The organism is Saccharibacillus qingshengii, from assembly GCF_013185195.1.
Lineage (GTDB): Bacteria > Bacillota > Bacilli > Paenibacillales > Paenibacillaceae > Saccharibacillus > Saccharibacillus qingshengii.
The window spans coordinates 115,344-285,757 of the sequence record NZ_JAAZWC010000001.1 but is presented as its reverse complement, the minus strand read 5'-3'; the positions used below and the strand labels follow the sequence as shown (position 1 = coordinate 285,757).

The window sequence follows — 170,414 nt, the reverse complement described above, 5'->3', positions numbered from 1 at the left end:
CAGACGGGCGAAACCGAACCTCTAAAGAGACAAGCGTTAAACGCTTGTCTCGTATAAACAGTAGGCTTTCGTTCGTCTGAATCGCACAAGGGTTAGGTGCGAATCAGACGGGCGAAACCGAACCTCTAAAGAGACAAGCGTTAAACGCTTGTCTCGTATAAACAGTAGGCTTTCGTTCGTCTGCTGCTTTTCGAAATAATTTTGGAATACGCTTTCTTTATAGGTTTTTCCGGGTAAAAAGAAAGTGGGCTGCAACTTGAGCGCCGAGACGAGGAGGATGCAAAAGTGGAAAAACGAACCTATGGCAGTACCGGCATGGAGGTCAGCGTGCTCGGTTTCGGAGCGTCCGAAATCGGCAGCGGCGTTTCGCAGCAGGATGTGGACAAGCTGCTTGGGAGCGCGATCGATGCCGGATTGAATATTATCGATACGGCCGAATGCTACGGAGACAGCGAAGAACTGATCGGCAGATCGATCGCTCACCGCCGCGACGATTTCTACCTGTTCACCAAATGCGGCCATGCCGCCGGTATAGATGGACCGGACTGGGATCCCGTTACGCTTGCCGCGACGATCGACCGGAGTCTCAAGCGTCTGCAGGTGGACCATGTGGACATGATTCATCTGCACAGCTGCTCGGAAGAAGTGCTGCGCCAAGGAGCAGTGATCGAAGTGCTGCAGCAGGCGAAAAAAGCAGGCAAGACCCGTTGTATCGGCTACAGCGGCGATACCACGGATGCGCTGTATGCGATCCGGACAGATGCGTTCGACAGTCTGGAAACGTCGCTGAACGTAGCGGATCAGGAAGCGATCGAACTGACGCTGCCGGAAGCGGTCAAACGCAATATGGGCGTTACCATTAAACGTCCGATTGCCAATGCCGCCTGGCTGTTTGATACGGTGGAACCGTCGGATTATGCTTATGTGTATTGGAAACGTCTGCGCGAGTTGAATTACGGTTTCCAATCCGAAGAAGACTCCGTCGCAACCGCACTGCGCTTCACCCTGTCGACGCCGGGCGTGCATACCGCGATCGTAGGCACGACGAAGCCGGACCGCTGGCATCAGAATGCCAAGCTGATCGAAGCCGGTCCGCTGGAAGCCGAACGGTACGAAGAAATTGTCCGCCGCTGGCGGGAAATCGCACCCGCAGATTGGACCGGCCGGACCTGACACTGCATACAAAAGCCCCCTGATTCCGCTCAAGCGGACAGGGGGCTTTTTTTTGAGCCAAGAGCAAGAGAAGCTTCAAGTTCAAGCCTTCTTGTTCGCAGCGTCACAGATACATCTGGGATCTCATCTTAAACCAGTCGAACACGTGATTCGCCAGTACTTTCAGTACCGCATAACCCGGAACGGCTACCAGAATGCCAACGACCCCGAAGAGATTGCCGGCGGTCAAAATGACGAAAATGATCGTGATGGGATGAATCTTGAGCGACTTGCCCATGATTTGCGGCGAAATGAATTTGCCTTCCACCAGCTGTACGACTGTCCAGACGATCACCATTTTGAGCAGCATGATAGGTGAAGTGACCGCTGCCACGATAAGAGCCGGCGTAATCGCGATCGCGGGACCGAGATACGGAACGATAGCGGTACACGCGGCAACGATTGCCAGAACGAGCGAATATTCAAGTCCGATAATCCGGTAGCCGATATAGAGCAGCACACCGATACACATGCTGACGATGATCTGACCGCGAATATACGAGCTGATCTGGTGATTCGTTTCTTTGAGAACCGTCAATGTGCCCGGACGGAGTTTGGTCGGGATAAAGCTCAAGATATAATCCGGCAGCTTATGTCCGTCTTTCAGCAGATAGAAGAGGATAAAAGGCAGCGTGACGATAGCCAGCACCAGTTCTTTGACAACGCCGAGAAGCCCTCCTATACCCGACCAGGTGTGGTTAAGGATCGTGGTGGCCCGTTCGGAAAAGGTGCTGACGATCTCCTGCGTATTCAAACTGGTGGCCGTCTGGAACTGGGTCACCAGATCGCTGCCGATCCATTTCTCGAACTCGGTCTGGATCGTTTGGCTGTAGGCCGGGAAATTCTCGAAAAAGCCCAACAGCTGCTCGCGGATCACCGGTACGATCAAGATAATGATGGTAGTCAGGGCACCGATGATGAGCACATACAAACAGAGGATGGTATAGACCCGTTTAACCTTTTTCTTTTCCATAAAATCGACGATCGGGTTGAGCAGGTAATACACGACACCCGTCAGAATAATCGGCAGAACGATCGTCTTGACCAGTACCCACAGCGGATTGAAAATGAACGATATTTTGGAAAAGACGAGCACGTTTACGCCGACCAACAGCGCAATAAACAAAAACAGCACAAATTTGTTGTTCAGGAACAATCTTCGAAACCTTCCTGACCAGACTCTCGGTTGGTTCATTCGGCACTTCTCCATTCTTGGCTTAATCTTTCCGCACACTCTTTCTTAGTAAGCATACAAAACGCACAAAACGGACGCAAGTCAGCGGCGATCCGACACGGGCGTTTCTTCCGGCTGATCTCCTTCGGCTCCGGAAAATCCGTGCATCTGCAGCAGCAGAGCCAGCTGTCCGACCATTTTGGCCGCCGGGTACGGCATGGAACGGACGATCCACCATTCGAACAGTCCGGAGATGGCTGTCGTCACGAATTGAACGGCGATTTCGCGGTGGATCCGCGCGTCATGAACGCGGAGGTCGAATTGTTGTTCCACGCCCTGCTGCAGCAGCGCAGATAACCGCAGGCGAAAAGCCGGCAGGCTGTCGCCCTGGATCAGCACCGAATAAACCTCGAACCGGCTCTCCAGATACTCGAACGTGCGCAGCATCGAGGTTTCGGGCGATTCGTCCGGATAGATCGGTCGGCAGCTTTCGTTCAACTGTTGAAGATAGGTGTCGATACACTGGTTCAGCAGATCGAATTTGTCTTCGAAATGCAGATACACGGTTCCGCGATTGACGTCTGCGCGCTCGGCAATTTCCTGAATCGTGATCCGTTCGAATTTTTTTTCTTTGAGCAGTTCAATCAGCGCTTCGAATAATCCTTCTCTCGTTTTGCGAACGCGTCTGTCCATCGTTTTTTGGCTCCTTTACTGAACAAAGATAGGGGGCGTGTCGCGAAAACGACAAAAAGGCACATATCAACGATTGCCGCTTGCCCGGATCTCGCTTACGTTAAGAATAATCAACAGTTGTTAAGGAATCAACATCTGTTGATAAATAAACCGTAAAGCGAAAAGGAGAACAGCAATGCGAATATTGATCTACGGGGCAGGCGTATTGGGAAGTGCAGCGGCCCATCTGCTGATGCAGGGCAAACACGAGGTGACGATGCTGGCAAGAGGGATAAGGGCGCAGCAGCTGGAACAAAGCGGATTGGTCATTCGGCATCATGTTCAAAAAAGAACAACAACGGATCGGCCGCGGATCATTCGCAAGCTTGAAGCGGACGATCAGTATGATCTGATTTTTACGGTAATGAAATATTCGGATCTCGAAGCGGTACTGCCGAATCTGGCGGACAATATAAGCGAGAACATCGTCATGATCGGCAATAATCCCGATATCGCGGCGACGGAAGCGGAGATTCGGCGGTTGGCCGGCGGCGTGAAACGAATATCGTTCGGTTTTCAGATTGGAGGCGGCATCCGCAGAGAAGACGGAACCGTCGTATCGATCCAGACCGGCGGGGGCAAACTTATTGTTGGGGCCATGAACGGAGAAATCGAATTTCTGCCTCTTCTTCAGCAGGCATTCGCCGACAGCCGCTGCAAGATTGTCGTTCACAGCAATATCGATGCTTGGCTCAAAACTCATATGATCTCCGTCGTGCCGCTGGCCGCCGCATGGAGCAGCCGGAGAGGCGACGTCAAAGCGGTAGCGAGCGACAGGGAACTGCTGCGTCAGGTGGTCGAAGCGATGGCGGAAGGGTTGGAGCTGCTCGAAGCCGCCGGTTATCCGGCAGTTCCGGCACTGCAGGCGCGAATCATCCGCCGTCACAAGGTGGCGGTGCGTATGCTGCTAAGTTTGTATCATCGGCTGCCGGCTGCACGGTTGATCGACGGTTCTTTTGCGGAAATCAAAAGTTTGGACGTCGTTTTCCGCAGATGGGCGCAAACTCAGGAACGAACGGCACCGGCGTGGAAGAGCCTGCTCCAGGAAGCGCAAAACTCTATACAGGTCGCTTCATACTAAAATAATAAAATCATTACATGAAAAATTCACAATAATAAACACAAAAAAACCCTGAAAAAGGAAACAATCGGCAGCGCCTTTTTACGCAAACAACCTTTGAATAAAGGCTGAACTTATTGTATGATGGTGTTCGCGAATAAGAGGTTTTTTGCGCGATCATTTTCCAGGCAAGGGGACGACTAACGATGAATCCGAAAGCTCTTCATTATACAATGCCCGCCGAGTGGGCCCCGCACGAACGCACGATGCTGTCCTGGCCGATCCAATCTTCGATGGTATATCCGGACAATTACGAAGAAGTCTGCGGTGGTTACGCCGAATTGGTCAAAGCGATTGCCGAGTTTGAACCGGTCACGCTGATCGTGAATCCGGAAGACGAGGAGCGGCTGCGTCCGATCTTCGCCGGACATCCGGTCGAACTGCTGGCGATTGCCCATAACGATGCCTGGCTGCGCGACAATGGTCCGACGATCGTCGTGAACGAAGACGGTGAGCGGGCCGGCATCAACTGGGGCTTCAATGCCTGGGGCGGCAAGTACTCGCCCTGGGATCTCGACGACGCGGTAGCACCGGCGGTGCTCGAGCATCTGGGACTGCGCCGGTTCGACGCGCCGCTCGTGCTTGAAGGCGGTTCGATCCATGTCGACGGCGAGGGTACGCTGCTGACCACGGAAGAATGCCTGCTGAACGAAAACCGCAATCCTTCGCTGAGCCGCGATGAGATCGAACGTTACGTCCGGGAATTCACCAATGTCGAGAAGATCATCTGGCTGAACCGCGGGCTGGCCGGCGACGAGACGGACGGTCACGTCGACAATGCCGCCTGCTTCGCCGCGCCGGGCAAAGTCATCATCCAGGTCTGCGACGATCCGGCGGACGACAATTACGCGATCACGCAGGAGAATCTGCGCATTCTGGAACAATCGACGGATGCACGCGGGCGCAAGCTTGAGATCGTCAAGATCCAGCAGCCGCCCTATACCGAATATGAAGGCAGCCGCCTGACCCTGAGCTACCTGAACTTCTACTTCGTCAACGGAGGCATCATTCTGCCGGTCTTCGGCGGAGCCGCCGAAGAAACCGACCGTCTGGCCGAAGAAGTGCTCCGGCAGACGTTCCCCGACTACCGGATTCGTACCGTCGACGGTATGGCCGTGATTCGCGAAGGCGGCAACGTGCACTGCACGACCCAGCAGATTCCGGCGGGACGCCAAAACTAAAGCCCGAAGAACGGATGAACCATAGAGAACCGTAAATCGAGAGGAGAAGTGAATTTCCCCATGAGAAAAGTGAAAGTGGCCGCAACCCAGATGAGCTGCACCTGGGACATCGACGACAATATCCGCAAAGCCGAAGCGCTCGTGCGCAAAGCGGCGGCGGAAGGCGCACAGGTCATCCTGCTGCAGGAATTGTTCGAGACGCCTTATTTCTGCCAAAAAGAAAAAGCCGAATACTATCAGTACGCAACGGAACTCGAGAGCAACAAAGCGATTCACCATTTCAAGCAGATCGCCAAAGAGCTGGAAGTCGTACTGCCGATCAGCTTCTATGAAAAGAAAAACTATGCCCGCTACAACGCGCTCGCGATGATCGACGCGGACGGCGAGATCATGGGCACGTATCGCAAAAGCCATATTCCGGACGGACCGGGTTACGAAGAGAAATTCTACTTCAATCCGGGCGATACCGGCTTCAAAGTATGGAATACCCGCTACGGCAAAATCGGCGTCGGCATCTGCTGGGATCAATGGTATCCCGAAGCCGCCCGCGCCATGGCGCTGATGGGTGCGGAGATCCTGCTGTATCCGACCGCGATCGGTTCCGAACCGCAGGACAGCTCGATCGATTCCAAAGACCACTGGCAGGCGTGCATGCTCGGCCATGCCGGTTCCAATCTGATTCCGGTCATCGCCTCCAACCGGATCGGTCCGGAGAGCGACGAAGATTCGTCGATTAACTTCTATGGATCCTCGTTTATCGCAGGACCGCGCGGCAGCAAAATCGTCGAAGCCAGCCGCGACCAAGAAGAAGTGCTGACCGCCGAATTCGACCTCGACCAGCTCGAGATCGACCGGATCGAGTGGGGCGTCTTCCGCGATCGCAGACCGGAACTGTACGGCGTGCTGGCCACGTACGACGGCGAACGGAAAATGGGGCAGTAAGCCTCCGGGTTTGAACGAGCAAAAGCCGTCCCTTCTGCGGAAGGGACGGCTTTTTTGAGTGTTATTTTATACGGTAGCAAGTTCAACAGGTCGGCTGCCTGCCCGTATTCGCTGCGGGCGAACCTTCTTTTAAACTTCTTGGGCCCAATCGGAGAGAGCCGCCGTTTCTTCAGGCATGGCCGGCAGATACAAGGTGAATGTGCTGCCTGAACCTTCGCGGCTCTCAAGCGTCATACAGCCGCCGAGCAGACGGGCGAATTCCCGGCAGATCGATAAGCCGAGTCCGGTTCCGCCATACATGCGCTCCGTGCCGCCGTCGGCCTGACGAAACGCTTCGAAGATCATCTCGCGTTTGTCTTCGGCAATACCGATTCCCGTATCGCAGACCGTAACGGAGATCGCCGGACTGTCTGCGGAAGCGCCGGAAGCGGAGCAGGGCAGGTTGGAAGCGGACGCGGTTTGCACCGTGCACGATACTTTGCCTTTTTGCGTAAACTTGAAAGCATTGGAGAGCAGATTCTTGAGGATCTGCTGCAGTCTTTTGCCGTCGGTATAGAAAAATTCGGGCACATCTTGGGCAACCGATATTTCAAATTCCAGATTTTTCTGTCGGGCGATTGCTTCGAATCCGTAGCGGGCAAGTTCGGAGAAATCATGCAGCGATACGGCTTCGCGCGTGATCTCCAGCATGCCGGCTTCCACTTTTGACAGATCCAGCACATCGTTGACAATGTTCAGAAGCTCCTGTCCCGAACGGTTGATGATTTCGGCATAACTTTTGTCTTCGCTTTCGGCATATTCGGGATTCTCCGCAATCAATTGGGACAAGATCAGGATACTGTTGAGAGGCGTCCGAAGTTCGTGCGACATATTGGCCAAAAATTCGGATTTGTATTGGGAAGAGCGGCGCAGTTCTTCGGCGGTCGCTTCCAGTTCCTGCTGCGCATCGAGCAGTTCGCGCCGGCTGTCTTCGGCCTGGGCATACTGCTGCTTGAGGCGAACGTTGACGGAGCGCAGTTCGTGCTGCTGGGTCTGAAGCTCCTCGGTCAGCATCTGCGATTCCCGAAGCAGCCGCTCCACTTCCGTGCGGCCCGATATGTTCTGCAGCGCGATGCCGAGGGTCGAACGGAGCTGCCTGATCAGTTCGCGGTGCAGGGGAGAGAAGGTCTGCAGCGAAGCGAATTCCACGACCGCTTCGATCCGGTCGTCCGCTTCGATCGGTACGACCCAGAGCTGCCGCGGCCGGAATTCCGCATTTCCCGTCCGCAGCATGCCTTCGTAGCTTTCGGGAATATCGATCAGAATTTCGCGGCCGTCGTGAGCGGCCTGCCCCACCAGCCCTTCGCCGATTTCAAAGTGCTGCCGGGTATCGGACGGACTGCCGTCGGCATAAGAAGCGAGGCGGGAGAATCGGGTCTGTCCGTTCTTGTATTCACGAATATAGAACAGGCCGGAAGAGGCATTTACGGCCGGAGCCACAATCGACAAAAACATACGTGCAAGCATATCCCGATCGGATACTTGATGATACAGAAGGACCAGCTCGTTGAGACGCGTCTGAAGCCAGTTGTTTTCTTCGATGCGCTGATTGGATTCGCGGACCCTGCGGTTATGGTCTTCAAGCGCATCGAGCATATGATTGTAACCCCGCGCGATATCGCTGATTTCGTCGTCATTCTCCACATGCAAACGGGACATTTTCTCGACGGCGCCCGGATCGAACCGATCCATGACGTCCGTAATGCGGCGCAGGCTGCGTCCTGTGCCGCGGATTACCCACAGTGCGCAGGCCACGCCGATCAGAATAATCGCGAGAGCGGAGATGGCGCTGACGACCAGAATCTGATTGAAACGGTCATCCGCTTCATGCTGCGCCTGTTTCATTTTCTCTTCCTGCATACCGGTGTAATCTCCCAGGTTACGCAGCAAATTGGTGCGTATGCCCTGCGCTTCTTCCACGAACAACACAGCCGCGGTTTGGGATCTACCTTGTTCGAGTGCTGTATTTATGCGTTTCACAACTTCCATATAACGGTCCATCCCTTGCTGGATCGAATCGAGCAGACCCGCATTGGCATCGCTGCCGACGTGGAGCTGAAGATACGACAGATGCGTATAGGCAGCCGAACTGCGTCTGGCGATCAGGGAAGTATGCATCGTGACCTGCCGGGAATCGGTTTCGTTGAGGAGATAGCCCACCTCGCTGTCGAGATAGGAAAAGTTGTTGCGAAACGCGGCCGAGCGGCTGACCTTTTCATAGCGCTCGTCCATGATCTCCGACAAATTTTGCCGAACTCCGTCGAGCATGGCGGCCAGTACAAACAGCAGAATCATCAGCGCGAACAGAATCGTCCCAAAGCCGAGCAGCTGTTTTTTTCGATAGCTCATCATGGCTCTTCCTGCTTTCCGGTTCAAATTGAAATGGCTCTACACGTTTTTACCTTAAAGCCGGGTTCTTGAAGCAATGCGACGCGAGCTTTGTGATAAGAAACATCAGGGAGAAGAACACGGCAGACAGAAGGAATATACAAGTGCAGCGGAATATGTTACAATATTCACAATTAAAGAATCATTAATTTGAACGGCGAAAGGAGGTGAATCCTTTGCTGGATCTTCAAGATCTGCTCCCCTATTTATTTTCCGTCAGCCTGCTGCTGGTGCTGCGTTATTTCTACCTGCTGTTTCTGTACGGCGGACTCCGGATCCGGTGGATCGAATTCAACAACTACGATTACCGCTGTTCGTTCCTCTCGATTCCGGCGCTCGGCAGCGGCAGCTCGCCTTCAAGACTGAGCCGGATGATTAGACGCCGCGAAGCCCCGGATGAAGACGGCGGCGACTGCTTTTTCCTATTCGATGACGTTCAGTCCAATCGATTAGGAGGAGCAGTATGGAACAGGGAAAAGGATTCATTTTCGGCTCGAAACCAGGCAAATTTATCGCTTTAACGGTACTGATCGGAATGATGGTCTTATTGTCCGGCTGCGGCATGCAGAGCGGCGAGATCACAAGCAGCACACCGGGATTTTTTAATCACTATATCGTGTTTCCGATATCTTATCTGATTCAGCATCTGGCGGGATGGTTCGGTGGAAGCTACGGGATCGGCATCATCTCGATTACCCTGATTGTGCGAACCGTATTGTTCCCGCTGATGATGCGGCAGGCGCGTTCCCAACAGCAGATGAAGATCAAGATGAGCGTCATGCAGCCGGATCTCGACGAATTGAAAAAGAAATACGAGAACAAAAAAGATGCCGAGCAGCAGAAGCAGATGCAGCAGGAAATGATGGCCATCTATCAAAAACACAGTTTCAACCCGCTTAATATCGGCTGTCTGCCTATCTTGATTCAGCTTCCTATTCTGTCGGGGCTGTACACGGCGATCCGCTTGACTCCGGAATTGTCCACCCATTCGTTCTGGTGGTTCAAGCTGGGACAGCCGGACTGGATCATGGCGGTTCTGGTCGCTATTTTGTATCTGGGCCAAGCGAAAATTTCGCAGTACAGCATGACGCCGGAGCAGCGCAAACAGATGGCGATCATGGCGTATATCTCCCCGCTGATGATGCTCTTCTTCTCATTCAGCGCTCCGGCCGCGATGCCGCTGTACTGGATGGCGAGCGGTACATTCCTGCTGCTGCAGACTCTGCTGTTCCGCAAAATGTATCCGACCGACCCGGACACGATCGCGGCCATGCAGGCCCAAGCGGCGCAGCAAAAGCCCGAGCAGCCGGATAAACCGGGCCCGGGTCAAGCCCGCAGTCCCCAATCAAAAGCTCAAGCTTCGCAGAACGCAAAGCAGACGGCGGGGCTGCCATCGTCCAAAACGTCCGCAGCGAAGCGTTCGGCCCAACCGGCCAAGACCTCCGGCAGAAATGGAGAGACGGCGAAGCGGTCAGGAAGCAAGCCGGGCGAAAAAATGAAAAAGCCGGCCAAAGCCTAAGATAACAATAAGCGGCGTTTGGCCTGCCCGGATCCCGGAAAACACAACAAAAGCCCTGCACGGATACTTCATCCGGTGCAGGGCTTTTTGAGTATGTGGGGGCTGGTCCGATAATCCTCATGCAGGGTCAGCGGACAGTCGATCTGCTTAAACTCACCGCACGCATGAAGTTGCCGATGATTTGATGCCCGATCCGCCCTTCTGCCGTCAGCAGCGACTCGGGATGGAATTGGACGGCATATACCGGCAGTTCCCGGTGTCGGATTCCCATGACGACGCCGTCTTCGGAGCGGGCTGTTACTTCAAGACATTCCGGCATCCGCTCGGCATGAAGCGAATGGTAGCGGCCCACTTTGAACGGCTCTTCGATGCCGTCGAACAGCGGACAGTCCGCCGCCGCGCTGACTTGGGCCGGTTTCCCGTGCTGGGGAACATCCAGGATCCCCAGCACGCCTCCGTAATATTCGACGATGCCTTGAAGACCGAGGCAGACCCCGAACAGAGGCAGTTCACGTTCCGCCGCGAGATCCAGAACCTCGCGCATCCGGAAATCGTCCGGACGTCCCGGTCCGGGAGACAATACGACAGCATCGAACGACTCGCTGCCTCGCAGGGTACGCAGGGCGGCGGCGGTCCGAAGAACCAACACTTCCGCTCCCGTTTCCTTGAAGTAACCGGCGAGCGTATGCACGAACGAATCCTCGTGATCGACGAACAGCAGCCGTTTGCCGATGCCTGGCGCCGGGAGGGCGCTGTCGGCAGCCGAGAGATTCGAGGCTGCACGGGCGGGCTGCAGGCCGCGGACCGCTTTGATCAGTGCGGCGCCTTTGGTCAGCGTTTCTTCTTCTTCCTCGGCGGGAATCGAATCGTACAAGAGCGTCGCGCCGACCCGAATTTCCGCTGTGCCTTGGCGGATCCGGATGGTGCGCAGGGTCAGGCCGGTATTGAGGCCGCCGTCGAAGCTGTAGAAGCCTACCGCGCCTCCGTACCAGTCGCGCGGGGAATCTTCGTGATCTTCGATCCAGCGGATTGCCGCTTTTTTGGGAGCGCCGGTGACCGTTACCGCCCACATATGGGTCATGAACGCATCCAGGGCGTCGTTTCCTTCACGAAGGGTGCCTTCCACATGGTCGACCGTATGGAACAGATGCGAATACGTCTCGATCTGGCGGTGTCCGATGACGTTGACCGAACCCGGTTCGCATACGCGGGATTTGTCGTTGCGGTCCACATCCGTGCACATATTCAGCTCGGCTTCGTCTTTGCGCGAATTGAGCAGTTTGCGGATCTGCTCCGCATCTTCGATCGGCGAAGCGCCGCGTTTGATCGTGCCCGAGATCGGACAGGTTTCCATCCGCTTGCCTTCGACGCGTACATACATTTCCGGGGAGGACCCGACCAGATGCTCGCTGCCGAGGTTGACGATAAAACCGTACGGACTCGGATTGATCGCGCTTAGCCGTTCGAATACGACGGATGGCGCGTCCGGGCACGGTTCGTAGATCGTCTGGGTCGGGACGACTTCGAACAGATTGCCGACTTTGAACTGCTCGATCGCCGTATCGACGAGGCTCGCATAGCGTCCCGGTACATAGGCCGGAAGCTGCGAACGGTCGACACCGGGAACGATCGCGGCGGTTGACGGCGTCGAGCGGTCCAAACCTTCGGTCGAACGTCCGTCCAGAGCAAAATCGTAGCTCAGGCTGTAGGCCTGATCCTGCTGGCGGTCGACAATTACGATCTCGTCCGGCAGATACAACACGACATCGGGGCGCTCCAGGGTACGCTCATGCTTGAGTTCCATCGGCTCGAACTGGAAGACCAGGTCGTAGCCGAAAGCGCCGTACAGGCCAAGCTGCGAGTCTTCCGGGGCTTCCAGCGCTTCCTTGATGCTGCGCACCAAAGTGAAGATCGAAGGGCGGCGCGTCCGATCTTCTTCCGACAGCATCTCGTCTTCGTCTTCCCGATGAAGAATAGACCCCGAGATCAGCCGACCCTCGCGGCTCAGATCAAACACGGGATCGGCGGCAAGGCGGTCATACAGGAAGTCGAGCAGCAGATCGCCGCGTTCGTTAAGTGCCTGAATCTCAAAAAGACCGCGCGAAGAGCGCAGCTCGATCGGCGGATTCAAAAAGCCGACGTCCCATCTCGAATAACGGCCAGGAAATTCATAGCCGCTCGTGAACAGGGCGCCTCGTTGGGTATCGATGGCGGTAAGAATAGAAGAAATGGCCTCCGAAGAATCAAGAGGGGTCAGGGTACGGGTGACTTGAAGGTGGCCCCGCGTGGCGTAGGTCGCCTGCTGGGGGGATAGGGTAGCTTTAAATTTCACTTTTTCTCCTCCTTGGTTACGTAAAAGGTTGGAGAGAAAAGAGAAAGAAAGTGTGATGGATATGCGATTGAAAAGGGGTCTCGGCTCCGCTCAACTTGTCTCTGCTCTAGTCTCTGCTCCGGCTCTGCTGTCGGACATGAATACTCTCGGTCACACGTGCGGACTCTTCCGCGGCCATCCGGCTCTCCGGACTTATGGGAAATCATACCGGGTCGGCGGGTAGGTTGTCAATGGCGGAGCCTATTTCGCTTGGCCTTGATCCGAAAAAAGGTTGCAAGCGGGAAAAAAGAAGCATACAATAACATATGAACAGTTGCTCATATGTTTATTTGAAAAGGGGCGTAGAAGATGAATCGATCCGAAAAACAAACGATAGACACAGCTCATACTCCACATCAGGCACACGGTCACAACCATGCACACGGCCATTCGCACGGCAGCGGGGGACATACGCACGGAGCCAACAAGAAAGCGCTCAAGCTGTCCTTTTTCCTCATTGCCGCCTACATGGTCGTCGAGGTGATCGGAGGTCTGATGACAAACAGCCTCGCGCTGCTGTCCGATGCGTGGCATATGCTCAGCGACGCGGCGGCACTTGGTTTCAGTCTGCTGGCGATGATCTGGGGGGAACGCCGGGCGAGCAGCGCCAAGACTTACGGGTACAAACGCTTTGAAGTCTTGGCTGCGCTTCTCAACGGGCTCGCGCTGATCGGGATTTCGCTCTACATTTTCTATGAAGCATTCCAGCGTTTCTCCGATCCGCCGAGCGTCATGAGTTCGGGGATGCTGACCATTGCCGTAATCGGGCTGCTGGTCAATATCGCTGCCGCCTATATCTTGATGGGCGGAGACACTTCGGGAAATCTGAATCTGCGGAGCGCTTTCCTGCACGTGATCGGCGATCTGCTGGGTTCCGTCGGCGCGATTATCGCGGCGATTCTGATCATGGCGTTCGATTGGAAATTGGCCGACCCTCTCGCAAGCGTCATAGTCGCTGTATTGGTCCTGCTTAGTGCTTACCGGATTACGCGCGATTCGATCCATATTCTGATGGAAGGCACGCCTGCGGGTTACGATACCGACGAAGTCCGCCGTAGGCTCACCGAAATTCCGGGAGTGGTGGAGGTGCACGATCTGCATATCTGGTCGCTTTCTTCCGATACTCCGCTGCTGAGTACCCAACTCGTAGTGGACGATCAAGCCGACGGTTTGGCAGTCATGGATCGAGCGCGTCGTCTTCTCACCGAAGAATTCGCTATCGCGCATATTACGATTCAGCTCGATCTGCCCGGCAGCGTCTGCGCAGTAAGCGACGAAGAGGCGGCTCCTTCCGTCCACACGCACGGCCGCCAAGCAGAGACCCCACGGATTTGAGCCTGCTTCGGCTTCAGCGGAACATCAAAAAAGGAAGCCTCTGCCCAGAGGCTTCCTTCAACGTGTCGAGAAAGTCGTATTCCAAACAAAGTGAGGAGGCGGAGGGAGAAATTCAGTGAAGGAACGATAGTGTTCGCCTTTGAAATCGGGAAAATTCCGCTAAAATCCAATCCTTTTTCCCGATTTCAACACGCGACCTAAAGCCTTTCGGAGAAAGGCACATCGGAAGCATACGCTAACGAATTTCTCCCGCAGCCGACGAGCTTCTACAACGAATAGGACTTTCTCGACAGCCTGAGGAAGCCTCTAGGCAGAGGCTTCCTTTTTCGTTTGTGCAGTCGAACCGATTATTTTCCCAACGGCTCAGCCGTGTTTCAAGTGCTGGAGAGTCTGGGCGAAAATTTCTTCCACATGCCGGTCGTCAAGCGAGTAGAACACCGTTTTGCCGACTTTTTTACGCTTGACGATCCGGGTATTGCGCAGATAGCGGAGCTGGTGGGAGACCGCCGACTGCGTCATATCAAGCACAATGCACAGATCGTGCACGCAGAGTTCTTTTTGCAGCATCGCATAGATCAGTCTGACCCGCGTCGGGTCGCCGAGCGCTTTGAACATTTCGGCCATATCGACAGCGGTGGAATCGTCCACAAAGTTCTCTTTGATCCGCACCAGCGTATCGTGGGGAGCGGCACTGTCCGCGCCATCGTGTCCGCATTCATCCATCATGTCCTCGCGCAGCGTTTCCTGTGTCACGCTTCATCACCTTCCCGTATGCGTCGTAGGTCTATTATAACAAAAATCGTTGGGATTACGAATAGGCTTTTTGAGCGTAAAACTTTTGACTTTGATCAGCAGGGGGCCTATAATCGGATTAACACATGAACATATGCTCATATATAATTCGTAACTGTTTTGAATAGCGCTGCACACCGAGAAGCCTGACCCACAAATCAAACATGAACCGGAGGGATAACGATGGGAACCGCAGCAGAAAAGGTGAAGCGGGAATGGGTGCTCGAAGGTTTGGATTGTGCGAACTGTGCGCTCAAGATCGAAAACAGTGTGCAGAAAACGCCCGGAGTGGCGTCGTGTTCGCTCAATTTTGTCAATAAGACGCTTACGTTCGAAACCGATTCGGCGGCGGAAACAGAAGTGAATTCCAAAACGGCGGCCACAATCAAAAAGCTCGAGCCGCATGTCCGCATTCTCGTCAAAGGAACCGGACAGTCCGTCGATGCTTCGGGGCGTATTCTTCCGGCGAATGCCGCTGCAGGAGTTGGGGCTGCGTCTGTGGGCGGCTTGCACGGAGGAGGGCGCAGCGAGGAGCCGACGGCCGATGCTGCGGACCCTGACCATGCCGGGCATACGCACGATCATGGAGGAGCCGCGTCCCAGAAAAAGCGGATCGCAAGACTGGTAGCCGGAGCCGCTCTGATGGCCGCAGCGATGCTGGTTCCGCTCGGACCCGGCGCCGAGCTGACCCTGTTCCTGATGGCCTATCTTATCGTCGGCGGGGATGTGGTGCTGCAGGCGGTGAAGAATATCGTTCGGGGCCAGGTGTTCGACGAGTATTTTCTGATGTCGGTCGCGACGGTCGGCGCATTTGCTATCGGGCAGTATCCCGAAGGCGTGGCCGTTATGCTGTTTTATCAGGTCGGCGAATATTTTCAAAGCCTGGCCGTTAACCGCTCGCGCAAATCGATCACTTCGCTGCTTCAGGTGCGTCCCGATTATGCCAATCTGCAGGCGGAAGGGGAGACGAAGCGGGTCCGTCCCGAGACGGTCGGCATTGGCGCTATCGTACTCGTTCGTCCCGGCGAGAAAGTTCCGCTGGACGGAAAGATCATAGAAGGTTCTTCCATGGTGGATACGTCTGCGCTGACCGGGGAGTCCGTTCCGCGCGTCGTGAAGGCAGGGGACGAAGTGCTCGGCGGATTCATCAACAAAAACGGGGTGCTGACGGTCGAAGTCCTGCGCACATTCGGCGAATCGTCCGTAGCCAAGATTCTCGAATTGGTGGAAAATGCGGCCGGCCGCAAAGCGCCGACCGAGACTTTTATCAACAAATTTGCCCGCGTTTATACGCCGGTTGTCGTCCTTACCGCGCTGCTGCTTGCTATTGTGCCTCCGCTTGTCGTTCCGGGAGCGGCATTCTCCGACTGGATCTACCGGGCTTTGATCTTCCTCGTCATTTCTTGTCCTTGCGCTCTCGTCGTCTCGATCCCGCTCGGTTTCTTCGGCGGGATCGGCGCGGCTTCCAAGCAAGGGATCCTGGTCAAAGGCGGGAATTATCTCGAAGCGCTGAACGATGTCAAATACGTTGTGTTCGACAAGACGGGAACGCTGACCCGGGGCAGCTTCAAAGTAACGGAGATTGTTCCGGCAGAAGGTTTTTCCGCCAAGCAGCTGCTGGAAACGGCGGCTTATGCCGAACTCCATTCCGGTCATCCGATCGCCGATTCGATTCGCGAAGCGTACGGACAGGAACCGGACAAGAATCAGCTGCACGATTACGAAGAAGTGTCCGGCCACGGGATTCGCGCGAAGCGAAACGGACAGACGATTCTGGCAGGCAACGGAAGACTGATGCGTGCCGAAGGTATTGCTTTCGATGAACCGGAGAACGCGGGAACGGTTGTCCATGTGGCGGCGGACGGACGTTATGCCGGACGGATTGTAATCGCGGACGAGATCAAGCCCGACGCCGCGGAAGCGATCCGCGGGCTCAAAGCTCTCGGCATCCGCCGGACGATCATGCTGACCGGAGATGCGAGAAGCGTAGCCGATCAAGTAGGACGCCGTCTGGGGATCGACGAAGTCTACGCGGAGCTTCTGCCCGAAGACAAAGTCGAACAGATCGAGAAACTGGACCGAGCCAAATCGCCGAAAGAGAAAATTCTGTTTATCGGCGACGGAATCAACGATACGCCGGTGCTGGCACGGGCCGATATCGGCGCCGCGATGGGCGGATTGGGCTCGGATGCCGCGATCGAAGCGGCCGATGTGGTCATTATGACCGATGAGCCTTCCAAGCTTGTGACGGCAATCGGCATCGCCAAACGGACACGCCGGATCGTTTGGCAGAACATCGTATTCGCGCTTGGGGTCAAAGCCGTATTTCTGATCCTGGGGGCTTTCGGTATTGCGACCATGTGGGAAGCGGTGTTCTCCGATGTTGGCGTAACGCTGATTGCGGTCCTCAACGCCATGCGTGTACTGCGTTTCGATCAGAGCGCAGCGCCGGCGGCCGGGCATGCCGAAACGGCCGGTCAGTCGGCTCAAGCCTGACCGCCGACACACACGTACACGTGCACAGCGTAATCTGTCTATAGATCCGCCCGAATAACCGCCTGGTCAGTTGACCGGGCGGTTATTTGTTTTTTTGTGAGCGAGTGTTCTGGGTACTGGATTTCCGGCCTGAAACCCGTTAACCTAACAATAATCCCGCTGGGGAGGAAAAACATGGGTAAGAACCGAATAGAAAGTCATGCAAAAAAAGCGATGGAGGTGATCGGATGCAACAACCGCACTGCGCTTATCATCCCGACCGGGAAGCCCGTCACCAATGTACACACTGCGGCCGCATGCTGTGCGACGAGTGTTACAATCCGGCAACGAAAAGCTGTATCTACAAAGACTGCAACGCTTCGGGCATGCCTTCCGGCGAAAGGTCCGCGTATGGGGAAGATCCTCGGGGCCGTCCGGGTAGACAGTCCGGAGACGGAAATGGGTCGTCCAATCCGGGCTGCCAGATCGTGATCTCGATTCTGGCCATCATAGGCGGATTGTTCATGCTGCTGCTGGCGATCTGCGGAGGAATGATTTTCTTTAATTACTGAAACGGACGCGTGCTCGAAACGGTTTGAAGTATGAACCCAAGCTGCTTGAAGGAAGAAAGGAGGGAGCCTGTGGAATTCCCTGTTTATATTTGGCTCGGACCGTGGCGGATCCATCCGCATGTCTTGTTCGAGACCCTGTCTTATTTCATCGGCTTCCGTCTTTATTTGTGGACACGCCGCCCGAGTGAAATGTCCAAGCTCGCCGGCCTGCAGATTTTGGGAGGCACCATCTTGGGCGCCGCGATTGGCGCCAAGATGCTTTATTATTTCGAAGATCCTGCCGCCACCTGGGAACAGCTTCGTCAGGGAAACTTCCTATGGGGAGGCAAAACGATCGTGGGCGGGCTGCTCGGAGGATTGATTGGCGTCGAGCTGGCCAAGAAGTGGGCGGGCTGGAAATCGTCGACCGGCGATGATTTTGTCTATCCATTGATCGTCGGGATGGCGATCGGACGGATCGGATGTTTCTTGACCGGACTGGAAGATCATACATATGGAATCGCCACTTCCTGGATCACCGGAGTCGATTTCGGCGACGGGATTTTGCGTCATCCGGCGCAGCTGTACGAGATCGGATTTTTACTTGCGCTGGGCCTGATCCTGTATCCGCTGTATCGCAGAAGCAGAAAAGCGCAGCCGAGGTCGGACGGATACGTCTCCGGAAAGATGTTCCAATGGTTTATGGCGGGTTATCTCGCGTTCCGTTTTGTTATCGAGTTTATCAAACCGACGCCGCATCCGTATTTCGGACTCAATAATATCCAGCTGGCCTGTATTGCGGGACTGATCTATTACGGCTGGCTGCTGGTTCGCCGCGGCGGAGACGGCAGCCGGATACGGGTAAACAAGCCGGCTGCCGGTTGATAATCGCAAGCGTTCCCATGTGTTTCCGATCCGGCGAAGCCGCTCGGTTCGAAGCTTTTCGATCTCCTCTATTCCATTATGAAAAGGAGCGTGCTCCGTCATGCCGAACCGTCCTTACCTGTACCATGAGCTGACCAACAGTATCTGCTCGACCTGCTACCGCAAAGTAGAAGCGAAGATCATCGAAGAAAACGGCCGGATGTACATGCTCAAACGCTGCCTTGTGCACGGCCCCGAGAAAGTGCTGATCTCGACCGATGTCGAGTATTACAAAAAAACGCGCGAATTCATCAAAGCTTCGGAAATGCCGCTTCGGTGGAATACCCCGATCAAGTACGGTTGTCCTTACGACTGCGGCTTGTGTCCGGACCACGAGCAGCACAGCTGCTTGACGCTGCTGGAAATTACGGATCACTGCAACATGAAATGCCCGATTTGTTTTGCCGAATCTTCGCCGCAGCGTACGACGCATCGTTCGCTTGAGCAGATCGAATTTATGCTGGACCGGATCATCGAGAACGAAGGCGAAGCGGATATCGTACAGATCAGCGGCGGAGAGCCGACGACGCATCCGCAGTTTTTCGAAATTCTCGATCTGTGCCGCACGCGGCCGATCAAACATATCATGGTCAATACGAACGGCGTGCGTATCGCGCAGGACCGGGCGTTCACCGAGCGGCTCGCGTCCTACATGCCGGGCTTCGAAATCTATTTGCAGTTCGACAGCTTCGAATCCCATGTGCTCAAAGAGCTGCGCGGCGCCGACGTGCGGCGGATTCGCGAGGATGCGATTCGCCATCTGAACGAATTCAATCTGTCCACGACCCTTGTCGTCACGCTCAAAAAAGGGCTCAATGACCATGAGGTCGGTACGATCATCCAATACGGACTGAAGCAGAAAGCGGTACGCGGAGTGACGATCCAGCCTATTCAGGCGGCGGGACGCCTCGAAGGCTACGATCCGGCGACCGACCGCCTTACGGTCAGCGAAGTCCGGCAGATGATCATCGATCAGTCGGGCGTGTTCGAACCTGACGATATTCTGCCGGTGCCCTGCCATCCCGACTGCCTGGCGATGGGGTATGCGCTCAAGCTCGGCGGCGAGGTACTGCCGCTGACTCGTATGATCGACAAAGAAACGCTGCTCGAAGGCGACAGCAACACGATCGTGTTCGAACACGATCCGGTCGTGCGCGGCAAGCTGTTCGAGCTGCTGTCGACCGGCCATTCGCCCGTCTCTTCGGCGCTGTCGCTCAAAAGTCTGCTGTGCTGCCTGCCGCTTGCGGCCGTGCCGGAAGAGATCGTGTACGATAACGTGTTCCGCGTCATCATCATGCAGTTCCTCGATGCCTATAACTTCGACGTGCGCTCGGTCAAAAAATCGTGCGTGCATATCGCGCATCCGGATGGCCGGATCATCCCGTTCGATACGTACAACATGTTCTACCGGGATGATAAGGAGACACTGCTCGAAGAACGCAAAGCGGAGATTGCGACGGCCTGGGATTCTTCGCCGGGCTGCCGCTGAACGTACCAAGCTGCGGCAGCGGATCTGCGAATACGGCCTGACCCAAAATAGAACGCCAAAAGCTGCGCCGACTCTCCAGCAGAGCCGGCGCAGCTTTTATTCGGATAGGGCGGCGCGCCTCTCCGTTTCTTCCTTGACCGTCAGGCGCCGATGCGCAGCCAGCAGGAACGGAAGGCCGCAGGCGGTCAGCAGCGCCAGCGGAGCGAAGACGGCGAAACCGCTTTGCAGCGCGAACCGATCCAGCAGCAGCCCTCCGACGATCGGCGCGGCGACATTGCCGATATTATTGAACCCGATTGTGCCGAAATACGTTCCTTTCCACTCGGGCTGTGCGATCCGGTCGATCAGCATATCCAGCATCGTAAACAGCAGCACTTCGCCGACCGTAAAGACGAACACGCCGGTAAGCAGCAGCGGCAGTCCATGTCCCAGTCCGAACATCAGCAGCGAACCGGCCACGAATACGTTGCCGAAGATAAGCGGGACGACCGGACGGAACCGGCGGACAGTTTGGACGATCGGATATTGGACGATGAGTACAACCGCGGCGTTCATTGCCAGCATGTAGGAAAAGAGTTCTTTGCCGTTCGCGATATTCGGATTCAGCGTCAAGTACTGCGCCAGCGTCGAACTGAAATGTCCGTAGCCCAGTACGCAGAACGTGGTTCCGATCAATACGGGCAGGAAGACCCGGTCGCGGCCCGTGACCGACAGTGCCTGACGGATTCGAGGAGGCACGGAATCGCTTCGTGCGGGCATCATGCTGCGGTGCGCCGAGAACTGGGCGATCAGTACAAGTCCGTACAGGACGTACACGACGCCTGCAGCTACAAACGGCAGGGTCGATTCCGCCGAACCGAGGCGCAGTCCGAGAATCGGTCCGATCACGACTCCGATATTGATCGCTGCGTAGCGCAGATTGAATGCGAGCAGTTTGTGTTCGGGCGGCGTCGTGTCGGACAGCAGTGCCCGAGAAGCCGGTTCGAACACCGAGCGGCATAAGCCGTTCAACACATTGACGACGAAGAACATCCATACTTCGCTGGACGCCGCAAAACCGAAGAAGACAGCCGCCCAGCAAAAAACGGAAACAAGCAGAACTTTCTTGCGTCCGATCCGATCGGAAATGTACCCGCCGTAGAAACTTACCGAGACGCCGGCAAGCGAGCTTGCGGCGACGATGAATCCGGTGAGGGTCGCGGAGACACCCATCGTTCCTGTCAAATAGATCGCGAGAAAAGGGATGCTCATCGACGTAACGAGGCGGCCGAACATCGTGCCGACGATAATCGTCCAGGCAAGAGGGTGAATCTGTTTAAGCGTTTTTGGAATCATGGTTTTACCCTCCTTCTCGGCGGCTTCCACCATTGTAATCCGTTAAAAGGGGAAGAAAAAGGGCAAGAATTATTTTGCTTTCTTCACCTTTTATATGGTGCAATACACATGAGGATAGTGCGTCTATGCACGGAAAGGAGCAAACGGATGGATCACGGCATGATGCAGTATTTGCAGATTTACGATTCTTTGAAAGATCGACGCTTCGGCGGGGAAGAGGAGGCGTCCGTCACGGTTGCGCAGCTGGCGGAACTGCTGCACTGCACGCCGCGCAACGTGAAGTTTGTGCTGCGCAAACTGGAAGAAGCGGGCTGGATCGGGTGGATGTCTGGTTTATGCCGAATGCCGACACGGAGATGCGCACCTATCATCTGTCGGAAGACGACGAGGTCGAAGGCAGTCGGCAGATCGATTCACCCGCACAGGGCTGCCGGTATTTGATCTTTAACTTTCGCCGCGAAGGCCCGCATCATCGGGCGGATTTTCGCCAAGCGATACGAATCCTGTATGACCGTGAGCTGCTGGTGAGCGAATTGGGCGGAGATCGCCTGGCGCCGGCTTCGGGTTTGCTGCCCCGGTTCAGCGACTCGTCCGCCTTGTCTTCCGGGACGCTGGACGAAGCACGGGCGCTTCTGCGGGCAAGCGGCTACGGCGGAGAAGCGGTAAGACTCGTTTTTACCGACAAGAAAGAAGAATGGATCGAAGCCAATTGGCTGCGCCGCCGCGCGGATCGAATCGGACTGCGCCTCGAACCTTGTCCGTACGATCCCGCGCTCGGGTATCCGCAGGTGGACGAGGCAGAGCTTGCTATTGCTTCGGAAGTGCTCGAAGACGACTGGGAGCTCGACCTGCTGAACTTTTTTCTGAACGGTATCAATTATTTGGGGCGGATGCTGCTCGGCGAACAGCGAGAAGAGCTGCTGGCGCTGTTCGACGGGTTCATGACGGAAGACGACAGCGGCCGGGCCGAGATTTTCGCACGGGCGCAGCGTCTGCTTGGGGACAATAACTGGCTGCTGTACGGCGCGCATACGAGCCACCGCGCCTACTTCAACCGCAGCCTGTACGGGTTGCGCATGGGTTCGCTGGGGTTTCCCAATTTGTCCCGGCTCTGGGTGCGGGGCGAAGACGGCGATGCGGCGGGCAAGCATTGAACCTGAAGGCATTCGATTCTATACTTGTAGAAGAAGGCGGCCGAATGCCGCGCCTAAGAAAGAGAGGCTGATCCACGATTGAAGACCTATGAAGAAGCCGCCGCCAAGCGGCGCAAAGTCATTATCGATACGGACACCGTGGGAGACGACACCATCGCGATCCTGGCCGCCCTGCACCATTTCGACGTATTGGGTATTCTGATGACGGGCGGCAACGTCCGATTCGACCAGGAAGTCGAAAATGCGCTGTACACGATCCAGGTGGCGGGCAAAGGCGGGGCGGAAGGCCGGATTCCGGTCTACAAAGGCTGCGAACGGCCGCTGCTGGCTCCCTGGAATTCGCCGCCGCATCTCACCGTCGAAGACGTGCACGGCAGCGATGGGATGGGGGGCGCCAATTTCCCTCCGGCCATTCAGCGTCCGGCCGAAGGGCATGCGGTCGATTTCCTGATCGATCGCGTGCATCGGCATCCCGGCGAGATCACGCTGCTGGCGATCGCGCCGCTGACCAATATCGCGATGGCGATCCAGAAAGACCCGACAATCGTCCCCCTGATTGCACATTTGTACGTCATGGGCGGTACCAACAATGCGCTGGGCAACATTACGCCGGCGGCGGAATACAATTTCTACACCGATCCGGAAGCGGCCAGCCTTGTGCTGAACTCCGGCATTCCCACGACGATGGTCGGATGGGAGATGTGCACGGACTTTTCGCTGATGGACGATGAAGATCATGCGGAGATTGCGGCGCTTGGCACATCGGGTGCGGCATTTTTCGCTGCCGTCAACAAGGTGGTCATGTCGTTTAATAAAACGGTGCATCGCCTGAACGGTACGACGCATCCGGATACGCTGCTGATGGCGGTGGCCGCCGACGAGAGAATCATGACCCGCAGCGGCCGGTATTTTGTCGACGTAGAGACGAAGGGTGAATGGACGCGCGGCTACAGCGTAGTCGATATCAACGGACGTCTCGGCCGGCCGGCGAATGTACGCGTATGCGAAGGCATTGACCGGGAACGCTTCAAAACGATGCTGCTAGATGTACTCGATTCGATCAAATAACCGAAGCCGGCTGTCAACCAAGGAGGGAAAACGATGAGAAAACAAGAACTTCAGATCGACACGGAGATCCTGAAAACGATCCGTATGGACTATCTACTCTATGCCCCTTCGAATGACGGAGAAGAGACCGGACACAAATGGCCGTTGATTTTGTATTTGCACGGAGCGGGAGGCAGCGGTTCGCAGCTGGACCAGCTTCGCAAAGAAGGCCTTCCCGCGCGCCTGGAAACCGAAAGCGAGTTTCCGTTTATCGTCGTCGCTCCGCAGTGTCCGCTTGGCGCTTTCTGGAATACACGCGAAGACGAAGTATTGGCGATTCTGAACGAGGTAACGGAAAACTGGAACGTCGATCCCGATCGCGTCTATCTGACCGGTTTCAGTATGGGCGCTTACGGAGTCTGGCAGCTGGCCGCGCATCACCGGGAACGTTTTGCCGCTATTGCGCCGGTCTCGGGCGGAGGAGATCCGGCTTACGCCCGGAAGCTTGCGGATATGCCGACGTGGATTTTTCACGGCGAAGACGATAAAGTAATCCGCCCGACGGAATCGGAGAAAATCGCCGAAGCGATGCGAACAGCCGGGGCGGAAGTGGAACTTACGCTGTATCCGGGAATGGGACATGACTGCTGGAGAAAAGTATATGCCAACGATGCGCTGTACCGCTGGTTTATGGAGCATTCCGCCGTGCGCAAAAGCGAACCCGCGAGTGAATCTTCTCCTTCCGGGGAGATGAGAAGCGGCGCAGATATCCGGTTTTCGGAAACCGGGGAAGATTCCGGCCTGCCCGATCCGGAATCTGATTCGCGTATTGTGCGTCCTTCCCGGGAAGACGGTCCGGCTGCGCTGGGGCTCTACAGCGACGGTACGGAGCGGCTGCGGATCGAACGGGTGCGCGAAGGGGATGCCGAAGAGCTGCTGAGGCTCGAACAAGACAATCAGAGCTTTTTCCGCCGATTTGCGGGCACGCGCGACGACTCTTTCTATACGCTCGAAAAGCAGGAAGAGCGTGTGCGCCGGGCGGTGGATGCGGCGGCTCTCGATCAGCTTTATCTGTTTGTCGTGCGTGAACGCCAGACGGAAGAGATGATCGGGATCGTCGATTTGACGGGTGTCAGTCGGGGGAGCCTGCAGAGCGCATGGATCGGTTATTTCCTCGATTTGAAAGCCAATGGCCAAGGGTATATGACCGAAGCGGTTCGGTTCGTGGTTCGGCACGCATTTGAAGTGTTGGCCCTGCACCGGATCGAAGCGGGCGTGATGCCGCATAACGAACCTTCGATCCGCGTGTTGGAAAAAGCGGGTTTTGCACGTGAAGGCCTGTCGCGGCGCAATGTGAAGATCGACGGACGTTGGCGCGACCATGTCCTGCTGGCGATCCTCAATCCAAAAGATATGGCGCAGGAAGAGTCGGAATCAAGCGGCGGCGCGGAGGATATCCATCCATGAAGATTACCGAGAGTGCCAAAGCTTTTATCGAGCGCGAAATGGAAAAGACCGGTATTCCTACCCTGCGCGTGCTCTCGAGCGGGCGGAGCTGCAGCTGCTGCGGTCCGGGCTTTCTCGTCAAGCTGGGCCGCGCGGAGCAGAACGATCGCAGTCTTACCGTCAACGGGCTCGAAGTCGCGTACGAGCCGCATGCGGTGAGCTTCGTGGATACGCTCACGCTGGATCTGCTCGTCGACGAGCGGGGAACGGGATTGGTTATGCACAGCGAAGACCGCTGCACGTTGTAGGGGCGGAAATCGAAAAGAAAGGGGCAATATGCCGTTATGGCCGTTACGGAAATGCTGGACATCTTCAATGAAAATCTCGAACCGGTCGGAACGGCGTCCCGTGGGGACGTACACAAGCAGGGATTATGGCATCAGGTTTTTCACTGCTGGATCGTGTCGGGTTCACCGGAGACCGGCTGGACGCTCCTGTTCCAACTGCGTCATCCGGATAAGGAGTCTTTTCCGAACAAATTGGATACGTCGAGCGCCGGGCATCTGCTTGCGGGCGAATCGAAAGAAGACGGACTGCGCGAGCTGGAAGAAGAACTCGGTCTGCACGCCCGTTATGAAGAACTGATCTACTGTGGACTGCATCAAGAAGAATACCGCATCTCGGAGCATTATATGGACCGAGAGTTTACGCATGTGCATCTGTACCGCTGCAGCCTGCCCTTGGACGAATATCGGGTGCAGCACAGCGAAGTATCGGGATTGTTCCGGGTCGAAGCGGAAGAATTCCGCGAACTGATCGGGGGACGAAGAGAGCGGATCACGGCCAGGGGGTTAACCTACGACGAGCAGCTTCGTCGGGTACCCGAAGAGCGTTCCGTGACCTGGGCAGATTTCACCGATAATACGGAAGAATATTACGGACTGCTGTTTGGCGCTTTGGACCGTTTGGACCCAGGGGGTTTCCAACCTTCCCTGTCCGGCGGCCGGACATGACCCATCCATTTGCCCAGCGTATCCAGGAGAGGTATCCGGAGATGCCGATTACGGATGTGCAGACCGAACATATGGCGCGGCGTTATTTCGTATTTACAGTGAATTACCGGCTGATTTTTCGGTTTGCCCGAACCGAAGCGGATGCCGAGGCGCTCAAGTGGGAGGCTCTGCATCTGCTCCCGGCTGTCACGCAGGCCGTGCAGCTGCCTGTTCCCAAGCCGGATCTGAGTTCTTTTGAACGGATGGAGCCGGGGTTTGCTTTTATGGGCTGCAGTCGGATCGAAGGCGAGCCGCTGTGGCCCGAGACGCTGGAATCGCTCAACGGGACGGACGCGGCCGAGCGGGCAGCCGTCAGTTTGGCGGATTTTCTGCACCGACTGCATACGGCAGATCTGCCCGAGCGGCCGGGCGGCGATCCTGCCGACCTCGTATCCGATCTGCGTCTTATCGGGGTGGATCTTCTATACAAGCGTGCCGCCGACGAATTGTTTGAACGGATGAGTACGCAGGCACAGCAGCGAGCCCGGGAAGACTTCGGGATTTTTGCAAAACAAGAAGCGAATATGAAGCGGCAGGTCCGGATTCACGGCGCTTTCGGTCCTGTCCATATTCTGTGGGAGGCCCAAGAGGAAGCGGTCTCGGGGATTGTCGGTTTCGGCTCGTCGCATCTCGGCGATCCCGCGTTCGATCTGGCGGCTCTCTTGTCCGCCTACGGCCTGCCCTTTTATGAACAGGTTCTGAAGCATTATCCCGGCGGGCAAGCGCTCGACAGCCGGGCCCGGTTCCATGCCAGCGTACAGCCGCTGCGCGAAGCGCTGCATGGATTGGATCACGAAGACGACGAATCGCTGCAGTATGGCTTGGCTGCCTATGAACGATATGCCTGCGGCCCGCCGATCGGCAGCCGAGAAACTTAACGCTTCCGGCAACCCGCCTTAACATTCACCGAACATTTTTCCCGCAAAATAGAAGGATATGAAAAATGAATCCGCATTCGCGCCCGATAAGGCGGTGCGGATGCAGTGAAATGTTAAGGAGCTGAGAACATGAGCGAGTCGGCGGCGCACGGTTGGGAAGGGCTGGAAGGTTCGGAGAAAGCAGCCGGAGAAGAAGTACGCACGCTGTGCGAACGTTATGCGCCTTATTTGATGTTTGATCTGCGCGAACCTTTTCTGCCCAATTTGGTCGGATTTACGCGCCTGCAGCCTGAAGAAGAATCGCCTTCGTATCCCCGGTCGTTCAAAGAAAGCAATCCGCGTACCGCTTCGATTTTGGAATATGCGATCTGGTGGGATTATGAGATCGGTCACCTGTACCAGATGGAACAGGTCTGGATCTACCTCGGACCCAATGGAGAAGTGCTGGACTGCGAAGCTACTTTTCACGGAAAAATACTCAAAGGCCTGCTGAAAAACCGGAGCAACCTGAGCGATGGGACGCATGTCCGGTTGTTCGCCCAACCCGGCAAACATGCTTTGTCGCCCATGCCGGAAGTATTCGAGCTGCTGCCGGACCTGTATCTGGCTGCCGGTGCGCATGCCGGTGCGGACGGTCTGTATGCCGGCGGCGAGATTGCCTGTGCGCTGCCCGGCGGCGGCGAAGCCGACGAGATCCATACGAGGGTGAGACGCTATCTGCGTTCCTTCGCGTTCAAACCGGCGCTGGAATATACCGAGTACAGACTGCTGCCCGAGCAGTTTCTTCCCTGGACGGAACTTCGTGAAGCGATTCCGCTGCGTTTGGCCGACCGGCTGTTGGAACTTGAGCTGATCTTTGCCCGGGACGGACTGCGGGGAGCCGAAGAATCGGCGGCCGAACGGCGTATGCGGCGGAGTCGGGAGAGTGGAAGCGGTACGGGTCGGGAAGAAGCCAGATAAAAGTCAAACGATTCTGCCCGCGATAAGCGGCAGAGTCGTTTTTTCGTTATCCGGCCGATCATCACCCTGCCCGGTTTCCGGACGGTTCCGCTGTGTACTTGTTCGGTTTGTCTTGGAGGGGAAGGTTGGTATACTGGGAAAAAGACAACGAAAGAAGGCGATCGCCATGAACAAAAAGAGCCAGCGCGAAAATGCGTTCAAAGCGGCTGCGATTCGCGAAATCCGCGAACGCCGCTTGGCCGTGACCCGTCAGCTGCTTGGCAACCAGACGCTTGCCCGTTTCGGCGCCGAACCGTCTATTGCGGGCATCGTGGAAGAGGAGGAGAAGCATTCCGCCGCCGTTTATTTTCCCGTCGAGAACGAAGACTACTTTTTTGCGGTTTATCTCGATACGGTTCCCGAAGCATCCTTGCGTTTCACCGGAATGGTGCCGGGCTGCCGCGTCTATGGGCGAATCGGTTCCGAGACCCGTGATCTTCCCGAACTGCTGAGTCTTTTTCCGTCGGAAGCCTGCGAGCAGTGGCAAAAAGGCGATCCGATCTCCAATCGGAGCTCGGCCCGGTGTTTGTTCAGCGGAATGACGATCGAACCGGATCAACGCATGTATATGGAACCCGAAGCGAAGCTGGACGGTCTGCTGGAAGTGCTGGAACGCTATCCGGAACATTTCCCGCCGGCCGACGACTTTTTTGTACATATTCAGATTGCTTATTACGGCTACCGGGAGCAGATGTCCGGGATCCATCTGTCCGCCAAGGCCATGTCCCGACTGGCGGCGCTCGGACTGGAATTGGATATCGATCTTCATGCCGGTGGTCCGGATCTGTTTGCGGAACCTTGATCAAGTCGGCGAACCGCCTCTTTTTTCGTACCTGCCCAGCCGAATTCTTATAATAAGCTTGCCAAATTGGAATCGGCGTGATACTTTTGAAAATGATTATCAATATCACACAAAAGGGTGGGCTTATTTTGCTAAAAAGATCCAATTCGATTCTGCTTGTCTGTATGCTTGCCGTGCTGCTTGTATTAAGCGCCTGCGGCCAAAAAGGAGCGGATACGCCGGCCGCGGCCGAAAAGCCCGCGACAACAACCACGGCTGAAGTCAAAACGGAGGATGCCAAACCTGATGCGGAGAACACTTCGGGCACCGTTACTTTTGCATCGGACGCGGGAGACGTTGAAGTTCCTGCCAATCCGCAGCGGATTGTCGATCTGACTTCGTTTACCACCGGCTATTTCGTCGCACTGGATGCTCCGGTAGTGGGCGCCCTGTCGGGAGCGATGAACAATAAATACATCAAGGAACAGCTGACGGCTCAAGGCACGACCGATCTGGGAGAGCTTCCGACCGCGGAACCGATTCTCAGCCTCAAGCCCGACCTGATTATCGTCTACAAAGGAACGGAAGGCGTCGACAAACTGACGGCGATCGCTCCGGTCGTTCAACTGCAGTACGGCAAAGACAATTACAAAGATTTGATGATGAAGCTGGGCAAATTGACCAACCGTGAAGACGCCGCCAAAGCGTGGGTCGAAAAATGGGATGCGAAAATTGCCGAGTTGAAGCCTCAAGTTGTGGAAGCTGTAGGCGACCGCACGGTATCGATCCTGAATCCTTTTTCCAAAGGACTGTATGTATTCGGTCACAACTACGGCCGCGGAGGAGAAATCATCTACGGCGAATTCGGTCTGAAGGCTCCGGCAAAAGCGCAGGCGGAAGCGATTGACAGCGGTACGGGCAATGCCTCGATCTCGCTTGAAGTCCTGCCGGAATATGCGGGAGACATTATCTTCACAAGTCCATGGTCGGGTGACGACAGCGATCCGGAGAAGGTCTACGGCAACAGCCTGTGGAAGAACCTGCCCGCCGTCAAAGCCGGACATGTATTCCAACTGGACCCGACTTCGGATACGTACAACGATCCGGTGACGCTGGAAAGCCAGCTTGAGTTCATCGTGGACAGCCTGCTTTCCGTCAAATAAAACAGTCATTCAAAAAAGTGTCGCCCGAACAACGCTCCGAAGCCGGAGCGTTGTTCTTTTTTGGTGCGTCTATGGTACAGTAAGCAAAAACCCCCGAACCCAGAAGGAGATACGCCATGATGATCCGAGGTTACGAAGAAATCGACGAGAACAGCTGGCTGCGCTGCCGGGTGCTGTCGTTTCTCGATACGTCCTACTATGACAAAGTATTGAAACAGAAGCCCCGTTACGAAAAAGGGTCGATCGAGCTGGTAGCGGCGAACGGCGAAGAAATCGTGGGGCTGATCGATATCGAGCTTGATGCTCTGCCTGGCGATATCTGTTCCGACCCCGAACGGCGCGGAGGCCTGATCCGGCATCTCGCTGTACATCCGGATCATCGGAGACAGGGCATCGGCAGTCTGCTGCTGATCGAAGCGTTGGGAAGGGCACGTACAGCGGGCATGCAGTATCTGGAAGCCTGGATACGCGACGACCAGTGGGTGAGAGACTGGTGTGCAGGCAGCGGATTCCGTCTGGTCGACTCGTATTTGCAGGTGTACGTAGACGGGGAAGAAGATCTCAAAGGCCTTGTCGAAAGCAAAATCCCACAGCTGCATCCCGTATCCGTATTTGCCCATTATACCGGTTCGGATAAAGCCTATATCCTGAGCAAATTTACCCGGGTACACGAGATGAGCCGGTTCGATTTGGATTTGACGGATTGGGATGACAATTAAATTTCAGTATATGAAAAATTCACAATAATAAAACAAAAAAAAGCGGAAAAACAAACACAGAACCCCCTCAAACCTTGACAAATCAAAACGATTACGAATATTATAGATATACATAGTCCTTGATTGAAACCCGCTTCTGTTCAGTCAGGGGCGATTTTTGGGAACAATAAAGGACATAATATATCTACAATAGTTTTGATATGGAGGATGATTGATAATGAAAACAACGAAAACAAATAACGAGTGGACAGATCAAGCGGATGTAGTGATTGTCGGAGGAGGTCCGGCCGGCTTAAGTGCCGCTCTTGTGCTCGGCCGTGCCCGGCGCAGCGTCTTGGTCATCGACGAAGCGCTGCCGAGACATCGGGTGACCGGGCACTCCCACGGATTCTTGACCCGGGACGGTATCGAACCGGAAGAACTGCGCAGGATCTCGCATGAGCAGATCGCGAAGTATCCGTCGGTTCGTTTTGTACAGGGAAGAGTAGTCGAAGCGGCAGGAATCGATGGGGATTTCCGTCTGACTACGGGAAGCTCGGATGTATACCGTGCGGAGAAACTGCTGTTTGCCTTCGGTATGAAGGACCTCCCGGTCGGGATTGAAGGTCTGGAAGAGGTATACGGCAAAAGCGCTTATGTCTGTCCATACTGCGACGGCTGGGAAATGCAGGATCGTCCGATCGGCATTCTCGCGCAAGGGGATGCGGCTCTGCATCTGACACGCACGGTTGCCGGTTGGAGCGATGATATCGCGCTGTTCACCAACGGAGAAGTCCGGAGCGATACGGAAAAAGAAGAACTGCGGAGCAAAGGTGTCGAAGTCTACGAAGCGGCTGTCAGCCGGATCGTTTCGGCGGACGGACAAACGCAGCGAATGATTCTGGAAGACGGAACGGATATTGCGAGAACGGCGATTTTCTTTGCTCCGAAATTGGCACCCGGATCGGAACTTCCGGCGAAACTCGGCTGCGATACGATGGAATCCGGAGCCATGGCCGTAGACGAATGGTGTCGATCGAGCGTAAGCGGAATCTTCGGTGCGGGAGACGGCGCTTCGCAGAGATATCAAGTCGCGGCAGCCGTAGCGGCAGGATCGACGGCCGGCGCAGTCATCAATTCCGAACTTCTGGAACGCGACTGGAAGCTGCGCGGTGCGGAATCCCGAATCCTGTAAATCGGTTCGCCATACTTGAAGGTTGTTCCCCGCTGCCCGGGCCTATAGAATAAATTCAGGCGCTGCAGAGACCGACAAGGAGGGTGAACAATCTGATGAATAAGCCAAACACACGGATGGAGTTCAGATACGAAGTAAGCAGACAGGAAGTGCTGGAGACCGATGTGCCGCAGGAGCGGATCGCGCAAATGCTGCGGTTGATGGACGATCTGGATCGCACGTTTTGTGTGCTTTCCTTCAGCGACCATCTGTATATGCAATGCGCGGGATCCGCGCAAGAGATGATTGTCGAAATGCGAGTCCCGTATCATGACGAATTTCGGCATTTTGCAATCGGGCAAGAAGTGCAAACAACGAAGAAAACCGGGCTTCTGCGTGCCAAATCTTCCAACCGCGAAGTTGTCGAAACTTTTGACGCCGCGGTGTCCGACGTTTTGTTCCGGCATTTTGCCGAAACGCAGGAGGTTCCTCCGGGATTCGTTAAACGGGACATGACGGACTTTTTCGAATAAAACACCGTTCACAGCAGTCGGCGAAGCTTTTCGCCGGCTTCTTTTTTGATTGGAGAGTCGGCTTCTGAGGTAAATGACCGAATGAATACCGAAAACGGGGAGGAACTGGATTGAACGGATCAGGCAGCGAAATCATTTTTTGGATACTGGGTCTGCTTTTTATTGCTTTTGGCCTCTATTCCGGTGTCCGGCAGCGCAGGTTGGCACAAAGCGAATACACGGTGCCGGGAGAGATCATACGTTATGAAGAGTTAGCGGACACGGGATTCGACAGGGCAAGTACCGGTATCAAATATTACCCGGTCGTGAGATTTCTTGCCGGGAGCGCAAAGGTGGAGCAGGTCTCGCAGCTTGGCAGTTCTGCGCCCCAGCCGCCGATCGGAACAAAGGTAGATGTGCATTATCGGCCGGACAATACCGCGGCTTTCGAGATTTTGAGCGGAACGGATGCGCTGCGCAAGCAGACGGGGCCGATTGTGCTTGGCGTGGTCTTTTTGGCTGTCGGATTCGCGCTTTTGCTGTAAATCAAGTGTAAATCAAGGGAGGTAACCTGTATGCCCACCGATCAACCGATCATTCAACCGTACGATATCGATATTCCGCAAAGCGACCTTGACGATCTGCATCAACGATTGGCTCGGACGCGGTGGCCGGAAGACGCTCCCGGAGGAGGCTGGAATTACGGTGTTCCGCTGACCTATATGCGCGAGCTGGCCGACTACTGGCGGACCGGCTACGATTGGCGCAAGCATGAAGCGGAACTGAACGCCTATCCACAGTTCATGACGCAGATCGGCGGAGAGAACGTACATTTTCTGCATATCCGTTCTTCCGAACCGGATGCGCTGCCGCTGCTGCTTATTCACGGATGGCCGGGTTCGATCGTTGAATTTCTGGATCTGATCGGTCCGCTCACCCGTCCCCAGGATTATGGCCGGCCCGCTTCGGATGCTTTTCATCTGGTTATTCCGTCGCTCCCGGGCTACGGCTTCTCCGGTCCGACTTCGCAGGCGGGCATGGATTACAAAAGGATCGCCGGTATGTTCGTAACGCTGATGAAAAGGCTCGGTTACGAACGGTACGGGACGCAGGGCGGCGACTGGGGTTCTTTTATCTCGCTGGAGATCGGCGGCCGGGACCCCGGCAGTGTCGTCGGCGTTCATGTCAACATGCTGCTGACCCCGCCGCCGGAGAATCCCAAACAGTTAGCCAAGATCACACCGGAAGATCGCGAGATGCTTGATAAAATGAAACATTACGCCAAAGAACAATCCGGCTACTCCGTGCAGCAGGGAACCCGTCCGCAGACGCTTTCTTACGCCCTGACCGATTCGCCATCCGGACAGTTGGCCTGGATCATCGAGAAATTCTACGAATGGACGGACAAGACCGGACTGCCCGAAAAAGCGATCGACCGGGACCGCCTGCTGACCAATATCTCGATCTATTGGCTGACCGCAACGGCCGGTTCTTCGGCCCGTTTGTATTACGAAACGCTGCATACCCAGGATCCTCCGCTGCCGGAAGGCCTCTCTTCTGAGCACGCGCCTCCGCTTGGCGTTGCCGTGTTCCCCAAAGACGTCTCGTATCCGATTCGCGCCTGGGCGGAAGAGAAGTATAATATCCGGCATTGGACCGAGTTCGACCGCGGCGGTCACTTCGCGGCGTTGGAAGAACCGGAGCTGCTGACCGAAGACATCGTCGAATTCTTCCGTGAACTTCGCACCTGAAAAGTTGGAATCGAGATCGCACACGGAAAAGCTTGACGTGAAACGCGTTCCAGCCTGTACGGTAGGCAGTAAGGATCATCGGCCAACAGCCGATTCCATTTCCTAACCGGGAGGCTTGTCTGTGATGAATCATGCTGAGGATGCTCGTTCCACCGGAACGGCTTCGTCCAAATTGGTGTTTATCGATATTGACGGAACCCTTGTCGACGACTACGGAACCGTGCCCGAATCCGCAATCCGCGCCTGCAAACAGGCACGGGCGAACGGCCATCGGCTCTACCTGTGTACCGGACGTTCCAAGCCCGAGATCTACGACGCGATCTGGGACATCGGTTTCGACGGACTGATCGGCGCAGGCGGCGGTTATGTCGAATGTGATACCGAAACCCTGTACCATAAGCAGGTGTCCGAAGAAGACGTGCGTCATATGGTGGACTTTTTCGAACAGCACGGAATCGATTTCTACCTGGAGTCCAACGCCGGATTGTATGCCAGCCGCAATCTGCGGGACCGCTTGATCGCGCTTATCCATGGCGACATCCTCAACGACCCCGGAGCGCGGGACCGATTCGAGAACTCGCCGCATCCGTTTCTTGGCGCGCTGACCTATGGGGAGACTCATCTGTACAAAAGCGACGTTAACAAAGTCTGCTTTCTTGAAAGCGACCTGCCGTTTGACGTTATCAAGACCGAGTTCGAAGGCAAATTCGAAGTTCTGCAGTGCACGGTACCGATCTTCGGCAAAGACAGCGGCGAACTGGCCGTTCCCGGCGTACACAAAGCGGTGGCGATCGCCGATGTGCTCGTGCATCTGAACCGTTCGGTCGCCGACACGATCGCGATCGGAGACGGATTGAACGATCTGGAAATGCTGCAGTACTGCGCGGTCGGTATTGCGATGGGCGACGCGCGGGCGGAACTGAAAGTGGTCGCCGACCATGTGACCGGTACTATCGCAGAAGACGGATTGTACCGCAGCTTTCTCAAATACGGCCTGATCGCGGAGTAAAGCCGGTCAATCGGTACGCCCTAGAAGCCACGTGTCGAAGAATTTGATGTGGGATTGCGTTCCGCTCGCGGCGGGTAATGAAGAAAGGGTAACGGCATCCGGACGGACGTACCGGATGCCTCTTTTTAATCTGAGAGGAGCGATTCCATGACTTCAACGAACGTAAACGCCGCTCAATCCGGTACTTTTACCATCGGAGGCGACATGACGGTCAACCGGCTGGGCTACGGCACGATGCAGCTGACGGGTCCCGGCGTCTGGGGAGATCCCAAAGATCCCGACGAAGCGGTCCGCGTACTCAAGCGCGCAGCCGAGTTCGGCGTCAACTTTATCGATACGGCCGATTCTTACGGGCCGGCGGTAGCCGAGCCGCTGATCCGCAAAGCGCTGCACCCGTACAGCGACGATATGGTTATTGCCACCAAAGCCGGTCTGACCCGTTCGGGTCCCAACGACTGGCGTCCCGTCGGCCGTCCGGAGTATTTGCGCCAGCAGGCGGAGATGAGTCTGCGTCTGCTCGGTCTGGAGCGTATCGACCTGTTCCAGCTGCATCGGATCGATCCGAAGGTTCCGCTGGCCGACCAGCTCGGCGAACTGGAGCTGCTGCGCAAAGAAGGCAAGATCCGGCATATCGGACTAAGCGAAGTCAGCGTTGAGCAGCTGCGCGAAGCGCGCGAGATCACGGATATCGTATCGGTGCAGAACCTATACAATCTGTCGAACCGCAAAGCGGAAGACGTATTGGAAGAAGCGGAATCCGGCGGGATTGCTTTTATCCCCTGGTTCCCTCTCGCAACCGGCGCATTGGCCAAAGACGGAGGACCGTTGGACGAGATATCCAAGCGTCTGAACGCCAAGCCGGCCCAGATCGCACTCGCTTGGCTGCTGAGACGCTCGCCGGCCATTCTGCCGATTCCGGGCACCTCGTCCGTCGCCCATCTGGAAGACAATATGGCCGCGGCCGGCCTGCAGCTGAGCGACGAAGATTTCGAGACGCTCAGCAATCTGGCTTGACCCGATGGACATGAACAAGAACAACGAAAAGGGGCGCGCGGACAAACGGCATCCTCTGCTTCGGGGATTAAAATCGCTGGAAGGTCCGTTCGATCGGTTCGATCCGTCTTCGCTGCCGGCCGCGCCGGGCGAACTGTTCCTGCAGTGGTTCGAAGAAGCGCTTCGAAACAAAGTCCAAGAACCGCATGCCGCGACCTTGTCCACTGTCGATCCGGACGGCAGACCGGATGCACGCATCCTGATTCTCAAAGACGTGCACGACGACACGTTCTATTTCGCATCCGGTATGGAAAGCCGCAAAGGACAGCAGCTTCAACGCCTTCCTTATGCCGCTTTGACTTTCTACTGGCCGGCGCTCGGCCGGCAGATTCGTCTGCGCGGCCGCGTATCGGATACCGGAGTGCAGGAAGGTGCCGAAGATCTGCGCCGGCGCGGTACCGAAGCTCGTGCATTGGCCATGCTCGGGCGGCAGAGCCAGCAGCTTGATAGCGAAGAACAGCTGGAGCAGGCACTGGCCGAGCAGCGTGAGGTGCTGCAGAGCGATCCGGAGGCAGTCACGCCGCTGTGGCGGCTGTGGGCGCTAGAACTGGAGGAGGCGGAGTTCTGGCAGGCCGATCCCGACCGCAGACACACGCGGATACAATATCGGCTGAGCGGAGAAGGCCGTTGGGAACACGGACTCTTATGGCCGTAATCCTGTAAACCACGAGCGAAAGATAACGTCAGAAGCCGTGCGCCGAAATAACCCGAAGCCGCTTGATCGGCCCGGGTTATTTGGTGCGGCAAAATAATATTTTGAAATTAAAAGATATTGTTCATTTTTCGGCCGATAAATCCGTTATAATAGGGAATAAGAAAAGAAAACGGTTAATAAAGAATAAAGGAACACATTACCAGAGGAGGTATGGACTATGATTAGGCATGTGATCTTCGATTTCGACGGAACGATTGTCAATTCCCGGCCGCTGATTGTCGAGCTGTATAACAGCTTGGCGGCCAAGCACGGCTATCAAGCGATCGGCGACGATACATCGGAGCCATTTGCCGGTCTGTCCATACGCCAGCGTTCCAAAACGCTGGGCATTCCGCTGTACCGTCTGCCGTTCCTCGGATTCCAGCTGTTCTCGGAATACCGCCGCAAGATCAAAACACTTGAGCTCAAAGACGGCGTAGGCGATCTGATCCGGGACCTGAATGCGCAGGGTTATCAGCTGAGCATCATCTCGTCCAATCTGGAGAGCAATATCCGCTCCTTCCTGAGACACAACGAAATCAGCCAATTCGTGCAGGTTCGTTCCTGCTTCAGTCTGTTCGGTAAACACCGGGCGATCCATTCGTTCCTGCGCGACAACAAGCTGCACCCCCGCGAAGCGCTGTATATCGGAGACGAGCTGCGGGATATCCAAGCCGGCCAGCGTTCGGGTATCAAGATGATCGCAGCGGCTTGGGGATACGATTCGTCGGAACTGATGACCCGTTTCTCGCCCGACTTTATGGCTTTTTATCCGGGCGAAGTCTCGGCAGCCATCGAAGGGTTTAACGCAAGCGCCGGGAGAGCCGCAGGCGCCCTCTGAAATGTAAGCGTTATTTTAAGTTTTCAAGCAAGCATTTGCTATTCGTTTCAAACCGTTCCGCAAGCTTCCGCAACATCCAAAAGCAAAAGCCCATTATCCCTATATAGGGATAATGGGCTTTTTTTAATAAGATTCCGGGGCTGTTCGATCTTCGAATTCGAGCTTCAAATCACGATTTCCATTCCCGGCGTAAGCGGGATCAAACCTTCCCGGCCTTCGATTTGCAAAATACGGCAGACTTCGCGGGTAGAGACATCGGGCGCATGGACCAATACGACCGCTGCCGCAGGAGCTTCCTCAAGCATAAGCCGAACGTCGCCGATACCTTGATGAACTTTGTAAAACTGGTGCATAACCCGGCAGCGGACATCCGGCAGCTGGTTGTCGAGCAGCATGCGGGCGCGCGTTCCCCGGGAAGCATGTCCGGTCAGGAGGATCAGATTGTCCGAATCGGGTGCAAGATGCTCCACATACGCCTGCGATACCGCCGATTCCAGCATCCCGTCGGCAGTCAAGATAAGACAGGGGCCAGCGCTCCCAAGTGCTTCCGATCGTTCCGCTTCGTTATCGATAACAACCAGACGAGGCGAACACGCCTGCGTCAAGGTCCGGATATGCGCCGCGACGCCGGGCCGGAGCCAGAGCGGGTCATCGACCAGATGAAGCAGTCCCTGCCAGATGGCGCGCTCGACCAAGACCCGGTAAGGCGCAAGAGACTGGCAGGCCCAAATCAGCAGGTCCTGGCTGCGTCCAAAAGCCGGCACGGGAAGAAGCACCCGTCCACCTTTTTCCAATATACTTCGAATCTCGGACCGAATTCGTTCCAGCTTGATTTCCTGCGTTTCGTCGTCCGTCCCGTAGGCGTTGTCCACAATAGACAGGTCGGCGATCGGTTCTTCGGAAACGGCGGGAGAGTCGGCTTCCAACAGAATGGACTCCCGGGTGTAATCGCCGGAGAAGAAGATGTGCCGGCCTTCGGTCTGCAGACGCAGCCAGATCGAACCGGATAGGTGGCCTGTACGGCCCCACATGATTCGAATCGGTTCTTCGCCGGAGTGGGAGGCTGCCCATTCGAACCATTGACAGGGAGGTGCGTAGTCTTCCAGATAGAGAAACTGCATGGCTTCGATATGCTCCGGCCCGTAAGGGAGGGTTCCTCCGCGTGACGCAACGAAATGCTCCCAACTGTCGAAGCCTTTGTTCAGCTGCCTGGCCGTAGCGCGGGTCGTCCAGATTGCGCCTTCGTACCCGTGCTTATAGAGCAGGGGCAGAGCCATCGCATGGTCTTCGTGCGCATGGGAGAGGAAGACGGAAGTCAGGTCCGGGATCTCCGAAGGATTCAGCAGCGGATAGAGGCCCCGGTCTTCTTTCTTGACGCCGCAGTCGAGCAGCAGGCGGCGTTCGCCGACAAGGCGATAGCAGGAGCGGCCGTGTTCGCCGGCTCCGCCCCAAACTTGTAATTTCATCATCGTTTATTCCACTTTCTTTTCGAGCCGAGGCTCTCCATAATCGTCAGGATCACCGTCGTGAACCCGACCGACACGACAGCCATCGCCATGCCAAGCGATACCTGGCCTTGTTCGAACTGCGCAAAGATAAACGTAGCCGACGTCTGCATCGAAGGCGGCAGAATCAGCAGGGAACCGACCAATTCGCGCGAAGCGATCGTGAACGTCATGGTCCATCCGGCCAGTATGCCGGGCAGAATCAACGGCAGCGTAATACGCGATAGCAGATACCAAGGTCTTCCGCCGAATACCTGCCCGGCCTGCATCAGGGAACCGTCAATCTGCCCGGCCGCGCTTTTGACATATTGGACGGTATAAGGCACGAAGAGTACCACATAAGTCAGAATGACGATGCCGGCCGTGTTGTACAGCGGAATCGGCATCCACGGCGAGTTCCAGAGCAGGATCAAACCGACGACGATGACGATACCGGGCACGGTGTTGGGCAGCAGGCTGAGCAGGTCGACCGAACGCTGTCCGATCGTTTTGGAACGGCGAATCACCAGCGCAAACCAGGTGCCGAGCACCGCAGCGATACTTGAAGCCGCAAGTGCAAGCCAGATACTGTTCATCAAGGCTTTCATCCCCGGCGTCCCGAAGCTCAGCAGCTCCCGGTAAGCATCCAGCGTCGTGTTGCTCCACGACAAACCTTCCCCGCGCAGCTTCATGGTCGAAGCCGCGACGATCGAGAAATACGGGATCCCGATCGAGAAGACCAGCAGCAGCAGAACGAACAATCCGCTAAGCCACAGCACCGGGCCGCGGGACGTTTCGGCGGAGCGCCGGGAGCCTTTGCCGCCGACGAGGCTGTACGTATAGCGCCGGTTCACGACCGACTGCACGTACCACATCAAGAGGCACACGGTCAACAGCAGCGAAGACAGCGAAGTCGCTTTGCCGAAATCGATCGGCCAGCTGGAGACGTACCGATGGATCTCGGACGTCATGACATCATAGCCGATCCGTTTGCCGAACGTGGCCGGGGTGCCGAACTCCGCAATCGTTTTGACGAAGATCAGCATGGCGCCCATACCGAACGAAGACAGCAGCAGCGGGACGACGATACGGCGGAATCGGTACCAGGCCGGAGCGCCCAGCACGGAGGCCGCTTCTTCCAGACTCCCGCCGATCCGCTCCAGCGCTCCGCGCAGCAGCAGGTACAGAAACGGAAACAGATGCAGGCTCATGATTGCGATCATGCCGCCGAAGCTGAAGAAAGAAGGGGCGATGCGCCCCAGGGCCGGGACAAGCTGCTCCAGGTAGCCGTTTTTTTGCATAAACAGGATCCAGCCCATCGAACCGATATAGGGAGGCGTCATAAAGGGAATCAGCAGGACCACTTCCAGCCCTTTGATGCGGCCGATCGACGTATGGACCATAATCCAGGCCAGCGGAAGAGCCAGCAGCGTCGTGCCGACGATGACGCAGATCCCGAGCCAGACCGTATTCAGCATGACTTGGGCCAGATCGGCGTCCGCAATCGTACGGAAGGGAGCTGCAAGCTGCAGCTCCCCGTCCCGATACACGCTTTGGATAAAGATTTGGATCAGGGGGATGACAATCATGACCGTCAGGACCAACAGGGCCAGCAGGACCGACAATCCCCGGATCGGTTTAAGCGTCAGGGATTTGTTCATGTTACTTGAACAACTTCAGGAAGCGTTCCGTCACATCGGCACCGTTCTCGTTCATCCAGTCCCAACCGACGGTCAGCTGCGGAATTTCGTCGAGGTTGGCCCGGTTCTCAGCTTTGATATCGGTACGTCCCGGCATGAGATAGGCTTCGGATACCATGTTCTGCGCTTCGTCAGACAGCAGGTAGTCGATAAACGCTTTGGCGTTGGCTTCGTGTTCGGTTGTATTAAGGATAGCCGCCGGTCTCGGGCTGATGACCGTACCTTCGCTCGGGTAGACGATATCGATCGGCTCGCCTTTGGCTTTGGCGCTGTATGTCATATAATCGACGGCCGAGACTACGATCCCTTTGGCGCCCGTGATGACCGGGTCCAGCGCTTCCTTGTTGGCTCCGGCCATTGTCACGCCGTTGGCTTTGTAGCTTTCGAATAAGGACCAGCCTTTGTCGCCGTTCGCGTTCAGGTAGCCGGTCATGAAATCGAGCGCGGAGCCGGACAAGGAAGGATCGGGGATATTGACTTGGTCTTTGTATTCCGGCTTGCTCAGATCCGCCCAGGAAGTCGGAGGCGTGGTGATCAGCTTCGTATTGTAGGCGATGCCCAGAGCGGAAGCGCTGGCGCTGAAGTAATTGCCGTCCGCATCCGACCAATCGGGATTAAGTTTATCCGCGTTTTTCGCGTCCGGATACGGCAGGGTCAATCCGTCGGCTTTGAGTCCTTGGGCAGCCGGGAGAGACGCGAGAATGACGATATCCGCCGCGGGGTTGCTTTTCTCCGCTTCGAGGCGGGCCAGGATCTTGCCGGTCGTGCCCTGGAACACTTCGACGTCTACGCCGCTCTCGGCTTCATAGCCTTCGATGATCTTGTTGGCGAGTCCTTCGGGGCCGGCGGTGTAGACGGTCAGCTTGGTATCCGCGCTCTGCGTCTGCTTGGCAGGCGCGCTTCCGGCAGCGGCGGCCGGGTCGGCGGCTGCGGTCGGCGTCGAGCTGCCCGTGCTGCCGCAGGCGGTAAGCGCCATGCCAAAAGCGAGCGTCAGTGCGATCGGGGCCGTTCGGGCCAGTTTTGTTTTAACGGTAAAAGTACGGTTCCACATAAGTATTCCTCCTGGGAAATCTGATTTAAGTATAAAAGAAAGCAGGCGAACGACAGGTTAAGCGTGCGGCAAAACGTTCAGGCGATGCAGCTTCCTGCGGGGGAGATACACCGTCATGCGGCTGCCCGCCGGAATCCGGCAGTCGTGGTAAGCCGTCCAGCGCTCTGTCTGGTTGTCGGCCTGCACATGTACTTCGTAGCGGTCCCCCATATAGCTGGCCTGCACGACCTCGACTTCATAGGCGTCGCAGGCGCCTTCGCCAAGCGGCTCCCAGCGCAGATGTTCCGGGCGGAACATTGCGAGCGTGCCTGCCGGTTCCGGCGGGTTCTTCTTCGGATCAAGATCGGCATCATTCGTCGCCTGCAGCGGCTCTGCCGAGAGAGAAGTTCCAGTGATCCAATTGGAGCGCCCGATAAAGCGGGCCACGAACGGATCGGTCGGCTTGGCGTAAATCTCTTCGGGCGTTCCGCGCTGCAGCACCCGTCCGCTGTGCATCACGACGATCTCGTCGGACATCGACATCGCTTCGATCTGGTCGTGCGTCACGTACAGCGCCGTCAAGCCGAGGTCCCGGACAAGCGAGAGCATCTCGACTCTCATCTCTTCGCGCAGCGAAGCATCCAGCGCGCTGAGCGGCTCGTCGAACAGGACAAGGCGAGGCTGAACCGCGACGGCCCGGGCAAAAGCGACCCGCTGCTGCTGACCGCCGGAGAGCTGGTGCGGATAGCGGTCCATCATCGCGCCGAGCTGTACTTTTTCAAGCGCGCGTGTGACCGTTTGTTTCAGATCCTGGGTCCGGCGGCTTGTGCGAAGACCAAAAGCGACGTTCTCGAACACCGTCATATGCGGCCAAAGCGCAAAATCCTGGAATACCATGCCGAATCCGCGTTTATGTGCCGGAGTACTGCGCTTGCGCGAAGCATCGAACAGCGTGTCGCCGCCGATCGAGATCGTGCCGGTATCCGGCGCTTCGAGGCCCGCGATCATGCGCAGCAGCGTCGTTTTGCCGCATCCGGACGGACCGAGCAGCGTGGTGAACGTACCTTCCTTGACGATCAGGTCGGTCGGGTGCAGCGCGGTTGTCGGCCCGAACGTTTTGCTCAATCCTTCAATGTATAAGTCCATGTGCATTCCTTTCCTGCTTCCGTTAACTGTTCAGCGTGATCGCCGCTTACAAATTCAGTTTAACGTCCTTGTTCGCTGCCCGTATTAACGGAAAATCAACACAGAATTAATTTTTCCAATGATTCCTGTTAACATTCATAGATTTTACTGATAAGGAGGGTGCGAGATAGGCCCGAAAGGGAAGGAAGATCACTACAGGATGAACTTGAATCTGACCAAGCTGAAGATCGTGGAGCTGCTCGAAAAATACAACAAGATCACGACGGTAGCCGAAATGCTGAATTTGAAGCAGCCTACCGTTACGTTTCATATGAAAAACATGGAAAAAGACTTCGGAGTCAAACTGTTCGAGACCCGTATGGGCAAAATTGTCCTGACGGACGCCGGCCGTGCGCTTGAGCATTACGCTGTCAAAATAGGCGCTCTGGCCAATGAAGCGCAGCGTGCGGTGAGCGAATTCGATACGCTTCGCAAAGGCACGCTGCGGATTGGCGCGAGCTACGTACCCGCTACCTATATTCTGCCCGGTGTGCTGCACCGATTCGCGCGTATTCATCCGGGCGTACAGGTGTCGCTGTCGGTCAAGACGGCTCCGGCCGTACGGGACATGCTGGAGCGCCATGAGATCGATCTCGGTATCGCGTCGACCGACTCGTTGGAGTCGACGGAACTGATCGCCGAGCCGCTCTGCCGGGACGAACTGGTGCTTATTTTCGCGCCTTCGCACAGACTTGCGGCACTCGACGCTCCGACGCCGGAACAGATCGCTTCTTCGTATTTTGTCATGCACGGGATGGAATCGAGTACGCGGCGCTTAACGGAGCGATGGCTTGCGACCCATTCGCGGCGTCTGCCGTCGTACCTCGAATTCGATTCATTGGAAGCGATCAAGCAGACAGTCCGGCTCGGCGAGCATGTCTCGTTTGTGTCCAGACTTGCCGTTCAAGACGAGATCGAACGCGGACTGCTGCAGATGCGGGCCATCCCGGGGATCGGTCTGAATCGTTCCATCTATATGGTCACCAACAAGCAGCGGTATCGTTCGGCCCTGCTGGCGAAATTTACGGATCAGGTATCGGAATGGCTGAGAGAAACGCCTTTGTAAGTCAAGGAGCCGGCGAGGAAAACGATCCGTGCGCGGTTTGCTTGTTTCAGTCCGGGCATTTGCATGTAATACAAAGGGAGAAAGCAGCCGGTCCGTTGAAGCGACAGCCGGTATCACAGGAGGCCGTTAGCCATGATTCGACATATCATCTTCGACTTTGACGGGACCATTGTCCATTCCCGTCCCCTAATCAGCAAAATCTATAACCGGGCAGCCCAAAAACACGGGTACCGCCCGATTCGCGAAGATGACCAAGGTCCTTTTGCCGGACATTCGATCACTCAACGGCGAAAAGCGCTGGGGATTCCGCTCTACCGGATGCCGGCATTGGGGTTGAACGTGGTTCTGGGATACCATCGGGGGATCGAGAATCTGGAAGTGAAACCGGGCATCGGAGAACTGATCGACCAACTGCATGAAAAAGGATATCCGCTCAGTATCATTTCGTCCAATCTGGAGCGAAACATCCGGGCTTTCCTGCAAAATAAAGGCATCGACCATTTTGAGCAGATTCGTTCGGCGCGAAGCCTGTTCGGCAAACACCGGGCGATTCGTTCTTTTCTTAAGCGCAACGATCTCAAAGCGGAAGAAGTGCTGTATATCGGGGATGAACTGCGGGATATCAAAGCCGGACGGCGCACGGGAGTCCATGTGGTATCGGCGGCTTGGGGATACGATTCCCTCGAGTCGATGAGACGGATCTCGCCGGACTTTACGGTGTCCCGCCCTACAGAAGTGCTCACGGCAATCCAGCGATTCGATGCAATGACGACGTAATCCATTCAAACAGCGAACGGATGAATCTCGACCCTAATGCAAAAAATTAAAAGTATCGATTTGATTATTTTAAATTGATTTTATTTAAAAATAGGATACAATATAATTGTGTTCAACTTTTATATGTGCACTTATTTCATATACAGGAGTGGTTTCAATCATGGGTTATACGAATATTTTGATCGCCGGAAGCGGCGTACTGGGCAGTCAAATCGCTTTTCAGGTTGCTTTTCACGGGTTTGCCGTAACGGTCTACGATATCACTGATGCGGCGCTGGATCAGGCCCGAGCAAGAATCGAAAAGCTCAAACCGCTCTACAAAGCGGATCTGGGCGCAAGTGACGAAGCGTTGGAAGCGGCATGGGCCCGTTTGACCTTCCAAAGCGATCTGACTCAAGCCGCCGCGCATGCGGACCTGGTGATCGAATCCGTTCCGGAATCGGTCGATATCAAGATCGATTTCTATCAAAAGCTGGCTCAGGCCGCTCCGGCCCATACGATCTTCGCGACCAATTCGTCTACGCTGCTGCCGAGCCAGTTTGCGCACGCTACAGGCCGCCCGGAGAAGTTCCTGGCGCTGCATTTTGCCAATGAGATCCGGAAAAACAATACGGCCGAGATTATGAAGCACTCCACCACGGACGAGCAGGTATTCCGTGACGTGATTGCGTTCGCGAAAGAGATTGGCATGGTCGCTCTTCCTCTGCAAAAAGAACAGGCCGGTTATATCGTGAACTCGCTGCTGGTTCCGCTGCTCAGTTCGGCGCAAAAACTTCTGGTCACCGGAATTGCCGATATCGAAACGATCGACAAGACCTGGATGGTCGCGACCGGCGCTCCGGTTGGCCCGTTCGGGATGCTCGATATCGTCGGCATCAATACCGCTTATCATATCGCACGCACAAGAGCCGAACATACCGGAGACGAAGCCTATCAAGCGGTAGCGGATCTGCTCAAGAACAATTATGTGGATCAGGGCAAATTGGGCAAAGCAGCCGGAGAAGGCTTCTATAAATATCCGAATCCGAGTTATATGGAACCGGGTTTCCTGAAGCCTTAATCGATAAAATCTTGGACTCCATCAGCAAAGTATGGCCATTTTTTACCAGAATCCGCGTTCGCGTTCATTCCGCTATGATCCTGCCCCTTTAAAGTGAGAGGGTACTCAACCCCAACCTTCGAAGGAGTGGATCAACCGCAATGCATACGAAAAGTCCAAGTACGTTCACCCAAAAGCTCACCGTTACCGCTTTGAGCGCCGCCGTTCTCTTCACCAGCTGGGGTGCCGCGCCTCAGGTGCATGCCGCTTCGAATGCAGCTCCGACTTACGAAGTGAAATTCCTGCTCGATTCGAATGACGTACTGAACGCAAATGGATCACTGCAAGCTTCGGTCAATGATGCTTTTGAGATTACGGCTGCGCCGAAGCGCCAATTGGTGGAATATTTCGATACAGATGCCCAAGAGTTGAATAACGAAGGCTGGAACGTGCGTTTTCGTAAAAAAGAAGACAAAACCGATTACGAGCTGACGTACAAAAAGCGCTTCGCGGTGCAACACGGACAAGTTGATGCCGCGCTGAGTGCCGCCAACGCCGCCGGTTTCGATTCTTCCGATACAAACTACGAAGCCGAAGTCGATTGGGGTTACGGCAAACAGACCTTGAGCTTCTCCAATACGAAGAAGGTCAAAGCCTCCACCGGCCTGACGCTGCCTTCCGCCAGCAAAGCGCTGGAACTGCTCGTCAAAGAAATCCCGGGCAAGCTGGAGAAGACACGTTCGAACGGTTGGGGAAAAACGATCCTGAAAAAATCGCGCGTACACGGCCCGATTGAGGTCAGCAAGTATGCCGGCGAATTTAACGGGGTAGAGATCGATATCGAAGTCCTGCCGATCCCAAGCGCTTCCGGCACCGGCACCGAACCGCTGGTCGAAATCTCGTTCAAAACGGACGATTACTCGGCAGCCTCCGCCAATCGCGCCGAACTGATGGACGAGCTGAACGAGGAAGGCTGGTTGGTTCCTGCCGATTCGCTCAAGACGAATCTGATTCTGGATCGGTACTGAACCCGGCTAACAGACTGGGATAAACGGAACAGCGAAGAGCAGCAGCTCTTCGCTTTTTTGTATCTATAAAAATATAGTTTACATAACAAATATTATGTTAATAAAAAGAACGAAAAATCCATTTGGAAAATTCGGTTGCGCCTTCAAGACATTGGTTAGTAAATAGAGGAAGGGAATTTTAGGAAAACGATCTTACTGAACAAAGGAGGTATGAAAATGGAAGAAACGCAGCAGCGCAAGCGATTGGTGATGATCGGCAACGGGATGGCAGGGATCAACACCATCGAGCATATCTTGAAACTGGCACCCAACAGCTACCATATTACGGTCTTTGGCAGTGAACCTTATCCGAACTACAACCGTATTCAACTGTCGTATGTGTTGGAGAAGAGCAAATCGGTCGAAGAAATCATTCTGAACGACTACACTTGGTATGAAGCGAACGGGATCAACTTGTATACGGGAACCCAAGTGACGACGATCGATATTCAGCAGAAAACGGTGGAAGCGGATAACGGAGTGAAGGTTGCCTACGATCGTCTCATTATCGCTACCGGCTCTAGGCCCTTTATGCTGCCTGTACCGGGAGTGGAGAAGCAGGGCATTATCGGATTCCGTGATATTGCGGATTGTGAGCACATGCTTCAAACCGCGGATCAATATAAAAAAGCAGCCGTTATCGGCGGAGGTCTGCTGGGGCTTGAAGCCGCCAAAGGCCTATCGAAGCTCGGTATGGATGTCACGGTCGTTCACCTGTTCAAAGAACTGATGGAACGGCAGCTGGATCCTACGGCAGCCCGTATGCTGCAGACCGAACTTGAAAGCCAAGGGCTAAAGTTCGCAACCGGCAAACAAACGGCTCAATTTCTCGGCGAGGAACGGGTCAGTGGGATCCGGTTTGCCGACGGTACGGAACTTGAAACGGAATTCGTCGTGATGGCGGCGGGAATCAAGCCGAATGTCGAGCTGGCTCAGGCAAGCGGGATCGAAGTGAACCGGGGCATTCTTGTTGACGACTATATGCGGACATCCGCAGCGGATGTGTATGCGATCGGAGAATGTAATGAACACCGGGGAATATCGTACGGCCTGGTTGCGCCTTTGTTCGAGCAGGGCGCCGTACTGGCCAAGCAGCTCTGTGAGGTGGAAACCGAGCCGTATGAAGGTTCGACGGTTTCTACTCAGCTTAAAATTTCCGGAGTGGATGTCTTCTCTGCAGGGGAATTCATGGATGCGGAAGACCTGTCGATCGTGCGTATGCATGACGATTGGCGGCGGATTTACAAAAAAGTACTGATGCGCAACGGCCGGATCGTCGGCGGGATTCTGATCGGCGACGGACGCGAGATGTCCCGGCTGCAGCAGTGGATTCGCACCGGTACGGTGATGACCGAAGCTATTCATACGGCGATTGTCGGGCAGGGAGCGCCGGATACCGGAAATACGGTAGCCGACTTGGCCGATGAAGAGATTGTATGCGGCTGCAACGGCGTCAGCAAGAAACGTATTGTAGATGCGATCTCCGAGAATGGTCTTACAACGGTAGAAGAGATCAAGGCCACAACCAGCGCCTGCCGATCCTGCGGCGGCTGCCGCCCGGTTATCGAGCAGATTCTGCAGTATGTACTCGGGGATCAATATGACTCGGCGGCCGCCAAAAAAGAAGCGATCTGCGCTTGTACAACACTCAGCCGCGACGAAGTAGTGCGCGAGATCAAGGAAAAAGGTCTGATTACTTCACAGGAAGTTCGGTACGCCCTGGAATGGAACAACAAGGAAGGGTGCTCCAAGTGCCGTCCTGCCCTGAACTATTATCTCGGGATGATCTGGCCGACGGAGCATGTGGACGAACGGGATTCACGGCTCGTCAACGAGCGGATGCATGCCAATATTCAAAAAGACGGTACCTTCGGCGTGGTGCCGCGTATGTACGGCGGTGTAACGACGCCGGAAGATCTGCGCCTGATCGCAGACATTGCCGTCAAATACAAAGTCAAAATGGTCAAAGTGACAGGCGGACAGCGCTTGGATCTGCTGGGGATCAAGAAAGAAGATCTGCCGAATATCTGGAAAGACCTCGGGATGCCGTCCGGTTATGCCTATGCCAAAGCGCTGCGAACGGTAAAAACCTGTGTCGGCTCGCAGTTCTGCCGGTTCGGCACTAAAGATTCGATCGGCCTTGGTATTCTCATCGAGAAGAAATTCGAGCGGCTGGACATGCCCGCGAAATTCAAGATGGCGGTTAACGGCTGTCCGCGCAACTGCGCCGAGTCGGCCACCAAAGATATCGGAATCGTCGGCAACGAAGGAGCCTGGGAAATCTATGTGGGTGGCAACGGCGGGATCAAGGCCCGTTTGGCCGAACTGCTGTGCAAAGTCAGAACAGACGAAGAGCTGCTGGAAATTATCGCCGCGTTTATCCAGCATTATCGCGAGACCGGCAAATACCTCGAACGAACATCGGACTGGATCGAGCGGGTCGGTCTGCAATCGGTGATCGATACTATAGTGAACGATCCGGATAACCGTCGTGCGCTGGTCGAACGGATCGAACAGGCGCTTGGTCAGGTGCAGGAACCGTGGAACGGTGCGCTGGTCGAACGGATCGAACAGGCGCTTGGTCAGGTGCAGGAACCGTGGAACGAAATCCTGGACAACTCGAATCTGCGCGAGAAGATGTTCGATGATCTCAGTGCTTCGGTAGTTCCGGATAGGGGGACTGTATGATGTCATCATTAAGACCGGATCAAGATTATACGTATTACCGGGTCGGTACTGTCGATGATTTTATAGAGCGAATCGGCAGAAAAGTCAAGGTGGAACAGGCGGATATCGCTGTGTTCAAAACATCGGAAGGCGAATGGTTTGCACTGGAGAATAGAAGCCCCGGCCCGCGGGGCGGGACACTGGCCGAAGGAATCGTCTCCGGAACCCTGCTATACGATCCAATCTGCGATTGGCGGATTCGGCTGACCGACGGAGAAGTGATGGACCCGGATAGCGGAAAAGTACAGACGTATCCGATCCATATCGAAGAAAACGAGGTGCGCATCGGCATTCCGAAAAGCGAAGGAGGGGAAGCGAATGGCTAACGGACTTGAAGGTAAAAAGATCGTCATCGCCGGTTCCAAAATTCCCGAGGATATGGCGGAAGTAATCGAACGCCGGGGCGGTACAGCATTGGTGCGCTCTTTGCAGGGTTTGACCCCTGCGGATCCATCCGAGATCGAACGGGATGTCCGGCAGTTCATAGAGCAGGAATATGACTGGGTGATCTTTACGACGGGAATCGGTTACGAGGCAGTTTATGCGGCGGCAGAACGTTTGGGAATGGTCGAGGCATTTGAGGAGAAACTAAAAAGCTCCAAAGTGGCTTGCCGCGGCTACCGAACTAACTCGCTGCTAAAAAAATCCGGTGTCCACCCTGCCGTCAGCGCGGACGACGGCACGATCGCCAATATGATCGACAAACTGCAGCTGTTCAATTTTGACGGCTGCCATGTCTGGCTGCAGCTGCATGGTGAACTCACCGCACAGCTGCACCAGTTTATCGAGAGTCAGCCCGAAATGAACACCCAGGCGGTGCTTCCGTACCGCTATCACGCGCCGGAACAAGAAACCCTGGCCCAATTGACCGAAGAACTGCTGCGGCATCAGGTTGATGCCGTTTGCTTTACGACGCAGGTTCAGGTGAACTATCTGTTCGATTATGCGTTGGAAACCGGATGCGAAGCCGAGCTTAAGGAGAGTTTCGAACATCACGTCCTCGCTGCAGCTGTCGGTAAGGTGACGGCGGATGCGCTGCGTGAAAAAGGGATTGAACGCATGGTCGTCCCCAAAGTTGAGCGGATGGGCTCCATGATCGTGGAGATTGGCCGCTTTTTCGAATAAGGACAAATGAATAGGGGGCCCAGACATGCAGGGATACGATCAAGAGGATGCTTTTTACTCGATATTCAAGGTGTCGCAAACCGGAATAAAATTCATTATTATCATGATCATCATTCTGATTGTACTCGGATTGGTTGCCGCTTTCACAACGTTTCGTAAAAACCTGACTGGACCCAAAATTATGGCATTAGGCATTGTTTTCATCGGATTGTCCGTGGTTTTTGCTTCGGTTATCAGTTTCACTTATTTGGTCCAAAGCTTGCATCTTATCATTCTTTTAGTGGGGATGACTTTAGTTTTTATAGGAGTATGTTGGAAGAATTGATGTAACCTGAGCGATAAAACTTCGAGAGACCTCAGTGAATATATGTTAATAATAGGAGTGGAAATGAATAAAACTAAAGAATACTCGCCGATTGTATTCCGAATCGAAGGTCGTCTTTTTTGGTGCATTTGGTATACAGATAAAAAGGACGGGGATGAGGAGGATGGTTTTTTAATTGAAGCGGATAGGCTTAAGACCTTTGATTCTCGAGAGACGTTAGATTCTTATGGGGAAGCAACGAACAAGGAACTTACCGATTTAGAAATCGCATTTTTTGATGTTGATCGACTAAGACAGGAATTCGATCAGATCGAAGATACGCGAACAGTCGACTGTCATCGTTTTTTAAACTTTTGGAACATGGTCAGCGATGCAGCCTGTTCATTAAAACGTTCATTTTACGGAGATCAAGAAGAAGTCACCCCGGTCTATCATAGAGTTTTTTATGGAACGAACCCTCCGACGTTAAGGAAAGGTGGAGAATATTTTACGCCGACTTGGACGAATGTGGATCTGAAGGTGCTGCAGGCGGTATTTGAGGATGGAATAAAACTACTGAAATCCGCCTTATAATCGCTTCTTAAAAGGTGCAAAAAAACAGCGTATAATATAAATTATACGCTGTTTTTGTTTAAATCCATTAAAACATGCCGAGTTGACCACTTATCCGCTTTAATCTTGTCCATTTTTTGGTATTTTGATAGCTTCAATTCCTTTGGCTGATTGCACGAATACTTCTTCTGTTCAGAGTGTGAGCGAAGAGTCTCCCCGGGCTTTCGTTACGACCGAGGTTCGGAGATTAGCGGTACCCCGATCGAATACCATCTCGGAATACTGCGGGCGTACAAATATTCGTTATCATATCGGAGTATGCGATTGTGGTCCCCTTGAACTTCCCAAAGCGGCTTTCCGGTCTCGGCATCATAAGCTTGAAGAATTTCTCGTAAGTAAGCGCCGGATGCGACCGATAAGGCCAATATCATATTTCCTCGAACTTCTTGCGGTAGACCCTCGAATGTCGGAAAATTACGAAGAGTCTTACCACTTATTGCACTGATCTGGGTCAGCCCTTTACTATCCGCCAGATAAAGGGTAGCTCCGTGCAGAATAAACCCTTGCGCTCCGTAAACATCGGAAACTTTCGTCGATCTTGCCGGAGCGTTTTTTTGTCCAAGGGTTTTCCCGGTTTGAGCATTCAATTTAACGATCGTTCCTTTTTTGTAACAGCGTAGAGGGATTGGTTTAATGTTAAAACAGGTTGTGCCAGTTCAAGCGGATAAGTTCATTTGATCGTTCCTTTGTGTGTATCGGCAGGGATGAGCCTTTTGACGTCATGGGGACAACGGCCAAAACCGAAGACGAAGCCGCTTGAGCTGTTGGCGACGTTCCGACTAAAATCCCGGTTGTGCCCATGAATAGCGCGGCGGTTAGAGAAGTGGCGATACGACGCTTGAGTTTAATGTGAGTAGTAGATTGAATGTTCATGATCTTCTCCTTTTTTTATCGCTTCCCAGCTGCCTTACTGCTCTTTATCTTTCAGCACGGCAGGGCGCTTTACAGCGATCAGCTTGTCCTCGGCTTGAATAATCACGGTATCTCCGATCAGAAGTGTCCTGCCATACGCCTGCGATCCGGTATCGATCCGACCCACCGGTTTGGCTGAAGTGGATATCGATCAGATAGAACTGCCCGCTGACGAGACCTGCATAGGCGCCTCTTCCGTATAGATCGAGCTGCGATACGGGAGTTTGCAGTTCCGGATAGGTGGAAGAGGTCTGTCCTGCAAAGCAGAGTGCTCAAAAGAAGTTTAGACTTATTCAATAGGAATCACGCCTTTCATAGTGTAAAGATTAAATGTTTACATAATAACAATTATGTGCATATTATTCTTTTGCTAAAGTCTTGTTTAATTTAATAAACTGTCTTAGGTAAGAGATAGTTATTTCTAAGGAGAAATAAGCGACAAAAAATTGAGTCCGGCAATACGATCCTGCACTTCTATTCAACGTGCCACTTCCGACAAATTCGGCAGCGGTTTATTTTTATTTACAGAATAATATTATGGTAAACCGAATAATTATCGAAGTTTTTTTCATAAAAAAGTGAACTCGATTCCTTGTCGAAGCGTATACGGGTCAGACAAAAGGAGGGGACACTATGAACGAGGCGTTAAGCCGGGAGGAGGCCAAGCGTTTGTTTGAGCGGCATTCGAAATCGATCTTCGGCATTTTGCTTGCTTTGACCAAATCGAAAGTGCTCGCAGACGATCTGACCCAGGAGACGTTCATTCGCGCTTTCAGCAAATACGATCAGTATCGCGGCGAAGAAGGAAGCGACAGTGCGTTTCGCCCCTGGCTCGCTCGTATTGCCGTCAATCTGGCACGCAGCCATTACCGCAAACTGAAATGGCAGACGCTGTTCTGCCAAGTGCCGGATCAAGTAACAGAGCGGACAGCCGAAGCGATCGCGCTTCTGAACGAACGTCAGCTCGAACTGTGGCAGGCGGTCTGCCGTCTGCCGCATAAGAGCAGAGAAGTGATCCTACTGCATTATTATGCGGACATTCCGCTCAAGGAAGCCGCCGAGACGCTGGACATCCTGCTCGGTACCTGCAAGTCGAGACTGGCTGCAGGGCTTGCGAAGCTGAGGGTGAATCCGGATCTGTCCGCACACCGTTTCCCAAACGCTTCCCGAACTCAGGAGGAGATCCGATGAATCCAAAATTCTTTTCCCGCCGTCCCGTCATATCTCAACAAGAACTGGTGAACAGATTGAAGACCGAAGGACCCGAATCGTTGAAAAAGGCTGACCTCAATGTCATGTTCGAGCAAATATGGCAGGATCAGCCGGATCAGATGAAAAAGGTACTCCCGAACTCTCGGAAGAAGCGCACACAGGTTTTTGTGGCATTTATATTGACTTTTCTGCTGATTGGGACAGCTGCATACACATTGAACGAGTCGAAATCAGTACCCGCCAAATCCGACATATCGGGCATCGATTTTCGGAATCTGGTGGATATCATTGCGACAAAGGAGGTCAAGTACCGCGGAGAAGAGCGCATCGAAGACTTGTCTACCCCATTGAACATTGTGATAAAAAACAATGGGGTAACGCTCAAACTCGTTAAAGCCTATTACGATGGAGGAAAAGCCAAGATCGATTATATTGTGGAGACTTCCGCCCACAAAAATCCGTTAAAAAAATCGACTTCCACTTTCAAGTATGAATTGAAGCTGATAGGCGTCGACGAAAAAGATCAACCTTTTACGGATTTGCGAACGACGAGAACCCTTTTGGACCAGCATCATTTTGCGGGCACGCTTGATTATTCATTTTCGGACTTCAATGGTGCGAAAGAAATCAAGTTTTCGCTCAAAGCTCACGAACTTGCGAATACGTCCGGTGACTGGCACGCCGAATTTAGTTTAAACTCGTCCAAAGCCGATGCCCAAACGTTTACCTTTTTCCCGAATCAATCGTTCAAATATCAAGGACATCGATTCAACGTGGATAAAATCAAAGTCGGTCCTCTATCGAACGTTATTCAGATGACTCGATATAATCCTCAAGACGGCAGTGGGGTAGAAGTCTCTTATTCAGACAATATCGAAACGTTGTTTCGACCATTAATGGGAGGGGTTACTGATATGGGCGGCAACGAAGATGGCTATACCGACGAGATTTTTTCAATTGAACCGTTTAGCACGATTTATCGTAAACCGACTTCGCTGTTTTTTGATATTTCAACATTCGACCAGCCCCAAGAATCCGGTACGGTGAAGGAGCCGTTCGATGGTCGTCTTCCGATCACGCTGGAGGGGTTCGACGGCGATAAGATGATCTTAACGCATATCGAGTACAGAAAAGACAGCACGATCGTACGCTTGAAATATAATTCACCCAACGTTCAATCATGGACACCTTATTTCGTTCCCGTTCAAGGAAAAGAGGACTTGAACTTGAGTTTCAAAACGCAAAGTTTTGAACGCATCTCCAAGACTGACCTGATCTTCGAAGGCGTTCTCGGGCCAGTGAATCCCGAGGATATCGCCGCTTTCGCGGCTACCACGTATAAAGCGCCAAAATCACAAGAACGTTTTGAAATCCCGTTGGAATGGAGCCATGCCCTCAAAGGCCGCCAATAATGCGATTTAGTATGCAGCGGCAAGTTGCTCGCAAATAAAAAGACAGCAACGAGAAAAAGGCTGCTTTATCGAAGCAGCCTTTTTCTTATTTCCGAAAACGAAATCTGATCGGACAGTATGGATGCTTGCAATCAGCCCTTCAGCCAGGCATTCGCCAGCAGCATAGCGCCTTTCTTGGCATTCGTCTCGGCCAGTGTATTCAGCATCACAAAGTCGTGAATGATACCCTGGAAGCGGACGGCCGTCACCGGAACGCCGGCTTCGCGCAGCTTGTTGGCGTAGGCTTCGCCTTCGTCGCGCAGCACATCGGCTTCGCCGGTAATCACGAGTGCTTCAGGCAGTCCCTGCAGCTGCTCGGTCGTCGCTCGCAGCGGGGAAGCCGTGATCTGATCGCGCTCCTGCGGATCGGTCGTATACTGATCCCAGAACCATTTCATGCCTTCCTTCATGAGGAAGTACCCTTCCGCGAACTGATTGTACGATTCCGTCTCGAACGAAGCGTCCGTGACGGGATAGAACAGCAGCTGCTTCGCGATCTTCGGACCGCTGCGTTCTTTGGCCATCAAAGTGATCGCAGCCGTCATGTTGCCGCCGACGCTGTCGCCGCCTGCATACAGTTTCGAAGTATCGAACCCTTCGGCCGCTCCCTGCGCCGAGATCCATTCGAGCACGGCGTAGATTTCTTCAATCGCCACCGGATATTTGTTCTCCGGGGAAAGGCTGTAATTCGGGAACACCACCGCGACTTCCGCGCCTACAGCCAGCTCGCGAATCAGGCGGTCATGCGTGTGCGCATTGCCGAATACCCAGCCTGCACCATGGGTGTAGAGAAGAACGGGGAGAGCGGCACCTGCTCCTTTTGGACGCACAATCCGGATCGAGACTTCGCCTTTTGGTCCGCCCGGAATCGTCTTGTCTTCGATGTCGACATCCGGTTTGAATACATCGCCCGATTGAACCTGGTCGACGGTCTCGCGGCCTTTCTCCGGTCCCAGGTCGGACAGGAACGGCGGCTTGGCGTTGTCGTCGGCAAACTGTTGAGCTGCGGATTCGAGAACGGGCTTCTTGGCATTCGTCATGGAACAGACTCCTTCCGGTGCTGATCAGCACCCGTGCAGATTTGATGGATTTTAGCCTACCCCAGCTAATTACCACAAATTGAATCGCGAAAAACAAAGAAGGGTCCGTTATTTCATTTTATCCGTTTCTCCACAGCTGCCGGGCAGGGATTCGTGCGCTTATTTCGAACTTTTCGCCAGGGTCAGACCCAGCCACTTCGTGTCCGTACGAATCAGCAGACCCGACTTGGTCACCGAAATCGATTGAATATCACCGGAACCTGCAGCCAGTCTGCCGACGGGAGTGCCCGTCTTTAGGTTGAATACATGGATTTCTCCGTTCTCCAGCCCCACATAGACCAGCTGCCCGGATACGACCGGAGCGATAGCGGCTTTGCTGCCCGGATCTCCAAACGATACGGAAACTCCGTTGGCCAACTTGACTCCCGTTAATCCTGTTTCTTTTTGGAAGAAAGCCCATCCCTGCTCCGGGCCGCCGATCCAGTCTCCGGCGTTGGCATAGCTCTTGGCCGCGTCCGCATATTTTCCCTGGGACATAGAAAAGCGGGTCAACTGCAGTCCGTCTTCCGTCTCATCTACCGAGTATCCGACAGAGCCCTGCAGGAAGGTGCGGCTGTTTTGGAGATCGATCCCCGCCGATTCAAGCGGTGCATACTGCCCGGCCGGTGTGAGTTTTCCGCTTTTCAGATCGGCATGAACAAGCGTAATCAGATAGTCCGCTGCCGCCGAATCTTCTTCGTCAGCGGAGACTGCTGCCGTTGCGGACAAATCGCGCAGGATCAGCTTGTCATCTTGCGTACCCAGCACTTCATAAGAACCTTCGATCTGCCAGAGCAGGCTTCCGGTTTCCGCATATACGCCGTACAGGATTCGGTCTCCGGCGGGCGTCGTACCTTCGGCAGCCAGCACATCGCCGTAGCGACCCAGCACCTGCAGAGTCTCGGACGGGATCTCGTCGTTTTCCCACTTGAGCTTTCCGTTTCCGGTATGATAAGCGGCCAGCCTGCCCGAAGAGTCGGAATAATAAAGACTGCCCTGCAGCACCCGAAGCGAAGCTTCCGAAGCTTCGGCGGTATGCCCGAGTTCGGTGCTCCAGCGTTTTTTTCCTTTTTGGCTGTCCAGTTTGGTGATCCGTTCGTTTTCTTCGATCAGGAATACAGAAGCATTGGCCGATGCAGACGGAAGGATTCCGCCGGCGTAACTCCATCTAAGTTTGCCGGTTGCGGCATCCGCGGCGCGAAGAGAACCGTCCGATTCGTAGAAAAAGAGTCCGTCCGCAGTTTGAACAGCCGCGCCGGGAACCTCGGCCTCCTGCATCGATATTTCCCATGCGGCTTTGAGCAGAGGAGCTTGGGCCGCCGCAGGTCTTTTCTTGTCTCCGGCGATTTTGCCGTCCGCTTTCTTCTGACTTTGAACGTTCTTTTGCCCTTGTTCGTTTTTCTGGGCAGGTTTATTCTCGTTCTTCGCCTGTGCCGTACCGGCGGCCGATACGGTGCCTACGCTCAGCAGAACGGCCGCCACGACGGCGGCTGTACGTAATTTTCTCATGTTTTGTAATCCTCCCGGAGTCGAATAGCCGCCTTGAATCCTGACAAGGCAGCAGTTACTTATTCAGTTATTATCGGTCCTGCGGAGAAGGAAATGTAGCTTTTACGTTCAAGGATGCTTGACGGCAATCAGTTCTTTTTCCGTTTGGATCAGCACGGTACGACCTACCAAAAGAGTCTCGCCATAGGTTCGGCTGCCGGTATCGACTACGCCCGATGTTTGGCCCGAAGCCAGATCGATCAAATAGAATTTGCCATCGCTCAGTCCCGCATACAGTCCGGCTTCGTGCAGATCGAGCCGGGCAAGCGGATTACCCGCAAGCTTGTACGTCGTCGTTTCTTTTTGGCCCGGCAGCAGCGAATTCAGGCTCAGACCGTCTTGGAAAAACAGCCGGTTCTTATAGGGCCCCGCCAGGAATTTGCCGTACCCTTCATAAACGACAGGCTTTTGCTTATTGGGGTCTTGATTCAGATCAAACCGGTACAGGACGGGAGCAATCCCTTCCAGCACGCCTGCGGTATACTTCTCCATTGCGACATACACATAGTCCCCTTCAACCACGAGCTGCTCCGCCGATTGGTACAAACCGTCTACAACCTGAACGTAATCGTACGAAGTTTTTATTCGGCCGGTCTTGATCTCGACTTGATCAAGCTTGGCCGCATGATTCGGGGATGCCCATTGAGCGGTATTGCGCAGATACAGAAGACCGTGTCGAAACTCGAGTACAGGGCCGTGGCTGCTGTTGAGCGTCCACAAATTCCGCCCTGTTTTCGGATTGTAGGCTTTGTACTGATCGAAGGTCAGCGCTCCGCTGACGACCGAGGAGACGACCAGGATCCCGTCATACACGCCATAGGAGGTCGGACCGCCGTATTCGCTTTCGGTCGACGTTTTCCACAGCTGCCTGCCGGTTGCGGGATCATAGGCTTTCAAAGCGAGCGGACCGCCGACATAGAGAATGCCTGCAGACAGGGAAGAAGTGATAGTCGACGTTTGAGGCTTGAAACCCGTTTGGGTTTGCCAGAGCTGCCGTCCCGTCTGCATGTTCAGCGCCCGAAGCATGCCGGCAGCGTCTACGACATACAGTGTATTTTGGCTAAGCATTACCGGAGAAGCCGGTTTGACGTTTGCGGTCCAGCGGGTTCGTCCGGTTGAAGCGGCAGCCGCGTACAACTTTCCTCCTTTTGGGAAAAAGACGAGCCCGCCGGAGGTCCGTGCAGCCGAGCGAATAACTCCTTCGGCAGGCGAAGAATCCATTTGTGTTTTCCACAGCGTCTTCAACGCCGGAACGTTCTCGTTTTCCGCACTGACAATAGCAGAATTGGTATAGGAAACAACAGGAGAAGCGGCAGCGGAAGGCAGGATGGAGCAGACGAGTCCGAATGAGATCACAGCAGTCATCACACGAGCATTTTTTGGCATCATCAAGGACCTCTCTTTGCAGAATAAATTTAGTTTACATAATAATAAATATGTTACTTTTTTGATTTCCTATTTTATCCTTTTCGGTTCTTTAACGTTAAGGCCACCCAAAGAGTTGCCGAAGCTTTGAACAAAACTTGCCAGGCAACCCCGAATTAGTCCACAATATTATAGAAGAAACTTGATAAGCGGAAACGGGGCGAACTTGACCATGACGACGATCCGGATTCCCGACGACGAAGCCTGCGAGACTTATACCGAGTATCTGGAAGCTTTTCTGATCTGGATGCAGGACGCGGGATATACCGATTATACGCAAAAAAATTATCTCAGCGACGTACGGCATTTTCTGATCGCACTGAACGGACGGGAACTGAATACGGTCAAGAAAATTCATGTGATGTCTTTCCTGTCGAGTGCCAGACGCGAAGGGGCGGGGGACGCGACGCGCAATCGCAAACATGCCGCCGTGCAGTGTTTTTTCAAAGCGCTGATCGAACTCGAGCTGCTGGAGCACAACCCGGCATTCGGGATCAAAAAAGCCAAAACCGAAACGAACCGGGCCCCCGTCTATCTGGACGAACGGCAGATCGGCGTGTTCCTGGAAGCGGTTGAAGGCAAATATCGGGGGCGCAATCTGGCGATTTTCCTGCTTATGGCCTACATGGGGCTGCGGGTCGGCGAAGTTCACGCGCTCAATGTCTCCCATTACAATGCCGAGCGGCGCACGCTCCAGGTGTTCGGCAAAGGGCGCAAATGGCGTACGCTTCCGGTTCCCGAAGCGGTAGGCGGCGTGTTGGAGGAAGCGATTGCGCAGCGCCTCTCGCCGTGGACGCAGCGGGAAGAAGCGCTGTTCGTTTCGCAAAAAGGCCGCCGGATGTCGATTCGTGCGATCCAGCAGCTGGCCGCCGATACGTTTGACCGATTTCAGCAGGATCTGGATCCCAACCAGCGTATTGCGTATTCGAGCCACAAACTGCGGCATTCGTTTGCGACCATGCTGCTGCGCCGGGGCGCGGATCTGCGGACGGTTCAGGAAATGCTCGGGCATGCTTCGATCCAGACGACAACCGTATACACACACGTAACGAATCGGGAGAAGGAAGAAGCGATGGATCGCCTGGATGTTAAGCTGCCGGGAGATAAGGGTAAGAACTCCTAAGTACGTGACGGAAAAAGGCGGTCTCTGCGCCGCGGCTTTTCCGAATCTAAGGAGGTTATCGAAATGGGATTCAATCTTGGAGGACTGGGAGATATGCTGGGCAAGCTTCAAGGAGGTGCAGGCGGAACCGGCGGATTGGCGGAGATGCTGAACAAACTTCCTTTAGGCGAAATCCTGCAAAAGCTGCCGCTGGACCAACTGCTGAATTCGGAGTTTTTGCAAAAGTATACTCCGTTCAAGTCGGCCGCGGAAATGCTGCAAAAGTTCGGAATCGGCGGCAGCGACGCGAACGCTCTGCAGCAGGTTCCGCCGGAGGAGCTGGACGAGAAGGTGAATGCCAATACGCAGTTCGGCTCCATGCAGGAACTGCTGCAAAAAGGGCTGGAGTTCATGCAGCAGCGGCAGGGCAAGTAAGAGTGTAGTCATTCCATGGGCCTTAGGATTTCGGTCCGAGCCTATCCAAACGCGGTTGCGCCCAAAGCGGCGAACCGCGTTTTTTGAATGGAGACTTTAGCGATGCGGGACCGATTTTCTCTACTCCCGGATTGTTCATTTTCGGCCATCGTGCTATCGTAGTCAGACAGGAAGTTTGCTGCCGGAACATGCGATCAAGCACGGCGGTTATCAAGGCCTTACGGAGCGGGGAAACAGCCCGAAGGCAGAAGGGGTCTAAACCGAAATGCGTTTCGATATCGAATATTTGTCTTTTTTCGTGATCCAGGTTGAAGGCCGTGAAGGCCAGGGGGCCCGGGGTTACAAGCATTATCAGACCATGGACGATTACGATTATGAAGACAGTCCGGTCAAAAAATTTCTCGACAGCGAGTTTTCGCGGATCGCCAAACGGAAAGTGGAGAAAAATCCGCTGACCGAGCAGGCGCCCACCAAGATCGGAACGTTTATCGTGGAGCCGGGCTACGAGCTGGACAGCAACCCGAACTTCAATATGTTCAACCGGATGCGGACCGCGGACGGCAAAGAAGACTTCAAAAACGCCTGCGACGATCTGGTGCGCAATTATCTGGATACGGGATCGGTCCGCGGCGGTGCATTGGTACTCACCCGGGCCAAAATGACGACGCATTCCGACGATCCGTTTATTTTCGTCATGAAATGCGACTTCGAGAACAAGATCGCCCGGATCTCCGATGAGCAGAACCTGATCGACGAAGTGGAAATGGCGATCAGTACCAAGAACATCAAGTCGATCATGTATCCGCATATGCCGGAAGCGGGGATGACCGAAGACTGGGAATTGAAGATCCATCAACCTTCGCATGCCCGATATTTCGAAGATTTCCTGAAATTTGTCGTCTACGAGCAGTCGATGCCGGAGATCGTAAACGAGCGCGTGATGGAATTTGTTCAGACTTATGTCGAAGAAAAATGGCCGGACGAGACAAGCGAAGAGCGGCAGCGCGAAGAACACGATCTCGAATTGTGGACAGCGAGCGACAAACGGGATATTCAGGAAAAGTGGGAACCCCAGCAGGTGATGGAAGCCGCCGAACGGATTACGGAATTCCAGCCGGAAATCGAGGTCCGCTTCAAGTTAGGCAACAGCCAGATCAAAGGTCTGTTGGCGGACTTTGGATACGGCGTGCATATTACCCGTCTGAACGGCCGTTATGCGGTTATTCTGGAAGGGGAGTCGTTTGTGTTCGACAAAGGACATTCTCCGGTCGAGCTGCTTCAGCCCGAAGATTTCGAGACGGTAGCCAAGCGTCTGCTCGAACGCAAGGAAGAGCCAGGCGACGGTCTTCCGTACTAAATCGCCAAGGGGGAGACGCCTTTGACAAAACGTGACGGCCATGATCCGCTTTCGGGGATCCGGATCGAGAATCCCGGGGATGTCCGGTTTCTCTCCGGCGCGGAAAGTTCCTTCTGCGCAGACCGCGCCCAAGAGCTGATTGCACGTGTTCGGCCCGATATCGATCCGGATGAATTGATGCCTGTCCGGGCACTTGAGCTGGACAAGAATGAACGGCTGCTGGAATACGGACGGCAGCACGGCGGTATTGCTTTCTATCGGGGCCCGCATCTGTTCCTGCGTATGGACGCTGCAGGCGAACTTCTCGATCTGCAGACCGATTGGACACCCTGCCGATTCGAACCGCCTCCGACCCAAGAGTCTCCTTCCGGGATCCATCCGCCTGAAGACGCCTCCTGCCTCCGGGCGGTATATGCACTGGATGTCTCCTCGGTTCGGCCGTTCTATCTGTTCCCGCCGCGCGCCTATGACCGGGAAGGCCGCAGGATCGTTCAAAGCGAGAAGTTGGGGCCTTGGGAATGGATCGACCTGCGCGGCGGCGGGGGAGTCAAGCGAAGCCCAGCCGCCCCGATCCGCCCGCTTCAGGGCCGTCTGCCTGCCGGCGATCCGAACAGATCGGAGCCTCTGGAACGCGATGAACTGCGGCGCGTTCGCGGCTCCGTGCTTGACTATCTGCTGAGAAGTCCACGTCCTCGAGCTTACCGCTGGGCGTTTCTCGCCGGCAGGGAACGCTCTTCGTTTCAAACGGTGGGCAGCTCTGTCCATGTCCGCGTGTACCGCCTTGTTCACGGCATTCCGGTGCTGGGCGCCTGTCTCGATTTGTATGTAGATCGGCGTACCGGAAGGCTGTCGGCCGTTTCCGACGAGCTTCAATTCCGCCGGGTTCGTCTGGAACGTTTTGCCGAAGCCTTCGATAAGCCCCGATTAGCCGAAGACGAAGCTTGGCAGAATCTTCGCGGACAAATTCGAGTGCTGCCTTATTATGTGCTGACCGACAGCGAAGAAGGCGAAGCAAAGCAAGCCTCGCTGATCTGGATCGAAGAAAGCGAGTTTGTGTGCGATGCGTTCACCGGCCAGCTGGTTCGCGCCGAGATCATAAGGCTGTAGCCGGAGACCGAATCCTGCTTCAGCCATACGGAAAAGCCCGGGTTTCTCTTTGGAGAAACCCGGGCTTTTTGACATATCGCCGTTTATCTTACAGGTTGACTTTGGCAATTTCCGATTTGAGCTTGTTTGCCGAAGCATTGAGCAGTTCCAGCTCTTTGTCGTTCATCGGAATTTCCAGATGCTCGCGGACACCGGAGCTGTCGACGACACATGGCAGTCCGAGATAGACGTCGGAAATACCGTGATAGTTGTCCAGCAGTGTCGATACGTTCAATACGGAACTTTCATTCTGCAAGATGGCGGTTACGATGCGGTCCAAGGCAAGGGCAATCGCATAATACGTCGATCCTTTGGCGTTGATGATCTCGTAAGCGGCATTCTTCGTGTTGTGGAAGATTTGGTCCTGATCGCTCTCCGAGATGTTAAGATCCGCACCGGCTACGTTCGCCATGCTCCATACCGGCAGCTCGGAATCGCCGTGCTCGCCGATGATGTGCGCGTGAATACTGCGCGGATCAAGGTTCTTCTGCTTGCCGATCAGATAACGGAAGCGGGCGCTGTCGAGCAGCGTACCCGAACCGATAACCCGGTGAGCCGGCCAGCCGCTCTTCTTGTACGAGACGTACGAGAGGATATCAACCGGATTGGTAGCCACCAAAATAATGCCGTTATCGTTGTATTTGACGATATTGCCGATGATTTGATCGAAGATTCCCGCATTGCGGTTGAGCAGGTCGATACGCGTTTCGCCCGGGCGCTGTGCGGCGCCGGCCGCGATGACGATAACGGCTGCGTCTTTGCAATCGGAATAATCGCCGGCCCAGACTTTGACACCGCCCACGAATGGAAGTCCGTGATTCATGTCGAGCGCCTGTCCAAGTGCAAGTTCCTTGTTCACATCAATAAGTACGAGTTCGGTCATACGCTGCCTGAGCAGTAAAGTGTAGGCCGTTGTGGCTCCTACGTCGCCCGTGCCGATTACGACGACACGGCGGGAACGCGTGGATGAGTTGGTCATATTCAATTCACTCCGTTTCTTAAACTTGTAAGATAGAGGAAGAAAAGATCCTCTTAACTTTTAACCAGTTTACACGGTAAAAAGCCACTTGTCACGAAATTGTGTCAAAAGTCTTTGCATGACCCTTCCCCCCTTTTGGTATAATAAAAAAATGTTTGGACAAGTACTCGGGAACACCCGATAGAAAAGAGTTGAATGATTATGCGCGGATTTGCGATCCTGCTCGGGTTCAGTTTGGCCGGCGTTCTGCTGCATGACATGCTGCATGTTCCGCTGCCGGGCAATGTCTTGGGTCTGCTGCTGTTTTTGGCTGCGCTGTTCGGGAAGCTCGTCAAGCTGGAATGGGTCGAAGAATCGGCCAACCTGCTGACCGGGCATCTTCTGCTGTTCTTTATTCCCTATGTGATCGGGGCGGCGGCTCTGATTCCGCTGCTGGGCGGCAATGCCGCATCGATTGTTGTCGGCGTTGTCGGCAGTACGTTTGCCGTTTTGTGGGTGACGGGAACGGTCGCCAAGAAAACGGCCCCGAAAAACAAAAAGGAGGAGCAAGATGATCGTCTTTCTGCATGACCCCTTGTTCGGATTATCATTAACAGTTGGCGCTTACGCAGTCGCCCGGGGCATTCATACACGCGTACGCTGGCTGCATCCGATTCTGAGCAGCAGTGCGATCATTCTGATCGTACTTGCCCTGCTGCGTTTTCCGATTGCCGAGTTCCAGAGGGAAGTCGGACTGCTGACGACCCTGCTCGGGCCGGCCACGGTGGCTCTTGGCGTGCCGATTTATAAGCACCGCCGTTTGATCCGCGAGCGTTTCGCTTCCGTTCTGATCTCCGTAGTGGCGGGATCGGTTACCGGCATATGCAGCGCGGGGGCGCTTGTCCTTCTGACAAGAGGTTCCCACGAAGTGCTGCTCAGCATTCTGCCGAAATCGGTCAGTTCGCCGATCGGAATCGAAATTTCCCGCTCGCTTGGCGGTACGCCTGAACTGTCCGTCATGTTCAGCGTGGTGACGGGGGTACTCGGCGGTGTGCTCGGCCCCGCGTTCTTGTATCGATCCGGCCTGCGGGACCCTGTATCGTTCGGACTTGCGATGGGGAGTGCGGCTCACGGCTTCGGCACGGCACGAAGCCTTCAGGAATCCGAAACGGCCGGCAGTTTCAGCGCCCTGGCCATGGGACTCTCGGGCATTACAACTTCGCTGCTGTTTATTCCGCTTTATTTTTGGCTGGGATAGTTGGCGGCGATAGAAGGACAGCGTCCGGAAAACGCTCCGGATCTTTTATGCTATAATGACGGAGGAATTGAGCGCTTGGGCGCTTTAATGAGACAATATTCGGAATCAAAGGGGGCGGCTGCAATGCGGATCGGAAGAAGGGTGCTGCTGCCCCTGCTTGCCGCACTGATCGTGCTGGCCGGATGCAACGGCGAACCTGCCGAGAAAGAACCGATATCACCGCCTGTCGTACACACGGACACGGCCGACGATGTCGGAGGTCAGGAAATCACACTGGTCGAGCCCGAACAAGGCGGAACCGCAAACGAACACGAAGAGTACGTCGTACAGACCCGGCTGACGGAAATGCATTTGTTCGACGGTTCGACAGGGATGGCGTGGGGACTGACCCGAAGCGCACTCCGCATGTATCTGACCGACAACAACGGCAAGAGCTGGGTACCGCTGTCTCCATCGGAACAAGTCGCGTTTTCGGACGTACCGGAATACGGCAGAGATGTCTTCTTCACGGATACGATGCACGGATGGATCGTACGCAGTGCGGGACTCTCGGAAGAATCGCTTGTGCTGCGGACGAATGACGGAGGCGCCAATTGGGCGCTTGCGACACTCGGGAGAACGGACGAAATGCCAGTTTCGCTGTATTTTACGGATCACAAAAAAGGCTGGCTCATGACCACGAAAGCCTCGGATACGGCGGGAAGGGAAGAGAAGACGCTCTACCGAACGCACGACGGCGGAGAGAGTTGGACCGCCGTGATGCGTTCGGACAACGGTTCCCAGCCGACCGGATCTTCGCAGCCGCTGCCCGATATCGGGTACTTGACGGGGATGCATTTCGAGTCGGACGGCAGCGGTTATGTCACGATGCTCGATCTTGGACGGCCCGCGCTCTACCGCACGATCGACGGAGGCCGAAACTGGAACAAGTCCACTTCGTTTTTCGCAGGCGAAGATCCGATCGGAACCTGCGACGTGATGATAAGCGGCAAGCCCCAGTCTTACCGCGACGGATCGGGTTCCTGGGTGCCGGTCGGCTGCAAGCAGCGCGACGAAGTGCAGTACAGCGGATATTTCGCGCAGAACGGGGGGGCGGTATGGAAGCACGTTCCGTTCAAGCTTCCCTCCCAGGAAGCGCTCAATCTTCAGATCGCACCGGTATTTCTTGACCGCATGAACGGATGGATGGCACGCGGATCGCTGCTTTACCGGACGGTGAACGGAGGACGAAGCTGGACAAAACTCCCCCGCAGCCAAAAACTCCAAGAAAACATGGAGAAGTATCCCGAGATTTTCCAAGTGGAGTTTGTTTCGGAGAAGGTGGGCTGGATTCTGATCGGCAAAACGGAAATCCGACGTTCTCTACTGCTTCAAACGTTGGACGGCGGCGTCACTTGGCACGTCCTTTGATCCATGCGCCGCAGGGTTTTCTCTACGCTCTCGAAAGAGGGCGTGTTTTTTATTTCCGAGTGTGAAATAAATCACATACATACTTCAAAAAATCTGTTATTTTTTAAATATAAAGAATGTAACCAAACAAAACGACGGACAAACCTTCACCCAAACCCAATTGAGGAGTGATCTACATGACCACCGCAACTGCCCAAATGACTCGCAACTATCTGACTCTCTGTTATAACTGCCAGGACGCTCACCTTTGCGAAACCGAAGAACAATGTCTGGCATGCTGGGCCGAACAAGGCATGCTGAACGAAGAAGAACAAGAAACAGCCGAAACGGGCAAACTGCTGAATATGTACTACGCGTAACTTTCCGTTCAAACACAGGGATTGGCACGAACTTCACCCAATCAAGTGAATATAATCACAATATCATTCGAGTCTTTCGCCCCTACCCCGCGAAGGACTTTTTGTGATGTCGGGATTGAAGCTCTGATGAATACCGCGTTTCCGTCTGCAATCCCCCGGGTTAATAATAAGTGGAGAAGCGAAGGGAGCTGAAAAGAACATGAGTTTCGAATCGATGACCGTAATCGTTACCGGAGCCGCACAAGGAATCGGACGTACGGTAGCAGCCGAATATGCGAAAAAGGGAGCACGGGTCGTGCTTGCCGATACGCAGGAGCCCGAAGGAGCGGCAGCGGCAGCCGAAATCCGGAACAATGGAGGAGAGGCCATCTTCGTCCCCTGCGATGTGTCGCAAGAAGCCGATATTACGCATTTGATGCGCGAAACGATCGCAGCATTCGGCCAGATCGATATTCTGATTAACAATGCCGGTTTTGGCATTTGGAAATCTCCATATGAATTGACCGTCAAAGAATGGGACGATGTGCTGAATACCAATGTACGAGGCACTTTCTTGGCGACCCGCGAAGCGGCACTGCATATGCGCAAGCACGGAAAAGGATCCGTCGTCAATCTTTGTTCGACGCGTTCCCATATGTCGGAGCCGAACTTTGATGCTTATGCCGCTTCCAAAGGCGCAATCCTGGCTCTGACCCATTCGCTTGCCATTTCGCTTGGGGCGGACGGAATCCGGGTCAACTGCATCAGTCCGGGCTGGATCGAAACCAAAGATTACGACCAGCTCCGCGAAATCGACCACCAGCAGCACCCGGCAAGGAAGGTCGGAACACCGGAAGACGTGGCGCGCGCCTGTCTGTATCTTACCCACCCGGACAATACGTTCCTTACCGGAACCGAGCTTGTACTCGACGGCGGGATGACGCGCAAAATGATTTACGAAGAATAGCCCGTGCAAGGAGAATAGGTTTCTTATGGGAGAGGACCTTCCGTCAAGGCCTTCTTCCCCCATTTTAGAGCGGACAGTGCTTCATGTGCTGTCCGCTTTTTTGACATACCGAGCATTTTGTTCATTTTTTTGTCATACTCGATGTAAAAAAATGGTTTAGAGCTTGAGACGAAGGGTAATAAGAAGAATACGAAGCATTTGTCCTCCAAAAAATCGCAACTCTATTTTCTCCAAAGTAGCGTGTATGGAAGGTCGGGCGTGAACGCGGCTTTATTCATTGCGGACATCCGCGCAAATTACGAGGAGGGATTTATATGGAATATTCTTATTCGCCGGTTACGTACCGGATTAGCAGCGGTTTGAACGGACTTACAGGCAGAAACGGTTTCCGGAATCCGGTCGCCAGATCGGGAGCACCGATGATCGATTCATCTATTCCCCAGACCAACTACGATCAGCCGAACGTCATGTCCACCCTGCAGAACAACCTGGGTCGTACGGGAGTTTTCTACATGATCCCGGGAATGAATACTGGACAAGCAGCGGGCTGCGTTTCGATTGAAGGACGTCTCGAAGCGGCAGGAAGCGATCATATCGTACTGAGCGCGGAGTTTGGACAGCGCATGGTCGTTACGCTGAGCAGTATCGATTACGTCGTATTCAACGATACAACCGGCTATTTCTATTCGGGCAACGAAGCCTTTTTTGCCGGACAATAACCCCTTTTTGCAGGCGGACAAATCCTAGAAACGAAAGAATCGAGGTTTAAACGCTATGGACGGCAATAGGTAAAAGACCTTTTCTGACGCTTTGGCGGACAGAAGAGGTCTTTTTGGTTTTTTAAGAAAGCTCTGCCTTCCTGTCGGGCAGATCCATCACGTAAGTCGTGATCGAGCAGGGAGGCGTCTCGGCGGTAAACTCGGTATGTTCCAGCGGAATCGGTTCAAGCTCGGCCAAATTTTCTTCCGCCGTTGTCCGATAGACCCGAACCTGCGAATCGGAATCCGGATGCCCGGAGTTCCAGCCTCTCAATTGATACCGATAAATGGCGGCCTCCGTCTCGCTGTCATTGTACGTGACGATCACCAGGCGCCGCGACGAGGGATCGATCGCAGCCAGCGATTTGTCTCCGTCGTTGGCTATGATGACGCTGCCCGGACGGATAAAGCGGCTGTAGTGGGCCATCGCATAATACTGCTTGTACATCGTATACGATTCGGATTCATTATTCTCGAACGGGGCAAAGATCAGTCCCCATGTGCTGGAATCGCTCTCGACGGCCTGCCAGTAGACCCAGGCTTCGGCCTGCATGATTTTCAGATCCCGGGTAATGCCCTGCACCAGACGCTGCGCACCGGTCATGCTATGGGGATCGACAGTCGGATGTTCGCCGTTCTCGAAACCGAATTCCGACATCCAGAGCTTCTTGCCGTCGGCCGACACCGCTTCGAAGAAAGGCCGCGGATCGTAATCGGGAGTATTGTACGTGTGGGTGTTTACCTGTTCAATCCTAGCCTTGGTCTCCGGTTCGAACGCCTGCCAGGTCTCGAACGCCATCTGCACCAGTGATTCGTCGGATGCGCTGATCGCGGTATCGTTTAATCCTTTGGCTCTCAAGGCTTCATAAACTTCGCGAATAACGGTCTGCTGCTGCGCAGGTCCGATATGGGCACCTTCCTGCTTGGCGATCCGGTACTTCCACCAGTCGGCTGCCGGCTCATTGAACGGAGCCAACGTACGGAACACGATGTCCCATTCATCGCGGAAGTGTTTGACCGTCTCGGTCAGATACTCCGCAAACTCGCGTTCCCGGCCGGGGCGCAGATTGCCGCTTCCGTCGAAGCCGCCGGTGGTGCAGCCGTCTGCCCCGTCTTCACGCTCGGCATCGTAGCTGCAGGTCATCCACCAGGGCGGACTGTTGGAGAACGCTTCAAAAATCGGCGTCTCCGCCATCTTGCGAATGTGCTGCGTCACGGCTCGCTGCCCGGCGTCGCGCGACCAGTTCCAGGTGCCGTCTTCATTTTGATAGGACAGGATGGCTTTGCCATAATGAAGGTAAGGATCATGTGCGTCTTTGGTGCCTCCGATATTGTATCTGGCGATATTGAAGCCCAATCCCTTTTCGGCAGAGTAGAGTTTCTCGACGATCTCCGCCCGCCGTTCTTCGCTCCATCCGCCGATCACATTGGCCCACCAGGCCAGCGAGGTTCCCCAACCTTCGAACGTTTGAAACCTTGCCGTCAGATCGATCCCGATCACGGATACAGCTGCCGGATCGGAAGAATGGGGAGGTGTGACCTCCTGCTCGTTGTCCATCCTGTTCCCTCCTTATAAGGTCTTTTTCGCTTGCGTCTATAGTATAGCGTCAATCCTAAGTAAGCGTATACAAAATATAGGCGGCGTCTTCAGGCAGGAATATCTTCAAACGTTCTCGAATCGGTTTTAGGACATGACAGGCTTGAACACAGGCGGAAAAGGAAAGGATGAAGCGCATTATGAACCTGCACGAAATCGCCGCAGTTGCCCCTTCCTCCAGACAGCTGGCTTGGCAGAGGCTCGAGTTCTACGGATTTATCCACTTCGGCATGAACACGATGACCGGCCGCGAATGGGGAGAAGGACATGAAGATCCTGCGTGGTTCAACCCGGAGCGATTGGATGCCGAGGAATGGGTCCTTCTATTCAAAGAAGCCGGTATGCGCGCCCTGATCCTGACCTGCAAACATCACGACGGATTCTGCTTGTGGCCGAGCCGCTTCTCGTCGCATACGGTGGCCCGGAGTCCCTGGCGGGAAGGGAAGGGAGATCTAGTGCGGGAAACGGCGGAGGCCTGCAGAAAACACGGTCTGAAATTCGGCATTTACCTGTCCCCCTGGGACCGAACGGAATCAAGTTACGGCTCCGGACAAGCGTATGACGATTTCTACATCAATCAGCTGACCGAGCTGCTGACGCAGTACGGCGAGATTTCCTGCGTCTGGCTTGACGGAGCGAACGGGGAAGGTCCCAATGGGAAAAAGCAGTTCTATGACTGGCCTCGATATTACGAGGTCGTGCGCCGCCTGCAGCCTGGCTGCGTGATCAGCGTCTGCGGACCGGATATTCGGTGGGTCGGCAATGAAGCGGGGGAGACCCGCGCAGAAGAATGGAGCGTCGTTCCCGCACCGCTGCGCGATGCCGAAAAGCGATCGAGAAGTACGATGGAGAATGGGTGTGGTATCCGGCTGAAGTCAACACTTCGATTCGTCCGGGCTGGTTCTATCATCCCGAAGAAGACGACCGGGTGCGGGATGCCGATGAACTGTTTCGCCTGTATATGAATGCCGTAGGCGGCAATGCGACCTTTCTGCTCAATGTGCCGCCGGATGCACGGGGGCACATTGCGAAGCCGGACCGCGAAGCGCTGCAAGGCTTGGGCAGACACCTTGAGCGTCTGGCCGACATGACGCTGACGCGTAAAGCATCGATGAGAGTTTCGAGTGCGCGGGCCGGCAGAGGAATCGGTGCGGAAGACGGGCTGGAGGCAGCCACTGCGGAATTTCCCGGAAACGGCTGGCAGCCGGAAGCAGACGACCAGGAACCGTGGATCGAACTTTCGTTTGCAGCGCCGGTCCGGTTGGACACCGTCTCTCTCGGGGAACACCTGCCGGCCGGCCAGCGAATCGAAGCGTTCGAAGTCCGGATTCCGGCGGATGAAGCGGCGACGGATTCGAAGTCTTGGCAGCCAATATCCCAAGGCCGGATTGTAGGATATCGGAATATCCGCCAGTTTGCTCCGGTTCGGACATCCAGAATTCGAATCGTTTTTACCCGATACCGGGAATTTCCTACCCTGGATGAGGTCCGGGTGTATTCTTTTTCCGACCAATCGGCCGATTTAAGCGAAATTCAAGCAGATTCCAAAAAGCCGGACTGGTACAAGGAGGGAACAAAATGATAAGATAGTGGAACGGAATTTGTTAGGCAATGGACATATGTACGGGGAGGAAATACGATGACCACGCTCCAGACCCTCCTTCGGGCTACCCCCGACGAGGGTCCTCTTGAACTCTCTCAGCTCATGCTGAATCGTCTGCAGGGCTTTACGTTCGAACCGGAAGGCCGTGCCCTGATCCAGGCTTCTCTGGATTGGGTAGACGATTTCGGGCTGGAGGAAGAGGCCCAGATCCGCGTGGACGAACGGATTAACGAAGCCTGGTCGGCTTTTGTCCTTCTGACCGCCGAGGGACGAACCTGGTTTTACGATACGGTGCTGGACATCTTGGAAAAAGAACCGTTTATCGAGGCGAACACGGCGAGAAAAACAGCCAAGTTGACCGAGCTGTTCGCCCTTCGCAAAGCTTCTCTGGAAAGCTCGTACGCACTGCGGGGCGAGCTGAGGCTTAATCACGGACGAGTGCTGCTTTTGCTTGGTAGATGGGTTGAAAAAGGGACGGCCGCCGATCTGCTTGATCCGACGTTCCAGGGACTTTCGCGCGCCGCAGCAGCGCTGTCGGAAATTTACTTTAATCATCCGCATTACATGGACGATGACGATCTGCGGGCCGAGGCTGCAGAGCTGCTGCCTCGGCTGGTTCGGACGTTCTATCCGGCCTGCAAGGCGACCCATGTCTACATGCTCGGGTATCATCACGATTATGCTGCCGAGTTTGTAGGCTTGATCGATTTCTATCTCAAGCTGAACCGGACCAAAGAGGAGAAAGGCAAAGCCTATTTCAGCTTGGCTACTTCTTTTATCGGCGAAGGGGCTCCGATCCTCGAAAGAGGAATCGGCTCCGTGCTCGATACGCTCGAACTGCGGATGAGAGAATGGACAGACCGGCAGTTCGACGAATTTATCGATACTTTCGTCTATTATCCGCTGCTGAGGCAGCCGCTGCTTCAGATTGCCCGTTCCCCCGACCGTCGTCTGATTCTGGATCTGGTCGCCAAACAGAACCGGCAGACGGAGCGCACGCGCAAAGCCGCCGATACGCTGAGGGAAGCGAACGGAATCATTGAGCAGATTGCCGCGTATACGATGCCAAGCGGCGAAGGCGGCGTAAGCTTCCGGGATTTCAACTTCAAGCTGGCGGTTATCGAAGAATTGATGTACAAACAGCATGTGCTGCAGCCCCGCTTCGATATCGGGGTGTTCGTACAGGAATATGCGCTGCGGGAAATATCGATCGCCGAAGAAGGCGATCGGCCGATTCCCGAAATACGGGAATATTTCGAGAGACTGGTACTAACCGAAGAAGACCTCGCGCATGTCACCAAACTGGTTGTAGGGAGCGGCCAGCAGGTGCAGTACCAGATTATTCCGTTCCACAGCGGGGAAGAAGGCTATTTCGACGTGTATTCGCTCGAAGATCTGTGCCATCTGCCCAATCTGCGGGTCCTGCAGGGGATCGGGCTGCTAAAAGCGGACCCGGCCCCCGCGCACGAACGCGGGATCATTCTGATCCAGGATTGAGGCGCCGCCGCGTGAACCGAAGCAACAGGAAAGGATAGGTGCAGGATGAACAAAGAAACAGAAGGACGCGAATCCCCGAAACCAAACGAAGAGCCGATACCGGGTGTTCTGAATCCTCAGAATGAAGAAGCCTGGAACCGGGAAACCTATGAAGCCTGGGTAAGCCGATTCGGTACGCCCGAAGAGGCCGCCGCACGGATTGCCAGAGAACCGTTGAAGTCGCTGTCCGTACTTGGCGAGAGTATCGGTTCTCCCGAAGGCAAGCGGATCATGAACCTGATGGGTTCCAACGGCAGCAAAGCGATCGCTTTGGCCCTGCTGGGCGCGAAGGTTACCGTAGCCGATTTCTCTCCGGGCAACCGCCGTTATGCGCTCGAACTGGCGCAGGCTGCCGGAGTGCCGCTCGATTACATCGTCTCCGACGTGCTGAAACTCGATACGCAGCAGTTGGGCGGACAATTCGATATTGTATTTGCCGAAATGGGCATTCTGCATTATTTTACGGACCTGGCTCCGTTTATGGATAAGGTCCGGATTCTGTTGGTGCAGGGAGGCCGATTCGTGCTGCGCGATTTCCATCCGGTTTCGACCAAGCTGATCTCGTCGCGGGGGACGACAGCGAAGATCCGCAAACACAAAGTCGACGGAGACTATTTCGACACCGGACTGGAAGAACAGGAAGCTTCCTTTGCCAAGTATGCCGAAGGAGAAACGGCCAAAGTCCGGCTGCGCAAATGGAATCTCGGCGAAATCGTGACGGCTGCGGCGCAAAGCGGGCTTATCGTTTCCAGTCTAAATGAAGAGCCTAATCTGTCCGGAGATAGCTTCGATAAAGGGATTCCCAAAACATTCACCTTAATTGCACATAAATAATCGGAAGATCAGCCGTAAAAACGTGCAGGAAGGCGTGCGGAACGCGAGCAGTCGCAAAGAATCGAACAGATCGACTTTAAACCGCCCACAAGGCGGTTTATTGCCTTTTTTGACCTCTCTTTCCTATTTTGCTTCCGAAGCGTTGGAATTATAATTAAAGTTAAAGCTAAAATAGAAACGGAGTGAACGAAATTGGGGAGTTGCTAGTTTGGGTCGGAAGACCGCAGGGTAAACTGTCGTCAAAGACTAAAGCTTCATATGATATAGGAAAACGAAGGAGGTGGACCCGGTTTCCGATAAACAACGCGAATGTGCGCGGCGCGGAAAACGGGATGTATATTGAATAGTGACCCCTTGCCAGGTTGGTTAAGTATTTTAACGGTGGTGCTGCTTGTCGGTTTAAACGGTTTTTTTGTAGCGGCTGAATTTGCGATGGTCCGGATCCGGGAGAGCCGGATTGCCGCGCTGGCGGATTCGGGCAGCCGGCGTGCCGGATTTGCCAGAAGTATGGTGAATAACCTCGACGCCTATCTGTCCGCTTGTCAGCTCGGAATCACGCTGGCTTCGCTGGGACTGGGCTGGATCGGGGAACCGGCCGTCGCTTCGTTCCTGCGGCCTCTATTCCACGGTCTGGGTTGGACCAATGAGGTCGCGATCCACGGTACGGCCGTGGCGATCGCTTTTGTCCTGATTACCGTTCTGCATATTGTTATCGGGGAACTTGCTCCCAAATCGATGGCGATTCGCAAACCGGAATCGGTAGTCATGGTTGCGGCGGCTCCGATGGTCTTTTTCTACAAAATCATGTACCCGTTTATCTGGGCATTGAACGGAATGGCGAATGCTCTGCTCCGTGTGCTGAAGATTGAACCGGCGTCCGAACTTGATGCGGCGCATACCGAAGAAGAAATCCGGATACTGGTGAAGGAAAGTAACAAGAACGGGCTGATTGATAATACCGAAATGGCGCTTGTCGACAATATTTTCGAATTTGCCGATACGACGGCACGCGAAGTGATGATTCCCCGAACGGAAATGATCTGTCTGTACACCAATCTGTCGCGCGAAGAGAATCTGGAAACGGCTTATGACGGCATGCGTACCCGCTACCCGGTCTGTGAGCAGGACAAAGACCATATTATTGGCTTTATCCATATCAAAGACCTGATGCGTTCGCCGGAAGCCGACTACGACAGCTTGATCCGTCCGATTATCGCGGTACCGGAGTCGATCCGGATCAGCGAATTGATGAAGCTGATGCAGCGCAGCCGGACACAGATTGCAATGCTTGTCGACGAGTACGGCGGAACGGCCGGACTGGTTACGCTCGAAGATATCATGGAAGAAATCGTGGGCGAAATTCAGGATGAGTTCGACGAAGAAGAACGTCCGGAAACCGAGCAGGCCGGCGAATTCAGTTATTCGATCGACGGCATGATGCTGATCGAAGACGTAAACAGCCAATTCGGCTTTGAGCTGGACTTCGGCGACTACGATACGATCGGCGGCTGGTTGTATGCGCGAATCGATGCGCTTCCGCCGCAAAAAGGCCAGTCGGTCGATCACGAAGGCTGCACCTTTATCGTCGATGAAACGGAACAAAAACGTATCTCCCGCGTTCGCATTTTGAAGCCTCTTCCGGAAGAAGACCGGATGCCGGAACGCGAAGCTTATACCGAAGAGGCATTCGTAGAAGAAGAACAACCGGAAGATTATGACATGCTGGCCGCCAAACGTGCCGAGGCCGGCGCTTAAAGCGCTCCTGTCTACTTATTCCATTCAAAGTTTCTTATTCAAGCCAGCTGGCTTTTGTTCCGGCTGGTTTTTTTGCGTTTCCTTTCTGCCTGATAAGAAACATTTTCTCTACGCGCACGTATCGAAGAACATAAACTCGGAAGACCTCGGGCAGCTGCGGGATTCATTGACTTCAATAGAAAATACCGCTACGCTTTAACGTATGGAGGGGTAAATCATGGAATCGAATCAAGAAGAAGTCAAAAGGAACGAAGATCGGTTCAGGCGCCTGCATCCGGACTGGATTGCGGCTTCCCGTTTGGGCAGCGCTTATTTCTACGCGATTCCCTTGTTGATTGCGGCGGTGCTGACAATACTCGGCTCCGTATTCGATTGGGACTGGCTGCCGCTGTGGATCGGTTCGCTGATTACGCTGGGATTTGCGCTTTTGTTCGTATTTGCCGTATTCCGTGTACCAGTCATGCTGTATAACCGTTTTGGTTTTGCCATTTTCGAAGAAGAAATCGAAATCCGCAAAGGTCTGTTCCTGATCAGCGAAACGCTGATTCCGATGACCAAAGTGCAGCATGTAGAGTTGGAGCACGGACCGATTCTGCGCAAATACGGCTTGGCCGAATTGAAGATCGTCACGGCAGCGACGACGCATTCGATTGCCGGATTGAAGTCCGAAGAAGCCGAGAAATTCAAGCGAATGATCGGAGAACTGGCACGGAGGACCGAAGAATGAGCGGCCCCAAACGGATGTCGCCGCTGTATGTCGTCTTCGCCCTGCTAAAAATGCTGCGCGGACTGGTTCCCCTGATCGTCATCTTCGGTGTTCAATTTCTGGCCGGAGGGAAGATTACTTCGGTCGTATACTGGACCGGAGGCGCCGCCCTGGTGCTGCTCGTATTGGCCGGCATCCTGGAAAGTATCGGATGGAAAAGGTTTACTTACGAAGAAGAAAGCGACCGGATCACGATCCGCAAAGGATTGATTCAGCGCAGCGAAAAAATCATCTACTACTCGCGTATTCATTCCGTCAGCCAGGAGCAGCCTTTGATCCAGCGGCTGCTCGGCGTCGTGCAGTTGAAGATCGAGACGCCGGGCGGCAGCGAAGGAGATGCCGTGCTGCCGGTTCTGCCGCGCCGCGAAGCGGAGCGGCTGCAGCGCGCGCTGAATGAGCGCGCGGTAGCCGTTTCCGCCGCCGAACCCGCGGCGGAAACGGCCGAAGGCGGCCCTGCGCAGCAGGCCGCCTTCGAGGCTCCGGCCGGCGGGCTGCAGCCTTGGGTCCGCCGCGATGCCGGCGGACCGGGCGATACGGGCGCGGAGAAGCTTTCCGCCGCGCCCGTATCGCTTGCGGCGCAGGACCGCCCCGCCGAAGGCGGGCCTGCGCCGCAAGCCCAAGCGGCCGCCGCTGCCGGGCGGCCGCGGGCAAGCGAGCCGGTGCTGCTGTACCGGCTCGGACCCGGCCGCCTATTCCAGGCGGCGCTGACCGAATTGAATCTCGGTCTGGCCGTTGCTTTCGTAGCCGGGATTGCTTCCTTCGCGGACGATCTGCTGCCGGATGTGTGGCTCAACCGGCTGGTCTCCAATGCCCAGGCTTACCTGACCGGCATACGGGCCATTCTGATCATCGCGGCGGCAGCGCTGCTGTTCGCCTGGCTGCTGTCGCTTGTGCTGTTCATCGTCAAGTTTGCCGGCTTCTCGCTGTACCGGGAAGGAGAGAGGCTGTCGATCCGCTACGGACTGCTGGAACGCAAACAGTTTCTGTTCGATCCGGCGCGCGTTCAGGCCGTAACCGTACGCGAAGGTTGGCTGCGGCAGCTGTTGGGCTATGCGCACGTCGAAGTCAATGTGGTCTCCTCGTCTTCGGAGAAGGAGACGCCGGCGCTGCATCCGTTTATCCCGCGAGCGGCCATTCCGCAGCTGTTGGAGCGGACGATTCCGCAGTTTTCGTTTGCGGCAGCCGAGTTCCGTCCTCCGGGCCGGGCGCTGCTCGGATATGTACGGACCGGACTGATCGTCACCGTCATTTTGGCCGCGGTACTGATTTATTTCTTCCCGCATATGGGAAGATGGGCACTGGCTCTGATCCCGCTCGTCTTCGCTCTGGATTATTGGAGCTTCCGGACCAGCGGCGCGGCGCTTGACGGTCAGCGGCTTACAATCGTAAACCGCGGAATCTCCAAGCAGACGCATTGTACCTTGAGGCGCCATGTCGTGGCGCTGCGGATCAGCGGCAGCCGCTGGCAGAGAAAAGGGCAGATGCTCAACCTCAAAGCGCATCTGCTCGGCGGCGCCGGTGGATCCGCGCTCAGTGTCCCTCGGCTGAAGAAATCCGATGTGGAGCGGATCTACGCTTGGTACAGCCGGGAACGTAAATCATGATGTTGGATATAACCCATTAAAATAACTTTATCAAAAATGGAGAAAACAGGAACCTTTTGGGTTCCTGTTTCGTTATATAGACATACTATGCCTTTACATAGGAAAGGGGAATGAAGATGAACCCGGATAACCCAAGTTCGCTTTCCAAATTTCTGGCTGTTCCCGCTTCGGCATTCCTGCTGGTTTCCCTGCTCGTTCCGGGCATCGGACAAGCCGAGGAAGTGCCGGAAACTCCGCAGCCTGCCGCTTTGGAGCAGCAGACGTTCAGTTCGTTTGGGCGGCCTCAGGCGTCCGGTGCTTTGACGCTGCCGCCGCCTCCGCTGTATCCTTCGGCTGATTCCAGACAGGATCTTATCCATAACAAGTATTTGAAGAACGGAATGAGCAGCCTTCAGGTTGAAGGAGGGACGGAAGCTTATATAGCGGCCATGACCATCACTTCGGCTGCCGCTTCCCAATCCGGCGTGACCGCTTCGCTTCAGCGCTGGACCGGAAGCAGCTGGGTTGAAGAAGGCGGTCCGATGTCGAGCAGCTCGCTGTCCGGCTCCAGCACCCTGAGTTTCAACAAGAATCTGATCAAAGGCTATTACTACCGAATCAAATCGGAACATTGGGCTTCCGGCGGCGGTATGCGCGAATCCAGTACGGTCTTCAGCAATACGCTGCTGGTCAGCGAATAGAACCGGCAGAGCCGCCTAAGCATGAGCTTGAGGCAGGACAAAACCGCCTGTCTAAGAAGACAAGCGGTTCCCGGATCATGAAGGTCCGTCTATCATATGGGCGGCGATTCCGACCAGTTCTTCTTCGCTCAGCATCCCGTAAATGAAAATATCGAGTTCTCCGCGAATCAGGTGGACCGTATCTTCGCCTTCCTGGTCGGCATACTGCGCGGTAAGCCCATTATTCAGGTCGACCTGCTTCACCTTGTCCGTACCGAAGCTGTACGTGCCGTTTGGTCCGTTCAGCCGGCTGACATGAATCGTTGCATTGCGCTCGCTGCCCGATTCGTAGTAGAGCGTAAACACATTGGGGGGCGACCCGTCGTCCGGAACGCCAAGCGTTACTTTTTTTAAAGTCAGATCGGAAGGGATTTCCGGGAACTGCGGCATGGAGAAAGCCAGACGCTGCCGGGCTTCCTGCAGACTTGTCTCCTGATTCTCGTAGCGGACAACGGTCTCTTCGACTTCTCCGGGAAGCTCCGCGCGGGAAGAAGTCGGCTGTTCGACGCCATCGGGAGGAGGAGGAGTAAGCGCTCCTTCGGTATCGAGCTTCTTGTTCTCGCCGGTAACCAGTACCGTCTCTCCGCCGCCGCCCCACGTATAGAGCTTCTGATAGAGCGGTGTCAATGCGCCGGTCCGGACCGGCTCGGAGAAAGCGACCGATCCGAACAGGATCAGCCCCGCCGCTGCACCGGTCAGACGGACAGTCCGTTTACGGCGCCTTCTTGCCTGTGTTTGTTGACGATGTTTTTGCACGCGCTGCCAGGCGGCCCGGCGGGATTCCGGGTCGACCGGGGAGGCCGAATTCACAGCCCGGTCGAATGCCTCGTCGAAAAGTTCGTCAAATTTTTCGTTGTTCATCGCTGCCCTCCCATTCTTTGCGCAGCACTTTGCGCATATTTTCCCTCGCCCTGAACAATCTCTGTCGAATGATGTCTTCGCTTGTGCCCAGCGAATCGGCGATTTCCTTGTAGGACATTCCGTACTTCCAGCGATAGAGGATAATGGCACGGTATTCCGGCTTCATCCCTTGAAGATGCCGCAGGATCGCTTCTTCCATCATTCGTACTTCGACCGCCTTCTCGGGCGAAGTGCCGAAATCCTGTCTGGCCTCTATATGATTAAGAACGCTGTCCGCGTCTACATGGTTACGGTGTCTTTTATTTTTTCTCAAGTCATTGATTGCGCTGTTGCGCGTGACCACCTTCAACCAGGCAAAAAACTTGGATTCGTTATCGAATTCCGGCCGGCTTCCGATCAGTTTCAGGAAAGCTTCCTGGATCACATCTTCGGCGGCCGCATGATCTCTTACAATATAGAAGATCGCTCCGTATGCCAGATCGTAATATTCGTTATAGATCAGCTCCTGCATGCCTTCGTCCAGTTCATCGAAGCCATGGGTAAGAAGCATCTGAAGATGTTGAGCCATATGTACTCCTTCCTCGGTTCCTGTAATGTCCATTCGAAGCGGACTATTCCTTACCGGTTTATCTTCCACAGCGGAAGAAAATAGTTCATCATTCTCCATATTCTACACGAAATAAGGAAGAAGGTGGGCTTTTTTTATTACATCGCTTGCGGTTGTCCGTTTGTTTTCCGAAGGTTCCGCCACCAAAAAGAAACACAGCAAAAGACCCGGCAGTTTCTGCTGCCGGGTCTTTGGGTCGTAGTTCGTCTGTTTCAATCGGATTGCGCGTACAGGATCGTCTATTCGTCGCTGCTGCGCTTGCCGGTCTGCGTGCCCTGCTGCTCCGCGGCACGGATCAGCGATTCTTCGTCTTCGGCCGAGACATCGATCTCTGCAATGCCTTCACCTTCACCGGCTTCTACATAACGGCGCTCTGCCGGTGTCATCTCGACACTGCGGTTGCCTTCGGCCATATCGTTGCCGGTGAAGTTCTCATAAGGTTCCACGGTACCTTCACCTACATTGTTCTCGCTGGACATTTCCTTGTAGCTTTCCACATCACGCTTGGTCGACATTGCCGGGGAGTCGGCGTTGCCGTAGCTTTCGACCGCCTGCCAGGCATTGGCGTCGTCGAATTTGCCGGCGTGCTGCTGACGGTTCTCGCCCGCGCCCGATGGGGGAGAAGTCATCACGTCTTCTTCCACAGGGCGGTAATCGGTAATCGGAGCATTTTCCGGCGTGGTCTCCACGTTATAAGCCGTATAAGGAACCGCTTCTAGACGTTCGAACGGAATTTCCTTGCCGGTCGTGGCGTCGATGCCGTATGTGCCGTCTTCCATCCGTTTGAGCGCGTCATTGACTTCATCGAGCCGGTCGGACAGATCGGAGTCGATCGCCATATCCCGTCCCCGTTCGAATTCCTCGGTACCGAGGTCGCCCGGGTGGTTGTCGACAGCCGTAAGTTCGCCGGTCGATACGCGGATCGAGGTCTCGAAGCCTTCCGTCGTGTTCTCGGAGTTGTCGAAATGCTGTTCCAGTTCGCTTTTGCGTTCCAACAGCAGCTGCTTCAGTTGATCTATTTGCGAGTCGTTTAAATGTTTCATGATTTCTTCCTCCATTCGGGTTGGCACGCTTGAACGGGCTTGGATTCCCGGGTGCTTCTTTCCTTTCTATACCCGTACCATAGACAAACCAATCTTGCAGCCGGATACAGGAGAGGAGAGTCTTAATCGTAATTCAACCTAAAAACACTTGAGTGTTAGCTGCCGCTCCAATCGGGTTAAATGAGAAAAAGAAAGCCCCTAGCGCATTTTCAAAATCCAATCCCATCCAGAAGGAGCGATCAGCGATTATGAAAGCACTCACTTATCAGGGCAAGCGTAAAGTCAAAGTCAAAGAAGTGGCCACGCCGAAATTGGAGAAAAAAGACGACATTATCATTCGCGTGACGTCGACTTCCATATGCGGGTCCGACCTGCATCTGTTCAACGGAGAAATACCGGGCATGAACGAAGATTACATTATCGGACACGAACCGATGGGCATCGTCGAAGAAATCGGTCCGGAAGTCACGCACGTCAAGAAAGGCGACCGTGTCATCATTCCGTTCAACGTCTCCTGTGGGCAGTGTTTCTTCTGTCAAAACCAGATGGAAAGCCAATGCGACAACGCCAACGACAATCCGGCCAAAGATACGGGCGCGATGCTCGGCTATTCCCATACGTACGGGGGCTTTGCCGGCGGACAGGCGGAGCTGCTGCGGGTGCCGTACGGCAACTTCGGACCTCTGGTCATCCCCAGCGACGCCGAAGTGACGGACGAGCAGGTCCTGTTCTTGTCGGACGTTATTCCGACCGCTTATTGGAGTGTGGATAACGCCGGCGTCAAAAAAGGAGATACGGTCATTGTGCTCGGCTGCGGACCGATCGGCCTGATGGTGCAGAAATTCGCGTGGCAAAAAGGTGCTTCCCGCGTCATCGCGGTCGATCACGTCGAGTACCGCCTGGAGCACGCCCGCCGCACAAACAAGGTAGAGACGTTCAATTTCATGGAGAACGACGATCTCGACAAGTATCTGCTGGAGATTACAAGCGGCGGCGCGGACGTCGTGATCGACTGTGTCGGTCTCGATTCCGAGAAGACGTTTATGGAGAAAGTCGAAACCAAGCTCAAACTGCAGGGCGGGGGATTGGGCGCGTTCCATATGGCTTCGAACGTCGTGCGTAAATTCGGTACGATCCAAGTCACCGGCGTGTACGGACTGCGCTACAACAACTTCCCGTTCGGCCATATTTTCGAGCGCAACGTGACAATCAAGACAGGCCAGGCACCGGTCATTCACTATATGCCGGAGCTGTTCAACCAGATCAAGACCGGTCAGCTCGACCCGACGGACATCATTACGCATACACTTCCGTTGGATGAAGCCGAGCATGCCTACGATATTTTCGACAGCAAAAAAGAAGACTGCATCAAAGTCATCTTGAAACCGTAAAAGCTCCAATGAATCGTGAAGGGGAGCGGGCTTAGACTTGAGTCAGCCATTCGCCCGTTTTTCGGATAAGCATACCGAAAAGCCCTTCGGCTTCCCGCAAGGGAAGCCGAAGGGCTTTTGGCGTGCCCGCGGGATGCGGGCAGGAGGTTTGATGATTTAGAACGCCCAGCTGCCGCCGCGGAAGACCGGTTCGGCGCTGCCATCCTGTGTGATACCGTCGATGTTCATTTCGGCGGATCCGATCATGAAGTCGACGTGCGTGATGCTCTGGTTGATGCCGGCTTCGGCCAGTTCTTCGCGGGACATCGTTTTGCCGCCTTCGATATTGAACGCGTAGGCGCTGCCGATCGCGAGGTGGTTCGAAGCATTCTCGTCGAACAGCGTATTATAGTAGAGAATGCCCGAATCGGAAATCGGAGATTTATGCGGCACGAGTGCCACTTCGCCGATATAATGCGAACCTTCGTCCATTTCGACGAGACGTTTGAGCGTCTCCAGACCCTGCTCGGCTTTTACGTCGACGATGCGTCCGTTCTCGAACGTCAGCGTGAAGTTGTCGATGATATTGCCGCCGTAGCTGAGCGGCTTCGTGCTGGACACGGTGCCGCTCACGCCCGTCTTGAGCGCGGCCGTGAACACTTCTTCGGTTGGCATATTGGCCACAAAGGCAGATCCGCGTTCGCTTTCGCTGTCGGCTGCGACCCACAGATGCGTGGACGGCAGTTCGATCGTCAGATCGGTACCCGGTGCGGTGTAATGCAGAGCTTTGTATTTCTTGTCGTTGAGATACGTCGCTTTGGCGGTCAGCGTCTCGATATGCTGCTGCCAAGCCGCGACCGGATCCGGCTGATCGATGCGAACCGCTTTGAAGATCGCGTCCCACATCGCCGGGATCTGTTCTTCTTTCGGCAGGTGAGGGAACACTTTGGCGGCCCAGGCAGCCGAAGGAACAGCCACGATCGACCAGGCGAGCTTGTCGGACTGCACGTATTGGCGGTATTTGCTCAGCGCTTCGCCGGATACTTTTTGCAAGGTCGAGATTCGGGAAGGATCTACGCCGCTCAGCAGGTCGGGGTTATTCGAGACCACCGCGAGCATGGCGCCGCCGTTCTCCGCGAGTTCTTCGCGTTCCGCCGCCATCCATTTCGGCGCTATTTCGAACGAGTCGTCGGGAGCGAGATCGTAGCGCATCCGCGTAATGGCTTCGTCGGCCAGATTGACTTTGACCAATTTGGCACCTGCCGCGTAAGCGTGTTTCACGACAAGGCGTACGTATTCGAGCGAATCCGCGCTGGCGTCGATCATCAGAATCTGCCCGGGCTGTACATTCACACCGACTTTGACTGCGAGTTCGGCGTATTTGTTAAGGTTCGTTTGAAAATCCGACATGATAGTCCTCCGTTTCGTCACTTGCTTGAGTAAGATAAAAGCTATGCTTTCCATTGTACAAGATCGCGCGGGGAAAGGAAATCTAACATTGGTTAATTCGAAGCGGCAAGGAAGAGGATTTCTGCGAAAATCATAGATTTTGTGTGGTAAAGCAGGAACTCGAAATAAGGAAAGCGAAGATTGAAGCATTCAAGGCATCGTCCAATTTTGCAGCCAAAGGAGCTTCCCATGAAACCGACCTTTCACCAGCCGCTTGTCACGCATCTGTATACCGCCGATCCGTCCGCTCACGTTTTTGAAGGCCGCATCTATATCTATCCTTCGCACGATCTGGATCACGACGAACCCAGCAACGACAACGGAGATCAATACAAGATGGAAGACTACCACGTGTTCTCGATGTCGAATACGGTTTCGCCGGTTGTAGACCATGGAGAAGTGCTGCATGTGCGCGATGTGCCTTGGGCTTCCCGGCAGATGTGGGCGCCCGACGCGGCTTACCGAAACGGCCGTTATTATCTCTTTTTCCCCGCACGGGATCATGAAGGCGTTTTCCGGATCGGCGCTGCGACTTCGGATTCGCCGGCAGGGCCGTTCCGAGCGGAAGCGCATTACATTCCGGGCAGCTTCAGTATCGATCCGGCCGTATTTATCGACGATGATAACCGGGCGTATCTGTACTTTGGCGGATTATGGGGAGGTCAGCTCGAAAAATGGCAGTCCGGAACTTTCGAACCCGACCGGGTGGACGGGCCGGCAGCCGGCCAACCGGCTCTGGGACCGCGTGCAGCCCGCCTGAGCGAAGATCTGCTGAATTTCGAAAGTGCGCCTCGGGAGATTTCTATCGTGGACGAGGGCGGAGCGCCCATTACGGCAGACGACGAAGAACGCCGTTATTTCGAAGGTCCGTGGATGCACAAATACCGGGGACTGTATTATTTGTCTTATTCGACCGGAACGACGCATAAGCTGGTTTATGCGACGTCCGAACATCCGGAAGGGCCGTTCACTTACCGCGGGGTAATTCTGAATCCCGTCATCGGCTGGACGACCCATCATTCCATTGTGGAATTCGAAAACAAATGGTATTTGTTCTATCACGACAGCTCGCTTTCCGAAGGCGTCAACCACAAGCGCTGTATCAAGTTTGCCGAACTTCATTACCATGAAGACGGGACGATCCGGACTGTGCTCTAAGCGCTCCAAGTCCGGCGGGAATCGGCAGAGACGGCTCTTTGAGCCGGGCAAATCGGATTAAAAAAGACCCTTGACCCGCATCGAATGCGGATCAAGGGTCTTTTTGGCTTACGGGAACGGGGATCGTCGATTCGATCCGCTCGCTGATCTATTTGTTATACAGTTCATTCATGATTTCGCGGTTTTTTTCTTTGAACAATTCATTATGGGAAGAGACCATCCCGTAACCGACCGCATCCGGCTTGATGAACTGCTTGGCTTTGTTCACTGCGTTCGCCGCGTCCTGGAACGCTCCGGCGATCAGGTGAAGTTTGCCGTCATGATGCAGAATGTCGCCGGCCGCGAAAATGCCCGGCACGGACGTCTCGCTCGACGAGGAACCGAGAATCTGATACTCGTTCATCTCGATCTTGATTTCGCTTTTTTTCAGGAGTTCCGTATCGCGCTGGTAACCGTGGCTGATAATGACATCGTCCACAGCCAGTTCGAATTCCTCGCGGTCTTCATTTTTTTCGAGCAGAACCTTTTCGATCTCCGAATGGTCCTCGCTCGCGGTCAACCGCTTGATCGAAGCGCTGAGCAGCAGTTCGACGCCGTTTGCTTTCATCTTCGTAATGTCGGCTTCGTGTCCTTTGATTTCTTCTTTGCGGTAGGTCAGGTACACTTTTTTGGCAAAAGGAGCGAGTTCGTTGGCCCAGTCTACGGCCGAATGACCGCCTCCCGAGATCAGAACCGTCTTGTCCTTGAAGCGGGAGATCGACTTCACGGTATAATGCAGATTTGTCACTTCGAAGCGTTCCGCTCCTTCGATATCCAGACGGGTCGGATTCAGAATGCCGCCGCCTACGGCGAGAATGATCGATTTGGATCGATGCAGCTCGCCCGAGAGGGTATGGAGCACGAAATGTCCGTCTTCTTCCGTCCGGCTGATCGAGGTCACTTTCTCGTTCAGCACGACATCAGGCTTGAACGTGAGACCCTGCTCGACCGTCTGTTCGATCAGCTTCGCGCCGGGCATCGGCGTCAGGCCGCCCACGTCCCAGATCATTTTCTCCGGGTAGACGTGGACTTTGCCGCCGAGAAACGGTTGATACTCAATGATCTTCGTCTTCATTTCGCGCAGTCCGCTATAGAAAGCAGAGAATAATCCCGCAGGTCCTCCGCCGATAATCGTAACGTCCCAGACTTCGATATTTTCCATGTAAATGGGCCTCCTCTATGTATGCAAAACTTTGTAGATAATGATAATCAATATCATTAAAGAGTATACCAGCATTTTTCCCTGGAATACAATACCGGTTTTGCAGATTGCGAAGCTTGTGCAGCGGATCGCGCCGCGCCGGCCTGGCGGCTGCACAAAAAAGCCCGAAAACGGCGCTGCCGTTTTCGGACTCTGGATCGCTGAACGATGGCTGACAATCAGGAAGGAGAGGATTCCTGCCGCTGAAGGGCGGGACGAAGCAGGGTCCAGATCAAGCGCGCTTCCTCGGGGGAACGCGGAGTCACTACGGACGCCCGCGGATAAGGATCCGCCGCCGGCCGGTTCCAGACATATTTTTCGGCATACGGATTCGCTTCGACGGCCGCTTCGTACGACCTCTGCGCGTCGGATCCGAGAGGATCGCGCCGGTAGGCGATCGCCCAATCGAACCAGCGGTAAAAGGCATTGTCGCCGGAACCTTCGCCGTAATGGCCGAGCAGTCCCGAAGCCGCATCAAGGTCGCCTTTGGCAATCAGCGCGGACAGGGCCGGATAACGCGCACCCTGATGATCGGCCGGATTATCCTGCAGCAGCCGATACAGCCGCCGGAATGCGGCCTCGTATCGCCCGGACTCCAGTTCGTACACGGCTCGGCGCAGCAGAATGCGCATATACGGACGATTCGGCAGATGCAGCCAAACCGGCTGGATATCGGGTTCGTAGCTTCGAAGAGCCGCCTGCTCGGCTTGTTCCAGCAGCTTCTCCCGGATGTCCGCTTCCGCCTCGGTTTCTGCTTGCATCAGCCGGACATCGGCGCTGTCGGGATCGAGGCGGACAGCTTGTTCAAGCTTTTCCCGGCGGAAATCTTCTTCCCGCGCCAAGTAGGCTTCATACATACGGAGCTGGGCTTCTTCTTCGCGTGAAGCCGGCAGGTAAGGGATTCGGGAGAAATAATCCATCTGGCGCCGCAGCGCGGCTTCGCCTTGAATATCCAGATCCTTGATATGCATATACAGCTGCCATTGACGGTATTCTTCGGCTTCCGGATCGGTACCGACGCGGAAGCCGATCTGTTCTTCTTCCTCCCGGTAAGCCGACGTTTTCCGTTCAAAAGCCAACATGTCTTCGGCCAGACGTTCGGCCTGCGCCGGGTTGGCACCGAATAGGTGGACAAGGCTCGCAAAATCTTCGCCCTGCGGCAGCCAACCGCGAAGTCCGCCGAAACGAACAGCGGCGGCCGCAGCGGTTCCCGCATCCGGCGTCTCCCGTTTGATTCGGCGTTTGAGAAAGCGGAAAAAGACATCCATCAGCCGGTCGTTCTTGAGATCGCGCTCAATCAGGAAACCTTCAAGTCTTTCGATCGCCGCGGTTATGGATGGAGGCAGAGTCCCGTCCGGGGAACCGGCCGAACTTTGCGCATCGCCGAACATTTCGTAAACGGCCGCGAAGTTCGACCTATAGAAATCAGCCGTGTCCGGCTGGCCCGATGTCCGGAACCGTTCTTCCAACTGCAGCAGCGGAGCCTCTTCGGGATCTTCAATCGAGACCAGGCTGTTCAGCGGCGCGAGCGGTTCGGCCGGATCCAAACCCGGAATCCAGAAACCGATCACAAGGGTTCCCGGTTGGGGGCGGAACGTATCATCCGTACGCAGGCGCAGCGTTTCTCCGGTGAGCAGCTCCGACGCAGCGGCGAAACCGGCGGATTCCGCCGCTTCCGGACGTGCGGCGCTGCCTGCGGGAACAATGTGCAGGACGGCGAATCGCGGATCAACCCAGCGGGATAAGGCTTCGGCGGCCGCTGCATTTCGGTCATTTCGTGCTTCGGATCCGACAAATTCGTTCCAGATTCCGACCGACTGCCCGAAGAAAAAAGTATCGCCGATGATCGAGTCCGTTTTTTCGGCGCCGTACGAAACCTTCAGTCCGGGTTCCATCTCCCGCTTCCAGGCGGAAAGACTTTTCTGCTCGGCGGGGCGGGGGTGGTTCTCGAAAAACCGGCGCAGCACCGATTCCAGTATTTGGCGCTTCCCATCGTCGCGCCGGCGTTCGTCGTCCCGACCCGCACAGCATTTCTTGTATTTCAAACCGCTTCCGCAGGCGCAGGGCTCATTGCGGCGCGAACCGGACGGGGAGGAAGAGAGCGGCGCAGCATTCATCCGCGCGGCTCCTCCAGCAGCAGACGTTCTTCTTCGCGGCTGTGAATGGCATTAACGACGATCAGGGCCTGGAACTGCCGCATGACTTCCGGCGTCATTCCTTCCTCGGCCAGCTCCTGCCGGATATCCGCGATAATCAGTCGCAAAATATCGTGATCCCGCGTCAGTTTGACCACGGACAGACGCCGCTGCGGATCATCGCCGGCCATCTCCTCGTAGAAACCTTCTTCCTCGGCGTCCGCATGGCTGAGAATACGCGTCACCCAATAATCGACCAGATGATCCGCCGCTTGACGGGCTACCTCGAACTCTCCCGCCTGAAGCAGCTGTTCCACTTCTTCCGTTTTATCGATTGCGCCGCTTAGGCCGCCTTCATGAATCGCATGATGGGCATGCAGTTGGCGCAGGGATGGTCCTCCCATATCGATTCCTCCTTTTTTCGTATAGATCGGCTGTTATTGAACGGTTTTTTTAGCTGATTGGATCGCTTTTCCGGGTTCAGTATAGCATGCGCAAAGGTTCAAAAAAGGATGGTTAGGCATTTCCCGGATCGAAACAGGGAAGTCCCTGATTGGTTGGCGCCTATCCGGTTCTATAGAATGAAACCCGTAAGGAAGGAGGAACGACCATGAATCGTTATATTCCCAATCAGCACGGCGCCTGGGCAATGCTGCTGCTGCCGTTTCTGCTCGGATTGTCGGTTGCCGGAGCCCGTACGGTACATATTCCGCTGTTTTTATGCTGGCTGTTCATGTATTTGTTTAGTTTCCCCGTGCTTCAATGGATCAAGACCAGGCGGACAGAACGCTACCTCAAGCCTGCGGTTGTCTACGGGGTCATTTTGATTCCGCTGGTGGGGATCGTGGTAGGGGCTCAGCCCAAGCTGATCGGCTACGGCATTCTGCTGCTGGCTGCGTTTGCGATTCCCGCTTATTTTGCCAAAAACAAAAACGAACGCGCCCTGCTCAACGACATCGTCGCCATTTTGCTGTTCTGCTCGTTTATTTATCCGGTCGTCTACGTCAGCGCAGGCATCGAAGCCGATTGGACGAGGACCACGCTGCTGTTCCTGCTGCTCGGCTTGTACTTCGTCGGGACCGCTCTGTACGTCAAGACCGTGATCCGCGAGAAGAAGAATCCGCGTTACTACCGGATCTCGGTCGGCTATCACGCCCTGCTGATTCCGTTCGCCGCCTGGCTCAGTCTGCCGCTCGCTCTTGTGTTTGCGATTCTGCTGCTGCGTGCGGTCTTCCTGCCGAAAAAAGGGCTGAAGATCAAGCAGACGGGAACAGCCGAGATCGGATTCGCAGTCCTGCTGTATCTGTCCGTGCTGCTTGTATACCTATGATTGAGAGTGTCAAAAAAAGCGAAAAAGGAGTCCTGCCCGATGAATAGACCGGCTGTTCCCCCGCAAGATTACTCGGTCAATCCGTTTATCGTGATCTGGGAAGTGACCCGGGCCTGCGCACTCAAATGTCTGCACTGCCGGGCCGAAGCGCAGTACCGGGCCGATCCGAATCAGCTGTCGCCGGAAGAAGGCAAAGCGCTGATCGACCGGATCGCGCTGATGAACCCTCCGCTGCTGGTTTTTACGGGAGGCGACCCGCTTATGCGACCCGATCTGTTCGAATTGGCGCGGTATGCGATCGAAGAGAAAGGGCTGTCGGTATCCATGACGCCAAGCGCTACGCCCCGGGTGACCCATTCCGCTGTCGAAAAAGCGAAAGAAGTCGGTTTGTCGCGCTGGGCGTTCAGTCTTGACGGTTCTTGTGCCGAAATTCACGATCATTTCCGGGGAACGCCGGGATCGTTCGACACGACGCTGCGCGGAATCGGCTATCTGCAGGAGCTCGGCATTCCGATTCAGATCAATACAACCGTCTCCCGTTACAATTTGCAGGATCTGCAGGCGATTGCGGAGCGCGTCAAACAAATGGGAGCCGTGCTGTGGAGTCTCTTTTTTCTTGTTCCGACCGGCCGGGCCGCACAAAAAGATATGATTGACGCCGACGAGCACGAAGCCGTCTTGAGATGGCTTTATGAAACGGGGCAGCGCATGCCGTACGGTGTAAAAGCGACGGAGGCGCCGCATTACCGCAGAGTGGCGACGCAGATGGCGCAGGAGAAGACGCACACCGCTTCGCAGAAGCTTTCCGATCTCCCGAAAACGGCACCGCCGGGATTCAAACGTACCGACGTTCTCGGACGCGCCCCCAAAGGCGTGAACGACGGCGACGGATTTCTTTTTATCAGCCATGTAGGGGATGTGTATCCGAGCGGATTCCTGCCTCTTCGATGCGGCAATGTACGCGAACAAGCGCTGGAAGACATCTATCGGGAATCCGATATCATGCGGAATTTGCGCGACAAGTCACAGCTCAAAGGCAAATGCGGAGTCTGCGAGTACAAGCGGCTCTGCGGAGGATCGAGAGCCCGTGCTTACGCGGTCACCGGCGATTATCTGGCAAGCGATCCCGTTTGCGCTTATATTCCGCAAGTTTGGAGAGGAGAACAGGAAACATGAACAAGCAAACCCTGCCGTCGCCCGGAAAAGCAGTCGGATCCGACCGGAAAGTCGTGATACTCGGCGGAGGCATCAGCGGTCTAAGTGCGGCGTATTATCTGCAAAAAGAAGCGGTGCAGCAAGGGATTTCCCTTGAGATTACGGTAGTCGAAGCGGATAATCGCCTCGGCGGACGGCTGCAGACGCAGCGAAAAGACGGATTCCTGATCGAAAAAGGGCCCGATGCGTTTCTTGCGCGCAAGCCCGCCATTATGGAATTGACGGACGAACTTGGCCTGACCGAACGCCTGATGCCGACCAACCCCGATGCCAAGACCAGCTACATCCTCCACAAAGGCCGGATGCATCCGATGCCGATGGGATTTATTCTGGGCATTCCGACGAAATTAAGTCCTTTTATCCGCACGGGATTGATCTCGCCGCTTGGCAAACTGCGTGCGGCTTTGGATTTCTTCAAACCGGCGCGCCGGATCGGCGAAGACGAAGCGCTGGGCGATTTTATCGAACGGCGGCTGGGTAGGGAAGTGCTGGAACAGATCACCGAACCGCTGCTGGCCGGCATTTATGCGGGAGATACGCGTTCGCTCAGCGTCATGGCGACTTTTCCCCAATTCAAAGCGATGGAAGCAAACAGCGGGAGCCTGATCAAAGGCATGGCGCGCGGAGGCGGACGTCCCAAACCGCAGACGGCCAAAAAAACGAGCGGCGTAAGCCCCAACGATGGAAGCTCAGCGGTGCGGAGCGCCAGAAAATCGGGAGGTGCAGGGGCGGCTGTCGGCAAAAGCATGTTTTTGTCGTACCGGGGAGGCCTGTCGGAATTGATCGCACGCCTCGAAGAAAAACTGCTGGATCAAGGCGCGCGGTTTGTTCAAGGCAGCGGCGCCGCTTCGCTGACGCGGCTGCCTAATGGAAGTTATGACATTGGGCTGCAAAGCGGGGAAACGCTGAATGCGGACGGCGTGATCTGCGCGGTGCCCGCTTATGAAGCGGCGCGGCTGCTGGGTGAACAGATCGAAGCCTCTTCGCGGCTGCGAAGAATCGATTATGTGTCGGTCGCCAATATTGCGCTGGCTTACCGTACAGCCGACCTGAATATCTCGTTCGAACGTTCCGGATTTCTCGTTCCGCGCAAAGAAGGCAAACGGATCACGGCCTGCACCTGGTCGTCGACCAAGTGGACCCATGTCGCCCCCGAAGGGCAGACGCTGCTGCGGACTTATATCGGCCGCTCGGGTGCGCAGGAATGGACATCCATGAGCGATGCCGAACTGATCGAAGAGGCCCGGCGCGACCTGCGCGAACTGACGGGACTCGATGCCGATCCCCGGTGGTCGCAGGTCAACCGCTGCTTGTCGGCGATGCCGCAGTATCCGGTGGGTCATGTGGACAGCATGCGGCGCATTACCGAAGAACTGGAAGATAAGCGGCCGGGCGTTCTTCTGTGCGGAGCCGGATACGGCGGCGTCGGCATTCCCGACTGCATCGCCGGAGGAAGGGAAGCCGCACGCATCCTGCTGCGTCGGCTTCCGGGCCTTGGAGCCGCGAACACCGGTATCGATCGGGCCGCCAACGAACAAGACGCGGTTCTGCCCGCTTCCTCCTAACCGTTCTCCCCGTTGAGTGTTCGAAGGCACTAGTCCTTTGACCCCGATAAAAGTAAGGTTGCGCCCCTTGAGATTTCGTACCTGAAGCGTGTACGAAGTCTCCGACGGAATTGTTATTTCAGGCGAACGTAAACCTCTGATTGGATAGAGTCAAGCGACTGGACTGATCGAAAAAGATTGTGTATCGTAACGTAATGAGGTGAACAGCCCGGTCGTTCGAGAACGTCTTCGGATACCGCGGCAAAAAGGAGAGGACTTGCATGAACAATCGAACCTTTCTTCGGTTCCTTGGCATCCGGCGGACGTCGGGCCAGGCAGCCGTGCGATGGCTGCCGCTGCTTGCCCTGCTGCTGATCCTGTCGGCCTGCGGCGCGAAGCCGGTCGAACGCGCGGCTTCCGATCCGGAAACTGCCGGGCAGGTATCCGGGTCCGTCAGCTCCGCAGCCGCAGACCGAGCGGATGCCGAACCCGTCACGCTGACCATTTCGGCCGCCGCCAGCTTGACCGACGCGCTGGGAGAGATTGAGCGCACGTATGAAGCGTCGCATCCGTACGTCGAACTGGATTTCAACTTCGGCGCTTCCGGCGCGCTTCAGCAGCAGATCGAGCAGGGGGCTCCGGCCGATCTGTTCTTGTCCGCTTCTTCCCGGAATATGCAGGCGCTGCTGGACGGGGGCCTGATTGACGCCAAGCAGGAAACGGACTGGCTGACCAATACGTTGGTCGCGGTTGCCCCGAATGACTCGCCTCTCTCGAAGATCGAAGATCTGAAAAGCAGCGAAATCAAGCATATCGCGATCGGAATTCCGGACAGCGTGCCGGCCGGCAAATACGCGCAGGAAGCGCTGACGAACGCCGGACTGTGGGACTCGCTGCAGGGCAGGCTCGTTCAGGGCAAAGACGTCCGCCAGGTGCTGCAGTATACGGAAACCGGCAACGCCGACGTGGGCTTTGTGTACAAGACGGACGCCCTCACTTCCGAACAAGTCAAAATCGCGTTCGATGTCGATCCGGACAGCTACTCGCCGATCCTGTATCCGATCGGCATCGTCCAAGCGACCCGGCACGAAGAAGCGGCTCTGGCATTCTACGACTACCTGCAAACGCCGGAAGCGCTGCAGGTTCTGAGCGGCTTCGGCTTCTCCGCGGCGCAATGACCCTGCTGGCGGAGTTCGGACGAAGCGATTATTGGCCGCCGGTCCGCCTGTCGCTTCAAGTGGCGCTGCTGTCCAGCGTCATCGTGATCGTGTTGGGCACGGCCGCTGCCTGGTGCATGTCGAGGCGCGAACGGTTCCGCGGCAAAACGGTGTTGGAGACGCTGTTTATGCTCCCGCTTGTGCTGCCGCCGACTGTAGTCGGCTTTCTGCTGCTGATGCTGCTCGGCCGACGCAGCGGGCTTGGTGCCCTGATTGAACGAATCTTTCATTCGCCGATCATCTTCTCCTGGTGGGCGGCGGTGATTGCGGCCGTCGTGGTGGCGTTCCCGCTCGTCTACCGGACGACGGTCGTAGGCTTCGAAGCGGTGGACCGCGACCTCGAAGATGCGGGCCGTTCGATCGGCGCGAACGAGCGCCAGGTATTCCGGCATATTACGCTGCCGCTGATCCTGCCGTCGCTCAAGACCGCTTACGTGCTGGGCTTCGCCCGCAGTCTCGGCGAATTCGGCGCGACGCTGATGATCGCGGGGAATATTCCGGGACGGACGCAGACGGTCCCGACGGCGATCTACGTGGCCGTGGACGCCGGGCATCTGTCGTCGGCTTGGGCCTGGACGGTTGCAATCGTGGCCATCTCGTTCGTTCTGCTCCTGCTGACGGGACGTCGGCCGGACAAGCCCTGAGCGATTCATGAACAGGGAAGGTTCCGCGAATCCGACCTAAGAAAGGCCGTTTACAGCGGAGCGTTCCGCTGTAAACGGCCTTTTTGACGCGAAGTAATCGGGCGGATCAGTCCTTGAAATAATAACCGGCTTCAAGATCCGCTATGAGCCCCGGCTGCTCCGGGTGCCAGTTCAGCTCCTGCTGCGTCCACGTACTCGAAGCAGGATTATCCGCCGTCGTCGCGGCGAAAGCGATCCAGCCGAAATGGGCAGCCGCTTCCTCGGCCGGAATCGAGACGGTCGGCAGGTTCAGGCCGCGTCCGATCGCTTCGGCGATCTCGCGAAAAGCAATCGCGGATTCGCCGACGCCGTGCAGCCGCGTTCCGGCCGGCGCCGATTCCAGCGCCAGACGGAACAAGCGGGCCGCATCCAGGCGATGCACGGCCGGCCAGCGGTTGGAGCCGTCGCCTACGTAAGCGGAGACGCCTTTATCGCGAGCCGTTTGGACCAGGACGCGGATGAATCCGTAATCGTCTGCGCCGTGCACGGTCGGCGAGAGCCGAACGACCGACGAGCGGATGCCGCGTTCGCTGAGTTCCGATACGGCTTGTTCGGCATATCTGCCAAGCGAAGCCGGAGCGTCCGCTTCCTCAGCCGGATGACCTTGTGTCATCAAGAGCATGCCCGACGTCAGCACGAACGGGCTGCCCGACTCTTCGAGTACCGCCCCGATCGCGTCCGTCGCCAGACGATCCGCTTCGACGGATGCCGCAAGATCCGAAAAGTCGTGGAGATACGCCAGATGGATCACGCCGTCCGCCGCTTCGGCTCCACGGCGCAGGCTGTCCAAATCGCCAAGTTCGCCGCGCAGAGGTTCCGCGCCGGCCTGCTTCAAGGCCGCGTCTCCTTTTTCCGAGCGCGAAAGCCCGATTACGCCGTGCCCCGCATCCAACAGCTCCCGTACAACCGCCATGCCGATAAATCCTGTCGCTCCCGTAACGAATACTTTCATTTTTTCCGCCTCCGTTTATGAATGTTTGGGCTGAATCTTGTTCTGCACCGATAGCGTAAACCCTAGAGTGAACTCTATAGCAAGGCTTGATTTTTCATGCTATGATTCGGCTATGGACAATACCTATTCGAGCAAGCAGGCGTCGGAAGTCACGGGACTGAGCGTCCATGCGCTGCGTTATTACGAAAAAGAAGGGCTGATCGACGGAATCCTGCGAGACGAGAACGGCTACCGCGTCTATTCGACTTCGGATATCGCCTGGTTTCAGGTCATTACGTATTTTCGCCGCCTCGGGCTATCGGTCAACGATATCAAGACGTTCAACATTCCCAAAGACGGAAGCGCCTCGAGCGCAGCGGCGCGGCGTGAATTCATGGAGAATTACCGCGAAAAAGTCGTCGAACAGATGAAAGAACTGCAGGATTCGCTGGAAAAGATCGATTATAAGATTGGATTTTTCAGGGATTTGGAGCGATTGGAACGAGCAGGAAAGGAGAACGCGGAAGACACAGGCCCACCAAGTGCGTAGGAGCAAGCAGGGGATTGGCAAACTAGCCGCCCCCGTATAAGGTGCGCGATACGAGTTTTATACAGATCAAAGCCCTTCTCTATCCGAGAAGGGCTTTTTCCTTTTAGGGTTTTCCCCGCGCGCTATAGGACATTCCCTAATGGGAACCCCGCTTCCGGTCTTTCATAATGAAAAGTAACCGAAAAGGAGTGTGGATCATCCGATGAAGAATCCGATGAAAAAGAAATTCAGCCTCAACTTTTTTAAACCGGTCGAGAGCTATTCCGGCAATTGGTCGATCCTCGAAGAAAAAAATAGAGAGTGGGAAAATGTCTACCGGCAGCGCTGGTCCCACGACAAAGTCGTTCGCACGACACACGGCGTCAACTGTACCGGATCGTGCAGTTGGAAAGTGTTCGTTAAGAACGGCATCATTACCTGGGAAAATCAGCAGATCGATTATCCGTCCTGCGGAGCGGATATGCCGGAATTCGAACCGCGAGGCTGTCCGCGGGGAGCGACGTTCTCCTGGTACGAATACAGTCCTCTGCGCGTGAAATACCCGTATATGCGCGGCAAGCTGCTGAGATTGTGGCAGGCGGCGCTGCAGGAACATGCCGACCCGATCGAAGCGTGGGCCAGTATTGTCGAGAATCCGGCCAAAGCTTCGGAATACAAGAAGGCCCGCGGCAAAGGCGGTCATATCCGTGTGAATTGGGACGATGTACTGCACCTGATCTCGGCCCAGCTCATCTACACGATCCGCAAATACGGACCCGACCGGATCGCCGGCTTCACGCCGATTCCGGCCATGTCGATGGTCAGCTACGCGTCCGGCGCGCGCTTCATCTCGCTGCTCGGCGGGCAGATGCTCAGTTTCTACGACTGGTACGCGGATCTTCCGCCGGCTTCGCCGCAAATCTGGGGCGAGCAGACGGACGTGCCGGAGTCGTCGGACTGGTACAACGCCGGCTACCTGATGATGTGGGGATCGAATGTGCCGCTCACGCGGACGCCGGATGCCCACTTTATGACGGAAGTCCGCTATAAAGGCACCAAAGTCGTCTCCGTCGCGCCCGATTTGGCGGAGAACGTCAAATTCGCCGACAACTGGCTTGCTCCCCATCCGGGCACGGACGCCGCACTTGCGCAGGCCATGACGCACGTGATTCTGGACGAGTTCTATCAGCAGCGCCAAGAACCGATGTTCCTGAATTATGCGAAGCAGTACACGGATATGCCGTTCCTGATTCTGCTTGATCCCCACGAAGACGTCTGGAAAGGCGGCCGTTTCCTGCGTTCGAGCGATCTCGGGGTGGACGAACCCCATGCCGACTGGAAACCGGTCATTTACGACGAGGCATCCGGCGAGATGCTTGTACCGAACGGCACGATGGGCCAGCGCTGGGAGCAGGGCAAGAAGTGGAATCTGATCCTCGAACGCGAAGACGGCACGAAAGTGGAACCTGCGCTGTCGGTCGAACCTCACGGCGGCCAATGGATCGAGATCGCTTTTCCATTCTTCGACAACGGCGGCAACGGTACATTCAAGCGGGTTATCCCGGCGAAAACCGTAACGCTTGCCGACGGTACGGTCCGCTATGCGGCAACCGTCTACGATCTGATGATGAGCCAATACGGCGTGGCGCGGACCGACAGTCCGTACAACGCTTCCGGCTACGACGATGCGGAATCGTTCTACACGCCGGCCTGGCAGGAAAAAGTGACCAGCGTCAAAGCCTCCGTCGTGACGCAGATCGCCCGCGAGTTCGCGCAGAATTCGCTCGATACTGGCGGCCGATCCATGATTATCATGGGCGCCGGCATCAACCACTGGTTCAACAGCGACACGATTTACCGCTCGATCCTGAACCTGGTCGTGCTGACCGCGTCGCAGGGCGTCAACGGCGGCGGATGGGCCCATTACGTCGGCCAGGAGAAATGCCGTCCGATCGAAGGCTGGTCGACGCTTGCTTTCGCCAAAGACTGGCAGGGACCGGCGCGGCTGCAGAACGCAACTTCGTTCTTCTACTTCGCGACCGATCAATGGCGCTATGAAGAAAGCGGCACCGATTCGCTGAAATCGCCGACCGGCGGAGACGTCACCTACCGTCACCCGGCCGATTACAACGTCTTGGCCGCGCGGCTCGGCTGGCTGCCTTCGTATCCGCAGTTCAACAAGAACAGCCTCATGTTCGCCGAAGAAGCGGCCCAAGACGGGCAGAAGAGCAACGAAGAGATCGTCAAGCGCGCTGCGGAAGAAGTGCGCAGCGGACAAACGCGCTTTGCGGTCGAAGATCCGGGCGCTCCGGAGAACTTCCCGCGTTCGCTGTTCATCTGGCGTTCGAATCTGATCTCAAGCTCCGCCAAAGGCCAGGAATATTTCATGAAGCATCTGCTCGGCGCGTCCGATGCGCTGCTGGCTACGCCGAACGAAGAACACAAGCCGGAAGAAATCGTGTGGCGCGAAGATGTGGAAGGCAAGCTCGACCTCATGGTCGCGCTGGATTTCCGCATGACGACCACGCCGCTGTACGCGGATATCGTGCTGCCGGCGGCAACCTGGTACGAGAAGACGGACTTGTCCTCGACGGACATGCACCCATTCGTCCATCCGTTCAATCCGGCGGTCAATCCTTTATGGGAATCCCGCTCGGACTGGGATATTTACCGCCGGCTGTCGGAAGTGTTCTCGGACATGGCCAAGACCCATCTGCCGGGCGTCTACAAAGACCTCGTGACCGCACCGCTCGGCCACGACTCGATCGGAGAAATTTCGCAGCCGATGGGCCTCGTCAAAGACTGGTCCAAAGGCGAGATCGAAGCGATCCCGGGCAAGACGATGCCGAACTTCAGCATCGTGGAACGCGATTACACGAAGATTCACGATAAATACACGTCGCTTGGTCCGAACCTTGCGGTCGGCAAGACGGGGGCGCACGGAGTCAGTTTCTCCGTGGCCGAAGAATACGAAGAACTCAAGCAGCTCAACGGCGTCTACTACGACGAATCGATCAAGGACGGGCTGCCCAAGCTGCAGACGGCAAGGCAGGCCGCGGACGCCATCTTGCATCTGTCGTCGGCGACGAACGGCCGCGTCTCGCAGAAAGCCTACGAATCGGCCGAACACGACCATGGGGTCGAACTCAAAGACATTTCCGCCGACCGCGCCGCGGAACGCATCACGTTCCAGAGCATCACGTCGCAGCCGCGCGAAGTCATTCCGACGCCGGTCTTCAGCGGTTCGAACAAGAAAGGCCGCCGCTATTCGCCGTTTACGACGAACATCGAGCGCCTGGTCCCGTTCCGGACACTGACCGGACGCCAGCATTTTTATCTCGATCACGAAATCTTCCTCCAATACGGCGAAGCGCTGCCGGTCTACAAACCGACGCTTCCGCCGATGGTGTTCGGGCCGCGCGACCGCGAAGTGAAAGGCGGATTGGATACGCTGGTGCTGCGCTATCTGACGCCGCACGGCAAGTGGAATATTCACTCCACCTACCAGGATAACCAGCATATGCTGACGCTGTTCCGCGGCGGTCCTACGGTATGGATCAACAACGAAGACGCGCTGGCGCACGATATCAACGACAACGACTGGCTCGAAGTCTACAATCGCAACGGCGTCGTCACGGCACGCGCCGTCGTCAGCCACCGGATGCCGCGGGGCACGATGTTCATGTATCACGCCCAGGACAAGCATATTCAAGTACCGGGCTCCGAGATTACCGATACCCGGGGCGGGAGCCACAACGCGCCGACGCGGATCCATCTGAAGCCGACGCAGATGGTCGGCGGCTATGCGCAGCTCAGTTACGGCTTCAATTATTACGGGCCGATCGGCAACCAGCGCGACGTCTACGTAGCCGTTCGCAAAATGAAGGAGGTCAACTGGCTTGAAAATTAAAGCGCAAATCGCAATGGTCATGAACCTCGACAAATGTATCGGCTGCCATACGTGCAGCGTGACCTGCAAGACGACCTGGACCAACCGCAAAGGCGCGGAGTACATGTGGTTCAACAACGTCGAGACGAAGCCGGGCATCGGGTATCCGAAGCGCTGGGAAGACCAGGAACTGTACAAAGGCGGCTGGCAGCTTCGCAAAGGCAAACTGGAACTGAAATCCGGCAACAAACTGTCCAAGATCGCGCTCGGCAAAATCTTCTACAATCCGGACATGCCGGAAATGAAAGATTATTACGAACCGTGGACGTACAACTACGAAAATCTCACCAATGCCAAAGACCAGGAGCATTCGCCGGTCGCGCGGGCCCATTCCGTCATTACGGGCGAGAAAATGGATCTGAACTGGGGCCCGAACTGGGAAGATGATCTGGCCGGCGCGCATATTACCGGCCCGCTCGACCCGAATATCCAGAAGATCGAAGAAGAGATCAAGTTCAACTTCGAAAAATCGTTCATGGTCTATCTGCCCCGTCTGTGCGAACACTGCCTGAATCCGAGCTGCGTCGCGTCGTGCCCGTCGGGTGCGATGTACAAGCGCGAAGAAGACGGCATCGTGCTGGTCGACCAGGAAGCCTGCCGCGGCTGGCGCTACTGCATGACCGGCTGCCCGTACAAGAAAGTCTATTTCAACTGGCAGACGAACAAAGCGGAGAAGTGCACATTCTGCTTCCCGCGGATCGAAGCGGGCCTGCCTACCGTATGTTCCGAGACCTGTACGGGCCGTATCCGCTACCTCGGCGTGCTGCTGTACGACGCGGACCGCGTCCATGAAGCGGCCTCGACGCCAAACGAGCAGGATCTGTACAAAGCGCAGTGCGACCTGTTCCTGAACCCGCACGATCCGGAGATCATCAAGCAGGCGCGCCGAGATGGCATTTCCGAAGACTGGATCGAAGGCGCGCAGAATTCGCCGGTCTACAAGCTCGCGATCGAGCATAAACTGGCGTTCCCGCTGCATCCGGAATACCGGACGCTGCCGATGGTCTGGTACGTGCCGCCGCTGAGTCCGATCATGAATTACTTCGAAGGACGGGACTCGATCGAGAATCCGGACATGATCTTCCCGGCGATCGAAGAGATGCGCACCCCGATCCAGTATCTGGCGAATATGCTGACCGCCGGCGATACGGTAACGGTGAAGGAATCTCTCCAGCGCATGGCCATGATGCGTTCCTATATGCGCGCCAAGACCACCAAGAAAGAATTCGACAACAGCCGCCTTGAACGTGTCGGTCTGACCGCGCGCCAAACGGAAGAGATGTACCGGCTGCTGGCGATCGCCAAATACGAAGACCGCTTCGTTGTACCGACTTCGCACCGCGAAGGTTACGTCAATCCGTACCGGGCGCAAGGAGCCGCGGGCTTCGGAGATATGATGGGAGCCATGGGGGCCAATACCGGCTGCGACGGCTGCGGGCCGACCGCATCTACGATCGATCCGAACTCGGAAGCCTCGTCCAAAACAGGCAAGGAAATGTACGAAGAAAACTTCTACGGGGGGATCTGGCGTGATTGACGTAACGAAGCTGTACGATTACAAGACTTCTTTCGGATTTTTTGCCAGTCAGCTCATGTATCCGCAAAAGCTGGATTTCCATCCGGCTTTTCTGGAAGAGTCGTTCGAAGCTGCGCACCCGGCTTACGCGGATGCGCATGCTTACTGGAATCGTATGCAGGAGCTGAGTCTGGACGAGATTCAGGAGCAGTATACGGAAACGTTCGATTTTCAAAAAGACTGCGCCCTGTATATGACCTATTTCAAGTTCGAAGATGCCAAAGAACGCGGACAAATGCTGCTGCGGCTCAAAATCCTGTACGAAATGTTCGGTCTGGAGATGCCTGAAGGCGAACTGCCGGATTATCTGCCGCTCATCTGCGAATTTCTGTATGCCGCGGAATGGATGAAAGAGCGCAAAGCGCCCGAAAACTTCCGGCTGATCTTCGGAGTGCTCGAAGACGGGACGTATCATTTGCTTGCCGCGCTTGAGAAGCTGGACAGCCCTTACCGCCATCTGGTGCAGGGGCTCCGCCGGACTTTGAAAGCCTGCCTAGAACAGGAGACCGTGAATCCATGAATATGTTCGATCAATTTCTGTGGGTGATCTTCCCATACGCCTGCCTGATGATCTTTGTGGTCGGCCACATTTTCCGCTATCGGCATGACCAGTTTAACTGGACGGCCAAATCGAGCGAATTTATCGAGAAAAAGCAGCTGATGTTCGGCAGTCTGCTGTTCCACCTCGGCATTATTCCGGTTATTTTCGGTCATCTGTCGGGCCTGCTTATCCCGAAATCGTGGATGGCCGCGATGGGAGTCAGCGAACACATCTACCATATCGGAGCAGTCTATATCGGAGGCATCTTCGGTGCGATGACGCTGATCGGCATGCTGCTGCTGACTTCCCGCCGCTTTACGATCCGGAACGTCCGGCGCCTCAGCTCCGCATCCGATCTGATCGTCAACGTGCTGCTGCTGTTTATCGTATTCATGGGCATGTATGCCACGCTGTTTACCAACGCGGTACAGCCCGAATTCGATTACCGCGAGTCCATTTCGGTCTGGTTCCGCGGATTGTTTACGCTGCGCCCGGATGCTTCCCTCATGCATAATGTCCCGATGTCGTTCAAGATCCATGCCCTTACGGGCTTTGCCATCTTCGCCTTTTGGCCGTTCAGCCGCCTCGTCCACGTATGGAGCGTTCCGTTGAATTATGTCGGAAGAAGTTATATCCTTTACAGAAGACACAAATCCAATTAGTTTCTTGTCCGGTTCGCTTGAACGCTCGAATCCGGGATGCGCAGCGCGGCCAAGAAACGCGGACAGGCGGGCACAGCCCCCTATCCGCTTTCGCTGGGAGATGCATGATGATGGAACTTTACGCAGATTACCAACGGGAACTCGACGCGATCCGCCAGACGTTCGGCTACGATTTTCTTGCGCTGGCTCTTGTCGAACCGGCCGAACAGCAGTATGTCATCCGCTGGAAATATGCGGCCGGGAACCGCAACGAACGTTTTCGCCGTATCGTGCTCAAATCCGGAAAAGGCATTGCGGGAATCGTATTCCGAACCGGCAAACCGGTCTTTATCCCTTCGGTTCGCGACTATGTGAGAGCGAGCAGTTTGTTCAATTATCCGATTATCCAATCCGAACAGTTGGAGAGCCTGGGCGCGGTTCCTTTGTGGAACGATGCCCGCGTTGCCGGCGTTCTGCTGGGCGGTTTCCGTCAGGAACACGCCATGACTCCCGAGCTGATGCAGGCTTTGAAGCAGACGGCCCAATCGGGGATCGGCGAATTGGACGGCAGGGAGGTGGCTTCCCAATGACGCCTCCTCCCGAGATCGGCACCATGAGCCCGCTGATGATGAAGCTGTTCGAGAACAGCAAGGAAGCGATTTTCTTTTTTGACAAGACGGGACGTGCACTGGCCATGAATCCGGCGGCCGAGGAGATTCTCTCCGCAGATGTGCTGATCAACTTGTACGAAGGCAGCGAGAATGCGCTGTGCGGTACCTGCCGCGGTTATACGAGCGACACGGAGCAGCAGACTTGCCTGGACTGTTACATGAAGATGCCCGAAGCGGAAGAACACACGTCGTTCCAGGTTTATCTGGAAACGAAAGGCAAAGGCGTTGTGCCTTATGCGGGTTCTTTCCATACGGTCGATTCCGAGCAGGGGACCCGCGTCTTCATGCTTCGGGACCTGACGCCGCAGCTGCGGATTCAGGAACGCCTGTACCAGAACACCATGACGCGGCATGTGCTCGAGGCCCAGGAGAACGAGCGCAAACGGCTCTCGCGGGAGCTGCACGACAGCGTAGCCCAGGAGCTGATGAGCGCGGTCGTCGATCTGCGGGTACTCAAATATATGACGAACGACGAAACCGTGCTCAAAAAGGTCAAGCAGACCGAAGCTTCGATGACGCGCCTGCTGGACGAGATCCGGAACATGTCCGTCGATCTGCGGCCGGCCGCCCTCGACGATTTCGGTCTGGAAGCGGCTTTCCGCTCGCATTTCAAACGGGTGGAGCAGAGCTACGGCCTCGTTGTCGAGTTCGTATCCGGATTGGCGCGCAAACGCTACCCGAGCAATGTCGAGACGGTCGCTTACCGCATCTGTCAGGAAGCGGTGCTGAATGCGCTCAAGTACGCACAGGTTGATACCGTCAGCGTGCATCTGTTCGAGAGGGACGGGATGCTCCGGCTCGAAATCGAAGATCAGGGAGCGGGCTTCGAGGCCGGTTCCGATCCGGTCGGGACGGGGCTTGGCCTGTACGGGATGCGCGAACGGGCGGAGCTTGCCGGGGGGACGCTGAGCGTGCTGTCGGAACCGGGAATCGGAACGCGGGTACTCCTGCAGATTCCGATCGCGGAATTTCTTGTAAAGGAGTAATCGCGGATGAAAATCGTAATTGCGGACGATCACGCCATCGTGCGCAGCGGCTTCTCGATGATCCTTAATTTTCAGCCGGATATGGAAGTGATCGGAACGGCGGCGGACGGCATCGAAGCGTACGCCGCAGTCGCCAAGAACCGGCCGGATATCCTCGTTATGGATCTCAGCATGCCGCCGGGAGAAAGCGGATTGATCGCGACCGGCAAGATTAAGGAAGACTATCCGGACACCAAAATCCTTATATTGACCATGCACGACGACGAGGAGTATTTGTTCCATATTTTAAAAAGCGGCGCTTCGGGCTACGTGCTCAAAAACGCTCCCGACGAAGAGCTGCTGCTGGCGATCCGGACCGTTTATGCGGGAGGCACCTATATCCATCCCAAAATGGCCACTTCGCTCGTTCGGGAATTTATCAAGAACGACAAGTCCGGCAGTTCCGAAGATCCGTTCGAACTGCTGTCCAAGCGGGAACTGGAGATTCTGCCGCTGATCGCCAAAGGCTACGGCAACAAGGAAGTGGCGGAGAAGCTGTTCATTTCGGTCAAAACGGTCGAAGCCCACAAAGCCAAAATCATGGAAAAACTCCAGCTCAAAAACCGGCCGGAACTGGTCGAATATGCCATGCGCAAAAAGCTGCTGGAGTTCTGACGGAAAGGAACTTCGCGATGGAACTGACATTCGAAAAACCGGCGATACGTCTGCTGGAGAACGAGCACCGTTACCTGGCTTATCTGGCGGAGGAATGGCATCCGATCGTGCTTCGTCTGGAGGAAGAAGAAGACCTCCATACCGCCCGCGTCCTGCTCGGCACGCTGCGCGAACGGCTCGAACGCTTCCGGATTCCTCTCAAAAAGCATACCGACAAAGAAGAAGAACACTTTTTCCCCGTACTCGGCGGATACATAGGTTTTGAGCAGGGACCGCTGGTCGGCATTCAGGAAGAACACCGGGAAATCGAAGCTTATCTCGATCATTTCATGCACCGGACGGAGGGGAATCCCGATCTGCTCTTGCTGGACGAGATCCGAGCCGCGGCGCGCGATGCGGGTGAAGCGTTCGAAGTACTCACCGTGAACCGCGTCAAAGAAGAATCGGTCCTGTTTCCGATAGCGGAAGCCCGGATCCTGCCCAAGCAAATGCTGGGTTTGTACGAAAGAATGAATACGATGATCGTCTAAGTATCGGAATATGACAAAAAAACGACTTCCAAGTCCCGCCGCCAGCGGGATCCGGGGTCGTTTTTGCATTTGTGAAGGTTTTGCGGTAGGGCGTTTTGCGGGAGGGTTCTTTTTTAGGGTTTACCCTCTCGGGGAAAGGGGTTCCCCCTATATGCCGTCGGCAGAGCGGTCGATACAATGGGGACAGTGAACCGGTTCGGAGAAACGCGTCTTCGCTACTCCCGCTTCTCGAACCGGGCGAATAACTGTCGAAAAGGTGAGTGTAATGATCAAAAAAATGCAGCTCCCGCTCCAAACGCTGAATTTGACGGTCGGGTTCATGGTCTGGGTGATTATCTCTTCGCTGATGCCGTTCATCAAGGAAGATATCGCGATTCCGGCAGACCGTCTGGCGATCGTAACGGCGATTCCGGTCGTGCTGGGTTCGATTCTGCGCATCCCGCTCGGGTACTACGCCAACATCATCGGTGCGCGTCTCGTATTCCTGTTCAGTTTTGTGCTTCTGCTGTTTCCCGTGTATTATATCAGCGTAGCCCAATCGATGACCGCGCTGATTATCGGCGGTCTGTTCCTCGGGGTCGGCGGAGCCGTATTCTCGGTAGGCGTCACCTCGCTGCCCAAGTATTATCCTACGGCCAAACACGGCTTCGTCAACGGGATGTACGGTATGGGCAATATCGGCACGGCCATCAGCACGTTCGCGGCTCCGGTACTTGCGACGCAGATCGGCTGGCAGGCCGCTATCAAATGGTATCTGGCCCTGCTGCTGCTGTTCATCGTCTTGAACTTCCTGCTGGGCGACCGCAAAGAAGTGAAAGTCAAAACGCCGATCGTCGAGCAGATCAAAGGCATCTACAAAAATGAAAAGCTCTGGTTGATCTCGCTGTTCTACTTCATTACTTTCGGTTCGTTCGTAGCCTTCACCGTCTATCTCCCGAATTTCCTCGTGTCGAATTTCGGATTGGACAAAGTCGATGCCGGTATGAGAACCGCAGGATTTATTGCGATCGCGACCTTCTTCCGTCCGATCGGCGGCTGGCTCGCGGACCGCTTCAAGCCGCTGCTGCTGCTCGGCGGCACGTTCGCCATCTACACGATTGCCGCGATTCTGCTGGCGTTCTCGCCGTCGCTCGGTCCCTATACGGTCGGCTGCCTGGCGATCGCTTTCTGCGCGGGACTCGGCAACGGGATCATCTTCAAGCTGGTTCCGTTCTACTTCCAGAAACAGGCGGGGATTGCCAACGGCATCGTATCGATGATGGGCGGTCTGGGCGGTTTCTTCCCGCCGATTATGCTGGCCGTCATTCACGGCCTGACCGGTCAGTATTCGATCGGTTTCATGCTGCTGTCCCAGTTCGCGATGGTCAGTATGGTTCTGGTCTTCTGGCTGTACTTCCAGGATAAGAGAAACCTGGATGCGGTAGGCGGAAGAACAGCCACACAAGCGCAGTCCAAAGCCATGCGCAAATAAAAGGCGGGGAACGTTCCGGCCAAGCCACTATAGGCCGTCCGGGAATCCCGGGCGGCTTCGTATGCAGGAGGCATGTCAAATGAGTCATACACACGAAGAACGCTATTCGCGCCAGATTCGGTTTGCTCCGATCGGCACAACCGGACAGCAGCGTCTGGCGGATGCCTCCGTGGCCGTGATCGGCTGCGGAGCGCTCGGATCGGCTATCGCCGAACAGCTGACCCGCGCGGGTGTAGGCGAGCTGCATCTGGTCGACCGGGACTATGTGGAATGGTCCAACCTGCAGCGCCAGCAGCTTTTTACGGAAAGCGATGCCGAGCAGATGGTCCCCAAAGTGGAAGCCGCTCGGACAAGACTGCTGGCGATCCGCTCCGATCTTGCGCTTTATACGCATTTCGACGATCTCGATATCCCACTGATCCGCGAACTGGCTTCGAAATGTTCGCTGATCATGGACGCGACCGACAACTTCGAGACCCGTCTGCTGATCGGCGATGCGGCGCTTGAAGCAGGCATTCCCTGGATTTACGGAGCCTGCGTAGGCAGCTCGGGTACGGTCTTTCCGTTTGTACCCGGACGCTCCGCATGCTTCCGCTGCCTGATCCCGGTACTTCCCGCGGCCAACGATACGTGCGATACGGCAGGCATTATTGCGCCGGCTGTCCAGATGACCGCCGCCGTGCAGTGCGCGGAAGCTCTCAAATGGCTCAGCGGCAGCCGGGACTCGCTGCGGGTCAAAGTGCATCATTTCGATCTCTGGACAGGCACGCAGATGGATACGGGGATTTCCCGGATCCGCCGCGCGGATTGTCCGTCCTGCGGGCCGGATCCCAGCTTTCCCGCACTGTCCTATTCCGCGGCCAGACCCGCTTACGCGGCGCTCTGCGGACGCGACACCGTGCAGGTGCTTCCGGATCCGGCCAGGCCGCTGACACTGGACGATGCCGAGCGGGTCGCGCTTCGCTTCGGCAGCGATCTTCGGCGCACCCCGCATTTCGTGCAGTTTCACGCGATGGGTGCCCGGTTTATTCTGTTCGGCAGCGGCCGGCTGCTGATTCATGGTACGGGCAGCGTGGACGAAGGACGCAGACTGCACCGGAAGGTATTCGGTTGAGGCAGTGCGAATAAGAGAAGAAGAAATCGCTTGGAAAGAGAAAGGGGAAAGGGTCTTGCACGAAGGATTCGGACCGGCCATTCGCTTGGCGGTGCTCACCGTCAGCGACACGCGAACGAAAGAGACGGACAAAAGCGGACAGCGCATTCTGGAATTGGCTGCCGGAGCGGGGCTCGGGATTGCCGAGTATACGCTGTGCACCGACGATGCGGAAGCGATTCATTCGATTGTCGCGGGCTGGCTGCTCAAGCCGGGGATCGATGCCATCCTCACGACCGGAGGCACGGGAATTGCACGCCGGGACGTAACGCTCGAAGCCGTCCGCCCTTTATTCGAAAAAGAGATCGACGGCTTCGGCGAACTGTTCCGTTATTTGAGCTTTGCCGAAGATATCGGAACCAAGGCGGTGCTCAGCCGGGCAGCGGCCGGTACGTCGGGCGAGAAAGCGATCTTCGTTCTGCCCGGATCGACCGGTGCCGTCACCTTGGGCATGAACCGGATCATTCTGCCCGAGATCCGGCATATCCTGCACGAATTGACGAAACATCGGTAAGAAGGATTCGAACCGATGCCCAGCGATCTTCGCAGCGGCTTCAGGGCGTTTTGTGCGAATCGAAGCTCAAGGCGCTGCCGCACGCAAAAAAAGCCGGGAGCGGGAAGAAGACGTTCTCTTCACGCACCCGGCCGTCTGCCGAAACGGATAGCTATTCCGACCTGGAGTAATCGCCGGATTTCCCTCCGGTTTTCTCCAGCAGCATCGTCGGGCCGATCACCATGTCTTTGCCTGCGGCTTTGCACATATCGTAGATCGTGAGCGCCGCCGCGCTCGCCGCGGTCAGCGCCTCCATCTCAACGCCGGTAGGCCCTTTGGTCCGAACGGTCGCGTAGAGGAACACTTCGTAGGAAGCCGCCGCTTCATCGACTTTCCACTCGAATTCGATGTCGATGCCGCTGAGCATAAGCGGATGGCACATCGGAATAATCTGCGCCGTATTTTTGGCGGCCATGATTCCCGCGACCTGGGCTACGGCGAGCACATCGCCTTTTTTGCTGCCTCCGCTTTGAATCTGGCGGTAGATGATTTCGTTGACGCGCACCGATGTCGCCGCGCGGGCGGTGCGCACCGTTTCGTTCTTCTCCGAGACGTCGACCATACGCGCACGTCCCTGTTCGTTAAAGTGAGTGAATTCGGACAAAATCATCCATCCTTTCATCCTTTGAAGATGAACCCAGTATAGCACGAGAAAAGGAGCGGTCCAGCATGGTCGAACTCAGAAATCCGATTTCCGTAAGCGAAGCGATCGCCCGCATAGCGGCGGAAGTTCGTCCGCTCGGAAGCGAGCGGATAGCGCTTGAAGACGCATACGGCCGTATTCTGGCGCAGCCGCTGACGGCTCTGCATGATGTGCCGTCTTTTGATCGCTCGCCTTATGACGGCTTTGCGATCCGGTCCCAAGATTCGGCCGAAGCGTCGGGCACGAACCGGATCGCTTTTGAAGTCGTCGACCAGATCGGAGCCGGGGCGGTATCTTCGGCCCGGATCGGAGCGAACGAGGCGGTACGCATCATGACCGGCGCACAGCTGCCCGAAGGCGCCGATGCCGTCGTTATGCTGGAACAGACGCAGGAGAGCGGAACTTCCTTCACGCTTCGCAAGCCGTTCCAATCCGGCGAGAATATTTCGTTTCGCGGCGAAGACATGCGCCTTGGCGAAGAGATCCTGCCTGCAGGCAGCCTGATCCATCCCGGCACCGTCGCTCTGCTGGCGACTTTCGGTTATGAACCGGTCGAAGTCGCAAGACTGCCGATTGTCGGCGTGCTTGCAACCGGCACGGAGCTGCTGGAAGCCGGCGCCCCGCTCGAACCGGGCAGGATCCGCAACAGCAACGGTCCCATGATTGCCGCCCAGCTCAAACGGATGGGCGTTCCCTGCCGGATGTATGCCGCGTCCGCCGACCGCCTCGAAGATCTGCTCGAGACGGTGCGCAGAGCGCTCGGCGAATGCGACTGCCTGATTACGACAGGCGGCGTATCGGTCGGCGATTTCGACCTGCTGCCTGCCGTGTATGAGTCGCTTGGCGCGAAAGTGCTGTTCAACAAAGTCGCCATGCGTCCGGGCAGCGTCACGACGGTGGCCGCCGCCGGGAAGCAGTTTTTGTTCGGCCTGTCGGGCAATCCGTCGGCCTGCTATACCGGTTTCGAGCTGTTCGCCCGGCCCGCTCTGCTGCGCATGATGGGGGCTCAGCGGATCTATCCGCTGCACACCCGGGCGGTGCTCGGCGAAGATTTTGCCAAGCCGAATCCGTTTATGCGCTTCGTTCGTGCCGTCTACGACGGACAAACCGTGTATCCCGCCGGATTCAACAAGTCGAACGCCGTCTCGTCGATCGGACGCGGCAATGCGCTGCTTGTCCTGCCGGGCGGAACGCGCGGATTCAAAGCCGGAGACCCGGTGGACGTGCTGCTGCCGGGTATGGAAGAAGGCTCGGGCCTATGGACGCTGTAACCGGCGGCCAAAGCCAAGAAAACCGCGGACAAATAGATCCGCAAGAAGCGTATCCGTGTAACGGCCGAGCGAAGCGGCTCCAGGTCGTCGGTTTCAAGAACAGCGGCAAAACGACGCTGACCGAGACGCTGCTGCGTGTTGCGATCGGGCACGGACTGGGCGCTTCGGCGATCAAGCATCACGGACACGGCGGGGTGCCGGAAGCGCCGCCCGGCGATACCGACGCTTCGCGTCTGTTCCAGGCGGGAGCCGCAAGTTCGATCGTCGCCGGAGGCGGACAGATTGTGCTGCAGGGACGACGGCCAGCAGGCGAAGCCGGCGAATTGACCTCGTTGATCCAACTAACCGAGGCTTACGCGCACCCCGATCTGATCTTGATCGAAGGGTTCAAGGCGGAGCCGTACCCCAAGATCGTGCTGCTTCGTTCCCTCGAAGATTGGACGGAGCTGAAGCGGCTGACGAATATCGTACTGATCCTGACCGTAGACGAGGACCTTGCCCGGCATCCTTCGTTATCGATAGAAGCGATACCGGCCGGCGGTTCGAATCCGCGCGTACTGCCCCGCGCACGGTCCGAAGAGATTGCCGCCTGGTTTACCCACTGGATGAAAGGAGAACAAGCAGCCGATGAAACCTTATGAGATCGTAACCGAACCGATCGATCCGCAGCGTTACGCCGATTATGTGCTGCGCCCGGAGGCGGGTGCGGTCACCCTGTTTACCGGTCATGTGCGGGAATGGACAAGAGGGATACGAACGCTGTATCTGGCATATGAAGCTTACGTTCCGATGGCAGAGAAAATGCTGGCGAAGATCGGCGCGGAAATCGAGCAGCAGTGGCCCGGCACGCGCACGGCGATCGCCCACCGGATCGGCGAATTGAAAATCGGAGAGATCGCGGTCGTGATCGCCGTCTCTTCGGCGCATCGCAAAGACGCTTACGAGGCAAACGAATATGCGATCGAACGGATCAAAGAACTCGTTCCGATCTGGAAAAAAGAAATTTGGGAAAACGGGACGGAATGGATCGGCGACCAGCGCGGCAAGCCGGAAACGGATTCCGGACAAGCCGATCCGGCACCCATCCCCCCTAAGACGAGGAGAGAACTGCCATGATTACGCTGTATTACTTCGCCGGCCTGCGCGAAGCGACGGGCACTGCCCAGGAACAAGCCGAACTGGAAGGCCGTACGGTCGACGAACTGCTGGACTGGGTAAGACACAAATATCCGCATCTCTCGCTCGATGCGGTGCGCGTTGCGGTTAATGAAGAATATGCGCTGCCGGACGATCGGCTGCGCAGCGGAGACACCGCCGCACTGATTCCGCCGGTTAGCGGCGGATGACGCAGCCGTCCGCGAACCCGATTCCGGGCCGCACGGTCGGCATTCTGCTTGCGGGCGGACTGTCGCGCCGCTACGGTTCGGCGAAGGCTTTCGCCGAATACGAAGGCCGTTCATTCCATGAGCGCGGGCACGAAGCGCTCTCGGGCGCCTGCGACCTGGTAATCGTCTCCGCCAGCGAAGCGTTGGCTCCGGACTTCGCGGCCGCTTACGAAGTCTGCGCCGATCTGCCGCAGCTTGCGGGGCTCGGCCCGTTGGCCGGCCTGGCCTCGGTCATGCAGCGGTATCCGGCAGAGCGTTATATCGTGCTTCCGTGCGATATGCCCCGAATCGGTCCGCAGGAAATCCGGCGGCTGCGAGCTGCCGCCGAAGACGGACCGGCGGCCGATATCGCGGCGCTCCGCAGCCCCGAGGCGGGAGACCTTCCGCTGCTGAGCGTCTGGCGCGGCGGACTGGCCGGCCTCCTGGAAAAGCGTGTCCTAAGCGGACGCCTTGGCGTCATGAAGCTGCTGGCGGAACTCGATACGCTCTGGATAGACGCGGCGCTTATTCATGCCGATCCGACGATTTTTCACAACTTTAACGTTCCGCCGGACGCGGGTTAACCCGAAGCGCCGACGGAGGAGAGGAGAGAGGAGAAGCCATGAACCTGTATACGCCAACGGACCGGCTTCGCCGGCCGATCCGCGATCTGCGCATTTCGGTCACCGACCGCTGCAATTTCCGGTGCACCTACTGTATGCCCAAAGAAATTTTCGGCGACGATTTCGCTTTTATGCCCAAAAACGAGCTGTTAACCTTCGAAGAAATCGAACGCCTGACCCGGCTGTTCGCTTCGATCGGAGTCAAGAAGATCCGCCTGACGGGAGGAGAACCGCTGCTGCGGCGGGGGATGCCCGACCTGGTCTCTCGTATCCTGAAGGTAGAAGGCGTGGAAGACGTCGGCTTGACCACCAACGGCCTGCTGCTCGGCGCCCATGCGCAGCCGCTGCATGACGCGGGACTGCGACGGCTCAATGTCAGCCTGGACGCGCTCGACCCCGAGCTGTTCGGCCGACTGAACGGACGCGGTATCGATTCGGCCCAGATTCTGCGTCAGATCGAACAGGCCCGGCAGGTGGGATTCGAAGTGAAAGTCAATATGGTCGTGCAAAAAGACGTCAACGATGCCGAAATCCTGCCTATGGCCGCTTACTTCAAAGAACGGGGCATCACGCTGCGTTTTATCGAGTTTATGGATGTCGGCAATGACAACGGCTGGAGCTTCAAGCGCGTCGTGACCAAAAAAGAAATCTTCGAGCGCTTGAGCGCCGTTCATGAGCTGGAGCCGGTAGAACCGGATTATTTCGGGGAAGTCGCTTCGCGCTACCGGTACGCAGGCACAAATGCCGAAGTAGGCTTCATCACATCCGTGTCCGAATCGTTCTGCTCGTCCTGCACGAGAGCCCGCCTGTCTTCCAACGGAATCTTCTATACCTGTCTGTTCGCGTCAAACGGCTTCGATCTGCGCGCGCCCCTTCGCGGCGGAGCAAGCGACGAAGAGCTGTTGGAGCAGATTATCGGCGTATGGGAGAGCCGTTCCGACCGCTATTCCGATGAACGCACAGAGCAGACGGCCAAGAATCGCAAAAAAATCAACATGTCCTATATCGGCGGCTGATCGAGCGTTTCCGGCATCCGGCTATCCGTTCAATCAAATCCGGCCGCAGACGCCCGCTTTCCAATCAAACAGCCCCTTTTCCGTATCCTCGGGAAAGGGGCTGTTTGGTATTTTGGGATGTCTGCTGAAAAGTTCGGCGACTGGGCGGCGTCAGCCTGTCCGGGTCAGCTGTTGATCGAAGGCGTTTGCCCGTCGTCTTTGGCCGAATCGAAATTGCCGTCTCCGACTCTGCGGCGGATTTCGGCTTCGGACAGCTTCTTGATCACCGGTCCGGTCGGAATCTCTCCGGTGCCGCCGTCTTCGGTTTCGGTGCGCTCAACCCGGGCGAATCCCGCATTGGCACGTCGCCCGGCCGCTTCCCGTTCTTCTCTTGTCATCACTTCGGTATCTTCCGGTCTGCCCTCGTTAGCCATATCGAATGCCTCCTTGTGGACTTCTTGTTCTCTCCCTTAATTACCCGATCCGCTCAAAACTTGAACCTGCTGCATACCGCAGAAAGACTTACAGTTCCTGTGAAGGTTGAGAGAAAGTTGGGTAAGTACATTTTGATCAAATGCAGGAAGGAGAGAAGGCTATGCTCAAGCGGATTAAAAAAATGGGCGGCCTCTGGATCTCGGCGGCGCTTATCGCCTGCACGATGACGGGATGCGCACAGAGCGAGCGAGCCGAAGGAGGCACAGGCCTGCTTCACGACGATGAATTCGTATTTACGGCCTCCGGCGAGTTTCGTCCGTTTAGCTACCTGAACGACGATCTGACCATGTCCGGCTTCGATATCGAAGTGGGCAATGCGATCGCTCAGGAACTTGGCGTCAAGCCGGTAGCCAAGCGGATGAAGATGGTGGGGCTTGTCGAAGGGGTCAAAAACGGACGGGCGGACGCCGCGGTCGCCAGTTTGACGATCAATGAGCTGCGCGCTAAGCATGTCCTGTTTTCTACGCCGTATTATTATTCGGGACCTCAGATCTTCACCCGTCCCGACAGCCCGATCCAGACAACGGACGATCTGCAGGGCAAGGAAATCGCGGTCGCCAAAGGAACAAGCTACCTGGACATTGCCAAACGGTATACGGGCAACGTCAAGACGTACGACAGCGACATTACCGCTCTGCAGGCGCTGGCCGACGGGCGGCACGATGCCGTCATTACGGATTTCGTAACCGGCCGAACGTCGATTCAGGAAGGGATCGATGTGGAAGAACGCCAGCTGATCGAGCGAAGCGAGCAGGCGATTGTCGTTCCGACGGACAATCCGGTGCTGCTCAAGCGGATCAACGAAGCGCTGGACAAGCTGCGGCAGGACGGTACGATGAAGAGAATCAGCGAGAAATACTTCGGCGAGGATATTACAACCAAGCCGGAATAACCTGCGGAAGGAAAAGAAAGGATGTGTCCGAATGACCGGAATTGCTCACTTTTTCGAAACGTTTGCCGACAGCGGCGGCATGCTGACGCGCGCAATGCTGCTGACGCTGGAGCTCGCCGTCGTCTCGATTTTACTCGGGATCGTGGTAGGTCTGCTTTTTGCGCTGCTCAAATTATCGGGCTGGAAAAGCGTGGCCTGGATCTCCGACGTGTACATTTATCTCGTTCGCGGAACGCCGCTGATCGTGCAGATCTTTATCTTGTACTTTGGACTGAGCGGCCTGTTCCTTATCCCGGACTTCTGGGCCGCTTCGCTTGCGCTTGCGCTGCATAACGGAGCCTATATCGCGGAAATCTTCCGCGGTTCGATCCAGTCGATCGACAAAGGCCAGATGGAAGGCGCCACGTCGCTCGGCATGAATCGGTCGCTCGCCATGCGCCGCATCATTTTGCCCCAAGCGTTCCGCCGGGCTCTGCCACCGCTCGGCAACCAGTTCATTATCGGGCTCAAAGATTCGTCGCTCGCGGCTTTCATTTCGATGAACGAACTGTTTAACGTCGCGACGACGCTTGGTTCGAACAACTTTGACGAAATGACCTATCTGCTGATCGTCGCCGTCTACTACCTCATTCTGGTGGGTGTACTAACGCTGCTCGTTCGGGCGGTCGAACGCCGGATGGCCGTCAGTGAACGCTGACCCCGGCCGGATAGCCTGTTCAAACGCAAAAAAGGGAGGGAGACCACGATGAAAGAAATGATTCGCCTGGAAGGCCTGGTCAAATCGTTCGGCGAGCTGCAGGTGCTCAGAGGCATCGACCTGACCGTAGAGGAGAGCGAAGTCGTCTGTCTGATCGGCGCAAGCGGCTCGGGCAAAAGTACGCTGCTGCGCTGCCTGAATTTTCTGGAAGAAAGCAGCGGCGGGAAGATCCATATCGAAGGACGGCAGATCGATCCCAAAACCGACGACCTCAACAAGATCCGCGAGAAAGTGGGCATGGTGTTCCAGCATTTCAATCTGTTTCCGCATATGACGGTATTGGAGAATGTAATCGAAGCGCCGGTCCGGGTCAAAAAAGTGCCCAAAGAGCAGGCGGTTCGCGAAGCGAAAGCGCTGCTGGATAAGGTGGGGTTGGCGGAAAAAGCCGACGTCTATCCCGGCAAACTGTCCGGGGGACAGAAACAGCGTGTCGCGATCGCACGGGCGCTGGCGATGAAGCCCGATATTATGCTGTTCGACGAAGCGACTTCCGCGCTCGATCCCGAGCTGGTCGAAGAAGTGCTGCGAACGATGCGGGAATTGGCGGAAGAAGGCATGACGATGGTCGTCGTCACGCACGAGATGAATTTCGCCCGCGAAGTCGCCGACACGATCGTGTTTCTGCACGGCGGCAGCATTATCGAAAAAGCGCCCGCGGAACAGTTTTTCACGAATCCGCAGGCACCGGAGACGCAGAACTTCCTGCAAACGACCGTACTCCGGTAAGGAGTTCGGCGTCAAGGGATAGCAGGGGATCTCGCAAAAATGTGTGAAGAGCCTTCATGAAAATGAAGGCTCTTCAGCTTGTTCCGGGAGATTCGCCCAGCATCCCGATATAGCGCATCAGTTCGGCGATAGCCGCATACTGCCGTTCAAGCCGGACATTCAGCTTATCCAGCGCGATCCGGAACGATTTTTCTACGGCGGGCAGATTCCGGGTGTCCAGATCGTCGAGCAGCTGCCGGATCGTCTCGATAAAATAGACGGTCTGACGCAGGCTGCTGATGACGATAATCCGCCGCAGCTCACGCGGGGTAAACTCGCGGTATCCGTTGTGCGGATTGCGCCGCGGGCGGATCAGCCCTTCTTTTTCCCAGTGGCGTACCGCGGACGGATTGACGCCCGCGATCCGGGACACTTCTCCGACGTTCATCGAATCCGTGATTTTCCGTCCGTTATATTTCGAGAAATCCGTTTGTTCGATCAGCCGCATGATCTCCGTAATCCGGCTTTTCTCCGTATGAATCCGGGCCTGCTCGGCATTGAGTGTCCACAGTGCTTCTTCGATTCGATGGTCGCGGATCTGTTTCATGACGGAGTAAGCGGTCGGAATCGGATAGGCCTCAAGCAGACGGCGAAGCGAACGAAAAGCCTGCATATGCGTCGACGTATAGAGTAGGCGCCCCGCACCGACTCTCGGCACATCGGGGATCAAACCTTGACGTTCGTAACTGCGCAGCGTCGTCGTGCTTACGCCCAACGATCCGGCGGCTTGTTTGGGTGTCCAGTCTGTCTGGGGAAGATTCCCGTCCTGCATGATTTCGCCTCCTGTCACGGTATCGGCAGCCGATAACCTTCAACTTGAACCTTCAAGTGCTACGACAACATTTAACCGGAAAAGACGCCGCTAGACAAGGGTTTTGCTGGATTCAGCCGAAAGATTGCATGAATGTTATATGATCGAATCAGCAACGTTCGAGAAGAACAGGAGAGGGGCACGCCTATGAACACAGGCCGCAACAACGGTACCATTCAAGTCCGGGGAGCCCGGGAAGCCTATCTGAAATCGGTTGATCTGGATATTCCGCGGGAAAAGCTGGTCGTCTTCACGGGTTTGTCGGGCTCGGGCAAATCGACGCTGGTCGAAACGATCTTCCAGGAAAGTCAGCGGCAGTATCTGGAAGCGGTCGGGTATCAAGGGATTCGCAAACCCAAAGTCGATAGCATCCGTTACCTCTCGTCCGCTATTCAAATCACCCAGAGCGAATCGAACCGCAATCCCCGATCGACGGTCGGGACGAAGACCCATATCTATACGGATCTGCGCATGGTCTACGAAAAGCTCGGCGAGCGGGATTGTCCGCACTGCGGTGAACGGATCTCGGCCGCAGACTGCAAAGAAACGACAGTCAAGACAGACGGAGAGTTCAGGGTCTATATGGACTGCAGTCGCTGCGGCAAAAGGATGGACAAGCTGACCCGAAGCCATTTCTCGACCAATACGAGAGAAGGCGCCTGCCCGGACTGTCAGGGACTCGGCAGCCTGCTTAGTCTGGTGCCGGAGCGCTGCGTTGACGAGTCGCTGTCCCTGGAAGAAGGTGCCGTCGATTATTGGAACTCGGCATACAAAGACTACCAAGTCGATCTGCTCCGCAAAGCCATGAAGCATTACGGCGTTCCGGTTTCCGGGGACACGCCGGTTGGCCGCTATACCGAAGCGCAGAAAGCCCTGCTGTACCATGGCGCCGAGTCGGAAGAAGTCAAACGTCTTTTCCCGCAGATTCCGCTTCCGAAAACGGTGTCCGCCGGACGCTTCGAAGGCGTGCTGACGACGCTGTGGAGACGGATGTCGGAGAAAGAAGGCGATGCCAAAGCGTTGAACCGTTATTTCGATTCGGTCAGCTGCCCTGCATGCGCCGGAGAACGGCTGAATCCGATCAGCCGCAGCGTCACGGTCGAAAACCGCAGACTGCCCGAACTCAGTGCCTTGTCGCTGGAAGAGCTGGGGCAGTGGTTGAGCGCTTTCGGCACGCAAGCCCGGAAGCCCGAGACGGCGGAAGCGGCCGGAGGAGATTCGGTCGGGATCTATCTCGAAGATCTGGAGACAAAGATCCGAAGATTGGAGCGGATCGGACTCGGCTATCTGTCGATCGACCGGCAGATGATTACGTTATCCGGCGGAGAAAGCCAGCGGATCAAGCTTGCGGCGGCGCTCGATTCCGATCTGACCGGAATGATGTATCTGCTCGACGAACCCACGATCGGGCTGCATCCGCGCGACACACAGGGCGTGATCGCGGTATTGCAGCGGCTTCGGGATCTGGGCAACAGCGTGCTCGTCATCGAGCACGATACCGATGTCATGCAGGCGGCCGATCATGTGATCGATATGGGCCCGGGTTCCGGCAGGCACGGCGGCGAGGTCGTCGGACAAGGTACGCTTGAAGAGTTGATGCACAGCGAGTCGTCCGTGACGGGCCGCTATCTGGGGCGAGACAAACAACCTCCGCGTATCCCCCGTCCGGGAGACGGGTTATCGATCGGGATCGAGCATGCTTCGCTGCACAACCTGCAGAACGTCAGCGCAAGCTTTCCGACCGGCTGCTTGATCGCGGTCACCGGGGTATCCGGATCGGGCAAGTCTTCGCTGATCTTCGGCGTGCTGGCTGCGGCGGCCGATCCCGAGAACCGTTCCGATCGGCGCTTCGGACAGGTAACGGGTCTGGAAGCTTTCGAACGTGTCGTTACCATCAAGCAGTCGGCGATTGCCAGAATGAAGCGTTCCAACGTAGCCACCTACTCCGAAGCCTATGGGGAGATCCGCAAGCTGTACGGCGGTCTGGGCGCAGCCGCCTCCCGCGGTCTTTCGGCCAAAAGCTTCTCGTTCAACACCCCGGGCGGCCGCTGCGAAAACTGCGAAGGGCTTGGGACGATAACCAGCAGCATGCTCTTTTTTGAAAATATCGAAGAAATCTGTCCGGTCTGCGGAGGCAGGCAGTTCAGCGACGAAGTACTGGCCGTAACCTACCGGGGCCGTTCGATTCACGAAACGCTCCGGCTGTCGATCGAAGAAGCGGCGAGCGATTTCTCCGACCTTCCGAAACTCAGCCGTATTCTGAATCTGCTGAACGATGTGGGCCTGGGTTATCTGGAATTGGGACAGACGCTGACGACGCTCTCCGGCGGCGAAGCGCAGCGGTTGAAACTTGCTGCCGAGCTGCTTGGTTCAAAAGCCAAACGCATCTTGTATCTGATGGATGAACCGACAACGGGGCTGCATTCGGCGGACGTGGACCATTTCCTCGCACTGCTGAACCGAATGGTGGATACCGGCAGTACCGTCGTGGTCGTCGAGCACAATATGCAGATGGTGGCGGCCGCGGACTGGATCGTCGATCTGGGTCCGGAAGGCGGCGTGAACGGCGGGCAAGTGGGGTTCAGCGGCACGCCGGCGGATCTGATTGCAGCCGGGCACGGCGCCACAGCGGAACATTTAAGCAGACAGCAGTGAAACCGGGCGTCCCTTCGCCTGCCAATTGTCCGCTTCGAGCGGATACCCGGCAGAGGAAGGGACGCTTTTTGGGATAGGCGTTAACCTGCCGCGAATCTATTGTTAACCCTTAATTATATTAATGGTTTACAATAAAATTTCGGCAAGTTATACTGCTAAAGGGCCGGAAGCAGCTGCTGTTGCCGGACTCCGCAGTCTATAGGTTGGAGGTCGATGGTATTGAAAACAAAAGAAATGGTATACGCGGCTCTGTTCGCCGCACTGATCGCGGTGCTGGGCATGATCCCGGCGATTCCGCTCGGATTCATCCCGGTCCCGATCACCCTGCAGACGCTTGGCGTGATGCTGGCAGGCGGTTTTTTGGGCAAAAAGACGGGCGCGCTCAGTCTTATCTTGTTTATCGTGCTGGTCGCGATCGGGCTGCCGATTCTTGCCGGAGGCTCCGGCGGAGTGGCTCCGCTTGTCGGACCGACGGCCGGTTATATCTTCAGTTGGCCGATCGCGGCTTTCTTTATCGGATGGGCATCGGAGAAGGTATGGCCCCGCCTGAAAACCTGGAAACTGATTGCGATCAACGTCGTATTCGGCGTGATCCTGATCAATCTGATCGGCGCGCCGGTCATGGCTCTGATTACGCATACCCCGATCTGGCCGGCACTTGCCGCTTCCGCCGTGTTCCTGCCGGGCGATCTGATCAAAGCGGTCTTGGCCGCTATCGTTGCCGTTCAGGCCCGTGCGGTCAGCCCGATCGAAGAGAAAGTGCACGGCGCCTGAGATGCTGGAATTCGAACAGGTTTATTTTCATTATCGAAAAGGACAGGAGGTTCTGCGCGGCGTAAACTTCTCGATCCAAGCAGGCGAATTCGTCTCGATCGTCGGAGGGAACGGAAGCGGCAAATCGACGCTGGCCAAACTCATGAACGGTCTGCTGCTCCCCCGCGCAGGAGCGGTCCGGATCGACGGCGAACCGACTTCCGATCCGCATCGTCTTCAATCGGTACGCCAGGCGGTCGGCTTGATCTTCCAGAATCCCGACGACCAGTTTATTACGACCGGCGTCCGTGACGAGATCGTGTTCGGACTGGAAAATATTCGCGTTCCCGCCGCAGAGATCACGGATCGGATAACCCAGGCGCTTCGGGCGGTACGAATGGAGCGTTACGCCGATTCGGCGCCGCACGAACTATCGGGCGGTCAGAAACAGCGCGCGGCGATCGCCACGGTACTGGCGATGCGCCCCCGGTTGATTCTGTTCGACGAAGCGACGTCGATGCTCGATCCGCACGGCAGAGCCGATGTGCGCCGGCTGATGCAGGAACTTCATCGGCAGGGCCTCGCGGTCGTGCAGATCACGCATCATATGGACGAAGTCCCGGCCTCGGGCCGGGTGCTGCTGCTGGACCAGGGAGCGGTCGCATTCGACGGTACGCCGGGCGATTTCTTCGCTTCGACCGACCTGGAATCTTATGCGCTGGAAAAACCGTTCGCCGTGCGCGTTCACGAAGCGCTTGGCCTGACCGGTTCGCTGTCGGACGATTGGAAGGAGCGTGCAGCGGCCCAATGGAAGAATTGAATACAACGGGACATTCGCAGCCAGAAAAAAGCAAATCCGCAGCCGGCAGCGGCAGTCCGTCCTTTTACGAACTGCAGGGCATTGAAGTGACGCTGGGCGGCCAATCGATCCTGCGGGAGGTCCACTGCACCTTGCAGCAGGGAAAGTGGACCTCGCTGATCGGTCCGACCGGCGCAGGGAAATCGACGCTCGCCCGGATCTGCAAAGGGCTGATCCCCGAGTACGCCGGCGAATACCGGATCGACGGCGTACTCGCCGCCAAAGACCGCAAAGGCCGGGCGCGGGTGCAGCCGGATATCGGATTCGTTTTTCAATATCCGGAACATCAGATCTTCGAGACGACGGTGGAGCGCGAATTGGGCTTTGCGCTGCGTATGCGGGGCGATTCGCCCCGCGAGATCCAAGCCGCGATCTCGCGGATCCTGCCGCGGCTTGGCCTCGGCGAAGAACTGCTTGCGCAGTCGCCGCTTCTGCTCAGCGGCGGACAGAAGCGGCGGATCGCGATCGCTTCCGTGCTGATCGCCGAGCCGAAGCTGCTCATTCTCGACGAGCCGACGGCCGCGCTTGATCCGCTGAGCCGCCGCGAGCTGCTGGATCTGCTGCACGCTTGGCAGCGGAGCGAGCAGCGAAGCGTCCTGTTCATTTCGCACCGGATGGAAGACGTGGCGGAGTATTCGGACCGGGTACTGCTGCTTCGCGAAGGCCGGCTGCTCGGCGATCTGGAAACGAACGAACTGTTTCTCCGTCGGAGCGAACTGCTGGAACAGGCGGGCCTTGCCCTGCCGGAATCCGTCCAACTGCTGCAGCTGATCCGCGAGCTGTCCGATGTCGACCTTCAGCCGGCGAGCTGCCGCGAAGACGAGATCATGCGGGTTGTACAGGAAGCCTGGCAGGAACGAAAAGGGGGAAGAAGCTGTGGCAAATAGGCTGCTGATCGGTCAATTTGTCGAAGCCGATTCGATGCTGCATCGGCTCGATCCCCGTACCAAACTGCTGGGCATGCTGATCATGATGATCGTACTGCTGAATATCCGCAGTTGGGGCAGTTACGGAGCAGCCGCTCTGCTCGTGCTGAGCGTCATGCTGCTCTCTCTTGTACCGCTTAGCCGGTATCTGCGCGGTCTGCTGCCGATTCTGCCCGTGCTGCTGGTCACGCTGCTGTATCATGTTCTGTTAGGACGCGGAGACGACGTGCTCGCCTCGTACGGCGTGATCCGGATTACCCGGGAAGGCATCCAGGAAGGGCTGCGGATCTTCGTGCGGATCCTGCTGCTGATTCTGCTCGCTTCCGTGTTGACCGGAACAACCCGGCCGCTGATTCTGGCGCAAGGATTGGAGCGGCTGCTCAAGCCGCTGTCCAAACTTCGCGTACCGGTCGAGCAGTTCTCGCTCATGATCGTGATTGCGATTCGCTTTATTCCGACCGTACTGGAAGAAGTCGAGCGGATTCAGCTCGCCAGGCGGGCCAGAGGTTTCGACCCCACTGCCATGAATCCGATTCGCCGCCTGTTCGCGTTCGTCCCCGTCCTTGTTCCGCTGCTGGTCACGACCGTGCGGCGCGCGGACAACCTGACGATGGCGATCGACGCACGCGCTTATGGAGACGGCCGCGGCCGAACCGTCTATCGGCCGCTTGCGCCCGGCGGCGAAGATGCTGCCGCAGCCGCCGCAGCCGTACTGGCGGCGGCACTGATCTTGGCGATCGACGTATTGTTCGGGAGCTGACCTCATCCGCATCCGCACACGAACAAGCGGCAGACCGGTCTCTTCCAGCAGGTCTCAGCCGTATGCCCACTATCGATGGATATTTCTGTTCCAGGCCGGCTGGCGTTCAAACCGGCTGCCTAGACGAAGAGAAGAGCCCAAATACAAACGAAGAACCCCGATGCTCGAAGTCGAGCATCGGGGTTCTTCATGTTTTCACTGCTGTATACTTTACGCTTCTTATACGCTTCTTACATGACGCTTTTTAATGAACCCTCTTATCGCTATTGGCGGATATTCAGCCTTTTCCGCAATCTAACGAAGCCCCTTCCCCTTATTTACCGCAATGAGCCCGCTTGAGAGCCGATTGGAATCCAAACCATCAGGAAGCCAGACGCAGCACCAGAATACCCGCCAAAGCCAGCAGAATCCCGAACGCTTCGCGGCGGCTCATCTTTTCCTGGAGGTAGAAGCGCGCATACAGCAGTACGATCACGATGTTAAGAGCGATGATCGCGGATACGATCCCCGTAATGCCAACCTGCAGCGCGTTCAGCATCAGCACCATCCCGGCGATGTTCGTCAACCCGACCGTCATCCCCCAGAGCAGCGTACGCGGCGCACTCCAGACAGGAGAAGGGGCGGCGGAGCCGTTCGGTCCGGGCCCATGCTCCGGCGCTGCCGAAGTCTCGAGGCGTGCCGGATCGGTGGGCTTCGCAGACAAGGCTCTCTGGCGGGTTCGCGTACGGTCCAGCGCATACATGCCCAGAAACAGCAGCGTGCCCGACCCGAACATGGCGGTCAGCACCGGAAGCATGGAAGCGCCGGACAGAACCGACTGTTTGGAACTGAGATCCGTGAAACTGTACAGCAGCATGGCAAGCGTGCCCCACTGCCAACCGCGCAGCTGGCCGCCGCGCAGATCCTGTCCATAGCGGACAACGACCAACGCCAGTACGACGATGCCGAATCCGACAGCCTGCATGAAGCCAAGGGATTCTCCCCACAGCAGATACGCGGCCAACACCACGATCACGGGCGTCAGCGCGGAGAAAAACGCGACTACGGACGCCCGTCCCACTTCATATCCCCGATACAGCGACGCATTGGCGGCAAACGAGAACAGACCCATCAGCACGCCGAACTGCACACCGCCGTTCCACGGCTGCTGCGCCTGCAGATTCAGCAGCAGCGAGATCAGTGCCCCGGATACGTATACGCCGACGAACAGCAAATTCCGGTCCGCCGGCCGCTGCGACGTCCATTGATACAAAATCCCTCTTACGCCGAAGCAGGCCGCCGCTCCGAGCGCATACAGAAACCACACGTTGACTCTAACCTCCCTGCGGATTCCACCCTTGTGTCGGGAGAAATCCGGAAATTACCGTTCTCTTGCGAGGAAGGCTTTATTTCATCTTTTCGCTTCAGCGCCCGTGGATTCCTTCATTCCCTGTATATTCGTCATCTAACCCAGTCGATCCAGCAGCGGCGCAATGTGGCGGATCTCAGGCAGCGCGGCCGGCTTGAGCGGCAGAGGCAGCCCCGAAGCATCCATCCAGCCCTGCCGGATCGCGATCGCCGCAGCTGCGCGCACGCTGCCGTGGCGGTCAAACAGCGACCAGATCGGCTCCAATTCTGCGCTTAATCGCTGCGCTTCTTCGGCATCGCCTGCCTGAGCGCTGCGTACGATATCCAGACAAGTGTTCGGAAACAAACCGCCCAAGACGGAATACCAGACGTCGCAGCCCGCGAGCAGACCGGCTGCGCCCATCCGATCGCCGCTGACGCCGATCGTCATGCCGCCTGGCAGAATCGTGCGCAGCGATTCCACCCGAAGCCGGGCCTGCTCCGCTTCGTCCGGAACGCCGGGAATCTTGATCGAAGCGACCTGCGGCAGCGCCGCGATCCGGCTGTGCAGCTCATCGCCGAATACAAAGCGCGTTGTCCGCGGATTGTCATACACGCAGAGCGGGACGGACAGCGTACGCGACACCTGTTTGTACAGCGCGTACACTTCCTCGTCCGTCAGCGGCTGGTACGACACCGGCGCCAGCAGCACGGCGGATACGCCGGCATATTGGGCATCTTCGGCCAACCGCAGCACATCCCGTGTGCGCAGAGCGCCGATCCCGGCCATCACGGGAACTCCCTGGGCCTGGCGTACCGCAAGTTCGACGGTGCGGCGGCGTTCTTCCCGGTCCAGATACATATAGCTGCCGGTCGAGCCGAGCACGCCGATCAAGTCCACCCGGGCCGCCGCGAGGCGGTCGATCAGGGCGGCCAAAGCTTTCTCGTCTATCGTATCGCGAATCAGCGGCGTCAGGGGAAAAGCGGATAATCCGGTAAACATGTAGGCACGCTCCTTTACTTTTGAGAAAAGATGCCGTTTATTATAAAGAACAAACTGGTCTGACCAACAGAGCCAGATTCATCGAAAAGAAAGGGGCCAGAACACGATGATCGAATTAACGCCGCTGCTGAATCCCGACCGGGAAGAGCCGATGTATGCGCAGCTGTATACCTATGTGCGTGAAGAGATTCGGGGGCATCGCCTTGTGCCGGGTGGACGACTGCCTTCCCAACGAAACCTGGCCCGGCATTTGGGAGTCAGCCGCAATACGGTCGATGCCGCTTACCAGCAGCTGCTGGCGGAAGGCTATGTACACAGCGAAGAGAGAAAAGGCTTGTTTATCGCCGAACTTCCGGACGACCTGCCGCTTCGCGGAGCCCCACCCCAGCTCAAAGATTCTGCTCCAGGAAGCATTCCACCCGTCGATACGCATCCGGTGCAAGCCCTGTCGACAGAACCGATCTGCGATTTTCGTTATGGAGACATCGACACCGAGCATTTCCCGTTCAAAACATGGAAAACCTTGGCGGCGCGCAGTCTGTCTGCGGACCATGCCCACCTTCTGCTGTATGGGGAAGTTCAGGGCGAAAAGGATCTGCGTCTACAGATCGCCAAATATGTCTACCAAGCAAGAGGCGTTTCCTGCCGGCCGGAGCAGATCGTGATCGGAGCGGGTACGCCTTTTCTGCTGGATCTGCTGCGAAAACTGATCGGAGGCGGCGGACGGTATGCGATGGAAGACCCCGGTTATCTGCGGGCGCGCCATGTGCTGGAAGAGGACGGCCGCGCTGTCGCTTCGATTCCGCTCGACGAGCACGGCATCCGGGTAGACCGGCTGGCTGCGGCGGACGCGAACGTCGTCTATGTCACGCCTTCGCACCAGTTTCCGCTGGGCATGATTATGCCGGCGGCGCGGCGGCTCGATCTGGTTCAATGGGCACGCGAGCGCGGAGGCACGATTCTCGAGGATGACTACGACAGCGAATTCCGGTATGAAGGCCGGCCGATTCCGTCGCTGCACAGTCTGGATCCGTATGGAAATACCGTTTATATGGGCACTTTTTCGAAGTCGTTAATGCCTTCTGCGCGGATCGGATATATCGTGCTGCCGGAGAAGCTGCTATGTGCGTACCGGGAGCGCGAAGAACAGTTCAAACAGACTGTGCCCAGGCTCGAACAGCATACGCTAGGTTTGTTCATGGCAGGCGGGGAATGGGAACGTCACCTCAATCGAATGCGCCAGCTGTACAAAAAAAGATATACGGCGCTGCGCGAAGCGATCGGCCGGGAATGGGGAGATTCGATACGCGTGGTCGGTTCGGCGGCGGGGCTGCATGTGGTGCTGGAGCTTGGCGGCGCCTTGGCCGGACTCTCGGAAAAGAACGCGATCGACGCCGCCAAACACCGGGGCGTGATCGTGTACGGAGGCTCGGCGTTTCAGCGCGTTTCCGCGGAACAGGCTCCGGTACGCATTCTGCTTGGTTTTGCGGGGCTTACCGAAGCAAAGATCGAGCAGGGTATTATTGGGCTGGGACAGGCCTGGGCAGACTTTGATCCTCCGCCGGTTTCTGTCGTTTAACGGCGTCTGCGGTAGCTTTTTGGCGTCAGTCCCGTCAGCGTCTTGAACACCCGGTAGAAATGCGCCGGGGTCTCGTACCCGCAGCTTCGGGATACTTCTTCGACCGTCAGTTCCGTGGCCCGCAGCAGTTCTTTGGCGCGAATCATCCGTTTGGCATTAACGTATTGGGTCAGATTCATGGTCGTCAGTCGTTTGAATACGCGAGAGAAATGCGGAGCCGATACGTTGGCCTGCTGCGCCAGCGCGGCCAGACCGTTCTGCGCTTCGGGAGATTCGTCAATTCTGCGCAGCACATCGTTCATCCAGACGGGGCCGACGGAAGCTTCGGCGGCGAGATCGAAGTCTTTTTCCGCCCAAATCAAACGATTGATCGCAAGCAGCAGCCGGGAAGTGATCCCTCTGACCGCTTCCCGAAAACCGGGCTGCCGCTCCCGCAGTTCGTTCCCGATCTGCTCCAGTGCCGATTCGACAACAGAAATCAACGGCTCGGTCAGCTCGATCCGGTACGTTCTGCGCTGCCGCGCAAACTCGAATGCCAGCAGCGGATCGTACCCGTCTCCAAGCGAAGGTGCCGCAAGCAGCGACGGAGCGAAAAACAGCGCCGACGATACGATCGGATCTTCGTCGCGGGGCAGGGACCGGTGAATCGTATTGCCGGGAATGAGGAACAAGTCCCCGCGCTTTTTCTCATACCAATCCTGATCGATAAAAAACACGCCCTGACCCCGGTGGATATAGACCAACTCGTAGCGGTCGTGCAGATGATCGGGCAGTTCGTCGTTTTGCTTTTTGGTGGTGAGATGGATCAATTCGAAAGGAAATAACGGTTCGCCTTCAAAAGGCTTGCGAATAGGCGGCATCGGCAGTTCTCCTCGGCAACAAAATCAAAAAAAGTTATAAAGATGCAGGAATTGGATATTTTCTAGCTCATTTTCTTACTATACACTGTTTATAGAACGCTTTCATTAGAAAGGGGGAGCCTTGATGCGTATTGACGCCCATCAGCATTATTGGAAAATAACGCGCGGCGACTACGGATGGATTACGCCGGAGCTGCCGATTCTGTACCGCGACTTTCTGCCCGGCGATCTGGAACCGCTGCTGCGGGAAGAACGATTGGACGGCAGCATTCTGGTGCAGGCGGCGCCGACGATCGACGAATCGCGCTATCTGCTTGAACTTGCGGATCAGGATCCGTCCGCGCTTGGCGTCGTCGGCTGGCTGGATCTGCTGGACCCCGAGCACCGTACCCATTACGACGAACTGAGCAGGCACGCCAAATTCGCCGGATTCCGCCTGATGATCCAGGACATGCCGGATGTCTCCCGCATTCTGGAACCGGCGTTTGTCGAAGCCCTGCGAAGTTACGCCGACGAAGAGGTGCCGGTCGATCTGCTGCTGACGGCGAATCAGATGAAGACCGTGCTGGAGCTGCTGCGGCAGGTTCCGCATCTGCGCGGCGTGATCGACCATCTGGCCAAACCCGATATCCGTCGGCAGGCATTCGAACCGTGGGCAAGCCGGTTGAGCGATCTGGCGCAGTTTCCGAATCTGTACGCCAAAATATCGGGGCTCGTCACCGAAGGAGATCGCGAACATGGGCAGATGGACGACTTCGTTCCCTATATCCGCCATGCGCTGCGGGTCTTCGGCCCGGAGCGCGTCTTGTTCGGCAGCGATTGGCCGGTCTGCCTGCTGGCGGCCTCGTATGGACAGGTCGCAGACATTCTGCTTCGCGCTCTTCCGGAAGAATGGGGTGAGCGGGAGAAGGCGCTGCTGTTTGGCGGGAACGCCAAAACTTTTTATAAGCTGAAATAAGGCCGTTTATCTGGTATCCGACAACAGGGAGGACCCTTCTTATGAAAACACGCAAACTCGGTTCGACCGGACTCGAAGTCTCGGCGTTAAGCTTCGGCGCGTCTTCGCTCGGATCGGTATTCCGCGAGACGGACGACCAAGAAAGTATCCGCACCGTGCACAGCGCGATCGACGCGGGGATCAATTACATCGACGTGTCGCCTTACTACGGCCTGACCAAAGCCGAGACGGTGCTCGGACAGGCGATCCGCGAACTGCCGCGGGGCAAGTTCCTGCTCTCTTCCAAAGCCGGGCGCTACGGCGAGTCGGAATTCGATTTTACGGCGGAGCGGATCATGCGCAGCGTCGAAGAAAGCCTGAAGCGGCTGCATACGGACTATTTGGATATCCTGTTCCTGCACGATATCGAATTCGTTCCGGCGGACGTGATCGTCGAAGAAGCGGTACCGGCCATGAATATGCTGAAAAAGCAGGGCAAGATCCGCTTCTCCGGCATCAGCGGGCTTCCGCTTGCGCTGTTCGAGCAGATGCTTCCGCAGATTGAAGTCGACGCGATCTTGTCATACTGCCATTATTCGCTGAATGACGATTCGCTGCTGGGGCTGCTGCCGCTGCTTGAAGACCGGGGCGTCGGGGTCGTCAATGCGTCGCCGCTGTCGATGGGACTACTCGGTACCCGGGCTATCGCCGATTGGCATCCGGCGGGCGAAGACTTAAGAGCCGCCTGCCGCAGAGCGGCGGAGCACTGCGCAGCAAGAGGCGGCGATATCGCCAAGCTGGCGATCCAGTATTCGACGCGCAATGCGGAGATTCCCACTACGCTAGTCAGCACGGCGACACCGGCCAATATCGTCAAGAATGCGGCCTGGGTCGACGAACCGCTGGACGAAGAGCTGCTGCTTGAAGTGCTGGATATTCTGAAGCCGGTGCACAATAAATCCTGGACCAGCGGACGCCCGGAATACAACGGTGCTGCCGGAACGTCGGCAAACGAAGAAGGCCGCCGATGATCCGGGGCATCGTCTGCGAAAAGATCGGAAGTTTGGTCTGGCGCGAAGATCTGCCGGAACCGGACCTTGCGCCGGGTCATGCGATCGTCCGTATTCGCCGGATCGGCATCTGCGGCACGGATCTGCATGCGTACCGAGGAAGACAGCCCTTTTTCGAGTATCCGCGTATTCTGGGACATGAACTTTCGGGAGTGATCGAAAAGATCGGCGAGAACGGAACGGATCTGCGCGCCGGCGATCAGGTAAGTCTGATTCCGTATCTGCACTGCGGACAATGCGGGGCCTGCCGCAGCGGAAAGACCAACTGCTGCCGTCAGATGCAGGTATTCGGCGTCCATCTGGACGGTGGGATGCGGGAACTTGTCTCGATTCCGGTGAGCCATCTGATCCGCACGGAAGGCTTGACGCTGGACCAGTCCGCGATACTGGAGCCGCTTGCAATCGGCGCGCACGGGATTCGGCGCGCCGGCGTGAAGGCGGGCGATACAGTGCTTGTGATCGGTGCAGGGCCGATCGGTCTCGGGGTCATGATCTTGGCCCGGCATGCCGGAGCAAATGTGATCGCAATGGATATCAACGAAGAAAGGCTCGATTTCTGCCGCTCCTGGGCGGGCGTGGAAAAGACGCTGACGGCGTCGGACGATTCGCTCGCCCGGCTGGAAGAATGGACGAACGGCGAACTCGCTCCGATCGTGATCGACGCGACAGGCAGTGCGGAATCGATGAAGCAGGCATTCCGCTTTGTTTCGCACGGCGGCTCGCTTGTATACGTAGGTTTGGTCAAAGGCGAGATCGCTTTCGATGATCCGCATTTCCACAGCCGCGAGATCACGTTGTCGGCCAGCCGCAACGCTACGCGGGAAGACTTTGATTTCGTACTGGGCGCCATGGCCGCGGGTATGATCGACACGGATCGATATATTACGCACCGGGCGTCTCTGGAAGAAGCGGCGGGGCAGTTCGAGTATTGGCTGCAGCCGGCATCCAAAGTCATCAAGGCGATGATTGAAGTTGGCGGCTGAAAGAGGAACACGAGGTAGAGGAGGGGGAAATCGCATGAATCGAAACGGTTACACCCTGCATCGTCCGGCTTCGCGCTGGGAAGACGGGATGCTGTGCGGCAACGGCACGGTTGGCGTCATCGTCATGGGCGAGCCGGAACGCGAGCGGCTGATCTTGTCCCATGAGCAGCTGTTCGTCCCGATGAACCGGCATGAACGGCCTATCGAAATGGGCGGCCGGCTGCCGGATATCCGGCGCCTGATTGCCGAAGGACAGGAAGACGAAGCGGCCGACCTGCCCGTCGAGCTGTTCCGCCAGTCGCACGGCGGCGCTTACGACCTGCTGTGGACCGATCCTTTTTTCCCGGCGGTCGAATTGACGATCCGCACCCGGATGCCGGATATTGCCGCATCCGGCGGCGTGGACGACTACGCGCGTTCGCTGGATTACGCAAACGGCGAAGCGGTCGTCGGTTTCCGCTTGGAAGGACGGAGCTGCGAGCGCCGCGTCTTCATATCGAGGCCAGACAGCGTATGCGTGGTTCGGCTGAATACAGAAAACACGCCGGCCGACTATGAGCTGTCGCTTGGGCTGCCGCAGATTACGCAGGAAGGGCGGGACTTTTATACGGAGTGTTTCGGCATGGAACCCGTGTTCATTACCCATCCGCAGGCTTACGCGGATGCAGCGGTTTGCATCTGCGAATTCGGCGGCACCGGCAGCGGTTACGCCGAATTCGCCACGATCACTTCCGGCGACGGCAAGGCAGTGGCCGGAGACGGAACCCTGTCGATCCACTCGACAGGTCCGGTCAGGGTGCTGCTGTCCCTGATCCCGGTCGAAGAGATACACTCGTTCTCCGCGCAGGAAGAAATCGCCAGGCTGCGTGCGCTGCCTGCTGAGTACAACGAACTGCTGCTGCGGCACGAATCAGTCCACAAAGAACGGTACACCCGGATCGATCTTCGCCTGGATAGCGATTCGCACGATTTGCGGACGCCGGAAGAGGCAGAGACCGGAACTGCAAGCAGGGGGATCGGCGCCAGCCGGAGCGATATGGGCGGAAGCGACGAGTCGCTGTGGAGCGAAGCCCGCGCTTCGGCCGAAGCGCCGCCTGCTTTTCTGGAGAAAATGTTCCATGCGGGACGTTACGAGACCCTGTCGAGCTGCGGCGAATGGCCGCCGAATCTGCAGGGCGTCTGGGCGGGCAGTCATAACGTGCCGTGGTGCAGCGATTATACGCAGGACGGCAATCTGCCGACCGTGATTTCTGGACTGCTGCCAAGCGGGGATTTCGAGAGCCTGCTCTCGTATTTCGATTATCAGGAGAGCATGCTGGACCATTACCGCGAGAACAGCCGGGCGCTGTACGGCTGCCGGGGCATTCATATTCCGACCCGATCGAGCAGCACCGGCTACGATATCCATTTCAGCCCGGAATATCCGATGACATTCTGGACAGCCGGCGCGGCGTGGGCCTCCCATTTCTACTACGACTATTGGCTGTATACGGGAGACGACGCTTTTTTCCGCGATCGGGCTCTGCCTTTTATGCGGGAAGCCGCGCTTTTCTACGAAGATTTCCTGATCGAGGACGTAGACGGACGCTGGCTGTTCAGTCCTTCGTATTCGCCGGAAAATACGCCGCTCGGCAGGAGTAATTCGACGGCGCTCAACGCCACGATGGATATCGCGGCCGCCAAAGAGCTGCTGCACCATCTGATTACCGACTGCCGGACGCTTGAAATCGAAGACGACTCACTCTCCAAGTGGACCCAGATGCTCGCGAAAATGCCGGATTACCGAATCAACGCCGACGGCGCGCTGACGGAATGGGCTTCGCCTCTGTATGAAGATCGGTACGACCACCGTCACGCTTCGCATTTGTATATGCTGTATGCCGATATTCCGGAAGAGATCCGGCGTGATCCAATCTTGTACGCGGCCTGCGAGCAGGCATACCGATTGAAGCGGGAACTTAAAAAGAACGAGCAGGGCACCATGTCGTTCGGTCTCGTCCAGACCGGCATGGCGGCGGCTCACCTGCGCGACGCCGAGATGGTGGAAGCCATGCTCCAGTCGATGGCGCTCAATAATTATTACGTCACGTTCGCGTCTTCCCACGATTACGGTCCGACGCTGTTCAATGCGGACATCAGCGGCGGCGTACCGGCGCTCATGCTCGAAGCGATCGCGCAGGCCAGTCCGCGGACCGACGGGCACTCGGTCATCTGCGGGTATGAGATTCGCCTGCTGCCGGCCATTCCCAAAAGTATGCGCAGCGGGCAGGTGACCGGCCTGCGTCTTCGCGGCGGCTTCTCGCTGGACATGACATGGCAAAGCGGACAAGTGACGGATTACCGAATCCATAATCCGCTTGAGCGGGACTACGAGGTGCAGTAAGGAACTTTGACGGAGCGATCCGCTCTGTTAACCCGGACGAAATCCGCAAGAAGCCTGACAAATGCCAGGCTTCTTTTTGATGAATATAAAAAAAGCTTGCAGACCCGCCCGATCCGGTATATGATGTTGATGAATCAACAGTTGATATATCAACATAATAAAAGGAGCCTACTTTCATGAAAAAAACGGCATTGGTTACAGGCGCAAACAAAGGGATTGGTTACGAGATCGCCAAGCGGCTGCTGGAAGCCGGCTTCCGCGTGCTGGTTGGAGCGCGGGATCAAGAACGGGGAGAAACGGCTGTGCAGGCCCTGCGCGAATTCGGAGACGCGTATTGGATCTCGCTCGACGTGGCGGATCTTGCGAGTATCGAGCGCGCGGCAGCCGTCATCAAGGAACAATATGCCGACTTGGCGCTGCTGATCAACAATGCGGGCATCCCGGGCGATATGCACAAAGCCGGATGGGAGTTCGAAGTGGAGGAGCTGGCGGCCACGCATCAGGTGAACTTCGTCGGACCGTTCGCCCTGTCCAAAGCGCTGCTTCCGCTGCTGATCGCAAACTCCGGCACGATTCAGAACGTTACGATTCCGATCGAACCGCTGCCTTATTTCAATGCTTTTGCCTATACGACGTCCAAAGCTCCGCTCAACGTGATGACGAAGTCCTGGGCGATGGGCTTTGCCAAAGAAAACGTGCCGGTGGAGATCTTCGCCGTGATGCCGGGTGCGGTATCGACCGATCTGAACGGACGCATGACCGGCGATTTCGTCAAGACACCGGCTCAAGCGGCGCGGTTTATCGTTGGTTTCCTGCTCGACGGGGAGAAGCATCATGGACAGGTGATCAACGACGACGGTACGCTCGCGGTCTACTGACCCGTCCGAGCCGAAATCGCCGCTTCGCCCAGTCCTTGTTTTCGAAAGTCCTTTCTCCGCCGGAGAGAGGACTTTTTGCATACGGAAGATGGACTCGCGTGAAAAAAAGAGTGTACAATAGATAGGGTCCGGTGTGCCGGGAAATCCCGGCCGTCCAATAACAGAAAGAAAGATGTGATGGTTTTGAGCAAAGATTGGTCGCAGGAGTCCACGTTGTTATACGAGATCTACCGGGTAAACAACGCCATCAACACTACGTTCGACGCGTACATCAGCATCAGCCAATCCCGCTTCGAAATACTCGCATTGATCTCTCAAGAGACCGAAATCAGCCAGAGCGACCTGCAGCGCAAAGTAACGCTCGACAAAGCGGCTGTTGCCCGGCACCTCAAGCAGCTGGAAGAAAACGCCATCGTCGCACGCCGCAAGAAAGACGGCAACAACCGGATCACCTGGATTCGGTTAACGGACCGCGGCCGAGCCTTGATCGAGAACTCCCAAACGGAAAAAGAACATTTCGCCAAAGAATTGTTGACCGATATCGACGATGCGGAACTCGCGGTATTGAGAAAGGTATTGGGTCGATTGAATACGAACGTGGAACGGCTGAAAGCCAATAGGTAACGGCATACAAAGGAGGCACCAACATGATGATCCCAAGTCTGGAACGTATCAATCAATTGTCCAAGAAAGCCAAAGAAGAAGGATTAACGGAAGCGGAAAAAGAAGAGCAGACCCTGCTTCGGAAAGAATATCTGCGCACCTTCCGCGGTTCGGTCGACGAGCTGCTGCTGAACGCGACGATCGTCGATCCGCTGGGCGACGATGTCACTCCGGAGAAGCTTAGAGCCAAACAAAATGAAATGGCAAAAACCAAAGAAACGGATCTGTAACTTGGACCCGACAAACCGGCTTCGGCGCGCAGGATACAAAACGCGCGTAGGCCGGTTTTTTGCGCAGATATATACGTTACGCGATTCTTTCAAGCAGCACTCCGACCTGCTTCGCCATGACGGAAGGAGGGTGCGGCATTTCGTTCAGAATCCACCATTCCACAATACCTACGAAGGCGCTCCCCATAAAAGAACTCATAACGGTTTTGTCCAATTCCCGGTTTCTTGAGTCGTCCATGTTTAATTCGCTCTGGTATTCTTCAACGAGAAATTCAAGAAAACGGGCACGGAATGCGGGAGCCCCTTTGCTTGCGAGCATCGTCGAAAAGAAAAGATAATGGCGCTCAAAATATTCGAAATAAACCTGATTGGCTTCGTCCCATTCGAGATCGCAGGCGTATTGGTTGATTTCTTTCATGTTCTGGATATGTTCTTCGATAAGTTTGTCCAACAGATCGAACTTGTCCGTGTAATGCAGATAGATGGTAGCCCGGTGGACATTGGCCCGATCGGAAATATCCTGGATCGTAATGGCATCGAAATTCTTCTCGGACATCAATTCGATAACCGCTTGTTTGATTGCGGCTTGGGATTTCAAGATGCGTCTGTCTATTTTGGCCATGGTTAGAGTCACCAAACTTCCTTCGTTAATCGTCATTTCAGCCCTATCCGTCAACTAATCGACAAAAGAAAGGATTTTAACGATTGTATATGGGTCGGCTGCATCTATTATTATACATATGTCGTCTAAACGATCAATATCGTACAACAGAGAGTCAACAGGTCCGCAGTCGATTGGCTTCACGGACTTTATCTGATTGGGGGAGAACCACATGTTTAAAATACTGAACTTGTTGGGAGTGCTTGTTCTCGCCCTTTCATTAGCTGCCTGCAGCTCAGTAGATTGGGAAGAGCCCACCAATACGGAACCGGCGACCGGGTCAAGCGTCCGTACGGTTGTCCCGGTTACAGACCGAACTGCAACCGATCAGGAAATGGAGGAGAGCGAGATGATTCCCGTTCAGATTGAAGCAGGCGGACGTACTTTTACCGCCGCATTGTACAATAATGAAGCGTCTCAAGCCTTGATTGCCCAGTTTCCTCTGACGATCCGGATGAAGGAGCATCACGGAACCGAAAAGTATTACGATCTGGCCCATGATCTTCCGGCCCAAGCAACCGAGAGTCCGGCAACAATTCGTACAGGTGATATCATGGGCTGGTCGAGAAACACGCTGGTGCTGTTTTACCAAACATTTTCTAATTCGTATGGAGGTTACGTACCGCTTGGTCGTGTAGAAAATCCTTCGGATCTGGCAGACGCTCTGGGTACAGGAAATGTACAAGTCATTTGGTCGCAGGTTGAATAATCCGGAAGATTGAATGACGAAATCGATCCTAAGATCAGATTGAAATAACTTGGGCGGTACGAATCGACTCAAAGCCGTTCAAGTTGTTTTTATTGGACAGAAATTACTTTTACGAAATCTAAGCAGCCGGATCATGGAGCTGCTTATTTCTTTATATAGTTCTTCACAAAATCAGTATTTTGTACATATGTATAAACAGAGCTTTTCACCACTCATTCTTCTTCTATTGCCATCATTTATCTCCAAAATTCATTACTCTATACATAAATAATTATGACTTAATTGATTTATAGCCTTCGGTAAAATCTCCAATAAGCATGGATAAATGTGAAAAACAAAAAAAGAGTCTAGTCAGCCGATTGAGCCTTCCAAACTCTTTTGATTGGAACTATTCGGATCCCGAAAAATCACTGTCCCACGTTCACAACCTTTCCAATCCAGGTCGGTTCACTCCCTGCAGCCCGCACCAGGCAGTCGGCACAGTCTGCGAACGACAAGGGACGAAACGGAGCGATACGCGCCAACGGGCCTGCCGTGTAATCTCGCGTGGCTGGGGATTTACTCAGCCCGGCCGGTCGTACGATCACCCATTCCAGGCCGCTTCCCTGCACCGCATATTCGGCAGCCGCTTTATCCTTAATCGCTTTGGAGAAGACGCGCCGATTCAGACCGATCATGCACCGATCCAGAGCAGCGAGCTCTTTGCCATCGCTCAGACCGATTCCGCTCTGCATCACAAGGCGATGGACGCCGGCAAGCCGGCAGGCCTCAAGAAGATTAGGTATCCCTTCCGACATCACCGTACCCGGTGAGAAGTTTGCCGCCATTATGTCCAGCACTCCTTTGGAACGGCCGGCGCCTGCTGAACGACCGCTTGGTCCGATGCAGCTGATCACCGTATCGGTACCCGCAACCGCTTCCGCCAAGCTGGCCTTATCATACACATCCGCCTGCCGAATCCGGAGCCCTTGCTTGGCGGGTATGTTCGCCGGCCGCCGGGCTACCGCCACAACTTCATAGTTCAGTTCAAGCAGCCGCTCGACTACTTTGCGCCCGGTTTCCCCCGTTGCTCCGATTACCGCGATTTTCATCGACTATTCCCCTTTCGATAACCGCTCCTTTTTGGCCCGGTTCGGATCTCTACACCTATCGTGCTCAAATGCACAATCGTGCAATAAGAAGCCGTTAGGTATAATTGTAGGGAAACGCGGAAAATCGGCAATGATCAAAAGAACCGCTTTCGTGCATTCATTCACACATCGACTGTCATTGTGCATGATTTTCGAACAAAACGGGAGGTTTCTATAGGATGAACACCAGGATGAACACCGATCGAAGAAGGCGCAAATCGCAGGAAGCGATCAAAAAAGCACTCGTTGAACTAATCACGGTCAAAAAATTCGATCAAATTACGATACAGGACATTTCCGATAAAGCGGACGTAGGTCGAAGAACGTTCTATCTCCACTACATGGATAAGTTCGACCTTTTGGATCAGCTTATCGACGAACAGATGCAGGAGATGCGTCAGCTCTGCGATTCGTCCGAAAAAGACGCCGACTACCAGGAGATGGGATTAGCGTGGTTTCAGTATTTTGAAAATCGTGCCCTGTTTTTCTCCGCTATGCTCACGAATAAAGGGAGCTCTTTTTTCCGAAGTCGACTGCTTGATTTTTTTCTGCAGGAATTAAAAAATACCGATGTGCAGAATCCGGGAAAACCCCATCCGAAGACGGCTGATCCGGATGAGGTCGATATTCAGTTTTTGGGAGCTGCGATTGTAGGCATCGTCGAATGGTGGTTTGAACAAGGAAAGCCTCTCCCCCCTGCCATTATGGCTCAACGGGTCGGCTCTCTGCTGGAACGGAATCTGCAAGTGAAATAAACAACAGAACGTCAACCCACTTCCAACCCGTAAGCCCGGCAGGCTTCTTCCAACCCGCCCGCGAAAAACGTCTCCGACGTCGTGAACGCCCATTCCCCGTCGATCTTCCGGAACTGGCCCAGGACCAAGGTGTCGCATACCGCGCTCGGCATATACTCGAACGTATGATACAGATCCAGTTCGTTGTCGATCGTCAGTTCCACTTTGCGCTTGTACGTATCCAGCGAGCCGACGATCACGATCCGCGTACAGTGCGCCGGCAGCTTGGCCAGGTCGAGCAGCAGCAGCTTTTCCCACAGATTATCGTTGATCAGCCGTACGCAGCCGCTCGGATGCTCCGCCTGATTATAGAAAATAAAATCGTCTTCGCCCGCACATACATCATGCTCGTTCACGAGGAAGGCCGACAGGTCGATGTCCACTTCGTCTTCCGAATTAAGCTTGGACAGCTTGAGCGTAAGCACTTTCTCGGGCGAGACGCCAATACGTGAACGCAACCGCTCTTCCGTCTTGTCCAGCTGCGTCTTGTCCCATACTTCCACGCCGAGCTGCTCCGCCATCTGCAGCGCCGCACGGCTGAAATAGCTTGTCGCCACGACCATGTAGCTCTGACAGTCGTACATATTCGCGCCCGCGTACACTTCCTGGATCGCCCTCACCGGCACAACATTGCTGAAACATTTGAGCTGTACGGCTGTCCGGGTTCCGCCTTTGACCAGAATGAGATCCACTCCGTAGTCCGGCGCATACGGATCGCTCGTCGGCACTTCGACTTCATAGCCGAGTTTGGTAAACAGATCCTGCATATGGTATTCGAACGTACGCCCGTCGAGCGCGATCTCTTCCAGGACTTCCGGGGTAAAGGAGTACGTCGTCGTCAGATCAGGGATGCCGTAGCTCTGCGCCACCTGCTGCATGCCCGCCTCATAGCCGTCGCCGATCGCGTTGAAGCGCCATTCCTCTTTGTAGGCATAGAGTGCCCCCAGTTCCAGAGCCGTATTGACCGAACCGTTCTCCATCTCGATATCGTAGCGCAGCATTTCCCGGTTGTCGTACGTCATAACGCGAATATACAGCTCTTCCGGAGCGCCATTTGGCATCACGAGTGTGAACAGGATTTTGTCGAGTCCCGCCTGTCCGAGCGCCGCCAGATTGACCGTATACACTTCCATGTCTTCCGTCGGCAGCTCGCGTCCGTCCACATGGGTCACCCCGACCGTCGACTTGTTCCCGAAAAAGGCGATGCTCTCCGCATCCGGAAGGCGATTGTTGGCCAGCAGCATCCCTGCCGTCAAACATTCGCCTTCCGACGTTTTCCAGCCGATGCCCACCTTCAGGTTGCTGTGCCCAACCGGCGTTTTGGAGCCTTTGACGACGCTTTGGGAGTCCGAGCGGTCTTCGGTCCGAATCACGCGCACCCGCCCGCTCATCGGCAGGTCCGTTTTGTTGATGTACTGGGTAAACTTGTTGAAAATCTTGCGGTAGAGGACCGACGTCGCCAAGCTCGAAATCTTCGGGGCATGCGTCAGCGTGATGTTCTTCGGCGTCTTCTGCGTGCAGCGCAGCGGATAGCCTTTGATCGAGATGAAGTTCCAGAACAGATGCGGGGCATTCATCGAGGCGATCGGATTCAGGTAAGGCGTCACTTCCTCGTCCGTGAACCAGATAATATGCGTCAGTTCGCTCGTCGTAAACAGTTTGGAAAACAGGTCGATCCGCTCGCCGCGAAGCGGATCTTTGCCATAGATCTCGTCTTTGAGGTAAGTATGCGTATTCTCATGCGTAAACGGCGGCAGCCGGTAAAAGAAACCGTCCGACTGTGCCACAACCTTGACCGGTCCGGCGAACGTCAGCGGAGACAGTTTGTTGAAGACGGTCTGCATATTGCTGCGCTTCATGTATTTTTGCAAGCCCTCGGCAGCGTTGACGATCAAGATGACGTTCATCTTGTCGGCTTCGACGCCCTGACGGGTTAAGTAGGATTGATACGAACTTCGATAACTGCTGGAACCCATAATATTTCCTCCTTTGGTTCAAGAAGACCAGATGCTCTCTAAATAGGGGTAGCGTCAGGAAAATGCGGATTTACAACGCTAAGCACATTTTCGAGACGATTCCCCCATTTTTAACAACGTTAAGAAAATTTCAATGGTCTTAAAGAATCTAACGAGACCATTTTCTCGGAATTAAAATGGTATTCTCCTAGCAAATTAATATGTTCCCAACCTAGAGGCGACATATGGTGCAATAATTCTTCATTAAAACTACTAGCCTGTTTTTGATATTCAACTGCTTTTGTTAGGTGTAAGGTATTCCATATACTGATGGCATTAATGATTATGTTTAAGGCACTGGCCCTTTGCAATTGATGTTGTATAGTCCGTTCCCTAAGCTCACCTTGTTTTCCGAAGAAAATAGCTCTTGCTAATCCATTCATGGCTTCTCCTTTATTCAATCCTCTTTGTATTTTTCTTCTTAATGATTCATCCGATATATAATTCAAAATAAAGATCGTTTTTTCTATTCGGCCCATCTCACGTAAGGCCGAAGCCAAGCTGTTTTGTCTTGAATAGGAACCTAGTTTCCCCATAATAAGGGATGCTGAAACTGTTCCCTCTCTTATAGAATGAGCTAATCGCAAAACATCCTCATAATTTTCTTTAATGACCTTTGTATTTATTTGTCCACGTAAAATGGCTTCTAATTTTGGATATTCACTTGCTTTATCTATTGTAAATAATTTTGAGTCTGATAAATCTCTTATTCTAGGAGCAAATTTAAATCCTAATAAATGAGTCAGTCCGAATATTTGGTCTGTGTAACCGGCCGTGTCTGTATAATGCTCTTCTATATTTAGATCCGTCTCATGGTGCAACAATCCATCCAAAACATGAATCGCATCCCTTGAATTTGTATGAATAATCTTTGTGTAGTAAGAAGAGAATTGATCACTAGTAAAACGGTAGATGGTGGCTCCTTTTCCAGTCCCGTAATGTGGGTTTGCATCTGCATGAAGTGATGAAACACCTAGCTGCATTCTCATACCATCTGATGAGGATGTTGTACCGTCGCCCCAATTGGAGGACAACTGTAATTTATGATGGAAATTTACTAATATGGCTTGGGCTTTATTCATTGCATCTTCATACATACGCCATTGAGATACATTGGCTAGTTGCTTATATGTAAGTCCGGGTGTGGCCTCGGCCATCTTGCTCAAGCCAATATTCATACCCATTCCTAAAAGGGCAGCCATGATAATGATTGTTTCTTCCTTATCTGGTTTTCGATTATTGGAAGCATGAGTGAATTGCTCATGAAATCCTGTTATATGAGCCACATCCATGAGTAAATCAGTTAACTTTATTCTTGGTAGTATCTGATAGAGGCTTGCGCTAAATTTTTTTGCTTCTTCTGGAACATCTTTTTCTAAGCGTGCAAGTGACAGTTTTCCTTTTTCAAGAGAAACTCCATCTAGCTTGTTGAAATTGGCAGCTAACCACTTTAACCTTTCATTAAGGCTTCTAGTTCTCTCTGTTATATAATCTTCAAATGATAAACTAACTGATAATCTCGTATTCCCCTTCGATTGATTCCATGTATCTTCCGAAAACAAATATTCCTCAAAATCCCTATATTGTCTGCTGCCCACAATGGAAACATCTCCTGCCCGAACATGCTCCCGAAGTTCTGTTAAAACAGCCATTTCATAGTAATGACGATTAATTGTTGTACCATCATCCTCGTATAAATGCTTTTTCCATCGTTTTGAAATAAAATCCACAGGTGAGTCGTCAGGCACTTTTCGCTTTCCGGATTCGTTCATTCCTCGGATAATCTCAACAGCCTGTAAAAGTGGCTCATTTGCTTTTGTAGAATGAAATTCCAATACTCTTAATAGCGTTGGCGTATATTTTCTTAGTGAATAAAACCGTTTTTGCAGTAAGTCCAAATAATCATAGTCGGCAGGACGTGCAAGCTCCTGAGCCTCTTCTACTGAAGAGACAAAGGTATTCCATTCAATAACCGATTCTAAAACCTTAAAAACATCTAATTTTTCCTCTTTTGCTTTAATTAATGCTTGTCCGATGTTCGTAAAGTGTATAACTTTCTCATTTAGCTTTTTACCATTTTGTTTCTGGATTTCCTCTTGAGCCTTACGACCTTTTGATAACAAACTAAGTATTTGCCTATCATGAATTTCAAACGCTTTATCCGTTAGCTCCTGAGTAAGTTGTAATAAATAGACGGTTAATATCGAATAACGTTTATTTTCTTGAAAGTCACGGAATGCATACGGCTCGTATCTTGAACCTAAGCGAGACAGCTGCAACAGGCGGTTGCGGTGCAAATGACTAATTTGTACCGTTTCCAATTCCATTCCTCGTATATATTCGAGTCGTTCTATTACTTTTAGAAATGTTTCGGGTGAAGGATGACCCGGTGGTTCCTTTAACCAACCCAATATCGTTTTATTAGATTCAGATGGATGCTGCGAAGTAATAATCTCTTCAAGCTTTTCTTTTTGCTCATTTGTAAGAGATTTACTAACTGTATTAAATAGCTTCTTTTCAGCCATCGCCCTTGCTTCCCACACCATTCTTTCAAGTGTAGTGATAGCAGGCAGTATAATTTTGTTTTTTCTTAGAAAATCTATGCATTCATGCAGTAGATGAATGGGATCACCATTTTCCAAAGCTAATTGATGAAGGTACTTAAATGTCATTCGATATTCACTCAGGGTAAAAGTTACAAAGTCGTATTCACTTCGAATTTCTTTCAAATGATCCCAAAGTGTATTTTCCCTTTGAGGATAATGACCAAGCGAGGATGGACTAGCACCAATCTGTTTCGATATATATTGTATGACCGAATCTGGGATGCTTTTGATATGAGTGTATGGCCAACCGGGATACCGAAGAACAGCTAATTGAACGGCAAACCCTAATAGGAGTATTAAGGGCTTTACCTTATGGTAAGCCCTTAATTTGAAGAATTACTTCTTAACAATCAAGACAGGAATTTCGGACCGGTGTAACACCCCTTGAGCAACACTGCCCACCAATACTCGATCAAAAACACCTCTTCCATGACTACCCAATATAATAAGATCTACTTCCTCTGTTTGGGCAACATGACAAATGGTTTGACTTTGGTGACTTATTTGATGATTATATTCAAGACGATCCTTCCAAGGTTGAAGGACTCCTTCCATAATTTTCTTTTCAATATGTTTACTAAGTTCTTTTTCGTATCGATCCACTGCTTCAGTTGCAAAATCATAGGCGTAATTTTCTTTAACCGTGACGTAAAGCACAACACCTGTTGCATTTGGCCAAGCTTCCAAGAACTCCCCTGTCATTCTTGCGGCATGTTCAGAATAAGCCGAACCATCAGTAGGAAATAATATTTTATTCATTTAAGAAACCTCCTGATTTACAATTAATTACATTGTGAAGTATGTGATAACAGATAACAAAACAGATGTAATAGCCATTGCTAGAAGTGGTCTTAACGCTTTCGTTCTAAGGTCTTTTAGACTAACATTTAAACCTAATCCAATCATAGCCATAGTTAGGATAAAGGAAGTGAAGAAAGAGATGCTATTCATGACACTAGTTGGGACGGTAATCAAATGACCAAGGACATAACTTCCAAATAAGCTCATGATAATAAAACCTATGAGAAACCATGGAAATTCAATTTTAGCATCAGAATCTGATTCAACTTTATTTTTTCGTTTCATCCAGTACATAAGAATAAAACTAAGTGGAACGAGTAAGAAAACACGACCTAGTTTCGCTAACAAAGCAATAGCAAGTGCATCTGGACCAGCAGGCGCTCCTGCTAAGGCAACATGAGCAATTTCGTGTAGACCTACACCTGACCAAACACCGTATTGAAGGTCTGTCAAAGGGAGAAACGGACGTAAGATAGTGTATGTTATGGCGAAAATGGTACCAACTAAAGCAATTATACCTGCCCCAATAGCAGTATCTTCATCCTTTGCTTTCAAAATGGGTGAAACGGCTGCAATTGCAGCAGCGCCACACACCCCTGTTCCAATTCCTAATAACAAGGATAAGGAAGAATTCGCTTTGAATAGTTTTGCAAGCAACATTGTAAGAGGGATTGAAAAAACGATGGTTCCAACATCTCTTGCAAGCAAACCTAACCCTTGATGAAAAACAACATCAATGTTTAGTTTTAACCCAAAAAGGATAATAGCAAGCCTTAACAACCTTTTGGCAGAGAATTGGATTCCAGTACGGAATTTCTCAGGATATCCCCAAATTTGTCGATAAACTACTGCAATGATGATTGCACAGGCGAGCTGACCAACATGATCTAACCCGGGTATTTGTGATAATCCAAAACCAACTAATGCAATAATAAAGGTAAATCCAACACCACCGAACCAAAGTCCTCTCGAGGATGATTTTTTATGTTTTGCTAATGATGTATTCATTTTAACAACTCCTATATTTGCTTCCTTGTATTAAGAGTATATTTGTTTTGATAATAAGTAAAATAGATTATAATTATAGCTGTAATATAAAATTACTTATCATTGAAGTTTCTTAGACCCCATTTTATTCTAAGGAGGAAGACTCATAATGGATCAATCTTTACTTGTATTTACTACAGTTGCAGAACAAAAGAACTTTACTCGAGCAGCTGAACTTCTCCATATGACACAACCAGCAGTCAGCAATTATATACAAACGTTAGAAAAAAACATGGGGATAAAATTGTTAGAGAGGACAAACAAATATGTTCGACTTAGCAAGGCTGGAGAAATAGTATTTCATCACGCCAAGGACATCTTAGGTCTCTATACTCGAATGGAAAGACTCATTGATGATTTAAAACATACTGCAAGTGGTCCTCTTTCTATTGGTGCAAGTTATACTTTCGGAGAATACATTCTTCCTCATAAAATTGCCAGTTTGCTTAAATCCTATCCATTATTAAATCCAATCATTACTATAAAAAATTCTAATGAAATTATAGATTTAATAAAGAAACACGAGGTAGATGTTGGGATAATCGAAGGAGAGGCTAATAATGAAAATATAAAGGTTATACCATTTTCTCTTGACGAGTTATCAATTACAGTCCCTTCAAATCACCATTTAGCAGAACAAAAGGAAATAGACCCCTTGTTATTAAACCTAGAGACTTGGTTAGTTCGTGAAGAAGGTTCTGGAACGAGAGAAATGCAAGAAAAGGGATTTAAACAATTGGGGTTTTCTCCGAAGAAGTATATGACATTTGGGAGTACGCAAGTTATTAAGGAATCTATTGAAGCTGGTCTAGGAATTTCTATACTCTCACACGCGTCAATAAAAAACGAACTAGAACTTGGTAAAGTGAAGTTACTTGATATAAATGGGTTTCCAATCTCACGAAATTTTTCACTTATAACTCCAAGAGTTGAATTTTATACAAAAGCAATCGAGATATTTATTGAATCCTTAGTTATAGAATGAAATCCAGTCAATTGTGAATAACGAGGTGAAAAGCAAGCCCTATCAACGTGGAACAAGTTCATCCAATGTCAGATAAAATAAATACCAATCCTCCACGTATCGTTGTTAAAATCGGGTTATTAATCTTGGGAGTGATCTTAGCGTTGTAAATCCGCATTTTCCTGACGCTACCCCAAATAGTACTCTCTTTCCGACTGGAAGTGAATGACCAAAAAGAGAAAAAGATCCTGATCCAAACAAAAAAAGAACCGCCTTTTCTCATACAAGTTAGTCTCTGAACTCAAGCTTTAGATGTATCTGGACTAAAAAGAAACAGCCACCAAGGGCGTATCGTTCCGCCCTTGGTGGCTGTGTGCTTACCGTGCTGCATTTACAGTTTGAACCGAACCATACGATCCATCAGATCCTGGATCTGTCCGCTCAAGTGGGTGGCCGAAGCCGAGATTTCCTGCATGGTCGCCTGCTGCTGTTCGGAGGCCGCAGCGACGTGCCCGGTGTCTTCGGTCGATTTGCGGGCAATATCGGCGACGAGTGCCACGGTATCCGATACCTGCACAGCTCCTGCGGCCAGCTGTTCCACGGCCGTCGAGACCTCATGCGCCTGGATGCCAACCTCCCGCATTTCCTGCATGATCGTTTCGAACAGAGCGCCGCTCTGGGCGACGCTGCCCACCCCTTTTTCCACTTCTTCCGCTGTCGTATTCATCATGCGTACCGCCTGACGCGTTTCCGAAGCGATTTCTTCGATCCCCGCCTGAACTTGTTCGGTCGCTTTGCGAGTCTGTTCGGCCAAATTGCGAATTTCCGTCGCCACTACGGCAAAGCCTTTGCCTTGTTCACCGGCACGCGCGGCCTCGATCGAAGCATTCAGCGCCAGGATATTCGTCTGACCCGAAATGCTGGCGATCAACCCGACAAATCCTTCGATCTCGTCGGATCGGTCGCTCAGGCGTTTCATGGCATCCCCCGACTGCTGCATCGATCCATAGACGGCATTCATTTGGCCCGCGGCGCTTTGGACCAATTGATCGCCCTGCTCGGTTTGCCGGATCACGTTCTCCGCCGACTGCGACATGGCATTCGAAGAAGAGGCGATCCGGCTTACGCTTGTCGTCATTTCCTGCATCATGCCTGAGGCTTTGACCGCTTCGGCGCTTTGTCCGTTCATGCTGCTCGCCACGCTTTCGATCGATTCCGAGATCAGCTCGGAGGCAAGCGAGGTCTGCTCGGCATTTTCTTTGAGATCTTCCGAAGTCAGCTTGACGGTCTGTCCGATTTCCGCCGTCTGCTGCAGCATGCCCCGAAGCGTAACCGAAGCCTCGTTCAGATCGGCGGCCATCAGACCGAATTCGTCTTTGGACAAGATCGGAATCGTCTGGGTAAAGTCGCCGTTCGCCAGCGCTTTGATCGCCGCAACCATCCGATTGACCGGGCGGGTAATAATCAGATGGGTCAGGAACCAGATCGCGGCTCCCAACAGAATCAGGGAAACCGCACTCACGAGCAGCGACATATTCCGGCTTTCGATATAACTTTGCATGATAGCCGATTTCGGAACGACCGTCTGCACATACCAGGAGCTGTCTTCCGTAATCGGCAGCGGTACGAAGACGTGGACTTCCCCGTTTTCTTCTTGGACAAGCCGGTCTTCCTGCAGTCCGGCGAAGATTTGCGGATGTTCATTCGCGAACGCGGCCGGCTGACCGACCTGTTCCGGTTGTTTCGAATTGGCAATATAGGTCCCGCTTTCGCTCAGCAGGGTGACATACCCGCCCAGCGGATGGTGGTCGGCCGCTTCTTTTTGCAGTTCTTCCAGCAGGAAGGCGGCGCCGATCACTCCGAGGAACTTGCCTTGTTCGTCGAGAATCGGAATCGCGATCGTCGAGACCAGCGACGGTTTCTCGGAATCGGCGGAGACATTATACGGATCCAGAACGACCGGCTTCAGCGTCTCCTTGGCTTTCAGGTAAGCGGCGTCTTTCTCGAAGTCGATAAACGGAATAGCCAGCGGATTCCCCTGCTCGTCTTTGACGTTGAGCGCCGCAAGCCGGCCGCCGTTCGCTCCGTAAATCGGATCCGATACGTAAGCCGCATCCTGCTCATAGGCATTGGGTTCCCAAGCCGTAAAAGCGGCGGACATCGAAGGATTGTTCATCAGAATATTTGCAAGTGACCGCTGCAGACGTGCCCGGTTGGGATCTTTCATCGCGAGATCGTCCGGCAGATCCAAAGCCAGGTTCTTGAACGAAGTCACTACATTTTGCAGAATCTCCGCATTTTCGGTGACATACACATTCCCCGCCTGTTGGGCCTGCATAATACCCGCCATTTCGCTTTCCTTTTTCAAACTGTGCAGATTCCAAGCGATCAGGATCGTAAACGCGGCGATCATAATCAGCGCAGCGAGCAGAATGAACTTCATGTTCACCTTCATACTTTTGTATCGATTCAATAGAGGATCCTCCTTTGTGGACTGTGCCGGATGCGTGCGTACAGGATCTATATCGGCCTTGGTTCGCGAAAATGGAAACGAATATCCAAATAAACCAAAAAAGAGCCTAAAGTCCGCAGCGAACTGCGTCTTCAGACTCGGTATCTAACCGTGATCGTCTATCCGGGTTCCTCCCTATCGACTAGGCATTTGCAGCGGAAGCCAGCACCAAGATACGGCTTCGGTCGCTCCTATACATCTCCGCGTGCCGCAGAAATTCATCGTTCCCCGTCTCCTTCGCCTTGCTATCCGTATAGCGCGCGATTTCTTCCAACCGGACAGTCAAGGCCGAGAACAGTTCGCTGCGCCCAAACGGTTTGCCGTAAGCTTCAATCAGCCGGTCCAGACGCCGCAGACGTTCGTCGGCGGTGAATCCGCAGTCTTCCGTATCTCCGGCAAAGGGAATAAGGCGGTACGCCAGATAAGCCAGATCCCAGATCCGGGGACCCGGCGAAGCCGTATCGAAGTCGAACAAACCGCTTACTTTGCCGTCGACAAACGTCATATTATAAGGAGCCGCGTCATTGTGGCAGATCACTTCGGCCGGCTGATGGGTGGGCATCCCCCAGATCAGCGCCTCGTGGACAAGCGGCTCGCTGGCATCGTGAATCCGCCGCAGCAGTCTGCCCGCACCGCTTAGAATCTCCGGCGACCAGAGCCAACCCGGCAGCGGATAGTTCCCGACCTCCCCGGGGAGAAAAGACAGCACCTCTCTTCCTTGTTCGTCGAACCCGATCGGCTCCGGCACCTCTTCGATCCCCAAAGCGCGCAGCAGGCCCAACAGACGGTGAACGGCAGGCGTCCACGCGCCCGTCCGGCGATGCACCTCGTTTCCGATCCGGCTTACCGTATTGGAGTTTCCTCCACTCAACACTTCTTCTTGCATCTCGATCCCCTCCCCATATGTCGGAATCAAACAGCTTGTCGTATAATCGAAGCAAACACACCTTAAGGAGCTGAAGCGATGACACTGCCCGGAATTCAGGTGGAAAATATGCAGATGAAGCTCTCGCTTGGCGGACTGCGGTTGAATGTGCTGTATATTCGCTCGGGCACTTTTTTTCAATCGATGCCTGCCCATACGCACAGCGGCAAAAGTTACGAGCTGCATTACATACCGGCCGGATGCGGCTGGGTAATCGCAGACGGAGTCCGGTATCCTCTTGCGCCACGCACCCTGTATATGACCGGTCCCGATATCGTGCACGAACAGATCCCCGATCCGGCGGACCCCATGTACGAATACTGCATCTGTTTCGAAGTGCTGACTGTCAGCGAACATCCCGATCCCGATTCGGCGGCGCTCTCCGAGCTGTTTCTGCAGACGGTTTTCTGGCACGGGGCGGATACCCAGCAGCTGATGGTTTTATTCGAGCAGCTGGCGCGGGAAGTGACTGTCCAATCAATCGGCTATTATCTGTCGATCCGCAATCTCGTCGAGCAGATCGTGATCGCCCTGATTCGCAATTATACCCACAATCGAATGTCCGATCACAAGGTTCCGCAGAAAACGCTGGATGACAAAAGATTGGTATTGATCGAGAGCAGCTTCCTGTCCGCTTCCGATACCCTTACGCTGACGCAGCTGGCTCAAACGCTTGGCCTCGGGATCCGGCAGACGGAGCGGACGCTCAAACAGCATTACGGCTTGTCTTTTACGCAAAAAAAACAGCAGGCGCGCCTGAGTACGGCCTGCAGTCTGCTGGTGACCACGACGCTTCCGATCGGTCAAATCGCCGGGCGTGTGGGGTTCTCGACACTGGAAAGCTTTTGTACCTTTTTCAAAAAAGCGACCGGGTTATCGGCAGGCGAATTCCGCTCCCGGCGAGAGCCGGCAGACCGAGCGGTTCTGCCGGCGCCGGATCAAGTCCTCCGCTCCCGGTAGGCCCAAACGTGCCTAGACCGCATCCGGTCCAGTCAGGTCAACACGAATTCGACGTTAACCTCCGCGCCGGCCTGCAGCAGCAACGGCACACTGAAAGCCGCTTCTGCCGGGGCTGCGTCGACCGGTCGGCCGTCCACCAACGCCGCGGTCCAGGCTTTCCCCGATTTCAACCGAATTCGATTGTCGTCGACGAGCGAGGTCAGGGTCACGCTTGCCCGGCGGTCTGCCAGATTCCACGACAACACGTTGACCTCGATCCGGGTTCTGGCCATCAGGCCTTCTACGCGGCCTTCGTCCCAGCCCGGCGGCAGCGCCGGCAGGATCTCGATCTCGCCGGTATTCGAGAACAGCAGGGCTTCGTTGACCACGTTCACCGTGCCAAACAGCGTATCGGTGCAGTACGTGTCGCATCGGCGGTTCGTATCGTGATCCGTCATCAGGGACGTGTAACAGCCTTCTCCCGCAATCATCGGCAGCAGCGCCTTCGCCGTTTTTGAGTCGGGCGTAGACGAGGGCTTTGTGCATCCAGCTGTGTCCGGCCGTATTGTCTCCCGTATTGAACCGGTCCCGGTTCAAGATCGCACGGCGGCAGGCTTCGGCCAACTGCGGGTCGCTCTGCGTCTCGTATGCCGGCCAGGCGGGATACAGATGACTGAGATGCCGATGGTCGTTGTTTTCCGTATACGCGTCTATCGCCCATTCGCGCAGCGCGCCGGACGGCTCGAGCCTGTAATCCGGCAGCTGCTGAAGCAGCGACTCCCAGCGCCGGACGGCTTCTTCGTACCCTTCGCGTTTGACCGCTTTTTCAACGGCAATCGTCATATGCAGCCCGTCACGGGCCGCCGAAATATCCATCGTCGCATTGGCCGTCAGTGTACTCGTATAGCCGATCGGTGCATTTTCGGGAGAATAGGTAGGGATAAGCATATATTTTTCGCCGGACGCCAGAGCCGTTTTCCCCGGTTCGTGCCGCGATCGGCCCGACGCATCCATAAAATAGGCCGGCGTGCACAGCTGCTCCCAGAAATGGCTCTGGCGGGTGAGCAGCGGAAGCAGGATATCCGTTTCCAAGTCCAACTCTCCGCCTTGAATCAGCAAATTCCACGCTTCTTCGCTGCGCTCCATGCCGCTTACGCTCAGAATCAAGCGCAGCGCGTGGATATTCATCGACTCTTGGATCGGAATCCGGCGGTTACCGAAACACTGCCAATATTCATAGATCGGCAGCAAACACCAACTCGCCCCGGCATTCCAGTATTGGAACGGATAATCGTTGTCGTATTCCACATGCATGGCACGGTCCCCGTCCGAGTTGACCGATACCTGCAGAGCCCCGTGCATCCCATAAGCCATTCGTGCATTATCCGCGAAATCGGGGGCATTCCTCAAGAAAAATGCGATATACCCGAGCGGCATAGGAATCGAATGTCCGGTATTCATCGGTGATACCTGCAAATTGACGTTGGCGTCCAGCGTATAGATGCCCCGCCAGCCGGGATTCCATTCGCCGGTCCACATCCCGCACAGCCGCGGCGCGCTCATTCCTCCGCAGCAGATCAGCGCATACCGCCCCTGATCGTACATCCGGCGAATGAATGCGGGAACCATCTTCGTCGGCGAGTTCCGCTGCGCAGCGATCAACGCCGCATTGTCCGCATTTCCCGGCATTTCGTCTCCGTGCAGATCGAAACGAACCGCGTTAAACGCTGCCGCATGGAGCTTGGCATGTTCGGCAAGCGCCCGATCGTAATCGAAACCTGCCGCTGCGCTCCCGTATCGGTCGGCGACCGCCTGCGTACGTTCGGCCAGGCTCTCCACGATCCCGTAAACAGACGCATCGGCAAAGACTTCGATTGGACCCAGTTCAAAAGTCCGGTCGCACTGCGTAATCAGATAGACGGCTTCCGCATCGGTTACCCGGATTGCGGAATTGCGCACCTCTCCCACGTTCATCGCTTCATTCGTATCGGTCAGCCGAATAGACTCTTTGTTTCCGCCCACCGCAATCACCCGGGTAAGACCGGCATAACCGCCTTCGATCAGTTCGCTGCCTGCGTACGCCGGATAATGCACAACCTGGGCAATATAATCGGCGTTTGCTCCTACCTGCTTCTTGTAGCGCAGGGCCGTGACTTCGGATTCGCGGTCTTGGGCTTTGCACATCTGCGAGATGTCGTCAATCGACAGGATCAGGTTGATCCTGGCCTCGCGCGACGAAGATTGAATCCGGGTGATTGAGACATTATCGACCCGCGACGTGAACGAGGTCCGGATCCATTCGCCGTCTTCATCGACGTAACGCACGCCCGTCTCGGCCGTTTCGTGATTGGTCCATCTCTCATAAGCCGACATCTTCTGCCTACGAACGGTATGCAGCCGAAGCTGGTGTCCCGGATGGTAACTGTACAGAAAAGTCCGACGGCGCTTGCTTCCATCCGGGAATTTGATCGTCCACCGATCGTCCTGCCGGAATACATGCTCCCTGGCTTCCTCCAGCTGACTCTGCAGCTCCGGCGGGATCTCCCGAGGGTCCGCCGACGGATAATTAAAAGCCATGTGTTGAAAAATAAACGTGTCCGCATACGGCGATCCGGCTGTAATGTAACCGTTCTCACCATTGCCGCTGACCATGCCTTCCCGCCACTCTCTCCCCGGATGGAGCAGCGGAAGTTCGGCATAGGTGACGGCATGATTGCCTCTCGCATACGTTGAGGTTCCTTCCGATTTCCTGTTCATCCCTATACCCTCCCGATTCAACCTGAAAGACTCTTGTTCGTTACGACTCCAAGTATAGCGCCGGGGAGCCTGTACTTGAATCGTTCATGGCGACAACAAGAAGAGCTGGCAGGTCGTAATCGGACAGGTCCGTTTACGTTTTGAATTCGAGCCCGATTTGACGGTATTCTTGGTCAGTTCTGTTTAAAACCGTGATAGAACGTGCTTAATAGCAGCTCGGCAGCGGAATTTCGCGCAATATTCCCGTCGGCCACCTGCTGCCAGGTCAAGAACAACAACGAGTACAGAACGTCGACGATCCAATTTTTGTTTGCGTCTTGGCGAAAATACCCTTTTTGCTGCAGGAATCCGATCGCATGAAGCAGAGGTTCTCTCAGCACTTGATCTTTCTCTTCGACTTCTTTGCTTCGGTTGACGCTGACTTCGTGGTCCAGGAAATAGATTTTGTCCCCTAACGGAATCAACGCTTCAATCAGTTTGGGAATATAGGATTCGTAATTCGTTTCATCCAGCTTGATCGGTTCAATCGTCTCGGCCACCACTTCGATCGCCCGAAAGCTCAAATGGACCATCAGCTGCTCCCGACTCTCCACGTAACGATGCAGGGTTGCGATTCCGATCCCCGCGGCTTCCGCGATCTCGTTCATGGAGGCTCCCGGATTTTCGATCAGACAGGTCGTCGCTTCGTCCAGAATTGTATTTAAACGCATCTGCTTAATTGAAGTTAGTTCTTTCTTTGTCATGTTACACCTCTTCGTGAGCCGCATATTTAATTGAAAATGACTCACTTGATAGTATAGCATATCAGCCCAATCAAGCGGCCAACTTCAGTCCTACAATGCTCAGCACGATTCCCGCCACGAACGCCAACTTTTTCATATTCTTGGGTTCTTTGAACAGATACATGCCCAGCAGCACGCTTCCCGAAGCGCCTATACCTGTCCAGATGCCGTATCCGATACTGATCGGAATCTCTTTGAGCGAAAAAGAAAGAAGAATAAAACTCAGACCCATGAACAAAACGACGGCCAACGTATACTTCAACTTCGTAAATCCTTCGGAAAGCTTCAAAAAGATCACGCCTCCGACTTCAAAACAACCGGCCAAGATCAAAAAAATCCAACTCATATTTTATGCCCCGCTTCCTTGGATGGAGTCGACACGACTTTCAAACCGATGATGCAAAAAATCAAGGTGAATACCAAAATGATTTTGGGCAGACTGACCGCATCTCCCAAAAAGAGCATCCCGAGAACCGCCGTGCCGAACGATCCCAATCCCGTGAATACGGCATAAGCCGTAGAGACCGGAAGAACTTTGAGCGATTTGGCAAACAAATAAAAGCTGCCTGCCATCAAAAATAGGGTAGGAATTACGATCTCCACTTTGGAGAATCCGTCGGAAAGCGCCAATCCCAGTGCCCATCCAATTTCCAAAATACCGCCTGCAACAAGAAGAAACCAAGCCATCTTCACACTCTCCTTTATCTGAATATTAAATCTATCATTTGATAGTATTGTATATCATTTATACAGATAGATCAACTTTGTGGATTCGCTGCTTGAATTGGGGGTGGATGATGCTGTTCCCGACGCAAAAAACCTGTCTCAACGCTCGGAGCGTTAAAACAGGTCTTGGAGGGCTATACGCGGTCTACAGTCAGCTGTGCCCGACAATCTTGTGCGGGACATAAGGCTCTTCGAGGTATAAGCGTTCTTCGTCCGTAAGCTTTACATTAAGCGCGCCAATCGCATCTTCCAGGTGGGCGATTTTCGTTGCTCCAATGATCGGAGACGCAACCGGCTGTTGGTGCAGCAGCCAGGATAAGGCGATATGACTGCGCGGGACGCCGTGCCTGGACGCCAGCTCCGCCACGCGTTCGACGATCACGCTGTCGGCATCGGCCGTCGCGTCGTATTTGGACTTCTGCACCCGATCGGTCTCCGACCGGTGCGTCTTCTCGTCCGGGCTGCGCGTCAATCGTCCGGAAGCGAGCGGACTGTACGGCGTAACGCCGATTCCTTCTTCCCGGCACAGCGGCAGCATTTCCCGTTCTTCCTCGCGGTAGATCAGATTCAGATGGTTCTGCATCGAGACGAACTTGGTCCAGCCATGCTTGCCTGCCGTATGCAGCGCTTTCTGGAACTGCCACGCGTACATGGCGGAAGCCCCGATATAGCGGGCTTTGCCGGATTTGACGACATCGTGCAGCGCCTCCATCGTTTCTTCGATCGGCGTATGGGGATCCCAGCGGTGAATGATATACAAGTCGACGTAATCCGTCCCCAGCCGGGCAAGACTTTTGTCGATCTCGCTCAGAATCGCTTTGCGGGACAACCCGGCGCCGTTCGGACCTTCGTGCATACGTCCGTGCAGTTTGGTGGCGAGGACCACTTCGTCGCGGTTGGCATAATCGCGGATCGCCCGGCCGAGAATTTCTTCGCTCGCCCCCATCGAATACACATTGGCCGTATCAAAAAAGTTAATGCCAAGCTCCAGCGCTCTGCGGATCACCGGACGGCTGTTCTCCTCGTCCAGGACCCAGGGGTGAACCCATTTCGTGGAATCTCCAAAGCCCATACAGCCCAAACTGAATCTTGAGACCTCCAAACCGGTTTTTCCGAGTTTTACGTATTCCATGGCAGCTGCCTCCTTTGACGATCTGTCGGATCTTTTCGATCGGATACTTTTATTTGTGGATACTTCTATTTCGATTATGCGCTATCGCGCACCCGATTCCCAAGGTTATTCGGCGCGAGTTTTTGCCTAATCCTCTCGCTGCCCTTTCTCAACCGACAGATATCCGGTACAGTGAAGGAATACGGCAAAAGACAAAGAAACACCGAAAGGAGGACGGACAATGACCCAAACGTTCACCCCAAAAACCCGTACAGCGTACGACTGGAGCCAACTGATCGAACGTCATACCGCCGGAGACGGTGTGCATGCCACCCCTATTGCGTCTTTGTTCCTGATCCGGGAATCGATCATGACGGAGCCGATCGCCCGGGTTAGCGAAAGTTCGTTTTGTCTGATTGTGCAGGGAGAAAAAGAAGTGCTGCTGGGCGAAGAACGCTATCGGTACGGCGCCGGCCATTATATCGTTACCTCGGTCGAACTGCCGATCACCGGACAAGTCATCGAAGCTTCGGTCGATTCGCCTTATTTGGCGATCAAGTTCGAATTCTCGCCGGTCGAGATTCTGGAGCTGCTTTCCGAAGAAGAACTTCGGCCGCCCCGGCGGAAAAATGCCAAACAGGCCCTGTTTATCAGCGAAGCCGAGCCGCAGCTGCTGGACGCAATGTTCCGGTTGGCTTCCCTGCTGGATATGCCCCCGCATTCTTCGTTTCTCGCACCTTTATACAAAAAAGAAGTACTCTATTGGGTTCTGCAGGGTCCCCACGGTGAAGTGCTGCGGCAGATGGCCTTGGAAGGCAGCAGTGCGATTCGGATCCGCCAGGTGATCGAACACATTCTCGCACGCTATACCGATCCGTTTCGGATTGGCGATTTGGCGGAGTTGGCCCATATGAGCGTTTCTTCGCTGCACCGTCATTTCAAAGAAGTGACGACTATGAGTCCGATCCAGTTTCAAAAGCAGCTTCGGCTGCAGGAAGCCAGGCGTCTGCTGCTTGGTGAATCGGAAGATGTAGCGGAGATTGCGTTTCGTGTCGGTTACGAGAGCCAGTCGCAGTTCAGCCGGGAATATTCACGGCTGTTCGGTGTATCGCCGCGTGCGGATATTCGGCGAATGCGCCAGGCTTATCTTGGATCGATGGAAGGGAACCCATTGGGTGCGGGAAAATAAAAAAGCCGGATCGACGCAGATATGCTGCGTTGATCCGGCTTTTAACTGAACGATGAAATGAAAAAAACATCTTTAGCCTAGGCTAAAGATGTTTTTAAAAACGGAATTACAGTTTTACAACGTTTTCCGCTTGTGGTCCACGGCTGCCTTGAACAACGTTGAATTCTACGCGTTGTCCTTCGTCCAATGTTTTGAAACCTTCGTCTTGAATAGCGGAGAAGTGAACGAACACGTCGTTGCCGCCTTCGATTTCGATGAAGCCAAATCCTTTATCCGCGTTGAACCATTTAACTGTACCTGTTTGCATGTGAGGTACCTCCAAAAATTAAATTTTACATGACTTAGTTTATTCAGAAATAATCCGATAAAATTAAAAATCACATATTTCACAAGGTTATTACTCTAGCGAATCATAACCCTCTGAAATAGGTGAGTTCCGATTGCGTTGTCATTTGCTATACCCTTACTATAACCTATCCTTTGCTTAAACGCAATCCTTATCCGGGGTTTTTTTATTTAATTATAAAAAGAAGCCAAACGCGGACGTCGTCGGCTTCTTTGGGTACTGCCGGATTACGGGCTGAACCTCTTCCCTTTCATGCGTTCCAGCACGAAGAAATAGCTTCTGCCGCTGTCTATCTTCTTGATGTCCATGACCGCAAACAGCGTATCGGGATCCACTTTTCGGAATACATCGATAATGTCTTTGTGGTCGTAGACCATGGCCGCACTGACTTTGCCGCGATGTTCGATCTGACGCAGCCGCGCCGCACTCCTGCGCGTGCGAAGCAGCGGACGCGCAAGCGTCATCGCCGGGCGGATCGGACTGCGGGAGATTTTGTCGAACGGCAGATTCATGGGAATCCACCGCGGGTTGACCGCATACAGTTCGCCGTTCTTTTTTTGAAAAACCAACGGATGGACATGCTCGGCGTTCTCGAACTGTTTGCCGTACCAGCCCGATACGCTCAGCAGGCCTTCGAGCGGATGTCCGGAAACAATCTCCGAACCTTTCCACAAATCCCACATGTCTTCAGAATCTATCGGTTCCAAGGTGTCAAACAGCGCAAAAGCCTCTTCCTGGGAAGCGCCGTTCTCTCGCATCCGGTTCAATCTCTCTTTTGCCGTATTCAATATCCGCCCCTCCTCCGTGACTCGAGTATGGGGACACAGACACTTCTCCCCCGCCACGCCCGATGTGGTTTGATCGTATCATGGAGCGGTGATCCATTCAATAAAGCGGGAGCGGGGAACAATCAGTTCAGTGTCCGCACAGCCTCAGGCGAGAATGCGACCAGTTCGTCCAAACGTCCTTCTTCGACTTTGCTCGCCCAAGCCGGATCCGCCAGCAGAGCGCGGCCGATCGCAACCAGATCGAATTCGCCGCGATCCAGCCGTTCGAGCAGATCGTCGATGCCGCTTACGCCGGCGCCTTTGCCTTCGGAGAACAAGCTCGTGAATTCGCCGTCCAATCCGACGGAACCGACCGTAATCGTCGGTTTGCCGCTCAGCTTTTTGGTCCATCCGGCCAAATTCAGATCGGAGCCTTCGAATTCCGGTTCCCAGAAGCGGCGCGTGGAGCAGTGGAAGATATCGACGCCCGCTTCGCTCAGCGGTTTCAGGAAACGTTCCAGCTCTTCCGGCGTCTGGGCAAGCTTCGCTTTATAATCGCTGCCTTTCCACTGCGAGAAGCGGAAAAAAATCGGGAAGTCGCTGCCAACCGCTTCCCGGCACGCTTCGATCACTTCAACCGCAAAGCGGGTCCGTTTCACCAAATCGCCGCCGTAACGGTCGGTACGGGTATTCGTTTGGGCCCAGAAAAATTGGTCGATCAGGTATTCGTGCGCACCGTGCAGTTCAATCCCGTCAAATTCGGCTTGCTTGGCGGCTGCAGCCGAAGCGGCGAACTGTCGAACCAGCTCCGCTACTTCCTGCTCCGTATACTCGTTCACTTGGCCGCGGGCGCCCATATGCCAGATTTGCGGAATGATTTTGCCGCCCGCTGCATGGACTTCGTCAACGACGTGTTTCCATCCGGCCAATGCCGCTTCGCCGTACAGATGCGGAACGTTCTGCTGATTGGAAGCGTCCGGATGATCGATAATCGTTCCTTCCGTGACGATAAGACCGACGCTGTTCTCCGCTCTATGGCGATAATACGCAGCTACGTTCGAACCGGGTACGCCTTCCGGCGAGAATTGGCGCGTCATCGGAGCCATAACGACCCGGTTGGACAACGATAAACTTCCGGCGTCAAACGGTTGGAACAAAGCCTGGACAGATCTTGCGGATTGCGGGTGGGTCATAACAATCGCCTCCTGAAAAGTGGGGTGTGGGTTAAGCCATACTTCTTGACTGCATAGTCAATAATTATTCAAAAAAAACGGCCGCTTCTACGACATATACACAAATCACAAATCGACTTCATCTTCGACGCCAGACCGCTGCATGTAGAGCCCAAAACAGGATCTGTGCGTCGAAGAAACTCGCTTAGTCGAAAAAGTCGATACGTTTGTATACATGCCATTGCAAAGAAACCGATTTTTTAAACGTCATATCTGCATTAACGCGACTGCCGTGCGCAGGACGCCGCCAATCTCTTCCCGGGAACTGCCGGACTTCTCCATCACCTTCGCTCCGCTGATCGCGTTGTTGAGGTGGACGGCCAATTCCAGGCTGCCCAGACGAGCGGTAAAGATTCCCTGCTCCTGGCCGCTTCGGATCGTCTGTTCGATCAGCTGCTGCATCCGGCTGGACATCCACTCGATCTCCCGGTTGACGTCTTCGTCTTCGCCTCCGAATTCGAGTGCCGAGTTGATAATGAGGCATCCTCTACTCGCCGATTCCGCATCCGGGAACAAAGCCGCATCGCAGATCGCTTCCAACTGCCGCAGAGGCGAAGCCTCGGCGGCAATCCGTTCTTCCAGAAGTTCCAGGGTTTGTTCCCGGTACAGCTTCAGGGATTGAAGAAACAATTCCTTCTTGCTTTTGAATACGCCATACAAGCTCTGCTTCTTCACCTGGGTCGTGCGTGTCAGATCGTCGTAAGACGTTCCATGGTATCCTTTTTCCCAGAAAACCTCCATACACTGGTGAAGCGCCGCATCGGCATCAAATTGTCTTGGTCTGCTCATATCGACACTCTACCAGTAATTGACCAGACGGTCAAGTATACATGTAAAGTCTGAAACTTTTGCGTTTTAGGTTGCCGGAGTCTCGGACTCGGCTTTTTTGCTTTTCGCCGAAGCCTTCTTGGCGGCCGGTTTGCGGGCAGCGGGTTTTTTCGTTTTGGCGGCCGCCCGTTCTTCCTGGCGCTGCTGCTCTTCGAGCTCTACCCGTTCCTTTTTCGCAAGACGCTCCTGCTGCATGGCTTCGACGTCTTTGAGTACCCGCTTCTGGCTCTCGGGATTCGACATGCTCAGGAATTTCTCGAAGGCTTCGGGATACATAAACTTTTTGCTCTCGTCCGTACCGGGGAAATTAACCTCGATCCGGTTGTCTTCGTTCTGTACGATTCGTCCCTGTCCGTAAAGCGCATGTTCGACCTCTTGACCGACCATTTCCATAATAAAATCTCTCCTTTTGTCTGTTCCTTTATTAATTGTAACACATGTCTGTCAAGTAGTTCCCTTTACCCGTCTGCCGCCGCTTTTAACCGTTCTTTTGCAGGTTGGCGTATTCCTTCCTTTAGCTTGCTAACATGGCAGCCCATTATCTTGGTAGTCCAAGTTCTTGAGCCGAGCGGAAATCCCGTGTTTAAATGGGGGAATCGCAGAGAGCTGCACAGGAATACGGGAAAGAAGGGGTTCGGGTTGAGAAAAGTAGGATGGGATTTATCGGTGATCGCGCTGGGGGCTTTCGCTTTTGCTCTGGGGATCAACCTTTTCATTATTCCTCAAGGATTGGGGGAAGGCGGCGTGGTCGGCGTTACGATCATTTTGTATTATCTGCTCCAGTGGCCGCCGGGTTGGACAAGTCTGATCCTCAATATGGCGCTTCTTGCGATCGGGTACCGGCTGCTGCCGCGCAAGACCGTGGGTTATACGCTGGCTGCCGTCGCTTTTCACTCGTTGTTTTTGCATCTGACCGAAGGGTGGCCGTCGGTGGCGGAAGATCTGATGATCAACGCGCTGTTCGGCGGAGCCTTGATCGGACTGGGAATCGGCCTGATTATCCGGGCGGACGGAACGACGGCCGGAACCGTCATCCTCGCAAAATTGATGCACAAATTCTGGGGCTGGAAGATCAGTTACGCTCTGCTGCTGTGCGATGCGGTCGTGGCCGCTTCTTCCGTCTTCATTATCGGCGCGGAGAAGCTGCTGTTCACGATCATCATGCTGGTGGCCGCCACCAAGGTCATTGATTGGGTGACGACAGAAAACCGTACGCCGCAGTCGGTTGCGGAAATATCGTAAAAAAGCCGGCCTCGCAGCGTTCATAGCTATTCGGAGGGTTGTTCGAACTTTGTGATTGAAATCACGAGTCTCTGCGCCGATTCTTCTATAATGAAAAAGAAGAGACTTTTACCCCAATCCGAGGAGTGAACAATCATGCAAAAACAAGCGCTTGGCGCCTTTCAGGAATATCGCGAAGACCGGTTTACGAAGAAAATCGTGTTCAAAGAACAAGACCATGTGGTGTTTGTCTTGAACTTCGGACCCGGACAGCAGCTTCCTGCCCACAAACATCCCGGCGCAACCGTCTATCTGACCGTACTGGAAGGCAGCGGCGTTATGATCACGGACGAGATCGAAGTGCCAGTGACGGCAGGCGATCTGGTTCAGGTAGCGGGACACGAACAATTCGCTTATCGCAGCGCCGATGTTCGTTCAAGCTTGTCTGTCGTTTTGATTCAGACGCCAAGCGAAGATTACGCCAAAGAGATCTGACGGTCCGCTCCGCGAAGTGCCGTGTGCCCAATAGAATGAAAAAAGATGAACGATCAAACAGGCCCGATACCGCTTGAAGCGGTATCGGGCCTGTTTGCAGAGTCTGGCAGACGGCCTGCGGCGTTCTTCTGACCGGGCACCGCTCAACGTTCCTCCGTCATCTTCTTGAAATGCTCCAGCACAACCGTACGAAACTGCTCCGCGGCTTGGGAATGGTAGCGTCCTTCTGTCCACAGCAGCGCAATTTCCCGAGATAAGTCCGCTTCTTCCAGACGGAGATAACAGACCGATTCGTGCCTGCCGCGTGCCGTTTCGGGAAGGATCGCCAGACCGATTCCCGCTTCGACCAACGCGAGCAGCCGGGTCGGTTCGTCTCCTTCATAGACATAATCGAGCGATATTCCTTTGGAACGACAGACTTGATCCACCAGATCGCGCGTTCCGTAGCCTTTTTTGACGCCAACCAAAGATTCGCCCTTCAGCTGAACAAGTTCGATACTTGGGCGGCCGGCCAGATGATGGCCTTCGGGCACGGCCAGGATCAACGGATCCCGATGCACAATGCGGCAGCCGATCCCCGCTCCCTGCACGGGAGGCGAAGACAGCGCAAAATCGACTTCGTTTCGCTGCAGCGACTCCTGCATTTCCCGTGTTGTCTGCATCTGCACATGAAACTTCGCGCCCGGTCTGCGCTTGCGGAATTCGCTTAGAATAGCCGGCAGGCGGCTGCCGGCCGTGACGGCAAGCTTCACCGTCTCTTCCGCCGGATCGGACAAATCTTGAACTTCCCGCCGACCCTGCTCCAGTTCGAACAACGCTTTTTCCGCTCGTCGCACGAATACTTTTCCGGATTCGTTCAGACGAAGACGGCGGCCGGTACGGTCGAACAGCGGCACGCCGAGATCTTCTTCCAGGCGCCGGATCGTTTTGCTGAGCGAAGACTGGGTAACATGCAGGGCATGCGCCGCTTCGGTCATATGCTCCAAGCGGGCTACGGTCATCAGATACTGCAGCTGCAGCAGTTCCATTATTCATTCCTCCCTGTCCATGAAATCATAGCATAAAAGGCGTTGGAAGCCATGAACGATTCGAGGTACGCTCTAATCAGATCAGTTGGGAAACCGGCTTGATCGGAAAGGGAGAGATGAATATGGGTACACGCAGTTGGATGCTGCTGATTGCCGTAGGACTTGGCGTGATGCTGAATCCGCTGAATTCTTCGATGGTATCGGTAGCCATGCCGTCGATTCAGCAGACGTTCGGTCTTGATTTCACCACGGTCTCGTGGATTATTTTCGCTTTTTACTTGTCCAGTGCGGCCGCGCAGCCCATCATGGGCAAAATCAGCGATGGGATAGGGCGGCGCCGGATTTTTTTGATCGGATTGGCCGTATCGATTATCGCTTCGTTTGCGGCTGCCCTATCGCCGGACTTCGCTTGGCTGATCGGCCTGCGTATCCTGCAGTCGATTGGAACCAGTATGATGATCGCGGTCGGGATGGCGATCGTCCGCGTTCATATTACGGAGAAACAAGGCTCGGCTTTGGCCGTTTTGTCGGTCTTCTTGTCGGGAGCCGCCGCGATCGGACCTTTTGCCGGAGGGTTGTTGATCCACGCCTGGGATTGGCGGGCGGTGTTTATGGTAAACGTTCCTGTCGCCGGGGCCGCTCTTCTGCTCGCCTGGCGGGTGCTGCCCCAAGATGCGCCGCAGGCGAAACCGGATGCATATCCACTGCGATGGGCTTGGTTGAAACGGATCGATCCGATCGGGATCCTGCTGTTTCTGTCCGGCTTGACGATGCTGATGCTGGGACTGCTGACGTCTGCGTCTTCCGGACGAATATCCGTGGGCTCTGCCGGTTTGGGTCTGGCGGGTATCGGACTGTTGGTTTTTCTGGTTCGGCACGAATGGCGGCACACGTCCCCTTTTATTCCCGTTCGGGTTTTTGTCCGGTATCCGGCACTTATTCGTGTGAACCTTGAATTTTTGGGCGTCAATATTTTGTTTTATTCGATCTTCTTCGGGCTGCCTTCCTATTTGCAGCAGGTCCGGGGAGTGAACGAACTCTATACGGGATGGCTGATGCTCAGTCTGGGTCTGTGTTCGCTGCTCGCCGCTCCTTTTGCCGGGCGCTGGGTAGACCGTTTCGGTTCGCGACCGGTTATTCGCGCTTCCGCTCTCCTGATGGCGCTCGCTTCTTTGGGCCTTCTTGGGATCGGGCCCCACTCTTCTTTGCTTGGTTTTATCCCGATTCTGGCCGCTTTCGGTCTCGCCAACGGTTTGAACGGGGTTGCCATGCAGGCCGCGCTGTTTGAACATTCGCCGGTAGAGATCGTGGGCGTGGCTTCCGGGCTGTTTAACACGTCCCGGTATCTGGGGACGATTCTGTCTTCGCTGCTGCTTGCTGTCCTCATGGGCGGTACCTTTACGCATGAAGGTCTCGGCTGGCTGGGATTTATTCTGCTGCTGATCGCGCTTAGGCTCACTTGGACGGGTAAGAGCGGGAACGGTCGAAAATCCCGTTTGCCCAATCCGTGAATTCTTTTTTCCAATAAGCGTATTTCTTGGGACTTACCACTTTGTCGATCAGCGTGGTCTGCTCGCAGTCTCCGAATCCGTGATCCGCGCCTTCGAGTACCACGACTTTGTGGTCAATCCCCCGTTGCTCCAGCGCCTGTGTATAGTTTTGTACTCCCCGGGTACCGAGCAGATGGTCTTTGTCGCCGTAGCAGAGAAACTGGGGAGGATCGCCTTCCCGTACATGCTGGGTCAGCGAATAATAGTTGAGCAGGCTTGCCCGTTCTTCCGGATCTTCCGCTTCTTCCCGGTGAAGCAGAGAGACGGCAATCGACGGGAGATCCGTGCAGGCAATCAGCGGATAGATCAGCCCGGCCAGAGCCAGACTATCGTCGATCCGATCGATCGGATCTTCGCGGTAATCTTCGCAGACCATGGAAGCTCCGCGCAGCAGGGTGACGAGCGCGCCTACCATATGCCCGCCCGCCGAAAAGCCGATCGCTCCAATCTTCCCGGGATCGATTCCGTACTGCGGAGCATGATACCGGACGAAACGAACCGCGCGCTGCAGATCCAGAAAAGGCACAGGAGCTTTGTAAGGGTTAATCCGGTATTCCAGCACAAAAGCGGAAATACCGGCTTCATTAAGCGACCGGGCAATCCCTTCCCCTTCGTGTTTGGACGCTTTGGCCATATAACCGCCGCCGGGCACGACGATGATGGCGCGATCGCTTCCCGGTTTCAGATAAGGAACCAGATAGGGCTGATCATCATACGTCTCGGATCCTTCTCCATGCCGAATCTCGGCCGCATACGTGGCTTCGTGGATCCAATGTCGGCGTTTACTGCTGTACTCGCTTTTTTTCAATACGGCAAGCGCTTTGAGGCCGGACAGCAGAAGGGACGGATGGCGGTTCTTCAGCTCCAATTCGTCGAATTTGCTGCCTCCGGTGTTGTAGGGAACTTTATCGCCCCAGATTGTGAGTTTGACTGCCATATTCTCGCCCTCTCTCTCTTGATCTCTATGCTGCGGAATCTGCGTTCGATTCTTTTTCAGTGTGTGTAAACGCCTTAACCGAGAGGATTAGGGTTGACTCATTCTTTCGTTCTTCGTTCTTATTTTGGAGTAAAACGATACCATCTGATCGGCCTTGTTCTGGAACTGTTCAAAGTCCATATGGGTTCGTGGTCGTATCCGGAGGAAGCTTATTCAAAAGTCTTCGGCGTGCCGCTGTACAGCGGATTTATGTATGCCAGCGTGGCCAGCTATCTCTGCCAGGCCTGGCGCAGGCTGGATGTTCGGTTGATCGACTGGCCGCAGGCAGCTTGGGTGGTTCCGTTGGCAGCGGCGATTTATCTGAACTTTTTTACGCATCATTTCTGGCTACCGGATGCCGATCTCTTTGTCTTTTGTGCTGATCGGATTCCAAGGTCAGTTCCTGGCTGCTGCTGGTTATTGTCAGCTTCTTGATCGTAGCGTCGCTCAAGCGGATAAAAGATACACGCCTCCCAAAAAGAAGTTAATGATCGCCGCTTGTCAAAAAAACCGAAACCGCCTCTATTGGGCAGTTTCGGTTTTTTGATGTCGCGCTATGGGGGTCCACTTGATCGGTCAAGGATCGTCTATGGGTCACTTGGAATATGATAACGCTTACGTTTGTCTATCCTATCCCTGCTGCGTTTCTTCGAGCGGGTGATCGTTGCGGAGGTTTGCTTCCTGTTGATCTTTGCGATACGCGTTCATGACCGTATCAAGAAGTCCCGGGAATCGGGCGTTCAAGTCCTCGGTCCGCAGAGAAAGAAGACGCTGCGTTCCCTGTGCACGGGTATGGGTAATGCCGGCTTCCCGCAGGGCCCTGGCATGCTGGGACAAGGTCGATTTGGCAATCGGCACATCAAAGCATTTGCAGGCCTGTTCTTCGCCGCTGTTATAGATTTGCGCAACCATATGCAGCCGAACGGGGTCGCTCAGTGCATAGAGTACGGATGGAAGGCGGATGTCTTTGCGATCCGGATGATGAAGAAGTTTCATGCCTATTCCTCCTTACAGGCGTTCAATTGACGAATGAAGTTTCAATTGTATTTTACAGGATCGCCTGCTATACTTCAATTGTTCGTTTATGACCGAACTATAGAAAAAGGAGCAATCACCATGAACCCACCCGCAAATCCTCCTGCCGACGATCTATCGCAGGATTCGAATCATCCCGTTCTGGCCCGTGAAGGCCTAACCATTCTGGTGTTCAGTATCGCCATTATTCTGGTTATTATGAATACGGCCATGTTCAATATGGCACTGCCCGATGTTACGGCGGACTTCGCCATTTCCGGCACATCGGCTTCCTGGATCGTAACCGGCTACTCGATTATGTTCGCGATCTCGTCGATTACGTTCAGCCGCTTGTCGGACTTTGTGCCGCTGCGGAGACTGCTGATTACCGGATTGATCGCCTTGGGTCTTGCCGGCGTCGTCGGATTCTTCAGCCAGAGCTTCATCGTGCTGCTGCTGTGCCGGATCGTTCAGGCCGCAGGAGCGGGCGGAGCCGTCTCGCTGTCCATGGTGCTTTTCACCCGATACATTCCGCTTAAGCGCCGGGGCGGCGCAATGGCTACCATCATGTCGGCCGTCTCGCTCGGACTCGGACTTGGCCCTGTGGTCGGCGGACTGATCGTCGAGAACCTCAGCTGGCATTGGCTGTTCGCGATTACGGCCGCCGTACTGCTGTTGGTTCCGTTCTTCGCCTGGCTGCTGCCCAAAGAACTGCCTCAGCGCGGATCGTTCGATGCGCTTGGCGGCGTTCTGCTGGCTGTCGGAATCACCTGCCTGCTTCTGTTCCTGACCAGCCGCGCCTGGATCGTATTGACGATCGGACTGATCTCCCTGGTGCTGTTCGTCCTGCGGATCCGCAAGACACCGGATCCGTTCGTACTGCCGTCGCTGTTTGCGAACCGCCGCTATATGCTGCTGGTTCTGGCCGGCATGACCGCTTATATCTGCAACTTCGCAACGCTGTTCCTGCTTCCGCAGATTCTGACCAAGAACTTCGAGTTCTCAGCCGGTTATGCCGGATTGGTCATCTTCCCGGGTTCGCTGCTGGCGATCATCGCGTCCCGCAAGATCGGCCGGGTGATCGACCGTCACGGCAACCACGGCATTCTGCGCCTCGGTCCGGTCATGCTGCTGCTCTCGACCCTGCTGTTCGCGCTGTTTATCGGCCACTCCTGGGTTGCCGCCATGCTGACCTATATGATCTTGAGCCTGTCGTTCGCCGCACTGTCCAGCAGTCTGTCGAACGAACTGTCGCGCGTACTGCCGGAATCGTTTATCGGCTCCGGGATGGGCCTGTTCCAACTGCTGCAGTTCTTCAGCGGAGCGTTCAGCGTCGCGATGGCTACAACCGCGCTGGAATGGCAGCATACGCTGCCGCTCGGAACCGCTTATGCCAATATCTATTGGGGATTGTCGGTTGCCGCAGTCGTCGCCATCTTGTGTGCGTTGTGGTACCGTCGTCATTCGCGTTTGGCGATAAGCTGAAGCCATTTGCGAGTTAGACCTTTTGCCCGATTTGCTTGAACGACAAAAAGCCAAAGTCTCCATCATGGAGACTTTGGCTTTTTTGCTGTGCGATCAAAGTTTGCCGCGGAAGTCTCTTGGGGGAGATCCCGTTTCTCCCGCTTGTTTTCGCAGCCATTCTTCCAGCACGGCCGCATGATTATGCACCGTGTCCTTGGCTGCATACAGCAGCGTTACCCTGGATTGTTCCGCTCGGCGCAGCAGAGATTCGGCGCGTTCCTTGTTTCCATCGCCATCTTCCAACTGGGCCAGATACCGCTCGCGGAAATAATCGAACCGATCCGGAGCATGACTGAACCAGCGTCGCAGCGAAGGAGTTGGCGACAATTCGCGCATCCAGTCGTCCAACTGCGCCCGTTCCCGGGACAACCCTCTTGGCCAAAGACGGTCCACGAGCACACGAATACCGTCTTCTTCCCCAGGAGGATCATACACCCGCTTGATCCCAATTCCCGTTAAGCTGGCAGGTTCACTCATCTTCGTCTCCGAACGGAACCTCCGAAGTCAGAATGGAATCCGTCGGGCAGCCGTCCACCGCATCTTCCAAGTCGCCCGCCCATTCTTCGGGCACCGCGACGATGCCCCGGTTGCCGTCGCCGGCCATGATATTCTCGGCCAGTCCTTCATCGTCGTAATCGAAAATATCCGGTGCCGTCGCTCCGCAGGCCCCGCAGGCGATACACGTTTCTTTGTCTACTTTCGTATAATGATGAGCCACTTGCGTCTCCTCCTTGTCTGAATTCTTTTTCAGTATAGGAGGATTTCCGGCAGGGGTTTGTGATTGTACGCACGAGGCTTGGAAGTCGATAAAGAGGAAGGATCAGAAAGAGAGTTTGGTGAGTGGCGGGGCCAGCGGACAGAACAGCAGCGCCCGACCTACAAGTTCCCCGTATACGAAGGTGTTGATCCAATCGACAAAATCGTCGGGACCGTGCACATACCCCCATCCCTCGAATGTTCGTCTGCCGTTATGGAAGTGTTCCATATGCCAGCGAAACGGATGGATTCCTTTTTGCCCATACATCCAGTCGTAAAAGCGGGTTTGCAGCCATTCGATGCACAAGGCCGCGTCTTCCCTGAATTCGTAATAGGTATAAATGGAGTCGCTGTTGTCCATACTTACGATAAGCGTAGACACATTTGCGAATTCGGGAGGTTCCTCGGCGTCCAGCGCCTGACGTACCGGGTCGGGTTCCCTATCGAACAACCGGTCGGAAGAGAGAGGGTTCTCCTTGTGCGCTTTTTGCAGAATCTGGATACCGACTTCGAGCACACTCTTCGACGATGTATAGCGGCACAGGTATCCGGAGAGCTTATCCCGGGGCCAAAAAGTGGAGAAACTAGCGTAGCGTTCAAGCAGACGTTCCGCCGATTCGTATAGGGGAAGCGGGTACGGAAGAGAATCGTAGTGGCCCGTCACTTCGCTGTCGAACCTTTTTCCCATGCCGGTATCTCCAATTTGTCCGCAGGCATGAATCAGAATCAACGCCGTTCTTTCTTCGCAATTCG

160 protein-coding genes and 7 pseudogenes are annotated in these 170,414 nt (G+C 55.0%); 110 read left to right on the top strand and 57 right to left on the bottom strand.

Annotation, left to right across the window (positions count from 1 at the left end; translation table 11 throughout):
• The first annotated feature begins 285 nt into the window (after positions 1–285).
• Entirely contained in the window at positions 286–1,173 is an 888-nt protein-coding gene (locus tag HRQ60_RS01290; RefSeq protein WP_172193825.1) for an aldo/keto reductase, read from the top strand.
• Between the two features lie 103 nt (positions 1,174–1,276).
• Here HRQ60_RS01290 and HRQ60_RS01285 read toward each other — a convergent pair whose 3' ends face one another.
• The gene (locus HRQ60_RS01285) at positions 1,277–2,407 is read right to left on the bottom strand and encodes an AI-2E family transporter (protein ID WP_172193824.1); all 1,131 of its coding nucleotides are present in this window, start codon (positions 2,405–2,407) and stop codon (positions 1,277–1,279) included.
• 81 nt (positions 2,408–2,488) lie between these two features.
• Positions 2,489–3,079 carry a TetR/AcrR family transcriptional regulator gene (locus HRQ60_RS01280; RefSeq protein WP_172193823.1) on the bottom strand — a complete coding sequence of 197 codons (591 nt, stop codon included), beginning with the start codon at positions 3,077–3,079 and terminating at the stop codon, positions 2,489–2,491.
• A gap of 175 nt (positions 3,080–3,254) precedes the next feature.
• Between HRQ60_RS01280 and HRQ60_RS01275 the strand changes: the two genes are divergently transcribed.
• From HRQ60_RS01275 to aguB, 3 genes are all read left to right on the top strand, one after another.
• Positions 3,255–4,199, top strand: a complete 945-nt coding sequence (locus HRQ60_RS01275; protein ID WP_172193822.1) for a ketopantoate reductase family protein — start codon at positions 3,255–3,257, stop codon at positions 4,197–4,199.
• Between the two features lie 185 nt (positions 4,200–4,384).
• Positions 4,385–5,419 (top strand): agmatine deiminase family protein, encoded by a 1,035-nt coding sequence (locus HRQ60_RS01270; protein WP_172193821.1) that lies wholly within the window; start codon positions 4,385–4,387, stop codon positions 5,417–5,419.
• Between the two features lie 60 nt (positions 5,420–5,479).
• Positions 5,480–6,361, top strand: a complete 882-nt coding sequence (aguB, locus tag HRQ60_RS01265; protein WP_172193820.1) for an N-carbamoylputrescine amidase — start codon at positions 5,480–5,482, stop codon at positions 6,359–6,361.
• Positions 6,362–6,490: 129 nt separating this feature from the next.
• Here aguB and HRQ60_RS24090 read toward each other — a convergent pair.
• The 3 pseudogenes from HRQ60_RS24090 to HRQ60_RS24080 form a co-directional block, all read right to left on the bottom strand.
• A pseudogene (locus HRQ60_RS24090) lies at positions 6,491–7,240 on the bottom strand (sensor histidine kinase); the annotation flags it as partial.
• Between the two features lie 234 nt (positions 7,241–7,474).
• Positions 7,475–7,996: pseudogene (locus HRQ60_RS24085) on the bottom strand (GAF domain-containing protein); the annotation flags it as partial.
• A pseudogene (locus HRQ60_RS24080) lies at positions 7,988–8,245 on the bottom strand (HAMP domain-containing protein); the annotation flags it as partial. The pseudogenes HRQ60_RS24080 and HRQ60_RS24085, both read right to left, overlap by 9 nt.
• Before the next feature lie 719 nt (positions 8,246–8,964).
• Here HRQ60_RS24080 and HRQ60_RS01255 point away from each other — a divergent pair.
• Both HRQ60_RS01255 and yidC read left to right on the top strand, forming a co-directional pair.
• Entirely contained in the window at positions 8,965–9,309 is a 345-nt protein-coding gene (locus HRQ60_RS01255) for a hypothetical protein (RefSeq protein ID WP_172193818.1), read from the top strand.
• Positions 9,252–10,040 (top strand): annotated as a pseudogene (yidC, locus tag HRQ60_RS01250) (membrane protein insertase YidC); the annotation flags it as partial. The gene HRQ60_RS01255 and the pseudogene yidC, both read left to right, overlap by 58 nt.
• 394 nt (positions 10,041–10,434) lie before the next feature.
• Here the strand turns inward: yidC and HRQ60_RS01245 are convergent.
• Positions 10,435–12,639: an anthranilate synthase component I gene (locus HRQ60_RS01245; RefSeq protein ID WP_172193816.1), complete on the bottom strand. Its 2,205-nt coding sequence runs from the start codon at positions 12,637–12,639 to the stop codon at positions 10,435–10,437.
• A 348-nt stretch (positions 12,640–12,987) separates the two neighbouring features.
• On the opposite strand from HRQ60_RS01245, the gene HRQ60_RS01240 reads away from it, so the two are divergent.
• Positions 12,988–14,013 carry a cation diffusion facilitator family transporter gene (locus tag HRQ60_RS01240; protein ID WP_172193815.1) on the top strand — a complete coding sequence of 342 codons (1,026 nt, stop codon included), beginning with the start codon at positions 12,988–12,990 and terminating at the stop codon, positions 14,011–14,013.
• Between the two features lie 363 nt (positions 14,014–14,376).
• Here HRQ60_RS01240 and HRQ60_RS01235 read toward each other — a convergent pair whose 3' ends face one another.
• Positions 14,377–14,766, bottom strand: coding sequence for an ArsR/SmtB family transcription factor (locus HRQ60_RS01235; protein ID WP_425501615.1), 390 nt, complete (start codon positions 14,764–14,766; stop codon positions 14,377–14,379).
• A 222-nt stretch (positions 14,767–14,988) separates the two neighbouring features.
• Between HRQ60_RS01235 and HRQ60_RS01230 the strand changes: the two genes are divergently transcribed.
• The 4 genes from HRQ60_RS01230 to HRQ60_RS01215 all read left to right on the top strand — a co-directional run bounded on the left by HRQ60_RS01230 (position 14,989) and on the right by HRQ60_RS01215 (position 20,244).
• On the top strand, positions 14,989–17,301 hold the full coding sequence (locus tag HRQ60_RS01230) for a heavy metal translocating P-type ATPase (protein ID WP_172193814.1): 2,313 nt from the start codon (positions 14,989–14,991) through the stop codon (positions 17,299–17,301).
• A 227-nt stretch (positions 17,302–17,528) separates the two neighbouring features.
• On the top strand, positions 17,529–17,852 hold the full coding sequence (locus HRQ60_RS01225; RefSeq protein WP_172193813.1) for a hypothetical protein: 324 nt from the start codon (positions 17,529–17,531) through the stop codon (positions 17,850–17,852).
• A 69-nt stretch (positions 17,853–17,921) separates the two neighbouring features.
• Entirely contained in the window at positions 17,922–18,716 is a 795-nt protein-coding gene (locus HRQ60_RS01220; protein WP_172193812.1) for a prolipoprotein diacylglyceryl transferase family protein, read from the top strand.
• Positions 18,717–18,816: 100 nt separating this feature from the next.
• A complete protein-coding gene (locus HRQ60_RS01215; protein ID WP_172193811.1) occupies positions 18,817–20,244 on the top strand; it encodes a radical SAM protein in 1,428 nt (475 codons plus the stop codon).
• Positions 20,245–20,340: 96 nt separating this feature from the next.
• Here HRQ60_RS01215 and HRQ60_RS01210 read toward each other — a convergent pair whose 3' ends face one another.
• Positions 20,341–21,579: an MDR family MFS transporter gene (locus HRQ60_RS01210; protein WP_172193810.1), complete on the bottom strand. Its 1,239-nt coding sequence runs from the start codon at positions 21,577–21,579 to the stop codon at positions 20,341–20,343.
• A 108-nt stretch (positions 21,580–21,687) separates the two neighbouring features.
• Here HRQ60_RS01210 and HRQ60_RS24075 point away from each other — a divergent pair, with 108 nt between their 5' ends.
• The 19 genes from HRQ60_RS24075 (at position 21,688) to HRQ60_RS01115 (ending at position 37,831) form a co-directional block, all read left to right on the top strand.
• On the top strand, positions 21,688–22,020 hold the full coding sequence (locus tag HRQ60_RS24075; protein ID WP_425501616.1) for an SgrR family transcriptional regulator: 333 nt from the start codon (positions 21,688–21,690) through the stop codon (positions 22,018–22,020).
• Positions 21,915–22,733 carry an ABC transporter substrate-binding protein gene (locus HRQ60_RS01200; protein WP_172193808.1) on the top strand — a complete coding sequence of 273 codons (819 nt, stop codon included), beginning with the start codon at positions 21,915–21,917 and terminating at the stop codon, positions 22,731–22,733. The genes HRQ60_RS24075 and HRQ60_RS01200 overlap by 106 nt, the downstream gene beginning before the upstream one ends.
• A 78-nt stretch (positions 22,734–22,811) precedes the next feature.
• Positions 22,812–23,801 (top strand): nucleoside hydrolase, encoded by a 990-nt coding sequence (locus HRQ60_RS01195; RefSeq protein ID WP_172193807.1) that lies wholly within the window; start codon positions 22,812–22,814, stop codon positions 23,799–23,801.
• Positions 23,802–23,834: 33 nt separating this feature from the next.
• Positions 23,835–25,247, top strand: coding sequence for a GNAT family N-acetyltransferase (locus HRQ60_RS01190; RefSeq protein WP_172193806.1), 1,413 nt, complete (start codon positions 23,835–23,837; stop codon positions 25,245–25,247).
• Positions 25,244–25,534: an adhesin gene (locus tag HRQ60_RS01185; RefSeq protein WP_172193805.1), complete on the top strand. Its 291-nt coding sequence runs from the start codon at positions 25,244–25,246 to the stop codon at positions 25,532–25,534. The genes HRQ60_RS01190 and HRQ60_RS01185 overlap by 4 nt, the downstream gene beginning before the upstream one ends.
• A gap of 36 nt (positions 25,535–25,570) precedes the next feature.
• The gene (locus HRQ60_RS01180) at positions 25,571–26,239 is read left to right on the top strand and encodes an NUDIX hydrolase (protein WP_172193804.1); all 669 of its coding nucleotides are present in this window, start codon (positions 25,571–25,573) and stop codon (positions 26,237–26,239) included.
• Positions 26,236–27,156: a phosphotransferase family protein gene (locus HRQ60_RS01175; protein WP_172193803.1), complete on the top strand. Its 921-nt coding sequence runs from the start codon at positions 26,236–26,238 to the stop codon at positions 27,154–27,156. Before HRQ60_RS01180 ends, HRQ60_RS01175 begins: the two co-directional genes overlap by 4 nt.
• Before the next feature lie 129 nt (positions 27,157–27,285).
• Complete coding sequence (locus HRQ60_RS01170) at positions 27,286–28,116, top strand: hypothetical protein (protein WP_172193802.1); 831 nt, start codon at positions 27,286–27,288, stop codon at positions 28,114–28,116.
• A 166-nt stretch (positions 28,117–28,282) separates the two neighbouring features.
• Positions 28,283–28,957 (top strand): hypothetical protein, encoded by a 675-nt coding sequence (locus HRQ60_RS01165; RefSeq protein WP_172193801.1) that lies wholly within the window; start codon positions 28,283–28,285, stop codon positions 28,955–28,957.
• Between the two features lie 128 nt (positions 28,958–29,085).
• Positions 29,086–30,099 carry an ABC transporter substrate-binding protein gene (locus HRQ60_RS01160; RefSeq protein ID WP_172193800.1) on the top strand — a complete coding sequence of 338 codons (1,014 nt, stop codon included), beginning with the start codon at positions 29,086–29,088 and terminating at the stop codon, positions 30,097–30,099.
• 116 nt (positions 30,100–30,215) lie between these two features.
• Entirely contained in the window at positions 30,216–30,818 is a 603-nt protein-coding gene (locus HRQ60_RS01155; protein ID WP_172193799.1) for a GNAT family N-acetyltransferase, read from the top strand.
• A 217-nt stretch (positions 30,819–31,035) separates the two neighbouring features.
• On the top strand, positions 31,036–31,992 hold the full coding sequence (locus tag HRQ60_RS01150; RefSeq protein WP_172193798.1) for an NAD(P)/FAD-dependent oxidoreductase: 957 nt from the start codon (positions 31,036–31,038) through the stop codon (positions 31,990–31,992).
• 95 nt (positions 31,993–32,087) lie between these two features.
• The gene (locus tag HRQ60_RS01145; protein WP_172193797.1) at positions 32,088–32,504 is read left to right on the top strand and encodes a hypothetical protein; all 417 of its coding nucleotides are present in this window, start codon (positions 32,088–32,090) and stop codon (positions 32,502–32,504) included.
• 110 nt (positions 32,505–32,614) lie between these two features.
• A complete protein-coding gene (locus HRQ60_RS01140; protein ID WP_172193796.1) occupies positions 32,615–33,028 on the top strand; it encodes a DUF3592 domain-containing protein in 414 nt (137 codons plus the stop codon).
• 30 nt (positions 33,029–33,058) lie between these two features.
• A complete protein-coding gene (locus HRQ60_RS01135; protein ID WP_172193795.1) occupies positions 33,059–34,234 on the top strand; it encodes an epoxide hydrolase family protein in 1,176 nt (391 codons plus the stop codon).
• Positions 34,235–34,358: 124 nt separating this feature from the next.
• Positions 34,359–35,243 (top strand): Cof-type HAD-IIB family hydrolase, encoded by an 885-nt coding sequence (locus HRQ60_RS01130; RefSeq protein ID WP_172193794.1) that lies wholly within the window; start codon positions 34,359–34,361, stop codon positions 35,241–35,243.
• 147 nt (positions 35,244–35,390) lie between these two features.
• Positions 35,391–36,257, top strand: coding sequence for an aldo/keto reductase (locus HRQ60_RS01125; protein ID WP_172193793.1), 867 nt, complete (start codon positions 35,391–35,393; stop codon positions 36,255–36,257).
• A gap of 10 nt (positions 36,258–36,267) precedes the next feature.
• Positions 36,268–36,951 carry a pyridoxine/pyridoxamine 5'-phosphate oxidase gene (locus HRQ60_RS01120; protein WP_172193792.1) on the top strand — a complete coding sequence of 228 codons (684 nt, stop codon included), beginning with the start codon at positions 36,268–36,270 and terminating at the stop codon, positions 36,949–36,951.
• 217 nt (positions 36,952–37,168) lie between these two features.
• Positions 37,169–37,831 carry an HAD-IA family hydrolase gene (locus tag HRQ60_RS01115; protein WP_172193791.1) on the top strand — a complete coding sequence of 221 codons (663 nt, stop codon included), beginning with the start codon at positions 37,169–37,171 and terminating at the stop codon, positions 37,829–37,831.
• A 164-nt stretch (positions 37,832–37,995) separates the two neighbouring features.
• On the opposite strand, the gene HRQ60_RS01110 is transcribed toward HRQ60_RS01115, so the two are convergent.
• From HRQ60_RS01110 to HRQ60_RS01095, 4 genes are read right to left on the bottom strand one after another with little or no spacing between them, the layout of a single operon-like run.
• Positions 37,996–39,300, bottom strand: coding sequence for an MBL fold metallo-hydrolase (locus tag HRQ60_RS01110; protein WP_172193790.1), 1,305 nt, complete (start codon positions 39,298–39,300; stop codon positions 37,996–37,998).
• On the bottom strand, positions 39,297–40,976 hold the full coding sequence (locus tag HRQ60_RS01105) for an ABC transporter permease (protein ID WP_172193789.1): 1,680 nt from the start codon (positions 40,974–40,976) through the stop codon (positions 39,297–39,299). Before HRQ60_RS01105 ends, HRQ60_RS01110 begins: the two co-directional genes overlap by 4 nt.
• 1 nt (position 40,977) lies before the next feature.
• Complete coding sequence (locus HRQ60_RS01100) at positions 40,978–42,066, bottom strand: ABC transporter substrate-binding protein (protein WP_172193788.1); 1,089 nt, start codon at positions 42,064–42,066, stop codon at positions 40,978–40,980.
• A gap of 57 nt (positions 42,067–42,123) precedes the next feature.
• Complete coding sequence (locus tag HRQ60_RS01095) at positions 42,124–43,197, bottom strand: ABC transporter ATP-binding protein (RefSeq protein ID WP_172193787.1); 1,074 nt, start codon at positions 43,195–43,197, stop codon at positions 42,124–42,126.
• 193 nt (positions 43,198–43,390) lie between these two features.
• Here HRQ60_RS01095 and HRQ60_RS01090 point away from each other — a divergent pair, with 193 nt between their 5' ends.
• From HRQ60_RS01090 to HRQ60_RS01050, 9 genes are all read left to right on the top strand, one after another.
• Positions 43,391–44,296, top strand: coding sequence for a LysR family transcriptional regulator (locus tag HRQ60_RS01090; RefSeq protein ID WP_172193786.1), 906 nt, complete (start codon positions 43,391–43,393; stop codon positions 44,294–44,296).
• A gap of 132 nt (positions 44,297–44,428) precedes the next feature.
• Entirely contained in the window at positions 44,429–45,073 is a 645-nt protein-coding gene (locus tag HRQ60_RS01085; protein WP_172193785.1) for an HAD-IA family hydrolase, read from the top strand.
• A gap of 160 nt (positions 45,074–45,233) precedes the next feature.
• A complete protein-coding gene (locus HRQ60_RS01080; protein ID WP_172193784.1) occupies positions 45,234–46,133 on the top strand; it encodes a 3-hydroxyacyl-CoA dehydrogenase in 900 nt (299 codons plus the stop codon).
• Between the two features lie 140 nt (positions 46,134–46,273).
• A complete protein-coding gene (locus tag HRQ60_RS01075; RefSeq protein ID WP_172193783.1) occupies positions 46,274–47,140 on the top strand; it encodes a hypothetical protein in 867 nt (288 codons plus the stop codon).
• Between the two features lie 216 nt (positions 47,141–47,356).
• Entirely contained in the window at positions 47,357–49,867 is a 2,511-nt protein-coding gene (gene nirB, locus HRQ60_RS01070; protein ID WP_172193782.1) for a nitrite reductase large subunit NirB, read from the top strand.
• Positions 49,864–50,232 (top strand): nitrite reductase small subunit NirD, encoded by a 369-nt coding sequence (gene nirD / locus HRQ60_RS01065; RefSeq protein ID WP_343044577.1) that lies wholly within the window; start codon positions 49,864–49,866, stop codon positions 50,230–50,232. Before nirB ends, nirD begins: the two co-directional genes overlap by 4 nt.
• Positions 50,225–51,031, top strand: coding sequence for a uroporphyrinogen-III synthase (locus HRQ60_RS01060; RefSeq protein ID WP_172193781.1), 807 nt, complete (start codon positions 50,225–50,227; stop codon positions 51,029–51,031). The genes nirD and HRQ60_RS01060 overlap by 8 nt, the downstream gene beginning before the upstream one ends.
• A 25-nt stretch (positions 51,032–51,056) precedes the next feature.
• Complete coding sequence (locus tag HRQ60_RS01055) at positions 51,057–51,356, top strand: hypothetical protein (protein WP_172193780.1); 300 nt, start codon at positions 51,057–51,059, stop codon at positions 51,354–51,356.
• Positions 51,357–51,419: 63 nt separating this feature from the next.
• A complete protein-coding gene (locus HRQ60_RS01050; protein ID WP_172193779.1) occupies positions 51,420–51,929 on the top strand; it encodes a hypothetical protein in 510 nt (169 codons plus the stop codon).
• Between the two features lie 675 nt (positions 51,930–52,604).
• Here the strand turns inward: HRQ60_RS01050 and HRQ60_RS01040 are convergent.
• Positions 52,605–52,841 (bottom strand): hypothetical protein, encoded by a 237-nt coding sequence (locus HRQ60_RS01040; RefSeq protein WP_172193777.1) that lies wholly within the window; start codon positions 52,839–52,841, stop codon positions 52,605–52,607.
• A gap of 672 nt (positions 52,842–53,513) precedes the next feature.
• Between HRQ60_RS01040 and HRQ60_RS01035 the strand changes: the two genes are divergently transcribed.
• Entirely contained in the window at positions 53,514–54,071 is a 558-nt protein-coding gene (locus HRQ60_RS01035; protein ID WP_172193776.1) for an RNA polymerase sigma factor, read from the top strand.
• On the top strand, positions 54,068–55,504 hold the full coding sequence (locus HRQ60_RS01030; protein WP_172193775.1) for a DUF4179 domain-containing protein: 1,437 nt from the start codon (positions 54,068–54,070) through the stop codon (positions 55,502–55,504). The genes HRQ60_RS01035 and HRQ60_RS01030 overlap by 4 nt, the downstream gene beginning before the upstream one ends.
• A gap of 131 nt (positions 55,505–55,635) precedes the next feature.
• On the opposite strand, the gene HRQ60_RS01025 is transcribed toward HRQ60_RS01030, so the two are convergent.
• From HRQ60_RS01025 to HRQ60_RS01015, 3 genes are all read right to left on the bottom strand, one after another.
• Entirely contained in the window at positions 55,636–56,583 is a 948-nt protein-coding gene (locus tag HRQ60_RS01025) for an alpha/beta hydrolase (protein WP_172193774.1), read from the bottom strand.
• Positions 56,584–56,742: 159 nt separating this feature from the next.
• Complete coding sequence (locus HRQ60_RS01020; RefSeq protein ID WP_172193773.1) at positions 56,743–58,131, bottom strand: outer membrane protein assembly factor BamB family protein; 1,389 nt, start codon at positions 58,129–58,131, stop codon at positions 56,743–56,745.
• 108 nt (positions 58,132–58,239) lie between these two features.
• Positions 58,240–59,559 (bottom strand): outer membrane protein assembly factor BamB family protein, encoded by a 1,320-nt coding sequence (locus tag HRQ60_RS01015; protein ID WP_172193772.1) that lies wholly within the window; start codon positions 59,557–59,559, stop codon positions 58,240–58,242.
• Between the two features lie 208 nt (positions 59,560–59,767).
• On the opposite strand from HRQ60_RS01015, the gene HRQ60_RS01010 reads away from it, so the two are divergent.
• The 4 genes from HRQ60_RS01010 to HRQ60_RS00995 all read left to right on the top strand — a co-directional run bounded on the left by HRQ60_RS01010 (position 59,768) and on the right by HRQ60_RS00995 (position 63,596).
• Positions 59,768–60,718 (top strand): tyrosine-type recombinase/integrase, encoded by a 951-nt coding sequence (locus HRQ60_RS01010; RefSeq protein WP_172193771.1) that lies wholly within the window; start codon positions 59,768–59,770, stop codon positions 60,716–60,718.
• 63 nt (positions 60,719–60,781) lie between these two features.
• Positions 60,782–61,132 (top strand): hypothetical protein, encoded by a 351-nt coding sequence (locus tag HRQ60_RS01005; RefSeq protein ID WP_172193770.1) that lies wholly within the window; start codon positions 60,782–60,784, stop codon positions 61,130–61,132.
• 265 nt (positions 61,133–61,397) lie between these two features.
• Positions 61,398–62,489: a DUF3900 domain-containing protein gene (locus tag HRQ60_RS01000; RefSeq protein ID WP_172193769.1), complete on the top strand. Its 1,092-nt coding sequence runs from the start codon at positions 61,398–61,400 to the stop codon at positions 62,487–62,489.
• Between the two features lie 21 nt (positions 62,490–62,510).
• Positions 62,511–63,596, top strand: coding sequence for a hypothetical protein (locus tag HRQ60_RS00995; protein WP_172193768.1), 1,086 nt, complete (start codon positions 62,511–62,513; stop codon positions 63,594–63,596).
• Between the two features lie 88 nt (positions 63,597–63,684).
• Here HRQ60_RS00995 and HRQ60_RS00990 read toward each other — a convergent pair whose 3' ends face one another.
• Positions 63,685–64,614 carry an L-lactate dehydrogenase gene (locus tag HRQ60_RS00990; RefSeq protein ID WP_172193767.1) on the bottom strand — a complete coding sequence of 310 codons (930 nt, stop codon included), beginning with the start codon at positions 64,612–64,614 and terminating at the stop codon, positions 63,685–63,687.
• 195 nt (positions 64,615–64,809) lie between these two features.
• On the opposite strand from HRQ60_RS00990, the gene HRQ60_RS00985 reads away from it, so the two are divergent.
• The 6 genes from HRQ60_RS00985 to HRQ60_RS00960 all read left to right on the top strand — a co-directional run bounded on the left by HRQ60_RS00985 (position 64,810) and on the right by HRQ60_RS00960 (position 69,285).
• A complete protein-coding gene (locus HRQ60_RS00985; RefSeq protein ID WP_246280992.1) occupies positions 64,810–65,184 on the top strand; it encodes a CidA/LrgA family protein in 375 nt (124 codons plus the stop codon).
• Positions 65,165–65,851, top strand: a complete 687-nt coding sequence (locus HRQ60_RS00980; protein WP_172193766.1) for an LrgB family protein — start codon at positions 65,165–65,167, stop codon at positions 65,849–65,851. The genes HRQ60_RS00985 and HRQ60_RS00980 overlap by 20 nt, the downstream gene beginning before the upstream one ends.
• A gap of 123 nt (positions 65,852–65,974) precedes the next feature.
• Positions 65,975–67,261, top strand: coding sequence for a hypothetical protein (locus tag HRQ60_RS00975; protein ID WP_172193765.1), 1,287 nt, complete (start codon positions 65,975–65,977; stop codon positions 67,259–67,261).
• Positions 67,262–67,437: 176 nt separating this feature from the next.
• Complete coding sequence (locus HRQ60_RS00970) at positions 67,438–67,620, top strand: hypothetical protein (protein WP_172193764.1); 183 nt, start codon at positions 67,438–67,440, stop codon at positions 67,618–67,620.
• Positions 67,621–67,819: 199 nt separating this feature from the next.
• Positions 67,820–68,566 (top strand): SDR family NAD(P)-dependent oxidoreductase, encoded by a 747-nt coding sequence (locus HRQ60_RS00965; protein ID WP_172193763.1) that lies wholly within the window; start codon positions 67,820–67,822, stop codon positions 68,564–68,566.
• A 314-nt stretch (positions 68,567–68,880) separates the two neighbouring features.
• Positions 68,881–69,285, top strand: a complete 405-nt coding sequence (locus HRQ60_RS00960; protein WP_172193762.1) for a spore coat protein GerQ — start codon at positions 68,881–68,883, stop codon at positions 69,283–69,285.
• 121 nt (positions 69,286–69,406) lie between these two features.
• On the opposite strand, the gene HRQ60_RS00955 is transcribed toward HRQ60_RS00960, so the two are convergent.
• Complete coding sequence (locus HRQ60_RS00955) at positions 69,407–70,882, bottom strand: glycoside hydrolase family 30 protein (RefSeq protein WP_172193761.1); 1,476 nt, start codon at positions 70,880–70,882, stop codon at positions 69,407–69,409.
• Positions 70,883–71,061: 179 nt separating this feature from the next.
• On the opposite strand from HRQ60_RS00955, the gene HRQ60_RS23990 reads away from it, so the two are divergent.
• From HRQ60_RS23990 to HRQ60_RS00920, 8 genes are all read left to right on the top strand, one after another.
• Positions 71,062–71,886 (top strand): alpha-L-fucosidase, encoded by an 825-nt coding sequence (locus tag HRQ60_RS23990; RefSeq protein WP_343044576.1) that lies wholly within the window; start codon positions 71,062–71,064, stop codon positions 71,884–71,886.
• A complete protein-coding gene (locus tag HRQ60_RS23850; protein ID WP_343044575.1) occupies positions 71,850–72,503 on the top strand; it encodes a hypothetical protein in 654 nt (217 codons plus the stop codon). Before HRQ60_RS23990 ends, HRQ60_RS23850 begins: the two co-directional genes overlap by 37 nt.
• Before the next feature lie 57 nt (positions 72,504–72,560).
• On the top strand, positions 72,561–74,021 hold the full coding sequence (locus HRQ60_RS00945) for a DUF6892 domain-containing protein (protein WP_172193760.1): 1,461 nt from the start codon (positions 72,561–72,563) through the stop codon (positions 74,019–74,021).
• Positions 74,022–74,066: 45 nt separating this feature from the next.
• Positions 74,067–74,894, top strand: a complete 828-nt coding sequence (locus tag HRQ60_RS00940) for a class I SAM-dependent methyltransferase (protein ID WP_172193759.1) — start codon at positions 74,067–74,069, stop codon at positions 74,892–74,894.
• Between the two features lie 309 nt (positions 74,895–75,203).
• Positions 75,204–76,649, top strand: a complete 1,446-nt coding sequence (locus HRQ60_RS00935) for a hemolysin family protein (protein ID WP_246280990.1) — start codon at positions 75,204–75,206, stop codon at positions 76,647–76,649.
• 217 nt (positions 76,650–76,866) lie between these two features.
• Complete coding sequence (locus HRQ60_RS00930) at positions 76,867–77,376, top strand: PH domain-containing protein (RefSeq protein WP_172193758.1); 510 nt, start codon at positions 76,867–76,869, stop codon at positions 77,374–77,376.
• On the top strand, positions 77,373–79,019 hold the full coding sequence (locus HRQ60_RS00925) for a PH domain-containing protein (RefSeq protein ID WP_172193757.1): 1,647 nt from the start codon (positions 77,373–77,375) through the stop codon (positions 79,017–79,019). The genes HRQ60_RS00930 and HRQ60_RS00925 overlap by 4 nt, the downstream gene beginning before the upstream one ends.
• 116 nt (positions 79,020–79,135) lie before the next feature.
• On the top strand, positions 79,136–79,699 hold the full coding sequence (locus HRQ60_RS00920; protein WP_172193756.1) for a hypothetical protein: 564 nt from the start codon (positions 79,136–79,138) through the stop codon (positions 79,697–79,699).
• A gap of 75 nt (positions 79,700–79,774) precedes the next feature.
• Here HRQ60_RS00920 and HRQ60_RS00915 read toward each other — a convergent pair whose 3' ends face one another.
• The 3 genes from HRQ60_RS00915 to HRQ60_RS00905 form a co-directional block, all read right to left on the bottom strand.
• Positions 79,775–80,599 carry a hypothetical protein gene (locus HRQ60_RS00915; protein WP_172193755.1) on the bottom strand — a complete coding sequence of 275 codons (825 nt, stop codon included), beginning with the start codon at positions 80,597–80,599 and terminating at the stop codon, positions 79,775–79,777.
• On the bottom strand, positions 80,580–81,167 hold the full coding sequence (locus tag HRQ60_RS00910) for an RNA polymerase sigma factor (protein WP_172193754.1): 588 nt from the start codon (positions 81,165–81,167) through the stop codon (positions 80,580–80,582). The genes HRQ60_RS00915 and HRQ60_RS00910 overlap by 20 nt, the downstream gene beginning before the upstream one ends.
• Before the next feature lie 278 nt (positions 81,168–81,445).
• Positions 81,446–82,249: a TraR/DksA C4-type zinc finger protein gene (locus HRQ60_RS00905; RefSeq protein ID WP_172193753.1), complete on the bottom strand. Its 804-nt coding sequence runs from the start codon at positions 82,247–82,249 to the stop codon at positions 81,446–81,448.
• A gap of 248 nt (positions 82,250–82,497) precedes the next feature.
• Between HRQ60_RS00905 and HRQ60_RS00900 the strand changes: the two genes are divergently transcribed.
• Positions 82,498–83,640 carry a zinc-dependent alcohol dehydrogenase gene (locus HRQ60_RS00900; RefSeq protein ID WP_172193752.1) on the top strand — a complete coding sequence of 381 codons (1,143 nt, stop codon included), beginning with the start codon at positions 82,498–82,500 and terminating at the stop codon, positions 83,638–83,640.
• Positions 83,641–83,796: 156 nt separating this feature from the next.
• Here HRQ60_RS00900 and HRQ60_RS00895 read toward each other — a convergent pair whose 3' ends face one another.
• Positions 83,797–85,029, bottom strand: coding sequence for an aminopeptidase (locus HRQ60_RS00895; RefSeq protein ID WP_172193751.1), 1,233 nt, complete (start codon positions 85,027–85,029; stop codon positions 83,797–83,799).
• Positions 85,030–85,257: 228 nt separating this feature from the next.
• Between HRQ60_RS00895 and HRQ60_RS00890 the strand changes: the two genes are divergently transcribed.
• Positions 85,258–86,226 (top strand): glycoside hydrolase family 43 protein, encoded by a 969-nt coding sequence (locus tag HRQ60_RS00890; protein ID WP_172193750.1) that lies wholly within the window; start codon positions 85,258–85,260, stop codon positions 86,224–86,226.
• A 148-nt stretch (positions 86,227–86,374) separates the two neighbouring features.
• Here the strand turns inward: HRQ60_RS00890 and HRQ60_RS00885 are convergent, their stop codons facing one another.
• The 3 genes from HRQ60_RS00885 to HRQ60_RS00875 form a co-directional block, all read right to left on the bottom strand.
• Positions 86,375–87,427 carry an NAD(P)/FAD-dependent oxidoreductase gene (locus tag HRQ60_RS00885; RefSeq protein WP_172193749.1) on the bottom strand — a complete coding sequence of 351 codons (1,053 nt, stop codon included), beginning with the start codon at positions 87,425–87,427 and terminating at the stop codon, positions 86,375–86,377.
• Between the two features lie 218 nt (positions 87,428–87,645).
• Complete coding sequence (locus HRQ60_RS00880) at positions 87,646–89,583, bottom strand: SEC-C domain-containing protein (protein WP_172193748.1); 1,938 nt, start codon at positions 89,581–89,583, stop codon at positions 87,646–87,648.
• Positions 89,580–90,005, bottom strand: coding sequence for a hemerythrin domain-containing protein (locus tag HRQ60_RS00875; RefSeq protein ID WP_172193747.1), 426 nt, complete (start codon positions 90,003–90,005; stop codon positions 89,580–89,582). The genes HRQ60_RS00880 and HRQ60_RS00875 overlap by 4 nt, the downstream gene beginning before the upstream one ends.
• A gap of 206 nt (positions 90,006–90,211) precedes the next feature.
• On the opposite strand from HRQ60_RS00875, the gene HRQ60_RS00870 reads away from it, so the two are divergent.
• From HRQ60_RS00870 to modB, 5 genes are all read left to right on the top strand, one after another.
• Entirely contained in the window at positions 90,212–90,931 is a 720-nt protein-coding gene (locus HRQ60_RS00870; protein ID WP_172193746.1) for a YwiC-like family protein, read from the top strand.
• A 39-nt stretch (positions 90,932–90,970) separates the two neighbouring features.
• Complete coding sequence (locus HRQ60_RS00865) at positions 90,971–92,107, top strand: TIGR04053 family radical SAM/SPASM domain-containing protein (protein ID WP_172193745.1); 1,137 nt, start codon at positions 90,971–90,973, stop codon at positions 92,105–92,107.
• Positions 92,104–93,711, top strand: a complete 1,608-nt coding sequence (gene hemG / locus HRQ60_RS00860) for a protoporphyrinogen oxidase (RefSeq protein WP_172193744.1) — start codon at positions 92,104–92,106, stop codon at positions 93,709–93,711. The genes HRQ60_RS00865 and hemG overlap by 4 nt, the downstream gene beginning before the upstream one ends.
• Before the next feature lie 260 nt (positions 93,712–93,971).
• Positions 93,972–94,868, top strand: a complete 897-nt coding sequence (gene modA, locus HRQ60_RS00855; protein WP_172193743.1) for a molybdate ABC transporter substrate-binding protein — start codon at positions 93,972–93,974, stop codon at positions 94,866–94,868.
• Positions 94,865–95,551, top strand: coding sequence for a molybdate ABC transporter permease subunit (gene modB, locus HRQ60_RS00850; protein WP_172193742.1), 687 nt, complete (start codon positions 94,865–94,867; stop codon positions 95,549–95,551). Before modA ends, modB begins: the two co-directional genes overlap by 4 nt.
• 106 nt (positions 95,552–95,657) lie before the next feature.
• Here the strand turns inward: modB and HRQ60_RS00845 are convergent, their stop codons facing one another.
• Positions 95,658–96,542, bottom strand: coding sequence for an SDR family oxidoreductase (locus tag HRQ60_RS00845; protein WP_172193741.1), 885 nt, complete (start codon positions 96,540–96,542; stop codon positions 95,658–95,660).
• A gap of 112 nt (positions 96,543–96,654) precedes the next feature.
• Here HRQ60_RS00845 and HRQ60_RS00840 point away from each other — a divergent pair, with 112 nt between their 5' ends.
• The 12 genes from HRQ60_RS00840 (at position 96,655) to HRQ60_RS00785 (ending at position 109,736) form a co-directional block, all read left to right on the top strand.
• Positions 96,655–97,071: a MerR family transcriptional regulator gene (locus HRQ60_RS00840; RefSeq protein WP_172193740.1), complete on the top strand. Its 417-nt coding sequence runs from the start codon at positions 96,655–96,657 to the stop codon at positions 97,069–97,071.
• Between the two features lie 214 nt (positions 97,072–97,285).
• Positions 97,286–100,960: a nitrate reductase subunit alpha gene (locus HRQ60_RS00835; protein WP_172193949.1), complete on the top strand. Its 3,675-nt coding sequence runs from the start codon at positions 97,286–97,288 to the stop codon at positions 100,958–100,960.
• On the top strand, positions 100,950–102,536 hold the full coding sequence (narH, locus tag HRQ60_RS00830; protein ID WP_172193739.1) for a nitrate reductase subunit beta: 1,587 nt from the start codon (positions 100,950–100,952) through the stop codon (positions 102,534–102,536). Before HRQ60_RS00835 ends, narH begins: the two co-directional genes overlap by 11 nt.
• Positions 102,529–103,095 (top strand): nitrate reductase molybdenum cofactor assembly chaperone, encoded by a 567-nt coding sequence (narJ, locus tag HRQ60_RS00825; protein WP_172193738.1) that lies wholly within the window; start codon positions 102,529–102,531, stop codon positions 103,093–103,095. Before narH ends, narJ begins: the two co-directional genes overlap by 8 nt.
• Positions 103,092–103,778, top strand: coding sequence for a respiratory nitrate reductase subunit gamma (narI, locus tag HRQ60_RS00820; protein ID WP_172193737.1), 687 nt, complete (start codon positions 103,092–103,094; stop codon positions 103,776–103,778). Before narJ ends, narI begins: the two co-directional genes overlap by 4 nt.
• A gap of 110 nt (positions 103,779–103,888) precedes the next feature.
• Entirely contained in the window at positions 103,889–104,347 is a 459-nt protein-coding gene (locus tag HRQ60_RS00815; RefSeq protein WP_172193736.1) for a GAF domain-containing protein, read from the top strand.
• Positions 104,344–105,414 (top strand): PAS domain-containing sensor histidine kinase, encoded by a 1,071-nt coding sequence (locus HRQ60_RS00810; protein WP_246280988.1) that lies wholly within the window; start codon positions 104,344–104,346, stop codon positions 105,412–105,414. Before HRQ60_RS00815 ends, HRQ60_RS00810 begins: the two co-directional genes overlap by 4 nt.
• 6 nt (positions 105,415–105,420) lie before the next feature.
• A complete protein-coding gene (locus tag HRQ60_RS00805; protein WP_172193735.1) occupies positions 105,421–106,068 on the top strand; it encodes a response regulator in 648 nt (215 codons plus the stop codon).
• A 17-nt stretch (positions 106,069–106,085) separates the two neighbouring features.
• On the top strand, positions 106,086–106,598 hold the full coding sequence (locus tag HRQ60_RS00800; protein WP_172193734.1) for a hemerythrin domain-containing protein: 513 nt from the start codon (positions 106,086–106,088) through the stop codon (positions 106,596–106,598).
• 265 nt (positions 106,599–106,863) lie between these two features.
• Positions 106,864–108,069, top strand: coding sequence for a nitrate/nitrite transporter (locus HRQ60_RS00795; protein WP_172193733.1), 1,206 nt, complete (start codon positions 106,864–106,866; stop codon positions 108,067–108,069).
• A gap of 79 nt (positions 108,070–108,148) precedes the next feature.
• Positions 108,149–109,183, top strand: coding sequence for a ThiF family adenylyltransferase (locus HRQ60_RS00790; RefSeq protein ID WP_172193732.1), 1,035 nt, complete (start codon positions 108,149–108,151; stop codon positions 109,181–109,183).
• A gap of 55 nt (positions 109,184–109,238) precedes the next feature.
• Entirely contained in the window at positions 109,239–109,736 is a 498-nt protein-coding gene (locus HRQ60_RS00785; RefSeq protein WP_246280987.1) for a MogA/MoaB family molybdenum cofactor biosynthesis protein, read from the top strand.
• Between the two features lie 151 nt (positions 109,737–109,887).
• On the opposite strand, the gene moaC is transcribed toward HRQ60_RS00785, so the two are convergent.
• The gene (gene moaC, locus HRQ60_RS00780; RefSeq protein WP_172193947.1) at positions 109,888–110,379 is read right to left on the bottom strand and encodes a cyclic pyranopterin monophosphate synthase MoaC; all 492 of its coding nucleotides are present in this window, start codon (positions 110,377–110,379) and stop codon (positions 109,888–109,890) included.
• 65 nt (positions 110,380–110,444) lie between these two features.
• Here moaC and HRQ60_RS00775 point away from each other — a divergent pair, with 65 nt between their 5' ends.
• Genes HRQ60_RS00775 through moaA form a run of 6 tightly spaced genes read left to right on the top strand, consistent with a single transcriptional unit; the run spans position 110,445 to position 114,692 of the window.
• Positions 110,445–111,689, top strand: coding sequence for a molybdopterin molybdotransferase MoeA (locus HRQ60_RS00775; protein WP_172193730.1), 1,245 nt, complete (start codon positions 110,445–110,447; stop codon positions 111,687–111,689).
• Positions 111,677–112,330, top strand: a complete 654-nt coding sequence (mobB, locus tag HRQ60_RS00770) for a molybdopterin-guanine dinucleotide biosynthesis protein B (RefSeq protein WP_172193729.1) — start codon at positions 111,677–111,679, stop codon at positions 112,328–112,330. The genes HRQ60_RS00775 and mobB overlap by 13 nt, the downstream gene beginning before the upstream one ends.
• Entirely contained in the window at positions 112,317–112,805 is a 489-nt protein-coding gene (locus tag HRQ60_RS00765) for a molybdenum cofactor biosynthesis protein MoaE (protein ID WP_172193728.1), read from the top strand. The genes mobB and HRQ60_RS00765 overlap by 14 nt, the downstream gene beginning before the upstream one ends.
• On the top strand, positions 112,802–113,035 hold the full coding sequence (moaD, locus tag HRQ60_RS00760) for a molybdopterin converting factor subunit 1 (RefSeq protein ID WP_172193727.1): 234 nt from the start codon (positions 112,802–112,804) through the stop codon (positions 113,033–113,035). Before HRQ60_RS00765 ends, moaD begins: the two co-directional genes overlap by 4 nt.
• Entirely contained in the window at positions 113,032–113,637 is a 606-nt protein-coding gene (locus tag HRQ60_RS00755) for a molybdenum cofactor guanylyltransferase (RefSeq protein WP_172193726.1), read from the top strand. The genes moaD and HRQ60_RS00755 overlap by 4 nt, the downstream gene beginning before the upstream one ends.
• Before the next feature lie 38 nt (positions 113,638–113,675).
• On the top strand, positions 113,676–114,692 hold the full coding sequence (gene moaA, locus HRQ60_RS00750; RefSeq protein WP_172193725.1) for a GTP 3',8-cyclase MoaA: 1,017 nt from the start codon (positions 113,676–113,678) through the stop codon (positions 114,690–114,692).
• 164 nt (positions 114,693–114,856) lie between these two features.
• On the opposite strand, the gene HRQ60_RS00745 is transcribed toward moaA, so the two are convergent.
• Complete coding sequence (locus HRQ60_RS00745) at positions 114,857–115,105, bottom strand: hypothetical protein (protein ID WP_172193724.1); 249 nt, start codon at positions 115,103–115,105, stop codon at positions 114,857–114,859.
• A 161-nt stretch (positions 115,106–115,266) separates the two neighbouring features.
• Here HRQ60_RS00745 and HRQ60_RS00740 point away from each other — a divergent pair, with 161 nt between their 5' ends.
• From HRQ60_RS00740 to HRQ60_RS00730, 3 genes are read left to right on the top strand one after another with little or no spacing between them, the layout of a single operon-like run.
• Positions 115,267–116,058, top strand: coding sequence for a transporter substrate-binding domain-containing protein (locus HRQ60_RS00740; RefSeq protein WP_172193723.1), 792 nt, complete (start codon positions 115,267–115,269; stop codon positions 116,056–116,058).
• Between the two features lie 31 nt (positions 116,059–116,089).
• Positions 116,090–116,755 (top strand): amino acid ABC transporter permease, encoded by a 666-nt coding sequence (locus tag HRQ60_RS00735; protein ID WP_172193722.1) that lies wholly within the window; start codon positions 116,090–116,092, stop codon positions 116,753–116,755.
• Between the two features lie 48 nt (positions 116,756–116,803).
• A complete protein-coding gene (locus tag HRQ60_RS00730) occupies positions 116,804–117,541 on the top strand; it encodes an amino acid ABC transporter ATP-binding protein (RefSeq protein ID WP_281358005.1) in 738 nt (245 codons plus the stop codon).
• Positions 117,542–117,614: 73 nt separating this feature from the next.
• Here the strand turns inward: HRQ60_RS00730 and HRQ60_RS00725 are convergent, their stop codons facing one another.
• Positions 117,615–118,352 (bottom strand): MerR family transcriptional regulator, encoded by a 738-nt coding sequence (locus HRQ60_RS00725; protein ID WP_172193721.1) that lies wholly within the window; start codon positions 118,350–118,352, stop codon positions 117,615–117,617.
• A 186-nt stretch (positions 118,353–118,538) separates the two neighbouring features.
• Between HRQ60_RS00725 and HRQ60_RS00720 the strand changes: the two genes are divergently transcribed.
• The 5 genes from HRQ60_RS00720 (at position 118,539) to HRQ60_RS00700 (ending at position 124,344) form a co-directional block, all read left to right on the top strand.
• Positions 118,539–121,046 carry an ATP-binding cassette domain-containing protein gene (locus HRQ60_RS00720; RefSeq protein WP_172193720.1) on the top strand — a complete coding sequence of 836 codons (2,508 nt, stop codon included), beginning with the start codon at positions 118,539–118,541 and terminating at the stop codon, positions 121,044–121,046.
• A gap of 219 nt (positions 121,047–121,265) precedes the next feature.
• The gene (locus tag HRQ60_RS00715; RefSeq protein WP_172193719.1) at positions 121,266–121,820 is read left to right on the top strand and encodes a biotin transporter BioY; all 555 of its coding nucleotides are present in this window, start codon (positions 121,266–121,268) and stop codon (positions 121,818–121,820) included.
• 1 nt (position 121,821) lies between these two features.
• Positions 121,822–122,619, top strand: a complete 798-nt coding sequence (locus HRQ60_RS00710; RefSeq protein WP_172193718.1) for an ATP-binding cassette domain-containing protein — start codon at positions 121,822–121,824, stop codon at positions 122,617–122,619.
• Positions 122,607–123,545, top strand: a complete 939-nt coding sequence (locus HRQ60_RS00705) for an ATP-binding cassette domain-containing protein (RefSeq protein ID WP_172193717.1) — start codon at positions 122,607–122,609, stop codon at positions 123,543–123,545. Before HRQ60_RS00710 ends, HRQ60_RS00705 begins: the two co-directional genes overlap by 13 nt.
• Positions 123,535–124,344 (top strand): energy-coupling factor transporter transmembrane protein EcfT, encoded by an 810-nt coding sequence (locus HRQ60_RS00700; protein ID WP_172193716.1) that lies wholly within the window; start codon positions 123,535–123,537, stop codon positions 124,342–124,344. Before HRQ60_RS00705 ends, HRQ60_RS00700 begins: the two co-directional genes overlap by 11 nt.
• Positions 124,345–124,705: 361 nt before the next feature.
• Here HRQ60_RS00700 and HRQ60_RS00695 read toward each other — a convergent pair whose 3' ends face one another.
• Both HRQ60_RS00695 and HRQ60_RS00690 read right to left on the bottom strand, forming a co-directional pair.
• A complete protein-coding gene (locus HRQ60_RS00695) occupies positions 124,706–125,650 on the bottom strand; it encodes an EamA family transporter (RefSeq protein ID WP_172193715.1) in 945 nt (314 codons plus the stop codon).
• A 138-nt stretch (positions 125,651–125,788) separates the two neighbouring features.
• Positions 125,789–126,673 carry a dihydrodipicolinate synthase family protein gene (locus HRQ60_RS00690; RefSeq protein ID WP_172193714.1) on the bottom strand — a complete coding sequence of 295 codons (885 nt, stop codon included), beginning with the start codon at positions 126,671–126,673 and terminating at the stop codon, positions 125,789–125,791.
• Positions 126,674–126,779: 106 nt separating this feature from the next.
• Between HRQ60_RS00690 and pdxR the strand changes: the two genes are divergently transcribed.
• Positions 126,780–128,252, top strand: coding sequence for a MocR-like pyridoxine biosynthesis transcription factor PdxR (pdxR, locus tag HRQ60_RS00685; RefSeq protein WP_172193713.1), 1,473 nt, complete (start codon positions 126,780–126,782; stop codon positions 128,250–128,252).
• Here the strand turns inward: pdxR and HRQ60_RS00680 are convergent.
• Complete coding sequence (locus HRQ60_RS00680) at positions 128,249–129,112, bottom strand: helix-turn-helix domain-containing protein (protein ID WP_172193712.1); 864 nt, start codon at positions 129,110–129,112, stop codon at positions 128,249–128,251. The genes pdxR and HRQ60_RS00680 overlap by 4 nt on opposite strands.
• Positions 129,113–129,236: 124 nt before the next feature.
• Between HRQ60_RS00680 and HRQ60_RS00675 the strand changes: the two genes are divergently transcribed.
• The 7 genes from HRQ60_RS00675 (at position 129,237) to HRQ60_RS00645 (ending at position 136,256) form a co-directional block, all read left to right on the top strand.
• Entirely contained in the window at positions 129,237–130,070 is an 834-nt protein-coding gene (locus HRQ60_RS00675) for an amidohydrolase family protein (RefSeq protein ID WP_172193711.1), read from the top strand.
• Positions 130,071–130,111: 41 nt separating this feature from the next.
• Positions 130,112–131,080 carry an aldo/keto reductase gene (locus tag HRQ60_RS00670; RefSeq protein WP_172193710.1) on the top strand — a complete coding sequence of 323 codons (969 nt, stop codon included), beginning with the start codon at positions 130,112–130,114 and terminating at the stop codon, positions 131,078–131,080.
• Complete coding sequence (locus tag HRQ60_RS00665) at positions 131,077–132,102, top strand: zinc-binding alcohol dehydrogenase family protein (RefSeq protein WP_172193709.1); 1,026 nt, start codon at positions 131,077–131,079, stop codon at positions 132,100–132,102. The genes HRQ60_RS00670 and HRQ60_RS00665 overlap by 4 nt, the downstream gene beginning before the upstream one ends.
• Before the next feature lie 34 nt (positions 132,103–132,136).
• Entirely contained in the window at positions 132,137–134,485 is a 2,349-nt protein-coding gene (locus HRQ60_RS00660; RefSeq protein ID WP_172193708.1) for a glycosyl hydrolase family 95 catalytic domain-containing protein, read from the top strand.
• A 176-nt stretch (positions 134,486–134,661) separates the two neighbouring features.
• Positions 134,662–135,363 (top strand): SDR family NAD(P)-dependent oxidoreductase, encoded by a 702-nt coding sequence (locus HRQ60_RS00655; RefSeq protein WP_172193707.1) that lies wholly within the window; start codon positions 134,662–134,664, stop codon positions 135,361–135,363.
• A 183-nt stretch (positions 135,364–135,546) separates the two neighbouring features.
• The gene (locus HRQ60_RS00650) at positions 135,547–135,987 is read left to right on the top strand and encodes a MarR family winged helix-turn-helix transcriptional regulator (RefSeq protein ID WP_172193706.1); all 441 of its coding nucleotides are present in this window, start codon (positions 135,547–135,549) and stop codon (positions 135,985–135,987) included.
• Positions 135,988–136,013: 26 nt separating this feature from the next.
• Positions 136,014–136,256 carry a DUF896 domain-containing protein gene (locus tag HRQ60_RS00645; protein ID WP_172193945.1) on the top strand — a complete coding sequence of 81 codons (243 nt, stop codon included), beginning with the start codon at positions 136,014–136,016 and terminating at the stop codon, positions 136,254–136,256.
• A gap of 76 nt (positions 136,257–136,332) precedes the next feature.
• Here the strand turns inward: HRQ60_RS00645 and HRQ60_RS00640 are convergent, their stop codons facing one another.
• Positions 136,333–136,878 (bottom strand): TetR/AcrR family transcriptional regulator, encoded by a 546-nt coding sequence (locus tag HRQ60_RS00640; protein WP_172193944.1) that lies wholly within the window; start codon positions 136,876–136,878, stop codon positions 136,333–136,335.
• 211 nt (positions 136,879–137,089) lie between these two features.
• Here HRQ60_RS00640 and HRQ60_RS00635 point away from each other — a divergent pair, with 211 nt between their 5' ends.
• Positions 137,090–137,626, top strand: a complete 537-nt coding sequence (locus HRQ60_RS00635) for a cyclophilin-like fold protein (protein WP_172193705.1) — start codon at positions 137,090–137,092, stop codon at positions 137,624–137,626.
• A 407-nt stretch (positions 137,627–138,033) separates the two neighbouring features.
• Here the strand turns inward: HRQ60_RS00635 and HRQ60_RS00630 are convergent, their stop codons facing one another.
• Entirely contained in the window at positions 138,034–138,717 is a 684-nt protein-coding gene (locus HRQ60_RS00630; RefSeq protein ID WP_172193704.1) for an NAD(P)-dependent oxidoreductase, read from the bottom strand.
• Positions 138,718–138,935: 218 nt separating this feature from the next.
• On the opposite strand from HRQ60_RS00630, the gene HRQ60_RS00625 reads away from it, so the two are divergent.
• Entirely contained in the window at positions 138,936–139,511 is a 576-nt protein-coding gene (locus tag HRQ60_RS00625) for a TetR/AcrR family transcriptional regulator (RefSeq protein WP_246280979.1), read from the top strand.
• Positions 139,512–139,522: 11 nt separating this feature from the next.
• Here HRQ60_RS00625 and HRQ60_RS00620 read toward each other — a convergent pair whose 3' ends face one another.
• The 4 genes and pseudogenes from HRQ60_RS00620 to HRQ60_RS00605 all read right to left on the bottom strand — a co-directional run bounded on the left by HRQ60_RS00620 (position 139,523) and on the right by HRQ60_RS00605 (position 145,980).
• Entirely contained in the window at positions 139,523–141,526 is a 2,004-nt protein-coding gene (locus tag HRQ60_RS00620; RefSeq protein WP_172193703.1) for a TerD family protein, read from the bottom strand.
• Positions 141,527–141,645: 119 nt separating this feature from the next.
• A pseudogene (locus HRQ60_RS00615) lies at positions 141,646–144,459 on the bottom strand (Tn3 family transposase); the annotation flags it as partial.
• Between the two features lie 48 nt (positions 144,460–144,507).
• Complete coding sequence (locus HRQ60_RS00610) at positions 144,508–144,930, bottom strand: universal stress protein (RefSeq protein ID WP_017815736.1); 423 nt, start codon at positions 144,928–144,930, stop codon at positions 144,508–144,510.
• 27 nt (positions 144,931–144,957) lie between these two features.
• Positions 144,958–145,980, bottom strand: coding sequence for a YeiH family protein (locus HRQ60_RS00605; RefSeq protein ID WP_172193702.1), 1,023 nt, complete (start codon positions 145,978–145,980; stop codon positions 144,958–144,960).
• Between the two features lie 148 nt (positions 145,981–146,128).
• Between HRQ60_RS00605 and HRQ60_RS00600 the strand changes: the two genes are divergently transcribed.
• Positions 146,129–147,004 (top strand): LysR family transcriptional regulator, encoded by an 876-nt coding sequence (locus HRQ60_RS00600; protein WP_107935737.1) that lies wholly within the window; start codon positions 146,129–146,131, stop codon positions 147,002–147,004.
• A 370-nt stretch (positions 147,005–147,374) separates the two neighbouring features.
• On the opposite strand, the gene HRQ60_RS00595 is transcribed toward HRQ60_RS00600, so the two are convergent.
• Both HRQ60_RS00595 and HRQ60_RS00590 read right to left on the bottom strand, forming a co-directional pair.
• A complete protein-coding gene (locus HRQ60_RS00595) occupies positions 147,375–149,456 on the bottom strand; it encodes a methyl-accepting chemotaxis protein (protein WP_172193701.1) in 2,082 nt (693 codons plus the stop codon).
• A gap of 181 nt (positions 149,457–149,637) precedes the next feature.
• The gene (locus HRQ60_RS00590) at positions 149,638–150,381 is read right to left on the bottom strand and encodes a phosphotransferase (RefSeq protein WP_172193700.1); all 744 of its coding nucleotides are present in this window, start codon (positions 150,379–150,381) and stop codon (positions 149,638–149,640) included.
• 78 nt (positions 150,382–150,459) lie between these two features.
• Here HRQ60_RS00590 and HRQ60_RS00585 point away from each other — a divergent pair, with 78 nt between their 5' ends.
• Positions 150,460–151,380, top strand: a complete 921-nt coding sequence (locus HRQ60_RS00585; RefSeq protein ID WP_172193699.1) for a helix-turn-helix transcriptional regulator — start codon at positions 150,460–150,462, stop codon at positions 151,378–151,380.
• Positions 151,381–151,412: 32 nt separating this feature from the next.
• Here HRQ60_RS00585 and HRQ60_RS23985 read toward each other — a convergent pair whose 3' ends face one another.
• From HRQ60_RS23985 to HRQ60_RS00560, 6 genes and pseudogenes are all read right to left on the bottom strand, one after another.
• Positions 151,413–151,817, bottom strand: coding sequence for a glycoside hydrolase family 95-like protein (locus HRQ60_RS23985; RefSeq protein ID WP_343044585.1), 405 nt, complete (start codon positions 151,815–151,817; stop codon positions 151,413–151,415).
• Positions 151,818–151,914: 97 nt separating this feature from the next.
• A pseudogene (locus HRQ60_RS24070) lies at positions 151,915–154,011 on the bottom strand (glycosyl hydrolase family 95 catalytic domain-containing protein); the annotation flags it as partial.
• 278 nt (positions 154,012–154,289) lie between these two features.
• Positions 154,290–154,859: a TetR/AcrR family transcriptional regulator gene (locus HRQ60_RS00575; RefSeq protein ID WP_172193698.1), complete on the bottom strand. Its 570-nt coding sequence runs from the start codon at positions 154,857–154,859 to the stop codon at positions 154,290–154,292.
• Between the two features lie 70 nt (positions 154,860–154,929).
• Complete coding sequence (locus HRQ60_RS00570; RefSeq protein WP_172193697.1) at positions 154,930–155,244, bottom strand: DMT family transporter; 315 nt, start codon at positions 155,242–155,244, stop codon at positions 154,930–154,932.
• Complete coding sequence (locus tag HRQ60_RS00565; RefSeq protein WP_172193696.1) at positions 155,241–155,585, bottom strand: DMT family transporter; 345 nt, start codon at positions 155,583–155,585, stop codon at positions 155,241–155,243. Before HRQ60_RS00565 ends, HRQ60_RS00570 begins: the two co-directional genes overlap by 4 nt.
• Before the next feature lie 190 nt (positions 155,586–155,775).
• On the bottom strand, positions 155,776–156,756 hold the full coding sequence (locus HRQ60_RS00560) for an aldo/keto reductase (RefSeq protein WP_172193695.1): 981 nt from the start codon (positions 156,754–156,756) through the stop codon (positions 155,776–155,778).
• Positions 156,757–156,976: 220 nt separating this feature from the next.
• Here HRQ60_RS00560 and HRQ60_RS00555 point away from each other — a divergent pair, with 220 nt between their 5' ends.
• Positions 156,977–157,924, top strand: a complete 948-nt coding sequence (locus tag HRQ60_RS00555) for an AraC family transcriptional regulator (RefSeq protein WP_172193694.1) — start codon at positions 156,977–156,979, stop codon at positions 157,922–157,924.
• Between the two features lie 106 nt (positions 157,925–158,030).
• Here HRQ60_RS00555 and HRQ60_RS00550 read toward each other — a convergent pair whose 3' ends face one another.
• The 5 genes from HRQ60_RS00550 to HRQ60_RS00530 form a co-directional block, all read right to left on the bottom strand.
• Positions 158,031–158,231 carry a cold-shock protein gene (locus tag HRQ60_RS00550; RefSeq protein WP_141449772.1) on the bottom strand — a complete coding sequence of 67 codons (201 nt, stop codon included), beginning with the start codon at positions 158,229–158,231 and terminating at the stop codon, positions 158,031–158,033.
• Between the two features lie 266 nt (positions 158,232–158,497).
• Positions 158,498–159,058, bottom strand: a complete 561-nt coding sequence (locus HRQ60_RS00545) for a DUF4334 domain-containing protein (protein WP_246280974.1) — start codon at positions 159,056–159,058, stop codon at positions 158,498–158,500.
• Positions 159,059–159,180: 122 nt separating this feature from the next.
• The gene (locus tag HRQ60_RS00540) at positions 159,181–160,230 is read right to left on the bottom strand and encodes an NADH:flavin oxidoreductase (RefSeq protein WP_172193693.1); all 1,050 of its coding nucleotides are present in this window, start codon (positions 160,228–160,230) and stop codon (positions 159,181–159,183) included.
• Positions 160,231–160,476: 246 nt separating this feature from the next.
• Positions 160,477–161,058 (bottom strand): TetR/AcrR family transcriptional regulator, encoded by a 582-nt coding sequence (locus HRQ60_RS00535; RefSeq protein WP_172193692.1) that lies wholly within the window; start codon positions 161,056–161,058, stop codon positions 160,477–160,479.
• 66 nt (positions 161,059–161,124) lie between these two features.
• Positions 161,125–161,490: a hypothetical protein gene (locus HRQ60_RS00530; protein ID WP_172193691.1), complete on the bottom strand. Its 366-nt coding sequence runs from the start codon at positions 161,488–161,490 to the stop codon at positions 161,125–161,127.
• Between the two features lie 246 nt (positions 161,491–161,736).
• On the opposite strand from HRQ60_RS00530, the gene HRQ60_RS00525 reads away from it, so the two are divergent.
• Both HRQ60_RS00525 and HRQ60_RS00520 read left to right on the top strand, forming a co-directional pair.
• Positions 161,737–162,339, top strand: a complete 603-nt coding sequence (locus tag HRQ60_RS00525; protein WP_172193690.1) for a YitT family protein — start codon at positions 161,737–161,739, stop codon at positions 162,337–162,339.
• Positions 162,340–162,474: 135 nt separating this feature from the next.
• Complete coding sequence (locus HRQ60_RS00520) at positions 162,475–162,813, top strand: cupin domain-containing protein (RefSeq protein ID WP_172193689.1); 339 nt, start codon at positions 162,475–162,477, stop codon at positions 162,811–162,813.
• A 143-nt stretch (positions 162,814–162,956) separates the two neighbouring features.
• Here HRQ60_RS00520 and HRQ60_RS00515 read toward each other — a convergent pair whose 3' ends face one another.
• Positions 162,957–163,841 carry a LysR family transcriptional regulator gene (locus tag HRQ60_RS00515; RefSeq protein WP_172193688.1) on the bottom strand — a complete coding sequence of 295 codons (885 nt, stop codon included), beginning with the start codon at positions 163,839–163,841 and terminating at the stop codon, positions 162,957–162,959.
• 122 nt (positions 163,842–163,963) lie between these two features.
• Between HRQ60_RS00515 and HRQ60_RS00510 the strand changes: the two genes are divergently transcribed.
• Positions 163,964–165,352 (top strand): MFS transporter, encoded by a 1,389-nt coding sequence (locus HRQ60_RS00510; RefSeq protein ID WP_172193687.1) that lies wholly within the window; start codon positions 163,964–163,966, stop codon positions 165,350–165,352.
• Here HRQ60_RS00510 and HRQ60_RS00505 read toward each other — a convergent pair.
• Positions 165,297–166,328: an alpha/beta hydrolase gene (locus HRQ60_RS00505; protein ID WP_172193686.1), complete on the bottom strand. Its 1,032-nt coding sequence runs from the start codon at positions 166,326–166,328 to the stop codon at positions 165,297–165,299. The two genes, HRQ60_RS00510 and HRQ60_RS00505, sit on opposite strands and share 56 nt — an antisense overlap.
• Positions 166,329–166,466: 138 nt before the next feature.
• Here HRQ60_RS00505 and HRQ60_RS00500 point away from each other — a divergent pair.
• A pseudogene (locus tag HRQ60_RS00500) lies at positions 166,467–166,855 on the top strand (DUF817 family protein); the annotation flags it as partial.
• Positions 166,856–166,997: 142 nt separating this feature from the next.
• Here the strand turns inward: HRQ60_RS00500 and HRQ60_RS00495 are convergent.
• Positions 166,998–167,363 carry an ArsR/SmtB family transcription factor gene (locus tag HRQ60_RS00495; protein WP_172193685.1) on the bottom strand — a complete coding sequence of 122 codons (366 nt, stop codon included), beginning with the start codon at positions 167,361–167,363 and terminating at the stop codon, positions 166,998–167,000.
• A 120-nt stretch (positions 167,364–167,483) separates the two neighbouring features.
• On the opposite strand from HRQ60_RS00495, the gene HRQ60_RS00490 reads away from it, so the two are divergent.
• Complete coding sequence (locus tag HRQ60_RS00490) at positions 167,484–168,866, top strand: MFS transporter (protein WP_172193684.1); 1,383 nt, start codon at positions 167,484–167,486, stop codon at positions 168,864–168,866.
• Positions 168,867–168,959: 93 nt separating this feature from the next.
• On the opposite strand, the gene HRQ60_RS00485 is transcribed toward HRQ60_RS00490, so the two are convergent.
• The 3 genes from HRQ60_RS00485 to HRQ60_RS00475 form a co-directional block, all read right to left on the bottom strand.
• Positions 168,960–169,382, bottom strand: a complete 423-nt coding sequence (locus HRQ60_RS00485) for a DUF488 domain-containing protein (RefSeq protein ID WP_172193683.1) — start codon at positions 169,380–169,382, stop codon at positions 168,960–168,962.
• On the bottom strand, positions 169,375–169,623 hold the full coding sequence (locus HRQ60_RS00480; protein WP_172193682.1) for a 4Fe-4S domain-containing protein: 249 nt from the start codon (positions 169,621–169,623) through the stop codon (positions 169,375–169,377). The genes HRQ60_RS00485 and HRQ60_RS00480 overlap by 8 nt, the downstream gene beginning before the upstream one ends.
• A 102-nt stretch (positions 169,624–169,725) precedes the next feature.
• Complete coding sequence (locus HRQ60_RS00475; RefSeq protein ID WP_172193681.1) at positions 169,726–170,349, bottom strand: hypothetical protein; 624 nt, start codon at positions 170,347–170,349, stop codon at positions 169,726–169,728.
• Between the last annotated feature and the right edge of the window lie 65 nt (positions 170,350–170,414).

Bases quoted from the DNA above. Each gene is read 5' to 3' on its own strand.
- HRQ60_RS01285 (WP_172193824.1), bottom strand. From the start codon at position 2,407: ATGAACCAACCGAGAGTCTGGTCAGGAAGGTTTCGAAGATTGTTCCTG.
- HRQ60_RS01280 (WP_172193823.1), bottom strand. From the start codon at position 3,079: ATGGACAGACGCGTTCGCAAAACGAGAGAAGGATTATTCGAAGCGCTG.
- HRQ60_RS01275 (WP_172193822.1), top strand. From the start codon at position 3,255: ATGCGAATATTGATCTACGGGGCAGGCGTATTGGGAAGTGCAGCGGCC.
- HRQ60_RS01270 (WP_172193821.1), top strand. From the start codon at position 4,385: ATGAATCCGAAAGCTCTTCATTATACAATGCCCGCCGAGTGGGCCCCG.
- aguB (WP_172193820.1), top strand. From the start codon at position 5,480: ATGAGAAAAGTGAAAGTGGCCGCAACCCAGATGAGCTGCACCTGGGAC.
- HRQ60_RS01240 (WP_172193815.1), top strand. From the start codon at position 12,988: ATGAATCGATCCGAAAAACAAACGATAGACACAGCTCATACTCCACAT.
- HRQ60_RS01230 (WP_172193814.1), top strand. From the start codon at position 14,989: ATGGGAACCGCAGCAGAAAAGGTGAAGCGGGAATGGGTGCTCGAAGGT.
- HRQ60_RS01225 (WP_172193813.1), top strand. From the start codon at position 17,529: ATGCAACAACCGCACTGCGCTTATCATCCCGACCGGGAAGCCCGTCAC.
- HRQ60_RS01215 (WP_172193811.1), top strand. From the start codon at position 18,817: ATGCCGAACCGTCCTTACCTGTACCATGAGCTGACCAACAGTATCTGC.
- HRQ60_RS01210 (WP_172193810.1), bottom strand. From the start codon at position 21,579: ATGATTCCAAAAACGCTTAAACAGATTCACCCTCTTGCCTGGACGATT.
- HRQ60_RS24075 (WP_425501616.1), top strand. From the start codon at position 21,688: ATGAGGATAGTGCGTCTATGCACGGAAAGGAGCAAACGGATGGATCAC.
- HRQ60_RS01200 (WP_172193808.1), top strand. From the start codon at position 21,915: ATGCCGAATGCCGACACGGAGATGCGCACCTATCATCTGTCGGAAGAC.
- HRQ60_RS01190 (WP_172193806.1), top strand. From the start codon at position 23,835: ATGAGAAAACAAGAACTTCAGATCGACACGGAGATCCTGAAAACGATC.
- HRQ60_RS01185 (WP_172193805.1), top strand. From the start codon at position 25,244: ATGAAGATTACCGAGAGTGCCAAAGCTTTTATCGAGCGCGAAATGGAA.
- HRQ60_RS01180 (WP_172193804.1), top strand. From the start codon at position 25,571: ATGGCCGTTACGGAAATGCTGGACATCTTCAATGAAAATCTCGAACCG.
- HRQ60_RS01175 (WP_172193803.1), top strand. From the start codon at position 26,236: ATGACCCATCCATTTGCCCAGCGTATCCAGGAGAGGTATCCGGAGATG.
- HRQ60_RS01170 (WP_172193802.1), top strand. From the start codon at position 27,286: ATGAGCGAGTCGGCGGCGCACGGTTGGGAAGGGCTGGAAGGTTCGGAG.
- HRQ60_RS01165 (WP_172193801.1), top strand. From the start codon at position 28,283: ATGAACAAAAAGAGCCAGCGCGAAAATGCGTTCAAAGCGGCTGCGATT.
- HRQ60_RS01155 (WP_172193799.1), top strand. From the start codon at position 30,216: ATGATGATCCGAGGTTACGAAGAAATCGACGAGAACAGCTGGCTGCGC.
- HRQ60_RS01150 (WP_172193798.1), top strand. From the start codon at position 31,036: ATGAAAACAACGAAAACAAATAACGAGTGGACAGATCAAGCGGATGTA.
- HRQ60_RS01145 (WP_172193797.1), top strand. From the start codon at position 32,088: ATGAATAAGCCAAACACACGGATGGAGTTCAGATACGAAGTAAGCAGA.
- HRQ60_RS01135 (WP_172193795.1), top strand. From the start codon at position 33,059: ATGCCCACCGATCAACCGATCATTCAACCGTACGATATCGATATTCCG.
- HRQ60_RS01130 (WP_172193794.1), top strand. From the start codon at position 34,359: ATGAATCATGCTGAGGATGCTCGTTCCACCGGAACGGCTTCGTCCAAA.
- HRQ60_RS01125 (WP_172193793.1), top strand. From the start codon at position 35,391: ATGACTTCAACGAACGTAAACGCCGCTCAATCCGGTACTTTTACCATC.
- HRQ60_RS01120 (WP_172193792.1), top strand. From the start codon at position 36,268: ATGAACAAGAACAACGAAAAGGGGCGCGCGGACAAACGGCATCCTCTG.
- HRQ60_RS01115 (WP_172193791.1), top strand. From the start codon at position 37,169: ATGATTAGGCATGTGATCTTCGATTTCGACGGAACGATTGTCAATTCC.
- HRQ60_RS01110 (WP_172193790.1), bottom strand. From the start codon at position 39,300: ATGATGAAATTACAAGTTTGGGGCGGAGCCGGCGAACACGGCCGCTCC.
- HRQ60_RS01105 (WP_172193789.1), bottom strand. From the start codon at position 40,976: ATGAACAAATCCCTGACGCTTAAACCGATCCGGGGATTGTCGGTCCTG.
- HRQ60_RS01100 (WP_172193788.1), bottom strand. From the start codon at position 42,066: ATGTGGAACCGTACTTTTACCGTTAAAACAAAACTGGCCCGAACGGCC.
- HRQ60_RS01095 (WP_172193787.1), bottom strand. From the start codon at position 43,197: ATGCACATGGACTTATACATTGAAGGATTGAGCAAAACGTTCGGGCCG.
- HRQ60_RS01090 (WP_172193786.1), top strand. From the start codon at position 43,391: ATGAACTTGAATCTGACCAAGCTGAAGATCGTGGAGCTGCTCGAAAAA.
- HRQ60_RS01085 (WP_172193785.1), top strand. From the start codon at position 44,429: ATGATTCGACATATCATCTTCGACTTTGACGGGACCATTGTCCATTCC.
- HRQ60_RS01080 (WP_172193784.1), top strand. From the start codon at position 45,234: ATGGGTTATACGAATATTTTGATCGCCGGAAGCGGCGTACTGGGCAGT.
- HRQ60_RS01075 (WP_172193783.1), top strand. From the start codon at position 46,274: ATGCATACGAAAAGTCCAAGTACGTTCACCCAAAAGCTCACCGTTACC.
- nirB (WP_172193782.1), top strand. From the start codon at position 47,357: ATGGAAGAAACGCAGCAGCGCAAGCGATTGGTGATGATCGGCAACGGG.
- nirD (WP_343044577.1), top strand. From the start codon at position 49,864: ATGATGTCATCATTAAGACCGGATCAAGATTATACGTATTACCGGGTC.
- HRQ60_RS01060 (WP_172193781.1), top strand. From the start codon at position 50,225: ATGGCTAACGGACTTGAAGGTAAAAAGATCGTCATCGCCGGTTCCAAA.
- HRQ60_RS01055 (WP_172193780.1), top strand. From the start codon at position 51,057: ATGCAGGGATACGATCAAGAGGATGCTTTTTACTCGATATTCAAGGTG.
- HRQ60_RS01050 (WP_172193779.1), top strand. From the start codon at position 51,420: ATGAATAAAACTAAAGAATACTCGCCGATTGTATTCCGAATCGAAGGT.
- HRQ60_RS01040 (WP_172193777.1), bottom strand. From the start codon at position 52,841: ATGAACATTCAATCTACTACTCACATTAAACTCAAGCGTCGTATCGCC.
- HRQ60_RS01035 (WP_172193776.1), top strand. From the start codon at position 53,514: ATGAACGAGGCGTTAAGCCGGGAGGAGGCCAAGCGTTTGTTTGAGCGG.
- HRQ60_RS01030 (WP_172193775.1), top strand. From the start codon at position 54,068: ATGAATCCAAAATTCTTTTCCCGCCGTCCCGTCATATCTCAACAAGAA.
- HRQ60_RS01025 (WP_172193774.1), bottom strand. From the start codon at position 56,583: ATGACGAATGCCAAGAAGCCCGTTCTCGAATCCGCAGCTCAACAGTTT.
- HRQ60_RS01020 (WP_172193773.1), bottom strand. From the start codon at position 58,131: ATGAGAAAATTACGTACAGCCGCCGTCGTGGCGGCCGTTCTGCTGAGC.
- HRQ60_RS01015 (WP_172193772.1), bottom strand. From the start codon at position 59,559: ATGATGCCAAAAAATGCTCGTGTGATGACTGCTGTGATCTCATTCGGA.
- HRQ60_RS01010 (WP_172193771.1), top strand. From the start codon at position 59,768: ATGACGACGATCCGGATTCCCGACGACGAAGCCTGCGAGACTTATACC.
- HRQ60_RS01005 (WP_172193770.1), top strand. From the start codon at position 60,782: ATGGGATTCAATCTTGGAGGACTGGGAGATATGCTGGGCAAGCTTCAA.
- HRQ60_RS01000 (WP_172193769.1), top strand. From the start codon at position 61,398: ATGCGTTTCGATATCGAATATTTGTCTTTTTTCGTGATCCAGGTTGAA.
- HRQ60_RS00990 (WP_172193767.1), bottom strand. From the start codon at position 64,614: ATGACCAACTCATCCACGCGTTCCCGCCGTGTCGTCGTAATCGGCACG.
- HRQ60_RS00985 (WP_246280992.1), top strand. From the start codon at position 64,810: ATGATTATGCGCGGATTTGCGATCCTGCTCGGGTTCAGTTTGGCCGGC.
- HRQ60_RS00980 (WP_172193766.1), top strand. From the start codon at position 65,165: ATGATCGTCTTTCTGCATGACCCCTTGTTCGGATTATCATTAACAGTT.
- HRQ60_RS00975 (WP_172193765.1), top strand. From the start codon at position 65,975: ATGCGGATCGGAAGAAGGGTGCTGCTGCCCCTGCTTGCCGCACTGATC.
- HRQ60_RS00970 (WP_172193764.1), top strand. From the start codon at position 67,438: ATGACCACCGCAACTGCCCAAATGACTCGCAACTATCTGACTCTCTGT.
- HRQ60_RS00965 (WP_172193763.1), top strand. From the start codon at position 67,820: ATGAGTTTCGAATCGATGACCGTAATCGTTACCGGAGCCGCACAAGGA.
- HRQ60_RS00960 (WP_172193762.1), top strand. From the start codon at position 68,881: ATGGAATATTCTTATTCGCCGGTTACGTACCGGATTAGCAGCGGTTTG.
- HRQ60_RS00955 (WP_172193761.1), bottom strand. From the start codon at position 70,882: ATGGACAACGAGCAGGAGGTCACACCTCCCCATTCTTCCGATCCGGCA.
- HRQ60_RS23990 (WP_343044576.1), top strand. From the start codon at position 71,062: ATGAACCTGCACGAAATCGCCGCAGTTGCCCCTTCCTCCAGACAGCTG.
- HRQ60_RS00945 (WP_172193760.1), top strand. From the start codon at position 72,561: ATGACCACGCTCCAGACCCTCCTTCGGGCTACCCCCGACGAGGGTCCT.
- HRQ60_RS00940 (WP_172193759.1), top strand. From the start codon at position 74,067: ATGAACAAAGAAACAGAAGGACGCGAATCCCCGAAACCAAACGAAGAG.
- HRQ60_RS00935 (WP_246280990.1), top strand. From the start codon at position 75,204: ATGTGCGCGGCGCGGAAAACGGGATGTATATTGAATAGTGACCCCTTG.
- HRQ60_RS00930 (WP_172193758.1), top strand. From the start codon at position 76,867: ATGGAATCGAATCAAGAAGAAGTCAAAAGGAACGAAGATCGGTTCAGG.
- HRQ60_RS00925 (WP_172193757.1), top strand. From the start codon at position 77,373: ATGAGCGGCCCCAAACGGATGTCGCCGCTGTATGTCGTCTTCGCCCTG.
- HRQ60_RS00920 (WP_172193756.1), top strand. From the start codon at position 79,136: ATGAACCCGGATAACCCAAGTTCGCTTTCCAAATTTCTGGCTGTTCCC.
- HRQ60_RS00915 (WP_172193755.1), bottom strand. From the start codon at position 80,599: ATGAACAACGAAAAATTTGACGAACTTTTCGACGAGGCATTCGACCGG.
- HRQ60_RS00910 (WP_172193754.1), bottom strand. From the start codon at position 81,167: ATGGCTCAACATCTTCAGATGCTTCTTACCCATGGCTTCGATGAACTG.
- HRQ60_RS00905 (WP_172193753.1), bottom strand. From the start codon at position 82,249: ATGAAACATTTAAACGACTCGCAAATAGATCAACTGAAGCAGCTGCTG.
- HRQ60_RS00900 (WP_172193752.1), top strand. From the start codon at position 82,498: ATGAAAGCACTCACTTATCAGGGCAAGCGTAAAGTCAAAGTCAAAGAA.
- HRQ60_RS00895 (WP_172193751.1), bottom strand. From the start codon at position 85,029: ATGTCGGATTTTCAAACGAACCTTAACAAATACGCCGAACTCGCAGTC.
- HRQ60_RS00890 (WP_172193750.1), top strand. From the start codon at position 85,258: ATGAAACCGACCTTTCACCAGCCGCTTGTCACGCATCTGTATACCGCC.
- HRQ60_RS00885 (WP_172193749.1), bottom strand. From the start codon at position 87,427: ATGGAAAATATCGAAGTCTGGGACGTTACGATTATCGGCGGAGGACCT.
- HRQ60_RS00880 (WP_172193748.1), bottom strand. From the start codon at position 89,583: ATGAATGCTGCGCCGCTCTCTTCCTCCCCGTCCGGTTCGCGCCGCAAT.
- HRQ60_RS00875 (WP_172193747.1), bottom strand. From the start codon at position 90,005: ATGGGAGGACCATCCCTGCGCCAACTGCATGCCCATCATGCGATTCAT.
- HRQ60_RS00870 (WP_172193746.1), top strand. From the start codon at position 90,212: ATGAATCGTTATATTCCCAATCAGCACGGCGCCTGGGCAATGCTGCTG.
- HRQ60_RS00865 (WP_172193745.1), top strand. From the start codon at position 90,971: ATGAATAGACCGGCTGTTCCCCCGCAAGATTACTCGGTCAATCCGTTT.
- hemG (WP_172193744.1), top strand. From the start codon at position 92,104: ATGAACAAGCAAACCCTGCCGTCGCCCGGAAAAGCAGTCGGATCCGAC.
- modA (WP_172193743.1), top strand. From the start codon at position 93,972: ATGAACAATCGAACCTTTCTTCGGTTCCTTGGCATCCGGCGGACGTCG.
- modB (WP_172193742.1), top strand. From the start codon at position 94,865: ATGACCCTGCTGGCGGAGTTCGGACGAAGCGATTATTGGCCGCCGGTC.
- HRQ60_RS00845 (WP_172193741.1), bottom strand. From the start codon at position 96,542: ATGAAAGTATTCGTTACGGGAGCGACAGGATTTATCGGCATGGCGGTT.
- HRQ60_RS00840 (WP_172193740.1), top strand. From the start codon at position 96,655: ATGGACAATACCTATTCGAGCAAGCAGGCGTCGGAAGTCACGGGACTG.
- HRQ60_RS00835 (WP_172193949.1), top strand. From the start codon at position 97,286: ATGAAAAAGAAATTCAGCCTCAACTTTTTTAAACCGGTCGAGAGCTAT.
- narI (WP_172193737.1), top strand. From the start codon at position 103,092: ATGAATATGTTCGATCAATTTCTGTGGGTGATCTTCCCATACGCCTGC.
- HRQ60_RS00815 (WP_172193736.1), top strand. From the start codon at position 103,889: ATGGAACTTTACGCAGATTACCAACGGGAACTCGACGCGATCCGCCAG.
- HRQ60_RS00810 (WP_246280988.1), top strand. From the start codon at position 104,344: ATGACGCCTCCTCCCGAGATCGGCACCATGAGCCCGCTGATGATGAAG.
- HRQ60_RS00805 (WP_172193735.1), top strand. From the start codon at position 105,421: ATGAAAATCGTAATTGCGGACGATCACGCCATCGTGCGCAGCGGCTTC.
- HRQ60_RS00800 (WP_172193734.1), top strand. From the start codon at position 106,086: ATGGAACTGACATTCGAAAAACCGGCGATACGTCTGCTGGAGAACGAG.
- HRQ60_RS00795 (WP_172193733.1), top strand. From the start codon at position 106,864: ATGATCAAAAAAATGCAGCTCCCGCTCCAAACGCTGAATTTGACGGTC.
- HRQ60_RS00790 (WP_172193732.1), top strand. From the start codon at position 108,149: ATGAGTCATACACACGAAGAACGCTATTCGCGCCAGATTCGGTTTGCT.
- HRQ60_RS00775 (WP_172193730.1), top strand. From the start codon at position 110,445: ATGGTCGAACTCAGAAATCCGATTTCCGTAAGCGAAGCGATCGCCCGC.
- mobB (WP_172193729.1), top strand. From the start codon at position 111,677: ATGGACGCTGTAACCGGCGGCCAAAGCCAAGAAAACCGCGGACAAATA.
- HRQ60_RS00765 (WP_172193728.1), top strand. From the start codon at position 112,317: ATGAAACCTTATGAGATCGTAACCGAACCGATCGATCCGCAGCGTTAC.
- moaD (WP_172193727.1), top strand. From the start codon at position 112,802: ATGATTACGCTGTATTACTTCGCCGGCCTGCGCGAAGCGACGGGCACT.
- HRQ60_RS00755 (WP_172193726.1), top strand. From the start codon at position 113,032: ATGACGCAGCCGTCCGCGAACCCGATTCCGGGCCGCACGGTCGGCATT.
- moaA (WP_172193725.1), top strand. From the start codon at position 113,676: ATGAACCTGTATACGCCAACGGACCGGCTTCGCCGGCCGATCCGCGAT.
- HRQ60_RS00745 (WP_172193724.1), bottom strand. From the start codon at position 115,105: ATGGCTAACGAGGGCAGACCGGAAGATACCGAAGTGATGACAAGAGAA.
- HRQ60_RS00740 (WP_172193723.1), top strand. From the start codon at position 115,267: ATGCTCAAGCGGATTAAAAAAATGGGCGGCCTCTGGATCTCGGCGGCG.
- HRQ60_RS00735 (WP_172193722.1), top strand. From the start codon at position 116,090: ATGACCGGAATTGCTCACTTTTTCGAAACGTTTGCCGACAGCGGCGGC.
- HRQ60_RS00730 (WP_281358005.1), top strand. From the start codon at position 116,804: ATGAAAGAAATGATTCGCCTGGAAGGCCTGGTCAAATCGTTCGGCGAG.
- HRQ60_RS00725 (WP_172193721.1), bottom strand. From the start codon at position 118,352: ATGCAGGACGGGAATCTTCCCCAGACAGACTGGACACCCAAACAAGCC.
- HRQ60_RS00720 (WP_172193720.1), top strand. From the start codon at position 118,539: ATGAACACAGGCCGCAACAACGGTACCATTCAAGTCCGGGGAGCCCGG.
- HRQ60_RS00710 (WP_172193718.1), top strand. From the start codon at position 121,822: ATGCTGGAATTCGAACAGGTTTATTTTCATTATCGAAAAGGACAGGAG.
- HRQ60_RS00705 (WP_172193717.1), top strand. From the start codon at position 122,607: ATGGAAGAATTGAATACAACGGGACATTCGCAGCCAGAAAAAAGCAAA.
- HRQ60_RS00690 (WP_172193714.1), bottom strand. From the start codon at position 126,673: ATGTTTACCGGATTATCCGCTTTTCCCCTGACGCCGCTGATTCGCGAT.
- pdxR (WP_172193713.1), top strand. From the start codon at position 126,780: ATGATCGAATTAACGCCGCTGCTGAATCCCGACCGGGAAGAGCCGATG.
- HRQ60_RS00680 (WP_172193712.1), bottom strand. From the start codon at position 129,112: ATGCCGCCTATTCGCAAGCCTTTTGAAGGCGAACCGTTATTTCCTTTC.
- HRQ60_RS00675 (WP_172193711.1), top strand. From the start codon at position 129,237: ATGCGTATTGACGCCCATCAGCATTATTGGAAAATAACGCGCGGCGAC.
- HRQ60_RS00670 (WP_172193710.1), top strand. From the start codon at position 130,112: ATGAAAACACGCAAACTCGGTTCGACCGGACTCGAAGTCTCGGCGTTA.
- HRQ60_RS00665 (WP_172193709.1), top strand. From the start codon at position 131,077: ATGATCCGGGGCATCGTCTGCGAAAAGATCGGAAGTTTGGTCTGGCGC.
- HRQ60_RS00660 (WP_172193708.1), top strand. From the start codon at position 132,137: ATGAATCGAAACGGTTACACCCTGCATCGTCCGGCTTCGCGCTGGGAA.
- HRQ60_RS00655 (WP_172193707.1), top strand. From the start codon at position 134,662: ATGAAAAAAACGGCATTGGTTACAGGCGCAAACAAAGGGATTGGTTAC.
- HRQ60_RS00645 (WP_172193945.1), top strand. From the start codon at position 136,014: ATGATCCCAAGTCTGGAACGTATCAATCAATTGTCCAAGAAAGCCAAA.
- HRQ60_RS00640 (WP_172193944.1), bottom strand. From the start codon at position 136,878: ATGGCCAAAATAGACAGACGCATCTTGAAATCCCAAGCCGCAATCAAA.
- HRQ60_RS00635 (WP_172193705.1), top strand. From the start codon at position 137,090: ATGTTTAAAATACTGAACTTGTTGGGAGTGCTTGTTCTCGCCCTTTCA.
- HRQ60_RS00630 (WP_172193704.1), bottom strand. From the start codon at position 138,717: ATGAAAATCGCGGTAATCGGAGCAACGGGGGAAACCGGGCGCAAAGTA.
- HRQ60_RS00625 (WP_246280979.1), top strand. From the start codon at position 138,936: ATGAACACCAGGATGAACACCGATCGAAGAAGGCGCAAATCGCAGGAA.
- HRQ60_RS00620 (WP_172193703.1), bottom strand. From the start codon at position 141,526: ATGGGTTCCAGCAGTTATCGAAGTTCGTATCAATCCTACTTAACCCGT.
- HRQ60_RS00610 (WP_017815736.1), bottom strand. From the start codon at position 144,930: ATGAATAAAATATTATTTCCTACTGATGGTTCGGCTTATTCTGAACAT.
- HRQ60_RS00605 (WP_172193702.1), bottom strand. From the start codon at position 145,980: ATGAATACATCATTAGCAAAACATAAAAAATCATCCTCGAGAGGACTT.
- HRQ60_RS00600 (WP_107935737.1), top strand. From the start codon at position 146,129: ATGGATCAATCTTTACTTGTATTTACTACAGTTGCAGAACAAAAGAAC.
- HRQ60_RS00590 (WP_172193700.1), bottom strand. From the start codon at position 150,381: ATGCAAGAAGAAGTGTTGAGTGGAGGAAACTCCAATACGGTAAGCCGG.
- HRQ60_RS00585 (WP_172193699.1), top strand. From the start codon at position 150,460: ATGACACTGCCCGGAATTCAGGTGGAAAATATGCAGATGAAGCTCTCG.
- HRQ60_RS23985 (WP_343044585.1), bottom strand. From the start codon at position 151,817: ATGACGGATCACGATACGAACCGCCGATGCGACACGTACTGCACCGAT.
- HRQ60_RS00575 (WP_172193698.1), bottom strand. From the start codon at position 154,859: ATGACAAAGAAAGAACTAACTTCAATTAAGCAGATGCGTTTAAATACA.
- HRQ60_RS00570 (WP_172193697.1), bottom strand. From the start codon at position 155,244: ATGAGTTGGATTTTTTTGATCTTGGCCGGTTGTTTTGAAGTCGGAGGC.
- HRQ60_RS00565 (WP_172193696.1), bottom strand. From the start codon at position 155,585: ATGGCTTGGTTTCTTCTTGTTGCAGGCGGTATTTTGGAAATTGGATGG.
- HRQ60_RS00560 (WP_172193695.1), bottom strand. From the start codon at position 156,756: ATGGAATACGTAAAACTCGGAAAAACCGGTTTGGAGGTCTCAAGATTC.
- HRQ60_RS00555 (WP_172193694.1), top strand. From the start codon at position 156,977: ATGACCCAAACGTTCACCCCAAAAACCCGTACAGCGTACGACTGGAGC.
- HRQ60_RS00550 (WP_141449772.1), bottom strand. From the start codon at position 158,231: ATGCAAACAGGTACAGTTAAATGGTTCAACGCGGATAAAGGATTTGGC.
- HRQ60_RS00540 (WP_172193693.1), bottom strand. From the start codon at position 160,230: ATGACCCACCCGCAATCCGCAAGATCTGTCCAGGCTTTGTTCCAACCG.
- HRQ60_RS00535 (WP_172193692.1), bottom strand. From the start codon at position 161,058: ATGAGCAGACCAAGACAATTTGATGCCGATGCGGCGCTTCACCAGTGT.
- HRQ60_RS00530 (WP_172193691.1), bottom strand. From the start codon at position 161,490: ATGGAAATGGTCGGTCAAGAGGTCGAACATGCGCTTTACGGACAGGGA.
- HRQ60_RS00520 (WP_172193689.1), top strand. From the start codon at position 162,475: ATGCAAAAACAAGCGCTTGGCGCCTTTCAGGAATATCGCGAAGACCGG.
- HRQ60_RS00515 (WP_172193688.1), bottom strand. From the start codon at position 163,841: ATGGAACTGCTGCAGCTGCAGTATCTGATGACCGTAGCCCGCTTGGAG.
- HRQ60_RS00510 (WP_172193687.1), top strand. From the start codon at position 163,964: ATGGGTACACGCAGTTGGATGCTGCTGATTGCCGTAGGACTTGGCGTG.
- HRQ60_RS00505 (WP_172193686.1), bottom strand. From the start codon at position 166,328: ATGGCAGTCAAACTCACAATCTGGGGCGATAAAGTTCCCTACAACACC.
- HRQ60_RS00495 (WP_172193685.1), bottom strand. From the start codon at position 167,363: ATGAAACTTCTTCATCATCCGGATCGCAAAGACATCCGCCTTCCATCC.
- HRQ60_RS00490 (WP_172193684.1), top strand. From the start codon at position 167,484: ATGAACCCACCCGCAAATCCTCCTGCCGACGATCTATCGCAGGATTCG.
- HRQ60_RS00485 (WP_172193683.1), bottom strand. From the start codon at position 169,382: ATGAGTGAACCTGCCAGCTTAACGGGAATTGGGATCAAGCGGGTGTAT.
- HRQ60_RS00475 (WP_172193681.1), bottom strand. From the start codon at position 170,349: ATGGGAAAAAGGTTCGACAGCGAAGTGACGGGCCACTACGATTCTCTT.